The sequence below is a fragment of the Bacillus sp. EKM202B genome (assembly GCF_011066025.1).
Lineage (GTDB): Bacteria > Bacillota > Bacilli > Bacillales > Bacillaceae_G > Bacillus_A > Bacillus_A toyonensis.
In genome coordinates, this window is sequence record NZ_JAAMNK010000003.1 from 1 (window position 1) to 197,814 (window position 197,814).

General features: G+C 34.2%; 211 protein-coding genes, 6 pseudogenes and 1 other annotated feature. Of the genes and pseudogenes, 60 read left to right on the top strand and 157 right to left on the bottom strand.

Features of this window, described 5'->3' with window-relative positions:
* Positions 1-81 (top strand): annotated as a pseudogene (locus G9F74_RS30655) (CsxC family protein); the annotation flags it as partial.
* 202 nt (positions 82-283) lie between these two features.
* On the opposite strand, the gene G9F74_RS05500 reads toward G9F74_RS30655, so the two are convergent.
* A complete protein-coding gene (locus G9F74_RS05500; protein WP_016108290.1) occupies positions 284-538 on the bottom strand; it encodes a hypothetical protein in 255 nt (84 codons plus the stop codon).
* A gap of 453 nt (positions 539-991) precedes the next feature.
* On the opposite strand from G9F74_RS05500, the gene G9F74_RS05505 reads away from it, so the two are divergent.
* Positions 992-1,618 (top strand): hypothetical protein, encoded by a 627-nt coding sequence (locus G9F74_RS05505; RefSeq protein WP_000069269.1) that lies wholly within the window; start codon positions 992-994, stop codon positions 1,616-1,618.
* Positions 1,619-1,872: 254 nt separating this feature from the next.
* On the opposite strand, the gene G9F74_RS05510 is transcribed toward G9F74_RS05505, so the two are convergent.
* The 4 genes from G9F74_RS05510 to G9F74_RS05525 all read right to left on the bottom strand — a co-directional run bounded on the left by G9F74_RS05510 (position 1,873) and on the right by G9F74_RS05525 (position 3,911).
* Entirely contained in the window at positions 1,873-2,415 is a 543-nt protein-coding gene (locus G9F74_RS05510) for a site-specific integrase (RefSeq protein ID WP_001012121.1), read from the bottom strand.
* The gene (locus G9F74_RS05515; protein WP_016108289.1) at positions 2,415-2,897 is read right to left on the bottom strand and encodes an ArpU family phage packaging/lysis transcriptional regulator; all 483 of its coding nucleotides are present in this window, start codon (positions 2,895-2,897) and stop codon (positions 2,415-2,417) included. The genes G9F74_RS05510 and G9F74_RS05515 overlap by 1 nt, the downstream gene beginning before the upstream one ends.
* Before the next feature lie 27 nt (positions 2,898-2,924).
* Entirely contained in the window at positions 2,925-3,095 is a 171-nt protein-coding gene (locus G9F74_RS05520; RefSeq protein ID WP_016108288.1) for a hypothetical protein, read from the bottom strand.
* A gap of 159 nt (positions 3,096-3,254) precedes the next feature.
* A complete protein-coding gene (locus G9F74_RS05525; protein WP_016108287.1) occupies positions 3,255-3,911 on the bottom strand; it encodes a DUF6944 family repetitive protein in 657 nt (218 codons plus the stop codon).
* A gap of 1,755 nt (positions 3,912-5,666) precedes the next feature.
* Here G9F74_RS05525 and G9F74_RS05530 point away from each other — a divergent pair.
* From G9F74_RS05530 to G9F74_RS05540, 3 genes are all read left to right on the top strand, one after another.
* Entirely contained in the window at positions 5,667-5,951 is a 285-nt protein-coding gene (locus tag G9F74_RS05530; protein WP_001123248.1) for a DUF4183 domain-containing protein, read from the top strand.
* Between the two features lie 991 nt (positions 5,952-6,942).
* Positions 6,943-7,455 (top strand): hypothetical protein, encoded by a 513-nt coding sequence (locus G9F74_RS05535; protein WP_016108286.1) that lies wholly within the window; start codon positions 6,943-6,945, stop codon positions 7,453-7,455.
* A gap of 425 nt (positions 7,456-7,880) precedes the next feature.
* Positions 7,881-9,179 carry a BclA C-terminal domain-containing protein gene (locus tag G9F74_RS05540; RefSeq protein WP_016108285.1) on the top strand — a complete coding sequence of 433 codons (1,299 nt, stop codon included), beginning with the start codon at positions 7,881-7,883 and terminating at the stop codon, positions 9,177-9,179.
* A 1,066-nt stretch (positions 9,180-10,245) separates the two neighbouring features.
* Here the strand turns inward: G9F74_RS05540 and G9F74_RS05545 are convergent.
* From G9F74_RS05545 to G9F74_RS05585, 9 genes are all read right to left on the bottom strand, one after another.
* A complete protein-coding gene (locus G9F74_RS05545; protein ID WP_016108284.1) occupies positions 10,246-10,407 on the bottom strand; it encodes a hypothetical protein in 162 nt (53 codons plus the stop codon).
* A 37-nt stretch (positions 10,408-10,444) separates the two neighbouring features.
* The gene (locus tag G9F74_RS05550; RefSeq protein ID WP_016108283.1) at positions 10,445-10,636 is read right to left on the bottom strand and encodes a DUF3954 domain-containing protein; all 192 of its coding nucleotides are present in this window, start codon (positions 10,634-10,636) and stop codon (positions 10,445-10,447) included.
* Between the two features lie 71 nt (positions 10,637-10,707).
* The gene (locus G9F74_RS05555; RefSeq protein ID WP_016108282.1) at positions 10,708-11,070 is read right to left on the bottom strand and encodes a hypothetical protein; all 363 of its coding nucleotides are present in this window, start codon (positions 11,068-11,070) and stop codon (positions 10,708-10,710) included.
* Between the two features lie 10 nt (positions 11,071-11,080).
* On the bottom strand, positions 11,081-12,058 hold the full coding sequence (locus G9F74_RS05560) for a DnaD domain-containing protein (RefSeq protein ID WP_016108281.1): 978 nt from the start codon (positions 12,056-12,058) through the stop codon (positions 11,081-11,083).
* A 117-nt stretch (positions 12,059-12,175) separates the two neighbouring features.
* Positions 12,176-12,460: a hypothetical protein gene (locus G9F74_RS05565; protein ID WP_000861869.1), complete on the bottom strand. Its 285-nt coding sequence runs from the start codon at positions 12,458-12,460 to the stop codon at positions 12,176-12,178.
* A 178-nt stretch (positions 12,461-12,638) separates the two neighbouring features.
* Positions 12,639-12,860 carry a hypothetical protein gene (locus tag G9F74_RS05570; protein ID WP_016108280.1) on the bottom strand — a complete coding sequence of 74 codons (222 nt, stop codon included), beginning with the start codon at positions 12,858-12,860 and terminating at the stop codon, positions 12,639-12,641.
* Between the two features lie 30 nt (positions 12,861-12,890).
* A complete protein-coding gene (locus G9F74_RS05575) occupies positions 12,891-13,406 on the bottom strand; it encodes a helix-turn-helix transcriptional regulator (RefSeq protein WP_016108279.1) in 516 nt (171 codons plus the stop codon).
* A 67-nt stretch (positions 13,407-13,473) separates the two neighbouring features.
* Positions 13,474-13,773: a MerR family transcriptional regulator gene (locus tag G9F74_RS05580; protein ID WP_016108278.1), complete on the bottom strand. Its 300-nt coding sequence runs from the start codon at positions 13,771-13,773 to the stop codon at positions 13,474-13,476.
* 47 nt (positions 13,774-13,820) lie between these two features.
* Positions 13,821-14,021, bottom strand: coding sequence for a helix-turn-helix domain-containing protein (locus G9F74_RS05585; RefSeq protein WP_001042381.1), 201 nt, complete (start codon positions 14,019-14,021; stop codon positions 13,821-13,823).
* 145 nt (positions 14,022-14,166) lie between these two features.
* On the opposite strand from G9F74_RS05585, the gene G9F74_RS05590 reads away from it, so the two are divergent.
* Both G9F74_RS05590 and G9F74_RS05595 read left to right on the top strand, forming a co-directional pair.
* A complete protein-coding gene (locus G9F74_RS05590) occupies positions 14,167-14,529 on the top strand; it encodes a helix-turn-helix domain-containing protein (protein WP_000846669.1) in 363 nt (120 codons plus the stop codon).
* Positions 14,530-14,692: 163 nt separating this feature from the next.
* The gene (locus tag G9F74_RS05595) at positions 14,693-15,538 is read left to right on the top strand and encodes a sunset domain-containing protein (protein WP_165406212.1); all 846 of its coding nucleotides are present in this window, start codon (positions 14,693-14,695) and stop codon (positions 15,536-15,538) included.
* A 149-nt stretch (positions 15,539-15,687) separates the two neighbouring features.
* Here the strand turns inward: G9F74_RS05595 and G9F74_RS05600 are convergent, their stop codons facing one another.
* Complete coding sequence (locus G9F74_RS05600; protein ID WP_016108275.1) at positions 15,688-15,930, bottom strand: hypothetical protein; 243 nt, start codon at positions 15,928-15,930, stop codon at positions 15,688-15,690.
* A gap of 483 nt (positions 15,931-16,413) precedes the next feature.
* Here G9F74_RS05600 and G9F74_RS05605 point away from each other — a divergent pair, with 483 nt between their 5' ends.
* Together G9F74_RS05605 and G9F74_RS05610 are read left to right on the top strand one after the other, a co-directional pair.
* The gene (locus G9F74_RS05605; protein WP_016108274.1) at positions 16,414-16,926 is read left to right on the top strand and encodes an ImmA/IrrE family metallo-endopeptidase; all 513 of its coding nucleotides are present in this window, start codon (positions 16,414-16,416) and stop codon (positions 16,924-16,926) included.
* 26 nt (positions 16,927-16,952) lie between these two features.
* Complete coding sequence (locus tag G9F74_RS05610) at positions 16,953-18,089, top strand: site-specific integrase (protein ID WP_016108273.1); 1,137 nt, start codon at positions 16,953-16,955, stop codon at positions 18,087-18,089.
* Between the two features lie 315 nt (positions 18,090-18,404).
* Here G9F74_RS05610 and G9F74_RS05615 read toward each other — a convergent pair whose 3' ends face one another.
* Positions 18,405-18,680, bottom strand: a complete 276-nt coding sequence (locus tag G9F74_RS05615) for a stage V sporulation protein S (protein ID WP_000427795.1) — start codon at positions 18,678-18,680, stop codon at positions 18,405-18,407.
* Between the two features lie 511 nt (positions 18,681-19,191).
* Here G9F74_RS05615 and G9F74_RS05620 point away from each other — a divergent pair.
* Positions 19,192-19,326, top strand: a pseudogene (locus G9F74_RS05620) (preprotein translocase); the annotation flags it as partial.
* Positions 19,327-19,439: 113 nt separating this feature from the next.
* Here G9F74_RS05620 and G9F74_RS05625 read toward each other — a convergent pair.
* Positions 19,440-21,041 carry an esterase/lipase family protein gene (locus tag G9F74_RS05625; RefSeq protein WP_001238674.1) on the bottom strand — a complete coding sequence of 534 codons (1,602 nt, stop codon included), beginning with the start codon at positions 21,039-21,041 and terminating at the stop codon, positions 19,440-19,442.
* Between the two features lie 550 nt (positions 21,042-21,591).
* On the opposite strand from G9F74_RS05625, the gene G9F74_RS05630 reads away from it, so the two are divergent.
* Positions 21,592-22,431 (top strand): arylamine N-acetyltransferase family protein, encoded by an 840-nt coding sequence (locus G9F74_RS05630; protein ID WP_000988912.1) that lies wholly within the window; start codon positions 21,592-21,594, stop codon positions 22,429-22,431.
* A 144-nt stretch (positions 22,432-22,575) separates the two neighbouring features.
* Here G9F74_RS05630 and G9F74_RS05635 read toward each other — a convergent pair whose 3' ends face one another.
* Positions 22,576-22,785 carry a hypothetical protein gene (locus G9F74_RS05635; protein ID WP_000830258.1) on the bottom strand — a complete coding sequence of 70 codons (210 nt, stop codon included), beginning with the start codon at positions 22,783-22,785 and terminating at the stop codon, positions 22,576-22,578.
* 208 nt (positions 22,786-22,993) lie between these two features.
* The gene (gene exsG, locus G9F74_RS05640; RefSeq protein WP_000395673.1) at positions 22,994-23,146 is read right to left on the bottom strand and encodes an exosporium protein ExsG; all 153 of its coding nucleotides are present in this window, start codon (positions 23,144-23,146) and stop codon (positions 22,994-22,996) included.
* 208 nt (positions 23,147-23,354) lie between these two features.
* On the opposite strand from exsG, the pseudogene G9F74_RS29990 reads away from it, so the two are divergent.
* Positions 23,355-23,583, top strand: a pseudogene (locus G9F74_RS29990) (excalibur calcium-binding domain-containing protein); the annotation flags it as partial.
* Here the strand turns inward: G9F74_RS29990 and G9F74_RS05645 are convergent.
* From G9F74_RS05645 to G9F74_RS05670, 6 genes and pseudogenes are all read right to left on the bottom strand, one after another.
* Positions 23,503-23,712 (bottom strand): hypothetical protein, encoded by a 210-nt coding sequence (locus G9F74_RS05645; protein ID WP_000356389.1) that lies wholly within the window; start codon positions 23,710-23,712, stop codon positions 23,503-23,505. The pseudogene G9F74_RS29990 and the gene G9F74_RS05645 overlap by 81 nt on opposite strands.
* Positions 23,713-24,098: 386 nt before the next feature.
* Positions 24,099-25,052 (bottom strand): hypothetical protein, encoded by a 954-nt coding sequence (locus G9F74_RS05650; protein WP_016108272.1) that lies wholly within the window; start codon positions 25,050-25,052, stop codon positions 24,099-24,101.
* A gap of 297 nt (positions 25,053-25,349) precedes the next feature.
* Positions 25,350-26,087 carry a class I SAM-dependent methyltransferase gene (locus G9F74_RS05655; protein ID WP_000812398.1) on the bottom strand — a complete coding sequence of 246 codons (738 nt, stop codon included), beginning with the start codon at positions 26,085-26,087 and terminating at the stop codon, positions 25,350-25,352.
* Positions 26,088-26,260: 173 nt separating this feature from the next.
* Positions 26,261-26,806 (bottom strand): GNAT family N-acetyltransferase, encoded by a 546-nt coding sequence (locus G9F74_RS05660; protein ID WP_000779776.1) that lies wholly within the window; start codon positions 26,804-26,806, stop codon positions 26,261-26,263.
* Between the two features lie 304 nt (positions 26,807-27,110).
* Positions 27,111-27,675: pseudogene (locus tag G9F74_RS29995) on the bottom strand (tyrosine-type recombinase/integrase).
* On the bottom strand, positions 27,675-27,989 hold the full coding sequence (locus tag G9F74_RS05670; protein WP_000068013.1) for an ArpU family phage packaging/lysis transcriptional regulator: 315 nt from the start codon (positions 27,987-27,989) through the stop codon (positions 27,675-27,677). The pseudogene G9F74_RS29995 and the gene G9F74_RS05670 overlap by 1 nt, the downstream one beginning before the upstream one ends.
* 431 nt (positions 27,990-28,420) lie before the next feature.
* Between G9F74_RS05670 and G9F74_RS05675 the strand changes: the two genes are divergently transcribed.
* From G9F74_RS05675 to G9F74_RS05685, 3 genes are all read left to right on the top strand, one after another.
* Positions 28,421-29,206 carry a glycosyltransferase family 2 protein gene (locus G9F74_RS05675; protein ID WP_001098389.1) on the top strand — a complete coding sequence of 262 codons (786 nt, stop codon included), beginning with the start codon at positions 28,421-28,423 and terminating at the stop codon, positions 29,204-29,206.
* A gap of 162 nt (positions 29,207-29,368) precedes the next feature.
* Complete coding sequence (locus G9F74_RS05680) at positions 29,369-30,157, top strand: sulfotransferase family 2 domain-containing protein (protein WP_000909242.1); 789 nt, start codon at positions 29,369-29,371, stop codon at positions 30,155-30,157.
* Positions 30,158-30,489: 332 nt separating this feature from the next.
* The gene (locus G9F74_RS05685) at positions 30,490-30,828 is read left to right on the top strand and encodes a hypothetical protein (protein ID WP_000101563.1); all 339 of its coding nucleotides are present in this window, start codon (positions 30,490-30,492) and stop codon (positions 30,826-30,828) included.
* 382 nt (positions 30,829-31,210) lie between these two features.
* On the opposite strand, the pseudogene G9F74_RS05690 reads toward G9F74_RS05685, so the two are convergent.
* Positions 31,211-31,376 (bottom strand): annotated as a pseudogene (locus tag G9F74_RS05690) (DUF3954 domain-containing protein).
* A 76-nt stretch (positions 31,377-31,452) separates the two neighbouring features.
* Here G9F74_RS05690 and ric point away from each other — a divergent pair.
* The 6 genes from ric to G9F74_RS05720 all read left to right on the top strand — a co-directional run bounded on the left by ric (position 31,453) and on the right by G9F74_RS05720 (position 37,858).
* On the top strand, positions 31,453-32,160 hold the full coding sequence (ric, locus tag G9F74_RS05695) for an iron-sulfur cluster repair di-iron protein (protein WP_000401367.1): 708 nt from the start codon (positions 31,453-31,455) through the stop codon (positions 32,158-32,160).
* Between the two features lie 307 nt (positions 32,161-32,467).
* Entirely contained in the window at positions 32,468-34,873 is a 2,406-nt protein-coding gene (gene nirB / locus G9F74_RS05700; protein ID WP_000746922.1) for an NADPH-nitrite reductase large subunit, read from the top strand.
* A gap of 14 nt (positions 34,874-34,887) precedes the next feature.
* Positions 34,888-35,205, top strand: coding sequence for a nitrite reductase small subunit NirD (gene nirD / locus G9F74_RS05705; RefSeq protein WP_000942187.1), 318 nt, complete (start codon positions 34,888-34,890; stop codon positions 35,203-35,205).
* Between the two features lie 58 nt (positions 35,206-35,263).
* The gene (locus G9F74_RS05710; protein ID WP_001014930.1) at positions 35,264-36,688 is read left to right on the top strand and encodes a uroporphyrin-III C-methyltransferase; all 1,425 of its coding nucleotides are present in this window, start codon (positions 35,264-35,266) and stop codon (positions 36,686-36,688) included.
* Positions 36,685-37,395, top strand: a complete 711-nt coding sequence (locus G9F74_RS05715) for a sirohydrochlorin chelatase (RefSeq protein ID WP_000676483.1) — start codon at positions 36,685-36,687, stop codon at positions 37,393-37,395. The genes G9F74_RS05710 and G9F74_RS05715 overlap by 4 nt, the downstream gene beginning before the upstream one ends.
* Positions 37,388-37,858, top strand: a complete 471-nt coding sequence (locus G9F74_RS05720; RefSeq protein WP_000287168.1) for a precorrin-2 dehydrogenase — start codon at positions 37,388-37,390, stop codon at positions 37,856-37,858. Before G9F74_RS05715 ends, G9F74_RS05720 begins: the two co-directional genes overlap by 8 nt.
* A 193-nt stretch (positions 37,859-38,051) precedes the next feature.
* On the opposite strand, the gene G9F74_RS05725 is transcribed toward G9F74_RS05720, so the two are convergent.
* From G9F74_RS05725 to moaA, 7 genes are all read right to left on the bottom strand, one after another.
* Positions 38,052-38,555: a hypothetical protein gene (locus G9F74_RS05725; protein ID WP_000995727.1), complete on the bottom strand. Its 504-nt coding sequence runs from the start codon at positions 38,553-38,555 to the stop codon at positions 38,052-38,054.
* A 55-nt stretch (positions 38,556-38,610) separates the two neighbouring features.
* Positions 38,611-39,780, bottom strand: a complete 1,170-nt coding sequence (gene narK, locus G9F74_RS05730; protein ID WP_000841861.1) for a nitrate transporter NarK — start codon at positions 39,778-39,780, stop codon at positions 38,611-38,613.
* Positions 39,781-39,860: 80 nt separating this feature from the next.
* Complete coding sequence (moaD, locus tag G9F74_RS05735) at positions 39,861-40,094, bottom strand: molybdopterin converting factor subunit 1 (protein WP_000573668.1); 234 nt, start codon at positions 40,092-40,094, stop codon at positions 39,861-39,863.
* Positions 40,091-40,561 (bottom strand): molybdenum cofactor biosynthesis protein MoaE, encoded by a 471-nt coding sequence (locus G9F74_RS05740; RefSeq protein ID WP_000149949.1) that lies wholly within the window; start codon positions 40,559-40,561, stop codon positions 40,091-40,093. The genes moaD and G9F74_RS05740 overlap by 4 nt, the downstream gene beginning before the upstream one ends.
* 44 nt (positions 40,562-40,605) lie before the next feature.
* The gene (locus tag G9F74_RS05745) at positions 40,606-41,895 is read right to left on the bottom strand and encodes a molybdopterin molybdotransferase MoeA (protein WP_000890811.1); all 1,290 of its coding nucleotides are present in this window, start codon (positions 41,893-41,895) and stop codon (positions 40,606-40,608) included.
* Positions 41,896-41,937: 42 nt separating this feature from the next.
* Positions 41,938-42,951: a molybdopterin-synthase adenylyltransferase MoeB gene (locus G9F74_RS05750; protein WP_001158119.1), complete on the bottom strand. Its 1,014-nt coding sequence runs from the start codon at positions 42,949-42,951 to the stop codon at positions 41,938-41,940.
* Between the two features lie 17 nt (positions 42,952-42,968).
* Entirely contained in the window at positions 42,969-43,982 is a 1,014-nt protein-coding gene (gene moaA, locus G9F74_RS05755; RefSeq protein ID WP_000544629.1) for a GTP 3',8-cyclase MoaA, read from the bottom strand.
* A 377-nt stretch (positions 43,983-44,359) separates the two neighbouring features.
* Between moaA and G9F74_RS05760 the strand changes: the two genes are divergently transcribed.
* Positions 44,360-45,052, top strand: a complete 693-nt coding sequence (locus G9F74_RS05760) for a Crp/Fnr family transcriptional regulator (RefSeq protein WP_000013862.1) — start codon at positions 44,360-44,362, stop codon at positions 45,050-45,052.
* Positions 45,053-45,194: 142 nt separating this feature from the next.
* On the opposite strand, the gene narI is transcribed toward G9F74_RS05760, so the two are convergent.
* The 4 genes from narI to G9F74_RS05780 are packed head-to-tail and all read right to left on the bottom strand — an operon-like array spanning position 45,195 to position 51,600.
* Positions 45,195-45,884 (bottom strand): respiratory nitrate reductase subunit gamma, encoded by a 690-nt coding sequence (gene narI / locus G9F74_RS05765; RefSeq protein ID WP_000969188.1) that lies wholly within the window; start codon positions 45,882-45,884, stop codon positions 45,195-45,197.
* Positions 45,885-45,901: 17 nt separating this feature from the next.
* Positions 45,902-46,432, bottom strand: a complete 531-nt coding sequence (narJ, locus tag G9F74_RS05770; protein WP_002093771.1) for a nitrate reductase molybdenum cofactor assembly chaperone — start codon at positions 46,430-46,432, stop codon at positions 45,902-45,904.
* A 19-nt stretch (positions 46,433-46,451) separates the two neighbouring features.
* Positions 46,452-47,927: a nitrate reductase subunit beta gene (gene narH / locus G9F74_RS05775; protein ID WP_000692707.1), complete on the bottom strand. Its 1,476-nt coding sequence runs from the start codon at positions 47,925-47,927 to the stop codon at positions 46,452-46,454.
* Entirely contained in the window at positions 47,917-51,600 is a 3,684-nt protein-coding gene (locus G9F74_RS05780) for a nitrate reductase subunit alpha (protein ID WP_000729102.1), read from the bottom strand. The genes narH and G9F74_RS05780 overlap by 11 nt, the downstream gene beginning before the upstream one ends.
* Before the next feature lie 651 nt (positions 51,601-52,251).
* Between G9F74_RS05780 and G9F74_RS05785 the strand changes: the two genes are divergently transcribed.
* From G9F74_RS05785 to G9F74_RS05795, 3 genes are read left to right on the top strand one after another with little or no spacing between them, the layout of a single operon-like run.
* The gene (locus tag G9F74_RS05785) at positions 52,252-53,214 is read left to right on the top strand and encodes an AAA family ATPase (protein ID WP_016108271.1); all 963 of its coding nucleotides are present in this window, start codon (positions 52,252-52,254) and stop codon (positions 53,212-53,214) included.
* Positions 53,214-54,428: a DUF58 domain-containing protein gene (locus tag G9F74_RS05790; RefSeq protein WP_000826184.1), complete on the top strand. Its 1,215-nt coding sequence runs from the start codon at positions 53,214-53,216 to the stop codon at positions 54,426-54,428. The genes G9F74_RS05785 and G9F74_RS05790 overlap by 1 nt, the downstream gene beginning before the upstream one ends.
* Positions 54,425-56,653, top strand: a complete 2,229-nt coding sequence (locus G9F74_RS05795) for a transglutaminase TgpA family protein (RefSeq protein ID WP_016108270.1) — start codon at positions 54,425-54,427, stop codon at positions 56,651-56,653. Before G9F74_RS05790 ends, G9F74_RS05795 begins: the two co-directional genes overlap by 4 nt.
* A gap of 96 nt (positions 56,654-56,749) precedes the next feature.
* Here the strand turns inward: G9F74_RS05795 and bsaA are convergent, their stop codons facing one another.
* Positions 56,750-57,232, bottom strand: a complete 483-nt coding sequence (gene bsaA / locus G9F74_RS05800) for a glutathione peroxidase (protein WP_000219426.1) — start codon at positions 57,230-57,232, stop codon at positions 56,750-56,752.
* Between the two features lie 224 nt (positions 57,233-57,456).
* On the opposite strand from bsaA, the gene G9F74_RS05805 reads away from it, so the two are divergent.
* From G9F74_RS05805 to G9F74_RS05820, 4 genes are all read left to right on the top strand, one after another.
* Positions 57,457-57,666: a DUF3925 family protein gene (locus tag G9F74_RS05805; RefSeq protein ID WP_000844989.1), complete on the top strand. Its 210-nt coding sequence runs from the start codon at positions 57,457-57,459 to the stop codon at positions 57,664-57,666.
* Positions 57,667-57,761: 95 nt separating this feature from the next.
* Complete coding sequence (locus G9F74_RS05810) at positions 57,762-58,730, top strand: MBL fold metallo-hydrolase (RefSeq protein ID WP_000754963.1); 969 nt, start codon at positions 57,762-57,764, stop codon at positions 58,728-58,730.
* Between the two features lie 84 nt (positions 58,731-58,814).
* On the top strand, positions 58,815-59,249 hold the full coding sequence (locus G9F74_RS05815; RefSeq protein ID WP_001174537.1) for a hypothetical protein: 435 nt from the start codon (positions 58,815-58,817) through the stop codon (positions 59,247-59,249).
* Positions 59,250-59,399: 150 nt separating this feature from the next.
* Positions 59,400-59,645 carry a hypothetical protein gene (locus G9F74_RS05820; protein WP_000277250.1) on the top strand — a complete coding sequence of 82 codons (246 nt, stop codon included), beginning with the start codon at positions 59,400-59,402 and terminating at the stop codon, positions 59,643-59,645.
* Between the two features lie 54 nt (positions 59,646-59,699).
* On the opposite strand, the gene G9F74_RS05825 is transcribed toward G9F74_RS05820, so the two are convergent.
* Both G9F74_RS05825 and G9F74_RS05830 read right to left on the bottom strand, forming a co-directional pair.
* Entirely contained in the window at positions 59,700-60,380 is a 681-nt protein-coding gene (locus tag G9F74_RS05825) for a DUF3600 domain-containing protein (protein WP_016108269.1), read from the bottom strand.
* Entirely contained in the window at positions 60,377-60,955 is a 579-nt protein-coding gene (locus G9F74_RS05830) for a sigma-70 family RNA polymerase sigma factor (protein WP_000675626.1), read from the bottom strand. Before G9F74_RS05830 ends, G9F74_RS05825 begins: the two co-directional genes overlap by 4 nt.
* A gap of 204 nt (positions 60,956-61,159) precedes the next feature.
* Between G9F74_RS05830 and G9F74_RS05835 the strand changes: the two genes are divergently transcribed.
* Complete coding sequence (locus tag G9F74_RS05835) at positions 61,160-62,146, top strand: quinone oxidoreductase family protein (RefSeq protein ID WP_000644648.1); 987 nt, start codon at positions 61,160-61,162, stop codon at positions 62,144-62,146.
* A gap of 29 nt (positions 62,147-62,175) precedes the next feature.
* A complete protein-coding gene (locus G9F74_RS05840; RefSeq protein WP_000535613.1) occupies positions 62,176-62,814 on the top strand; it encodes a zinc dependent phospholipase C family protein in 639 nt (212 codons plus the stop codon).
* A gap of 41 nt (positions 62,815-62,855) precedes the next feature.
* Here the strand turns inward: G9F74_RS05840 and G9F74_RS05845 are convergent, their stop codons facing one another.
* The 5 genes from G9F74_RS05845 to G9F74_RS05865 all read right to left on the bottom strand — a co-directional run bounded on the left by G9F74_RS05845 (position 62,856) and on the right by G9F74_RS05865 (position 67,681).
* Positions 62,856-63,239 (bottom strand): VOC family protein, encoded by a 384-nt coding sequence (locus G9F74_RS05845; RefSeq protein WP_000581484.1) that lies wholly within the window; start codon positions 63,237-63,239, stop codon positions 62,856-62,858.
* 171 nt (positions 63,240-63,410) lie between these two features.
* Entirely contained in the window at positions 63,411-64,580 is a 1,170-nt protein-coding gene (locus tag G9F74_RS05850; protein ID WP_000588603.1) for a DEAD/DEAH box helicase, read from the bottom strand.
* Between the two features lie 19 nt (positions 64,581-64,599).
* Positions 64,600-65,127, bottom strand: coding sequence for a hypothetical protein (locus G9F74_RS05855; RefSeq protein WP_016108268.1), 528 nt, complete (start codon positions 65,125-65,127; stop codon positions 64,600-64,602).
* 90 nt (positions 65,128-65,217) lie between these two features.
* The gene (locus G9F74_RS05860) at positions 65,218-66,906 is read right to left on the bottom strand and encodes a formate--tetrahydrofolate ligase (RefSeq protein ID WP_033661278.1); all 1,689 of its coding nucleotides are present in this window, start codon (positions 66,904-66,906) and stop codon (positions 65,218-65,220) included.
* A 94-nt stretch (positions 66,907-67,000) separates the two neighbouring features.
* On the bottom strand, positions 67,001-67,681 hold the full coding sequence (locus tag G9F74_RS05865; RefSeq protein ID WP_016108267.1) for a class I SAM-dependent methyltransferase: 681 nt from the start codon (positions 67,679-67,681) through the stop codon (positions 67,001-67,003).
* A gap of 357 nt (positions 67,682-68,038) precedes the next feature.
* Here G9F74_RS05865 and G9F74_RS05870 point away from each other — a divergent pair, with 357 nt between their 5' ends.
* Positions 68,039-68,377 carry a hypothetical protein gene (locus G9F74_RS05870; protein WP_001253192.1) on the top strand — a complete coding sequence of 113 codons (339 nt, stop codon included), beginning with the start codon at positions 68,039-68,041 and terminating at the stop codon, positions 68,375-68,377.
* A gap of 29 nt (positions 68,378-68,406) precedes the next feature.
* On the opposite strand, the gene G9F74_RS05875 is transcribed toward G9F74_RS05870, so the two are convergent.
* The 4 genes from G9F74_RS05875 to ytfJ form a co-directional block, all read right to left on the bottom strand.
* Positions 68,407-68,619: a hypothetical protein gene (locus G9F74_RS05875; protein WP_000798747.1), complete on the bottom strand. Its 213-nt coding sequence runs from the start codon at positions 68,617-68,619 to the stop codon at positions 68,407-68,409.
* A gap of 69 nt (positions 68,620-68,688) precedes the next feature.
* The gene (locus G9F74_RS05880; protein WP_000761187.1) at positions 68,689-69,009 is read right to left on the bottom strand and encodes a hypothetical protein; all 321 of its coding nucleotides are present in this window, start codon (positions 69,007-69,009) and stop codon (positions 68,689-68,691) included.
* Positions 69,010-69,060: 51 nt separating this feature from the next.
* Positions 69,061-69,837, bottom strand: a complete 777-nt coding sequence (locus G9F74_RS05885) for an oxalate:formate antiporter (protein ID WP_000014090.1) — start codon at positions 69,835-69,837, stop codon at positions 69,061-69,063.
* 160 nt (positions 69,838-69,997) lie between these two features.
* Positions 69,998-70,423: a GerW family sporulation protein gene (gene ytfJ, locus G9F74_RS05890; protein ID WP_000349987.1), complete on the bottom strand. Its 426-nt coding sequence runs from the start codon at positions 70,421-70,423 to the stop codon at positions 69,998-70,000.
* A 131-nt stretch (positions 70,424-70,554) separates the two neighbouring features.
* On the opposite strand from ytfJ, the gene G9F74_RS05895 reads away from it, so the two are divergent.
* The gene (locus tag G9F74_RS05895; RefSeq protein ID WP_016108266.1) at positions 70,555-71,340 is read left to right on the top strand and encodes a GNAT family N-acetyltransferase; all 786 of its coding nucleotides are present in this window, start codon (positions 70,555-70,557) and stop codon (positions 71,338-71,340) included.
* 295 nt (positions 71,341-71,635) lie between these two features.
* Here G9F74_RS05895 and G9F74_RS05900 read toward each other — a convergent pair whose 3' ends face one another.
* The 25 genes and pseudogenes from G9F74_RS05900 to G9F74_RS06020 form a co-directional block, all read right to left on the bottom strand.
* Entirely contained in the window at positions 71,636-72,406 is a 771-nt protein-coding gene (locus G9F74_RS05900) for a DUF3952 domain-containing protein (protein ID WP_000628358.1), read from the bottom strand.
* A gap of 162 nt (positions 72,407-72,568) precedes the next feature.
* On the bottom strand, positions 72,569-73,342 hold the full coding sequence (locus G9F74_RS05905) for a hypothetical protein (protein ID WP_016108265.1): 774 nt from the start codon (positions 73,340-73,342) through the stop codon (positions 72,569-72,571).
* A gap of 62 nt (positions 73,343-73,404) precedes the next feature.
* The gene (locus tag G9F74_RS05910) at positions 73,405-74,166 is read right to left on the bottom strand and encodes a hypothetical protein (protein WP_016108264.1); all 762 of its coding nucleotides are present in this window, start codon (positions 74,164-74,166) and stop codon (positions 73,405-73,407) included.
* 179 nt (positions 74,167-74,345) lie between these two features.
* On the bottom strand, positions 74,346-74,591 hold the full coding sequence (locus G9F74_RS05915) for a hypothetical protein (RefSeq protein WP_016108263.1): 246 nt from the start codon (positions 74,589-74,591) through the stop codon (positions 74,346-74,348).
* A 289-nt stretch (positions 74,592-74,880) separates the two neighbouring features.
* Entirely contained in the window at positions 74,881-75,327 is a 447-nt protein-coding gene (locus tag G9F74_RS05920) for a DUF5085 family protein (protein ID WP_016108262.1), read from the bottom strand.
* Entirely contained in the window at positions 75,324-75,785 is a 462-nt protein-coding gene (locus G9F74_RS05925; RefSeq protein ID WP_000701787.1) for a DUF5085 family protein, read from the bottom strand. Before G9F74_RS05925 ends, G9F74_RS05920 begins: the two co-directional genes overlap by 4 nt.
* Before the next feature lie 136 nt (positions 75,786-75,921).
* Positions 75,922-76,707: a hypothetical protein gene (locus tag G9F74_RS05930; protein ID WP_016108261.1), complete on the bottom strand. Its 786-nt coding sequence runs from the start codon at positions 76,705-76,707 to the stop codon at positions 75,922-75,924.
* A 109-nt stretch (positions 76,708-76,816) separates the two neighbouring features.
* Positions 76,817-77,287, bottom strand: coding sequence for a hypothetical protein (locus G9F74_RS05935; RefSeq protein WP_016108260.1), 471 nt, complete (start codon positions 77,285-77,287; stop codon positions 76,817-76,819).
* Positions 77,288-77,423: 136 nt separating this feature from the next.
* Positions 77,424-77,867 carry a DUF5085 family protein gene (locus G9F74_RS05940; RefSeq protein WP_016108259.1) on the bottom strand — a complete coding sequence of 148 codons (444 nt, stop codon included), beginning with the start codon at positions 77,865-77,867 and terminating at the stop codon, positions 77,424-77,426.
* Positions 77,864-78,325 (bottom strand): DUF5085 family protein, encoded by a 462-nt coding sequence (locus tag G9F74_RS05945; RefSeq protein WP_016108258.1) that lies wholly within the window; start codon positions 78,323-78,325, stop codon positions 77,864-77,866. The genes G9F74_RS05940 and G9F74_RS05945 overlap by 4 nt, the downstream gene beginning before the upstream one ends.
* Positions 78,326-78,438: 113 nt before the next feature.
* Positions 78,439-79,221, bottom strand: coding sequence for a hypothetical protein (locus G9F74_RS05950; protein ID WP_016108257.1), 783 nt, complete (start codon positions 79,219-79,221; stop codon positions 78,439-78,441).
* Between the two features lie 29 nt (positions 79,222-79,250).
* Entirely contained in the window at positions 79,251-80,732 is a 1,482-nt protein-coding gene (locus G9F74_RS05955) for a T7SS effector LXG polymorphic toxin (RefSeq protein ID WP_016108256.1), read from the bottom strand.
* 40 nt (positions 80,733-80,772) lie between these two features.
* Positions 80,773-81,063: a TIGR04197 family type VII secretion effector gene (locus G9F74_RS05960; RefSeq protein WP_016108255.1), complete on the bottom strand. Its 291-nt coding sequence runs from the start codon at positions 81,061-81,063 to the stop codon at positions 80,773-80,775.
* A gap of 3 nt (positions 81,064-81,066) precedes the next feature.
* On the bottom strand, positions 81,067-81,489 hold the full coding sequence (locus tag G9F74_RS05965) for a YwqH-like family protein (protein WP_016108254.1): 423 nt from the start codon (positions 81,487-81,489) through the stop codon (positions 81,067-81,069).
* A 12-nt stretch (positions 81,490-81,501) separates the two neighbouring features.
* The gene (gene essC / locus G9F74_RS05970; protein WP_016108253.1) at positions 81,502-86,013 is read right to left on the bottom strand and encodes a type VII secretion protein EssC; all 4,512 of its coding nucleotides are present in this window, start codon (positions 86,011-86,013) and stop codon (positions 81,502-81,504) included.
* A 39-nt stretch (positions 86,014-86,052) separates the two neighbouring features.
* Positions 86,053-87,252, bottom strand: a complete 1,200-nt coding sequence (gene essB / locus G9F74_RS05975) for a type VII secretion protein EssB (protein WP_016108252.1) — start codon at positions 87,250-87,252, stop codon at positions 86,053-86,055.
* Positions 87,253-87,325: 73 nt separating this feature from the next.
* The gene (locus tag G9F74_RS05980) at positions 87,326-87,577 is read right to left on the bottom strand and encodes an EsaB/YukD family protein (RefSeq protein WP_001007574.1); all 252 of its coding nucleotides are present in this window, start codon (positions 87,575-87,577) and stop codon (positions 87,326-87,328) included.
* Between the two features lie 4 nt (positions 87,578-87,581).
* On the bottom strand, positions 87,582-88,085 hold the full coding sequence (gene essA, locus G9F74_RS05985) for a type VII secretion protein EssA (protein ID WP_000595649.1): 504 nt from the start codon (positions 88,083-88,085) through the stop codon (positions 87,582-87,584).
* A complete protein-coding gene (esaA, locus tag G9F74_RS05990) occupies positions 88,057-91,584 on the bottom strand; it encodes a type VII secretion protein EsaA (protein WP_185157058.1) in 3,528 nt (1,175 codons plus the stop codon). Before esaA ends, essA begins: the two co-directional genes overlap by 29 nt.
* Before the next feature lie 125 nt (positions 91,585-91,709).
* Entirely contained in the window at positions 91,710-92,006 is a 297-nt protein-coding gene (locus tag G9F74_RS05995; protein WP_000918601.1) for a WXG100 family type VII secretion target, read from the bottom strand.
* 344 nt (positions 92,007-92,350) lie between these two features.
* Positions 92,351-92,779 (bottom strand): GNAT family N-acetyltransferase, encoded by a 429-nt coding sequence (locus G9F74_RS06000; protein WP_016108250.1) that lies wholly within the window; start codon positions 92,777-92,779, stop codon positions 92,351-92,353.
* Positions 92,776-93,147, bottom strand: coding sequence for a cupin domain-containing protein (locus G9F74_RS06005; RefSeq protein WP_000688064.1), 372 nt, complete (start codon positions 93,145-93,147; stop codon positions 92,776-92,778). Before G9F74_RS06005 ends, G9F74_RS06000 begins: the two co-directional genes overlap by 4 nt.
* 12 nt (positions 93,148-93,159) lie before the next feature.
* Positions 93,160-93,645 (bottom strand): GNAT family N-acetyltransferase, encoded by a 486-nt coding sequence (locus G9F74_RS06010; protein ID WP_016108249.1) that lies wholly within the window; start codon positions 93,643-93,645, stop codon positions 93,160-93,162.
* Positions 93,642-94,129 (bottom strand): annotated as a pseudogene (locus G9F74_RS06015) (2'-5' RNA ligase family protein). Before G9F74_RS06015 ends, G9F74_RS06010 begins: the two are co-directional and overlap by 4 nt.
* 81 nt (positions 94,130-94,210) lie before the next feature.
* Complete coding sequence (locus G9F74_RS06020; protein ID WP_001181778.1) at positions 94,211-94,777, bottom strand: GNAT family N-acetyltransferase; 567 nt, start codon at positions 94,775-94,777, stop codon at positions 94,211-94,213.
* A gap of 170 nt (positions 94,778-94,947) precedes the next feature.
* Between G9F74_RS06020 and G9F74_RS06025 the strand changes: the two genes are divergently transcribed.
* Entirely contained in the window at positions 94,948-95,148 is a 201-nt protein-coding gene (locus G9F74_RS06025; protein WP_050570020.1) for a hypothetical protein, read from the top strand.
* Positions 95,149-95,215: 67 nt separating this feature from the next.
* Here G9F74_RS06025 and G9F74_RS06030 read toward each other — a convergent pair whose 3' ends face one another.
* Both G9F74_RS06030 and G9F74_RS06035 read right to left on the bottom strand, forming a co-directional pair.
* Entirely contained in the window at positions 95,216-96,343 is a 1,128-nt protein-coding gene (locus tag G9F74_RS06030) for a metallophosphoesterase (protein ID WP_016108248.1), read from the bottom strand.
* A 101-nt stretch (positions 96,344-96,444) separates the two neighbouring features.
* On the bottom strand, positions 96,445-96,867 hold the full coding sequence (locus tag G9F74_RS06035; protein ID WP_016108247.1) for a GNAT family N-acetyltransferase: 423 nt from the start codon (positions 96,865-96,867) through the stop codon (positions 96,445-96,447).
* Positions 96,868-96,997: 130 nt separating this feature from the next.
* Here G9F74_RS06035 and pdxR point away from each other — a divergent pair, with 130 nt between their 5' ends.
* Positions 96,998-98,398, top strand: a complete 1,401-nt coding sequence (gene pdxR / locus G9F74_RS06040) for a MocR-like pyridoxine biosynthesis transcription factor PdxR (protein WP_000348003.1) — start codon at positions 96,998-97,000, stop codon at positions 98,396-98,398.
* A 103-nt stretch (positions 98,399-98,501) separates the two neighbouring features.
* Here the strand turns inward: pdxR and G9F74_RS06045 are convergent, their stop codons facing one another.
* Positions 98,502-99,347: a YitT family protein gene (locus tag G9F74_RS06045; protein ID WP_000831972.1), complete on the bottom strand. Its 846-nt coding sequence runs from the start codon at positions 99,345-99,347 to the stop codon at positions 98,502-98,504.
* Positions 99,348-99,667: 320 nt separating this feature from the next.
* Positions 99,668-100,876, bottom strand: a complete 1,209-nt coding sequence (locus G9F74_RS06050; protein ID WP_000024447.1) for a macrolide family glycosyltransferase — start codon at positions 100,874-100,876, stop codon at positions 99,668-99,670.
* A gap of 418 nt (positions 100,877-101,294) precedes the next feature.
* Here G9F74_RS06050 and G9F74_RS06055 point away from each other — a divergent pair, with 418 nt between their 5' ends.
* Together G9F74_RS06055 and G9F74_RS06060 are read left to right on the top strand one after the other, a co-directional pair.
* A complete protein-coding gene (locus tag G9F74_RS06055) occupies positions 101,295-102,173 on the top strand; it encodes a protein kinase family protein (RefSeq protein ID WP_000941385.1) in 879 nt (292 codons plus the stop codon).
* 23 nt (positions 102,174-102,196) lie between these two features.
* Positions 102,197-103,072 (top strand): GNAT family N-acetyltransferase, encoded by an 876-nt coding sequence (locus G9F74_RS06060; protein ID WP_016108246.1) that lies wholly within the window; start codon positions 102,197-102,199, stop codon positions 103,070-103,072.
* A 48-nt stretch (positions 103,073-103,120) separates the two neighbouring features.
* Here G9F74_RS06060 and alr read toward each other — a convergent pair whose 3' ends face one another.
* Entirely contained in the window at positions 103,121-104,296 is a 1,176-nt protein-coding gene (alr, locus tag G9F74_RS06065; protein WP_002093776.1) for an alanine racemase, read from the bottom strand.
* 171 nt (positions 104,297-104,467) lie between these two features.
* Between alr and G9F74_RS06070 the strand changes: the two genes are divergently transcribed.
* A complete protein-coding gene (locus G9F74_RS06070) occupies positions 104,468-104,929 on the top strand; it encodes a DinB family protein (RefSeq protein WP_000498009.1) in 462 nt (153 codons plus the stop codon).
* On the opposite strand, the gene G9F74_RS06075 is transcribed toward G9F74_RS06070, so the two are convergent.
* The 7 genes from G9F74_RS06075 to G9F74_RS06105 all read right to left on the bottom strand — a co-directional run bounded on the left by G9F74_RS06075 (position 104,898) and on the right by G9F74_RS06105 (position 111,077).
* Positions 104,898-106,094, bottom strand: a complete 1,197-nt coding sequence (locus G9F74_RS06075; protein WP_016108245.1) for an MFS transporter — start codon at positions 106,092-106,094, stop codon at positions 104,898-104,900. The two genes, G9F74_RS06070 and G9F74_RS06075, sit on opposite strands and share 32 nt — an antisense overlap.
* A 202-nt stretch (positions 106,095-106,296) precedes the next feature.
* A complete protein-coding gene (locus G9F74_RS06080) occupies positions 106,297-106,842 on the bottom strand; it encodes a MarR family winged helix-turn-helix transcriptional regulator (RefSeq protein WP_000377475.1) in 546 nt (181 codons plus the stop codon).
* 145 nt (positions 106,843-106,987) lie between these two features.
* Positions 106,988-107,764: a Cof-type HAD-IIB family hydrolase gene (locus G9F74_RS06085; protein WP_016108244.1), complete on the bottom strand. Its 777-nt coding sequence runs from the start codon at positions 107,762-107,764 to the stop codon at positions 106,988-106,990.
* Between the two features lie 6 nt (positions 107,765-107,770).
* On the bottom strand, positions 107,771-108,361 hold the full coding sequence (locus G9F74_RS06090) for a histidine phosphatase family protein (RefSeq protein ID WP_001166510.1): 591 nt from the start codon (positions 108,359-108,361) through the stop codon (positions 107,771-107,773).
* 91 nt (positions 108,362-108,452) lie between these two features.
* Positions 108,453-109,700: a stage II sporulation protein P gene (spoIIP, locus tag G9F74_RS06095; RefSeq protein ID WP_016108243.1), complete on the bottom strand. Its 1,248-nt coding sequence runs from the start codon at positions 109,698-109,700 to the stop codon at positions 108,453-108,455.
* Positions 109,678-110,646, bottom strand: a complete 969-nt coding sequence (locus G9F74_RS06100) for an SPFH domain-containing protein (protein WP_000561128.1) — start codon at positions 110,644-110,646, stop codon at positions 109,678-109,680. The genes spoIIP (G9F74_RS06095) and G9F74_RS06100 overlap by 23 nt, the downstream gene beginning before the upstream one ends.
* 2 nt (positions 110,647-110,648) lie before the next feature.
* Positions 110,649-111,077 carry an NfeD family protein gene (locus tag G9F74_RS06105; protein WP_016108242.1) on the bottom strand — a complete coding sequence of 143 codons (429 nt, stop codon included), beginning with the start codon at positions 111,075-111,077 and terminating at the stop codon, positions 110,649-110,651.
* A 268-nt stretch (positions 111,078-111,345) separates the two neighbouring features.
* On the opposite strand from G9F74_RS06105, the gene G9F74_RS06110 reads away from it, so the two are divergent.
* Entirely contained in the window at positions 111,346-112,563 is a 1,218-nt protein-coding gene (locus tag G9F74_RS06110) for an MFS transporter (RefSeq protein WP_016108241.1), read from the top strand.
* A gap of 49 nt (positions 112,564-112,612) precedes the next feature.
* Here the strand turns inward: G9F74_RS06110 and G9F74_RS06115 are convergent, their stop codons facing one another.
* The 5 genes from G9F74_RS06115 to spoIIP (G9F74_RS06135) all read right to left on the bottom strand — a co-directional run bounded on the left by G9F74_RS06115 (position 112,613) and on the right by spoIIP (G9F74_RS06135) (position 117,414).
* Complete coding sequence (locus tag G9F74_RS06115; RefSeq protein ID WP_016108240.1) at positions 112,613-114,088, bottom strand: amidase family protein; 1,476 nt, start codon at positions 114,086-114,088, stop codon at positions 112,613-112,615.
* A 185-nt stretch (positions 114,089-114,273) separates the two neighbouring features.
* Positions 114,274-114,720, bottom strand: a complete 447-nt coding sequence (locus G9F74_RS06120) for an NUDIX hydrolase (protein WP_000178280.1) — start codon at positions 114,718-114,720, stop codon at positions 114,274-114,276.
* Positions 114,721-114,743: 23 nt separating this feature from the next.
* Complete coding sequence (locus G9F74_RS06125) at positions 114,744-115,484, bottom strand: M15 family metallopeptidase (RefSeq protein WP_000747716.1); 741 nt, start codon at positions 115,482-115,484, stop codon at positions 114,744-114,746.
* A gap of 11 nt (positions 115,485-115,495) precedes the next feature.
* Positions 115,496-115,993, bottom strand: coding sequence for a GNAT family N-acetyltransferase (locus G9F74_RS06130; RefSeq protein WP_000617590.1), 498 nt, complete (start codon positions 115,991-115,993; stop codon positions 115,496-115,498).
* 266 nt (positions 115,994-116,259) lie between these two features.
* Positions 116,260-117,414, bottom strand: coding sequence for a stage II sporulation protein SpoIIP (spoIIP, locus tag G9F74_RS06135; protein WP_016108239.1), 1,155 nt, complete (start codon positions 117,412-117,414; stop codon positions 116,260-116,262).
* An 89-nt stretch (positions 117,415-117,503) separates the two neighbouring features.
* Between spoIIP (G9F74_RS06135) and G9F74_RS06140 the strand changes: the two genes are divergently transcribed.
* Positions 117,504-117,800 carry a hypothetical protein gene (locus tag G9F74_RS06140; protein WP_016108238.1) on the top strand — a complete coding sequence of 99 codons (297 nt, stop codon included), beginning with the start codon at positions 117,504-117,506 and terminating at the stop codon, positions 117,798-117,800.
* Between the two features lie 4 nt (positions 117,801-117,804).
* Positions 117,805-118,110, top strand: a complete 306-nt coding sequence (locus tag G9F74_RS06145; RefSeq protein WP_131202353.1) for a permease — start codon at positions 117,805-117,807, stop codon at positions 118,108-118,110.
* On the opposite strand, the gene G9F74_RS06150 is transcribed toward G9F74_RS06145, so the two are convergent.
* The 4 genes from G9F74_RS06150 to cbpA form a co-directional block, all read right to left on the bottom strand.
* Positions 118,083-118,649 carry a DUF1572 domain-containing protein gene (locus G9F74_RS06150; RefSeq protein WP_016108237.1) on the bottom strand — a complete coding sequence of 189 codons (567 nt, stop codon included), beginning with the start codon at positions 118,647-118,649 and terminating at the stop codon, positions 118,083-118,085. The two genes, G9F74_RS06145 and G9F74_RS06150, sit on opposite strands and share 28 nt — an antisense overlap.
* Complete coding sequence (csaA, locus tag G9F74_RS06155; RefSeq protein ID WP_001263027.1) at positions 118,630-118,959, bottom strand: chaperone CsaA; 330 nt, start codon at positions 118,957-118,959, stop codon at positions 118,630-118,632. Before csaA ends, G9F74_RS06150 begins: the two co-directional genes overlap by 20 nt.
* 66 nt (positions 118,960-119,025) lie before the next feature.
* Positions 119,026-120,363, bottom strand: coding sequence for a branched-chain amino acid transport system II carrier protein BrnQ4 (gene brnQ4 / locus G9F74_RS06160; protein ID WP_395940739.1), 1,338 nt, complete (start codon positions 120,361-120,363; stop codon positions 119,026-119,028).
* Between the two features lie 441 nt (positions 120,364-120,804).
* Entirely contained in the window at positions 120,805-121,452 is a 648-nt protein-coding gene (cbpA, locus tag G9F74_RS06165; protein ID WP_001220521.1) for a cyclic di-AMP binding protein CbpA, read from the bottom strand.
* Between the two features lie 256 nt (positions 121,453-121,708).
* Here cbpA and G9F74_RS06170 point away from each other — a divergent pair, with 256 nt between their 5' ends.
* The 3 genes from G9F74_RS06170 (at position 121,709) to G9F74_RS06180 (ending at position 124,578) form a co-directional block, all read left to right on the top strand.
* Positions 121,709-122,578 (top strand): hypothetical protein, encoded by an 870-nt coding sequence (locus G9F74_RS06170; protein WP_000055278.1) that lies wholly within the window; start codon positions 121,709-121,711, stop codon positions 122,576-122,578.
* Between the two features lie 208 nt (positions 122,579-122,786).
* Positions 122,787-124,094 (top strand): hemolysin family protein, encoded by a 1,308-nt coding sequence (locus tag G9F74_RS06175; protein WP_016108235.1) that lies wholly within the window; start codon positions 122,787-122,789, stop codon positions 124,092-124,094.
* Between the two features lies 1 nt (position 124,095).
* The gene (locus G9F74_RS06180) at positions 124,096-124,578 is read left to right on the top strand and encodes a DUF456 domain-containing protein (protein WP_000215663.1); all 483 of its coding nucleotides are present in this window, start codon (positions 124,096-124,098) and stop codon (positions 124,576-124,578) included.
* Between the two features lie 24 nt (positions 124,579-124,602).
* On the opposite strand, the gene G9F74_RS06185 is transcribed toward G9F74_RS06180, so the two are convergent.
* The 4 genes from G9F74_RS06185 to cls form a co-directional block, all read right to left on the bottom strand.
* Positions 124,603-125,223 carry an NAD(P)-dependent oxidoreductase gene (locus tag G9F74_RS06185; protein ID WP_000861679.1) on the bottom strand — a complete coding sequence of 207 codons (621 nt, stop codon included), beginning with the start codon at positions 125,221-125,223 and terminating at the stop codon, positions 124,603-124,605.
* Positions 125,224-125,324: 101 nt separating this feature from the next.
* Positions 125,325-125,504: a hypothetical protein gene (locus G9F74_RS06190; RefSeq protein WP_001045965.1), complete on the bottom strand. Its 180-nt coding sequence runs from the start codon at positions 125,502-125,504 to the stop codon at positions 125,325-125,327.
* Positions 125,505-125,686: 182 nt separating this feature from the next.
* Positions 125,687-126,157 carry a spore coat protein gene (locus G9F74_RS06195; RefSeq protein WP_016108234.1) on the bottom strand — a complete coding sequence of 157 codons (471 nt, stop codon included), beginning with the start codon at positions 126,155-126,157 and terminating at the stop codon, positions 125,687-125,689.
* A 30-nt stretch (positions 126,158-126,187) separates the two neighbouring features.
* The gene (gene cls, locus G9F74_RS06200) at positions 126,188-127,372 is read right to left on the bottom strand and encodes a cardiolipin synthase (RefSeq protein ID WP_033668578.1); all 1,185 of its coding nucleotides are present in this window, start codon (positions 127,370-127,372) and stop codon (positions 126,188-126,190) included.
* Positions 127,373-127,532: 160 nt separating this feature from the next.
* On the opposite strand from cls, the gene G9F74_RS06205 reads away from it, so the two are divergent.
* Positions 127,533-127,619: a YjcZ family sporulation protein gene (locus G9F74_RS06205; protein ID WP_000505094.1), complete on the top strand. Its 87-nt coding sequence runs from the start codon at positions 127,533-127,535 to the stop codon at positions 127,617-127,619.
* Positions 127,620-127,745: 126 nt separating this feature from the next.
* Here the strand turns inward: G9F74_RS06205 and G9F74_RS06210 are convergent, their stop codons facing one another.
* The 8 genes from G9F74_RS06210 to cotH all read right to left on the bottom strand — a co-directional run bounded on the left by G9F74_RS06210 (position 127,746) and on the right by cotH (position 135,524).
* A complete protein-coding gene (locus G9F74_RS06210) occupies positions 127,746-128,252 on the bottom strand; it encodes an acyl-CoA thioesterase (RefSeq protein ID WP_000141169.1) in 507 nt (168 codons plus the stop codon).
* 196 nt (positions 128,253-128,448) lie between these two features.
* Complete coding sequence (locus tag G9F74_RS06215) at positions 128,449-129,318, bottom strand: TIGR03943 family putative permease subunit (RefSeq protein ID WP_016108232.1); 870 nt, start codon at positions 129,316-129,318, stop codon at positions 128,449-128,451.
* Between the two features lie 3 nt (positions 129,319-129,321).
* The gene (locus G9F74_RS06220) at positions 129,322-130,218 is read right to left on the bottom strand and encodes a permease (protein WP_000418718.1); all 897 of its coding nucleotides are present in this window, start codon (positions 130,216-130,218) and stop codon (positions 129,322-129,324) included.
* 198 nt (positions 130,219-130,416) lie between these two features.
* The gene (locus tag G9F74_RS06225; RefSeq protein WP_000933700.1) at positions 130,417-131,358 is read right to left on the bottom strand and encodes a magnesium transporter CorA family protein; all 942 of its coding nucleotides are present in this window, start codon (positions 131,356-131,358) and stop codon (positions 130,417-130,419) included.
* Between the two features lie 184 nt (positions 131,359-131,542).
* Positions 131,543-132,922 (bottom strand): putative polysaccharide biosynthesis protein, encoded by a 1,380-nt coding sequence (locus G9F74_RS06230; protein WP_002038509.1) that lies wholly within the window; start codon positions 132,920-132,922, stop codon positions 131,543-131,545.
* A 96-nt stretch (positions 132,923-133,018) separates the two neighbouring features.
* Positions 133,019-133,621, bottom strand: a complete 603-nt coding sequence (uptA, locus tag G9F74_RS06235; protein WP_000880689.1) for an undecaprenyl phosphate transporter UptA — start codon at positions 133,619-133,621, stop codon at positions 133,019-133,021.
* 104 nt (positions 133,622-133,725) lie between these two features.
* Positions 133,726-134,343, bottom strand: coding sequence for an NUDIX hydrolase N-terminal domain-containing protein (locus tag G9F74_RS06240; protein WP_016108231.1), 618 nt, complete (start codon positions 134,341-134,343; stop codon positions 133,726-133,728).
* 104 nt (positions 134,344-134,447) lie between these two features.
* Positions 134,448-135,524: a spore coat protein CotH gene (cotH, locus tag G9F74_RS06245; RefSeq protein ID WP_016108230.1), complete on the bottom strand. Its 1,077-nt coding sequence runs from the start codon at positions 135,522-135,524 to the stop codon at positions 134,448-134,450.
* A gap of 181 nt (positions 135,525-135,705) precedes the next feature.
* Here cotH and exsB point away from each other — a divergent pair, with 181 nt between their 5' ends.
* Positions 135,706-136,287, top strand: a complete 582-nt coding sequence (gene exsB / locus G9F74_RS06250) for an exosporium protein ExsB (RefSeq protein WP_000817491.1) — start codon at positions 135,706-135,708, stop codon at positions 136,285-136,287.
* A 46-nt stretch (positions 136,288-136,333) separates the two neighbouring features.
* On the opposite strand, the gene G9F74_RS06255 is transcribed toward exsB, so the two are convergent.
* From G9F74_RS06255 to G9F74_RS06280, 6 genes are all read right to left on the bottom strand, one after another.
* Positions 136,334-136,945, bottom strand: coding sequence for a phosphoserine phosphatase 1 (locus G9F74_RS06255; protein ID WP_000859191.1), 612 nt, complete (start codon positions 136,943-136,945; stop codon positions 136,334-136,336).
* A 16-nt stretch (positions 136,946-136,961) separates the two neighbouring features.
* Complete coding sequence (locus G9F74_RS06260) at positions 136,962-137,504, bottom strand: short-chain dehydrogenase (protein WP_000543132.1); 543 nt, start codon at positions 137,502-137,504, stop codon at positions 136,962-136,964.
* A 13-nt stretch (positions 137,505-137,517) separates the two neighbouring features.
* Complete coding sequence (gene fosB / locus G9F74_RS06265; protein WP_000911701.1) at positions 137,518-137,934, bottom strand: FosBx1 family fosfomycin resistance bacillithiol transferase; 417 nt, start codon at positions 137,932-137,934, stop codon at positions 137,518-137,520.
* Positions 137,935-137,993: 59 nt separating this feature from the next.
* Positions 137,994-139,655 carry a peptide ABC transporter substrate-binding protein gene (locus tag G9F74_RS06270; RefSeq protein WP_000824261.1) on the bottom strand — a complete coding sequence of 554 codons (1,662 nt, stop codon included), beginning with the start codon at positions 139,653-139,655 and terminating at the stop codon, positions 137,994-137,996.
* A 71-nt stretch (positions 139,656-139,726) separates the two neighbouring features.
* Positions 139,727-140,725: a DUF2628 domain-containing protein gene (locus tag G9F74_RS06275; RefSeq protein ID WP_000388938.1), complete on the bottom strand. Its 999-nt coding sequence runs from the start codon at positions 140,723-140,725 to the stop codon at positions 139,727-139,729.
* 25 nt (positions 140,726-140,750) lie between these two features.
* Positions 140,751-141,203: a methylated-DNA--[protein]-cysteine S-methyltransferase gene (locus tag G9F74_RS06280; protein ID WP_000283917.1), complete on the bottom strand. Its 453-nt coding sequence runs from the start codon at positions 141,201-141,203 to the stop codon at positions 140,751-140,753.
* A 133-nt stretch (positions 141,204-141,336) separates the two neighbouring features.
* Between G9F74_RS06280 and namA the strand changes: the two genes are divergently transcribed.
* Positions 141,337-142,374, top strand: coding sequence for an NADPH dehydrogenase NamA (namA, locus tag G9F74_RS06285; protein ID WP_000555707.1), 1,038 nt, complete (start codon positions 141,337-141,339; stop codon positions 142,372-142,374).
* 29 nt (positions 142,375-142,403) lie between these two features.
* On the opposite strand, the gene G9F74_RS06290 is transcribed toward namA, so the two are convergent.
* Both G9F74_RS06290 and G9F74_RS06295 read right to left on the bottom strand, forming a co-directional pair.
* Positions 142,404-143,063, bottom strand: coding sequence for an oxidoreductase (locus tag G9F74_RS06290; protein WP_001042745.1), 660 nt, complete (start codon positions 143,061-143,063; stop codon positions 142,404-142,406).
* Between the two features lie 116 nt (positions 143,064-143,179).
* Positions 143,180-143,329: a hypothetical protein gene (locus G9F74_RS06295; RefSeq protein WP_000540935.1), complete on the bottom strand. Its 150-nt coding sequence runs from the start codon at positions 143,327-143,329 to the stop codon at positions 143,180-143,182.
* A gap of 264 nt (positions 143,330-143,593) precedes the next feature.
* Here G9F74_RS06295 and G9F74_RS06300 point away from each other — a divergent pair, with 264 nt between their 5' ends.
* Positions 143,594-144,544: a metal ABC transporter substrate-binding protein gene (locus G9F74_RS06300; protein ID WP_001126163.1), complete on the top strand. Its 951-nt coding sequence runs from the start codon at positions 143,594-143,596 to the stop codon at positions 144,542-144,544.
* 137 nt (positions 144,545-144,681) lie between these two features.
* The gene (locus tag G9F74_RS06305) at positions 144,682-145,152 is read left to right on the top strand and encodes a GNAT family N-acetyltransferase (protein WP_001048672.1); all 471 of its coding nucleotides are present in this window, start codon (positions 144,682-144,684) and stop codon (positions 145,150-145,152) included.
* A gap of 136 nt (positions 145,153-145,288) precedes the next feature.
* Here the strand turns inward: G9F74_RS06305 and G9F74_RS06310 are convergent, their stop codons facing one another.
* On the bottom strand, positions 145,289-146,239 hold the full coding sequence (locus tag G9F74_RS06310) for a CobW family GTP-binding protein (protein WP_016108229.1): 951 nt from the start codon (positions 146,237-146,239) through the stop codon (positions 145,289-145,291).
* 165 nt (positions 146,240-146,404) lie between these two features.
* On the opposite strand from G9F74_RS06310, the gene G9F74_RS06315 reads away from it, so the two are divergent.
* Entirely contained in the window at positions 146,405-147,307 is a 903-nt protein-coding gene (locus G9F74_RS06315; protein ID WP_016108228.1) for an aldo/keto reductase, read from the top strand.
* A 23-nt stretch (positions 147,308-147,330) separates the two neighbouring features.
* Here the strand turns inward: G9F74_RS06315 and G9F74_RS06320 are convergent, their stop codons facing one another.
* Entirely contained in the window at positions 147,331-147,915 is a 585-nt protein-coding gene (locus G9F74_RS06320) for a GNAT family N-acetyltransferase (protein ID WP_001068748.1), read from the bottom strand.
* 84 nt (positions 147,916-147,999) lie between these two features.
* Positions 148,000-149,463, bottom strand: a complete 1,464-nt coding sequence (locus tag G9F74_RS06325) for a flavin monoamine oxidase family protein (RefSeq protein WP_033668497.1) — start codon at positions 149,461-149,463, stop codon at positions 148,000-148,002.
* A gap of 325 nt (positions 149,464-149,788) precedes the next feature.
* Here G9F74_RS06325 and G9F74_RS06330 point away from each other — a divergent pair, with 325 nt between their 5' ends.
* Both G9F74_RS06330 and G9F74_RS06335 read left to right on the top strand, forming a co-directional pair.
* Positions 149,789-149,980, top strand: a complete 192-nt coding sequence (locus G9F74_RS06330) for a DUF3896 family protein (RefSeq protein WP_016108226.1) — start codon at positions 149,789-149,791, stop codon at positions 149,978-149,980.
* A 104-nt stretch (positions 149,981-150,084) separates the two neighbouring features.
* Positions 150,085-151,086 carry an LLM class flavin-dependent oxidoreductase gene (locus G9F74_RS06335; protein ID WP_016108225.1) on the top strand — a complete coding sequence of 334 codons (1,002 nt, stop codon included), beginning with the start codon at positions 150,085-150,087 and terminating at the stop codon, positions 151,084-151,086.
* Between the two features lie 45 nt (positions 151,087-151,131).
* Here G9F74_RS06335 and G9F74_RS06340 read toward each other — a convergent pair whose 3' ends face one another.
* The 3 genes from G9F74_RS06340 to G9F74_RS06350 form a co-directional block, all read right to left on the bottom strand.
* Complete coding sequence (locus G9F74_RS06340; protein WP_000798330.1) at positions 151,132-152,076, bottom strand: alpha/beta hydrolase; 945 nt, start codon at positions 152,074-152,076, stop codon at positions 151,132-151,134.
* Positions 152,077-152,340: 264 nt separating this feature from the next.
* Positions 152,341-152,796, bottom strand: a complete 456-nt coding sequence (locus G9F74_RS06345; RefSeq protein ID WP_000488204.1) for a DUF3939 domain-containing protein — start codon at positions 152,794-152,796, stop codon at positions 152,341-152,343.
* Positions 152,797-152,902: 106 nt separating this feature from the next.
* The gene (locus G9F74_RS06350; RefSeq protein ID WP_016108224.1) at positions 152,903-153,346 is read right to left on the bottom strand and encodes a Dps family protein; all 444 of its coding nucleotides are present in this window, start codon (positions 153,344-153,346) and stop codon (positions 152,903-152,905) included.
* Between the two features lie 241 nt (positions 153,347-153,587).
* On the opposite strand from G9F74_RS06350, the gene G9F74_RS06355 reads away from it, so the two are divergent.
* Entirely contained in the window at positions 153,588-154,628 is a 1,041-nt protein-coding gene (locus G9F74_RS06355; protein ID WP_000370197.1) for a YkvI family membrane protein, read from the top strand.
* A gap of 36 nt (positions 154,629-154,664) precedes the next feature.
* Here the strand turns inward: G9F74_RS06355 and G9F74_RS06360 are convergent, their stop codons facing one another.
* From G9F74_RS06360 to G9F74_RS06380, 5 genes are all read right to left on the bottom strand, one after another.
* Positions 154,665-155,030, bottom strand: a complete 366-nt coding sequence (locus G9F74_RS06360; protein WP_000965090.1) for a DUF3979 family protein — start codon at positions 155,028-155,030, stop codon at positions 154,665-154,667.
* Between the two features lie 255 nt (positions 155,031-155,285).
* Complete coding sequence (locus G9F74_RS06365; RefSeq protein ID WP_016108223.1) at positions 155,286-155,591, bottom strand: hypothetical protein; 306 nt, start codon at positions 155,589-155,591, stop codon at positions 155,286-155,288.
* Between the two features lie 212 nt (positions 155,592-155,803).
* The gene (locus tag G9F74_RS06370) at positions 155,804-157,786 is read right to left on the bottom strand and encodes a methyl-accepting chemotaxis protein (protein WP_000040624.1); all 1,983 of its coding nucleotides are present in this window, start codon (positions 157,784-157,786) and stop codon (positions 155,804-155,806) included.
* Between the two features lie 208 nt (positions 157,787-157,994).
* A complete protein-coding gene (rsgA, locus tag G9F74_RS06375) occupies positions 157,995-159,047 on the bottom strand; it encodes a ribosome small subunit-dependent GTPase A (RefSeq protein ID WP_016108222.1) in 1,053 nt (350 codons plus the stop codon).
* A gap of 182 nt (positions 159,048-159,229) precedes the next feature.
* A complete protein-coding gene (locus tag G9F74_RS06380) occupies positions 159,230-159,757 on the bottom strand; it encodes a DinB family protein (protein WP_001019820.1) in 528 nt (175 codons plus the stop codon).
* A 194-nt stretch (positions 159,758-159,951) separates the two neighbouring features.
* Here G9F74_RS06380 and G9F74_RS06385 point away from each other — a divergent pair, with 194 nt between their 5' ends.
* Both G9F74_RS06385 and G9F74_RS06390 read left to right on the top strand, forming a co-directional pair.
* Positions 159,952-160,299 carry a DUF4257 domain-containing protein gene (locus G9F74_RS06385; RefSeq protein ID WP_000426317.1) on the top strand — a complete coding sequence of 116 codons (348 nt, stop codon included), beginning with the start codon at positions 159,952-159,954 and terminating at the stop codon, positions 160,297-160,299.
* 84 nt (positions 160,300-160,383) lie between these two features.
* Entirely contained in the window at positions 160,384-160,608 is a 225-nt protein-coding gene (locus tag G9F74_RS06390; protein WP_000162608.1) for a hypothetical protein, read from the top strand.
* A 246-nt stretch (positions 160,609-160,854) separates the two neighbouring features.
* Here the strand turns inward: G9F74_RS06390 and G9F74_RS06395 are convergent, their stop codons facing one another.
* Complete coding sequence (locus G9F74_RS06395) at positions 160,855-161,790, bottom strand: aldo/keto reductase (RefSeq protein ID WP_016108221.1); 936 nt, start codon at positions 161,788-161,790, stop codon at positions 160,855-160,857.
* Positions 161,791-161,898: 108 nt separating this feature from the next.
* Between G9F74_RS06395 and G9F74_RS06400 the strand changes: the two genes are divergently transcribed.
* Positions 161,899-162,207: an ArsR/SmtB family transcription factor gene (locus G9F74_RS06400; protein ID WP_016108220.1), complete on the top strand. Its 309-nt coding sequence runs from the start codon at positions 161,899-161,901 to the stop codon at positions 162,205-162,207.
* A gap of 40 nt (positions 162,208-162,247) precedes the next feature.
* Here G9F74_RS06400 and G9F74_RS06405 read toward each other — a convergent pair whose 3' ends face one another.
* The 3 genes from G9F74_RS06405 to G9F74_RS06415 form a co-directional block, all read right to left on the bottom strand.
* On the bottom strand, positions 162,248-163,198 hold the full coding sequence (locus tag G9F74_RS06405; protein WP_016108219.1) for a serine protease: 951 nt from the start codon (positions 163,196-163,198) through the stop codon (positions 162,248-162,250).
* A 260-nt stretch (positions 163,199-163,458) separates the two neighbouring features.
* A complete protein-coding gene (locus tag G9F74_RS06410) occupies positions 163,459-163,746 on the bottom strand; it encodes an AbrB/MazE/SpoVT family DNA-binding domain-containing protein (protein WP_000648323.1) in 288 nt (95 codons plus the stop codon).
* 114 nt (positions 163,747-163,860) lie between these two features.
* Positions 163,861-165,741, bottom strand: coding sequence for an FtsX-like permease family protein (locus G9F74_RS06415; RefSeq protein ID WP_001026010.1), 1,881 nt, complete (start codon positions 165,739-165,741; stop codon positions 163,861-163,863).
* A 273-nt stretch (positions 165,742-166,014) separates the two neighbouring features.
* Here G9F74_RS06415 and nadE point away from each other — a divergent pair, with 273 nt between their 5' ends.
* A complete protein-coding gene (gene nadE / locus G9F74_RS06420; protein WP_000174898.1) occupies positions 166,015-166,833 on the top strand; it encodes an ammonia-dependent NAD(+) synthetase in 819 nt (272 codons plus the stop codon).
* Positions 166,834-166,875: 42 nt separating this feature from the next.
* On the opposite strand, the gene G9F74_RS06425 is transcribed toward nadE, so the two are convergent.
* The 4 genes from G9F74_RS06425 to G9F74_RS06440 all read right to left on the bottom strand — a co-directional run bounded on the left by G9F74_RS06425 (position 166,876) and on the right by G9F74_RS06440 (position 169,835).
* The gene (locus G9F74_RS06425) at positions 166,876-167,337 is read right to left on the bottom strand and encodes an NUDIX hydrolase (protein WP_000796418.1); all 462 of its coding nucleotides are present in this window, start codon (positions 167,335-167,337) and stop codon (positions 166,876-166,878) included.
* 129 nt (positions 167,338-167,466) lie between these two features.
* Positions 167,467-167,670 (bottom strand): DUF4083 domain-containing protein, encoded by a 204-nt coding sequence (locus tag G9F74_RS06430; RefSeq protein WP_016108218.1) that lies wholly within the window; start codon positions 167,668-167,670, stop codon positions 167,467-167,469.
* A 101-nt stretch (positions 167,671-167,771) separates the two neighbouring features.
* Positions 167,772-168,932: a transglutaminase domain-containing protein gene (locus tag G9F74_RS06435; RefSeq protein ID WP_000520819.1), complete on the bottom strand. Its 1,161-nt coding sequence runs from the start codon at positions 168,930-168,932 to the stop codon at positions 167,772-167,774.
* A 150-nt stretch (positions 168,933-169,082) separates the two neighbouring features.
* Entirely contained in the window at positions 169,083-169,835 is a 753-nt protein-coding gene (locus G9F74_RS06440; protein ID WP_000368922.1) for a YwqG family protein, read from the bottom strand.
* A gap of 224 nt (positions 169,836-170,059) precedes the next feature.
* On the opposite strand from G9F74_RS06440, the gene G9F74_RS06445 reads away from it, so the two are divergent.
* Both G9F74_RS06445 and G9F74_RS06450 read left to right on the top strand, forming a co-directional pair.
* On the top strand, positions 170,060-170,200 hold the full coding sequence (locus tag G9F74_RS06445; protein WP_000540423.1) for a YjcZ family sporulation protein: 141 nt from the start codon (positions 170,060-170,062) through the stop codon (positions 170,198-170,200).
* A gap of 81 nt (positions 170,201-170,281) precedes the next feature.
* A complete protein-coding gene (locus tag G9F74_RS06450) occupies positions 170,282-171,247 on the top strand; it encodes a patatin-like phospholipase family protein (RefSeq protein WP_000686786.1) in 966 nt (321 codons plus the stop codon).
* A gap of 105 nt (positions 171,248-171,352) precedes the next feature.
* Here G9F74_RS06450 and G9F74_RS06455 read toward each other — a convergent pair whose 3' ends face one another.
* Both G9F74_RS06455 and G9F74_RS06460 read right to left on the bottom strand, forming a co-directional pair.
* Positions 171,353-171,520, bottom strand: coding sequence for a DUF3933 family protein (locus G9F74_RS06455; protein WP_000816372.1), 168 nt, complete (start codon positions 171,518-171,520; stop codon positions 171,353-171,355).
* A gap of 12 nt (positions 171,521-171,532) precedes the next feature.
* Positions 171,533-172,978, bottom strand: coding sequence for an aminotransferase-like domain-containing protein (locus G9F74_RS06460; protein ID WP_016108217.1), 1,446 nt, complete (start codon positions 172,976-172,978; stop codon positions 171,533-171,535).
* Positions 172,979-173,097: 119 nt separating this feature from the next.
* Here G9F74_RS06460 and G9F74_RS06465 point away from each other — a divergent pair, with 119 nt between their 5' ends.
* Positions 173,098-173,715, top strand: a complete 618-nt coding sequence (locus G9F74_RS06465) for a LysE/ArgO family amino acid transporter (RefSeq protein ID WP_016108216.1) — start codon at positions 173,098-173,100, stop codon at positions 173,713-173,715.
* Between the two features lie 48 nt (positions 173,716-173,763).
* On the opposite strand, the gene bcbE is transcribed toward G9F74_RS06465, so the two are convergent.
* From bcbE to G9F74_RS06570, 21 genes are all read right to left on the bottom strand, one after another.
* A complete protein-coding gene (gene bcbE / locus G9F74_RS06470) occupies positions 173,764-174,993 on the bottom strand; it encodes a bacillibactin exporter BcbE (RefSeq protein WP_033668576.1) in 1,230 nt (409 codons plus the stop codon).
* A gap of 236 nt (positions 174,994-175,229) precedes the next feature.
* Positions 175,230-175,436 carry an alpha/beta-type small acid-soluble spore protein gene (locus G9F74_RS06475; protein WP_000113546.1) on the bottom strand — a complete coding sequence of 69 codons (207 nt, stop codon included), beginning with the start codon at positions 175,434-175,436 and terminating at the stop codon, positions 175,230-175,232.
* Between the two features lie 125 nt (positions 175,437-175,561).
* Positions 175,562-176,404: a sugar phosphate isomerase/epimerase family protein gene (locus G9F74_RS06480; RefSeq protein WP_000877704.1), complete on the bottom strand. Its 843-nt coding sequence runs from the start codon at positions 176,402-176,404 to the stop codon at positions 175,562-175,564.
* 37 nt (positions 176,405-176,441) lie between these two features.
* Positions 176,442-177,425, bottom strand: coding sequence for a DUF6005 family protein (locus tag G9F74_RS06485; protein WP_016108214.1), 984 nt, complete (start codon positions 177,423-177,425; stop codon positions 176,442-176,444).
* 23 nt (positions 177,426-177,448) lie between these two features.
* Entirely contained in the window at positions 177,449-177,724 is a 276-nt protein-coding gene (gene asbD, locus G9F74_RS06490; RefSeq protein ID WP_001250761.1) for a petrobactin biosynthesis protein AsbD, read from the bottom strand.
* Positions 177,721-178,959, bottom strand: coding sequence for an AMP-binding protein (locus G9F74_RS06495; protein ID WP_016108213.1), 1,239 nt, complete (start codon positions 178,957-178,959; stop codon positions 177,721-177,723). The genes asbD and G9F74_RS06495 overlap by 4 nt, the downstream gene beginning before the upstream one ends.
* On the bottom strand, positions 178,946-180,784 hold the full coding sequence (locus G9F74_RS06500) for an IucA/IucC family protein (protein ID WP_000861773.1): 1,839 nt from the start codon (positions 180,782-180,784) through the stop codon (positions 178,946-178,948). The genes G9F74_RS06495 and G9F74_RS06500 overlap by 14 nt, the downstream gene beginning before the upstream one ends.
* A 66-nt stretch (positions 180,785-180,850) precedes the next feature.
* Positions 180,851-182,659, bottom strand: coding sequence for an IucA/IucC family protein (locus tag G9F74_RS06505; protein WP_001163331.1), 1,809 nt, complete (start codon positions 182,657-182,659; stop codon positions 180,851-180,853).
* A 307-nt stretch (positions 182,660-182,966) separates the two neighbouring features.
* Positions 182,967-183,491 carry a GNAT family N-acetyltransferase gene (locus tag G9F74_RS06510; protein WP_000229284.1) on the bottom strand — a complete coding sequence of 175 codons (525 nt, stop codon included), beginning with the start codon at positions 183,489-183,491 and terminating at the stop codon, positions 182,967-182,969.
* Between the two features lie 79 nt (positions 183,492-183,570).
* Positions 183,571-184,251, bottom strand: a complete 681-nt coding sequence (locus G9F74_RS06515; RefSeq protein WP_000119505.1) for an MgtC/SapB family protein — start codon at positions 184,249-184,251, stop codon at positions 183,571-183,573.
* Positions 184,252-184,407: 156 nt separating this feature from the next.
* Positions 184,408-185,064 carry a YkyA family protein gene (locus G9F74_RS06520; RefSeq protein WP_033658408.1) on the bottom strand — a complete coding sequence of 219 codons (657 nt, stop codon included), beginning with the start codon at positions 185,062-185,064 and terminating at the stop codon, positions 184,408-184,410.
* 14 nt (positions 185,065-185,078) lie between these two features.
* Positions 185,079-185,900, bottom strand: a complete 822-nt coding sequence (locus G9F74_RS06525; RefSeq protein ID WP_000409398.1) for a peptidoglycan-N-acetylglucosamine deacetylase — start codon at positions 185,898-185,900, stop codon at positions 185,079-185,081.
* Positions 185,901-186,152: 252 nt separating this feature from the next.
* A complete protein-coding gene (locus G9F74_RS06530; RefSeq protein ID WP_000824521.1) occupies positions 186,153-187,514 on the bottom strand; it encodes a HAMP domain-containing sensor histidine kinase in 1,362 nt (453 codons plus the stop codon).
* The gene (locus tag G9F74_RS06535; protein ID WP_000104235.1) at positions 187,511-188,200 is read right to left on the bottom strand and encodes a response regulator transcription factor; all 690 of its coding nucleotides are present in this window, start codon (positions 188,198-188,200) and stop codon (positions 187,511-187,513) included. The genes G9F74_RS06530 and G9F74_RS06535 overlap by 4 nt, the downstream gene beginning before the upstream one ends.
* Positions 188,201-188,213: 13 nt before the next feature.
* Positions 188,214-189,461: a hypothetical protein gene (locus G9F74_RS06540; protein WP_001174826.1), complete on the bottom strand. Its 1,248-nt coding sequence runs from the start codon at positions 189,459-189,461 to the stop codon at positions 188,214-188,216.
* A gap of 152 nt (positions 189,462-189,613) precedes the next feature.
* Entirely contained in the window at positions 189,614-190,618 is a 1,005-nt protein-coding gene (locus G9F74_RS06545; RefSeq protein WP_002093782.1) for an LCP family protein, read from the bottom strand.
* A gap of 318 nt (positions 190,619-190,936) precedes the next feature.
* Positions 190,937-193,243 carry a glycoside hydrolase gene (locus G9F74_RS06550; protein WP_016108212.1) on the bottom strand — a complete coding sequence of 769 codons (2,307 nt, stop codon included), beginning with the start codon at positions 193,241-193,243 and terminating at the stop codon, positions 190,937-190,939.
* Positions 193,244-193,459: 216 nt separating this feature from the next.
* Positions 193,460-193,672, bottom strand: a complete 213-nt coding sequence (locus tag G9F74_RS06555; RefSeq protein WP_000095422.1) for a DUF6366 family protein — start codon at positions 193,670-193,672, stop codon at positions 193,460-193,462.
* A gap of 116 nt (positions 193,673-193,788) precedes the next feature.
* A complete protein-coding gene (gene thrB / locus G9F74_RS06560; RefSeq protein WP_000612653.1) occupies positions 193,789-194,682 on the bottom strand; it encodes a homoserine kinase in 894 nt (297 codons plus the stop codon).
* Positions 194,679-195,737 carry a threonine synthase gene (gene thrC, locus G9F74_RS06565; RefSeq protein ID WP_000276420.1) on the bottom strand — a complete coding sequence of 353 codons (1,059 nt, stop codon included), beginning with the start codon at positions 195,735-195,737 and terminating at the stop codon, positions 194,679-194,681. The genes thrB and thrC overlap by 4 nt, the downstream gene beginning before the upstream one ends.
* Positions 195,730-197,025 carry a homoserine dehydrogenase gene (locus G9F74_RS06570; RefSeq protein WP_000552042.1) on the bottom strand — a complete coding sequence of 432 codons (1,296 nt, stop codon included), beginning with the start codon at positions 197,023-197,025 and terminating at the stop codon, positions 195,730-195,732. The genes thrC and G9F74_RS06570 overlap by 8 nt, the downstream gene beginning before the upstream one ends.
* Before the next feature lie 306 nt (positions 197,026-197,331).
* Positions 197,332-197,563 (bottom strand) — a binding site (T-box leader).
* Positions 197,564-197,814: the final 251 nt, after the last annotated feature.

The window sequence follows — 197,814 nt, forward strand, 5'->3', positions numbered from 1 at the left end:
GAACCATTTGATACTCTTCGTGAAAAAATTGTACTAGATCTTACTTTAAAAGTTTTACAAGTACAACAAGTACAAGTTTAAAACAAAGAAGCACTCAAATTGAGTGCTTCTTTGTTTTATAAATTTGTAAATAAGAGAACTTCTAAACGTTCAAAATTAACCTACTTAAAAAGAACACCAATGTCCATTTTGGTGTTCTTGAAAAAGAAAACTATAAAATAAAGTAAACTGAAATAAGTGAGTGAAACCTATTCCGATACTATATTATATGCTTGACTAACATTTATAGTGTTAAAAATTTCAAATTATATATCATTATTAATAAAAGATCAAAAGCGAAATTCTCTTTAGCATTAAATTTTGAGTTCTTTACCAAACAGACGGCTCCAAAATGACTTTTTTGTCCTGATTTCTTAAGTTGATGGGCGTGCTGTCTTACCTCTGCTTTTTTACCCGTATTAATAAAATGTGCATTGACTACCAATGCTATAATCGCTCCTATAAATCCTGAAATTGGTGCAACTTTAGTTATTATCATGTTCACGTTAATTCTCTCATATTAAATAGTACAATCCCATAACTACCATCGTAATTTCATCATATAAATTCTTTTCCCAGTTACCCATATCTTATATTGTGTGTAACTGACCCCTTCGCTGAATCCCTTGATATCATTGATTTCATTTCACTTCCTCTTTTGAGTTACACAGTACGAAAATTATGAGTAACTGTATAGGGATACCACCAGCATTTTTCAAAATAGCCTACGCTATGTAAAAAAATAAAACAAGCTGCCCATGTGGACAGCTTGTTTACATATTTCTCGTTATTGGAAGTTAAATTTTATCAGTTTTTCCTTCTTTGAGTACCTGTATTAATTTTTATAACTTGTTTTTTTAAGTAAGAAAACCCCTTTAGGTTCCCATAAAGGCAATTATGTCCAAACTAACTAATTCCTTTTCTATATAGTATTAAAAAAGGAGGTGAAAAAATGAGTAATAATGAGCATAAATCTTTAAGTAAACATAAAGTGAAAATAGAATCGGCACATCAAGAGTGTATTGACCGTGCTTATCGTATTCCCATATTTTTAAGTACGACAACTCATTTAAATGACAACCAACAAAGATTTCTAAACCGTCTAATTTTAGAAATTGAGTATGCTTTGCTTTTTCCACGTACATTGCCTTTAAGTGAAAGTTATCCCGAATCCATTTTAACTGATATTCGTCGTCTAGTTTCATCAAGCTATGGAATGTTGGCAGTAAACCTTCGTCGTTTTAAAATTCAAACAGTTGACGTCAATGTAGGACCTCTTCCACCATCAACTCCATTCTGGGTAGGATCAGTTTATTCACAAGTAGAACCTTCAATGGCTTTTCAATTTGGTCTACCCTTATTATTAGTAAGGGAAGAAGATACTGACGTAAATAATGGAATTTGGGCAGGAGGAATTGCCCCACTTAACCTATTTATAGTTTGGCATTCTGAAACTCAAACTGTAGACCAATTCTTTAACACTCCTGAGTGGAGATCAGCTTTTGCAAATTGGAGTGCACAAGTAAGAAATGCTTTTTATATTCAGACAGAACCTAAGTTCAAGTACAGTTGCGAATGATAAATTGGCCCTTTAGTTTTCTAAGAAACACATGAATATTCTATACAAAACTAGTTAATATAACGTCCTATTATCGGTAGCAAGGAAAAAGTGGCCCCTTACTCTGACAAGGGAACCTACTCCTGGTGCGGGTTTTCGGGTTCTCGTTTGTTACTGGATTAGTCGAAAACTGTATAAATTTTTGTATGCTCTTTGCTTAGGGGTTTTCAAAAATGCTGGCGATACCCCTAGATTTAAAAAGAAAAAAGCAATGATTAGATTTTAAACCTAGTCATTGCTTTATCCATTTCATCTTGATTTACACCTATATAACGTAATGTGACCTTCTCTGACGAGTGATTGAATATCTCCATGAGTAATGCTATGTTTTTCGTTTGCATGTACATATGATACCCGTACGTCTTTCTTAGCGTATGTGTTCCTATTTCATCTAATCCGAACTCTGCTGCGGCTATACTTAATATCTTATATGCCATGCTGCGACCGATAGGACGATTCTTCCCTTGTCTACTTTGCAACAAATACTCATGATCTTCTCTTTCTTCTAAAAACCATTTAAGCTCTCTTTTTAATGCTGCAGTAATTTGAATACGTTTTTGTTTTCCTGTTTTCTTTTCCCTCATAGAGATATGGCTGCCTTTGACATCACCTACTTTTAATTTCAAAATATCTGATATTCTAAGACCTGTATTAATACCCATAATGAAGAGAATGTAATTACGTAAGCTCTTTTCCTTAAAATACTCTTTTAGCTGCTGTATTTTTTCTGGATCACGTATTGGCTGAACAAAATTCATTATTCATTACCTCCAGTCTCTTCTGTCTCGTAAACTTCTAATCCAAGTGCAAAAGCAAGCTTATACAAAGCTTTAGACTTCCAACGTCGATAAGTACGCTCTGACATTCCAATTTCGTTATAGACCATGTAATCACATACATCCTCTTCTTCTAAATAGCGTTTATAAATAATATCTCTTTGGATAATTCCTGCTCGTCCGTTTCCTAATCGATTTAGAAATTGATCAATACGTAATGACATCCTTTCAAGCCATTCTTCTCGTTTACTTTGTTGAATATTTGCTATGGCAACATCTTCTAACGGTTTTCCAACTGCATGTGTAGGACCGTGCTCACGTATTTCATAAGAAGGAGTAACTTTCATTTCTTTACGCATCATCCCAAATTGTCTATGTATACGTACGCTTTCCAACACACCTTCTAATTCCTCTTGTGTTGCCGTTCTATCGATTTTTGGTAAGAAAGATAATTGTTTAGTCATGTAAGACCACTCCTTTTTATTTTTTAATTATTTTTGTCTTAATGCTCCACGTCTACGCTCATAACAAGGTCTATACATACCCATTAACTCTTCAATTTCACGAGTACTAAATTTCTCTTTTCGTTTTTTCTTATTTTTCTTCTTTGTTTGTTTTGATTGCTTTTTCCACTCACGTAACTGATTCTTTAGCACCTTCATTTTCCCATCTCCCTTTTCAAAATAAAAAGGACACCTATCCCTAAAACAGCTTTCATTGCTGCTTTAATGAATTGGTGTCCTCTAGTTTTCTAGCCGGACTATATTCTGTTTACTTTCACTTTAAAAGAATTATTGTTTTAACTGTTCTATTAAATTACTCTATTCATCGTTCCCTTCCAATTCCTCACTCTCTTCACGTATTTGTCCAATTAATGAAATTACAGAACCAACTGCTTGAACCCAACTTCCTATAATATCTATTAGCTTTCCTTCTTCATTTTCATTAGTTTCGTTGTTTACCTGAGTGTCTGTATCTTTCTCCACATCATTTACATTACCTTCTTTATTAGACTGGTCCTCATTTCTGATACTTTTTAATTCGTCAATACCTCCTATTGCCTGTAATGAATTCCCAATTGATTGTAATAAGTTTCCTATAATATTTAAGGATTCATCTTTATCGGATGTATCCTCAAATTCATCTGCTAATGCTGTAAGTCCACCCAAAGCCTGTGTCCAATTCCCTGCAATCACTAATTTAATTTGTGTTTCTTCTTTAAAATCGATAATCAATCCAGATATTACAGTGACATTACCAATTGATTGGATTTCATTACCGATTTTTTCAAGAGACACTTCTCCTTGACCATCAGCCTCTAAAGCATTTCCAACAGCCTGTAATACGTTTCCATAAACATTTAAATCCTTTCTTACATTACTGCTCATAAAATCAAAAGGCGTACTTCCAATAGCGGAAGTAATTGTTCCTATTGCTGCAACCCATGCACCAAATATCTCTTTAAATTGATTCTCCATTTAAAACATATCCCAGCATTAAGTAATTAATATAATCCTATTCAATTACTCATCTCACTGTTAATAATTTTAAATGTCTCTTTGCCATCTCCTTTTTTATAATAATGTCTTATAAAAGTATTTTTTTAGGAATTATACGTATTTGTTAAACGTAATTCTATATTGCTTTTATACATATTACTGAACCAACTTTATAAACCGACTACATCTTTGAACTTATTAAAACACTCAAGATTCATTATCCGCTCCACATAATGTAAAATGTTCAAAAAGCTCATATTGATCAGTGAAACATTCTAAACATTTTGGACAGATATACATTTGTATCACCACTCTCTTTTAAAATGAAACTTTTATTAAGTTTTATTCCCATATAACTCTTCCGATTCCGTTTATACTCTAACTGTAACTTTAAGTTACATACCAATTCTATTAAAAGGATTATTTTGTTCAAATCTAACTTTACTCTCAATTTACAAATGTAATTATCCCGTAAAAAAATTAACAACATTAACATCTCGAACAGTTAGTTATTGCTTTATAATATAAGTAAATTCGTCTATGCACGAATACCCTATGACTTGCTAGGAGAAATCCTAGCCTTTTTCTTTTGAAAAAGACCTTCTACGCCTGAATAAAACTCAACATTCCGTCAATACTGTAGACAACCCATTTCTTAACCACATTCCATGATTCGAGCAGTTAGCTTTCGCTAGCTGCTTTTTTTGAGTTTATTCGAATAAAATTCTACATTCTGTCCAATACTATAAATGGGCTGATACAGCTTGAATTCACAGTGACCTCTGTAATGTTCTTTTCCCCCTTTCTCTGAGAGCTTAGCAGTTAGCTTTTGCTAACTGCTATTTATATGGATTATATTTAGTAATTCCATGTTTCATTTTCTCGAATAATATCAAATATTCCGGCAAAACTAAATACAAGCTACTTTTTCCCCAAAGTAGTTTCTTTTTGCAGTGCTTGTGAGGGCAGTTAGCTTTTTGCTAACTGCTTTTTTATATTGAACTAATAATAAAATTTTGTTCTTATTTCTTTTTTACACCATATACTTCTAACCTAGCCCCAGCTCAAAGTGTTACCTCCTATCTTAAAGAGCACTTATGCATGGTGCTCTTTTTTAATTTTCTTATTTCTACAAAATGAAATTTTTGTTGTATTAATCCCCGTATAACATTTCCAGTCCTGCTAACACTATAACTGTAACTCTAAGTTACACATCTTAACTTGTAGGGCCTAATTTTCTTTTGTACAACAAGCAGTTAGCTCATTAGGCTGATTGCTTTGTTGTGCTGAATGAAGTTTTAATTTAGTTTTCTTTCCTGCATATTTTTTCGAATTCTGTTTATACTGTAGTTGTAACTTTTCGTTACAACTTATATCTGTATCCAGTGAAACTTCTAAAATTGTACAATAGAGCAGTTAGCTATTTCAGCTAGCTGCTTTGTTGTGCTGAATGAAGTAGCTAGCTGAAGTAGCTATAAAAAGATTTCTCAATATCCACACCATGGAAACTAATTACCTTTTATGGTAATGTATTGGTAATCCTATAAAGGTTATTGTTTCATTAAAAGGACCCGTCCCCCTAATCGGGCCCTTTTAAATGTTCCTTACTAAAATAGCGTTTGTATACTAGTTTACAAGCCGTTTCTTTTCATAGAAATACAACATAGTATAAAATACAGGACCAAGCTTTCTAAAAACTTGTCCGAGTTAATTCTTAAAAAGAGGTGAACATAAATGCCTATCGTTAAGCCTTTTATAGCTGGAAGACGATTTGTAAGTACAGCAGCAACAGGAACTGCCGCTGGAGCGGATTTAACTTTTGCTAACACAGACTTCACTGATGACACTGGAGCTGTAACAACATTCCCTGCTTCTTACGCTTATTTTACGCTTTATATTAATGGCGTTATTCAAACTGGTGATACTATTACGGGTGTGACTACTACAGCTGCTACTATTGTAGGGGGAGCCGTCCTAGATGGGGGTACTCCTATTGCAATTGAATTTACTATAACGTAACTTTAGTTGTCTTTTTAGAGGTTTCATTAAAAGAAACCTCTAATTTTAAAAACTGACATTAACTTTAGTAGCAACTACATAATACAGTGCATATACTAATATAGAATGATAGGAATTTATACTCACTCTCGACAAGAGCACTTATATAGTGCTCTTTTTTAGCTTCCTCTTTTCTACAAAATGAAATTTTTATTAACTTTTCAACACATACATAATATTACAAAAACATCCACATACTATAAATAAGTTGGTAATAGCTATTCCATAATGAATCTCAGATTTTCTTGAATTCTTCCTAAGACAAAACAGTTAGCTACGCTAGCTGTTTTGTTGTATTAAATCTCAACATAAGTACATACTATTTATGAAACGCTTGATTGATTGTCATTTGAGATGCACTTCAAATTCAGTATTCCCGCTCCTTAGGAGAACAGTCTATGTATCTGTTCTCCTATTTTACATTTAATTTTTACCTTGAAATAAGAAAATCCTAAGTTCTGTTGAGCCAATCTCTTGTAATTATTGATGCTCGTCTTTCAAGAGCATTTACAAATAATGCTCTTTTTTGCTATAAAATAAATTCTTTATCTTCCTTTACATATTTTTCAACTAAACTACACACGATACTTCTAAGCCATTCGAACTAGTGGCTTCACTCTTCTTGTAAAAGGATGGGAAGGCGTTTCATCACAATTGGCTAACTCATTCAACCCACAAGCAGGCAAAGTTTCTTTGCCTGCTATTTTTGTATAACTTTCTTAATTTGAATCATACTATGCAGGAACCTGTTTACCAATACGAGTCAATTTGGTGTTTTGAAATTTCCTCCTTTTAGGACAAGCAATTTTGCTTGTCCTATTTTCGATTAAAGTACTATTTATATCCCTCTCCTCCCTAGTCTTTAAATTTTATTTTTTAGTATCAAAAATAAGAATTTGTACATTATAAAAATGTTCCACACAATGATGTGGTTACATAAGGAGGAGTTAAAATGGACAAACGTACTGAGAAAAAAGTTGAAGCAGTAGCACGTAAAGCTGCTGATTTAGAAGTTTCACAAGAATTAACTAGCCTTAAAAACCAAATTCAACAGTTACAACAATCTTTATCTCAAACAACTCAAAGTCAACAACAAGGTCAACAACAAGGTCAACAACAAGGATTACAACAAGCTAATCAACTAATGCAACAACTTCAACAATTTAGTCATCAATCTCTACAACAAATGCAACAAGCGGATCAACAATTACAGCAAACTATCCAACAAGCTATTCAAACATTAAATCAAGGATTACAGTACCTACAATCTAATCAAACATTAAGTCAAATTAATCAAGCTATTGCACAGGCCCAAACACAGGTTGATCAAGTGAGCCAGCAAATGGGTGGTCAACAAATGGGTAACCAACAAGGTCAGCAAATGGGTGGCCAACAAGGTCAACAAATGGGTAACCAACAAGGTCAACAAATGGGTGGCCAACAAGGTCAGCAACAATTTCACTAAGAATATTTACAGTAACCCCAGCCGTAATAAATTTTTCGCAACTTATATAACAGTAAGCAAACTCCAATTTCTTTTTGTTAGTTATTATTAAAATTAAGTAAATAACAATATTTTTTGAAAGAGCACTTTTTATAGTGCTCTTTTTAAAGTGGATAATTTCAGTATCAAATAGTGTTTTTGTTCAAATACTTCACGTCCATAAAAAAATTACATTTGGTATCATGTACTCTTTTACACTAAGAGCTTTAATCCGAAGAGCACTTATATAGTGCTCTTTTTGGTATGGAATGTGAAATAAAGGCTTGCTCTTAAAACCTTTTATGTAATTATTGTAGGGTTTTTCCTTACACCCGTGTGTCTGTTTACTCATAAGTTGTTAAAGTATAAATATAAATTGTTAGTTAATTTATAAGGGAGGTGTAAAAATGAGTAAATTTAAAAAGAATTGTCACATACCCTTTCCATGTGCCTTTCCTTTACCTCAAATCGGGTCTACTGGACCTTCGGGACCTACTGGAGCTACCGGACCTTCAGGTGGACCTCGGGGACCTACCGGGCCTACTGGAATTCAAGGTAGCCTGGGACCTACTGGGCCTCAAGGTATTTCTGGACCTCAAGGGATTCCTGGGATTTCTGGATCTATTGGTCCAACTGGACCTTCTGGAATTCAAGGTATCCAAGGGATCCAAGGCATTCCTGGCATTCAAGGTCCTATTGGACCCACTGGAATAACTGGGGTCACTGGAATTCAAGGGATTCCTGGCATTCAAGGGATTCCTGGCATTCAAGGGATTCAAGGGATTCCTGGTCCGACCGGCCCTCAAGGGATTCCTGGCATTCCTGGTTCTGTAGGTCCAACTGGACCTTCTGGAGCTGTTGGACCTACCGGCCCTTCTGGGGGACCGCCAGGACCAACGGGCCCGACTGGACCTTCTGGGGGACCACCAGGACCAACCGGAGTGACTGGCCCCACTGGACCTTCTGGGTCACCAGGACCAACCGGACTTCAAGGTATCCAAGGGATCCAAGGCATTCCTGGCCCCACTGGACCTCAAGGAAGTCAAGGGATTCAGGGGATTCAAGGTAATCCGGGGCCTATTGGGCCTATTGGACCCACTGGAATAACTGGGGCGACTGGAATTCAGGGTATCCAAGGTATTCAAGGTGATCCGGGACTTATTGGACCTATCGGCCCGACTGGCCCAACTGGGCTTCAAGGTATCCAAGGCATCCAAGGCATTCCTGGGCCTACTGGATTACCAGGAACCGCTGGAGCTACCGGATCTACTGGGCCTACCGGTCTTACAGTATCTGGGTTATCTCATTATGCTTATGTTTTCAATACAGCAGCTCAAGTTGTTGCCTTAGAAGCACCTATTCTTTTTAATTCACATGGTAGAATGACATCTGGTTTTACTCATACACTGGGAACTTCTCAATTAATGGTTCTTAATGCAGGAGATTATAAGATTTCTTTTTCTGTATCAGGAGTTGAACCTAATCAATTTACGCTCTTTTTAAATGGTGCTCCAGTTACCAACGCAGTTTATGGATCAGGCGCAGGAACTCAGCAAAACAATGGGCAAACAATTCTCTCTTTAGCCGCAGGTGATATTATTACCCTTAATAATCATACTTCCGCTGCTGCAGTTACTTTACAGACTTTGGCAGGTGGAACACAAACAAATATAAATGCTTCGATTGTAATTGAAAAATTAAATTAATTTAATCATTTATTTCTTGAAACTCTGGCAGTAAATAACCTGGTGTAGATTTCTTTTTTCAACAAGCAGTTAGCTTTTGCTAGCTGCTCTTTTGTATTGAGTTGAAAATAAGTTTTAGGTCTTATTTCTTTTCTGCGCCATATAATTTTAACCTAAACATCCAGCTCAAAGTGTTACCTCCTATCTTAAAGAGCACTTATGCATGGTACTCTTTTTTATTTTGTTTTCTTTCATTTCTGAATAACATTTTTAACCCTGTTCATACTATTTTTGTAACTTAAAGTTACAAACTATTTCTGTAAGCGCAGCGTTTCTTTTGTACAACAAGCAGTTAGTTTTATTAACTAGCTGCTTTGTTGTGTAAAAGAAAGATTTTGTTTTAAAGTTACACATAGCTAAAAAACATACATATAATATCTTGGGTATCCTTTTTCAATATTAGTTTTGGTCAGAGAGCACTTTTAAGAGTGCTCTTTTAATGTATTGCAATGTATCACGTTTTACATACAATAAACATAGAATGCAATGGGCACGCAAGACATAATTTTTATATAATCGTGTACATTTTTTGTACACGTTTTTTTATTAAATAAGAATTCTGTTTAAATTTCATCAACCTTATTGATTCCTTTGCATACATTATTATCACAAGGAATTCCATAGGTTTCTCTGGTCCAGTTTCCTTAAATTCCTTGTACACCTCATCGAAATAACCCGTTTTAAATAGCGGGTTATTTTATTTTTGGTTATAAAAAATTTTTGTTTAAATTTCATTCATTTTTTTATTTATATTGAATACATTACTATTAAGCCAAGAAATACACAGGTTTCTCTGGACCAGTTTCCTTGTATTTCTTGAACTCCTTGTACACAGAACCTGTTAGTTATAACAGGTTCTTTAATTTTTTTCGTCATACAATAACTATTTTGTTATATTCCTTGCACTTTTAAATGAGACAAGCATATGTTGTAGTATAGTGTTTCATCACTTATATACACTTCCTCTTTTCAAGAGTACATATTCGATATGTACCCTTTTTGCATTACTATAAAATAACGCTTTGATTTAGTTTTCAATGATTAGATTAATAGCTCCAGCTTGATCTAAATTTATTAATAAACTCTCTGCTACTTTCTTTGTAATCGTATTAGTAGCAAATGCAATTCCCTTACCATCTACAGTAATTCTAGCTTTATTTTCGATGTATTCGATTTTCACATCTTTCATATTTCACATCTCCTTTTTATACAAAATTCAAATTTGATTAAAGTAACTGTGTTTTTCGTTCTTCCATACGAATTACTTTTCCACTTTGATATATAAATGATTGTTCACCAAATCCACCTTGGGGTGGTTCTATTAGTTGGACCTGACCATTTTTAACAACATATATTCCGTTTATTTTCAAATCTATTTCAGCTGTCATTTCTACAAGATTTTCTTTAATAATTCCCACTAAGACCACTCCCATATGTTATGATTATTTTGTCGAAGTAAGTCGGGAGCAATCTCGGCTTTTTTGTTTGTCTACAAATATCGCACAACATTTTCTGGAACAAATAATTGCTCAAGTGATAAATAAAGCCGTATTGGAATCGGTTCCTTATTATCTCTCGCATTCTTGCAAAGCTCCTCCGCTTCTTCCCAATCGAACTGCTTATCTTCCACTCGCTTAAATCTCCAAATTCCAATTGTATATTCCTCAAATAATTCATACTGATCATTTGGTGCTGTTGTTGGTTTTAATTCATCAGTAGCTCTTACTTGTTTTGGTACTTGAACAACTACATCCGTAAAACGAACTTTAGAATTTAATCGATGAATGTGTGCTTTCTCAGTATCAAATGCTACTACAGGCTCAACATCAAATATTGTTAACTGCTTTGGCATTACAATCCTCCTAAGCCTCTTTTTTATATTTAGATAACACTTGTTCTAAACGTTTACGTTCACCCTCTAAATCCATTTCATCGTGCTTTACAGGCTGGGATTGCACTTCTGTATCTTGTGTATGTAACCAATCAGGGACGATTTCTTTTCTAGTATTACTTCTCCCACCACGAGACTGGTATTTCTTACGGAATTGAGTTTGTGCAGCTTCAACATCAGTAATACTCTTATACCCCTTAGCATGCCAATCTCTTAAAATACCTTGTACATAAGACATATTAGGTGCATTCTTTTCTAAAGCTATTTTCATTGCTTTGATAACAAGCTGTGCATTCAAATCTTCAATCCACGCATTAATACCCTCAGCTACAAATGGTTTAAGAACTCCAAAGTTTTGCTCATAAAATGCTATTGGATTTTCTTCTGCAACTTTTTTATCTCTTGAGCAGCTTGCTGCTTCTTCTTTTGTTTTTGTTTCTTCTTTTTCTTTTGTTTCTGTTTTTGTTTCTTCTTTTTCCTTCATAGTGTCTTCGAAGCCCCTTATAAGCCACTCAAAACGAGCTTGGAAGTATTCCTTAATACGAGGAATTTTAAAATCTTGCTGCTTTTCTAACTCTAAACATGTCTCATAAAAATCAATTAAAAAATCTTCACATTTAATATTCTGGATTTCTTTTAACACACACTTTTCAATATTCAAATTTGTAATAGCATTGAATTTAAGCCAATTAAGCAACATAATTTCTTTCGTCTTTTTGTTGTAATAAATTTTCCCGTAATCAGCAAAACGCTCTAGCAGCTTCTCAACCGTCTCACGGTTATACCCTGTATCCATTTCTATCACTCGTAATGGAAGCTCATAGATACCACTTTGAGAAGTTTTGCTATTAGTCATTAAGTATAAGTAGAAGTATTTTTCCTCCGGTGTAAGGTCTAAAACGAAAGCATCTTGCCAATATGAAACTTGAACGGGTCTATAAACTGCCATATTATTCATCCTCCATTGTTTTACTTGATTTGCTTTGATATACTTAATCCAATTCTATTTTTAGAAAGACTCTCTATAAGAGTCTAAAATCTATCACTCTGCCAAGTGATAGATTTTTTATTTTCTTCGACTAACTACTGATGCATTGATCCCCTGCCCTTGAAGGCTTTTAACAACTACACGATAACTCTTTGATACATCGTGATCCTCTTTTTCATTACGAAGGCTCTTGAATTCTTTTGCGCATCTATTTAATTCCTTCTCCCAATGATTTGCTTCATCTAATGAACCAGCATTGAACATGTTATGAATACATGTCACCATGCAGTTATGTAATTCATTTGCAAAAGCAAAATCACCTGGTAGAACTAAGTCGAACAGACGATTACATTCTACTTTCATAATTCGCTCCCCATTTTTAATAATTTGATACTGTACGCATCGTTATGACCAGAATGTAATGTATATTATGCGGTTAGAGTTAACAAATCTTTCTGGTCATAACGACAAGCACAACAGCTTGTCGCACTAAATTGTTATATGCTATAATTTATCTACTGTCATGATTGGCTATCGCAGGCTACGCGGTGGCCTTTCCTTTTTTCTTTTTGTTTTTCAAAACAAATGCTGCTTCTATAATTCGAATTCTTATCTCCATTAATTTCTTCTCTTGTTTTAGGTCCCTAGCTTTCATATAGTCTCCACAAACTGCTGCAATTCGAATATCACCATATAAATTTGCTTCCTTACGAATTAGAGTTTTATATTGTTTTAAAGTTGGACTTGCATAATCAATTGTCATAACTTAAACCTCCCTAATAAAATAATTAAATTAAGCTTTTATATACTTCCTAGCTCGTAATGATACTTTCCAGTACTTAAAGATTTCTTTCATTGAAAAACCATATTGATCACATAGGACCGCTACGAGGCTCATCATTGAACCTGTAGCATCCAGGACTTCATGCATTACCTTTTTCAAATCCTCTTTCTCTCTTTCGGACCAAGTTTGTGAAGGTTTAGACCAACATACTGTATCAAGTTGTTCCAACGCTTCGTTGGTCTCTTGTTGGACCATGTACCTCATACTTGCAGGATGTAGATCTATAAGCTCTCCATTAAAAAATGGGATACTAACATAGCCAGTAGCTTCACTCCACATTTTGAAAAACAGTTGTGGATCATCAATGCCTTCTGTAATACATTTTCTTAAATCCTCTGGTAACTTTCGTTTTTCAGTTTCATATTTTGCTAGTGACTCACGACTCACGGGGATTTCTGAGGAGAGTTGTTCTTGGGTGATTCCCTTTCGTTTGCGTGCCATAGCAACTTCTTTTCCTATGGACATCGTTTACTTCCCCCATTCGTACCTAAAGCAATATTTATTTGTGACAACTTACTATGGTAATTTATTATTAGACGGATTCTTTAAATGGATTGTAATACTCAGTATTGTTTTCTACCCATTCAGTGTGATTCTCCATCCACTTAAAAAGAAGGTGTGTAGGAATAAGAACTCCTGCTTCACGGCATACTGGAAAATCAGAACGGTTTAATAACTCAGATGCTTTTGTACGTTTGATATGTAACAGTTCCATTAATTCCGTAATAGTTAAAAATGGTGGTAGTTCTTTCATTGGCTGAATATGTTCAGTTGCGTTTTGTACTTCTTCTCGGATTATTTTACGGAATGATTCGATGTCAAAATTAATCATATTTCTCCCCCCTAGTAGTCTTTTTTAAAACCGCACATTTTGTGTTGTTAATAATCAAAAAAAATAGATTGAACTGTAACACCATAAAAATTAGCTAATTTTATTTTTATACTATCTCTTGGAATTCTCTGTGCATTCTCATACATTTGCAATGTACTCACACTGATTCCTATAGCCTCTGCAATTTCCTCTCTAGATTTTCCATTTCTTAAATTAACAAGAGTTGCCGCTACTTTTCTCTTATTCATATCTGAACCTCCCAACCACACATATTGTGTTGTTATTTTTAAATATAAACCACACATTTTGTGTTGTCAACACTTTTCGTGCGGTTGAAACTTATAAACTTAATTAAATAACACACAATGTGTTATTATAAGGACAGGTGATAAAATGAAAACATTTGGAAATATACTTCGCGAATTAAGAAAAGAAAAGAAAATAACTCAAAAAGATTTAGCACATATGCTTAAACTTAGTGAAAGCACCATCGGTATGTACGAGAGAAATGAGCGCCAACCCGATTATGACACATTAAATCGTATTGCTAATTATTTTAAAGTAACAACTGACTTCCTGCTTGGAAGAACAACTAGTTATCCAGAACCTATGCCAGCTGATATTGATGAAGATCCAGAACTGAGTCTCTGGTTTAAAAATATTAAAGATGCTTCACCTGAAAAACGCGAGGAGTTAAAACGCTTTTGGGCGTTTATAATGCAGAACGAAAAAAATAGAAAAAATGGAGATAAATAAAATAGAGGGTTTATTAACAACAAAACACGCTTTATGCGTGTATTTGTTTTACAATATATTCATTTTATCAATATATTATCTTTATTAAATAGAGAAGGGTGGTTAATATTATCATTATACTTTAAGTAGTAAAGTGCAACATTTCAGAAAAGGAGGTTCTTGAATGAACTGGAGAAAAATTTTTGGTTATCGCTCTAAAACAGGATGGAAAATGTTTATCGCTTCTATTTTTTATATCTTAATTTTATTTTTGATACTTCAAGCAATCATTCCAAATTCTATCCATCCCATAATTGTTAACATAAGTCTTTTGGGTTTTTTGTTAAGCTTACTAGCTTTAATTATTGGATTAATAAAACCACAATTGGTGTTACCCAAAATACAAATTAAAACAAGAAAAAAAGTGTTATTTTCATATTTATATCTGGCTTTAGCATTCTTTTTAATGGGTAGTGCGTTTCTTGATGTAAAACCAGCTTCCAAACAAACTACACAAAAGGTAGATACAAAAGTTTCCACTTCAGCTGATACCAAAGAAGACACAAAGAATAAAGAGGAAACTGATCGCAAAGCTCAGGAAGACGCTGATCGCAAAGCTCAAGAAGACGCTCAACGTAAAGCTCAGGAAGACGCTGATCGCAAAGCTCAAGAAGACGCTCAACGTAAAGCTCAGGAAGACGCTCAACGTAAAGCTCAGGAAGATGCTCAACGTAAAGCTCAGGAAGACGCTCAACGTAAAGCTCAGGAAGATGCTTCTCAAAAGAAAAGTGCTATCGTTTCCTCATCTAGTGGTAATCATGGAGGTTCTAATGGCCAGCCTTTCCAGAATAACCCTAGTGATGACAAGGAATCCAACACTACTTGTAAAGGACAAATTAAAGGAAATGCCAATTCTAAAAAATATCATGTTCCTGGTGGTCAATATTACGATTCTACAAAAGATAATATCGTATGGTTCTGTTCAGAGGCTGATGCTCAGGCCGCTGGCTATGTGAAATCTAAGAGATAAAAAATCACCATATAAAGGGAAGTTCTCTAAAAGAGCTTCCCCTTATATGGTGTATATATGTAAAAAAACAGATGTATTCGATCTATAATATCCATCTCTTTCACATCGCTACTTTTTTCCATAATTTCCACCGATAAGTAACTCTACTTTTACAATTTTTTAAATAAATCTTCTTCTTTTAGCTTTATTTCTTCTTCAATTAACTCTTTATATTTTAATGCTTCAAAATAATCAAAAGTAAATGCGCTACTATCCCGTCTCCTGTCATTATTACCTCTTCTAGCAAAATTCTCATAGTAAGTATACAAATGAATTTCAGATTCTTCTCTACTCATATTATTTAATTGTAGATTTTCAAAATCGGCAACAAAACTATTTTGTCCTGTAGCCATTTCAGGCTCAATAGCTTCTGGTACACCTGAATCTATTGATGATTTATATGTAGTTAAATGAACAATAATATCCGCATACTCATGCTCAACTTCTTCTATTTGCTCTCCTACAGTAATAAGACAACCTATTTCTTCTTCAATCTCACGTACTAAGCTTCTTGAGGCTTTTCTCCTTCCTCCATTCTTGGAAGTCCCTTTCCCCCCATGGTTCGAAGGGTTTCTCTCGGTATCTTAAAATATTCCATTAGCTCTTTAGCCTTTACGATTTTTTTCGATTCCAATTGCTACCACCATACTTTATCATATATTTTATTCTTTATTACCATATATTAATATTTAATTCCTAGCAAGATATAAATTAGCAATCTCATACAGTTTAATATATATAAATTAATATATAAAAATAACACTTCAAACTTTTTCTCTTTTATTATAAAATAAGAACGAATGTTCTTGTTTTATAATTTGAATGGAGTGAAAATCATGTTTCAATCGCAACGCTACTATACAACACAACTTGAAGACTATATCCAGCAATTGTACCAATCCATATCTATTATTGTTCCTGAACAAATAGATATGATAGAGATTGCGAAAAAGCTAAACATTTGGCTGTACTTTGCTCCGTTTGGAAGTCATGCAATGGAAAGGAATCAAATAGCTAACTTAGTTATTGATAATCGTATCTCTCAGCAAGAACAATGGGAGGATTTTGGCCATGAGACCTGTCACATCCTATTTCCTTCTGGTAATCAATTATTAATGCGTCAAATGTTTCTAGATTATCAAGAAGCAAAGGCTAAAAACTTCGCACAACAATTTTGTGTACCTACTTTTATGTTACGAAAGCTTCCTCCCCTACAGTTAAAAGCATATATAATCTCAGAAAAATTCAATGTAACAACACAATTTGCTGAAAAAAGGCTTTTACATTATGAAAATCAATTATTAGCAAGTAAATTACAGAACCAAATATCACAATACTGTAATTTTTAAAACTAACGATACAGGAGGTATTGAATATGAAAGGAAGTTTTCGTAAACGTGGAAATACGTGGTCTTTTACAATAGATATCGGTATAGATCCAACCACAGGAAAACGACAGCAAAAAAGTAAAAGTGGATTTAGAACAAAAAAGGAAGCCCAAAATGCTGCTGCAACGATGATTACAGAGATAGAGAAAGGAATATATTTTGATGACAAACAATTAACTGTTTTAGATGTATGGGAAAAGTTAAAGCCTCTTCGTAAAGCTGAATTAAAAATTACATCTTATGAAAAAGACATGAGCTTAGTTAGGCTCTATATCCTTCCCCCATTTAGTTATAAAAAAATTAAAAGTATTAAGCCCATAATGATTCAAAGCTACTATGCTGAACTTAAGGAAAAAGGACTATCAAATGGTACAATCAGCAATATCCACCGCTGCCTAAGATGCATTTTCAAACACGCTGTAGAATGGGAAATCATACATGATAATATAATGAATAAGGTTAAAAAACCACGTGAAGAGCAAGGTGAGATGAAAACATGGTCCAGCGAAGAATGTAATCGATTCCTCCAGTATCTAAAAGAAAAAAATATTAAGTACCATATGTTCTTCTTACTTGCAATTTATACAGGTATGAGACGCGGAGAATTACTTGCACTAACATGGAAAGATATTGACTTTGATAATAAACGTATCTTGGTTAATAAATCACTTGTAAAAACAGAAAAAGGACTATTTAAAGCTGCTACAAAAACTAAATCTTCAAATAGAAGCATTAGTATCTCTTCTTTTGTTATAGGAAAGTTACAATCCTACTACTCTTATAAAAAGAAAGAATTTTTCCGCTGGGGTATACACTTGAATGAAGAAGCCTTTATTTTCACCGGCAATACGATACATTCGCCCCTACATATAGATGCTCCTCATCGGTTTTTGAATGATCACTATAAAAAAGCTGGTGTTTCTCGGATTCGTATACACGACTTACGACATACTCACGCTACACTCATGCTTCAGGCTGGAGAACATCCTAAAATCGTACAAGATCGCTTAGGGCATTCATCTATTCAAATGACTTTAGACAAGTATAGCCACATCACACAGAACATGCAGCAACAAGCAGCGGAAAACTTCGAGAGCATAATAAAATCTAATGAAAACACTTGATAAAAAATGAAAAGATTTAATGTGAGCAAAATGTGAGCATCGAGGAAAATCACCACTTAGAAACCTTGATATAATAGGGTTTTTCATACTATCTCGTTGAATCTTGGGAGAAGAATGAGCAGTTTTAGAATTGTTCATTTTATATTATATAAAACTACAAAAGTGTCACAAGTGCCTGTCATACAAGCATTTGCGACACTTTTTATTAACTACACTAATGCTTATTACTAAAAATTCAACTTTAAAATATAAATAAAAAAAGAAAAGGACGATTTCTATCGCACTTTTCAAATCACATCCTATAAAGGCACTCTATTAGGATCTTCTCTTTCTAGGACCTACAATTAATTTAATTGCTGTTCTTTCTTGATTATTGATAGAAATCTCTTGAAATGCTGGAACAAAAGCCAAATCAACACCACTTGGAGCAACAAATCCTCTTGCAATCGCAATTGCTTTAATTGCTTGATTTAAAGAACCTGCCCCAATTACTTGGATTTCCACATTGCCATTTGCTCTTAGTACACCTGCTATTGCACCTGCAACTGAATTTGGACTTGATTTTGAAGATACCTTTAATATATTTTCCATGTAAGTTGCTCCCTCTATTATTTAATAGCTCTTTCGTTACAGTTTTAAATATTTCAACGTATCTTTAACTATTATTCACACCAAAAGCAAACAATGCTTCCTATGTAAATGAATTCGATACCTTTCGTCTTCTTCCTGCCCAACTGCACAAATAAAAAGTAACGAATAAAGACTCTAATATACAAACGTTTAAATAGGAGCAATTCGCTAAACGACAACATTATCGCACCAAAAAATAACAATGCTACTTTTTCAGGTGCAATTCGTATAATAAGCGTTTCATCAATAATTCAATTTATTTAGAACTTCAGTTCATTTTTCTACCAAATTATTAATTTTTTCGTCTTCAAAAATCGTTATACATATTATTCTAATAAACTATATTTCACCATTTGAGTGCTTTATATTCCAAATCTACCACCTTATACAGGATAGGCATACATGCCAATAGTAGTTCATTTACATATACTACTATGTATCTTGCATTTATTAATCATCAGGAGGTAATATATTGGGTTCATACTATCGTTCTTCAAACTCGTATAAAAGATGTTCCTGCCACGATTCACATAAACCATCAAAGCCAGCTTACGGTACTTTCTGGAAAACTGAGTTTATAACTGTTCCTTTTGGTGGTTCTTTCCCATTATAGAACGTAAACCCCTATTTCATTATTCTGTTAACCTAATAAACATAAAAAATTGCCGTCCCCTTCTAACACAAGGTTTCGGCAATTTTCATATCAAAATCTATTCACTCTTACTTCTCCACATAAACCGACTTAACAATCGTACGATTATAAGGTTTTCCTTCTTTATTTATCCCTTTTATATCCATCGTAACGTTATATACCCCTGGTTGCTTTATGTCCTTCAAAGCACCTGTAAATGTATTTGTATTAACATTTTGTAATTCATTAAATTCAGAGACTAGCTTCCCTTCTTTATTAACAACTCTTACTGTTATGGAAAGATTTCCTTTCATTTCAGGTGCCGCAGGTGATTTTTTCAGTTTATACTCTGATTTGTTAATTTTGACTTTTGTTGGCATTTGAAGAACGAATGGCGCGCCACTTTTGTGATCGCTTACAATTAAGTATGCATCTTTCGACTGCTTCGCCATCATTTTAACTCTCCATTCTCCTACGTCCATTTTGTCAAATTTAAATGTACTAATTGTTGCCCCATTAAAGAAAGATTCACCTTCACCAGTAGTTATCGTACTATCTTTATTTGTATACACTTTTCCTTTTGGAGATATTAGTTGTATTTCTACATCAGAAGCAGCTGTTAATACAGAAACCATTCCTTCTGCCTTTTTATCAACCGCCACAGCTTGCTCTATCCACTGACTTTGTGGCAATTCTCCCCCTAAAATATTTTGATTAGAAGTTGTATTTAATTGCTCTATATTTTCTTCTGAACTATTACTTGGTGCTACTAAAGGTGGCACGCCTACATTTGCAGTACGTAAATATGGTTCAATTCGTGCGAAAACAGCTGATCCTTTTCGTATATTGTCATGATCAAATTTGGAATCTGTAAATAAATGTGTGCCATATGGTAGCTTAGCACTCCATTCATTTACTAATCCATCATTCGAGCCGTACGATGACAAATATAATCCGCCCATAGATAACGCAGAAAATACTGGTCCCCAGCTAGTCCCAGTAGCCGTATAGTAACGGTTTAATTTAACTGCTGGATTATTATCTATCGTTGAACGAAATTTTGCCATTTCCCCTATCTGTAACGCGTACGTACCATCATCTTTTTGACCTAATATAGAAGCAAGCCAACCTGCCCACCAACTATATGATAAATCCGCTAAATTTGAGCCGTGATGTGGTGTCGCAAGTGTAATAACATTCCCAACAAATCGATTCGCACCATATCCAACTAATGCCGCTTGTGTATCTATACCACCTTTACTATGCGCTACAATAGTAACCTTTTTACCGAAATGATTATATATTTCTTCCAGTTTTTGTGCTAACAATTTTCCGTTGTCCCACTGACTAGCCGATCCTTTCCCTGCCGCATCATATAATTGAATAAATACCGTTTGATATCCCGCTTTCAAAGCATAGTCATACATATCATTTATATCGTGATATACAGTCTTTCCATACCAACTATCCGCATTACCATTTCTGCCTTGTACAAAGAGAATTGGAGGCTTATTCTCATCATAATTAGTTGGTTTTTGTCCTAAAAACCAATCGCCAGGTGTAAATACTTCTGTATCAGGAAACCCCTTTCCAAGCTCTTTTACAACTTCTGCCCTTACATTTGTGCTAATCGATGGAGCCATGATAAAAAATATAATTAGTAAGGCAACACATCTTCTCATTAATCGCATGTTACTCCCCCCACTTTTTTTGAAAGAAGGTGCTCTTTGTAATAATTTATATTTTCTCCCTTAATAATAGCTAATCTTTTTATTTGAAAAAGATGTTAGCCCTATATTCAGGTGATTACTCGTACACCCTCTTCCTTAACTCACGTTATTCTCTTCGTTTCCATCTCTTCCTTTTGAGTAAACACGACAAAAAAATTTCTCAATAATTGTTAACTTCACTACATCAAGATGTTTTTCAAATCATGATTGTTTATATAAAGCATACAAATCTTGAAAAAATTCTATTAAAAAAACATTTTATTACTAATTAGTTATTTAAAAACATAATGAAGATATGTATTTTCTTTTCATTACATACAAACGAATTTAAAAGGAGCTTGTATTGTAAGACTTTCCTATGACTAAATATTTAACTGAAATTTCAAAATATAAAATCATATTTCCAGAAACATATATTATGATAATTTTTGCAGACTTGAATTAAGTTTTTAGAAGTACTAACCTATCGGTAAGCAGAAGAAAATTCTGTAAAAAGAAAGGAGAATGCTTTATGATGACCAATTTACAAAAGGAGTTTTTTAAACGATTAAAAATTCCCGCAAAAGAACTAACATTTGATGATTTAGATGAAGTCCTCTTAAAAATGGGAATGATTTTCCCCTATGAAAATCTTGATATTATGGCTGGTACTATTAAAAACATTTCAAAAAATAACTTAGTAGAAAAGTTACTTATTCAAAAAAGAGGCGGTCTTTGTTATGAATTAAATTCCTTATTGTATTACTTTTTAATTGATTGTGGGTTTCAAGTATACAAAGTAGCTGGTACTGTATACGATCTTTACGATAATAAATGGAAACCTGATGATGGTCATGTCATTATCATTTTAAGTCATGATCATACAGATTATATTGTGGATGCAGGTTTTGCATCTCATCTCCCTTTACATCCAGTCCCTTTTAATGGCGAAATCATATCTTCTCAAACGGGAGAATATCGAATTTACAAACGAAATACCCGAAAAGGTACACATATTTTAGAAATGCGAAAAGGCGCAAACGGCGAATCTACAAGTTTCTTACAATCTGAACCTTCAAACGAATGGAAAATAGGCTATGCTTTCACTATAGATCCAATAGATGAGAAAAAAGTGAATAACATTCAAAAAGTAATTGTAGAGCATAACGAATCGCCTTTTAATAAAGGGGCTATCACTTGTAAATTAACTGATTATGGTCACATATCATTAACGAAAAAAAATTATACAGAAACCTTTAAAGGCACAAAAAATAAACGACCAATAGGTTCTAAAGAATATGCTCGCATTCTTCGTGAATCTTTTGGAATCACTCAAGAGAAATATGTAGGAAAAATATTAGAAAGAGGCTAGTTGATTAAAAATATTTCATAATAAAGCAGATTCTATATATAGAATCTGCTTTATTTTATAATTTTTTATAGCGTAATTCCTTATCAGTGTTACTCTTTTAAAAGACTAGTATTATTAAGCATTTCTTTTTGTGCCATGTATTACTTACATTTCAATTATATACTCATCATCATATTTATCGTATTGTAGCCCTGCTCCTATTTTTGATTCCGTAACTTGATCCCTTAAAAACGGTGCGGCTTCCATTTTGCTAGTTGCAATTTCAATTCCATATTTTTTCGTTAAATGAGCTAACTCTATTAAAAACCACTCTCTTCGCAATGAAACTGGAATATCTAATGTTCTTCTTTTCATATATAATAGCACCTCTTTTATTTTCATAACTTAAAAGAATATCACTTATCAAAACTATCGTTCATCACAAACGCCAATGAAACATTATAGTATATGCATGTCCATTTTAAACGTGCTAATATAAAACACCATTATAGTTTACATAAAATAATTATGTAATAGTAGAAAGAGGAGGCTTGTCCTCCTCTTTCTACTATAGAGATTTAAATTAAGAACATCTTGGTACACCAAAAGCTAAAAATAACGCTGCTACTCCTGCTGTAATCGGTACTTTTAACGTAATTACATCGTCTACCTTCGTTACTAAAAAGTACGCATTACCTTCTTGTAATATACAATTCACTAACAATTGAAATTCCATTCAAATCTCCTCCTTTCAATCGATATACTTTAATTTATGAAATCTCTTTAAAAAAGTAATAGGAAATATATACATTTTTCCTTATATACAAATTAATTGTTTATATGTCTATTAAAAATATCAATTTTCGAAATTTATATAAAACGTGTATTATCCAATAAGTTCCTATATAATCAATAGAGAAAATCTTACAAATAGAGGTATGAAAATGGCTATTTTGAGTAATATTGGTGGCGTATTACTTCTATTTGCTTTTATTCTTTTAATCTTATGTATCCTTTTCCTTCTTTAAGAAAAATGGAAAAACAAAACAATATGGTCGTCCTACCGTTATCCTTTTTATAATTTCTATTGTATTAATAATGACCGGTACAACAAAATCTGAACACCCAGTTATCGAATTTTTTACTTTGGCGTTGTATATCTTCCAACTCATTAAAGATTGGAATAACACTTTCTAATTTCTTTTTATCGATACGTTCATTTACAAGGTCCCGTCCTAACATTGAAATGAATGTACCAATTATAACCGCTTGTGCTGGTTTAGCTAATTTGGCTTTATCCATCCTTCATCCCTCCAAAATAAAAAGCACCCGAATGGATGCTTTTTCATTAAGTATTACATTTGCATTTCAATCATGGTAAATGAAGTTTTATTCTTCTTTCAATCACCTAATCTTATTTACATTTATCTGTTTCAGCAATATTAAGTAACTAAAAGAAGAGCAAAACCCTTCTCCGTTTATACAATGTAAATTGCAATTGAATGTGAAATGAAGAACAACCATTCATCCAGTCTGCAACCATCGCCACCAGTTATGAAGCTCCATTTTCAGAGGAATTTTATGAGCAATGTTTTCGTCCACTTCTCACAATACAAATATATCACGTTAACTCCAAAACGACCGGCACATTTACTGCAAAAAAGCGGTCACGAATCTGCCACCTTTCTTTAATTGATTGTAGCTCTTATTCTATTAAGTAATGAATCTTTTAATTCCCTCTCATCTTTCCAAACAATATGGCTATATTGTCTAGTATCAAAATGCAGATTTGCTAAGTCATTTTCCCTGCAAGTCCATATTACAGGTTTACCAAGTCCCATTGCATATCCTGCTTCAAAATAGACTTCACCTCTATGTTCAGTAAAATCTGCAATTATAAATTTACTTCGTCTTATTTTAATTATAATCTCATCATCAATTTTGTTATTGTGTTCCACTTTATCAATTCGAATAGGCTCATAACCTGCTTCTTTTACAGCCGTTGCAATTGCATTCTTATATAGACTATCCATTTTTGGACTAAACGACATAGCGACAAACACCTGCTTAGTATCCGCTTCTCTTCCCTTTTCTAATTCTGCAATACGATTCCACCCTTTTGCTGTAACTGTAATATGTGCAGGAAAATCTGCTGCAGATAGCTTAGATATCTCAATTAATTCGTCCTGAAATAATTGGTTCGCTATATATTTCATTTCCAACAAATGAACACTCTGTACAAAAAATAGAGATTTATCTGATTCACGAATATATAATGGGTCACCTGGAAATTTTGACAATTTAGCTAAGTTTATTAATGACTCATCCAATCTATCAGAAGCACTATCTGGATATTCACTTAATAGATCCGCTAAAAGATAAATAGGATACGGAAATTCTGAAAGATTTTCATCTGGTCGATTAAGAAAAATCATTATTTTTCCCATCCCTCTAATGTTTCTCTTTCTTAAAATTGCAGAAAGTTTTCTCTTCTGCTCTACATTTAATTCGATTCTCGCTTCTTCAATCATGGAAAATGTGCCACAATTCTCACATTTATATTGCTCTGCACGTCCCCCTCCCACTCCTACTAATTGGGGTTCCTCAATAGAGTTTTGACAAACCGGACATCTTTCCCTCATCACAACCACCACTTTCTTGTTAATAGCATAATATTAACATATAAATAATTGACTTACCCTTATCTTATATTGTGTGTAACTGATCCTATCACTGAATCCCTTGCTATCATTAATTTTATTTAACTTTCTCTTTTGAGTTACACAGTACAAAAATTATGAGTAGCTGTATAGGGAGGGATACCACCAGCATTTTTCAAAATAACCTACGCTATGCGGGAACATAAAATAAAGCTGCCCATATGGACAGCTTATTTACATAATTCTCGAAAGTGGAAGTTAATCAACGAGGGTTTAATCTCAATATTTTCTTGATTTAATGATAATAGAAGATGGTCTCCGTTTTTCATTTATTAATTCTGGCATTTTTTCTAATCCTGTTGGAGTTGACTCTGGCTCAATAATTTTCTCAATTACAAAACCGTTGTCTATAAGAGTATTAATTAATGTTGAAATTGTTCTGTGATATTTAACAACACCATCTATCCACCAATGTTCCTCTCTTTTTCCTTCTTCTTGATAATTATCTAATGCCCAATGCAATCTGTTTCCATTATTATCCTTAAACCAATTATTCATTTCCTTTCGAGCTGTTACTATTGGATGTTCTGTTGAAAAGATAAATTCACCATCATTTTTTAACAGATCTCTTATTTTCTTAATTAGATGTGAGTAATCTTCTATGTAATGTATAACTAAAGAACTTGTTATTAAGTCGAATTTTTGATTTGGCAAATTAAGTTCTTCTATTGGTACACACATATAATCTATTTTTTCGTTTTTGTTATACATTTCAGCTTGTTCAATCATATTTCTTGAGATGTCCACTCCTATAACTTTCGAGGCACCATTTTCTACACAGTACATAGAAAAATGACCAGTTCCACATCCCAAATCTAATACAGACTTATCTGTAAGATTAGCAATTATAGATTTAATTGCTGGCTGTTCAACAAAATCATTAAAGGTAAATCCATTTTCACGTAATGACTTATAATTTTTAAAGAAAAACGGATTATCATAAATGTTTTGTTTCATTATATACCTCCTATAATACAATCTATATTTTTTATATTCTAGGGGGCATCCAAAAATTCCTATATTAACCAAAATACACTTCAACTAACCTGCCAGTTAGTTGAATAAGGAACAGTGTATATCCTATACATGTTAGGTTGACATAACGTCTCATTATCGGAAGTGAAATGTGCTTATACATCCAGGCTGTTGATGATAGCTAATATTTGATGATCTGTCCATTTGCCATTAATCTTTACATTTTCTTTAGCTATACCTTCTTTTTTAAATCCTACTTTTTCTAATACACGAATAGATGCTATATTGCTAGGCATAGCTCCTGCTTCAATTCTATGTAGTTTTAATTCTCTAAATGCAAAGTCTACAACAAGTTGTAGAGCCTCTGTTGTATAGCCCCTTGAATTATGCTCCCTATCTAAGGTAAATCCCGTATAACAGCTTTGGGCGGGATCCCTAGCAATTTGAGTTAATGAAATGTCTCCGATAAGTTTATCAGTTGCTTTTAAAAAGATTCCAAAAGCGTAAACTTGATCTTCAGCTTTCTTTTTTAATGCTCGTTCAATGCGTATTTTTTGATGTTCTTCTGTATAAAAGACTTCTGGGAGTAATGGACAAACTCGTTGAAAAAATTCGCGATTTCTAGTGTGTAAGTTAGCTAACTCGCTCGCGTCAGAAATTTTGTAAAGTCGAAGATATATTTGCTGTCCTACTAGTTTCATAAAAAACCTCCGATATCCTTTTAGTACAATTTTATTCTCGTCAAATCTTATAAATTCCTTTTTTATATTATATTCATGTTAAGCTAATATGACGTCTCATTATCGATAGCAAGGAAAGGTGGGCCCATCCTCTGACAAAGGAATTTCCTTTTTTTGTTCTACAGATTTATGCATTATTTTATACATTCCTATCCTGACGCAGGTTTTCGGGTTCTCTTTTGTTACTGAATTATCCAAAAACTGTATAAATTTTTGTATGCTCTTAGCATGGGGGTTTTCAAAAACGGTGACGGTACCCCTAGATTTAAAAAGAAAAAAGCAATGATTCGATTTCAAACCTAGTCATTGCTTTATCTATTGCATCTTGATTTACACCTATATAACGTAACATGACCTTCTCTGAAGAGTGATTGAATATCTCCATGATTAATGTGCTATGTTTTTCGTTTGCATGTACATATGGTACCCGTACGTCTTTCTTAGCGTATGCGTTCTATTTCATCTAAACTAAACTCTGCTGCGGCTATACTTAATATCTTATATTCCATACTACGACCGATAGGACGATTCTTTCATTGTCTACTTTGTAATAGGTATTCATGATCTTCTCTTTCTTCTATAAACCATTTCAGTTCTCTTTTTAATGCTGCAGTATTTTGAATACGTTTTTGTTTTCCTGTTTTCTTTTCCCTCATAGAGATATGACTCGTTTTTACATCTTCTACCTTCAATTTTAAAATGTCAGAGATTCTCAAGCCTGTATTGATTCCCATAATGAATAAAATTTAATTTCGTGCACACTTCTCCTTAAAATACTCTTTTAGCTGCTGTATTTCTTCTGGATCACGTATCTGCTGAACAAAATTCATTATTCATTACCTCCAGTTTCTTCAGTCTCATATACTTCTAATCTAAGAGCAAAAGCTAATTTATAAAAAGCACTAGATCTATTTCGTCTATACGTACGCTCACTCATACCAACATTTGCTAAAGCAATATCTTCTGCTGGCTTCCCTACCATATTTGTTGGACCATGATATCTTACCTCGCTAGATGCTGTAACCTTCATTTCATGTCTAATCATCCCAAATTGTCTATAAATACGAACATTTTCAAGAACCTCTTCTAAACGAGCCTGCGTTGCTTTGCGATCAATTTTAGGTAAGAAAGTTAATTGCGCCATATATAAAAACACCCCTTATACATTTTGTTAATAAAAAAGCGGAAACCAAACTATAGAGCAATATTACTAATGCTCTTATAGTTCGATGTCCGCTGATTCTTACAGTAGGACTATATTTATAGATATTGTTATATTATTTTTCCACATTTTAGTAACTTTCTTATTTGAAAAAGATTATTTTGTAACAATTTTATAAAATCCATCTTCATTGAGCAATTTATATCTAAAAGGAGTAATTATGAAAATTTTGAAATACATATTACTTAGATTGTTTGGATTGCATTATTCGGAATATGGTGGGCTATATTCTTTCATTGAGTGTTTTTTAATCTCAACATCCATTATAAATTTTAAAGAAAACTTTTTAGATCAAGTAGCATATCATACTAGACAAGGATATATTCCACAAAATTTTGAAAGGAGGACTCTTTATGAATACAACTTTAATTTCTCATTTTTATAACGAAGAGTATCTGCTTCCGTGGTGGTTAATGCACCATACAAAATTATTTGATCATGGTATTCTTATTAATCGTGGGTCTACTGATCGTTCGGTTGAAATATGCAAATTATTTGCACCTCATTGGGAAATCCGTGATTCAAAAGTATTAGAGTTTGATGCCGTATTAGTTGATCAAGAAGTAATGAACATAGAAAAAGAAATTACGGGCTGGAAAATGGTGTTAAATACCACTGAATTTCTTTGCTGTTCTAATAAAGAAGAGTTTTTTTCATCACTTACTAAATTAAAAAGAAAGATGTATTCCATTAGAACTATTTTAATGGTAGATGACCCTATGCATGCCTACACTAAACCGAGATATGGAATTCCACTTGTCAAACAACGTTTTCATGGAATAGTAATTCAGCCTAGTCCTCTTACCATTTATAACGGCGGTAGATTAATTCATAATTATTCGCATGGTAACTATTCAGTAGGAAGACATAACTCGTTCTATTCGTTTACTATTTACAAGTATCCTGCTTTCATTTTAAAGTTCTTTTACAGTCCATGGAACAACGCTATGAAGGACCGGAAACTACAGATTGGTCCTACTCTTTCTAAACATAGCGCCCAGAATGGTTTGGGTACTCATCATCTTGTAACACTAGCTAAATTAGAAGAAAATTATCTACACTATGCAAACTTAACTAGCGATCTTCGATTAATGCCAGAATATCAATTGTTATTTCCAGATTTATGTTTTCCAAATTAATTATTGTATCTATAAATCAACACAATCCATAATTATTCAAATAACGCTTTTATGAAAAGTTATTTCTCTTAAATTATTCAGACATTTTCATGGCTTATTTTCATATATTCAGTATTCCCTCAATACACTAAGAAAAGTATACAAAGTGAATGGAGGTTAAATATGCTTATCACAAATATTTATGATTTTATAGCCAAGTATGGGCGTCCCCCTCACTTTCACAAAGATTTCCCTTTAATCTTATTTTGGAGCCAAAAAAGCGGCTGCACTTCACTCGCATATTGGTTCTTTTATCACATTAATTTGTTTAAAGAAGTTGTAAAATATAGCCCATTTGTTCATAACTATGAATTTGAAATTTATAAAAATTCCATACCATATTTCACTGATTTAGCCAACGCATTACAAGCAAAAGAAAAAGACACGTATAAATTGGTAAGAAACCCTTTCAAAAGAGCTGTAAGTTCCTTTATTTCTCTTATACCAGCGCCATATTACGAATCCACTGAGTGGAAGCCAATCCGTCGTTATCTTTATGGTGATGAATCTTGCAATAAAAAGATTTCCTTTAAACTGTATTTATATTATTTAAAAGCGCATGCACCAAATTTTGAAGGTGTAAACCCACACTTCACACCTCAATATATACAAGGAGAAGAAGAGTTCGTTACAAATTACATTTACCTTGAAAAATTCTCTACCCATCTGTCTATCTTAGAAGACAAACATTGTTTAAAAAAATCTCCATTAAACGGATTAATAAACTCGTGGCATCACCAAAGTAATCTAGCAAATTACAAAGGTAACTATGCAGATGGTGATATTACAGATCCCTTATTCCCAAGGCATCCGACCTATGATAGTTTTTATGATGAAGAAACGATTCAATTAGTTGAAGATATCTTCAAAGAAGATTTCACTACTTACAAATATCCCTCAACATTACTTTAAAATATAAACATTTTCCTTATCATAAATTCATAATTATTACAGAGAAACTTAAGCCACCTACTTAAGTTTCCTCATAATACTCCTGCAAATTGAAGTTGGGCACTATTCTAATAGTGCTCTTTTTAATGAATTTCAATTTTCAAAAGATTTCTATTGAGTCCCCCTCCAAAATAACTATTTTGTTCGACTTTCTATTAAGCTCTTTTTTAATAAACCTTACAAATTCGTAATACTATTGTCACCTAAATAGATAGTTAATTGGTTAATTCTGGTTTAATATAACAGACTGTTAGATTGATTAAATAAAACATTATTGGTAGGTGTGACACTTGATGGCAAGAAAATTATTACGCTACGTAATTGTAAGTATGTTTTTTCTAACTATTCCGATTATATTTATACATTTTGTATCGGCTCAATCCATTCCAAAAGAATACAGTGAAGAATGGCCCACAGTAAAAAAAACTGCTGAACTAGTTACAATTGGTTACTTTAAAAAAGAGAAGACTCTTGATATTGTAATAAAAAAAGTTGAGCCTCCGGAAGAATATAGAACACATGAGATTTACCTATTCGGACATGTTGCTGACGATAAAAAACAAAAGATTTCTGCTATTGTAAATTTTAGTGAGAACTATTCAATTAGAGATACATCTGAAGATTTATTTTAAGTCAAAGAGTATTTAACTTATGTTAGATGCTCTTTTAGCTAAAATAACGCTTTTGTTAAGATCCACGCATCCATTTCTTAGGTGAAAAACTTTTATAAAGGCATTTTTTTAGACAAATTTACCAGATTAATTAACAGAAACTTCGTGTTATTCTTAATTTGTTGAATAACCCAATACATTCAACAATGCTCTTGACTGCATACTTAGTATGCAACCATCCATCCAGATACCTTAGCTAATACGTCCCCAAAATCGTTATTATTGCTAAGGTATCTTTTTAGATGCCCTGTGTGCAGGGCTTTTTTATTTCAGTGATAACGCTCTTTTTCCCATATAATTATTGATGCTTGTAGTCCCATTTCTTAACAAAATTCAAATTTGATTATATTAACCGAATTTTTCGCTCTTCCATACGAATTACTTTTCCATTTTGAATATACAAATGATTGTTCACCAAATCCACCTTGAGGTGGTTCTATTAGTTGGACCTGACCATTTTTAACAACATATATTCCGTTTATTTTCAAAACTGACACATAATAAGTGATTTATATCACCACATTGATTTTAATATATTGCTATTCTTGGTTTAGTTATCACATTAAACTTTATGGAGGCATTCATATGGAACATACATTTACTGAAACTTCTATTGTCGGTGAGATTGTTACACAATTTCCGAAAGCTAGTGATCTTTTTAAATCATATAGAATAGATTTTTGTTGTGGTGGTAATAAACCACTTATTGATGCAATTAATGAAAGAAATTTATCAGCAACAGAAGTACTTACAGAGTTAAATACGCTTTATGATAAAACAAAACTATTAAACGAGTCTGAAATTGATTGGAAAAATGCATCTTATCGCGAATTGATTGATTATGTTATAAATAAGCACCATCGCTATTTAAATGAAGAGTTGCCACAATTAAGTCCGTATGTAACGAAAGTATTACGCGTCCATGGAGCTAGTCAGCCTCATTTAGCTCAAATTCATAAGCTATTTCATGAACTTAAGATGGAATTAGAACAGCATTTAATTAAAGAAGAAACAGAAGATTTCCCATTAATTTTAGAATTCGAACAACATCCAACTGATGAAAACTATGCAAAATTACGTAAAGTAGTGGATGAGTTAGAGAATGAACATAACCACGCTGGCAATATTATTAAAGAACTTCGTAAAGTGACAAATGACTTTACTCCTCCAGAAGGAGCTTGTGGCACTTATCGACTTGTTTACCAACGTCTTGAAGCTCTAGAATCTGATTTATTTGAGCATATACATTTAGAGAATAACATTTTATTTCCACGTGCAATTACGAAAGCATAGATAAAGCACAGGACATGAGTATACATGCTCATGTCCTGCTTTTTCATTGTGTAAGAAATAGTCACACTTCCCCTATCATTTCATTGGGCAGCTTACTATTATTTAATTAGGTGCGGGTCTCTTCACTCCCCCACCTACCCATATAAAAAATTCCCTTTCACTTATCTCTCCACATAAATCCGAATTTTAACAATTTGTGAATCATTATTAAGATGTGATAAATATCACATCTCCCTCTTTTTTTATTTTCTATAATAGAAACATAATATACTTTGTTCAACATTTCACATAAAAAGGGGAAATGAATATGAAAAAACGTTTAGTTATGATCGGAAATGGTATGGCTGGCATACGCTGTATGGAAGAAATATTAAAACATGATAGTGATTCATATGAGATTACTATTTTTGGAGATGAACCACATCCAAACTATAATCGCATTATGCTCTCTCATGTTTTACAAGGCAAAACAAATATGCAAGATATCATTATGAATGACTACAGTTGGTACGAAGAAAATGAAATAACCTTGTATACAAACGAAAGAGTTCAAAGTATTAACCGAGAAGAAAAAATCATTATCACAGAAAAGAATCGTACTCTTACATATGACAAACTCATTATCGCAACAGGTTCTAGTGCTTTTATTTTACCTGTTGAAGGTTCTACCCTTCCTGGTGTGACAGGATTTCGAACAATTGAAGATACACAATTTATGATTGATACTGCTAAAGATAAGAAAAAAGCCGTTGTCATCGGCGGTGGGTTACTTGGCTTAGAAGCCGCAAGAGGTCTTATTGATTTAGGAATGAACGTACATGTTGTTCATTTAATGCCGAGCTTAATGGAGCAACAACTAGATACAAAAGCAGCTTCTCTCCTTCGTGAAGATTTAGAAGCACAAGGCATGAAATTTCTCATGGAAAAGAAAACGGTAAAAATTCTTGGTACAGACCATGTTGAGGGCATTCAATTTGAAGATGGTGAAGTTGTAGATTGTGATTTAATTGTAATGGCAGTCGGGATACGCCCGAATACGCAAATAGCAAAAGATGCTAGTTTAATTGTAAATCGCGGTATTGTAGTCAACGACTATATGCTAACAAATGATGAATCCATTTATGCCGTTGGTGAATGTGCAGAGCATGACGGTATCGCCTATGGCCTTGTTGCTCCTCTATATGAACAAGGTGCAATATTAGCAAAACATATAACGAATTTACAAACTGATGGATATACAGGCAGCATCGTCGGTACGCAATTAAAAGTTGCAGGTTGTGATTTATTCTCTGCTGGCCAAATCTATGAAGATGATCAAACGAAAGCAATATCCATCTTTGATGAATGTAAACGTTCCTATAAAAAAGTATTAATTCGTGACAATAAAGTCGCCGGTATCGTTTTATATGGTGACACAGCTGATGGTACACGCCTCTTTAGTATGTTAAAGAAAGAAGAAGATATACAAGAATATACACCTGCTTCCATTCTTCACAAAGCTGGTGAAGAATGTGAACTTGACGTTGCTACAATGAGTGCGGATGACACGATTTGTGGATGTAATGGTGTTACGAAAGGCACAATCGTACATGCCATTTTAGAACAAGAGTTAACGACTTTTGAAGAAGTAAAAGGCTGCACGAAAGCCGCCGGTTCTTGTGGTAAATGTCGTCCACTTGTAGAACAAATTTTATCTCATACACTTGGAGATGCGTTTGATGCCTCAGCACAATCTGCCGGTATGTGTGGATGTACAACTTTATCACGTGATGAAGTCGTAGAAGCGATTCATGAGAAAGGTTTAAAATCGCCAAAAGAAGTACGAAATGTACTCGGTTTTGCACATGAAGACGGATGTTCGAAATGTCGTCCTGCTTTAAATTACTATTTACGTATGGCGATTCCAGAAGAATATGAAGATGATAAATCATCCCGTTACGTTAATGAAAGAATGAATGGTAACATTCAGCATGATGGTACATTCTCTGTTATTCCACGTATGTACGGAGGCGTTACAACTGCAGATGATTTAATGAAAATTGCTGAAGTTGCGAAAAAGTATGATGTTCCTCTTGTGAAAATTACAGGCGCAAGTCGCATCGGTTTATATGGTGTTAAGAAACAAGATTTACCTAACGTATGGGCTGACTTACATATGACTTCTGGATATGCGTATTCAAAATCACTTCGTAATGTAAAATCGTGTGTTGGTTCTCGTTTCTGTCGTTTCGGTACGAAAGATTCATTAGGGCTTGGTATGCTACTCGAACAATCATTAGAAATGGTAGATACACCTCATAAAATGAAAATGGGTGTAACGGGCTGCCCACGTAACTGTGCGGAAGTACTTACGAAAGATTTTGGCGTTGTTTGTGTCGAAAATGGATATCAACTATATATCGGCGGAAATGGTGGTACGGAAGTGCGTGAAGCTGATTTTGTAATGATTGTCCCTACTGAAGATGATGTTCTTCGCATCGCTACAGCTTACATGCAATATTATCGTGAAACTGGTATTTACGGAGAACGCACTGCCTACTGGACAGAACGATTAGGCTTCGATCATATAAAAGAAATACTGCAAGATACAAATATGGTCACTAAGTTAAATGAGCGTTTCCAAACAGCTCGTAGCACATATACGGAAGCATGGGGACAAGCACTAGAAACGAATTCATTAAAAGCGATGTATGAAGTAGAAACTGTAAAATAAGGAGCGTGCAGTATATGTTACAAACGAAAGAAAAAATAAAAATTATGCGTGCGGAAGACCTTCCTATTCAAATTGGTAAAGAGGTGCAAATGAAAGGTACGTCTATCGCCCTATTCAGCCTTTCAAATGGCGATATTCGCGCTGTAGAAAATCGTTGTCCTCATAAAAACGGTCCATTAGCTGAAGGAATTGTATCTGGAGAATTCGTATTTTGTCCACTACATGATTGGAAAATTTCATTAATAACGGGTGAAGTTCAAAAACCTGATGACGGTTGTATTCAAACGTACGAAGTAGAAGTTATTGATGGTGACATTTATATCAACATGTAATTTACAAAAGGAAGCCTCCCCTGGCTTCCTTTTAAATAAAAATAGATGAGGTGTGAATATGAACGGATATGTATATTTAGTTGGTGCAGGACCAGGTGATGAAGGGCTTATTACAAAAAAAGCGATAGACTGCTTAAAGCGTGCAGATATCGTCTTATATGACCGCTTATTAAATCCTAGATTTCTTCATTATACAAAAGAAACATGCGAACTTATTTATTGCGGAAAAATGCCGAAAAATCATACTATGCGACAAGAAATGATTAACGCCCACCTCCTTCAATTTGCGAAAGAAGGAAAAACCGTTGTACGCTTAAAAGGTGGAGATCCCTCTATTTTTGGTCGTGTTGGTGAAGAAGCAGAAACTTTAGCATCTGCGAACATTCCGTATGAAATTGTACCAGGTATTACATCTAGCATCGCCGCTAGTAGCTATGCAGGTATCCCCCTCACCCACCGTAACTACAGTAATAGCGTCACTTTACTAACTGGACATGCAAAAGGTCCTTTGGCCGATTATGGAAAATATAATTCATCCCACAATAGCGACACAATCGCCTACTACATGGGTATAAAAAACTTACCTACCATTTGTGAAAACTTACTACAAGCAGGAAAAAAAGAAGATACACCCGCAGCAGTCATTGAATGGGGTACAACTGGGAAACAGCGCGTTGTCACAGGGACTCTAGCAACCATTGTTCATAACGTCAAAACCGAAAATATTTCTAACCCTTCCATGACGATTGTTGGTGATGTCGTTTCCTTACGTAATCAAATCGCTTGGAAAGAACGTAAACCATTACATGGTAAAAAAGTTTTATTTGCATCTGCAACAAATAAAACAAGTGTAATGAAGCAAAGGTTACAAGAAACCGGTGCAGAAATATATCAAATTCCAACTTTCAAAAAGGAAGAATATACATTAACACTTGAACAAATCAATGAAATTTTTAACGTTGATCGCCTTGTTTTTTGTTCAGCTGAAAGTGTAGAAATCTTGATGCAAGCATGTAGTAAATACCAGAAAGATATTCGTTCCTTACAGGCAGAGCTGCAGCACATGAATGTTGCCACTCAAGAAAAACTTATGCAATATGGGCTACTAAGTAAACAAGCAAAGTTCTCTTCCCATACAACTGTTTATTTAGGCAGAAATATTAACCGAATTGCTTTTATTCAAGAGAAAATTGGTGCTGGCTCCTATATGATGACTCATGAGTATACAATTGATCATCGTTTCGATGAAGTTCATTCTCGTATACTTTCTGAATTCTCATGGGATAGCATTGTGTTTGAAGGGCGTGCCTCAATTGATACTTTTTTATCAGAAATAAAACGACTTGGTTTTATTGATATTCTTACTCTTCCCTTCTCGTATACCGACGTTCCAACTTTACACTATGCGAATAAAGTCGGATTACATAATGTAGATGAGCAATTACAAGACATTATTATGAAGAAAGATTTGGTGCTACGATGAAAGGAATTGTATATGTTGGACACGGTAGTCGCCTGCAAGAAGGCAATGAACAATTTATTCGCTTTATTCAATCTGTCATGAAAGAACGTAACGAAAGAATTCAAAAAATAGCTTTTCTAGAACTAACAACACCTACCATTTCGGATGCAGTTACAGAAACAATACTAGAGGGAGCAACTGAAATAATGATTGTACCTGTTTTATTATTTGCAGCAGCTCACTATAAACGTGATATTCCTCTTGAAATAGAACAAATACAAAAGAAATACCCACATATAACATTTTCAGTTGTACCACCTTTTAGTACGCATCCACATATGGTTGAACTTGTAGCGAAAAGAATACGTGAAACTATTCCAATGCAAGGTAGTAGTATTTTACTCGTAGGAAGAGGCAGTAGTGACCCCCAGCCGATACATGAGTTACAACAAATCGGAGCAGCTGTCGAACGAAAACTCAGTATGCCAGTATCGTGCTCCTTTTTAACGAAAGGAACTCCCTCTTTTACTGCTGAGCTCAAGACTATAACATCGGCCGCATCCCATGTATATGTCATGCCGTACCTTCTCTTTACCGGATTATTGCTTCAAAAAATCAAATTGCATACAAAAAAATACGATCACGTTACGACTTGTAACTGCCTGAAGTTTGATACATATATGAAGTTGGCATTATTAGAGCGAATGGAGGAATGTGTGTATGTATAGCATGTACCCTCTTATGTTTAATCTACATAATAAAGTGGTCGTTATCATTGGTGGAGGTAAAATTGCATATCGAAAAGCGTCTGGATTAAAAAATACAGGCGCTTTCGTCACCGTTATTAGCCCCGAGATTTGCGAGGAAATGAAAGAACTTCCCTATATTACTTGGAAGCAAAAAACTTTTAGTAATGATGACATTAAAGATGCTCATCTTATTTATGCAGCTACAAATCAACATGCTGTTAATATGATGGTCAAACAGGCCGCCCACGATTTCCAGTGGGTTAACGTTGTAAGCGATGGTACAGAATCATCGTTTCACACACCTGGCGTTATAAGAAATAATGAATATATTGTCACTATTTCAACTTCTGGTAAAGATCCATCGTCTACAAAGCGTATGAAGCAAGAATTAACATCTATACTTCCTAAACTTATAAAAAAGCTTTCTCGTACTCACAAATAATAATCTATTTCTTAGCCAAAATAGTAATTACCTTTGGACAAACGTTTTTTAGAAGCGTTTGTTCTTTTTGTTTTGGTTTCTTTTTTGAAACTGCACAAGCAATCTGCGAAGAAAATGAATGGTGTCGGCAACTTGTAAACAAGTAAATGTTATGATAACTGCAACATTACGAGCAACTCTTTCAATTCATTTTTTACATTGGATATTCATTCAACCAAATTAGCGCTTGTTCATAATCATCGAAAAATTCCACAGATTCTTTCGTATTGGATTGTTGTAAATAATTCAGTATCTCCCCTTCTTCAAGAAGAAATGCAATTGCCTTACTATGATTCAAAATGGTTTCATTGAAGAACTTATCTTTCCATACTTTTTGAACAGAAAAATGATTTGGCGTGTATCCTTTTCTATCTACCAATAATTTGTATTTCCGCCCTTCAGAAATAAATTGCTGACAAACCTGCTCAAAATCATTAAACCATTCATACACATCCTCTGTTTTAATCTGACCAATTAGATGGGTAACAATCAAATCTCCTGAAACTGTTGTGCTGATATTCTGTTTACTCAACTTGGAATCATCTCCCTTTGTTACAATTATGCGGGAAATTCTTATAAAATCAATAAAGATAAAATTCTTAAGTAATAAAACAACATTATTTACGAAAAGGCCCTTGTTATACATAAGACAATTCATTCTTGTTTGTTTAAGTAGAAAAAAGGATGCCTCTACTAGGCACCCTTTTTCTCTATTAATTATTCTTTAACATCACTAACAGCTTCTCTTGACTATACATCCACACTGTAATAATTAAACAAGCAAGCGCTACTTCTGATAACGCCATAAATCCGATTGCATAATGACCTGTTAGTTGGAATAGTAATGTTAAAATTAATGGCGGGAAAAACCCTCCTAGTCCACCTAAAGCTGACACAACACCATTTACAATCCCTGCTTGCTCAGAGAAGTACATTGGCACAAGCTTGAAGATTGTACCATTGCCAATACCTGCACAAAATGCGACTAGTAAGCAACCAAATGTGTATACGTTCATGCTTGGCATAAATGATAGGATAATACCTGAAAGTGTTAAACCGATAAATACGAAGATTAATATTTTAAATGGATTAAATTTATCACCGAGCCAACCACCAATCGGGCGCATAATTGTTGCTAATACGATGAAGCCAGCTGTCCGCATACCTGCATCTACTTTCTCTAATCCGAAGTGAGATACTAAAAAGTTTGGTAAGTATACTGTAAATGCGACGAATGATCCGAAAGTTAAAAAGTAAAAGATACATAAAAACCAAAGTTTTTCATTTTTATATACACCTTTTATTTGTTCCATTAATGGTGTATTCACCTTTTTTTCTTTACGATCTCCTAATAAAAAGTTCATAAGTGCAAATGCTGCAAGTAAAATTAAATAACACTGTACTGTCGTTCTCCAGCCAACTGAAGTTGCAATAACAGGTGCTAAAAATGAAGTAATTGCTGTTCCAGCGTTACCCACTCCGTAAATACCATTTACAAAACCGTGGCTCTCTTTTGGAAAGTACTTTGGTAAAGAAGTTACTCCTACAGAGAATACAGCACCACCAATCCCCACAAATAAGCCACCAATAATTAAATCCATCATAGAATTGGCAACACTAATGTAAAAGACAGGGAATAATAAAAGAATAAAACTAATAAAGAATAATTTTCTTGCTCCGTAACGATTCGTCCAATAACCAATTGGAATGCGAAGAATAGAACCTAAAATAACCGGTACTGCTGTTACCATAGAAATTTGTCCCGCAGTTAATGGAATATCTGCTTTAATATAAGGCATTAATGATGATAAAATGACCCATACCATAAAACCGATAACTAGATTAGAAGTTTGTAAACTTAATTGAAAATTAGGACTTTTCATCCTGTTCCCTCCTATGTATGCATAGTTATATTCATTCTCTCCAGCCTAATCACGTCCTAACATGATTAGGCTGAAAAGAATCAACCACCACTTACTGGTGGAATCATTGCTACGACGTCGCCAGTTTGAATGATGTCATCCTCATTTGCGTATTCTTCATTTACGGCGACCATTATCTCGTTTGAAATTGCTACATTGTATTTCTTAATCAGAACTTCCTTTAGTTCAGAAACTGAAATATTTTCACAATCTATTTGCAAGACCGACTTACTTGCTTCTTCTTGCAAATGTGCAAATAATAGTACTTCAATCATGTTCTCATCTCCTTTTCAGGTTCGCCATTACCATATGCTATTTTCTCTAACTGATCCCCTATCCATGACTCACCATCTTCCCAAAACTCTTTCTTCCAAATCGGAACAATTTGTTTTATACGCTCCATAATATATTCATTCGCCTCATAGGCCGCTTTCCGGTGTGGTGTAGAAACAGCAACAACAACAGCAAGATCAGAAATTTGTAATGTACCAATGCGATGTGTAATTGCCACATATGTCCCAGGCCACTTCGCTTCTACTTCAGCACCAATTTTCTCAAGCTGTTTTTCCGCCATTGTCTTATAAGCTACATACTCTAAATAAAGCGTGCGACGTCCTTTCGTAAATTCTCTGACAGTACCAATAAAAGTAGTAACTGCACCGCACTCACGGCGAATTACTTTACTTGTAACATCTTCAATTAAAATAGGAGTATCAATTACTTCATAATACGTATGTGTCATCTTGCACCTCTTATCTTTGTATAAATTAGCAATCTATTTTTCTGTTACTTGTATGATCGAAGCGGCTCTTCCCACGGCCACTCACTTCCGGCGCTTGATTCTAATAACAGTACCGAAACGGTTATTCCTGCTTCAAATCCTCTCGTTCCTCCCGGCAGAACGATACATGCATTCGCTTCTGCAAGTGAAGAAATTGCGCTAGATTTATCTAAACCGACTGGTGTAACTTGTAATTGGCCATCTACAAGTTCTACATTCCCTCTTACAAAACGAGTAAACGGATTTGCTTTCGGAAAGTCTTTCTGTAAAATTGCTTCTGCTCGAAATAAGTGCGGATCTTTCCTGTGCAAGTATGTTCCAATGACTGGTCGAACATATAATTCACATCCGACATAACAAGCAGAAGGATTACCAGATAGACCAAATAATAGTTTTCCTTCTAGCTCAGCGACAGTTGTCACGCTTCCTGGTCGCATCGCTATTTTATTGAAAAGTACATTTGCTTGTAATCTCTCATAAATAGCAGGTAAATAGTCATAGTCTCCTACTGAAACGCCACCAGTTGTAATTAATATATCAACTTCTTTTATCGCTTTTTTTACAGTGTTATAACACGTCTCAAAATCGTCAGCGAATTGTCCATAATACTGTACAACTCCGCCCGCTCGTTCAATTTGAGCAGCGATCATATAGGAGTTACTATTTCGAATCTTCCCTTCTTTCAGTTGTTCATGTACTTCGAGTAGTTCACTCCCTGTCGTTACAATTCCAATAACCGGCTGTCTTACAACATGCACGGAACTATAACCAAACGTAGCAAGCAGTGCCGCTACTCCAGGGTTAATAGAAGTCCCTTTTTTCACAAGTATGGCATTTTGTTTTACATCTTCTCCTTGAAAAGAAATGTTATCACCAGAAGTGAAAGAGCGTTTTAATTTCATATAAGTCTTTTTGTTTTCTTCAAACCCTTCCGTTAGTTCTAACATAACAACAGCATTACATCCCGCTGGAATTGCGGCTCCTGTCATAATACGTACAGCTTGAAATGCTTTTACTTCCTCTTTAAAAACAAAACCTGCTCCAATTTCACCTATCACTTCAAACTGAATTGGGTTACTGCTACTTGCTTCTTTTGTATCTTCTGTTCGAATCGCAAATCCGTCGTACGGAGAGCGATCAAAATGCGGAACATCATGATCTGCAACAACATCTTCTCCGAGGACTCTTCCGTAACTTTCGGTAAGAGAAACCTTTTCCATTTCACCTTGATAGGCATATTCCATTACACGTGCAACTGCTTCTGCCACTGAGATTGGTGTACGTTTTTCTAACATTCTTTTTCACCTCGTTTTGATAAGAAGAAACTCTCTTTCTGTTCATCCTATATATTTTGCGTATAACCGTTTTGCCATTTTCATATCATTAGTCCCATGAATAAACGCTCTGCCGTCTGTAAATAACACAAAACGATATTCATCTACTAGAAAGGATAGTAAATATGGAGTTTTTTTGACATTCACACTTTTTTGTAAGCGCTTTTGAATTTCTTCTAAATTAAGAATTTTTTTTATTCCTGGACGGATTTGAACTGTATTCCGCCCGCATAGCACTTCCGTTTTCATCTGTGCTTCAAATGTTAAACTTGGATACGTGCGTACATTCCCACAAGATGGACATGTACTTTTTTTCTGCCTATTTACTTTTAATGAGAGATATTGATTGTTCCAAATATCAAATGATAACATTGTTCCTCTTAACGCCTCAAAATCATCCACCAATATTTTCATCGCTTCTGTTACTTGGTGAGCAACAACCATTTGTACCGCTGGCTGAATGATTCCGGCTGTATCGCATGTTGCACCGCCCATAGGATGATCCATTAAGCAGCGAAAACATGGTGTTTCTCCAGGAAGAATCGTATACGTTACACCGTAACTTCCAATGCATCCACCGTATATCCAAGGTATATTTTCTTTTTGTGAAATATCATTTATAAGTAGGCGCGTATCGAAATTATCAGTCGCATCTACTATAAGATCTGCTTCTTTTGTTAACTCTTCCATTTCTTGCATTGTAACATCCGTTACAACAGGTACAATTTCTACTTCAGAATTAATTTTTCTTAAATGCTCTGCCGCTGCAATTGCTTTCGGTTTACACTGCTGTGCATCTTCTTCTGTATATAACTGTTGTCTTTGTAAATTACTCCATTCAACGTAGTCACGGTCAGCAATTGTCAATTTCCCAATTCCCATCCTAACGAGCGCTTCTGCATTCGCAGCTCCTAGTGCACCCGCTCCTATTAGGAGCACATGCTTTTCTTTTATTTTTCTTTGTCCCATTTCACCAATTCCAGAAAACAATACTTGCCTTGAATAACGCTCTTGCATAGGGAACCCTCCTTTCGTTATCCACCAATGTAAGACATTTCTACTTTTGGACGTTTATTTGCACTTTCAGCTGTTCTTTCATCTGAATACCGATCTTTTCTAAACTCCCATGTATGTTGTAGAATTTTTAATAGTGATGCATTAGAAATATTTTCTCGAAGAAGCGTTCGCAAATCCGTTCCTTTCGTTCCAAATAGGCATGTAAAAAACTTTCCGTCTGCCGAAATACGAGCTCTCGTACAAGAAGAACAAAATGACTCAGAAACAGAAGTAATAAAGCCAACTTCTGCATCGCTCCCTACATATCGATACACTTTAGCTACTTCTCCAAAGTAACGAGGCTGGGCGGGCTCAATCGGATATACACGATTAATTTTTTCTATTAATTGTTCCTTCGTAATGACTTGTTCAAAGTTCCAGCCGTTCGTACTGCCCACATCCATAAACTCGATAAAACGTAGCTGAATTTCTTGTTCTTTAAAATACTGAGCCATAGGAAGAATTTGACTATCATTCATCCCTTTTTTTACGACCATATTTACTTTCACTTCTAATCCAGCTGCCTTCGCTGCTTCAATCCCTTTCAATACAGGTTTTGTGCTTACATTTCGGCCATTTATTTTTTTGAAAACGTGATCCTCTATCGCATCTAAACTAATATTTACACGTTTTAATCCCGCAACTTTTAGCGCCTTAGCTTGTTTTGCTAAATGAATACCGTTTGTTGTGAGTCCAATATCTGTTAAGCCTTCTAGCTTTGCAAGCCTTGCAATTAACTTTGGTAAATCTTTACGCAATAAAGGTTCACCGCCAGTAAGTCTAATTTTATTGACTCCCATACTTATAAATAATCTAGCTAATCTTTCTATTTCATCGAATGTTAATAAAAACTCTTCCTGTAAAAAAGCATAATCAGATCCGAACACTTCGGCTGGCATACAGTATGTACACCTAAAATTACAACGATCAATAACTGAAATACGTAAATCTTGAAGTGGCCGCTCTAACGAATCCCTCATCTTCTCGTGCATCTATATCCCTTCTTTTCTACTGCAATCCTTAGTAGGTTTCATATTTTTTATTTGCCTTTATTATAAAAAAGAAGCTACATATTCAATGTGACTTTTCTCACATTACTTTCCCCATTCAAAAATTCTTCACAAATCCGTTCGAATTTTGTTCACATCTTTAGTCTCATCTACTTTACATATTGAATTTTTTTTGGTTATCTTTTCAACTAAAAACTTATACTCATTTACCCCTTTACTTCCATTAACTCTTAAAACATATTAATTTATTTTCCCGTACAGTCATTGAAATTTCACTTTTTTTAAATAGCTCTTGCATTTTCATCATACTTACACTCAAAATAGGAAATGTATTGCTTATAAGAAGAAAGGTGATCGCTGTGGCAAACAGTATGACATTATCTCAAGATTTAAAGGAATTACTTGCATCTGTTGAATATAAAATGCAGATAAAAAAAGGAAGTTTTATTTTTCAAGAAGGTATGGAAGCAACAGAACTCTATATCATCCACTCAGGAAAAGTACAAATTAGTAAACTAAGTGCTGACGGACAAGAATTAACACTCCGTATTTGTTCGGCATACGACATTATTGGCGAATTAACATTATTCACGGACAATGCGAAGTATTTATTAAATTCAAAATGCCTTGAAGATGTTGAAGTAGGAGTAATAAAGCGTGAAACCTTAGAAAAAGCATTACTCCAAAAACCCGCACTTGTATTTGAATTTATGAAATGGATTAGTGAACATTTAAGAAGAATGCAAACGAAGTTCCGCGATTTAGTATTACACGGCAAAAAAGGTGCCCTGTATTCTACTCTCATACGAATGACAAATAGTTATGGTGTGTTAAAGGAAAATGGTATTCTCATCGATTTACCATTAACGAATCAAGAACTTGCGAACTTCTGTGCAACTTCCCGTGAAAGCGTAAATCGAATGTTAAATGATTTGAAAAAAAAGGGTACGATTTCTATTACTAAAGGAAAGATTACAATTCATGATTTACAATTTTTAAAATGTGAAATTGCTTGTGAAGATTGTTCTACCTCTGTTTGTAGCATTGATTAGCATCTTATTTAGATGCTAATCTTTTTTCATATTACGTTACTTTTTCATTATAACGTACACGGTTATTCCCCTATATTAATAAAAACGAGGCCTTCCATATTAGACCTCGTTTCGTTTTAGCTGCTATTTGTTCAAAGCGTTATTATTTTTTCAATTCATTAGGAATACGTCTTCTGTAAATTACATAACTACGGCTTAAGTATTTAATTGGAGCACTAAATACATGTACAAGTCTAGTGAACGGCCATACTGCGAATAGACCCATCGCTGCAATAATATGAATTTTAAACCATACAGGCACTTCCATCATATATTCAACTTTCGGTTGGAAAATAAAGAGACTTCGGAACCAAGGACCGATCGTTGTACGATAATCAAACCCTTTTGAGTCGATATTTAAAAATGTTGAGGAAAGTCCTGCCAGCATAACGATAAGTAATAAAATAAGCGCAATATAATCTCCCGTTGTACTCGTTGCAATGATGCGTTTTACGGTTACACGGCGATACGTTAATATAATTAAACCGATGATAGAAGCAACACCTGCCGGAAGTCCGAAACTAATTGCTACTACATGATACATATGTTCAGAAATACCTATTGAACGGTATACGGACTCTGGAATTAAAATCCCCATAACATGACCGCCAATTACGAACATGATCCCAAAGTGGAATAATAGACTTCCGGCCCGGAGCATTTTCTTCTCTAATAGTTCACTAGATTTTGATGTCCATCCAAATTGATCATAGTTGTATCTGAAAATATGTCCACCGATAAAGATTGCAAAAATGATATAGGGAAACAACACCCATAGAAATTGATCCATCATTTTGACAACTCTCCTTTCTAATTTGTCTGTACACCCCATGTATCGATAGCGAGGAGAATAGCTGCAAGAATTGGTTCATACATACTATCAGCTTCTTTTAATTGAACGTGCAATGCTTGTATATTTTCCTTGTATTTACTCATAATTGGCTCACTATCTTGCTCATTTGCATTTGCAAAAAACTCAAGCAAAAGCGGTAAATAATCCGGTAGTTCTTTATCTGTTACTTCAAAACCAGATTTTTTATAATGCTGTTTTAACTCTAATAATTCAATACCTCTTTCTCTTTGTTCACCTGTGTTCATATAAGTTAAATACATATTTGTCTTTTTACCAAAATCAAATGTATATACGTAAGGATCAATTAATTGATCGTTCGTTTTATCTAGTGCTTGTTTTATAAACGCTGTAAGTGCTGCTTTAACGTCTTCTTGTTCAATTGCTTCAATCTCTTCTTGTACTTCAGTTAAAGCTTCTCCCCACCCAAGTTCCGGATAGGAGAGAAGAAAAGAAGAACAAGAAAAAGCAGTTTGTAAACTTTGTTTCATCATTTTCCGCCCCCTTTATTTAAGAAATTGTCATGCAAGACCCTGGCCCACCTGCGAAGGATAAACCACAGCTTCCTTGTTCACTATATAAATCAGCAACTTGTTCACGGTGAGTGCCCGGAATGACGAAGCGATCTTTATATTTCGCGATAGCAAGAAGACGATACATATCTTCTACATCCTGTTTCGTTAAACCAATTTCTTTTAATACTGCTTCATTTGGTTCTTTATTAATTTGCAATGCTCTCATATGCGTCCGCATGACAGCCATTTTTTTCAACGTAAGACGAATGTGGGATTCATCTCCTGCAGTGAGTAGGTTCGCTAAATATTGAATTGGGATACGCATATTATCGATAGCAGGGAAAATCTCTTCTGCTTGCCAGTTACTTCCTTTCCCTTCCACCATATTCATAATCGGGCTAAGCGGGGGGATATACCAAACCATTGGCATTGTACGGTACTCTGGATGAAGAGGCAGAGCAATTTTCCAATCGATAATCATTTTATAGATCGGTGACTCTTGTGCTGCTTTAATCCATTCTTCAGGAATGCCTTGTTTTTTCGCTTCAGCTGCTACTTCTGGATCATTTGGATCTAGGAAAACAGTAAGCTGAGATTCATATAAATCTTTTTCATCTTCAACAGAAGCTGCTTCTTTCACTTTGTCAGCGTCATATAGCATTACCCCAATATACCTGATACGTCCTACACATGTTTCCGAACAAATCGTTGGCATACCAGCTTCAATACGCGGGAAACACATTGTACATTTTTCTGCTTTATTCGTTTGCCAGTTAAAATACACTTTTTTATATGGACAAGAAGATACGCAGAACCTCCAAGCACGACATGCATTTTGATCCACAAGAACAATCCCATCTTCTTCACGTTTATACATCGCACCAGATGGACAAGAAGATACGCAAGATGGATTCATACAATGTTCGCATATGCGTGGTAAATACATCATAAAGACATTTTCAAAATCTGTTTTAATTTCTTCTTCCATTTTCTTTACGTTCGGATCTTGCAATCCTGTTATATGTCCACCAGCTAAATCATCTTCCCAGTTTGGACCCCATTCAATTTTGTCGATAAATTCGCCTGTAATTGCTGATTTCGGACGAGCAACTGGTTGATGCTTACGTTGCGGGCTATTTGTTAATGTTTCATAATCATAGTTCCAAGGTTCAAAGTAATCGTCGATGGTTGGTTGATCTGGATTGTGGAAAATATTCATAAGGCGTTTCATTTTCGAACCTGATTTCAGCTGAATTTCACCATTTCTCAATTCCCAGCCGCCTTTATATTTCTCTTGATCTTCCCATTGTTTCGGATAACCAATTCCAGGTTTCGTTTCTACGTTATTGAAGTACATATATTCAGCACCTGGACGATTTGTCCAGGTGTTTTTGCATGTTACGCTACAAGTATGGCAGCCGATGCATTTATCTAGGTTCATTACCATTCCGACTTGTGCTTTAATCTTCAAGCCAATCTACCTCCTTCAGTTTACGGATTACAACATTTAAGTCACGCTGATTCCCAGTCGGACCATAGTAGTTAAATCCATAGCTTAATTGGCCATATCCACCAATCATATGTGTTGGTTTAACATGAATACGGGTTGGACTATTATGTGTTCCCCCGCGGGTGCTTGTTAATTTCGTACCAGGCACGTTAATGTGGCGATCTTGTGCATGGTGCATAAATGCCATCCCTCTCGGTATACGGTGCGTTACGACAGCACGTGCTACAACAACACCGTTACGGTTAAAGCACTCGATCCAATCATTATCTGCGACGCCAGCTTCATTCGCATCATCTTTATTCATCCAAACAGTTGGACCACCTCTAAATAGCGTTAACATCGGTAATGAATCGAAGTACATACTATGAATCGACCACTTATTATGCGGTGTTAAATAGTTTAGTGTAATTTCTTTTCCTTCTACTTCGGGACGTGATTTTCGGAACGGTTTATGTTGCAGAATTGGTTTAAATGTTGCCATCGTTTCACCGAATTCTTTCATCATGTCATGATCTAAGTAGAAAGATTGTCGACCCGTTATCGTTCTCCAAGGAATAAGACGTTCCACATTTGTTGTAAATGGTGAATAACGGCGTCCACCTTTTTCAGAACCTGTAAAGGCTGGAGAAGTAATTACTGTTTTCGGCTGTGCTGTAATTTGTTCGAATGTGAAGCATTCTTCTTCACGTTCTTCTGCTAAATCACGCAGTTTTAAATCCGTTTGTTTTTCAAGTGCTTCCCATGCTTTTACAGCCATATGACCGTTTGTTGTCGAAGAAAGCGTTAATACCGCCTCAGCAGCATTGATTGCTTCTTTTATGTCTGGGCAACCTTTCGCAATAGAATCCGTTCGAACAACTCCTAATTTGCTCTTTAATTGCTCATACTCTTTTTCTGCTGACCAAGAAATACCTTTCGTACCAATTGGTTGTTTTCCAGCATTTGGTCCTAGTGCAGTCATCTTGTCATAAATTGTTTTATAATCCCTTTCGACAACATGAATTTGTGGCATCGTTTTACCCGGTATTGGTTCACACTCACCTTTACTCCAGTCTTTAATCTTGCCAAGTGGTTGCGCTAATTCTTGCGGTGTATCGTGAAGAAGTGGTGTTGCAACGACTTCTTTCATTGGTTCAAGGTCGATTTTCTTCGCTAAATCTGACACAGCTTTAGAAAGAGCGGTGAAAATATCCCAATCAGAGCGTGCTTCCCACGGTGAACCGATTGCTGGATTAAATGGATGTACAAATGGATGCATATCCGTACTGCTTAAATCATGCTTTTCATACCAAGTTGAAGCAGGTAAGACGATGTCAGAATAGAGCGCTGTTCCAGCCATACGGAAATCTAAATTAATGAGTAGATCAAGCTTCCCTTCTGGCGCTTCTTCATGCCACTTAATTTCTTCTGGTCGCAACGAATCACTATCGTCATTCATTAATCCATTTGTTGTGCCTAATAAATGTTTTAAGAAATATTCGTGGCCTTTACCAGAACTTGAAATTAAGTTGGCACGCCATACGAATAAGTTGCGCGGGAAGTTGTTTTTATTATCTGGATCTTCAATCGCAAATTTTAGTTCTTTTTCTTTTAGTTTTTGTGCAACGTATTTTCCGATTTCTTCTTGCGTTGTTGCACCAGCAGCAACAGCTTCTTTATATAATTCAATTCCATTTTTCTCGAATGTCGGATAAGAAGGTAACCAGCCAAGTCGTGCCGCTAATACGTTGTAATCACCGTGATGTTGATAACGAGAGTTGCCCTCAATTGGTGATGCTAAATGTCCAACCGGTGTATCTTCATAACGCCATTGATCTGTTACGAAATAGAAGAAAGATGTACCATTTTGTAATTTCGGTGGCCCTTGCCAATCTTTTGCCATCGCGATTGTTTGCCATCCTTCTGCTGGTCGTAATTTTTCTTGACCGACATAATGCGCCCAACCGCCACCGTTTACGCCTTGTGCTCCAACGAGAAGAACAAGGTTTAAAACTGCGCGATAAATCGTATCAGAATTAAACCAATGGTTAATACCGGCCCCTACAATAATCATCGAGCGCCCATCCGTATCAACTGCGTTTTGTGCAAACTCACGAGCAATTTGAATAATAAGCTCTCGTTTCACTCCTGTCATTTTCTCTTGCCATGCAGGTGTAAATGGTACATCATCATTGAAGTCTTTCGGCTCTTGTCCGCCGAGCCCTCGGTTCACACCGTAATTTGCCAACGTTAAGTCGTATACAGTTGTAACGAACACTTCGCCTTCTTCTGTCATAATTTTTTTCACTGGAATTGTACGTTCCAATACTTTATTTCCCTCATCTGAGAAGTACGGAATTTGTACCGTTCCCACAGCGTCTTCCATTCCAAGTAAAGAAAGACGTGGATCAATCTTTTCACCTGTTTGTTCATCTTCTAAACGTAAATTCCATTTCTTTTCATTATCCCAACGTGACCCCATTGTGCCGTGAGGTGTTGCAAAATCTTTCGTGTTCTCGTTCCAAAGAACAGGCTTCCATTCTCCTAACTTTGTTTCTCGTCCAATATCAGTAGCATTTAAGAAACGATCAGCGACGAATTGATCTCCTTTTTGTTTCAATGTGACAAAGAAAGGAAAATCAGTATATTGCTTCGCATACTTTGTGAAGTATTCCACTTGATTATCTACGTAAAATTCTTGTAAGATCACATGCCCCATTGCCATCGCAAGTGCACCATCTGTACCTTGTTTCACACTAATCCAATCATCCGCAAACTTTGTTGACTCAGCGAAATCAGGACTTACTGAAACAACTTTCGTTCCTTTATATCGAACCTCCGCTAAAAAGTGTGCATCTGGTGTTCTTGTCATCGGTACATTTGAACCCCATGTCATAATGTAACCAGAGTTATACCAGTCACTACTTTCTGGTACATCTGTTTGATCACCCCAAATTTGCGGAGAAGCTGGTGGTAAATCAGCGTACCAATCATAGAAGCTAAGCATCGGCCCGCCCATAAGTTGCATAAAGCGGCTACCTGCAGCATGACTTAACATCGACATAGCTGGAATTGGTGAAAAACCAACATTTCGGTCTGGACCGTATTTCATTACTGTGTAAAGTAAAGAAGCTGAAACGAGTTGTAATACTTCATCCCAATTCGCACGAATGAATCCCCCTTTACCACGCGCCTGCTTATACTTACGTGCTTTTTCAGGGTTTTCCACAATGCTTTTCCAAGCATCTAGTGGTGACTTGTTATTTTGTAATTCCTCTTGCCACATACTCCAAAGAACACCACGTACATACGGATATTTCACACGAAGTGGACTATAAATGTACCAGGAAAAACTCGCTCCACGTGGACATCCTCGTGGTTCAAAGTCAGGCATATCTGGACCTGTTGTTGGATAGTTAAGCTCCTGCCCTTCCCAAGTTACAATTCCATCTTTCACATAAATGTTCCAACTACATGAACCAGTACAGTTCACGCCATGTGTAGAACGGATTACTTTATCATGTTGCCATCGCTTTCTGTACACATTTTCCCATTCACGATCTTCATATGTTTCTTGTGTATGATTATCGTTATAACGATCTATTGGTGAAAAATATTTTAAACGTCTCATTAGTGCTGAAGGTTTCTTCTTCATACTGTTCACTCCTTTAATACGTCTCTCTTACATACCCTTACTATAAAAGAGGTTGTAAAATACAGATGTGACATTTCGCACAGTTCAAGAGATTGTCATAAATTCATTTGGAAACCGGTTTACGGGGAAACATTTATAAATAAAGATTACTTTTTTTTGTTGTGAAGATTTCGGTCAGCCGTGAGCTTATTAGGAAAATAGCATTTTGAGGATTCACCTTTTTTTGCATAAGAAAAAACGCAGGAGAGATTCCTACGTTTTTATATAAAGTGAAACTTTAATCAGTGGAGGTTTTGTTCGTCCCCCACTGATTATCAGCCCACAAATAGCGAGATATAACTATAAATCATTATTTACGGTATTGCTCTTATTTACGGAAACAATTATACTAAATGTTATCCACACATATAATCTGAATATTCATAAAATTACGAGTAGGATTTCCTTTTTGGACATAGAAATTATAAAGTATCTCACCATGATTTTTTAACATTTACGTTTTTTCCTATTTATATAAGTTCTCACTATGAACTTATATACACCATTCCTACTTGCCTCTTAGATTACTATTATACTGCATTAAAATGAAGGGACTCCTTTTCTTTAACATAAAAATGAATTAGAAAAGATAATAAAATTAGGAGGATTACGATGGCCCGTCTTGATTCATTACATCCCATTGTAGAAAAAATAATCAACAATATTGAAAAATTAATGGTCGGAAAACGAAAAGAAACGATATTAACCATGACAGCTCTTTTAGCTGAAGGTCATGTACTATTAGAAGATGTTCCTGGCGTTGGGAAAACAATGCTAGTACGCACTCTTTCTAAATCCATTGACGCCGATTACAAGCGGATTCAATTCACACCTGATTTACTGCCGTCAGATGTAACAGGTGTTTCTATTTATAATCCGAAAGAGCTCCAATTTGAGTTCAAGCCTGGACCAATCATGGGGAATTTTGTACTTGCTGATGAAATTAATCGTACATCCCCAAAGACACAATCTGCCTTACTTGAAAGTATGGAAGAAGGCACTATCACAATAGATGGCATTACAAGATCGTTACCAAAACCTTTCTTTGTCATGGCTACACAAAACCCGGTCGAATATGAAGGAACATATCCTTTACCAGAAGCTCAACTCGATCGTTTCTTGTTGAAGCTAACAATGGGATATCCTACACCAGAAGAAGAATTTGAAATTTTAAACCGGATGGAAAAAACAAACCCACTCTCCCATTTACAAGCTATTACAACAATAGAAGAATTACTTTATTTACAACAAAGTGTACGGGAAGTAAGTATGGACAAAGCAATCAAGCATTACATTGTAAAGCTTGTTAATCAGACTCGTTCTTATAGTTCTATACAGCTAGGTGCAAGTCCACGTGGCTCAATTGCTTTAATGAAAGCTTCACAAGCTTATGCATTCATCCATGGTAGAAATTATGTTATTCCAGACGATGTTAAACTTTTAGCTCCTTACGTTTTAGCTCACAGACTCATTCTAAAAATGGAAGCAAGATTTGAAGGAATAACAGGAGAACAAGTTATCGCCAAAATCGTTGCACGAACTACTGTGCCGACTCAAAGGACGAAGAACCTTTGATGAAGCGACTACTACGAGCACTATATCACGTTACGAAGTTATCGCTAATCCCTTTATGCGTAGTCTTAACATTTGTGTATGCTATGCTTCAAGGAGGATTTGTAAGTTGGTTTTTGTTTTACAGTACGATTCCTATTGGCCTTTATTCACTACTACTCCCCTTCTACGCTTTACGGGACGCTGAAGTAAAACGAATAACAAACCAAAACAAATATGCAGCAGGAGAACAATTTGTAAGCACGATTACAATAAAAAGAAAATTTCCTTTTCCCTTACTTTATTTAGTTATAGAAGATGAACTGCCACCACCATTTACAAGTTGTAGACAAGCAAAGATGAATAAGGTCATACTCTTTCCGGGATTGAAACGAAATATTTCGTTTCAATATGTTATTGATACAATCCCTAGAGGAGAGCACACTTTTTCAAGCGTACGTGTCAAAACTGGCGATCTATTCGGTATGATAGAAAAAGAAGTAACTTTTTCAGTTCCAGATACATTTTTAGTCTATCCCCAGTATGTAGATATAGCGTATCGACAATTGGAAAATCATTTCGAACAAGGGGCGCTTTCAGCAAATATACATTCAGCAAAAGACTCTACAGTCTCTGTCGGCGTCAGAGACTATAAACCTGGTGATCGCTTTTCATGGATTGATTGGAAAGCAACTGCACGAACAAACAATATTATGACGAAAGAGTTTGAACAACAGCGTAGCCATAATATCATGATATTCATGGACAGAACTGAATCCCCTCTATTCGAATCAGTCGTAACGTTTACTGCCTCTATTGTAAGGGCTGTCTTGAAGCAAAATTCACCAGCGTCATTCGTGTCTGTCGGAAAAGAACGAACTATTTTCCCATTAGACAATGGAGATACTCAGTTGCAACAAATCTTTTGCCATTTAGCGAAAGTACAAGCAGACAGTGTATTCCCGCTCTCCCAGAGTGTAGAAATGGAATTAAGAAAAATGTATCAGCCCGTCACGATTATACTCGTGACAAGCGGTCTTTCTCCCGATATTCAAAAGGCGGCTGACTGTGCTGCTATAAAAAATAGAAAATTAATGGTGTTTGTCGTGAAAGAAAAAGCGAATCAACTCTCACATCGAGAACTAAGTATACTAGAAACTCTACAAAAAAGAAAAATATTTGTAAACGCGGTTTATGAAAACCGGTATGCAAACGTGTTTTTTGAGGTGAGCAAATGATAACATTACATACAAAAAAACAATTGGATATGAACAGTTTTTACATGCATGCATGCGCATTTCTACTTTTACTAGAATGGCTAAGACCCCTTATAGGTATTACAAACGTAGGTAGATTAGATATTTTTGTAATATTTATAGGAATTTGCTTCACTCTCTCTTTTTTTCAAACGAGGTGGCAAATTGCTATAAAGATCATCACGATTTTATTCATCATTCATTTCCTATATTATAAAAATGCTTTTATAAATCCATCTTGGCTAACGAAATTTTTTACTGATATTTCTCAAAATTCCTCCCTGTTATTCCAGGGGAATTTGCTAGATATTTCTCCAGTTTTTCCAACAGTTTTATTTTTTCTATCATTTTGGTTTTTGAGTTCTTTCATCTCTTTTTGGATGATTCATAAAAAACGTGGGTTGTTATTTCTTGTATTGACTATTATTTATATCACAACTTTTCATAACTTACATTTATACAATGCAAACTACGCTATTATTCGTACTGTTGTCATCGGATTTTTTATGCTTAGTCTTCTTCGAATAGAACGAATAAAAGAGATGGAACACTTACAAAATTATGATAGAGAAATCTCAAAATTACTTAGACCTCTTACAATATTTATTGTATTGTCAGCAACCATCGCATACTTTGCTCCAAAATTCGGCCCTCAATGGCCAAACCCAATGAATTTTTTAAAATTCAACACATCCGAAGCGAGTAAAAAACAAGAAGTTTCTACAATTGGGTATGGTTTAGATGACTCGAGATTAGGTGGTCCTTTTCAGGCTGATCCTACAATTGTTTTCACAGCACAAACGCAAAACAAACAATATTGGAGAGTAGAAACGAAAGATTTTTATACAGGAAAAGGCTGGGAAGTTTCTGAAAATCAAAAAAAGATTTCTTTTAAAAGTAAAAACGACGTCGTGAGCTGGTACGAACAAAATACAAAAACGGAAACAACCGAAGCAACCATCACCATGCAAAAAAGTGATTTTCACCTTACCTACCCAGCAGGATTAGTATCAGTTGAGGCTTCCTCAGATGTATCATACAGCGTTGACCCATTTTCTGAAAAAATCTATACGATGCATGGAGACTCCTCTACTACTTTACATTCATATAAAGTAACGTATGAGATCCCAGAATTTCCCATAGAAAACTTGAAAGCTGTAAACACGAATGAAGGTCAAGAAACAAATCCTTATTTCATGACAAAGTACACACAACTTCCCGAATCATTACCACAGCGAGTAAAAGACTTGGCTGTCAATCTTACAAATGATAAAGACAACCGGTATGATAAAGTATTAGCTATCGAAAATTACTTCACAGACAACTCTTTTGTATACGAAACAATGAATGTTTCATTCCCTGCCAAAAGCCAAGATTATGTAGATCAATTCCTTTTCGATACAAAAAGCGGCTACTGTAATAATTTTTCGACGTCTATGATTGTACTACTTCGTTCTGCCGGGATTCCTGCTCGCTGGGTAAAAGGCTATACAGAAGGAACTCTTGACAATACACTTGCCTCTGCAGAAGGTCAGGATATTTATAAAATCACGAACGATAACGCACACTCTTGGGTCGAAGTATATTTCCCAGGATACGGCTGGATTCCATTCGAATCAACAAAAGGATTTACTAATCCCTATACTTTTACAAATAATACTCCTGCTCCTATTTCACAAAATAGCGAAGCAAATAATTCTAATAACCAGCAAATACATCAACGAAATAATGAAGCAAAACTTAAAAGTTTAATAGAAAATACAGAAGAAACTTCTACTAAAAAGGTCACAAATTCTAAAACTAGTTTTTCTTGGTGGTACGTATTCCTCTCTACGATACCAATTAGTATCATCGGATACATTCTCTTCACTACTAGAATGAAATGGATTACATTTTTTATTATTCTTTTCTATAAATACCGAAAAGATGATGTTGTTTATCAAAAAGCTTACGGCGCACTTTTAAAACAATTTGCGAGAATCGGCATACCACGGGGGGAAAGTCAAACATTCCGAGAATACGCTCTCCGCATCGATACACTTTACAACTCGGCCGATATGCAACAACTTACATTCAGTTATGAGAACGCTATGTATCAAAACGGACAGACCGCAGCCGAATGGAAGAAATCCGTACACTTATGGGAAGTGCTTATGAAAAAAGCAGCTTCTCTACCTAAATCAAATGAATTCGATACAATGATTTAATCTTGATCATGTGAGTTTAAAGAAAATACCTCAAAGAGCAACTTTGTTCTTTGAGGTATTTTTTAATAACTATAATAAAAGATAACAAACTCCTAATTATTCCCCAAGTACCTTCTCAATCTCAACCTCTAAATCAACTGGCTTCGTTTGCGGCGCAAAACGCCCTACTACTTTCCCATCTTTTCCAATTAAAAACTTCGTAAAATTCCATTTCACTGCTTTCATACCGAGTAAACCTGGCGCTTGTTCTGTCATGTATGTATACAGAGGATGAGCCTTATCACCTTTCACATCAACCTTTGCAAACATCGGGAAGTTTACACCGTAGTTTAATTCACAAAAACTAGTAATGTCCGCTTCTGTACCTGGTTCTTGTCCTCCAAATTGGTTACAAGGGAAACCGAGTATTTCTAGTCCTTGGTCTTTATATTTATCATATACTTCTTGTAATCCTTTATACTGTGGTGTAAATCCACATTTACTAGCTACATTTACAATAAGAAGTGCTTTTCCTTCGTAATCTTTTAACGATTTATCTTCACCTGTTATTGTTTTAGCTGAAAAATCATAAACTGTCATTGTTCCTACCCCTCTCTATACTATTATTCTATGTTTATACTATACTACATTCGTGAATATACAGCTTCTATTACATACTTACACACCGAAATGATAGCGCTTTATTTATGTTCGAAAATTCGACACAAACTACTAGACTTTTAGAATGGAAAGTTTTACAATTGAATTGTGAACAAAATGTGACAGTTTATATTCTATTATAATAGAAAAGGATGGTGTTCATTATGAAAACTGCACAACCTGAAACGATTTCAAATCGCGAGTTTTATTTCGTACTATATATGATGTTATTGTATGTTACTGGTTGGGTAATCGATGTAAATGGTTTATTCTTAAGCTCCTACTTTAATTTAGCAGGAGAGATTACGCTTCCGATCGTTGGTGGCATTGTTGGACTGTTCGTTATGTCTATCAATAAAGAACAAACGAAATAACAACACTTTAAAAAGGCAGAAGACGAGCTTTCGTTTTCTGCCTTTTTCTATTTTAGCGTATAATAGAAACATACAGTAACTAAGGAGTGGTAACGATGAAAAAAGTAGAGCAGTTATCTTCACACCTATATCTTATTGATGATTTTGATTTACAACATAATGAACGAACTGGTACGTATGTTTTATTAGGTGACGATATTACTTTAATTGAAACTTGTGCAGCCCCTTCTCTTCCGTATATTTTAGACGGCTTACAACAATTACATATTGATTTAAACGATGTAAAAAACATTATCGTAACACACGTTCATTTAGATCACGCTGGGGCAGCTGGTTTAATGATGGAAAAGTGCCCAAATGCTACTTTATATGTGCATTCTCGCGGTGCTCGTCATATGATTGATCCAACAAAACTAATTTTAGGCGCAAAAGCTGTATACAAGGATGATTTCGATAAACTTTTCGATCCAATTCTTCCTATAGAAGAAGAACGCGTTCATATTGTACAACATGATGGTACGTTAAAAATTGCAGAAGACCGCATCCTTACATTTTATGATACACCTGGACATGCAAAGCACCATATTAGCATTCATGATTCATTAACAAACGGCATTTTTACTGGTGATACAATTGGCATTTATTATAGAGAGCTTGCAGACCTTGGTGTAGAGTTATATTTACCATCAACGTCCCCTTCGCAATTTCAGCCCGATGCGATGATTGCTTCTAAAAATCATATTCAAAGTATGAATGTAGATACTATTTATTTCGGTCATTACGGCGCTTCATCCAATGTTACAGAAGTATATAACCAACTAGAACATTGGTTACCTATTTTCGTTCATACTGGTAAAGAGGTCTTTGAAAAGTATAATGATTTCGATGAGGCTACTAAAGCATTACAAACTTTATTAATGGATAAAATCTCTTCTCACCTTACAAAATTAAACGTCCCATCCGATCATTCCGTTTATAACATTTTACATCTAGATATAGAAATTAGTGCGATGGGTATTATTGATTATTTCACGAAGCAAGAAAAAACAAATTCCACTATTTAATAACAGTAAAAGAAGAGATATACAACAGTAGTTATTGTATATCTCTTCTTTGAATATATTTTTAGTAAAGGATGGTGGAATGGAATGCAAAAAGTAATGCTATACCTCTGCTTTACATTATTTATCGTCTTATTATTATTTGTTGGAGTAAAAATTCAATTTTATTTAGATACAGACGCGCAGGTGAACTTTAACGTTTATCCAAGATTATTCTACTTTACACTCTTCCCTCTTATAGTTGGTATTTTATTACGGTTCCTTCAATCTATTAATTACGCAACGAGTAAACAAAACTGGAGCTTTCAGCCGGATAAATTTATTGCTATTACAGTGCCTACACTATTCATTTCCTTTTCCCCTGCATTACTCTTTTCACCACTTGGCGAATACTTACCTTATTTAGCTAATATCATTCTTATAAATACAACTTTTGTTACGATTATTAGTTTAATAGCTGGTTATTCACTATTAGATTGTTTTATACAAAAAGATACTGCAAATATGAAAAAATATAATTGATAACCAATTTTTAAGTGTTGCTGATTAGGACATTTTGTTTATAAGTGCGCTATTATTTGTAAAAATCGCCATAAATGAAAAGGGGAATTCTGTTAAAATAAAGTTGGTCGTATATTATGTCAAAATGCATTTTAACCAAGGAGATTTATTATGTATAAATTAGGGGCTTTCTCTTTTCTAACGGTTATCGCAAGTATATTTTCTTTCTTTATCCTTAGAGGACCTAATGCGAATTTAACGTTAATTATTGTGACTCTAAGTATACTTTCATTACTCGGTATTATTTTTGCAATCGCATCAAAAAATTGGTTATTCGGAATAGTTGGTACTGCATTAAATGGCGTAATATTATTAGTTGTATACTTCCTATTGCTAGCAAAAGGCATAGGTGGTTAATATATTTACGTTTCAATAAGAAAAGCTCAGAGCTTAGACTCTGAGCTTTTTTACTTATCTCACCTTTTCGTCTACATACTCCATAAACTGCTCCGCTTTCATAAATCTTTCTTTATATGCCTCAGGTACTTCTTCTAGTTTTATTGCACCGGTTGATTTTGTCTTCACTCGTACTATTTCATGTGTCATTAAAGCTTCCATATAGCGATCAAACTCTTCTTGCGTTAATACTTCTCTACTTGATTTATGACCATTTAATTTATCAAAGTATGGTTGAAGGCCCATACTTACCTTTTTCATTTCTTCTCTTTTTGCTGGTGATAATGCATCATAATCAATATTACCGTTCGAATCCCCGTACGCAAGCTTTGCATTTGTTAATTTCTTTAGTTCTTTTGTAAACTCTTCATATTCTTTCGCACCCATTTCATCTTTCGCTTCTGATAATTTTGCATTAAAACGTATATACGCTTCTAAAGTCATTGCTCCGGCATGTTTTTTTAAATTCTCAAAAGATCCGTATATACCATCCGCCATAATAGATTGATACGCAAAACCAGTCGTCGGGATTAAAAGAGCTGCTGCAAGCACTCCTGCAATAAGGTGCTTCTTCCTTTTACTCCCCCCGCGATTCATTGTTATTTGCACGATTACTTTTTCTTTTAACTCCGGCGGGGCAACAATACCCTTTGCTTCTTCTTGTATAGTTTCCCTAACTCTACAGTCTAAACTCATTTCACATTCCCTACCTCTCCTAAAAATATTTCTTCTACTTGCTCTTTTTGACGTAGTTTTTTTAATGCCGCGTGAATTCTAGATTTCACAGTACCAATTGGAATATGTAATATTTGTGCTACTTCTTCTTGTGAATAATCGTGTAAATATCTTAAGATAATAACTTGTTTCAATTTATACGGTAATTTATGAATAAGTTCGATTAGTTCTTGGTTTGATATTTTACTTACCAGATCGTTAGAAAAATCAATTTGTACTGGTTTTCTTTGCTCTTCTGCTTTTTTTACAATTCGTAGTCGCATCCACCTCTTTCTTCTATAAGAGTGAATTTGTTTAATCGCGAGTCCAATTAGCCAAGGACGAAATGGCTTCTCGCTATCATACTTACGAAGCGATTCATATAGTTGTATGTATACTTCTTGAACGACATCATCTACATCTGTTTTATCGTCTAGTAAAAAATGTGCTGTCTTATATACTTCTTGAATCGTTACATCATACAACTCGCTATACGCTTCTTTATTTCCTGATAAAGTTAATTGAATTAAATCTGTACACACTGTTTCACCTTTCATATACCATCCCCCCTTTGTCTTACACTTTATATTGGCAAGTAATTCATATTTCGTTCGATTTTTTAAAGTTTTTTATATAAATTAATATAATGATTCCCTGAGTTCATAAGCTTCACTTATAACCTTGCATAACTATTATATAATTTTCCAATTTCTAATGACGCTTTAAAATGATTTATATAGTCAAATTTAGGAGGATATATGATGAAAGCTATCGTTGTAACGTCGTTCGGTGGTCCGGAAGTGATGAAATATACTGATGTTGATATGCCGACTATTTCAGACAATCAGGTGTTAATTCGTGTTGTTGCTACTAGTGTTAATTTTGCCGATATTAAATCACGTTATGGCAAAAAAGGAAATAAGACATTCCCTTTTATTCCAGGGATAGATGCCACCGGTATTGTAGAACGAGTCGGTTCTCAAGTTAAAAATATTCATCCTGGACAGCGTGTCATTGCTTTTCCTCAAAATGGATCTTACGCAGAATATATTGTTGCAAATGAAAATCTTACTTTCGTTTTACCTGATGAAGTTAATTTCCAAACTGCAGCCGCTTGCCCTATCATATCTTTTACAAGCTATAATTTACTCGCAAATGTTGCAAGGCTTCAACAAGGTGAATCTGTACTCATTCATGCAGCTGCTGGCGGAATTGGCACTACTGCTATTCAACTTGCAAAACTATTAGGGGCTGAAAAAGTTATCGGTACTGTCGGAAGTGAAGCAAAAAAAGAAATTGCTTTAGACGCTGGAGCTGATTATGTTATATGTCATCAAGATGAAGATTTTGTAGAGAAGGTCAATGAGCTGACAAATGGCCAAGGGGTTGATGTAATTTTAGATTCTATTTCTGGAACGGTTTCGGAAAGTAGTTTAAAATGTCTTGCTTATTACGGACGCCTCGTTCATTTCGGCAATGCGAGCGGTGAAATTGGCAATTTCAAAACGAAAGACTTACACGCAAGTTGCCGTTCTATACTCGGATTCAGCTTCGGCACTACACGGAAAAAACGTCCTGAATTACTCCAAGAAACTGCAAATGAAGTTTTCCGTTATTTACGTGATGGAAGTTTGCAAATTAAGGCTACAAAATCTTTTCCCTTTATAGATGCAGGGAAAGCACATGAATGGGTCGAAAGTAGAAAAAGTACAGGGAAAGTAATACTAAACGTTCAGTCCCCTTCCTGAAATGAATACTTGAAACAGAGGTGGCATTCATGGGATCAAGAATTATGCATGTGATTATCGCTAACGGTATTGCTGAGAAATTATGTATTCAAGATAAAACTTCTTTCTTACTTGGAGCTGTAGCCCCTGATGCTGTTCATTCAAAAAAAGAAAAAGGCACCTCACATTTTTATGCCGGTACAACGAAGAACTATACGAGAAGAATAGATTATGATTCATTTATTCATAAATATGAAGCACATATAGATTCCCCATTTATTTTAGGCTATTACACCCACCTCATTGCCGACGATAATTGGCTACAAGGCTTTTTTCTACCTTGGCTAAAAAATAGAATAGAAAATGACGAAACTATCGCACCTATGTACTATAACGATTTTAAATTGTTAAATGCAAAGTTGCTTCATCATTACGAAAAAGAACAACAGCTATTCTCTCTTCTTAATCAAGAGGCTCACATTGTGGATATCGCAGAAGTTTCTAAAGGAAATGTTTTAGCTTTTCGAACATACCTTTTTGAAGATATGTTGTATCCAGAGCAACATTTGCATGAAGAATTACAGGTGTTCACGTTTAATCAAATTGTCGGTTATATTGAAACCGCTATTGAGAAAGGCGCTTTTTATATCGAACAACTGTCGAATAAAAAGTCCACTTCAAATATTTAATCCCCCTCATTTTATACGAGGGGGATTTTTCCATAACATCATTATTTGTTCTTTTCCATAACCGCAAAATAATTCCCTTCACTATCAGCAAAGTTAAACACTTTACCAGAAGGCATAGTTACCATTTCGCCAACTGTAACATTTTTATTTGTTAAATCTGTATATAATTGATCAAGATTTTCTGAAAAGAACATTAAGGATGGTGTACCAAGATTCAATTCTGGGCTCATTTTCGAAATAACTTCTTTATTATGTAGTATGATACTCGTTTCTGCATCTTGAGTTGGAGCGATTTCAATCCATCTCATCCCTTGCTTGTTATCTTCCTCTGCTACTACATGAAACCCTACCTTTTCCGTCCAAAAATTTACTGCCTCATCTTGATTATTTACATATAACATAATTTGTCCGACTTTATGAATCATTTGTATTCCTCCTAATGGTTTTTATATTCTATGTAGGTTTCTACAAGTGCTATTGTTATTCCTTTTGAGTTGATATGTACTTCTTTACAAAATTTATCGACTTACTCGTTCACTACTTTACCAATGAACAAAATAAGACGTAACTACAAATAGTTACGTCTTTCCCATTATTTATCTAGGCTTTTTCTTCCCAGTAAATGCTGGTTTCTTTTTCTTCGGTGCTTTCGGTTTCGTTTCTACAAATGATCCGTTGAACATTTCTTGCTTCGTAAACACAATACCTAATTTTTTCGCAAATTGAAGTAATTTACGCTCTTCTTGTTCTGTTACAAGAGACACGACCGTTCCTTCTTTGCCCATACGTCCAGTACGTCCTGAGCGGTGAATGTATTGGTCTACAGTGTCAGGTAACTCTAAATGAATTACATGTGTTAAATCATCAATATCTATTCCACGTGCTGCAATATCAGTAGCAAGTAGAATTTCTAATTTTCCGCCGCGGAAAGCACGCATCGTCGCTTCACGTTCTTGCTTACTTGCCTCTGCATGAAGAGCTGCTGCTTTCATTTTACGGAATTTCAATTTCTGAGTAATTTCATCTAAACGGAATGGGTCATTTAAGAAAGCAACTGCTTTTACATCGCCCATATGCATAATTCTTCTTACGTAATCATTTTTTTCGCGTCGCTCACAAATGATATACGTATGCTCAACTAAGCTTTTTGACTCTGCACGTGTTACACGTACTAATTGTGGTTCAACTGCTAAATCACGTGCTGCATCTTCTGCTGCTTTTGTCATTGTCGCTGAGAAGAATACTAATTGACGATCGCGCATCGTTGATTTAATTACATCCTGTGCAGCACCCATCATCTTTTGTTTCACTATTTGATCGAACTCATCAAATACAATCGTTTTCACTTCATGCATCTTTAGCTTTTTCATACGAATTAATTCTAAAATACGTCCTGGTGAACCAACAATTACTTTCGGATGTTTCTTCAATTTTTCCACTTGGCGCTTAATATCTGCACCACCAATTAAAGATGCACCTGAAATATCAGTTCCTGCTGTAAATTTTTGAACCTCTTCATGAATTTGCATGACAAGTTCACGCGTTGGAGCTAAAATAACAACTTGTGGCTGTTTTACTTCAGGATTAATTTTATGTAAAAGTGGTAATAAGTACGCTAATGTTTTTCCTGTTCCAGTTGGAGATTCAGCTATAACGTCTTGTCCTTCTAAAATAGTTGGAATCGCTTGTTTTTGAATTTCAGTTAATTCTTTAAAACCAGCCTTCTCCCAAGCTTGTTGTAAAAATGGTTGCATATCTTTTATCATTTGTTTTTCTCCTTTATCTCTATTTTTGAAGAAAATGCTGTATTGTTCGCACCGTTTCTATCATGTGTGAAATAACAGCTATTAAATCATCAACATGGTCTTCTGTAATCACTTTTTGAAATAGAACCTCTACCTTATTATGATATGAAATCGCTTGCTTATTATATTCGTATGAAACTTTTTGCATAATCATTCTTTCTTTTCCCCATATAGAACGCATGAAAGTTTCAATTTCTTCGCATACTCCTTCTGGCTGTTCTATCGGGAATGAAAATGCTAACTTCATTTCACATCCTGGTGTAAACTGAGGCACTTCTAGTATTTCACCAGACAAGTTCTTTGCATCCACAGATAATGAAAATGTCGCTTCTACTAATGGTTCGAACGGTTCTGTTAACTGAAACGAGATATGATATATACGACTTAATGAAGCAAGGTCCATCATATCTTTTCGATCTGTTACAAGAATATCACCATGTAAGTCAAAATCATAAACAGCACCTTCTACGATTACTTTTAAATTGTCAAAAGCAGTTGGATCAAACATAATTTCCTCCAAAAAACAGGCGCCTTTCGATGGAAAGGCGCCACTTGATGTATATATAGTTTACAGATAAACGAGATGAATTACAACCTTTTAGAATAAACCTACTGCTTTTCCATCTTCATTTACATCCATTTGCAGTGCCGCTGGTTGTTTTGGAAGACCTGGCATAGTTAACATTGTTCCTGTTAATGCAACGATAAACCCTGCACCGATAGATGGTTTTAATTCACGAATTGTTACGATAAAGTCAGATGGACGACCTAACTTTGTTGCATCGTCAGAAAGAGAGTATTGTGTTTTCGCCATACAAATTGGTAGGTTACTCCAACCTTCTCCTTCGTATTGAGCTAATTGCTTACGTGCTTTCGGAGCAAAATCAATATCTTTTGCGCCATATACTTTTTGAGCAATTGTACGAATTTTTTCTTCTAATGGTAATTCTAATTCATAAAGTGGCGCGTAGTTATTTTCACCTTTTTCGATCTCTTTTAGTACTTTTTCAGCAAGGTCAACTCCACCTTGGCCACCCTTCTCCCAAACTTCTGTTAAGGATACTGCATAGCCACGCTCATTGCACCATTCTTGTAAGTATGTAACTTCTGCATCTGTATCTGTAATGAATTTATTAATTGCAATTACGAAAGGTACACCGAAGCTTTGAATTGTTTCAACATGCTTCTGTAAGTTCTCCATACCTTTTGCTAATGCATCTACATTTTCTTCTTTTAATCGATCTTTTGCTATGCCGCCATGCATTTTAAGCGCACGAATAGTCGCAACAATAACAACTGCTTCTGGTTTAATGCCAGCTGCACGAGCTTTAATATCTAAAAACTTCTCTGCGCCTAAATCTGCACCGAATCCAGCTTCTGTAATAACATAATCACCTAATTTTGCTGCCATTGTTGTAGCGATAACACTGTTACAACCGTGAGCGATATTCGCAAATGGTCCGCCATGAATGATAGCTGGTGTATTTTCTAACGTTTGTACTAAGTTTGGTTTTAATGCGTCTTTTAGTAGTAATGTTAACGCACCTTCTACACCTAAATCTTTAACCGTTACAGGTTGATTTGCAAAGTTATAAGCAACTACGATGCGAGATAAACGTGCTTTTAAATCTTGAATATCCGTTGCAAGACAGAATACGGCCATAATTTCAGATGCTACTGTAATATCAAAACCGTCTTCACGTGGTACACCTTGAACTGGTCCACCAAGACCAATTACGACGTTACGAAGGGCACGATCATTTAAGTCAACACAGCGTTTCCAAACGATTTTACGCGTATCAATTCCAAGTGTGTTTCCTTGTTGGATATGATTATCAATAAACGCCGCTAACGCGTTATTCGCAGTTGTAATTGCGTGAATATCTCCAGTAAAGTGAAGGTTAATGTCTTCCATTGGTACAACCTGTGAAAAACCACCACCTGCTGCTCCGCCTTTTAGTCCCATCGTTGGTCCAAGAGATGGTTCGCGAAGTGCAATTACTGTTTTCTTACCAATTTTATTAAAAGCTTGACCTAAACCAACTGTTACTGTTGATTTACCTTCTCCAGCTGGAGTTGGGTTAATCGCTGTTACTAAAACAACTTTACCGTCTTTCTCATCCTGTAAGCGCTTAAAAATATCAAGAGATAACTTACCTTTATAATGCCCGTATGGCTCTAATTCATCTTCTAAAATATTTAAATCGGCTGCAATTTCTTGAATCTTCTTCATACTCGCTTCTTGTGCGATTTCAATATCGGATTTAACTGTTGTAGTAGTTGTCATATACCCTAGTCCCCCTTTAATTGGTTCTGATGATATTGTATCAGTTTTTTGTATTTTCTGCACTTATTTACCTCCTAAAAATTCTTTCATTTCTTTATACGTTTTTTAACATAAATACCCATAAGAATGTTAAGGATTGTTGTAACTCTGTAGGTAGTTGACCTAGCATCTTCTCATTTACTCCGCGCTTATATACACCAATGCCATCTACAACTTCAAAACCTTGTTCTTTCGCTAACTGTTCAAATTCCCAAGGCATCATCGTATTACAAACAACGTCTGTGCCGTATAAACGAGGATAACTGTTCTCTCGAGGCTTTGCTGTCGGTCCTAAAATTGCAATACATGCGTATCCATCTTTCTTTAAAACACGTTTTATTTCATTTAATACTTGTAATGGATTCTCAGTCCATTCTAAAGAGTTAATGGCCATAATCGCTTTAAATTGTTCATTTTCAAATGGTAAAGCGGAAAGATCTCCTTTCACAAAAGATAAATTTGAATCTTCCCCACGTTCTTTACCTTTTTGAATCATAATTTCCGATAAATCTACTCCAACTGCTTTATAGCCAACGCGACTTAATTTATATGTACCGTATCCATCACCACAGCCAACATCTAACACTTGAGCTTCTTTCTCCACGTACTGTTCAAAAAATGGAATAATTGTACTCCTGCTCCCGCTATCCCACATTTCCTGACTATTTTGATTCCAATATTCCGCACTACTATCCCACTTCTTCTCTGCTGATTCATGCCAATTGAATTTCGTCATACATTCCCCTACCTTCACGTATTATCATTCAATTCATTCTACATCATTTTCCAAAATCCCTGTTTATCTTCATAAGGAGATAGAGTGAAACTTTAATTAGTGGCGGTTTTATTCGTTCCCACTGATTATTAGCCCACACCAATCGAGCTTTTACAGGCAACCCGGCTCCTACATAACTTCTTTACTCTAGCCGAATTTTGAAATAGAAGTTTTACTGCCCGCAAATAGCGGGATAAGTAAGATAACAACGAAATCTATTTTCTCCATTTTTTGCTTTACTTGGGTTTAACTCATACTCATGCTCTTCTCATTTTGAAAGATACTATAGATACACCCAATTGAAAGAGAGGGATGTACATGCGAAGAAAGAGAAATCATCATTTTAAAAGTGGTGAAAAACACGAAGAGTATGCAGCTGAAATATCTCCAGCCGGCATTCCAATTAGACATGAGCGCAAAGAAATTGCAAATGAAATAGAAGGTACAAATACCGGAGCAATGATAGGCTATGTCGCATTATTTCTTTCGTTATTCTCAATTGCTTTTTATCCAGTTACACTTGGTTCTCTTGCGATTTTAGTTGGTTTATTAGCTGTTAATTTCGGAGCAAGAACACTTGGATATACAGCAATTGGTTTTGGTAGTTTTTCTGTTTTATTTACTTTACTTTATCCGCTTGCTTTGTCAGCGTTTTAAAAAAACACACCAAGTTATACTTGGTGTGTTCATTCATGATACAACATAATATGACCGCATCCACAACAGTGCTTTGCTGTAATTTCTTGAAAGACCGGATAATTCTCTTCATCCCTATGTTCAATAAATACTTTTTCAAATCGATACATGTTTGGCGCATATGCCCAATCTTGTTTCGTACGAGCGTACAACGTTGAGGAAAAAAACTCCTCACCACCGCAAACGATGCATGTATTCTTCATCACTACCCCTCCTATGCTTGTCTTACTTCATCTATATGAACACAAGCATAAAAAAAAGACCTTCTATTACTAGAAAGTCTTTTCTGAAACAAAAAGAAATGTACCAAACATCCCTACTCCGCTATATTCTTTCGTAACACCAGCTTCTGTTTTAAACGTTTGCTTTACAGTCATAAAGAATACACCATTTCGTGCATCTGTACTTTCAAATTGTAGCTTTTCTTTTTTACCATCTACATTTTGTGTGCATTCAAAACTACTCTCATCACATTTCAACGCATACTTATCCTCTACATACGAATTAAAATCCGATTCTTTCGGACACGTAATAAGCAATATCGCCACGAGAATAATACTTACAATACCCACAATTGTATAATATTTCTTCATTTGTTCTCCTTTCAAATGACAAGAAAACTTGACTTCATGCGCCAAGTTTTCTTAGTCAACAACCCATTGCCACTCTTGTTCTTTCTTATCAAAAATGAGCCAACCTGTTTCTGTTGCTTCCTCTTTCAATTCATCGATATTATCTAGCACCTCATCCGTACTTTCATACGAACCAACTACATATACCGGAATTTCAAGACCTCTTCTTGACTCAATTTTCCCTGCTAAATCAATATAAAGACCATCTTCCATTAATGGAATAAGCCCCATAATCACTTCTTTTGAAATTGCTGGGAAAATTTTTGATTTTTGGAAGAAAGAAAAACGTTTCTTACCGAAAGCACCGAGTTTATAAGGAATGACTTTACTTAACATTCCAACAAAATCAGCAATTCTACGGTAATATACTTTGTTGTACCAACCGTCATCATGTGAAAAATAAACAAATCTATTTTTCAACAACGGAAAGAATGTTCTTGCAAGTGGTTCTTTTTTGTGAGCCAAATATAACAGTTCTGCAATTTCTTTTGGCTCTAATTCATCTAAATCGCTTGCATCATCAAAATCTACCCAACAAAATTCATCAAATTCATCAATCTCTGCTTGAATTAGCTTATGTATATTTTCTTCCTCAACATATTCAAATAAAGTATGATAATGAAAATCCGTCCATTCAAAGTTATGCTTCAAAAGCAAAACTTGATGAAGCGGTGAAGGGATGTTACTTGCAAACTCTTTAAACGTAATTCCTGATGTAATAAAACAATGACCTCGACGATTACCATTAATATATATCATATTCTTTACTTGGTCAGATCCTCCAGACAAAGCACCTAGCCACCTTCGTTTTATATGTTTCAATTCTATAGCATATTTTAACATGAAAAATTTTAGAAACATAGAAAAAACTTCAAAAACTATTTACAATTTCATGTGTTTTATTACATAGTGATTACAAGAAAAAACGCCTGCTCATAAGCAGGCGTTTTTAAAGGATTTCATCCGGGTTTTGAGGATGATGATTTCCCTCTTTCTTTTCATCTTTTTGGAACATCGATTGAATTTTATCAATTGTTTGTGGAGCTAATTCAATCATTTTTTCTGCTAAATGTGTCGCATTTTGTAAATGAAGAATATTTACTCCATCTTTATTCACCACAAGAAATGCTACTGGTGTAATAGAAACACCACCCGCGCTACCGCCACCAAATGCAGGGTTACCGTTCGCTCTTTGTCCATCATTCGTTTGGAAATCAGAACCTCCTGCTCCAAAACCGAACGCTACTTTAGAAACCGTTAACACCACACCACCGTCAGCCGTTTGAACAGGCTCTCCAACAATCGTATTCACATCGACCATTTCTTTTAAATTTTCCATTGCCGCTTTCATTAACCCTTGAATTGGATGATCCACCGTTCATAACCTCCTTTGTCATATCTTTCCTAGTTTTTCCGAAAGTTTGTGAACTAAACATAAAATTTTATATTGATTTCAAAAAACTTAAGTTGTAATATTTAGAAAAATAAAAAAGAGGTAGATTCGTTATGATGCGAAAATTAACAAAGAAAGATCATGAACAAGTATTCGCTTACCTAAAAGAAGAAGCAGCCATTAACTTATTTATTATTGGAGATATTGAAGCTTTCGGTTATGATACAGATTTTCAAGAATTATGGGGAGTATTTGAAGAGAACGGAACATTAAAATCGATTTTACTTCGCTTTCACGATACATTTATACCGTATAGTAAAGAAGAGTTTGTGGTTACTGACTATGAGGCACTTCTTTCCGCATATAAGCCGCTTAAACTCTCTGGCAAGTCAACTATTGTAGAAAGATTTGAAACTGCTCCAAGTGTACAACTAGGCGCCAAAAATGAAATGTATTTTTGCGAATGCCAAGATGACAACAACTTACCTAGCACACCAATTCATAAAACAATTAAACTTGCCTCACTCGATGATATAGAACGAATTATGAAATTACGAAGTGACATCGCTGAATTCCCGACTGCAAATGAATCTGAAAAAATGTTAAGGCAAGCTATCGAAACAAATACAGGACGTACATATTATATTGAAAAAGACGGTGCAATCATCGCATCCGCCTCAACTTCCGCTGAAAATTCATTATCTGCCATGGTTGTTGGCGTATGTACGCATCCGAACTACCGCGGCAATGGATATGCTTCGCTTATATTGCAAAAAATGATTCAAGACTTTACGAAAGAAGGCCGAACACTTTGTTTGTTTTATAACAATCCAGCAGCTGGACGTATTTATAAACGACTAGGGTTTAAAGATATTGGAATGTGGATGATGTACCGATAATAAGGGCTACTCTATATACGGAAATAGTTGTCACTTAGCAATAAAAGCAAATTACAAAAAATTTCACACCGTTATTATGAAGATGGAGAAACTACTTGTAAAGCCATGCCCCTATCTAAAACATGTCATGTATTCAAGCTAAATTTAGACAGATAAACGCCCAATTGTTGAATCTACTCCAGCAATTGGGGCGTTTATTCTAAAATTCTTTCCACTACAAATAAAAATATTTATGAGACAGTCACCACACTTATGTCGCTATTATCTTTACGTGCAAATTCCTTTCTTAATATTACTACTTCTTATTATACTGTGCTTTAAAATCAATATATTCCTGTTTCGCATCTTGGTTATTACCTTGGTGACTATCAAAAGATGTATGTATTTGTGATATGTGTTCTACTAACTTTCCTTCTTCATTTCTCTTTTTATAATTCATTACAATACTTACTTCCAATATCTGCTCTGAACCCTTTGTAAACTCAATATGCAGTGCGATCGATCCACCACCATATTCATCATATTGTATTTTTAACTTATCATTAATAATACTTTGAAACTCTGATTCAGTTAATTTATATCCAACAGTACTAGGCTGACCAAACTTTTTTATATCACCTCCTGGCTTCATCTTTAGTTTCCCTATCCCTTTTAAACGATCTACAATTAAGTTCACGTATGAAACATCCAGACTTGAATCCGTACTTTGTACCTGTCCATTCTCATAACTAATATTTGTACTATAATTAACTTCTTCTCTATAATTTTTATTATCTACTTTCGAGGTAATTTCTTGTGTTGTATTTCCATATAAACTTTTATCTTTCGTATTATATATACCTTTCGAAGTTTGATAAATTGTTTTACTGTGCTCTCCATCTTCCTTTTGCTCATATGTACTATATATACCTCTTTGTTTCACATACGCATATCCATCATCACTAGCGGACATAACCTTTTTCATGTCACCTTCATCCAAAGCTTTGACAAATGGCTCATACTCTATCTTTTTTTCAAAAAAACTACATGCTTGTAGTAGGCTGATTACTATTATGATAGTAATCATTTTAAACACTTTTTTTTCATTTCATCATCACACTACTCTCTACATTTTCAACTAGATAATCTTTTAATCACATTACATAATTAAAATTTCTTTTAGTAGTTAAAATACTCTCCTTTAAACCACTACTTTTTTCACCATTAAAACTTACAATACACACTTTCTTTATGCCTTACGTTTCGATTTACCTTTTTTATTTCTCTTTCGATATCTTGAAGTCTCTCTTTTATGTTGCCCCCATGATATGTTAAATGACGGAAATTTAAACCTGCAATACGCTAATAGCTGAAATTCTGCTGCTCCGATTGCTACTGTATACAGTAAAACAATACCTACCGCATAAAGAACTAAAACATCGATTCCATGATCATTATGATAACATATCAAAATAAGCAGGATTAGTGCATATAGTGTAGCCCACTTCATCACATTCCCTTTTGTTTTACTAAAAAATGAGGTGGATCTTTCATCCTTACTAAACGCACCTTCACTCGCTTGTTTAAACGAATCGATAGTTGTCACAATGTGAACAATGACTGCTCCTAGGAATAACATACCTACATATATTAATGTAATTCTGTCAATTGAATCCTCAGAAATCCCAGGAAGAATCAACGCTGTGAATGTTATAGTACCTAATTGAAATGCATATAATAATATTACAAAAGTTTGTAGTTTTTGTAATTTAAAACACATTTTTGGAAATGAATATAGAATTAAAAACATTATTTGTAAGCTATATAACACAATTTTAATTTTAACAATTGTTTTGTCAAAGAAAGTATTATAATACTCCAAGCCCCCTATAAAAATAAAAAACATAAATACTGAAGTATAAACTATCCCTCCAATAAAGAAAACCATAGCACCTTCAGGGCTTAAACGATCTTTACATGTCATCCTAAATTCATCTAAATCCTCTTCTTTTATATTCCACATTTAGTTTTTTCACCTTCTATACGTTTCAATTATTTTCCAAACACTAAAATTCTATTAATATATTATTTATTTTTCGTTTTGAATTTCTTATTTTGTTTTCGAAATCTCCCATGCATTCTCTGATTCTCTTCCCACGACAAATTAAATGACTTGAATTTGAATCTACAGTACGCCAATAGTTGGAATTCTGCCGCTCCGATTGCAACCGCATACATTAAAACAGTTCCTACTCCATACATAACAAAAAAATCAATCGAATAATCATTTTGAAAATACATCAAAATAAGTAGTATTAATACATATATTATAGCTCCCTTTATCATAGCTCCTTTTGTCTTACTAAAAAACGAGGTGGATCTTTCATCAGTACTAAACGCACCTTCACTTGCTTGTTTAAATGTATCTAGCGTTGCTACAATATGGATAATAACTGCTCCTACAAATAATAGCCCGGTATACATCCTACCAGTTGAATTATCAACCATTTCAGAAACAATCGAAACTACAAATAATATCGTTCCAAGTTGAAACGCATATAGTAATACGATTAGCGTTTGGAACTTTTGAAATTTAAAACATGCTTTCGGAAATAGAAATATAATTAAAAATATAATTTGAATACTAAATAACACAATTTCAGTTTTAACAATAGTTCTATCAAAAAAATTGTTGTAGTAACTCAAATCCCCTACAAAAATAATAAACATAAATATCGAAATATAAAATATTGTTCCAAGCATAAATCCCGTCGCACCTTCAGGACTTAAACGGCCTTGACATGTCATTCGAAACTTATCTAAATCTTCTTCTTTTATATTCCACATCCAATTATCCCACCTTTAACTACATTCACTTAAATCATGTAGATTAAATATAAAAACCTTCTCATTTTGATGAAAAGAGAAGGTTTTTTTGCTGTTATACATTCATGCCATATTCAAAACTTTCCCTCTTGAAATAACTTATTATAGTTAATCTTTGAAATTTTATTTTCACTATTAATTTAGGCATTTTTACTTTTCTTAAAAAACACCACATATGCAAATAATGACGAGATTAAGAGGAATACACCCGCCCCTATACCCTCATATATTTTAAAATAAACAGCAGCGATTATTACAAATATGGACATTATTATTATTAGAATCATTGTATATTTCATTATAAATTCTAACGCTTTATATATAGATACTATTGTCCTTTCAAAAAAACTTTTCTCTGTTTCCAAAACATTTCGATCCTTATTCAAATTAACAACCTCCTCTTTTTACAAATTAACATTTGAATAAATTTACCCCTTCAAAATAGCAACAAAGTGAACTACAGAACGTAAATACTACCAATACAGAATGATTCAACTGAAAATCACATGTCGAAATATTAAGTTAATTATATGTAGATTTGAGAACGAAAAACCTCCTCATTCTAACGAGAAGAGAAGGTTTTATTTATGTCATTTCCCCAAATTCTATTCAAAACTATTTCTTTTATAATATTTCATGATGTTACCATACTTTAAAAATCACAAGCTTAAAATATTATTCTTCATTAAATACAGCAATCTTCACTTCAACATACTGTAAAGACTCATCACCGCTAAACACATGATAAATTGGCGAGGCTAAATTCAGATTATTATCCTCCATATACTGAAGCATTTCACCATATACCTGCTCTGTTAATTTTTCATAATCTCCTGTATATCGTTTCATGAGCATCTCATCAACATAATAATAGCTCCTAAATTGAAGTGTTTCTGATGTTAGAATTTTATCTTCATTTACTGGCATGAATAATTCAACATACATATTTTCATCAGATGGTATATTTTTCAAAGCATAAAACATCGGACCTTTTACTGTTAAATTCGCTGTTGCAATTTCTGACATAAAATGTTCAATTGCTTCTTCCATATCTTCGTAATGAAAATAGTATTCTTTCGAAACAACATTTGTATATGCAATACTTTGTCCTTCAATTATCATTTTATTGTTTCACCTACTTCTATAATAGGAGCATAAATATCTAGCCACATGTCACCGTATACGTCTAAACATACGTGATAAAAACCGTTTTCTAATTTAATATGATGCTGTTCTGCAAACTCATGTATTAAATTATAAGCCTCTTCAATATCACCATCTTCATCAGTAAATCGAACACTTAATGCCTCTTCAATAATTAATCCATCAACATACTCATATGCAGAATTCTCTCCTAATTTAACACGTTCATTTACTGGAACAGAATACGTATATTCGCCATACTCTGGTTCATTTTCCAATGGCTGATATTTAAAAAGAACGGGACCTACAGCATATATTCCATTATGAACAACTTGATTTCTCAGTGCGATAGCAGGTAATAACCAATCTTCTTTTTTTACAATTTGGGTAATGCTAATTAAATTTAAGAGTGATAATGCTTTATATTGAATTTTCATAATACTTACCCCTTTTACTATTCTTTCTCTTTGCTATATATTTCTTTGCTTCCTCAAATGTCAATTTTACTCTCTTTCATGTTTCTTCCACATTATAGTAAATGGTAAACATTTAAACCTACTATACTCATTTCCTTTACGCCTTACGTTTCGATTTATTTTTTTTATTTTTCTTTTGATATCTTGGAGTTTCTCTTTTATGTTGCTCCCATGATATGTTAAATGACGGAAATTTAAACCTGCAATACGCTAATAGCTGAAATTCAGCTGCACCGATGGCTACTGTATACATTAAAACAGTACCTATTACATATCCAATAAAAGTATCAAACGTATAATCATTATGAAAATAAATCAAACTAAGAAGGATTAATGCGTATATTGAAGCCACTTTCATCATAGTTCCTTTTGTTTTACTAAAAAAGGAATTGGATCTTTCATTCATACTAAACGCACCTTCACTTGCCTGTTTAAACGTATCAATCGTTGTCACAATATGAACAATCACTGCTCCTAAAAATAAGAAACCTACATATCCTAATGTAATTCGATCAATTGTATAATCAGACATTCCAGGTAGAATTAGAGCCGTGAATAATATCGTACCTAATTGAAATGCATATAATAATACAACAAATGTTTGTAACTTTTGAAATTTAAATCGAGCTTTTGGAGATGAATATAGAATTAAAAAAATTATTTGCAAGCTATATAGCACAAGTTCCATTCTAACGATTGTTTTCTCAAAGAAAGTAGTATAATAGTCCCAACCAAACGTTACTAAAGTACCAATAAGAAAAAACATCATAACTGAAACGTACACCATTGTTCCTATCATAAAACCTAAAGCACCTTCAGGACTTAAACGCCTTCTACATATCACCCTAAACTTATCTAAATCTTCTTCTTTTATTTTCCACATCCAATTGTCCCACCCTTAACTACATACACTTAAATCATGTAGATTAAAAATAAAAACCTTCTCATTTTGATGAAAAGAGAAGGTTTTATTAATCTCAGATATTTTTACACTATAATAATGATTCTTTTTGAGCTATTTCATAGTGCTCTGCTATTTTTTTACACATCTTTTTATATCCCAGCATCCACTCTGCTATTTCTTCTAGCTCTTCATCAGTGGACTTTTTCTTATATTTAAAACCAATCACTTTCATATCCGAAAACACTTCTTCTTCCATTTCTTCATCTACCGGAATACATTGGATAATAACTTTCGTTGTGTTTGAGACTTGTACAAAAATTTCAAATGTGCCAACAAACATAGCAACCGTTCGGAATAATTCTTTATTACTCATATATAAAACCCTTGCAAGTTCTTCTGCAAGTTCAGGGTATATAAACAATACATCAATCATTTCAGCAGCTATTATGCAATCATCTATTGATACTTTCTCCAATATTTGCTGCTTAATTAATTCTCCAGTTTTATCCTCACACTCTTGTTGAAAATACACAGTTTTTTCTTTTGAAAATAACCACATATGTAAACCCCTTCCTACTAAAAACAACAATTAGAACTCTTAATTCAAGAATACCTTTATATTATTCTTCTATAAAACGAAACTAAAATCAGGTTTTTACTTTTCATATTTCCAGAACTAAAAGTACACTAAATTATTATTGTGTATCCACTGCAATTTTTATTTCAACATACTGTAGCTCTTCATCACCGCTAAAAATATGATAAATAGGTGAAATCATATCAAGTTCATTATCTTCCATATACTGAAGCATCTCAGCATATGCATACTCGGTTAATGTTTCATAATCTCCTGTCAATCGTTTTACAAGCATGTCATCTACATAGTAATAGCTTCTAAATTTCATTGTTTCTAATGGTGGAACTTTATCCTCATATATCGGCATAAATAATTCAATATACATATTTTCATCTGAAGGAACATTTTTCAATGTATAAAATAGTGGACCTTTTGCTGTTAAGTTCGCTTTTTCTATTTCTAGCATAAAATCATCAATTGAATCTTTCATATAAGTATAATAAATATAGTATTCTTTTGAAACAACATTTGTATATGCAATACTTTGCCCTTCTATAATCATTTTACGGTTTCACCCACTTCTATAATAGGAGCATAAATATCTAACCATGTATCACCGTATACATCTAAGCATACATGATAAAAACTACTATCTAATTTAATATGGTTTTGATTTGCCACCTCGAGTATTAAATTATACACATCTTCAATATCACCATCTTCATCCGTAAAACGCACACTCAAAGCATCTTCAATTATTAAACCATCAATGTATTCATATGCAGAATCTCCCCCCAGTTCCACACGTTCATTTACAGGAACACAATATGTATATTCACCATATGCTGGTTCATTTTCAAGTGGTTTGTATTTAAAGAGAACCGGTCCTACTGCATAAATCCCATTACGAATAACTTGATTTCTCAGCGCAATAGCAGGTAGTAACCAATCTTCTTTCTTGACGACTTGAGTAATACTAATTAAATTTAGTAATGATAATGCTTTATACTGAACTTTCATAACATCTACTCCCCTTATCTTTATTTCTTTCTAATTCGAATAGAAACCTGCAATTTCTCATTTCATACACATAAATTAACAACTTATGCTATAGCAAAAATTCATTTCTTTTATTATCTACTCTTCGATTTATTTTTTTTATTATATTTTCTAAATTTCTGACGTTCTCTCTCATTCTCTTCCCATGTCATATTAAATGATTTAAATTTAAATCTACAGTACACCAACAATTGAAATTCAGCTGCACCAATAGCTACTGCATACATAATCACGGTAAATATTAAATAACCAAACATTGTATCTAATGAGTAAGAACTATTTACATAAATTAAAATAAGTAAACTTAACACATAAATTACAGTTCCTTTGAGCACATTCAATTTTGTTTCACTAAAAAATGAAGTAGCTCTTTCATCCATACTAAACGCACCTTTACTTGCCTGTTTAAATGTATCAATTGTTGTGACAATATGAAAAACAACTGCTCCTAACAATAATAAACTTACAAAAATAAGTGTGTTAGAATTAATTGAATAATCGCTCATCCCTGGAAGAATAAAAACCGTCCACCCTATAGTACCAAGTTGAAATGCGTATAATAATACCACAAGCGCCTGTAGTTTTTGAAATTTAAAACGAGCTTTTGGAAATAAATATAGTATTAAAAAAATTAGTTGAAGGCTGTACAATACAAGCTCCACACTAACAATTACTTTCTCAAAAGGTTTTGAATAGAAATCCCACCCTGTTTTAGTTAATGCTAAAATAATAAAAAACATCACTAATGAATCAAAAATTATCGTTCCTAGCATAAATCCTGTTGCACCCTCAGGACTTAAACGCCTTCTACATGTCATTCGAAATCCATCTAAGTCTTCCTCTTTTATATTCCACATAATCTATCTGCACCTTTCTTGTAGCCTAATCACCAAAATAGATCCCCAAGTTTTTTTGTTAATTTTTTGACCCCTTTTTTAGTAACATCAATTATACTATCCCCTCCCAGCTGGCTAAATTTTTTATTCATTAAATATACAGCACCAACTGCAACACCAGCTCCTACAACTGTTCCAATAGGCGGAAGGAAAAATGACCCCGCTACAGCGCCAGCTGCAGCGGCTCCGGCGTTCGCCCCAACATCAACTGCTGAGTCTGTCGTTATATCTGCTATATCATGGAGTTGCCATCCATCTTTTTGAGCTTCAGCAATGTTATTTCCAACTGACACAACCGCTCCAAATATGGCTGTTCCTTTTAAAAACTTACCAGTATTTCCAAGTTCTTTAAATGCTTCTTTCCATTGCCCAGGATGCAAATCTTTTAATCCTTTTACATACTCCGTTTTAAACGAACTCCATCCTCTTTCTTTAATTGCAGTAGGTAGCCCTTTTTTACTCCAATCCTGTTGGAACTTTTGAAAATCTTGAAATTCCGGTAATTTATAAATTCCTTTTCTTGCTTTTCTTACTTGTTCATTCGTAATTCTCGAATTTTCTACACCATCCAATTTAAGTCCATTTTTTATATAACGAAATATACTATCATCACTACTATCCATCTTAAGTAATTTATACACCTCCACTAAATCTTCTTTTTGACGTGTTGATAGTGTAAACTTCCCTTTTCCTTTTCGACCATTAGAATCAAATAAAACACTTAAATCATAGTTCTTTTTGGCATAATACATACGAGCAAAAGCGGCCACCAAAAATTTACCACCCTTTTGTCGAATATCAAACGTCGTCATGCTATCCGAAATACCATTTATTAAGTTTCCATTCCATCCACCAGCCATAATTTTTTCGACTATCTTACTAGAAAAATCTCCATTCGCTGCTTGTATTTCTTTCATTCCCTTGTCTAATGAACTCAACATTTCATTAAAATGTTGAAGTTCATTTTGCTGACTATTATACGTTTCTAATTTTTCTAGCGTATCACTAACTTCCTTTTGACTTTTTTGGATTCCTTCAGATATTCCTGAAGATGATGGATACTGAGTTGGGACAATGTCTGCTATAGTCGATATAGTTTGTTTTGCTTCTTCATTAGATCGATCAAATTCATTGCTATATCCATTAATTTTTTTCTTTACATTATCTAAATAGTTCCCATAAATCTTTGTGTCACTATCACTATCAACTGTATTATTAAAACTCTCTATTGCTTTTTGAAATTCATTTTTTAACTCTTCCGCTGCAATCTGAAATCCAGCAATCGTAGTACCATGTACTCTAGAAAAATACTCCTTTATTCCATCTGCTGCTTTCCCTTGAAAAGAATTAAGTTGTTTCAAATCATCTATTTTCCCTAATAAATTTTCAAAATATTGATTTAGTTCGTCAGCACTTGTTTGAAATCTTTTTTGTAATTCATTTACTTCTTGTAATTCAATACTTTTGTCCACGTTTCTCTCCCCTTATTTCAATTTTACGTAGAATTTGTTTCTAGTGCTGCTGCATACCAACTTTTAGTTCTTGCCCAAGTTTTGCATCTTTCTCTACCATTTTCGCTCCAATTTCTTGTACTCTACTTATATCATTTTCTAACAATTTCTCATATCGCTGAACTTTCTGAGAAAGTTTTTCAATCGCTTCACAATATTTTTTCAGTTTACTTAAATTCGTACGATGTAACTGCATACCATTAAATTTAGTCTTACCTAAATCACTAGCCCCACTTTTCAAATCACTTACTTTCGCGTCAAATACCCCTTTATTTAATTTAATTTCCCCCATTTATCATTTCCCCGCCTTCTGTACTTCTACTTGAATACTAGCGTCAACCATTGAAACACTTCTACTTAGAGAAAGAATACTAGACTCACATGTAGCGATTTCTCTTTCAAGTCGCCGTATAGCTTGATCGATGTCTTCTTGCACTCTCCCTAGTTCTCCAATAAATCTCCCTAAATTAGAAATGACTTGTTGTTCATACGTTTCTTTAAAAGTAGTTGCTCTTTGCCCTTTCCAACTACTCTCGTTTATTTCTAAAGACTTAAACTGCTCTTGATTTTGTTTAATTGCTTCAAGATTATTTACAAATTTCCCCTTAGCAGTTATTAGCCTTCGTAGTTTCATTTGTAATTCAGCCAATTGCCCTTGTTGATGACTTATACTACTTAATAAACCAGATTTTTGACTATTTAATTCCTCTATCCCCATGCAAATCCCCCCTTAAATAGTTGGCACTTTAATTCTAGTAGCAAAACGATTTTCAACAAAATACCCTTCAAATGGATTTAATTTTGTACTACTTAAATCTTTATTAGATACATCGAAGACCATTTGGCCTGATGATTTTCTAAGTAAAATAACATGAGATTGCGTTTTTATTGTTTTTGAAACTAAGTCGTATCGACTGTCAATTGAATCAACATCACAGCCAATTACGAAGTGGATGCCCATAAATGCACCATTTGTTATTAATTCCGCCAAACTATATATATCGCTATCTTCTAAATTACTTAAAATATCATTTACATCTGCGATTACGATTACAATCGGCTTAAATTTCTTAATAAATTCTGCCGGGTTCACTGTTTCACTTGATGCTTCCTGCTCCTCTTTAAACGCCGCTTCTCTCGATTTATAAGCATTTGTAACTTGTTTAATCGTTTTCTCAATTCCTGTTTTTTCAGCTACATATAAAGCAGAGCTCTCTCTATAGTTTGAGAAATTGCGTGTTCTTGTATCAATTAAACCTAGGTCAAAGTGACCACTGTCTGCTAACTGTTGAAGGAATTGATGAACTACATTTTCAACTTCATCTTTCTTGATTCCCCCTACAACAATATTAGCCGCTTCCGTTAAATCTAATTCGAGAGGCGTAACGCTTTCTGTTTCTACACCAAATGTTAGTTTGCCTGCTTCAATAATTTTTCTTGTTTCTGGCCATGCAATGAATTCTTTGTATTCCAGAACTTCAGGTACCATAGGAATTGCTTTCGGTCTTTCTCCATCCCAGAAGGAATCCATCTCTTTTCCTTCAGCTTGTATATTTTCAATTCGAGTAAGGACATCTTCTCCATTTGTCGGTAAAGCTGTTTGGAAGATTGTTGGTTCGTCAATTTTAACTAAACCACGGCCTGCTAATTCTTCAATTTTTAACTCTGTTCTTCCTACAATAGCTCTAGATTCTGCCTCATCTATCATATATAGAGCAATTTGTAGTTTAATATTTGTATTTACTTGTACTCTCAATGCATTTTGACGTGTAGCCGTAAGCATTAAATGAATTCCTACTGCTGCCCCTTCACGTACAATTTGTGCAATAATGCGTTCAAAGTCTTCGACAAATCCAGCTTCTCTAACAGCATCATAGTTATCTAACGTAATTAATACTGTTGGTAATACTTCCTTACTAGCTCTCTCATACATTTCAAGACTCGCAACTCCATATTTACTTAGCAATTGCTTTCTATCTTTTAATAAGTCTTCTATGCGACGAAGAAACTTCTCGCATTTTTCAACTTGGTCTAATGTAATGATGTCCGCCACATGTGGTAATGATTTTAATGGCATTAAGCCATTTGTTCCGAAGTCTAATAAATACACATGCAAATGCTCCGGACTATGCTGACGAGCTACATCCATAATGACTGATTGTAAGAATGTTGATTTTCCGTAGCCTGGGCTTGAGAAGACCGCTACGTGTCCGTCTTTACTAATATCTAGTGTTAATGGTGTTTGTGATTGTAATTCAGGCTGATCTAGTAGACCAACTGTTGCTTTTAATGGTTTCTTTTCTTTCGTCCATGCTTCTTTGAACTGAATAGCGTGTAAGTCTTGTAAATATACGCTTTCTGGAAGTGGCGGTAACCACGGTCTAGCTAACGCTTCAATTTCATTTATTTCTGCGTAATCGTGAATGTAGTCAATAACAGCATCCAGTTCAGATGGTACGCTTATTACTTCTTTACTGCTACCAAGTCCACTTAAGTCTTCACTTAATATTTCATATTGTCCTAGATCATTTATTGCATAGATTGTTGCGTCTAAATGTTCTTTATCCTCTTTGTTTTCTACATAGTCTGCTCCGCTCCAAGCTGATTGGAATAGTTCATAAATTTCATTATTCCCAACTTGTAAGTAAGCACGTCCTGGTAATGTAATTTCAGCAGCATCTGGTGTTTTTAAAATTTCATTACTATCTGACGTATTTTGAACTTTTAATGCTAGTTTGAATTTCGAGTTACTCCAAATTTGATCGTCTACAACACCACTCGGTTTTTGCGTAGCTAATATTAAATGGATTCCGAGTGAACGACCGATACGCGCTGTTGAAACTAACTCTTTCATGAATTCTGGTTGTTCTGACTTCAGTTCCGCGAATTCATCACTAATTAAAAATAGATGTGGCATCGGTTCACTTACTAAACCTTCTTTATACAGTTTTTGATACTGGTTAATATGGTTTACATCATTTTCCCCAAATAATCGTTGTCTTTTTTGCAATTCAGCTTTAATTGATGCGAGCGCTCTCATACTTTGTGCTCCATCTAAGTTCGTAATTGTTCCTAATAAGTGCGGTAAGTTTTTGAATAAATTCGCCATTCCGCCGCCTTTATAGTCAATTAGTAAAAAGGCTACTTCGTACGGGTGGAAATTGACTGCTAGAGATAAAATATACGATTGTATAATTTCCGATTTACCTGAACCTGTTGTACCTGCTATTAATCCGTGTGGTCCGTGTGCTTTTTCGTGTAAGTTTAAGTTTACGATATCTTCTTTACCACGTAATCCAAGTGGTACAGCTAAAGATTTATGCGCTGCATTTTTCTCCCAACGACTTGTGATATTCAGTTCTTTTACTTTTTCAACGCCGTACATTTCTAAAAATGTTACGCTTTCTGGAATACTATTTTTTAAGTTTTGCAAATGATTTAACGGTGCTAATGCTCGTGAAACATCTTCTAAATTGAACCCTTTCGGTACGTGATTGAGTTTAAATTGACGGTTTACAAGCTCTCCCTGTTCTAAGATGATGTTCCCTTGTTTTGCATCTCTTATGTCTATTACCGTTTTCACATGCTCCGGTAAACTTTGCATAACATCTTGTACAAATACAAGTGATACACCTAATTGACTCGGATCATCATTAAAGAATTCCATAACAACATGGTCTAGTATTAGTTTTTCATCTGTAATGAGAACGACATAGTGCGGTGCAAAGTACATTTTTTCATTCGTTGAACTTTTTTCATCTAGTTTTAATTTTCGTTCTTTCAATATTTGATACAAACTATTTAACACTTGATCACGGCTACGATCATGGTATACAAATCCACGTACATTTATATCGCGAACACTTCCATGAGGTAACCAGCGCATCCAATCCCATTTTTCCTTTTCTTCTTCAGGAAAAATAGTAATAAACTGCAAGTCATAATAACTATGGAATAACGCAGTTTGTACAACTAATAATTGTAATTGTTCTAACACTAAAGAGCGTTGTCCAATATAGCCAACCGGTCCATTTATCAAATCTGTTACAACGGGTACATCTTCCAATGATAGATAACGCTGTCTTAGTTCACGTGCTATATCAATTAATTCATCTTTCGTTTGACTAAATTCTTCTTCATTAAATTGAATTTCAAAACTCGTATTAGCTTGTCCTGTCCCAACGCTAAATGTCAAGAAATCATGATGTAGCATTGTTTTTTCATATATACGTGGATTTACTTGCACAGCCATATTACGTATGACTTCAACATTTGGATTATGATATTGTAATGCATGACGCTGTTTTTCACTTTCTGCATATAAATCTTTCGTTTTTTGTTTTATATACTCTCTATAGCTTTTATCACGTTCAACAATGTCAATTTTATATTGCTTTAAATTTTTTATATAAGATGTGACAGATACAATAATCGTTACTAATGTCATCGCAATCGATGCAATAATAAACATCCCATATTTCATAAAGATAGCAAGTAATACCGTTACGACAATCATGACAAGAGATGGTGCAATGATTCTTGCCAAATGCTCAGTCGGTTTTGACGGCATACTTGAAGGTTTTGCAATTGTCATTTTCTCTTCTGGTTCACGGTAAATAATACGTGGTGAACGATGATAGTCTGGATAACCACTTTGATAATTCGTTTCGGATTCTACTAAAATAGGTAACGTAGATTTAACGTTCTCTTCTGAAGACAATACTTGAATATCTTCACTGCCTATTTCTACTAAAACACCATCAAAATATAATACGTCTCCAGCTTCTAACATAACGCTATCTTTTAGCTTCGTATAATTATGAAATACATCCCCGTCATATACGTTCACTTTAAAAGAATCGTACAACGTTTCACGAGATAGCATTAAATCTATATTTGCCCCAGTAATAGAAATATCATCAAAACTGTTTTGACTAATTGTAAGAGAATGTTTCGTTCCTATATCAAACACTTTAGTTGTGCCAATAATAGAGATAAAGATTTTCAAGCTCACATCTTTAGTTTTTACAATCTCAAATTCCTTATTGAACTCTATTAATTGATTTTGTATCATCCAAGCATTTACTTCATTATTCCACTTTAACTCTACTTCTTGTTCTAAACTTGGATTCGTAATATCATTTGTCCACTCTTTTCCAATCGACACTATTGATTGCTCATTTGGATGTAATGTGCACTTATATACTTTGTCTCCATAAGTCAATACTAATAGTTGCTCCATCCGTGTTCACTGCTCCTTTTCAACTGTCTCATCAAGTGCTTACTCTTTTTTCTCTGTGTTCGACGAGTCTTTATCGTTTGATGATTTTCCATATTTCTTTTCATATTCATTTAATTGTTGCTCATATGTTTTTAATTTTTTATCACGCTCTTCGCCTGATAAATCCGGATTATTTTTCAGCGATTCAATTTGTTTAACAAGGCCGTACATAATAAGCTGAGGATCATCAAGTGTCTTAGCTAAATCTAATGATTGATCAAAATTACCTTTTCCGTTATACATCCAATACAGCAAATACTTTTCATCACTTTTCAAACTAATATTTTTCATAATCGATTTCTTTTGATCTTCACCTAGTTTTTCAACTGTAATGTATGCAAATGCTAACTCATATTTAGATGCAATCGGTAATGATTCAAATTCCTCTTCATTTAATTGCGTAATTACTTTGTCATAATCAGTTGCTATGAAACTCGCATTTGCTTCTAACAATTTATTTTGATAAGGAAATTTTATAAAAGTGAAATATATTAAAGGAGCAGCTAAAACAACTGTCGCCGCTATGAAGGAAAAAGCTAAATATTTAAATGATTTGTAGCTCTTTTTATGTACTAACTGCATATTGTTTTCTGTTTTTGTTTGTTCCTTCTCAAAGCTGTCATCAAGAAATTGCAGTAATGCATCTATACTTTCCATTTGAGAAATTGTCTGTTCAAATGTTGTTTCTTTTGCATCTTTTAGTAACCCAGCATACAAATCATCAAAATTGTGCTTTTGGGAGAATAAAGCGATAATTAGACACTTATATTGTGTTAAAAATTGCTCTTCTAACAACGGGGTTGGTGGAACAATATCTCGAATTCCTCTATGTATAATACTTGGCATTAAATTAGCATTAAAAACTATATTGTCTGGATGTAAAAAGAACGTGATTCTTTTATTTAAATATTTACGAAACTGCGCAACATTTCGAAGCAGTCTTAATTTCTCATTTCTTCCCAAACGGCTAAGATCGTCCCACTTATATAACTTTTTATCCACTTGAAATATAAAAGTAAGCATATCATCCGTTTCTTCTATCGTTAATGGTACAAACTCAGATGATGCGCCCGTAATTATATCGAATTGACGGAAGTCTTTTATACGTGTTTGAGATTTTGTCATCTCCAATTTCCAATTTTCCTTTTCTATTTGAAATTGATAGTTTATTGCATCAATTTGAATTGTTTTTTCCGTCATTTTTATCCTCTTCTCCTTTTCTTTATAACCCGTAATAACTTATTTTCAAATAACTATAAGCAAAAAGTATTCTTTATAAAACTTGTAAAATATCTCCATTTGTTATTTGGTGATCGATTAAACGATCATTATCTGTTAAAACAATTGACTTATTCTTTACTTTAATTACAAAATGTGAACCTTCATGATTATCCACATTTAGCGTATCTAATAAATTTTTCAATAAATATTTAATAGATTGATGATTCGGAATACGTAAATCATATGTATTTCCATTCCATTTACTAAAATCTACCGTTACATTAATATGCGTTTGTATCGCCATTACTTTACCTCCAACTTTTGCGAAGAACCGTATAAATACCGATGCAAATAAGTACAATGCCACCACCAAATAATAATATGATTGTTGTACCAATTGGCTTTTCGTTCATTGTTTCATTACTCGCTACTTCATCTGCACTTTTTCTCACAACGTATTCACTGCTAAACAAACTATTTTTCATATCTTTCACACTATTATTTTCTTTTTGTTTTATAAAAAGAGAATCTCGTAAAGCTTCCATATCTTTTTGTTCTTTCTTTTTCTTTTTCTGAATTTCTTCTTCTATGTCTTTGCTAAATAACTCAATTGATGCTTTATCTAATTCTGTTTCCTTATGTTCTTCTTTATTTTTTTCTTGGTCGCTTTCTTCAATTCGATCCACTTTAAACTTAATCTTCCCATCATCACCAAGATAACTGTCCGCCGCGCTCCTTATCGGTAGCGCGACAAACAGTAAAAGGATAGAGAGAAATGATAACTTAGCCACTATGCTCCATTGTTTGATCATTTACTTCTTTTTCCTCCCATTTCTTATGCCATACAAATAGATTACTAACTAACCCTATAATGGCAATTACAAACAATACGATAAAAATAACTTTCCCCGTATCTTTACCGCTAATAAAATCATTTAGAAAACTTTCTATATACTGAAGTGGTGAAAATTGACGTACCTTTCCAACTGATGACATTTGATCTACTTTACTTCCAACTGCTTCAGTTAAAAATAGGTACATACTTAAAAATACTAATAGGATAAACATCCCTACCATTTTTATTTGTCGCAATAAATATGTTGAAACCAATACAAACGCCATCATAATGATTGTGATAAACGCAATCCATAGTAAACTTTGATCCTGACCAAACTGTAAAAGACGTCCAGAAATGATACCTATACTAATTCCTTCCACAATTGATATACCGAATGCTACTACTGTAGTTGGTACATTCATATCAATTAATGAGAATTTCTCTTCAAAATGATCTAATTGCGTTCGTTTCTTTTCTTGATTCGCAATTGCGTATGCTGTAAATAACGCAACAATAAAACAAGTTAATACGATTAAATATGGTGTAAAAGCATTACCAGCTACAATGACTCCATCATTTTGTTTCTGAACTGGACTAGATAAAAATTGATATAACATTTCATTTTGGCGATCACCAATTCGGCTATTAGCCAAAATTTTAGTAAAGTTTTTGGAGAATGTTTTATCATCGTCCATTTTCTTCGTAAAGTCATTTAATAATGAATCAGCTTTTGAAACAATTGTCGTTCCGCTGTCTTGAATTTCTTTTGCTTGTCCATTAATTTGATCAAATGTTTTATAAACATCGTCTGAAGTTGCTAAACTATGCTTCGAACTCTCGACCAATGACTGACTTTGTGACATTAATGATTTAATACCAGAATCTAACGATAAAACAGCTGTTTGCTCACCAGTATTATTTGTTGTTAGCACTTGCTGTTCTTCAACTAGCTTTAAGCTACTCTCACGCCATTTCGCTAAACCTTTTAAATATTCCCCTAAATTTTCATTCATACTAGTTGCTTGTTGCGTCGTTACATTTAATTTCTCTGCTAGTAACATTGAATTTTGATCCGCACTAGTAATGAATTGTTGATAAGAGTCTATTTTTTGCTTTAAACCTGTCATATCTTGCTTAACTTCTGCCGTAATACCTGATGAAACTAGGTTTGAAATTAAATCAATTAAGCTTTGTTTATTTAATACGTAGTACAAAGATTGTTCAGTTGCAATTGCATCTAAACTTCCCTCTTCTAGCTTAGGACCTACATCTTGCGTTCTTAAATCAATCCCATAATACATTTCGTATAAACTAATTAAACTTTGATAACTTTCAACTGTATCTACTGCTTCTTTTATTAATACACTAGATATATTTTTTGTTAATTCTTCTGATTTTTGATGTACAACTTGATTCGTTGTACTTTCAATAACTTTACCGTTATCTGTTCCCGGTTCGCCTCCTGGATTTCCTCCGGTTCCGTTATCTGTCCCCGTTCCGCCTCCTGGGTTTCCTCCGGTTCCGTTGTCTGTCCCCGTTCCGCCTCCTGGGTTTCCTCCAGTTCCGTTATCTGTTCCCGTTCCGCCTCCTGGGTTTCCTCCAGTTCCGTTACCTGTTCCCGTTCCGTCTCCTGGGCTTCCTCCGGTTCCGTTATCTTTCCCGGTTCCGTTATCTTTCCCTGTTCCGCCTCCTGGGTTTCCTCCATTATTCCCTGTTGTGTTTTCCATTTTTTTGATAATAGGCTTTTTAGCATTGTGTACTAACGGCATTATGCCATACTGTGATTTATGAACCACATTTTCCACCTTGCTGTTTTCAGTTTGTGTTCCTTTATCTTCTTTTTCAGGACTAGTTTCTTTTTTATGAGTCCCACTCAATTCCCACTGCCACATTACAGGAGAGAAAACATCTATATTGATGTTTGGATCTTTTAACTTTACATGTAAGCTAATCTTTATATCCCCTTCATTACGAGGAGCTATTGTAATTTCTCCTGCTTCGCTTTGAAGAAAGTCACTTGTACGATCCACATCATCAATATGTAAAGCTTCTGTACTTCCATCTAGTTTAAATTCTTCTGGAATATTTATCTTCAAAGTTTGTGAAGATTCCATTTTAATTACTTTCGCCGTATCACTAAATGTAATTCCCTCTGTATAAAGTTTATCCTTTACTTCTTTAATAGCGTTTCCTAAAGAGATTTTATTTACAGGATCATAATTAAAGTTATTTTCTTTATTATATTTATTTGTAAATTGGATTACATTTTGCAATTGTAATTTCGTTGTATCTGGCAAATCACTTTGAACGATTTCTTCCATGTTTAAACTAGGTAATTTCGCAATTAAATTTTCGATTTGGTTCTTTATTCGAACGTCTGGTTGTTTCATTAATGTATTTATAAAAATCTCTTGCTTTCCATCGTTCGACATAGATTGCTTTAACTTTTTAATTACCGTCTCTTGAATATCACTTTCTAACTTTCCTGCAAGTTCTGTATCATATTCTGACACTTGTTTTTTTACATCTGTTAAATGTTTTTGAATTGCTGAAGCATCAGCTAAAATATTTGGTTCTTTCTCTGAAAGCGTAAATTGATTTGTAATCACTTTATTAGCAGATTCCAATGCACCTAACTGCTTTAAAACATCGCCTGTATTCATTTCACTCATGTATTGATTAAATTGACTCGTAAAATTATTCGCTAACAGATTATTATCAGATTGCATTTTTTGGAAGTTATTAAACCCTTCTAAGTAAGTATTGTTAGATTTATTCCCTTCATCTAACACTTGACCGAAACCTTTTAATACATCCTGAAATCCTTTAAAACTATTAACAGAAACCCCAGTATAATCTTGCACTGTTTTAAATTGATTTGTGTAATTTGCTAAAGGACTATGTACATCTTTTTTGTACATAGTTGTTTGAACGTTTCCTTTTTCAATTATTTTCCCTATATTATCTTGTGCACCTTGCAACTTACCGATAATACTTGCAAAATAAACGTCGATGATTTGCTTATTGAAATCTTCTAAAATTGTAGACGCCGTATTCTCAGCCTCAGCTTTCAAATCGTTATTCCCAGTTGCATTTACTTTGTAGTTTAACGTTAATTTCTCTGGTAGTTCTGAATCAATCGCAACTGCTTTCCTAGAAAAATCGTTTGGTATAACAATCATCATGTTGTAATTATTATTTTTCAAACCATTTTCTGCTACTCCGCGACTAACTACGTACCATTCTTGTTTCGTATTTTTATTTACATTTTTAACAAATTGATCTCCAAACGCTATTTTATTTCCTTCAAATACAGTACCTTGATCTTCATTTACTAATGCAACTGTCATTTTTTGTGTGGTATTCTCATTAGCTTTCTTAACATTTTGGTTTAGCGCTAAATAGGAGACTCCTGTTGATAGCACAAGAGCTAAAATAATAAACAACAAGATGCTCCATCTGAACTTTTTCACTACTTATCACTCCTGCGACCGCGAGTCTATTAATTGAAAGACTTCGTACTTACTCTAATTTTAAAGTAATTTAGCCATACAACGTATGGTTGCATGGCTAAATTATATATTTCTTTTTATCTGTCTTATTGTAGACCGAAATTACGAGAAAGATCTTCGTCATGTCTAGCAACAGCCTCTGCAGTTTTATTAAGCTGCATATTAATTTCTTGTAATAGCTGTGCGAAGTTTTGTACTTTTGGTTTTAATTGATTGAACTGTTGGTCAAAACCTTCAAAAGCACGACCTTCCCATTCTCCTCTTAATTCATTTTGTAAGTTTTGTAGCTGACGTAAAATGTCCTCAATTTGATTTGCACCTTGTCCATATCGAGTCGCTTTTGATTTAAGCTCCTCTGGTGACATACGAATTTGTCCTGCCATTATTAAATCCCCCTTAAAATTTTAAAAATAGTAAAATTAACCAATAATCAATTCTACAAATTGATTATATCAATAATTTATAAATTTCTAAACAAAAAAATGATATTTTTCCAAAATTTATCTTTTACTATAATAACGATATATTGTATAATATAAATTTTATTATTTTTTAAGAAACTACTATTACTTTAAAATAAATATCAATTAAACGAATTCTACAAATATTATTCTTAACAATAGAAAAAAGATTACCTAAAATGAATGCTTATATTTTTCATTAAAAAGTTTGATTAAAACTCTATTAGAATCCTTTAATTAAAAGAAATACAGCCTCGCAATTTTTCTCACTTCAAAGTCATAATTACCTGTCTTTCAACAAACCCAAGTTCTTCGTACATCTCTTTCGCAAAATTCCCAGCAAATACATTTAATCGAATTTCTGAATATTTCTCCTTCAATTCCTTAATACCGGCCTCCATCAGTTCTCGTGATATCCCTCTCCCACGATACTCTGGAAAAACGTATAGCTCATATATAAATCCAAGTTTTTCACGAGAAAAATAGTCAGTATTTTCCCCTATTAATATCCACCCTAATATTTTATTTTCTTCTTTAATGACTAAATAACACGCTCCCTTTTCTACTATTGGTTTTGTAATTTCAATCGCTTTCTCTGTACTTAATTGGCAATTCCCTCTCGTCCCTTCAAAAAGCGATTGGGCTGCATATTTTAATATTTTACTTGTATCTTCTTGATTCGCCTTTATTATCATTTTTCACAACCCCCATCCTTAATAGGCATTACTATCGATTGTTCAAGATTCTCCGCTTCCATAATAATTGCCAGTAATCCATGTTCTGTACTCGTCTCATGAAACTCTCCTTTCTCCCAAAATACAGCTTGTCCAGCTCTAATCTTTACTTTTTCTTTATCTGCCCCACACACATATCCTTCTCCGTCCATAATAAGAAGCAGTTGTGATACAACTGCTTCATGATATCCAATTATTCCATTCTCTTGTAAATGCATAGCACCGATATGTACATTCCCTTGGTGGTTTACTATTTTCGACATTATGAAATTAGATTGAAATACTGATATGCGCTTTCCCGCTTTTTCACTAAAATCAAAAATCTTCACTTCTAGTCCTCCTTATATGTATAAAACCATCCTTACTGTCTGCATCAAATGTCCTTCAAAGTCTTCTTCAAATTGCTCTAATTCAGCAAAACCTTTCGCTTCATAAAAACGTTTACCTTTTTCATTTGCTGCTTCTACATGTATGTACAGTTTCCGGATCCCTTTTAACGCCTTAATCCCTCTTTGTAATAAAGCACTTCCTATTCCTTTCCCTTGCTGATCTGGTAACAAATAAATCGCACCTAATTCTGCTTCGTTTTGCAATCTAACCGGTGAAAAATTAGCAAATCCTATTACTTCTCCCTCTTCCTCTGCAACGAATAAATGTGTATTTTTAAGACGATATTTCATTTTTTCATCAGAATATGCTTCGTCTAAAAAACGATCTTGAATCTCTCTTGGAATAATACCTTCATATGTATCATGCCAAGCTACTTTCGCTACTGTTTGTACAGCATGAATATCTTCTTGCTTCATTTCTCTAATTACATATGTCATCTCGATGTCTCCATTCTCTTTAAATTATATTCTGCTACTATACTAGAAGAAACGACAGAACCATTTTCATAATTTACCTTAATTAATTTTAACTTTTCAATCGAAGCTGTTTTAACATCAAAATTCCCATATATATATACTCCATTGCGCTTAAAAACTGAGTCGAGTTCAAATGATTCGCCATCGTACAATGCGGAACCCATTTGCCCGGTACATAATATGAATTTGGATTATCATGAAAAGTTTTGAAATGATCATGATAAGAATAATGAAGTGTTAACAATTCATCGGTAATAGTCGGCGCTAGAAAAATCGTTCCGTTTGTAGGAAAAGTTCCAACAGAAGGAAAAGTTACTGCAGCCATTTTCTCTTGAATAGCTACAAACTCCTCTAATTTCTTAGTATATAAATTAACATCTAACTCCTTATAATCCGCAAGCGTGATATGCGGTTCTACTCCAGCTAATTGATTTGACTCTATTATATTCGTTAGTTCATTTTACAATTCTATAATTTTATTAGTAAACACACTATCAAATGTTGCAATAATAGCGTACATGCTTCCTCACCCCTTCGTTACATATATCGCTTCCCATTCTTCACGAATCATTCCCATTCGAATAGAATCATAGTATGTTCCGTTATAATATCGGCATTTGCGCATTCTACCTTCTAAAGTCATTCCTATTTTCTCAGCTACTTTCATCATTCGTTCATTACCAGACCACGTCGTGAGCCCTACTCTACCAATCTCCATCTTTTCAAATAATAAATCTCGATATAATGTTAATGCTTCTGTACCGTAGCCACCATTCCAGTATGTTGGATCATAAATAACAATTCCCATCTCCAACCAACGCGTCGGTTTATGTTCCCAATAAAATCCGACTGTACCTATAATTTGACCGTTATTTTCTATAATTAAATTTGATAGAGGTTCTTCTTGTAAACGAGTTAACATCTTTTCTTTATAAGGTGCGTATTCTTGCATTGAGAAAGGGAAATATGGCGCGTCCCACTTCTTCCATTCTGGATTTTCTTCTTTAAATACGAGGCTCCATAATGTTTTTATATCTGATTCTTCAATTGTACGAATTGTAACTTTGTTCCCCTTTTTTATAACGTTTTGCATAATTTCCTCCTACATTCCTCTTTATTTCATATATAATTATAATATTTTTTCAGAAAAATCAAAACAAAACTCTATAATATATTGTTTCATTTTGTTATTTGGCACTTAATATTTATGAAGAAAGTAGTCTTCTAACCTTTAATCTCACCATATTTCAGGAGGAATTTATTTTGGGAAAAGTTCAAGAGATGTATCAACGATTCCAAGAAGATATGAAACGGAATCATACCGCTAAACGAAATGACTTTCAGCATTGTAAAGAATTCCTTCTGTTCACTCATATGTTATTAACTACGGAAGTATCCGAAATAAATGAAAAGTTTCGTACACACATTTACAAAACGGAATGCCAGAAGATAAATCCTCCATAATAGCTAAAGATGATATATGTGACCGTAACGCAGTTAATAAAAAACAGGAGGTTACATCCCTCCTATTTCAGCTCAATATTTTACTTTCCTTCTTATTTATCTCAAGTAGAATCCCTTTCTCTATCCAGCCTTCTACTCCATTTTTTTTAATTAAATCATACCCTGCGCAGCTACCATCAATGAGAGAAACAATATCCCCTTTTCTAACACCTATTTGCGCACAAGAAATATCGGTTTTCACTGTGTATTCACCTGACTCACGTTGCCTAATATATTCATTTTTCACATTGAGTAATTTATTCGTTTCCTTTTGCTTGCATATTGTGTAATCTCGCCTCTTCTCCACCGGCTTTATGTAATAATACGGATATGTAACCCCTCCCTGCATTGTTGCATCAGCATTAAATTCTGCTGTTGCTTCATAAATTGGAAAATAGTCTACATATGTATAAGAAAACGTATCACCTGTTAGTTTCCTCTGAATGATAAATGCGTTTAATTGCCCTGCTTCTTTAATCGCATTCCCGCCGTCAATTGCAATAATTTTTTTCTCCTTATCAATAACTGGATTGTTAGACGGGGCTTCTTCAGAATAGTTCACAACAGGCCAATGCCCAACAACTACATACTTATTAGCTCTATGCGATTTATTAAAAAACTCTGGCATTGCTATCGCATTTTTGCGCGCTGTTTCTTTCCAATCTACTCTATCTTCCAGTCCAGCATGTACAAAAATATAATCTTCTGTTTCAATCGCTGTTGGCAGCTCATTTAGCCAATTTATTTCTTTTGAAAAGTGACTTAACAGTACTTCCTTCACTTCCTGAATTGAAGTATCTTCCTGAATAGAAAAATGTAATTGTTCTAACCATTCATTAAAAATCGAATGCTTTCTCGTACATAAATAATTAATGAGACCTGGATTTTCATTTAGAAGAGCATCAACTAAAACTTCACAATTCCCTTCAACAACGTGAACATTTAAATTACTCTCTACAAGATCCATTACATAGTCTACTACGCCGATGCTATCGCTTCCTTTCTCACAAAGGTCTCCATTAATAATTAAATAATCTTCATTCTTAAAGTTAACTTTATGTAGTAATTCTTTTAAAAGGTTCAATTCTCCATGAATATCAGACATTATGATAACTCTAGCATTATTAGGGATAGATAGTTTCTTTATTTTCTCCAAGTATAAACGCTCCAATCATTTTCTTTATTTATACAAAATAAATTATAAACCTTTCTAAATGAAATAGGTTCTATATTATGTCATATAGAACCTATCTTTCTTTATAATTTTTTATGAAAAGAATAACTTACCTTATCATACCCTTCCCTTTCATAAAAACGATGAGCATCAATTCTAGGAAACGCTGATGTTAAGTCGATAGACTCACATCCATTTTCCTTTCCCCAGTTCTCTGTATAAGAAAGTAATACATTCCCATATCCTTTTGAACGATGTGCTTCTGCTGTTACAAGGTCATATACGAAAACGTGCTTCTTATTATAAAAGTTCGTACAAATTGCTACACCGGCAAGGCCAACAACTTCATCATCTTCATTACGTAACGAAAATAGTTTATAATTTTCTTCTTTCATTTTTCGAAATAAAAAGCCTGCTTCCTCTTCGGAAAGCTGTGTTCGTAATTGCTGTAAAATAGGTAATACTTCATGTAATTGTGCTTCTGTTACTACTTCTTTAACATTCATTTGAACTCTCCCCTAACAATTTGTATAATTTTCTAAATGTTATATCATTATTATAGGGAGTATCTGCCCTTCACTTAAGTGACAGTTTAATTATTTTTTATAAGGCCAGTTTTAAAGGAGAGTTCTTACTATGGATTTTACTATCCCATTGCAATTAGAAAGCAATACACCTATTTACTTACAAATTTACGAATTTATAAAATATGAAATTATACAGGGAACTATTTCTGTTGGTACACGTCTTCCCTCACATAGAAACTTAGCGTCACAACTTAATATTAGCCGCATTACTGTTGAATCAGCTTATCAACAATTATTAGCTGAAGGTTATGTAGAAAGTAAACCGAAGCGTGGTATTTTTGTTGCAAATGTCGATATTGACGTTATCCCGAATAAAAAATTAAATATGGCAAAGGAAAAGAGCAATTTAATAGAAGATCCGTTTGAATATGATTGTAGCCAAGGTCTTATTGATCAAACTGCTTTTCCGATTACAAACTGGAAAAGAGCGTTACAAGAAGCAATACTAAAGTACGAAAATGCGTTATTTGCTAAAGAAGACCCACAAGGTGAGTTCGTTCTTCGAGAACATATTTCAACATATTTATATCATGCGCGCGGTGTATATTCTTCACCTGATCAAATTGTGATTGGTGCCGGAACACAGCCACTTCTTTGGCTACTAATTCAACTGCTTGGTCCTACAAAAGAGTACGGCATTGAAAACCCTGGATTTCACCGTATACATGCAATTGTTAAAAGCTGCAATCAACAAATTCATCCCATTCCATTAGACGAAAAAGGGATTCGTATTTCTAACTTATACAATACAAATTCCAATGTCGCATACGTTACGCCATCACATCAATTTCCGCTTGGAATGATTATGCCTTTATCTAGAAGATTGGAATTGTTAAAATGGGCCAATGATCGCGATGGATATATTATTGAAGATGACTATGATGGGGAGTTCCGTTACGCAGGTAAACCAATTCCGTCTTTACAAAGTCTTGACTCAAATGAACGTGTTATTTATATGGGGACTTTCTCAAAATCTTTTTTACCTTCTTTACGAATGGGATATGTTGTTTTACCACCGCATCTTTTAAAAACGTATGAAGCGTTGCAAGGTATTTTTAAACAAACAGTCTCTACTACACAACAACTTGCTTTCGCTAATTTTATACAAAGTGGAAATTGGGAACGTCATATTAACCGCAGTCGTACGTTGTATAAAAGAAAACATCATACATTAGTAAAATTCATTGTGAAAGAAATGGGTACTAATGTTCAAATTCTTGGTGAACAATCAGGTCTTCATATTGTTCTACGTATCCATAACAATATGAATGAACAAGAACTTATTGAATCAGCTAAGAAACAAAGTATTAAGTTATATCCACTTTCTCCCTATGATTTTGTAAATGATTTACGCAAAGAATCTTACGTATTACTCGGTTTCGGTAGTATTCCCGAAAATAAAATTGAAACGGTAGTAAACTTATTGAATGAAGCTTGGTTTCCTAGTTAAAAGAGAATTTGCTAACGCTGAGTTTAACTCGTAATACAATAACAATTCAACAAAACAAAAAAGAAGATTGTCCAAAATAGCTTTTTGGACAATCTTCTTTTAGTTAATCACCTGATCGAGCGGTCCTTCCCGGACGCTTAACACCAGTTGTTTCTGTTGAATAAGAAGCTTCAATTATAGCAGTTGGATCTACAGAGAGAACGAGATCTTTCATTTTCGGATAAATGAAACGGTTTGTAATACAATAAATGATTCTCTTATGCTCTCCTAAAAAACCGCCTTCTCCATGTAGATACGTAACGGATAATTGCAATTCTTTCATAAGTAGATCGCCTATTTCTTTATTCTTACCAGAAATAATCATGACGCTCTTTCCTTGATTAATGCCATCTAATATGAAATCAATCATCTTCGTAACAATATAGAAAATTGCTAATGAGAACATCGCTTGTTCGATTGAAAATAAAATGGCCACAAAAATGAAAATAACTGCATTTACAGCAAGTAAAAATGTGCTAATTGGTACCTTAAAGTGTTTGTTCATCCAAACTGCTAACATTTCTGAGCCATCTATTGCTCCGCCCATTTTCACTACAATCCCTACACCAATTCCAAACAGTACGCCACCATAAAGTACAATTAATAGTTCAGAAGTTGTAATCGCTGGAAATGGTTTTAAATAAATCAATCCGAGTGTTGTAACGACATTCGCATACGATGTACGTATAAAAAATTTCTTCCCCATTACTTTTGCAGTAAATAGTAAAATAGGAATATTAAGTCCTAAAAACACGCCATACAGCGGTAATCCTGCAACTTTATTTGCCATAATAGCAATAGCCGTTACCCCGCCATCTACTAGTCCATTAGGCGCTAAAATAAGCTCTAGTGAACCCGCTACAATAATGGAGCCAATTGTTAATAATACGTATTCAAATACTCTCTTCATTCATTACCCCCAAAACTTATATATTTTCTTAGTATTATTTTAACGTAATCTTACTACTAATACAAAGATATCAGTTTATATACACAGAAGTTTCACCTTTACAGTGATTTTTATGTAATTGATTTAAAGCCTAATAGAAGAAACACACTTACATATTACAATAAGTGTGTTTTAAGCGTTTATTCTGCTATTCGCGAGCAGTAGACTCCCGTTTCAAATTTCAAGCTGAAACAAAGAGTCGGCTACCCAAAAACGCCCGATTCGTGTGAGCTAACAATCAGTTGTAGATGAACAAAGTCCACACTGATTAAAGTTTCACTTTATTTAAGCTTTAAATATGAATTCATTTTCATTTTAAATATTTCATCAACTGCTCTCTCATACCCACCACTATTTCGAAGTGACTTTCCAACTTTACGACTATTTTCCTTAAACGTTACATCATCCATTACTTCCTTTACAGTCTCACGTAACAATTCAGAAGTTAATTCTTTACGATTAAGCCTTATTCCAGCTCCTACTTCAGTCACTCGTTTCGCAACTAAAGGCTGATCTCCTGTTACCGGAATTACAACTAACGGGACACCGTAATATAACGCTTCACTCGAGCTGTTCATACCACCATGTGTCACGAATACATCAGCATGCTGTAATACTTCTAATTGCGGCACATAATTATACAACTTAAAGTTATTCGGAATATTTTCAAATTGACTTATATTCATTTTCTTACCAACAACTAATATGACTTTCGCTTCTACATCTTTAAACGCTTCAAAACATTTTTCATACAGGGCAGGTTGTTCATTAAAAACTGTTCCCATAGAAATAAAAATCACTTTTTCATCTTTTAAATCTTTAATAGGAAAACTGTTCTCTTCTTTTCGAGTAGCAATTGATGGACCGACAAATTTATACGATTCATCAAATACATCCGAATGTGGCTGATATTCTTTTGAAGTGTATACAATCGTAATATCGCCAGGATGATTCATAATATCATACAAACTATTACATTTCATTCCATACTGCTCTTTCCATCTTTCCATTCCCACTACACAAGATTGGTATAATGGATTGGTCTCATCTATTGGGCTCGATTCTTGCTCATCATTAAAAGTAATGTACTGATTAAAAGCAAAGGTTGTACAAGAAGAAACGCTTTGCAACTGTAGAATATTCGCTATAATACGTCCAACCGGAAAATGATTATCGTATATTAAGTAATCGTACTTTTCTCCTTTTGTTTCTTCTACAATTTTAGTAACAATACGTTCTGATGCTTCAATCATATGGGACAGCATCGTCAAAGGACTACCACCCTCATTAACTCGTTCCATAATATTAATTTGCGAAAGAAAATTCTCAAATGATCGAAATTCAGCGCCTGTTGCTTCAACCTTGTTTTTGTAATCTTCAATACAATATGATACAACTGTTTCCCCACGTCGAATTAACTCATTAACAACTGCTATCGTCGGATTAATATGACCTTCTCCAGGGAAATTTATTACGAGTACGTTCGCCATACCATTCTCTCCTTTCGATTCAACACACATTAATTAATACTTAATCATGTTAATTAATTTAAATCTATTATATAGGAATCTATTCTCCTTCTTCCTATCTTTCTCTTCATTTTATTATTGAGAAATATTGTCTAAAGCCCGCACTATTACGAGTACAGAACCTTATAAATAGGCACTTCATTCCCCTTTTACTTTTCATATCTCGTATCATACGAACTTTACATTCGAGCATTTTTCACGTTTATCATTCGAAAACATTATTTTGATAATTCATACAAAACTAGAAAAATATAATTTCCATGCTGATTTCTCACTATAAATTTATGTATGCTCTATATTGTCCCCTATCATGATCCACGGGGTACATATTCTGTTATATAATGAATTTATAGAATTTACAGAAAAATGAGGGAATTTCATGTTACAACAACTATTCACTTCACCTATTCTATCCATCCGAGCTTTACATCCAGGCTATGAAGATCATGCAAGTGACGTTTTTCTCATTCAAACAGCAGATGCAGAAGTTATCGTTCGTTCTTCTAAAATGAATGAAGAGCCAAATAATGATTTTTGGTGGGGATGCAAAAATCTCTTTGGAATTGATCCAAGGAACGTACATCATTTAGAAACGGTACATGCATTGCTGCAAAAACATACAAATCTTCCTATCCCAACAATTTTAGAAAAACATATTTTAGATGGCCGAGAATTCATTGTGGCTGAAAAATTAGTAGGTAATACAGTTCAATCTTTTATTGGGCAACCAGATTCTATTTTATTCAGCCTAGGAAAAGGACTAGCACAAATACATAAGTATTCAGCCCATTTCGTAGGAAATCCGTCACGTACACTCCAAGTTCCACTAGTGGAATTCCAGCCACACATTTTAAAAGCGAGTAAAGAACTTGTGAATAGGTTTTATTCCGATAACGAGAGCATATATAACGCATTTCATACTTTTGAGTCACAACTTTCTACCTTACCAACACCAAAGGAATCTACACTCGTCTTAATTGATATGGATCCTACTCAGTTTTTATCAGATGGTATAACTATTACTGGTTTAGTAGATACAGAAGCTTATGCAGTTGCCCCGCGAGAGTTTGATTTTATCGGATTAGAATATGTACTTTCAGAAAAAGAGGCTCATGCCTTTAAAAGTGGTTACGAAACAATTATGTCTATTCCTCATCTTGAGGAATGTAGACAGCCTTATCGTTATTTGTACCGACTGTTATCTGTTCAAGGTAGTGTGGAATTAAAGAAATGGTTAAGTTACCCATCCTATTTTTAAAAACGATTGCGAGGGATTATGAAATGAACATTGAAAAAAAGAAATCTTTAACAGCAAACGAAATTCAGCAAATGAAAGATTTAGCTCATATTTGCGGACAATACGATCAAATTGATTACTCATCAGATTTACATGTTAACTTTTTAACTGCTCGTAATAAAAAAGAAATCAATGATTTTCTATTTTTTGATGATACCCAATTAATTGGTGCATTAAGTATGTACGACTTTGAAAGACCGACTAAACTGGAGTTAATAGGATTCGTGCACCCAAACTATAGAAAACAACATATAGGCACTGCCCTTTTACAAACTGCCATGAACGAAATACAAAAAAGAGACACAGACGAAGCTCTTCTCATCATTAACGGAGATTCCTCATCTGGGAAAGCATTTGCAAATCAAATGAAATTACCTTATCTATACAGCGAGTATAATATGACGTGTAAATCAAATAAAAAACGAGAAACAATGAAGAATACTATTAAACTTTCCATCGCATCTTCAGAATTACTTCCTAATCTCATAGAAATCTCTAGTAAAGCTTTCGGGGATTCTGTAGCAAATACATCCACATGGTTGCAAAAAATGATGAAGTCACCTTCTCATCAAGTTTACGTTGCTCTTATGAATGAAAAATCAATTGGAACGATTACAGTTACTCACCAAGAGCGATCTACTACACTTTCAGGCTTCGCAGTCCATCCTTCTTATCAAGGTAAAGGATATGGTAAAGATATTCTAAGTTATATGGTACATATCCTCATTACAGAAGGAGTTTCAACGATTGAATTAGACGTCGAAACGAAAAATAACAATGCTTTACAGTTATATACACATTGTGGCTTTGAAATTATAATGAAGCATAATTATTATGACTTGTTCAAAAAACATCAATAGCCCAATTTTCATTTACGAAAAGTAAAGAAAAAACTGAATCATATCGATTCAGTTTTTTCTTAATATATTTACAACCGCAGTCGTTTCATTATTTTCTTTATAAACACGAGGAATTCTTCTGTCTAACATACATGTAACTTCATAATTAATTGTGCTCAACATATCCGCTACTTCTTCTACAGCAATTTCTTCTTCACCTTGTTTGCCGTAAAATACCACATCGTCCCCTACTTGTACTGGCATCGCTTTTGTAACGTCCAGCATAAGCTGATCCATACAAACACGACCAATAACCGGCACTCGAACTCCATTAATTAATGCATACCCTTTATTAGATAACTGGCGATTATAGCCATCAGCATAACCAATCGGCACAGTCGCAATCCATTCTTCACCCGTTGTTACATACGTATTTCCATAACTAACACCACGATTTTTCGTCGCATGTTTAACATGAGCTACTTTTGATTTTAATGACAATGCAGGCTGTAAGGAAACGACTGTATGATCCACTTCTTTCGAAGGATACATGCCGTAAACTCCAATACCAACGCGAACCATATTTTGAAATGTATTGCTTAGTTCCATTGACCCTGCACTATTTGAACTATGAATGTATGGTATTTGCATCCCTAATTCATTTGCTGTATTTACAGCTTTCTCAAATAAACTTGTTTGCATATTCGTATACGATTTATCAATTTCATCTGCCGTAGAGTAATGTGTAAACATCCCTACTACCTCTACATACTCCATACGGTTTAATTCTTCTAAAAATGGTTTAACTTCTTCTTCTTGCAAACCGATACGGCTCATTCCTGTATCGATTTTCACTTGAATACGTGCTTTATTTTGAAGACGTTGTGCAATTTCATTTATGCCTTGTAAATCTTCTATTCTATAGACTGTCATCATAACGTCATATTGAATTGCGGATTCCGCAGCTGCAACTGATGTATAACCCAATATTAAGATTGGTACAGTGATTCCAGCTTCTCTTAATTCGATCGCTTCATCGACAAATGCAACTGCAAGCTGGTTCACCCCTGCTTCAATCGCAGCTTTCGCAACTTCAACTGCCCCATGGCCATACCCATTCGCTTTTACAGCAGCCATCATTGCAATATTTTCATCGTTTACATGTTTTTTAAATTCTTTTACATTATGTTTTACAGCATTTAAGTCAACTTCAACAATTGTATCTCTTCCATATTTCAAACTCATTGGTCTAACTCCTAACTCAATAATTGCATTCCATTCTATTTCACGTTTCATATGACCTTTTACAATATAATACGTTTCACTATGCTAGTCAAACTACTAGAATTTTCGGAATTTTAAGTATGATATAATACCCTTAAGAATTAATTATATATGGAGATGAGGAGAATTACAATGTTTGTACAATCTGCGTTGCATCAACTAAAAGTTGCTGTTGATACTTCTATCCAAATACTGAATCAATATAATGAAAGTGATTTGAAAATAACACCGATTGAATCAAAGCGGTCATTATTTGAAATGTGTACACATCTTTCCCTTATTTGCCATGCTGATTTACTCATCTTAAATGGTATTTCGGAAAAAGAGTTACATACCTTTTATATAGAACAAACACCCGAAACAATTGCTCAAATGCAACAAATGATGATACAAGGGTACGATTTACTTTCTAAAACTTTTTTATCCTATTCCAATGAAGAATTAGCGGAAATTATGACTGCTTATTGGGATATTGCTTATTCTCGATTCGAATGGTTACTTGAAATCGTCGCTCACTTTTATCATCATCGCAGTCAAATTCACATTTTACTAGTTGAGCATGTTAAAGATCCTTGCATTCCTTTATTTGAATGAAAAGAGTGGAAACAAAGCCAATAAAGAGTATGACTCCTAATAAAATAAACGTCTGAGCATAGTTCCCTATTTTCATAAGATAAATAGAAATAATAGGTCCTATACTAGTTCCTAAAAATAAAACGAAAGTATAAATAGAAACCACTATTCCCCTTGCTCTCCCTCCTAATTGGCCGACAAGAGAAACTAAAGATGGAACCGATATAGCAATACCTATTACGAAGCAGACGCTCATCATTACAAGTAACGGCAGTGTCGAAATAAATCCCATTGAACTTAGACTAAAAATAGCAACTAACAATCCTCCTTGAAGAACTTTCTTTACTTCGAACCTCTTTGTTAAACGACCTGCAAGTGGTGATAGTAACATACCAAATAACCCCGCTAGGCGAAAATATAGAATTTGTTCTGCTGTTAAATTGTAAGTAGAAGAGCTCAAATAATTCCCTAAAACAGTATACATATTAACAAAAGCCATTAATAAAACAAACGCAACCATATAGCTCCATACTAAGCTTTTATGTGTAAAAACTTTCCCCATCTGTTTCATTGGCCCCAAAATATCCGTATAAGCTTGAGACGTTTCCCCTTTCGGAAGAGAATAATGAACCCATACAGCAGTAATGATATAGACAAAGCTAAGAAGAAAGAACACCATATGCCATCCAAAATGCTGACTAACAGCAGTACTTATTACTTGCCCTGCAATTCCAGCTACTAAAAAACCGGTACTAACAAACCCTATGGTTGTAACTTTTTTCTCTACTGGAAACATTTCTACAACGTAAGCTAACGCCACTGGAGAAAATGTAGCTGCTGCTATTCCCTGTAACCCTCGAAGAATAATAAGCCAAAATAAGCTATCCACAAACCCTAAGAAAAAAGAAACAATCGACAGTGCAAGCAATCCAATAAAAATCACTTTTTTTCGCCCATATTTATCAGAGATTGCCCCAAATAACAAACAACCTATAGCAAAACCTACCGAAAATATACTGCCTGTAGCCGCAGATTGCGCTAATGAAACCTTAAAAATGTCTGAAAATAGAGCGATTAAAGGAATCGTCACATATAGGCTGGACATAACTACCATACCTGCCCAACATAACACCGCTGTCATTACTGTATAATTCCTCCCACTATTTACTTCTTTTGATATTTCCATCATAAAATCTCCCCCTTACATTGATTTTCCTCATCGATTGAAAACTTATAAAGTAAATGACTCAAAATAAAATCCCTTCAACACTCACTTAATTCGTTTACGTTAAAAAATACATTATCGCCCTTTTAAATTAGCTAAACATATAATAAGGCAAACTAATTATATGTTTAAATAAAAAAGTTGACTCTCACAATCAACTTATTTACCTACCTTCCCCTAATTTCATCTGCATAATTACTTGCATTTTATTTAATAGCTTCTCTAACACTTGACGCTCTTCTTGATTAAAGTCATTAACTAACGAAGCGCAAGATGACCAAAAAGTCGGTAAAGAATGTGTAACTAGTTCTTTTCCTTTCGGAGTAATTTTCACCTTTAATCTTCTTCGATCTTCAGAATGATGGAACCTTACGATTAACTCTCGTTTCTCCATCCAATCTAATAAGCCAGTGACAGAAGCACGTGTAATCCCTAATCGACTCGCTATATCCGACGGACTCATGTTCACTTCTTCTCCATTCGATTCCATTTCACGCAAAATAAATAACAATAAAAAATCTAATTTGCTTTCCGTTATACCAAGCGGGGCTAAATCTACGTCAACAGCATCAAGAACATTATCAGACGTCCATAACATTAACAAACCAAGTTTTGCTGCGATTGGATCTGTATCCGTTGATGCTGTCTTTTTTATTAACTCTGCATATGGATCAATCCCTAAAGGAAGATCACATTTTTTTGAATCCATTCATTTTCACTCTCCTTCCTCCTATTTAATTAGTTTACCTAACTACTTTTATATTATACTCATTTCTTTCCTTTTATTGCAAGAGTATTGTTAGCAAAAAATCCTATTATGAAAACAGGATTTTTTTCACTGACTAATTATTTTTTCAAATGATCCTAAACTCTTTTAAAGCAAACGAAATGCCACCTTCACTTGATTTCTTTGTAACGAAATCAGCTTTTGTTTTTAACTCTTCTCCACCATTCCCCATTGCAATTCCTAAACCTACATACTGTAACATTTCAATATCATTTCTACCATCTCCGAATGCCATTGCTTCTGACTTACAAATATTTAAATGTTCCAATACCTTTTGGATTGCAGTTAGCTTCGATACTTTATTATCTTCCAACACATTCATAACATAACCATGAAAACGTTCAAACGTAAGCATTGGATATCTTTCAAAAAATTTTTGAGCTTCCATTTCATCAGCATACAGACATATACAATACATCTCTTCTGATAAGTTTCTAACTTTATCAGGATACCGCTCTAAATTTAAAGTTTCGTTTAATGCTCGTATTACACGTTCATCTTTTGGGGCTATACCATTCATAGAAAATTCTTCTGTAAAGTAAGAAACACTATGACCATGTAATTCAGCGAAATTTGAAATATCATGAACAATTTCACTTGAAAGTATCGATTTATGAATAACTTCTTCCTTACACTTTATATGTCCACCATTTGCAGAAATAAATGTGTCTATGCCTAGTTCTTTAAATTGTGAGCATAAACTATATGGTCTCCCTGTTGTAACAACTAAGTGAATTCCTTTATCTATTAACCTTTGTATTGCTTCTTTTGTACTTTCGTGCATACTTCTATCAATTTCACTTAAAAGCGTACCGTCAACATCAAAAAATACGACTTTGTACATAAATTTTTACATCCCGTCCAAATGATTCGTATCATTAATGAAATGTATCGTTTTTTGTTCACCCTCAATTTCAATTAAACTTATTCCCGTATCTCCCATTTTAAAATAATAGTCCATTGAAATTGGCATTTTGAAAAACGCTCGTAACATACTATTTATTACACCGCCGTGTGCAACAATTGCAATTCGATCATATGTATTCTCTGTCACGATTTTAGAAAAGATTCCTTCTATTCTCATTCTAAATTCAATAAATGATTCTCCATTTTCAAAACGGTCATGAAGAAACTTTGGTTCAGGATATTTTTTCGCTTCTTCAAAAGATAAGCCGGCTTGCACCCCATTATTAAACTCCATTAATTCCTCTTCTAGTTGAATTGGACAACCAATTGCTTCCGCTAATGTTTCACCAGTTTCACGGGCACGTTTTAATGTACTTGCCCAAATGAAATCTGGTGGAAAATCAGCCTTCACTTTCTGTACAAGTTTTTGTACTTGCTGTCTTCCCTTTTCTGTTAATTCAAAATCAGCTCGGCCTTCATGTACATGTAATATGTCTGCTTCAGATTCTCCGTGGCGTACTAGTAGTATTTGCATATTTCTCCCGCTCCTTTATTCAACATTCACAAAATTTAATTATATCATATTTTAAGGTTTCCAAAATGAAAAAGGAACGGTCTCCCGTCCCTCATCCATTCACTTTCTCTGCATCATTCCAGTAATACTTACTAAATGCTTCCGTTAATACGTCAATTGTGTTATATAATTCATCTAACGTATTATCAACACCACCAACTTCAATTAACATCGCATTTTTAGATAAATCTTGGTTATAAACGCCATTTCCATCTTTTTTATACTTCGGAAAAATCCCTCTACTTAATCCGTAATAGTTTTCATCTAAATAACTATTGATTGCTCTTGCAATTTTTTCGTTTTCAGTACGTCCTTCATTTTCCATCCCAATTATAAAATATAATCTTGCATACGATTTCCCGTTAATTACTTTTGTAGTTACTTTCTTGCGCTGATCATCACGGTGTATATCTATCGGAAACGCAATTTTATTATTTTGCGCTAATGCTTCTTTTACATATTCATGAGATGCTTTATACGATTGCGGCCATTTCCATTTTTTACTCGCTAATAAATCCCCCATATTCGTTTTATCATGAACAACTGGAATTCCTTGTCCTTCCAGTTGCTCCTTCATACGTTTTCCTAATAAGGACACATTTACATCTGGACTCGATGGATCGGTAGCTCCTGGTAATAAAGGAAAGAAGGATTCCCAACTATGTGTATGGTAAATGTATACTGCATTTTCACCTTTTTTCGTTCCGTTCTTTTTCTGCACCGGATTATTCTTTTCTGCTTCTGTAACTTTATCTTTTGCTACCTCTCGCTCTTTCGTTACTTCTTCAATCGGTACACTAGATTCATTCGGGATATTCGTAAAGTTTGTCCCTTCCCCAGCTACGATAATGTTAGAGTAATACTTTGACATACCAGGTACTTCTTTACCGACAAATGTTCTTAAATCTTTAATTTTCAAATCTGTCGCAATAGAGAACATTAAATTCCCAACAGACTCCCGTTTATTCTGCTTAAAATAATCAAATCCATAATAGTGATTCTCACTTTCTATCATTTGAACAAAACCTTGCATAGACACTTTTCCAAACCATTGATTCGCATAACTTGATTTCATTGTATGTAAAAGCGACGTCAAAATTGACGCGATAATTATTACTATTAGCGCATATAAAAAAAGTAACGAGATTAGTTTTTTCCCATGTATACGAGTTGCATACTTTTTCACTGTATCACCTTCTTTATACATGGATATGTACAAGCCTTTCGTAATATACGCACAAAAAAGAGAAATGGCATCCCATTCCTCTTCCTCACTCTTATTGTTCTTTACCTGTATCATTTGAAGGCAATTTCTTTGCTTGTTTTTCTTTAAAGATTTCTCCGATTGCCCCAAGAGTACCAAGTGTTTCAATTGCATTAGATGGAATAAAGACTTTATTTGCTGGTCCTTTTGCAACCTCAATCAATGATTCAAATGATTTATAAGCAAGTACGCGTTCATCTAAATCTGCTGCACGAAGTAATTCAATTCGGTTTTGTTCTGCTTTTGCGATTTCTTCAATTGCTCTTGCTTCCCCTTGCGCTTCTAATTCTTTCGCTTCTTTTAAACCTTCAGCTTCTCGAATACGTGCTTCTTTATCCCCTTCAGCCATCAAGATTTTACTTTGTTTTTCCCCTTCCGCACGAAGAACTTTATCTTGTTTTGCTGCTTCAGCTTCTAAAATAATCGCACGTTTATTACGTTCTGCTTTCATTTGTTTTTCCATCGATGCTTGCACATCTTTTGGCGGGTTAATGTCTACTACTTCAACACGCTCAATACGAACGCCCCATTTTTCTGTTGCTTCATCAAGCGCTAAGCGAATTTCTGTTGAAATTTTTTCACGACCAGATAACGTTTCATCAAGTTCCATTTTACCGATAATTTGACGCATCGTTGCAGAAGTAATGTTACGAACACCATATTCATAGTTTGAGATACCATATGTCGCAAGTTCAGGTTCGACAATTTGATAGAAAATAATTGTATCAATTTCTACTTGTACGTTATCTTTCGTAATTACCTTTTGTGGTGGTACATTCGTTTGTTGAATACGTAAGTCGTGATATACACGAACGCGATCTACAATTGGGATTAATATATTTAATCCTGGGTGCATAATACGCTGAAACTTACCAAATCTTTCAACAACCCCAACTTTTTGCTGAGGAATAATTTTAATTGTTAATGCGATAAATGTAACTACAATTAGCGCGAATATAATCGTTAACGTTAATGCTATCATATTTATTCACTCTCCTTTTTTACTTGTAATATAGTACTATGCCTCTTTATAACAACGACTTTTTCTCCAGTGTCAATCGAAACATCTGCAATAGCTGTCCAAGTATCTCCATCCACCTTCACAATACCGTTCGTTTCATTTGTAATCGCTTGCACAACAATTCCTTTTTTACCGACAAGCATATCTACTGTATCCGTAAAACCTTTTGCTTCTCGAAAGTTTTTTGAAATTCTTTTCGTAAAGAATGTCAATGTTAAACTTACAATCGCACCAACAGTAACTTGTAACAATAGTGCATCCGGAGCAAATAAAGCAATAAGACCTCCGACAACAGCTCCAATTCCGAGCCAAAGCATATAAAACGTTATCGACAACATTTCCGCGATAAATAAAATACCCGCTATAATAAACCAAATCACCCAACCAGCCATATGCAACCCTCACTTTCTTTCTCATTTTCTATATGTATATGAAGAAAAGAATGGTTTATCCGCCCTTTCTCATACTTGGGCGTTTACTGCAAGCTATCGTACATATTCGCTGTTACAATAAGTATTAATAAAATACTATATCAATATATTCTTCATTATACATGAAAATTCCTTTCAAAAAATGACAAAAAATTTAATTCTTTTAAATTTTTTCAGTTTATAATAATTCTAACTCGAATTTGTATTTTTTTGGAAGGTGATATCCTTAATGTGGAATCATTCAATATCATACTATTTAGGATCAAAAATCTGTATTACTCTTGCTGACATCGTTTACATAATGATTATTACAACTCATATCTATATATCAACTAAATCAGCTACTATTACTGCCCTTTTTCCATTATTACAAGTTATCACAAATTTGATCGCAAACATATCTGCACCACTTATAATGAATCGTTTTTCATCTTATTCAGTACTTTTTATATTACAATGGACAAAAACTGCCCTATTCATTTTATTAACGCTATTATTTCCGGTCCTTTCCACAAACATTGTAACTCTATTAACTTTCATTTTTTTCATTTCTTTATGTAGTGGGTGGAGTGCTCCATTACTGTACAGTATTGTTCCACGCCTAACACCAAAAGAAAGATTAGTAAAAGTAAATAGTATCTTTTCCTTTTCATCACAAATTGTACAAGCGGCAGCTTATTCATTTACAAGTATTATCGTTCTGCTCATTGGCGCTACTTCTACATTCATGATTAATATTATTTTAATGATTTTCGGATGTATTGCATTGCATATTTCATTACATTCCATCCATACCGAACGAGTAACAGAGCCTTCTTCTTCAAAAAACACAGCTTTATTTGAAGGCTGGAAACTATTATTTCATCATCCTTCTTTGCGCACAGTTACATTAATGGACTTAATTGAAACTTTCGCAGGGACGATATGGATTGGCGCTATTACGATGGCATATGTAACGACTGTTCTGCATAAAGGTGAAGAATGGTGGGGATATATTAACACAAGTTATTATGTGGGCACGTTAATTGGTGGTCTATTAGCGTGGAAAATAAGTACATATATTCAAAAAAATTTAATACGCTCCATGGCGATAGGATCACTTATATTTAGTATTCTTACATTTTTATATGGTATAACAAGCAGTGGATTTATTGCGCTTTTCCTATGTGTTCTAATGGGACCATGTTATCAAATTAGAGATATTTCTCAAACGACGGTTTTACAATCTAGTGTCGCCCCTTCTCTATTATCGAAAATGTATACAGCACACGGCGCCCTTCTTTCAACAGCTTCTGGTCTTTCTATGCTTAGCGTTGGCATTATTACTGATATGTTTGGTGTTCGTACGATTTATATGATTACTTCTTTTCTTATTTTATGTTCTGCCTGTTTATCTTTTAGCCTATTAAAATATCATAAGACAGAGCAGAAAGATATTTCACTTTAATCAATAAATCAAAAAGGACAGGAAATTCCTGTCCTTTTGTACATTCTATTCATGACAAGTTGGGAATTTCTCTATGCTTTGTCGCTTGTTCAAAAGCGTACGCTAGTTTAATTAATATTCCTTCACGAAAAGCAGTACTTGCAATCGTAATTCCAAAAGGTCTCCCGTTTTCCATATACCCTGCTGGTATTGCTATAGACGGATAACCTGCTTTCGCACATATAGTAGAGCCTATATAAGACGGAAATAGTATCGCATCAAGATTATATTTTTCCAATGCAAAATCAATACCTTGTTTTTGCGAAAAATATATATCTTCTAATCTTGCATGTAAATATTCTGGATTTCTTAACGTATTAGGATAATCTTTTCTTCCCTCCAACTTAGTTTGTCCATATTTTAAAGCTCTTTCTGCTATGTTTTTATTAAACGCCATTAATTCTGAAATAGAATGTATGGGAATAGTAGAAGGTAATTTTGAAAGATAGTTATCTAAACTATGCTTCAGCTCATAAAGCGGAACTCCCCAGCCCCATTCTCTATGAAAGGAAGGAATATCAATATTTTCTACTACTGTCGCTCCCTTACTACGTAATACTTGGATCGTGTCCTCAAACAAATTTTCATTATACTCACCATTTTCGTAATAATCTTTTGGAGCATTACTATAAACACCAATCTTCGCTCCCTTTAAACCATTAACATCAAGATAAGATGTATAATCTTCATATGCCATACCTTCACTTTTATGAGTAGCTACATCTTTCTCATCCACTCCAGTTAAACTCCCTAGTAAAATAGCGGCATCTGTTACTGTTCTAGCAAATGGTCCCGCTGTATCTTGTGAATAAGTGAACGGAATAATTCCTCTACGACTAATTAGACCGACAGTCGGTTTAATGCCTACTACAGAGCTTTGAACAGCTGGACTCAAAATAGAGGCATCCGTTTCTGTCCCAACAGATAATACTGTAAAATTAGCGGCAACTGCTATTGCGGCCCCTGTACTAGAGCCACCAACAAACATATCATCCGTGCCCGTTCCATATGGATTGATTGTTTGACCACCTCTCGCACTATATCCAGCCCACATTTCAAAAGACATTGCATTTGCTAACTCTGTCATATTCGTTTTACCTATTATCACCGCTCCTGCCTCTCGCAGTTTTGTAACGAGAAATGCATCTTCGCTACTTATATTTTGTTCTAGGGCAATCGTACCTGCACTTGTATGCATGGAATCATTCGTTTCAATATTGTCCTTTAGCAAAACAGGTATACCATGCAATGGTCCCCTTACACCTTTTATCTTCCTTTCATAATCTAACGCTTCTGCAATAAAAATAGCATCCGGGTTTATTTCTAAAATAGAATTAATTTTCGGTCCATCTTGATCATATTGTGCAATTCTATGAAGATAATACATAACTAATTCTTTGGAAGATAACGTCCCTTCTTCCATTGCGGTCTGTATATCATGAATTGTTAATTCTTTTTTTAATACTGGATTAAACTGAATTTCCATTTATATTCTCCTTTATATCCCTTTTAGTTTTTACGAATACTTCTTACTTTTTCATTTTTTCACCTCATCCTATTCCAAATTAATATCCCTTTAAAAAGTTTCAACTTACTTTTTAATACACCTTTAATTTCCCGAAAAATAAAAAGAGTCTGAAACGAATCATCCTTCGCTTCAAACTCTTTTTATTACTGTGCATATACCTCATCTAACAAATGTAAAAACTCTCCCTGTTTTCCTGCTAATTCAGGGCATTTTGCAATATCAATCCATTCGTAGCAAAATACTAAACCTTCATCTTCCTCACCGGCACTTACTATATGTTCCCAAGTATCTTTTACATTCGTTAGTAACGTTACGTGGAAAAAGTGGCGTTTTTGATATTCCTGTTTTTCCTTCACGTGTATGATGTAATCTGCTAGGAAACGCTCTATACATAAAAGACGTAATCCAGATTCTTCTTGTACTTCACGTAAAACTGCTGCTTCTAACGTTTCTCCTTCATCAACTGTTCCCCCTGGCACTTGGATACCAGCTTCAGGTATATCACGATGTTTAAAAACAAGTAATTGCTTCATCCCTTCTTTTTCTCTTGTAATATATGCATGTACTTTTTTCTTATATAACATCGTCATTGTATTTCTCTCCCCTCAATTGTTCACTCTGTTACTTCTTCAAGCGTCAGTTGATTTTCATATAAATATGTAGCTTGTGGATTTCCCACATACCTTACGTGCCATGGTTCAAACCGATAGCCCGTAATTGATTCTTTTTCTTTTGTATATCGAATCACAAAACCAAATTTATGGGCATTTTCAGAAAGCCACTGCCCTTCTTTCGTCTCTCCAAAAACTGTCTCTAACTGAAATTTAGCAGATTGCGATGTAATATCCATAGCTAGTCCAGTTTGATGTTCACTCGTACCAGGAATCGCGCTAGACATCGCAGTTTTCACTTCTCCATCTTGTTTTTTATACATCGTATTTAATGCCTTTTGTCGATCAAAAGATCTAAATCCAGAGACTGCAAAAAGGAAAATACGCTCTTTATCAGCTTGTTGAAACATGTCCTCAAGCGCACTAGCTGCCTCTTTCCTCATTTTTTTCTTTTCTTGATCCCCCTCACTAGAGTAACGTACTTTCGGAATAACTAAATCTGGCGGTCTATACCCATCTGGTAAACGCCTACTTTTATTCACAAGTACAAGCATCGAATTTGGATTACTAATTACCGCAATATCCCCATCCATATTCGCAATCGTTTCTTTCGCTTTCGGAAATATGTTATTTACATTCACTTCCTGTGCCTGCTTATCCTTATACATTTTATAATTGATTCCTGCTACTCCAACAATGAGTATCGCCGCTACGATACCAAGTAGTGTCCATCTTTTTTTCATATAACGACCTCTTATTTTAATAATTTGGCCATTTCATACTCATCAATGTTTTGTCCATCGATAATAAGAGCAGCTTTTTTGACACCCTCTTTCTCAAAGCCTACTTTTCTATATAGTGCCTGAGCTCTTGTATTGTGGGCCATTACCGTTAATTCTAAACGCCATACATCATGTAATCTTGCCCACTTCTCAACCTCTTTAAACAAGCTCGTTCCAATACCACGCCCACTACACTCTTGCAATATACCAATTACAATGGCTGCAACATGTCTCTTTCTTTGTATGTTATTTCCATTCACTAAAATAAATCCTACTATTTTCTCTTCTTCAATCGCTACAAATATTGTTGCTTTTTCATTCTGTATAAATCGATGAATCATTTGCTCTTGTTGCTCAACTGTAGTTTTTCTTTCTCCTGGCTCGTATAACATAAATTTCGTTTCTTCATCTAATTGCTTACTTAATTGCAAAAATGAGGCTGCATCTTCTACTTTGATCTCCCTAATCACTTAAATCACCCTACCTATTTCATTGTGAAAAATTTTCCTTGTAAAAAGATTTTCTCCATTATTGCGAAAATCCCTTTCTAATTCCCCTATTATAAATAGACAAATTTCGATATTACTATAGCAATTATAAATTATGTCTATAATGTGACATCTTATCATCCTCGTTTCATGACAAACAAAAAACGTAAGCTTTACACTTACGTTTTCCCCTAATTGATGTAGGCTGATAACCATTGGCAATGCCTACCACTCATTCAAATTTCACTTTATCCATTCACTTTTTCCGCTTGCCAAAAATATTCACCAAATGCCTTAGCAAGTGCATCAATTGATCGATTTAGTTCTTCCTCTGTATTATCTACCCCGCCAACTTCAATTAATATCGCTTGTCCTGATAGGTCTTGATTGTAAACTCCATTCCCTGTTTGGAATCCTTTTTGAATTACACCACGGCTCATTCCCGGATATTTCTTACTAATCGTCTCGTGTAACGCAGTTGCTAATTGTAAGTTTTTTTCATAGTTTTTGTTACCTTTCCCAATTACAAAAGCAAGCTTAGCATACGATTTATCTCCAATTGTTTTTGTTGTTACATTTTTCCGTGCACTATCACGGTGTAAATCGAAGAAGTATTGTAATTCTTTATTACCAGCCATCGCTTCTTGTACAATTTCCCGTGACATTTTGTAAGAACTATTACTATTTAACCCTTTACTAATTAACCTTTGACCAACGTCAGTCTTATCGTTAGTAGATCCGATTCCTTCGCCTTCTAATTGTTCACGAAATCGGTCGCCGACTATGGAAATATTCGTTACAGAACTTGTCGCTTTATTCGGGTTTGGATCATTCGTTAAGTTCAGTAACGGCAAATAAGATTCCCAGCTATGCGAATGATATATAAATGCAACTTGTCTTTTTCCAGTTGTTTGAGCTGGTTGTTTTTTCTCTTTATTCGTATCAGGCTTTGGCGCTTGTCCACCTTCTCCAGTCCGTTCTTTCACTACTTCTTCAAGAGGAACACTCGACTCTATCGGTAAGTTAGAATAATTTGTTCCCTCACCTGCGATAACGATTTCTGTATCGTACTTACCAAAGCCAGGAAGCTCTTTTCCGACAAAACTACGTACATCGTTAAAACGAATATTCGTAGCCATAGAAAAGAGAAACGAAGAGATTGAAAAATCTTGATTCAAATTTCGATACTCTTGTGTAAAATAATGATTTTCTTTTCCAAGAACATACATGTAGCCATTCATCGATAACTCATTTAACCAATTATATAAATACGTTGACTTTGTCTCTTTCATAGAGGTTACCATCATACTAATAAGAAAAAAAGTCGCTAGTACCGTAGTAATAATAAATAAAACTAACTTACGTACACTTGTAAACTTCACATAAAAAAAGCCTCGATTCATACTATCACCCTCTCTATTTCAAGTTATGTACAAGCTCTAGAGAATAGACCGTTTAAATTCCGGCTATATTGTTAATGAGGTGAAATGAATTGAAGCCATTAATAGGAATATTACCAATCGCTCTATCATTCATTTTTTATTTGTCCGCTAAACATCCAAAAGTCTCTATTGTGTTACATATTTCTGCGTACTTAGCACTGTATGTACTCGGTACAATCATTTCCATTAATATATACGATGTTTTAATACAAGATTTAGTTTTCATGACGAGCATTCATGGAATTTTACTGAATCCATTTTTCCTTATTGCAGGAGCGTATATAGGAACATACACTTTGTACCTACTTTTGTCTCACATTATTATGAAAATAAAAAATGGAGCGTAACGAAATGCAGCCACCGTTCATTTGTCATACATGTAGAAAAAGAATTACACGAAAGAAAGACCTTATTACCACTACACGGTACTTCCATTTTTATTTATTTCACAACAGTTGTTTTAAGCAGCAACAACTTTTCATCCCACGTTTTATCCCTATGAATACACTTTTTTGTTTCTTTCTAATTATATACGGCCTTATTGTTGGTAGCATTCTTATGCTTACGGAGCCGTCTATCATTTGGCTTATTTTTTTGCTTCCTCTTTTATATCGATTTCTTTCATATTATTATGTTGAACGTTTTTTCTCTACATAACGAGTGGACTGCCCTCTCGGAATACTTAAACATTCCCACTCATTTTCTTTTAACATTTTACCGATGTAAATAATCTGTCCAATATGCAAAGCATAATGAGAAATTTGCCTTTCAATTGCTTGCAGGACCGTATGTGCTTCACCACGAATGTATACCGTCTTCAATAGATCTTCCGGCATTATAGTATTCATCGTATTAAAAACGTATTCCCATCCTTCTTGCCACGCTGCAAGGGCTTCTTCCTTTGAAGAATAGCCTCCTTCAAATTCACCATCTCGGTCACGATCAACTTTTTCACCATCAGATGTTAAAAAATCCGTCCATCTGGAACGCATATTACCGTGCAAATGTTTCATTATAATCGCTATGCTATTTGTTTCTTCATGAGAAGACCATTGTATTTGTTCGTATGATAATTGAGAAAGTGCCCGTTCTCCTTGCTGCTTTGTTGTTTTGAAATTAGAAATGACACATTGTAAATATTCTCGTCCGATATCCATATTGTCCCCTACCTTCACACTAACTAATTTTCGTTCCATTTGGCAGTTCCATATTAGGCTGAAGCAACACAACATCACCAGCTTCAGGAACTCCCCCTAACACAAGCACTTCCGATTTAAATCCAGCTACACGCTTTGGCGGAAAATTTACAACAGCAACAATTTGCTGACCAATTAAGTCTTCTGGATTATATCTCTTCGTAATTTGAGCACTTGACTGCTTGACCCCAAGCTCCCCAAAATCAATTTCTAGTTTAATCGCTGGTACTCTCGCTTCTTTAAATTCCTCTGCCTGTGTTACTGTTCCAATTCTTACATCAAAAGTTAAAAAATCTTCAAAATTAGCCATTTTATCATTCCTCCCATTTATTACTTAGACAAAATACAAAAATCCCCTTTAAAAAAAGAAAGGCGCCTAAGCACCTTTCTTTTGTAATTCACTTGATTCATTTGATTTATAGAAGAAGAAACCAAGAATTCCGCCAATACATGATGGGATTAACCATCCTATTCCTTCTTTATATAATGGTAACATTTGAAGTACATTAGAAATCGCATCAATTTTAATATTCGCACTTTCTAAACCGTTAAAGAAACTAATTAACAACGCACCTAAAATCGCCCCAATGTAAATTGTATTACGCTTCCCTATCCATTTATGGAAATATGAAAGAACGATTAATACAATTGCAACTGGATAAATGATCATTAACACTGGTAATGTTACTGTGATTAATTGTGTTAACCCTAGGTTAGATACAATTAAACTAAATACACATACCATAGTTACAATCGTTTTATGCGAAAGTCTTGGGAATAAGTTTGTGAAGAAGCCAGCACACGCAGATGTTAATCCAACAGAAGTTGTTAAACAAGCGAGTATAATTACAAGTCCTAATAAAATTTTGCCACTTGTTCCATATAACTCATTTACAACATTCGTCAAAATAAGACCACCGTTCTCCGACACACCAAGTGATGTACTTGTAGATCCGAGATATGCAAGTGATAAATATATTAACGTTAAGCCTAATACAGCAATAATCCCTGATACAACTGTTATTTTTGCGATTTGTCCGCTCTCTTTTATCCCTTTTGAGCGAATAACTTGTACTACAACAATCCCAAACACAAGTGCACTAATCGCATCCATCGTTAAATATCCTTGAATAAATCCACCAAAGAAAGCATTCTCTTTATAAGCAGCTAAAGGTGCAGCCGGTTCTCCAATTGGCTCAATAATTGCTTTCCCGACAATAACAGCAACAATTAATACTAATAATGGTGTAAGAAATTTTCCAAACCAATCGACTAATTTAGATGGATTTAATGATAAATACCACGTTATTCCAAAGAAAAATATAGTGAAAAGAAATAGCATGTACCACTCTGAAACCATTGCATCTGATAAAAACGGCTTCATACCCATTTCAAACGAAACGGCTCCCGTACGCGGGATTGCGAAAAATGGTCCAATTGCTAAATAACTAACCAATGGGAAAATAAACGCAAATATAGGGTGAACTCTAGAAGATAGCGCTTTCAAGTCCCCCTCTACAAACGCGACAGCTGTTACAGCTAATAGGGGTAATCCGACTCCCGTTACAAGGAATCCTATCGTAGCAATCCAAACATTCTCTCCTGCTTGTTGACCTAAAACTGGCGGGAAAATTAAATTTCCTGCTCCTAAAAATAATGCAAATAGCATTAAACCAATTGCTACCGTATCACCTGGCCTCAATCGTCCCTTCATACTCTTCATTTGCATAGCACTTTTTCATTGTTTATCTTTATTTTCACAATATGCTATGCATCCTCCTCTCTGCTCAAGATGATAAAATATGCCCCTTACAAAGCAGTGTCTTTCTCCATAATTTCTCCATTCCCCTTATTATTACTCTAATTATTAATCTCGTCATTATTTTTCGTTTTTTGATTTTTTTGAATATTTAAATCATTAGAGTGTTATTACGTGGAGTATAGTTGTCAGACCTCTTTGTTTTTATCACACATATAGTAACATATTTAGTTGAAAAATAAAAACATATTTTCAAATTGATTTTTTTGAAAATCAAAATTATCTACATTTTATATTCTTTCACACAAATGTTATTCGAGCACTAGACTCATTCTATATTATTATCTTAAAATAATTTTAAAAGCCATCTAACATATGTTAGATGGCTTTTGCATGTTACTCTATCGTTTCTACTTCACGTGGATTATTCATCTCTTCTACATACACAACTCTAAATCCATGATCTTCTAAATCTTTTTGAAGTGTTTCTAATTCACCATCTTCAAACTCTTCTCCTAATGTAAACATAATTCTACGAACTAATAGAGCATCATTATCAAAAGTCATTAAACTTTGAATACCAGTGTATTTCTTCAAAACTGTCGATAACTTTTGGATCGCTCCATTATAGTCTTGCGTTCCAATCATGACAGAATATTTACTAGAATGAACGCCCCATGCATCTTCTAATAACTCAAAAACTTTTTTATGCGTTAAAATTCCAAGGAAAATTCCTTTTTCGTCAACTACTGATAAATAAGGTAATTTTTTTATTGTAAAAAATACTTTAAAGAAAGATGAATCTTCTCTCACAAATCCTTCTTTATCGTTCAATAATTGTATTACACTTTCGTCAAGTGATCCTTTATATTCTAAAATATCTACTTTATATATATTCCCTAAAAATTTCTCTTTTTTTTCATCTAAAACTGGTACACAACGATACCCTGTTTTATTTAAATGCTCCAATGCTTCCCCTATCGTAATCGAACTTGAGCACAGTAAAACTTCCCTTTTCGGCACGTAATTCCCTTTAATCCTCATAAAAAGCCTCCTTATGTTAAAATACTTTCTGTGCCATAACTATATTATATATTCAGAAAAAAATAAATAATTTATTTTATTTTTCTGAAAATTATTCATTTTCTTGTCATAATTTATTCATGAATCCTTCACTTGCATATCTTCACTAGGAAAGCCTCTCTCTGAATGACTTAATGAAAAAGATATTGTAACTTTATTAGAAAAACGCTAAAATAAGAATAAGAATTTTCTGAATATTCAAAGAGTAGGTGGTTATATGTCTTTGTTACGCTCGCATATATGCAAATTTATAATTGGTGTCATTGTTATTTTTGTCATAAGTCCTATCCCAGCTCTTTTTATTACACATAATTATTCTTATCAAAATGGCTTAATAAGTATTTTCCAAAACTTCGATCAACTTTCTTCTATATCAATTCCAAAAATTGATTGGATGCATGAATCTATTTTTTTCTCAGCAAATCAGATGATACATACTTCTACTCATTCAACACCACTATTCCCTTACATATGGGAAATATATTTTTTATCAATTGTTCGTTTCACTTTCACTCTTGCAATTGGCTTCTTTATAAGTTTAGGAATCGGTCATCTATTTTTAAAAGCACCAAATTCAATTAAAAAGATCACTACTTTCCTACACTGGATACCGTACTCTTTTTGCACTGTATTTTTACAATGTTCTATCTTACTACTTCTTCTCTATATTGCAAACTTTATAAAGTTTTCTTATTTCTCATCTTTGATCATCGTATGTAGTACCTCTATGATTATCGTTATGCAAGCAATAAAGAAATGGCTCCCTTTCCTGTATAACACAAGTGAATATGAAATGAAAAATTCTGCTTTCCTTGTTGATACATTATTTTTAGCACTTACTTCGAATCATAAATCTATTTTAAGTTCTATTATTTTTTCCTTTTTAATTATGGAATGTACTTTTCACGCGAGCGGATTATTACAATTTATCGTTCAATTTGGTGGTACTGCACCTGTAATTGTCACAATCGGTTTACTACTATTGTATATCCCATACAGCGTCTTATCTTTTCTCCAAGCACTTTGGACAACAAACTACTCTAAACAACAAACATACACTATAACACGAAGTATCCCAAAACCGTAAAGTTACATAGCCCTCTATATTCTGAAAGTAGAGGGTTATTCCTTTTGTATCGAGGACAAAATAACAACAAACTCTAAAACTACACTATAAACATGCCAATATTTACCCTTTTCCTTTGACTATTCTTTTCATTTGGATTTATTATAAAAGTATAACATAATTGCAGGAGGTGACATCTTTATTTCAAACTTTGGAATAGAGAACACACTTGGACATATTAAATATTTTTCTCATCTTTGTACTTATTCTTATTTCGGGCTTTTTCGTTGCATCAGAATTCGCTGTTGTAAAAGTACGAAAAAGCCGAATTGACCAACTTGCAAATGAAGGTAATAAACAAGCTTTAGCTGCAAGAAGTGTCCTATCTAATTTAGATGTTTATTTATCAGCTTGTCAGCTCGGGATTACGATTACTTCTTTAGGGCTTGGTTGGCTTGGTGAACCGACTGTGGAACATATACTACGACCGCTTTTTGAAAAAATCAACATGACTGGAACAATGGCTAACACGTTATCTTTTATTATTGCTTTTAGCGTTATTACATTTTTCCACGTTGTATTAGGTGAATTAGTTCCAAAGTCTTTCGCAATTCAAAAAGCAGAAGCAATCACACTCAAATTTGCCAAACCACTTATTTTATTTGATAAAATTATGTATCCGTTCATTTGGCTACTCAATAGTGCAGCTATATTTTTCACAAAACTACTCGGTTTAGAGCCAGCGAAAGAAAATGAACTTGCTCATTCAGAAGAGGAATTACGACTCATTTTAGGTGAGAGTTTTAAAAGCGGAGAAATAAACCAAACCGAATATAAATATGTAAATAATATTTTTGAATTTGATGACCGGATTGCAAAAGAAATCATGGTCCCTCGTACTGAAATGGTTTGCTTATCTACCGAAAATACTTTAGAAGAAAATATGGATATCGTCGCAACTGAAAAATATACACGCTATCCTATAATTGAAAAAGATAAAGATGACATCATCGGGATGATAAATACGAAAGAAATATTTCATGATCAAACAAAAGGTATTTATAAACCACTTGAATCTTATATACATCCCGTACTAACTGTATTTGAAACTGTTCCAATCCGTAAAACATTAGTACATCTTCAAAAGAATCGCGTTCAGATGGCAATCATTATGGATGAATATGGTGGTACTGCTGGGCTTTTAACAATGGAAGATATTCTTGAAGAAATTATTGGAGAAATTCAAGATGAATTTGACGCGGATGAATCACCTATGATTGAAAAGCGTACCCCGAAGCTTACTGTTTTAGATGGAAAAGTACTCATTTCTGAAGTAAATGATATGTTTGGCCTACATATTGATGATAGCGATTTAGATACAATTGGAGGCTGGCTCCTCTCTCAAGCGGTTGACTTAAATATTGAAGCTGGTTATTCTATTGAATATGCTGGGTTTCAATTTAAAGCATTAGAACTTGATGGACATCAAATCAAAAAAATTGCTGTACATAAATTAGATATTAAAAAGGAGTTATAAAGTGACTGTTTTCTTAACAATCTGTATCATTGCCTGTTTCATCATTTCATTTCTCGCCTTTATTTACCCTATTATCCCAGGTATCTTAGCTGTATGGGCTGGATATTTGATTTACCATTTTGGTATAAATGGCGGGGAACTAACAATTACTTTTTGGGTCATTCAAGCCATTTTCACCCTATTCATTTTCGTCGCTGATTTTATTGCTAATGGATATTTCCTAAAAAAATATGGAAGTTCAAAATGGGGCGAACGTGTCGGTATGATTTCTATCATTGTTGGATCGTTCTTCTTCCCACCTTTTGGTTTAATAATTATACCGTTCTTATCGGTATTTTTCACAGAGCTTATGCATAAAAAGACGCCAAAAGACGCCTTTCTAGTAGGAGTTGCTACTGTAGTTGGTTTTTTAAGCAGTACTGTAGCGAAAGCTATTCTCCAAATCATTATGATTATCATTTTCGTATGTTATATCATCTTTTAACCATCCCGCTTTTGGGATGGTTTTTTAATATGAAATACCAACTCGACTATTTTCATATATATTTTCATTGCATAAATCCCATGTAAAATGTGCTGTATCACCAACTGTAATTTTCGCTCCATCTTCTGGCAATATATGTTGTTCAGTGCGATATACCCCCGTTATCTCACCGTCTATTAAATGCGTCGGACAAACAATGGTCCAACATAAATCACTATTATGAAGCGCCTTATATGCAGCTAAATGATCCTCTGCTGCTGCTGTCGTTTTCCTTTTTGATTCCGATGATTGGAAACGATATACATTTGGATTTGTTCTCGCTTGTAAAATACCAGCTGTTCCTATCGTAATAATTTTCTTAACGCCTTCTTTTTCCATATACTTTATAATATTTGGCATACTCTTTGCTAATGTCCCATTTCCATCCGTTCCAAGAGCGCTAATTACGATATCACATCCTTCTATCGCTTTCTTTATATCGTTTTCGTTTAATATATTTCCTTCTATAACATGTAACCTGTCATGTTCTATTTCCATTCTATTTAAATCACGAACGAATGCCGTCACTTCGGATGAATCCTTTAATGCTAATTTCATTATTTCCGAACCTACTCTACCTGTCGCTCCCAATACACATACTTTCATTTGTTTACTCCTCTCTCATTCTTTCTCTATTTTTTCAATACTCTCAATCAATATACAACAAAAAAGCTTCCTCATATATAAGAGGAAGCTTTTTTATTACTTTATTTCTTTTCTTTAGAATCAGTAGACTTCTCTGTTCCACTTGTTTCTTTATCCTTTTTCTCATCCTGTTGTGTTGTTGTGTCTTCTTCTTTCTTCTTGTCCTCACCTTTACTACAACCTACCATTAATAAAGAACTTGCAAGTGCCATAGCAGTTAATGATTTAACCCATTTGTTCATTTGCGTTTCCTCCCTTTGATAGAATATGTACAATCCCATATTACTCTCTATTTTTAAAGGAAAGATTGAAAAATAGTAAATATACGGTAAATGTTTGTAAATTTTCTAATAATAATTACATTTAGCCCTTTTCTCTGCATGAAAGTAAAAAACTAGGGCGACAACTATTCCGCCTTAGTTTTTTATGCAAATTTCTCGTTTTCATATATATGTGTAATTTTATATTCCTTCTTCACAACATATTGCCACACACTATAAGCGTAACGATTCATTTTCAGGAAACAGTTTTCCAAAAACGAACGAAATTCTGGATTTGCAACTTCCACTGCAACTTGAGCAAACTTCAATGCTAATCGTTTCAAATGTGAAATATAACAGATTGCAATTTGGATATCTCCTGTATATGTATTATCTATTTCCTTTTCCGTTTCCATTTCCATTTCAGACAAATGAAACGAAATTGGTTCACATGTTATATGCTGTACATTCTCTCCTTCTTGAAAATTCACTTGTTCATTATATGCTTGTAACATATACGGTAAATGGTGCTGTATTATATCCTTTAATTCTTCATCCCGGATTTTTTCAGTATACTCTCCTACTTTATAAATTAACATGTAACTATACTTCATTAATTCTTTCATACAGTCCATTAAAGTTCCTCCTTTCCTTTTGTCTATATGCTATAAATATGACGCTAAAACATTCGCTATTCTTGCTAAAAACCAATCCCATTTACTAATTTCCTCAAAATCCTGTTCAGAAAATCGTTTTGATTTATGAAAATCCTCCTTTAATCGACTCCATACGTCAGCAACAACTGTTTTGTCATATATGAGACAGTTAGATTCGCAATTTAAATAAAAACTTCTATTATCAAAATTTGCTGTACCGATATCAACAATTTCTCCATCAATGATCGTTACTTTCCCATGAAAAAATCCATTGCGATATTGATAAATTTCCGCTCCAGCATGTAACATGTCTTTCAAATACGGATAAGCAGCTTGTTTTAACAATACAGCATCACTTTTAAATGGCACGAGAATTTTTACATTAACACCGCGATGTAATGCATCTTTTAACTCTTTCATCATTTCTTTACTTGGTACAAAATAAGGTGTAGCAATTATTAAAGACTTTTTAGCCTGCTTTATAAGCACCCCATATTTCTGCCATAAACCTTTTCCATTTGAAAACAAATATTGATATTTTACATTTCCTTTCGCAGGTAAACTTTCATGTGCAGGCATTTTTTCCCCTGTATCTCCTTTCCAATCTTTAGCAAATTTTCTTTCCATATCAGTTGCACCATTCCCATTGATACGTACATGATAATCACGCCATGGACCAAATTTCGGATTTTGTCCAAGGTATTCCTTTCCGATATTAAAACCACCGACGTATGATACCTTTCCATCTATCGTAACAATGCGTCTATGATTTCGTTGATGCAAAGAATAGAATATACTTTTCAGTTTAGGTTTTTTACTAAATGTAAACTGGACACCTTTTCTTTTTAATTGATTCAGTATCTTTTTCTTCAGCTTATATCCACCTATACGGTCGACTGACAACTTCACTTCTACCCCGCTAGATGCTTTTTTCTCTAATAACTGTAAAAACTCTCGGCTTATCTCATCTCTACCTACAATATAAAAATGAATATATATATACTTTTCCGCATTGTTTATATCCTCAAATAATCTCCTATATAACTCTTCTCCGTTCGTATATAGTTGAAATTCGCCTAATCGAACTTGCCCTAATTCATATTCACTAGCCATTTTTTTCCCCATTTCCACATCGATGTTCATCCATATGAATACACCTATAAAAAAAAGGATTAGAGCGAAAAAGTGCTTCATGGATAATTTCCTTTCTCCACTTACTGTTATTCCTATATCTTCCCTTTTTTTATACATAATCATTCAAGAAAAAATGTCCTTACATGATATATGTCCATATCAAACAACAGCTCATTTGCATATTGTATGTTGTATCTTAAAATAAAAGGAGGAAATAACAATGGGCTTCGCACATGGTAATGGATTTGCGCTTTTAGTCGTATTATTTATCCTCTTAATCATCGTCGGTGCTGCTTGCTTCTGCTAAGTAGTTATTGTCATATGATATGTGGATGAAAAAACTATAAAAGCGGACACCTATTTTTAGGTGTCCGCTTTTTATTTTAAAACCATTATCGTTTGTTATGGTAACCTTAACGGCTATATATTCAATTCAAAAAGTTAACAATGTGGCTACTTTCTTACTCTCTGCCTTACGAATATTACGTTGTTCCGCACGTAATACAGCAATACGATGTAATTCTTTCTCTTCTTCTGTTTCAGGAATAACTCGTGGTACAGGAACTGGATTATTTTCCTTACTAAGTGCAACAAATGTAACAAATGACGTTGCAGCTATACGCTTCTCACCTGAAATTAAGTCTTCAGCCACTACCTTCACAAAAACTTCCATTGAAGTTCTTCCCGTCCAAATTACAAAGGATTCATAACTAACGCAATCAGATGAACGAACAGGATGTAAGAAATCAACCCAATCCATAGACGCTGTGACACATTCTTTTCTTGCATGTCTCGTTGCTGAAATAGAAGCAACCATATCCATCTCCGCTAATATTTTCCCACCAAATAGTGTATTATGATCATTTAAATCCGTTGGAAATACTCGGCTCGTTTTAAACACTCTAGACTCATTAGCTGTTTTTCCCTTTACTTCAGTCATTGTTATCGCCCCCTTGATTAATTATCCTGCTATTTGCGGGTAGTAAGACTCCCAGAAGAAATTAGGTGGAAGTCGGGCTGTCCGTATACTTTCAATGAGTTCAACTAATCATGTACTGTTCACTACACTAAATGAACTACACGTTTAATATTAACAACATTCAGAACTTTTAGTCCATAAAAAAGAACCGATGTTATCAATCGGCTCCTCTAAATACATATTGTTCTTTCGGCTGCTCAACTTTATTCCATTTCGTTACTTCTAAAACGGGAATATTGGCATGGAACGGCTGATAAAACTCCGTTGTTATTTCTCCTTCTACTTGGATCCAGTCATCATTATTCCACTCTACCCCTTCTGGTTTTTTCACTAACATACCATATACACCAGAATCCGCTACACAGTGTATAATACCGAAACGGAATAAGAAGTATTGTTCTTTTTTAGAAGAATCATCTCTGAACACAAACCCTTTAAAAGATAATTTTTTCCCAGTAAACTCGCCAGGATAGTTATAAATCGTCTCCATACCCTTTAAGAAATCTTCATCTTTTAAAGTAATACTGTCTTTCGTAACAAACTCTTTCTTCCCTTTTTCCATTACACCACGGTATCCTTCTTTCCCGTAATAAATGCTCGTATCAGGTCTTAGAAATTGCCTTGTCATAAATGGATCTTTACTTTCTGCTTGCGCTACTGGAAAATGGAATCCCTTCGCCTTAACAATATCGGAATCTAATGTTGCAATTGGGAAAAACAATCCTGTAATGATTGGAAAACAGAATAATGTGTAAGAAAACACTTTTTTCCACCATGTATTCTCATCTTTCGAATGATCATGCCCGCAGTGACTATGATCGCAACCACAATTGTGCTGATTTTTTTCTTTTTGATGTTCTTTTTGGAAAACGATAATAATTTGAACAATCGTTAAAAACCCTAAAATAATGGCTGCTGTTGTTGATAAATAAGCATACTTCATATTGATATATTTCGTAATATTACCTGAAATATGAAGCTGTGCAATTAATATTGTGAAACCTAATAATATATATGCTCGAAACATAACCTACCACCCCATCGCATAAATGAGTAGTGAGCTTGCATAAACAACAAGAGTAACTGTAACTGTAACGACAATTACAAATTTTGTTTTAAATGTCGCAAGCATCATAAACATATTTTTAATATCCACCATCGGTCCATATACGAGAAACGCGACGAGTGATGCTGTTGAAAATGTACTTTGGAATGACGAAGCAATAAATGCATCTGCTTCTGAACAAAGTGATAATATAAAGGCAAGTCCCATCATTACAGCTGATGAAGAAAACGGCCCTTGTCCGATAGCAAGAAGTGTTGAAGTTTGTACAAACGTTTGAACCGCTGCTGCAATTAACGCACCTAGTACTAAGTATTTTCCCATTGAGAAGAATTCCTCAACTGCGTGCGTACATACCTCCCACATTTTTTTACGTAACGGACGCTTATGATTCACTTCTGGGAAGTGATCGTCTCGTAATTGATGTTCTTTAAACATAAATGATAATATAATTCCAACGATAATTGCTACGATAATCGCTACAATAGAACGATACCATACCATGTGCATACTACTTCCAAAAGCGACATATGTAGCAAATAGTACAACCGGATTAATAATCGGTCCAGTTAACATAAATGCAATCCCTGCGTATGGCGGAACGCCTTTTCCGATTAACCGTCTTACAATCGGAACAATTCCACATTCACATCCTGGAAACATCATGCCTAAAAAAGTAGCTAATAAAACTGACAGAAATCGGTTCTTCGGCATCCATTTTGCCACCATATCTTCTGTCACAAACATTTGAATGAATCCTGAAATAAATACACCAATTAGCACAAACGGAAGTGCCTCGATTAATATTGAGATAAAAATTGTATTCATTTGCAGGAATGCTTTCGGTAATTGAAACAATTCCATGATGTATTTCCTCCAACTTTTCTTTAACAATATGTAATTTTAACCCCATTTTATTAATTGGACAAGGCTTATACGGAATTCATAACCTTCATACACATTACATTTCACATGTTATATTCTATTCCAAAATTGAGATTTCATAGCAAAAAAGCTGCTCTAGCGTAGTTTTACAACTATGCTAGAGCAGCTTTTTTATTGTTAAAAGTAACGTTTCTTCCAAAAAACAAATGCCAATGTGAACGATAAAGTTACACATATAATGAGTACAATTACAAAACCATACGCTTCACCTTCAAATGGAACCTTTACGTTCATTCCAAAGAAACTAGAAACCATTGTTGGTAAAGATAAAATAATTGTAATAGACGTTAACAGTTTCATAACACTATTTAAATTATTTGATATAACGGAACTAAATGTATTCATCATTCCACTTAAAATGTGACTATATATTTCCGCCATTTCAATAGCCTGTTTATTTTCAATTAATACATCTTCTAATAGATCTTGATCGTCTTCATACATTTTTAAAAATGTACTGTTTCGCATTAATTTTTGAATTACAATTTTATTAGCCTTTAGTGATGTTGTAAAGTAAACTAAACTTTTTTCAAGGCCTAACAATGTAAAAATTTCTTTGTTTTTCATTGATTTATTTAATTGGTGCTCTAAATCGATTGTTTTTCGATTTATTTGCTTTAAGTATCTTAAATAATAAGTAGAAATCGTATATAAGAGCTGCAGTGCAAAGCGTGTCTTTTTAAACGTATAAAATTCTTTAATACGTTGATTAATAAAACGTTCAAAAATTGGATTCTCTTCTAAGCAAATTGTAACGAAACAATCTGGCATTACAATCATACCTATTGGAATCGTGTCATAAATCGAATTCCCCTCTTCATCATGCCTAACTGTCGGAATATCGACGATGATTAAGGTATTATTGTCTTCCTTTTCAATACGAGAGCGTTCTTCATCATCCAAAGGGTCTTTAATGAAATCTAAGTCTACATTTAAAGTTTGTACTAAATACTGAATTTCTTCTTCAGTTGGATGAAGTACATTAATCCAGCAACCCTTTTGCATTTCCTCAATCTCTTGTAGTTTTCCGTTTCGGTCTGTTAAATACATATTTAACATACTATCACCCCGATTCTTTTTACATGTAGGAATCTACCTCTCTTACATAACAGTTTTTGAACCGCCATTCTCAGCATATGAAACATACGTTTAAATTTCAATAGAAAAATTATTTTGAAAACGCTTTTACGTGAAAAATATTATAAACGTAGAAAAAGACAGAGGATTCTCTGCCTTAAAAAGCTTATGTTGCCTTTATAACATATTTAGAAAGCATCCACAAGTTAAAACCAACTGAAATCGTATAGCCAGCGTAAGTTGAAATGATAAAACTTACATAATCGAAATACGGAAGCAATACAATATTTAATATTATCTTTACAATAATTCCGATTACTAAACCTAATACTGTTTTCTGTTGTTGATTAATTCCTTGCAGCATGGCAGCCGTTACAGTAAAGAGTGAAAATAGTATACACGCAGGAGCATAATATTGTAGAATAACACTCCCTATCTCCGGATCATTCCCCGTACTAAACAAAAGCGTATATATTGGTTTTGCTAACACCATCATTCCAATCGCCGCTGGTACCGTAATCCCTACTACTAATAGATTCGTCTTTGTAAAATGTTTATATAGTAACTTCGTATTCCCTGCTGTATAAGCTTTCGTCATCTCTGGAACGAGAGACATACTAAAAGCAGTCGCAACTGAAACTGGGATAAGTACAACCATTTGAACAAGACCAATAATCGCATTGATTTTTTCCGCTTCTCCTTGCATATATCCAATTTGTATAAGTAGTTTATTAATTGTAAATGTATCTATAGTCTGATACAAAGGAATAGCTAAACCAACCACGACGAAAGGAATAGAATATGTAAAGAGCTCCTTATACAACGAGAAGAAAGATTTCGTCGTTTGCGGTATACTTGCCATCTCTTTTTTCTTTAAATGCCTTCTCCTTCTTACATAATACGCAGTTAAAACAGCTAATCCACCTATTGCTCCCATGAAAGCACCAAACGTTGAAATACCAACTGCTAGCGATACAGAAGCTTTTAAAACATATAATACGACAAAACTTCCTATCAATATAGTTAAGACCCGAAAGAATTGCTCTACAACTACACTTAATGCAGAAGGGCCCATCGACTGAAATCCTTGAAAGAAGCCTCTTAATAAACTCATTACTGGTACAAGTATTAACGCAAAACTTACAATTTGAATGTTAGTAGCGACAGCAGTTACACTATTCCCCGTTTGATCACTTCCATCAACTACAAGTTCAGCTAAATGCGGGGCTAATACATACAGTGTGACACACGATACAACTCCCATTATTAACATAAAAACGATACCACTCTTTAGTACTCTTTTAACTGTATGATAATCATTTAGTTGATCATATTTTGATACCATCTTTGAAACAGCGAGCGGTAACCCCATCGTCGCTATACTCAGCATAATCGTATAAGGACGATATGCATACGCGTATAGAACGTACCCACTCGTACCAACCATTGCTGTAAATGGTATAATATATATAAACCCTAACATTTTAGATATCATTGTTGCCATCGTTAAAAATATCGTTCCACGTATAAACGGTGACCCTTTCATCACATTCCTCCGCTACGCTTTATTATTACACATTATGGACAACTCCTTTTGTTTAGAACCGAAACAAATAAAAAAGCCAATGAATCATCATTGACTTTAACGTGTTGTTTTTTTCTTTTTCAAATACTTTAAACCGAAGTATAGTGCAATAAAGAGCACAGCTCCTATAATTATGTAATGTGTATAATCAGATGCATACTCTTTAATATGACGCCAATTCCCACCAAGTTTTTCACCTAAGTATATAAATAGAATTGACCACGGAATAATCGCTACAACCGTATAAAGTGTAAATAGTTTTAATGGCATCTTAGCTAGTCCTGCTGGAATAGAGATCGCATGACGTACTACTGGAATAAAGCGTGCAGAAAATATTACGCCTGCTCCGTAACGTTTAAACCAACCTTCCGCTATGTCTAAATGGTGTTTATTAATAAGTAGATATTTCCCATATTTCTCTACAACCGGACGCCCTCCGTAGTATCCAAGCCAGTATAAAAAGATTTGCGCTAAAGTACCACCAATCGTTCCGGCGATAACTGCCCCCACAAAACTAATTTTACCATCCGCTACTAAAAAGCCAGCATACGAAAGTACAATTTCACTTGGGATTACTTCAATCATTAAAGCAAGAGCTACTCCAAAGTACCCTAAGCTTGCAAAAAATTGCAATAACTGATCTATTATATTTGCTAACATGTTCTTTTCTATCTCCTTTTTTCTTCACATACCATCCCATTATCACATAAAGATTGCAATCTGCCAATATCTTCATTTTAACAATATGTACAATTCAAGCAGCATTAATCTATTATTTTTTCTTTCTGTGGGTCTTTCATATAAGCAAACATTTCTTTAATTTGCTCTTCTGTATTTCTAGCAATTGATAAATCCGGCAATTCATCTTCACCAAAAAACTCTATTTCTTCTGTTTCAATACTAACCTTCTTTTCCCCACCAACAATATTACAACCAATAAAAATCTTATATACATGCGTTACTGAAGGTGATGGTTGATGCTTTTCTTTATCAAATATAGCTAGTAGCTTAAAACGATCTACTTCATATCCTGTCTCTTCGAAAACCTCTTTTGCTGCTACTTCTGTTGGCGTATAACCAACATCAGCCCATCCACCTGGCAATGCCCATTTCCCATCACTTTTTTCCTTCACAAATAATAGCTTTTCATTTTGACAAACAACTGCTCGTATATCAACTTTTGGTGTTTGATAGCCCGTCTCACTTGCAAATAGTTTCGCTACTACTTCCCAATCTGTTTTTGTGTAATGTGACATCATCGAAATCGAAATGTCTCGTAATTGTTGGAAACGTTCTATATCGTACACATCTTTAGAATACGTTAAACCCGCTTGGGCTATAGATTGTATTTGTTTTACCCAATCAATCCATTTAATCGTCATCTCTACACAACCCCATTCTCTATCAAATACATATCATTTCACTTTTTTGGTACACCTTTATTATACAAAAAAAGAGATTGATAATGTTCCAATCTCTTTCAAAATTAATCCAATTCATGTAAGTGGTCTTGTATATACTTCCTTCTTTTATTTATATATTCATAAATCATATCAGCCTCTTGATCAAACGTTTCTAATTTTTCTTTCATATATGGATCTTGTAGTAAATATGGACGAATCAATTCACACAACGCTTCTACTTTCGGCCTCATAAACGAAACTGTAAATTGTTCTTCTAATATTTCTTCTAAAATACTTCGATACTGCTTTCTAAATACAGGTATGTCTAACAATCTTGCACTTAACGTGTTATACCCTTGAATGCGAATATATTCATGATTAAGCGGTCTCCCTTGTACATCTCGCCCCCAAGTTGCATCATAATCCCACGGTATAACTTCAAATAAATTTGTCTCATCGTTATGGTATAGTGCATAGTTATGAACGAAACCGTCAAAGTTTTGCGTGAAAATTACTCCAGCTAACCATCGTAAATATTTATCTACATGTAGAAACTTCCCAATTTCTTTTTCATAATCTTCCCTCGACAAAGTATTCGCTTGAAATACAAATTCACTTAGTTGTTCTTCACTATTTTTATTCGAATATTTAAATTCATAACCCGCAAAGAGCTCTGTCTTAACATCTTTATCTCGCTCACTCATTAATGAAAAATTCGCATCATCATCTATCGCATAATAAATAGAACCACTCGGTAATCCTCTATTTTTCAAAAAGTTTTCATCAACTGATTCTAACTGTAAATATACACCTTGAATTTGACCATTGATTTTTATAAATACATGTTGTGATTTTGGCGAAAGTACACCAATATCATGAAAAAAATCTAAAGATAATTTATTTCGTATGAGTGACGGATCCATAAACTCAGAATTCAAATGAAACTCTTTCGCGCCTTGAAATTTTTTCGGTTTATAAAATACAACATGATAAGACTTTTTCTCAAATTCGCGAATATGAGCACCCCGGTATACGATATCAATGTCATACTTCTTTTTTCCATAAGTTAATTTTGCTGGCACTGGACTATCTGACCAAATATCTTTTTTCAATTCCACTAAGTACATTGGATGAACAAAAAAATCATATGAAGGCAGCATGTTTTCTCATCCCTTCTCAGTTCTCTTCATTCAATGTATGCGCCTTGTCTTGTCCATACATCCGCTATCATCTATTTATATAAAATTACACTCTTGTCCTGTTCAGAACGTCGTCATATCTCATATCATGTTAAGGAAAAAGAATACCTTTTCACTTTAATACATGATAAGGAGGATTTCTATGAAACGTGATATTAGAAAAGCTGTTGAAGAAATCAAAAGTGCTGGGATGGAGGATTTCTTACATCAAGATCCAAGTACTTTTGAGTGCGATGATGATAAATTCTCTCATCATAAATGTACTACAGGATGTAAATGCACTACAGGAGGTAGATGTCCAAGAACAAGATGTACTCGCGTGAAACATTGTACGTTCGTTACAAAATGTACGCACGTAAAAAAATGGACATTTGTTACGAAATGTACTCGTGTTCGTGTTCAAAAATGGACATTCGTTACGAAAGTGACGCGTAGAAAAGAATGCGTTTTAGTTACAAAACGTACTCGTAGAAAACATTGTACTTTCGTTACAAAATGCATACGCTTTGAAAAGAAATTTTACTGGACAAAACGAAGTTTCTGTAAAAAATGCGAATTCTTCCCTCACGGACACGGTCACTCTTGCGATGATTCATGTGATCACGGTAGAGACTGTCACGATGACGGACACAAATGGAATGATTGCAAAGATAGCAGACACAAGTCTTCTTCTTGCAAGAATAAAAAATTCGATCACTTCTGGTATAAAAAACGTAATTGCTAGTTTTTTATGTCCACCAAAAAAGGCCGCGTTGCGGCCTTTTTTACGTTTACTGAAAATGACTTATATCTGCAAATTGTTTTACTTTACCAAGATCTTCATCAAATTCAATTACACTAAGACTCGCGCTATGCATAAATGGCTCTCCCCATACATGTTCAATTTCAAGACCTGCAAAATGTCCTACAAGTAGTTTCGCTGCTGCAGCATGAGTAACTATTAAAATGTTTTCTCCTTTATGCTTTTCTAAAAGAAAGTGTATCCCTTCAATTACTCTTTTATAAACGGCCGCAAAGTTTTCCCCTGATGTTGACTGAAAAAGATGTGGTTCATTCCAAAATAAATGTACTTCTTCTGGATATTGCATTTCCAAATCAGCAATTGTTTGCCCTTCCCATATCCCCATATTTATTTCATAGAAACGTTCATCTTCTATAATTGGAATATCGCGTTCCCCTTTAATCAATTCAGCAGTATGACGTGTTCTTTCGCTTGGACTACTATATATGGCATGGAGTGGTAAATCCTTCATACGCTCCCCTAATTGTTTCGCTTGTAACATACCATTTTCAGTTAAAGCTGAATTTTTCCGTCCTTGCATTCGCTTCGCTACATTCCATTCTGTTTCACCGTGCCTTGTTACATATACAGTTGTTTTCATTTCCCATTCCCCCTTATCAATTTGGTCGTAATTCCCATGGTTCTATTTGCCCCACAATCCATTCATTGCAATTACTTTCAATCCCATTAATTACTCCATCTGATATTTCTTGATGAGTAAGCCACCTTCCGAATGTATCTTCTAAAATAAAACCTAATATAATTCTATGATACAGGCAAAGCGTACCACCTATTTTCCCTGCATTCATACGCGATGCTTTACTGCCTAAAATATGAAATAAACTGTATGTCTCAGACGAAAATTCTATCTCCTTACAAATGAGTGATAACGCATACTTTGCACTTGAATGTATCCATGCCACAACTAATGTTATGGGACCATTTCGCTCAATTGTACCTTTAATAGCTATCTTTACTTCGTCATTATTATGATAATCTAACGGAAGGCATGTGATATTTTCTGGTGCAGAACTTGCTCGCTTCACATATTCTAATTTCACTTCATCTCGTCCAATAATAGAAACATGGAATCCTTGCTCACAAAGCCACATAGAAACTTTCTTTAACATCCCTGTTCCCCCGATTACAAGTGCATGCAAATGCTCTTCCTCCCTAGTAAAATGTCATATGTGGTTTTTCTTCCCTATAATAATTTAGACGGTCTTGCAGTGTCCCTGAATGAAACTCGAACTTGTGACCGTCAGGATCAACAAAATATATAGACTCACAATCTCTCACATTACGTTCTCTTCCTTGTAAAATATGAACATTATTTTCTTCTAACCGATGTAACAGGCGTTCAAAATCTTTTTGTTCAACAGAAAATGCGAGGTGCGTATAAGATTGATGAATCTCCTTTCTTGGAATATGTGCCTCTTCGTTCAGTGCTATCCATACTCCACATATATTGAAATATGCAAGTTTTCTCCCTTTAACTAATAGTTCTCCTTCTAGCACTCTTTCATAAAACAGAATAGAGTTTTCTAAATTTGATACTGAAAAACAAAGATGATTGATTCCTTTCAACACTCCACGTTCCTCCTTAAACAAACAAAAGATGAGCGAAAATTCACTCATCTTTTATTATACTATTTCTTTGTAATATATGCCCATTTATAACTGAAGTCGCCACCGAACGTATGGTTAGCAATACCATTTACATACGTCTTCTCTAAGTAAGCTGTACTTTGTTGGTACGTAGGAGAGATTGCAACATCTTGACCAATTAAGATTTTTTCAGCTTCTGCAAGTGCTTTCCAGCGTGCTGCGTCATCTTTTAGTAGTTCTCCTTTTGATTTCGCTACTAAATCATCATACTTCGGATTTGAATAATCCATTTCATTAAATGAACTTCCAGTAACGAACATATCAATATATGTCATTGGGTCTGGATAATCTGGACTCCATGCAGATAATGAGAATTCATATTGAAATTTCTTTTCTAAATCTAACTTCTGCTTATATGGTTGTTGCTTCAAATTCACTTTAATACCTGGTAAGTTTTTCTCTAATTCTTCTTTAATAAAGTCGCCCACTTTTTTACGACTACCGTTATCATCATTTAGTAATTCTACTGTAATTGTATCTTGACCAAGTTCTTTCTTCGCTTCTTCCCACAGTTTTTTTGCTTTCGCAGCATTATCTTTACTGTCACGGAAATTTTTATTTACAGTACGGAAGTCTTTTCCATCTGGTCCTGTCGTAAACTTTTCAGGTACTAAGAAATACGCTGGCAATGATCCATCATTCAAAATTACATCCGCAATTCCTTTTTTATCGTACGCTAAATCAATCGCCTCACGAACCTTTTGATTTTTAAACGTTGCATTTTTTTGATTAAAACGTAGGAAATACATACGTGGGTCTAGCTTCGTTTTAAATTCATCTGGTTTATTCTTTTTATATTTGTCTACAAACTCAGAACTTAAAATGACACGGTCTGCTTGATCACTATCATATAAATTTACCCCAGTACTTGTCTCTTTTACTATACCCACATTAATTTCTTGTAATTTTACAGCATCTTTATCCCAATAATTTGGGTTTTTCTTTAACTGGTAACTTTGTTCATGTTTCCATTCACTCATTGTAAATGGTCCATTGTACAATAATTTATCTGCTTCTAATCCGTATTTATCCCCTTGTTCTTTTACATACTTTTCATTTAATGGGAAGAATGTAGGGAACGAAGTAAGCTCAAGGAAATAAGGTGCTGGTTGCTCTAATTCTACTACCAACGTTTTATCATCCTTCGCTTTAACACCTAATTGATCCGACGGTACTTCTCCTTTATTTACTTTCTGTGCATTTTTCACATCAAATAAAATAAATGCATATTCTGCTGCTATTGCTTTATCTAATGTACGTTGCCATGCATATACAAAATCTTGCGCTCGAACTGGATCACCATTTGACCATTTTGCATCACGTAATTCAAATGTATATGTCTTTTTATCTTCACTAATCTTCACATCTTTGGCCATACCTGGAGTTGGTTTATTATCTTTATCTAGACGATATAATCCTTCCATTGCATTTACAAATACACGGAAAGATACAGAATCTGTTGATTTAGATGTATCCATTGAAGGAATTTCAGCTGTTTCTAGCAAATTTAAAACTTGTTTATCTGCCATTCCCTTACTTGATTCTTTCTTCGTTGTCGAAGCCTTCTCCCCATTCCCACATCCCGCAACCAGTACACTAGTCGATAACGCAAGTGCAGCAATTGTTGTTGTCTTTCTCTTCATTCTTCCTTCCCCCAATCTATATGTATAAGTTAAAACTTGTATAATATATTTTATTATACAAAAGATTCTGATTATTTTAAATATTTATTTTCATAAAAAGAAAAAAAGCGGTCAGAAATTGCTTTCCCTCCGCTTTGTTGAATAGCATTTACTTGTAAGCCATCCTCTATATCAAATGGATTTTGAACTTTAAATATTTCCTCCATTATTTTCAAAAACTCTTCTTCATTTTTAGATTCACCGTTAATCGTAAGTGAATATGGTTCCACTTCTCCCAATTTATAATCAACAATAAATTGAATTGTCACCTTTTTCCTTGGCATCTCAGGACTCTCCCCCTGAAATTCTACTAATTCTAATCCTTCCGTTCCACGATAGTATATCCATCCTGAATTTTGAAAATAATTTTCGAACGATTCACCAATTGAAAAGACTGGATATTCATAAAGCGAGCTTGTACGAACTTTTTGAATAATATCCTGATCAGTTGGGAAAAAGAAATGACTGAACAAAATACTAGCAACTGCTAACATTGTAACGATCGTTGCTCCCATTTTACTCGTTCCTCCACTATCACGAATGAGATAATTTTCAACCGATTCATCTTTAATTTCACGTGCCTTTATGCGGTATATACGTCTTTCTGCAAATTGATAATATAATCCATTCGCAAAAATCCCTAGCCCGAATAAGATAAAAACGAGTAATAAAAACGTAAGAGGCACCATATTAATGATTGGCAATGCTACGTTGAAGCCCATATAATATGAAAACGCATCACACACTACTAATAACAGTATAAATAGTGCAGCAGGTAAATAATACTTACGATAGCCAAGCCAACCTACATTAAAAATAGCAGCCCAACCATTCCAGCTCCATTTTGCAATTCGCTTATTTTCAAGCTCCCATTTTTTTTTGTAGTACGGATATTGTCTCCCTACATATTCTTCTAATTCTTTGTCTATTAGCGAGCTTCCTTCACCTTGTTTATTATGCAGTTTTTGCTGACAGTTTGCACAATTTAACTGTTCATTCGCACAAGGTTGCCCACAATTTATACATTCCAAAACAATCCCTCTTTCCATTCATACTTCATTTCAAAATACCTTCGTGTTTTAACAGCCACTCTTTCCTCCATAAACCACCCGCATACCCTACAAGCTTTCCACTCTTTCCTATTACACGGTGACACGGAACGATAATTGAAATGGGATTACGACTGTTTGCTCCTCCTATTGCTCGTACAGCTTTCGTATTACCAACCTTCTCCGCAATATCTAAATATGAAGCACTTACGCCATAAGGAATAGTGTAGAGCGCATCCCATACATTTTTTTGAAATGATGTTCCCTCTGCAGACAGTGGTACAGTAAACTCTTTTCTTTTTCCTTTAAAATATTCATCTAGCTCATTTATACATTGATCTATCATTTCATTTGTATTTTCTTCTTGTCGTTCATCAACAAATATAACAGACGTAATGCCTTCTTCGTTCGCTGTAATTTCTAGCAAACCTAATTCACTTTTATAATAAGCCTGGTACATATGTCATCCTCCAATTCAGTTCATATTAGTCATTGTAACACGAATAGACAAAATTTTTCGTATAAGCGTTTTATTAGAGAAACAAAAAAGAGAATGGTAAAATATAAGAAAATTCAATCAAGGAGGCTATTTGATGCATTCCAAACTTTTTTCACCCTACACAATTAAGGATGTTACACTAAAAAACCGTATCGTCATGTCGCCTATGTGTATGTATTCTTCGGAAAATGAGGATGGAAAAGTAACGAATTTCCACCTCGTTCATTATGGAACTAGGGCTGCCGGTCAAGTCGGTTTAGTTATGATTGAAGCAACAGCTGTGTTACCTGAAGGTCGCATTTCTAACAAAGATTTAGGTATTTGGGACGACAGTCTAATTGAAGGATTACATACAGCGACAACTTTTATACATGATAATGGTGCAAAAGCTGCCATTCAACTCGCTCACGCCGGAAGAAAAGCTGAGTTAGAAACAGATGCGTTAGCACCTTCAGCAATTCCATTTAATGAAACAATGAAAATACCACTGGAAATGAGTAAAGAGCAAATTAAAGACACCGCACTAGCTTTTCAGAAGGCTGCACTGCGTTCAAAACAAGCTGGATTTGACGTTATTGAAATACATGGCGCTCACGGTTATCTAATTAACGAATTTCTTTCTCCACTTTCCAATAAACGAACGGATGAATATGGCGGTTCATCTGAAAACCGCTATCGTTTCTTACGTGAAATCATCGAATCTATAAATGAAGTTTGGGACGGACCGTTATTTGTTCGTATTTCAGCAAATGATTATCATCCTGACGGGCTAACCGTTCAAGATTACGTTCGGTATTCAAAATGGATGAAAGAACAAGGAGTAGATTTAATCGATTGTAGTTCTGGTGCAGTTGTACCGACACATATTGATGTTTATCCTGGTTACCAAGTACAATATGCTAAACATATTAAAGAACATGCTAACATTGCAACTGGGGCAGTTGGATTGATTACGACTGGGGCACAGGCAGAGCAAATATTAAATAATAACGAAGCAGATTTAATTTTTATCGGACGTGAGTTACTTCGCAATCCGTACTTCCCAAGAATAGCCGCAAATGAACTTGGTTTTGAATTGCAAGAACCGTATCAATATAAGCGGGCTCCTGGGAAAATCAATATGAATAAATAAAACCGAGAAGCCATTCTTCTCGGTTTTATTTATTCTATCGTTGTAATTTCATTTGAATTATAAATGTGGAGACCAGATTCTTCTCGCAGCGCAGTTATATACATCCCTTTCGCCACATCTTTAGCTGAAATTGGTTTATACTTTTTGAAAGCCCCTTTAAATATAAAAGGAATAATTCGAGTTAACTTTTCAGCCATTCGTTCACCAAAACGAAACTCTTGTCGATTTCCAACTAATAAAGACGGCCTAAAAATATGAATACCACCAATCACTAACTTTTGCAATTCCTCTTCCATTTTCCCTTTTACTTGTGAATAAAAGAAAAATGATTTAGGATTTGCTCCCATCGAAGACACAACAAGGAAGTTTTGCACCCCTTGCTTTTCAGCTAAACAAGCAGCTCGTAACGTATATTCATAATCTACTTTTTTGAAATTCGCCTTTGTTTTTGCTTTTTTTATTGTTGTTCCTAGACAACTAAAAACATCATCTACTGCAAAAAATTCTTTATATTCTTCTAATGCCGAATAATCTACTTTCTTCTGCTGTAACTTCTCATGTTGCCATTGCATTGGTTCTCTTACAAAAATAGTAACCGAATCGTAGTAATCTGATTCAAGTAATAGACGCGTTATCTCTTGTCCAACTAAACCACTTGCACCAAGTACTAACGCTGTTCGCTTATTCATATATGCATATACCTCTTATTTTACTTTTCTCTCCTTCAGTGACATGCAACTTTTAGGAGTTTCCTTCTTTTTATTTTACCATAAGTAAAGCACTATGCGTATGCATAGTGCTTTACTTACTCTTTTTTCTTTTCTTTCTCTGGTAATTTCGTTATCGTTGATGCATTCCCTAAATTACTTATTAAGCGTCTTAAAAAGATTAAAACGAAAGATAATGGCAATACTACCGCTAATATCAATAAGATAGCTTCCATTAAATATCCCAAGCGCTCATCCTCCTCTTCACCTTCCTTTCAAATATATGAAAGCAGCGTTGTCACATATGCATGCATTCACAAAAATAATACATCTATATTTGACAACTTTATAACAAAATCAAATCGTAATGATTATTATTTATTGCAACTTTATGAAAGATGTATTATACTAAGTTCGCAAACTAAAACGTAATTATTCCGTTTTGTATTAAAATGATATTTTTCTTCTATAATTGAAGATATATCCGTAAAAAAAGAAAAGAGGAGAACTTCATGCCTAAAAGATTGACTATATTTTCATTCTTACTTATTTTCACTTTAATTTTTACTGGCTGCTCAAATAAAAAAGAAGGTACTGCCAAGAAAGATGGAAAGCTAACTGTTTATACAACTATCTTCCCTCTTGCAGATTTCGCAAAAAAAATTGGTGGCGACTATGTAACAGTAGAAGCAATTTACCCTCCTGGTGCCGATTCACATACATTTGAACCGAGTCAAAAACAAACAGTACAAGTTGCAAAAGCCGATTTATTCGTTTATAACGGTGCTGAATTAGAACCATTTGCTGAGAAGATGGAAAAAACATTACAAAAAGAAAATGTTAAAATTGTAAATGCATCAAAAGGAATTAAACTTCGTGCTTCTTCTGAAGAAGAACATCACGATCACGGAGATGGTCATAAAGAAGATGATCACCATCATGATAAAGACCCGCATGTTTGGATAGACCCTACTCTTGCGATGAAACAAGCTGAAAAAATCAAAAATGCTCTTGTGGAATTACAACCTGACCATAAACAAGAATTCGAGAAAAACTTTGCAGCACTTCAAACTAAATTTACCGATTTAGACGATCAATTTAAAGCTGCTGTAGCAAATGCGAAAACGAAAGAAATTTTAGTTTCTCATGCTGCTTATGGTTATTGGGAACAACGCTATGGTTTAAAACAGATTCCTATCGCCGGAATTTCAGCGTCTGATGAGCCATCTCAAAAAGAGCTTGCTGACATTACAAAAACAGTAAAAGAACACGGTCTAAAATATATTTTATTTGAAACTTTCTCTACGCCAAAAGTCGCATCAGTTATTCAAAAAGAAACTGGTACAACAGTTTTACGCTTAAATCACCTTGCTACTATTTCTGAAGATGATGCGAAAAACAATAAAGATTACTTTACTTTAATGGAAGAAAACGTAAACACATTGAAAGAAGCAACAAACTAATTTACTATATTTTCTAAGCAGCTGAATCTATTGTTCAGCTGCCTTTTTATGTATGTATCCTTGACTTGACCAAAATAACAAGTAAAATTATCCATATTAGCTTTAAGCTATACTCTTTTAGAAGGTGAGTTGGAATTATGAATCTTCACATTTGTGAAGTAACAGCAAAAAATTGGCGTTCAGTAGCTGCTTTAAACGTCGCAAAAAACCAGCAGCAATTTATTGAAAGTAATGCGTTTTCTTTAGCAGAATCATTATATGAAGGAAACGGGACGTCAGTAGGTTTATATGATGGAGAAACACTTGTTGGATACGCAATGTACGGTTGGTATTCAAAAAAACACGAAAGCATCTGGTTAGATCGTTTTATGATTGACCAACAACATCAAGGAAAAGGATACGCAAAACGTTTCCTCCGCTTACTCATTCAATTTTTACAACAACAGTTTACATGTAAAATAATTTACTTAAGTTTACATCCGGACAACAAACTTGCCATGGGCCTATATGAATCATTTGGTTTCCATTTAAACGGGGATATTGATGATGAGGGTCCAGTTGTAGGTGTTGTAATGGAGTTACTAATAAACGAAAACACAAGCCTGTGAAAACAGGCTTTTTATTATATATTTATCAATGTTATTTTCTATTTTCCGTTTCTTTCCCTTATGTGTTTCGTTATTGAACTCTAGTACAATCTCAATAGAATGCTCATAAAAAAATAAGCCTGCAGTTGACGCAGACTTATTTCACACACTCCCCAAAATGTTCTTGGAACCATTCTTTATTAATATCTTTACCGATAAATACGACTTCACTTACTCGCTTTTCACCCTCTTGCCACTCTCTATCATACGAAGCAGCAAATAATGTATGTACACCTTGGAACACGATACGTTTATCTACTCCATCGATAGATAAAATCCCTTTATAACGATATAAATACTCCCCTAGCTCTTGCACGACAGCTGACATCCACTCATTTAGTTTTTGTAAATCTAACGGACGCTCTTCACGTAGTACAAATGATTTTACACCTTCTAAATGATTATGCTCTTTATGAGGATAAATTTGTAACGTATCTTTCGTTTTAAACGTTTGAATTTGTAATAATGATGGTATATCTACCTCACAGTTAGTAGCCTCGATTAACTTTGCAGTGGGGTTAATACCTTGCAGTTCATGCAAAAGATTTTTCTTTTCACTTTCTTCAATTAAATCTAATTTATTCACCAACACTACATCAGCAAATGCAATTTGTTCCTTTGCTTCTAATCCCTTTTCAAAATGTTTATGTATATGGTAACTATCTACTACCGTTACAACGCCATTAATTTGGTATGCAGATTGAATAACAGGATCTAAAAAGAATGTTTGAATAATCGGGCCTGGATTTGCAAGACCTGTTGTTTCAATTACTAAGCCTTCAAAGTCCATTTTCCCTTCTGCTTTTACGTCCAGTAATTGTTTTAACGCAACGAGTAAATCTTCACGTACAGTACAGCATAAACAACCGTTAGTCATTTCCATAATTTCTTCTTCAACATTCATAATCAACTGATTATCGATACCAATTTGTCCTATTTCATTTACAATCACCGCTAATTTCTTACCGTGATTTTCTGATAAAATACGATTTAATAAAGTCGTTTTCCCTGATCCAAGAAAACCAGTTAATATTGTTACTGGAATCATCCCTTACATCTCCTTATAGCTATATGTGTCTACATTATAGCATATAGAGAAAATCGTTTTTGTAGCAAAACATATTTATTGTTTGTACGCTCCTCAAACTATATAATAATATGTAGCAAGAAAGCCTTTTCAAAATAATAATCATTCATCAAGGGGGTACTTATAATGGAACGAGTTCAAATGGCCGAAACACTAAAATTTTCTCGTATTATTCAAGGATTTTGGCGTTTAGCAGAATGGAATATGACGAAACAAGAGTTACTTTCTTTCATTGAAGAATGTATGGATATGGGGATTACTACTTTCGATCACGCTGATATTTATGGTGGATATACGTGTGAAGGGCTGTTTGGAGAAGCTTTACAACTAAAGCCTTCCTTACGAGAAAACATGCAAATTGTTACCAAGTGTGGAATCGCTCCCCCATCACCGAAATTTCCAGAGCGATATGTTGCTCACTACAATACGAATGCTGAACATATCATAAAGAGTGCGGAGGATTCATTACAAAACTTACATACAGATTATATTGATGTATTACTCATCCATCGTCCTGATCCATTTATGGATCCAAATGAAGTGGCAGAAGCGTTCTCACGCTTAAAGCAAGAAGGAAAGGTTCGTCACTTCGGTGTATCTAACTTTTTACCTTCACAGTTTCATATGTTAAGTTCATATTTAGATTTCCCGCTCATTACAAATCAAATCGAAGTATCTGCGCTGCAGCTTGAGCACTTTGAAAAAGGTACGATTAATTTATGCCAAGAAAAACGAATCAATCCAATGATTTGGTCACCTCTTGCTGGTGGCGAAATCTTTACCGGTCAAACTGAACGTGCTGTACGTGTACGTGAAACTGTACAAAAAGTTGCTAATGAGCTAGGTGTTACTAGCATCGATACGATTATGTATGCATGGCTGCTTGCTCATCCAGCTAACATGATGCCAATCGTTGGCTCTGGGAAATTAGATCGTGTAAAAACGGCCGCTCTTGCTACAAAAGTTAACTTAGATCGTCAACAATGGTTTACAATTTTTGAAAGCTCTAACGGTCATCCTGTACCATAATATGAAAAAGAAGAGCTGTTTCTTTACAGCTCTTCTTTTTCATATGTATTTCTCGTCATTGCAAATACACACATATCCCTTAATCCATTTTCATCTACCGCAACACTAGCACTTTCTAAAATACCCTCTAATTTAAAACCTAATTTCTCAGGTATCGCTCTACTCTTTTTATTTAGAGCATCACAACGAATTTCTACGCGGTTTGCTTTCAGTTCAGAAAAAGCATAATCCGTTATACCTTTCGCAGCCTCTACCATATAGCCTTTTCCACTAAATCTCGAATCAATCCAATATCCGATTTCAAATTGCGGTATATCCCAATTAATACGATGTAATCCGGCAGATGCAATAAATTCACCTGTTTCTTTCGAAAATACTAGTAATCTTAAATCCTCACGTTGCAAAAATTGAATATGTGATTTTCTAATACTTTCTTCTACTTCTTGCTCTGTTTGCTCTTTTTGTGCAAACACCATCCAAGGTTTTAGTTCTTGTATTGAAGCTTGAATTGCATCGTATACAACTTTACCATCTCCTGGTTTCGGCATTCGAATAAAAAGCCTGTCAGTATAAAATTCAGAAGGAAAATCGAATAATAACGGATTCACTGTAAACACTCCCTATTTTTCTTTTATATATAATAATATCCATCTCAAGTTATATAGTAAAGAATTTTCTGAATTAAAAACTTTTTACTCATTCACTTCCACCGCTACACGAACTCCAGACTCAATCGCACCTTGAATCCATCCGTGATATAACGTTGTATGATCTCCAGCAAAGAATATTTTCCCCTCTGGCTTTACAATCGCTGGTTGTAGCTCAGACTCTTGACCAGCTTGAAAAAGAGCAAATCCTCCAAGTGCATATGGATCCAATGTCCAACTTTTTGATATTCCAGACATGAATTCATCATATACTTGACCACCTAATATCGTTGCTAAGTTGTGTAATGTGTAATAGATACGATCACCCTTCGATAACCCATCCCATAACAGCGCATCATAAGACCATGTATAGCTTCCTAACATCATAGCTGGTCCTTTCTGTCCAATTCCATGGCTTGGATAATAGGCGTAACGAATTGGCAAATCTGTTATAATTCTGCCACCTAATTGCCCTTGTTCTTCCCAAAATCGACTTTTAAATTGAATGCCTATTTTCGTCGCAGGCATATAATGCAATTCACGAATTGCTTTCCACTTTTCATGAGATATAGAGTCAAATGGATCTACTTCCACAAAACGCATTGTCGAAAACGGAATTGTAACAATAACTAAATCCCCTGTAATACTACTATATTCAAAAGTTTCCTCGTTTCGATAGAAAGCCGTCACACCGTTATCGTGTTGATGTAGCTTCATTAATTTTTGATTATAAATAATATTTTCTTCTAATTGCGGTAAAAAAGATTTTGGTAATCTATCGTTTCCACCTATTATTTCACAAAATCCGCTCTCCTCTTGCATAATGTATAAAAAACGTAACGTCTCAACGAATGACCTTTCTAAAAAACCTTCTAAATCTAATAAAACACCAATCATCTCAATCGTTATTGGTGAAAAATACGTATTATATTGATAAGGATGGTACTTTAAAAATTGTCCTGTAGAGTATCTTCCAAAATCCTTTACTACAACATCCCAATTTTTCTCTGGGTTCTTTTTTATAAAATTTATAATGGGCTGTACCGCTAACAATAATAGTTCCTCAGACGTTTTCCCAACTTCATTCATTTCCACAGGATATCTTAAAATACTTGGATCTTTTTCATATTGTTTTAATGTCGTTTTCCGACCATTTACGTAGATGATATCTGTCTCATTCCTATTAATAAAAGGACTCACCTGTAACCCAAACTTTCTTATATATGCCATCGTTAACGTGTGCGAATATGGAATTCTCATCGCCCCAACATCTAAATATAATCCGGTATCTTCCATTCTAACTGTCTCTATGCGGCCCCCTACACGATTGTTTGCTTCAAAAATCTTCACTTCATGTCCTGCAGCCTTTAATAAAGATGCCGAAACTAATCCAGCCATGCCTGCCCCTACTACAATAATTTGTTTCGGACGTGTCGTCTTATTCAATCCCTTATTTATAACTTGTAACGTTTCATCCATCTCAGTGTTATACATTAAGTCTTTCTGCACAATTCCACCCCTTACTTCATAAAGTGAAACTATAATCAGTGGGGTGTTCTTCCCCCACTGATTATTAGTTGAACCAATCGGGCTTTTATGGGCAGTTAATCTCCCACCTAACTTCATTGCTCCAGCCCAATTTTGAGGTGGGAGTTTTACTGCCCGTTAATGCGGGATAAAATGCGCATTAGTGGTTTAGTGCATTTTATTCATAAATCTCGATAAACATAACACCACTGCAATTTGAATATTCACTAAAAGTACATAAGAGACAGATCTCACATTTCTTTATGCTTCGTATAATATAGCAACTGCAACGAAGGAGTGGTTGAAAATGAAACAGACTTATGATTACCAGGCTACAAAAAAACATCTAGAATTAAAGAAACAAAACTTATGTAAAAAACTTAGCAATAAGAGACTATCTGAAAAAGAACGTGAACAGCTAAAATGTGAAATTGACAACTATGAATATATTTTAAACTTAGTCGAAATGAATCATTATGAACGGGGATTTTCTCGTTAAAAGCGGATATAAAATGATCTACTTTTCATTTTGAGCATTTCATTACGCATTTTTCGTAAGTAAATATATAATAGGGTGTACATTAAGATTGAGAGGTATATTCTATGATCAAATTAAGTGTATTAGACCAATCACCTATTTCAGATGGTAGCACAGCAATCCAAGCTATTTCACATACAGTTACGCTTGCACAAGAAGTAGAAAAACTCGGATTCACACGTTTTTGGGTATCCGAGCATCATAATTCCGTAAGCTTAGCTGGTTCAAGTCCAGAAATACTTATTTCTCATATTGCAGCGAAAACGGGACATATTAGAGTTGGTTCGGGTGGTGTTATGTTACCGCATTATAGCCCATATAAAGTTGCCGAGAATTTCCGCGTTTTAGAAGCACTTTATCCAAACCGCATCGACCTTGGTGTTGGTAGAGCACCTGGTGGTATGCCAATAGCAACTCGTGCACTACAAGAAGGAAAAATGGTCTCACTTGATCAATACCCAGAACAAGTTGCAGATGTTGCAATGTATTTACATGATCAAGTACCAGAAAATCATCATTATGCAAATTTAAAGGCTACTCCAGTTATTCCAACATCACCTGAAATGTGGATGCTCGGTTCTAGCGGAGAGAGCGCTAAAATTGCGGCGCACAACGGAGCTTCTTTTGCATTTGCACAATTTATTAATGGCTTCGGAGGCCCAGAAGTTATGAGGGCTTACCAGGAACAATTTCAACCTTCCTATTTAGGAGATAAACCAAAATCAATTGTCGCGATTTTTGTTATTTGCGGAGAAACAAATGAAGAGGCAGAAAAAATTGCTTCTAGTTTAGATTTATCAATCTTATTACTAGAGCAAGGAAAACGAACAACTGGTACACCTTCTATCGAAACTGCTCAAAATTATTCATACAGTGCGTATGATTTATTCCGTATAAAAGAAAATCGTCAACGTATGATCGTAGGTGATCCGACTTCTGTGAAAGAAAAAATAGTAAATTTAAGTAAAGCGTACAATACTGACGAATTTATGGTTGTCACGATTACTCATCAATTTGAACATAAATTAAATTCTTATCGCTTACTAGCAAATGCTTTTAATTTATAATTGTAAAAGGGAGATACATCAACGACGATGTATCTCCCTTTCTTACTACTTATTGTTTTTACTTCCTATATATTCAATAGCTTCTTTTAATAACTCATCAAAATGATTAGGATAATCATGATTTAAGTTAGGCACAATTTTATACTTATGTTCTATATTCTTATCTCTTAATAATCGTACAAATTGCTGCGTGCATTCGAAACAATCTTCATCTTGATCCCCGCATACTATATATCCCTTTATATGTTTATCCTGTAGCACTTCCAGCAACTCATTCCATTCTTCAATCTCTGGAAGCCACGGTGCCATAAAAATAAAACCATCTACATCTATATCTTTTTGTAAAATCGTAAGTAAAGCTACTCTTGCTCCAGCAGAAAAACCACCTATTATTACATTTTCTACTGTATGATTCTCTATAAATTTATCGTAATGCTCTTTTAATTCTTCTTTCCCTCTATGTATATCATCCCAAACAAACCCATCTGAAAATTGAATTTGCGAAGACTGTGGTAACGCTAACGTATAATCTTGTGTAATAACTGATTTCCAATATGGTTCTATTATTCCTATATTTTCTTGATCACCATGCATTGTAACTAGTAGATTTCCCTTTTCCTCGCTGTAAATATATTTCACATCTGCTCGTTCTGTTTTCTTTGCTACTTCTTCTCTTTCTTTACATAATTGAACCATTTTATGAAACTCTTCAAACTTATGTAGTGGTTTTAAATCGTCGTCGGAAATTAAATATTCATTTCCATACCAAAATCCATTCTCTATAATAGCTTCCTTCATTACATGCAAAGCTTCTTCTTCAAGTCCTGCTGCACTTGCTAGTGCATATTTAAAATTATATATTTGTGCCTCATTACCTATTACACCTTTAGCATGTTCCATTATATACGTATACGCTTCAAAACTTCCTTTATTTGCATAACAACGTAACGTTTCATTTAATAACTGGATGTAAGTCATACTATTTTTCATATACCAATCCCCCGAAACCGTTTATAATATTTATTTCTCGAACTTGTATACCATCCTTTGATCATGGTATGTACATTGTTATATTCAATAACTCAACCTAACCATACTTGATCCTCAGAATGATATTTAATAATTACCGTATGTATACACATAATACATCACCTCTTCCTATCCAATACGTGTAGTATAAAACTAAATAGACAGAATAGTCAATATACTTTTAAACAAAAAAAGACAACAATATATTATTGTTGTTTTTTACATCTACCCGCTCTTTTGTTTTTTTCTATCTGGTTTACTTGAAACTAAATAATGTTTTTCTGAAATATATAAGTCTCTTTTTAATAGACGATTTAAGTACGGCCCTAGCTTCATTCCGCATATAAGGCGATCTTCACTACCCTCAACAATTGGAAACATTTCTTTTTCTGTTACATATTGATCTACTGCCTTTTGTACGATATCAATTTCTTTAACTAGGTTTAAATTTTCTTCTGTATGTTCAAATACCTCAAGCGTTTCCTTCGTAATAAGAAAAACATTTGTCGGAAATACAGGCAAATACGGCTTTAACAAATCATAATTTACTGTATAATCATCATTTACTAATACTGTATATACGATATTAGCATTTGTTTCTAGAAACTTAGCCATCGCTTGTTCTAATTCATCTTTCGTAATTTCCCGTTCTTCTTTTCCAGTTCTGAAAAAGCGAAACATTGCATCGCCTCCCTTTTACTATATTATAGCATAAAAGAAAACTGAAAAATCACAAAAAAATCCATTGAAAAAATTTTTCAATGGATTTTTCAAAATATATTTATTTTTATTTTAAGAATGCACTTAGCATCCATACATGCTGTTCTAATGTCGTGTGAATCGCTAGTAACATATCAGCTGATGTTTCATCGCCAGCTTCACCAGCAACTTCCATACCTTCTTTTAATTCTTGAATAAGTGCAGAGTAATCATTCACTAAAGTTTGCACCATTTTCTCAGCTGATTCCTTGCTTGTCCCCTCACTGACACTAGATGTTGCAAGATATTCTTTCATTGTCGCTAACGGTTTACCTTCTAACGCCAAAATACGTTCTGCTAACTCATCAATATACGTCCCTGCTTCATTATAAAACTCTTCAAATTTCTCATGTAATGTAAAGAAGTGTGGTCCTGTCACATACCAGTGATAATTATGTAGTTTCACATATAACACATTCCAGTTTGCTACCTGCTTGTTTAATACTTCAACAACATTTGTATTCGTACTCATACAATCCACTCCTCTTATCGTTTTGTAATGCTTATCTTTTAATAACCTAATTACATTTTACCATACATTTCCTACCCTTTCGAATGATTGGCTCATATGTAACAAAGTTTTAACACCTTTAATATTTCCCTAATATCATACAATTCATGTATTTTTTCAACTACTTCATATGTCTAATCGTCCAAGCTGCTACATATGCATTATAGTAAGTCAAGCTCATCATAGAAGAAAGAGGGATAACATGGACAATCAACAATGGCAAGTAGCAAAGAAAGTTGCTGCTACTTATATCGGAACTGTCGTTGGAGCTGGATTTGCTACTGGACGAGAAATTGTTGAATTCTTTACAGTGAACGGATTATACGGAACAATTGGTATATGTGTAAGTGGATTTTTTTTTATTTGGCTCGGCACAAAGATGATGTTACTTTCATCACAAATCGGGGCATTTTCAGCGCAAGATTTTAACAAATATTTATTTGGAGATGTATTCGGAAATGTTGTAAATACATTATTACTACTCGTATTATTTGGTGTAACGAGCGTTATGCTATCAGGGGCTGGGGCGGTATTTGAAGAGCAACTTCGTTTACCAAGACAACTCGGTATTCTCATTACAGTTATCGCCTGTCTCATTATAGGTAGCCGCGGATTACAAGGTGTTTTTGAAGTAAATACACTTGTCGTACCTATTATGATGATATTTATTATAGGACTTGCTATTACAACCTTTTTCCACAGTACAACACCTATTAGTAATACTATTCCTGCAGAGAGCTGGAATATGAAGTGGATTACTAGCCCTATTACATATGTCGCTTTAAATCTTTCTCTCGCCCAAAGCGTTCTCGTCCCGTTAGCGGGTGAAGTAAAGGATCGAAAAGCCATTTTGTGGGGTGGAATTTTAGGTGGTGCAGGACTTTCTTTAATTTTATTATGCAGCCATTTAGCTATCTTATCAGTCGACCAATTTTATCAATACAATATCCCAATGGCTGAAGTCATAAGAAGATTTAATGCAACTTTTCACTTTTTCTTTGTTCTTATTATTTTCGGTGAAGTGTTTACAACTTTAGTTGGTAATGTGTTCGGGATGACAAAACAAATGCAATCTATCACTGGGTGGAAAAGTAACAATATTATTTTCTTCATTTTACTAATTAGTTATTGCTTTAGTTACATCGGTTACAGTGAACTACTCCACATTCTATATCCAATCATCGGATGGGTAAGTATCGTTCTACTTCCAATCATTGCTTTTAAACAACTTCAAAAAACATAAAGAAAGCATCCATTTTATTGGATGCTTTCTTTATGTTCATTCACAATCATCACATATTTCCCAGTACGGTCCCATTTCCAATGCCAAATATGGCTTTAATTGCAATCGAATCATTCGACTAGGCATGCGCTCTAAAACGAATTGAATCCCTTCTTCATCCTCGTCTAATTCAACTTTTGAAATAGCAATTCTTTGCATAGTAGAAATAGGAATTCCATCTTTATATAAAGTGATTTTCACCTCATCATATTCATTAAAATACAATTCAATACTCATTTGATTTTTCAACATTTCATCAACAATTTCATATTTATCATTTTGTTCTTGGATTATATATTTCCAGCCACCTCTATCTTTTTTTGGAGCTGCTTGAAATAATGTCATCAAATCCTCGTATAGCATAAGATAACCCCTCTCTTACTAAAAAACGATGAGTATTTTATATACCCTTTATCTCTATCACTATCCATAGTCATTGTACCATATATCACCGTTCTTACCGTATTCATTTGCTTCATTAATACTTACAAAACACTTTATTCTATCTTCATTATTATGTATCTTAGTCCGTTACTTACTATTCTACTGTAAGTTTTATTCAACACCTATTTTTTATTTGCTCATAACAAAAAAGAAGAGTGATATATATCACTCTCCCTAAATAAATTTCCCTGTAGCTGCTATTGCTAATACTATAATTAAAATTGTAAATAATAATGAGACAATTAAACTAAAAATGGGTAATGCTTTCTTTTCATTCTTCTTAAAAAGTAACTTTAAACTAAGAAGGATGTTTACTGGTACGAGTATGAAATAGAAATATTTAACAATTTTCACCGAGCTATCCGAAAGTGTTTTTAAAATAAACACTTCAATTAGAAACACCACAAAAAATGAAATACTTAGCCAAAATGAGACATAACTAAGCCAAGAATGTCTTTTTGTACCCCAATACACTCCCATAATAATCTCCTTTATTTGTATTCTATATGATTGTAATTATACACAAAGTTAACAAATACCTCTATTTTTCGACAAATAATATGAGAAATTCAGTTTTAAACATCATTAAGCTATTCTCCATCCTCATTCATTATAAGCATTAATTCATCGCAGTTATTGCGTAAAAAAAGACTGCCTCAATAGCATTCTGCTATTGGGGCAGTCTTTCTCTTTTAAACTTTAAATCTTTCAATTAATCCTTGCAACTCTTCAGCCATTTGAGATAATGTACCAGCTGCGGAACCAATTTCCTCCATCGAAGCTAATTGTTCTTCAGCAGACGCTGCGACACTTTGTGTACTCGTCGCATTATTCTGTGCTGTCATTGCAATTTGCCCGACTGAAATAGATACTTCATTGGCACCTTTTGACATCCCATTAGCCGTTTCAACCATCGTTTTAATTTGATTAGCAATTTCATTTGTAGATTGTAAAATCTCAGCAAAATTTTGCTTCGTTTCATTTGCAATAACTAGTCCAGATTGAACTTCTTTATTTACATGACCCATAGATTTTACTGTCTTACTCATATCATCTTGTATTTCACATATTAATTTACTAATTTCACTGGAAGATACGCTAGATTGCTCTGCCAATTTACGTACTTCATCTGCAACGATCGCAAATCCTCTTCCGTGCTCACCAGCTCTTGCAGCTTCAATTGCAGCATTTAAAGCAAGAAGATTTGTTTGATCTGCAATATTTTGGATTACTTCTAATATGTCACCAATTTGCTTTGATTTATTATTTAATAACTGTATAACTGCATCGGATTGTGAAACAGATTCTGCAATAGACTGCATTTGATTAACTGTTTTCCCTACTAACTTTCCACCATCTTCTGCTTTTTCACGAGTATGAGTAGAAGCCGTATTAATAGATGATGAACTATTTGCTACATGCTGAATTCCTTCTGTTACATCAAACAGTAACATTGCACCATTTTCTACACTTGTTGTTTGCGTCGTTGCCCCACTTGATATTTCATCCATTGCCATTGTAATTTGTTCCGTTGCTTCACTCGCTTGTCTTACACTAGCAGTTAGCTCTTCTGATGCCGCTGCAACATGCCCGGCCGAATCATTAATTCTTCCAATTAACGTTCGTAGTGAATCTGTCATCTCATTAAATCCTTTTGCAAGTTGACCAATTTCATCGTTTGAATGAATTTCAATTGTTTGCGTTAAATCTCCTTCACTTATTTCTTTAGAAGTGGCAACTAATCTCTTTAAAGGTTTTGTAATAGAAAGCGTTACGAAATAAATAAGTGCCCCTCCTACAACTAGTGAAATAATCATAACAATTAACATATTATAAAATACAGGCTGAGCAGCTTCGATTATTTCATTTGAGTACATCGTTCCACCGATTTTCCAACCTGTTTTTAAATTTGTAGCAAATACCATTTTCTTTTCACTACCGTCATACGTGTATGAAAAAGCGCCCTGATTATCTTCGTAAATTCTCTTTGCCCAAGAATCAGCTGCTTTATCACCTGATTTTTCTTGCGGGTGAGCAATTATTTTTTGTTTTCCATCTAAAATGAAAGTATATCCTTTTTTACCAATATTGATTAACTTTGTTGTTTTCAATAAACTCTCTAAACTTAAATCTACCGCAACAACACCATTTTTATCTTCTGTTTGTTTCGCAATCGTTACGACAATATGTCCATTTCCTTTTGCCTTATACGGTTCAGTGACCACGATTCCACCTTGTTTACTCACTGCATCTTTATACCAAGAACGAGTTGTTGGATCATAATCTGCTGCCATTTGTATATTTGGTTCTTGCACAAACTTCTTATCATTGCCGGCAACATACACTTGTTCAATATCTTTATTTAAATTAATATACTGAGATAATACCTTTCTTAATTCATCTTGATTATCTCCTTGATACATATCACTATGAACCACTCGTGCAAAGTTATTTATTTCGTTAAACTTCGCCTCAATCATTTGATTGATTAAATTATCTAATATTTTTATATTATCGTGAGCACTACTCGTAATTTGTGATTCAAAATTCTTTTTAGCCGTTTGATAAGACATTCCTCCAATAATAGAGACAGCTGCAATTAAAATTACCAAAAATGAAATTAATAGCTTTTTTGCTACTTTTATATCTCGAAACCACCTTAACAGTTTACTCATTATAAACCTCCTACATTTAAATATTAAGTTTTAAGGATGAATAACTAATTATGAATATATCCCATTCCCTATCCTCTATTTTTACAATTCGTTTTTCATAAACACCTTGTAAAGTTTAAACAAATATTCCCCCTTTGTCTATATATATGAATAATATTATTATAAAATTTACAAATGTAAAAAACCAAAGGAATAGCCCTTTGGTTTTTTACATTTTTTTATGTTGTTTAGAAATCTTCTTCCACTTATCGCGCTCAGCTCTTGCAAGAATAGCATCTTGTTTTCTCATAAAATACGCCAATTCTCTTTGCAACTTTTTATAGCTTTGCAAACGATTTATCGTCATTAGCCCGTTATCAATTGCTTTATGCACTGCGCATCCTGGCTCATTCTCATGTTTACAATCTCGGAAGCGGCATGTTTTTGCAAATTCTTCAATATCAGAAAACGTTGTTTGGATTGCATCGCTTCCATCCCAAAGCTGTAACTCTCTCATGCCAGGAGTATCAATGACTAAGCCCCCACTCGGTAGTTGGAACAGCTCACGATGAGTTGTCGTATGCCGCCCTTTACTATCTTCCTCACGTATATCTCCCGTTTTCGCTATCTCAATTCCTACGAGTGCATTTAACAAAGTAGATTTTCCAACCCCTGATGAGCCGACTAAAGCAATTGTTTTTCCTGAAGCAACAAATTGTTGTAACGAGTCAATACCTCTATGCTCTAAACTATCGACGACGAAGATCGGAACACCAATTGCAACAGCTTCCGTTTCTACAATTTTTTGTTCCACATCTTCACATAAACTACTTTTTGTTAAAACAATAACAGGCATTGCACCACTTTCATACGCTAATAGTAAATAACGCTCCAACCTTCTTACGTTAAAATCATGGTTAAGTGCATTCACTAAAAATAAATAATCAACATTTGCTGCAATAATTTGTTCTTCAGTTCTATTACCAGCTTCTTGTCTTGAAAAAGAACTTCTTCTCGAAAAAATACGATGAATGATTGCCTTTTTCTCATTTTCTATTTTCTTTACATACACCCAATCACCAACTGCTGGGTAATCTCCTTTCGTTACCGCTTCATGTCGAAACTTCCCAGACAGTTCTGCCATATATTCACCGTCATTACAAATAATACGATATATATGCTTATGCTCAAGTAAAATACGCCCTACTTCATAATTCTGCTCTACAGCTTGCTCTTCAAAAAATGAATCCCAGCCGAACGACTCTAAAATATTTTGATTCAAATCAAGATCCTCCCTAGTTTGTACTAAGTGGAAGGATTGCGAACTATCTTATATAATATCGCCCTTTCCATCCACGTTTGTATTTAATTTATTATTCATTACAGTCATATTCGCCATAATACATCACTCCGATCTTATTTTAATTACTCTCATTATATGGAATATCAATTTAAAAAGCTACTTTATTTGACGTAATTTTCAAATAAATATCTCTTTAACATTCTAATTTGTCCACGGTGATTAATTTCATCTTCTATCACATGAAACCAAAGATAGTGCTGGTTATACGCTACACCGTTAGGCCACTTTCTTTCTGACATTAGCCATGTATCATCTACTTTACTCAAATACTTTAGCGACTCTTCTCGAACACTTTGCAAAAGTTGTACATAATACTGTATTTCATGACCATGAATCGTTCTCCCAACTTCCCCTAAATACAGTGCATCTTCCCATATTTCTAATTCTTCTTTTGTAAAGTCACGATTTTGAAATGAAATAAGCTGATGGGCTTTTTCTATAGATGCCATATGTTTTAATAAGGCGCCAATTGAATTCCCACCACTTGGCATAATTAAATCTAATTGCTCAACTGATAGATTTTCTATTTCCTGTAATGTTACCGCCCTCGTATGCTCCAGCATACTTACTAATTCCCCTATATTTTTCGTATAACCATCCACACTTCTTATTCGATACTCTATATTCATATCACACACCTCTTTCTGTATTCATATTATTGTAAATATGATTCATATAATAGACTGAAATATATCGAAATTTTCTGTTATAATTAAATTGAATAAGATTTACCCAAACAAACTTTCTCAATATGCTTATATGAAATATGAAAAGGAATCAATATGAAAAAATCGAATCTTATTCACTAAAAGGAGTGGATTCGATGGAAATGTATCAATGGCTAACCGCAGTTCTCGTTGGTGGCATTACTGGCTTCGTTTCCCATCTAATCAATAACCAAGGTAAGTTATTGCTTCCACGCCGTTTGAAAACTTTTTTTCATTTTGGATTTTTAACTGATATTTTTACTGGTAGCCTAGCCGCACTTCTTGGACTCGTTTTATTCGATGTCACCGCAATAAAGGAAATTATAAAAGTCTCCATTGTGACTGCTATTTCCGGTCAAACCTTTTTACTTCACCAAGCTCTAGGTGGTGAGCAGGCTAAAAATACGCAAATTGGAAAAGCTGATGAGAAGATTCAAGAAATTGACAAATTATTACGACGTTAGTCTATACTTTCTTTAAAAATTATTGTTATAATGAAAAATATATATTTTCTATTGCGTCGTTTGTCAGAAGAAAGGGTGTTTCGTATGACAAAAAAGAAAATAGAAGATTTCTTAACAAACACCGAAAAAGAGGAACTGCTAGAAAACTATAAATGTTTACGAGAAGCCCGCACAAAAAGCGAAGCTAACTATTTTGGCGAAGAAGTAAACCATCTACTAAATAAAGCAAAACAACGAATTATTAAAGATGCAGGCATACATGATGAAAATGCAGCAACTGTTCAATCAAAGAGAAAAGCACTGTTTTAGTTATATTAGCTAAAACAGTGCTTTTTATTTACAAAGATTTTCACCATAAGCATTTTTCACATTACTTTCACATCTATTTCACAAATATAAGTAATCCTATATGTTAAACTAAGTATATCCTTTTCCAAGGAACTATATGCCGATATATAAATCCCTATCTTTATAGGGATTTTTTATTTTTATACTATATGCTGTTTATATAGTATAAAAGAAAAGGAGCTTAGCATGCGATCTTCCCCTTCCTCACTACTCTTCTAATATTAACTCGATTTCTTTCATTGCCCCTTCATTCAATGATACATCCACCGCTTTCACACTTTCTCTTATTTGCTCAGCCCGCTTTCCACCAGGTATAACAGTATCAATTCCTTCTTTATTTAATAACCATGCTAACGCTAAATGAGGCAATTCAATATTATTTTCTTTAGCTACGTCTTTTAACTTTTCAACTTTTTTAAAGTTACCTTTATATATATTTTCTTCAAATAGATTTACACTTTGACGCCAATCCCCTTTATCCAAGTCAAAATCTTCTGTATATTTACCACCTAATATCCCAAAGGCTAGAGGCCCATACGGTATAAATGAAATACCTTCTTTTATACAATACGGCAATAGTTCTTCCTCGGCAGTACGATTTAACATATTGTAAGGCGATTGTACAACATCAATATGACCATGTTGATTCGCTTCTTTTAATTGTTCTATGTTTACATTCGATATTCCAATTGAACGAATTTTCCCTTCTTCTTTTAAACGAGTAAGCTCTCCGATTGAATCTATGTAACATGTTTCAGGATTTGTAAAATGTAAATAATATAAATCAATATAATCAGTCTGTAATCTTCTTAAGCTATTCTCCACAGCATTTCTTAAATAACTTGGTTCATTGTTAATATAAGTTTCTCCATTTAATAACGGCTGAATTCCACCTTTTGTAGCAAGTACAAACTCGTGGCGTTTCTCTTTTAATACCTCTCCTATCAATTCCTCCGATCTACCAAAACCGTATGAATCCGCTGTATCAAAAAATGTAATTCCTTGCAGGATTGCTTCTTCTATTAATCGTTTTCCTTCTCCCTCATCCACATCAACATATAAATTATGCCCCCCTACTGCATTTGTACCTAAACCCAACTTTGAAATATTTAGTCCAGCCTTTTGCAATTTTATATACTTCATTTTTTCTCCCCCTTATATTTCTATTGTTCGAATATAATTGAACAATAGAAATATATCACTTTATATGCTATAGTGCAAATATGTTAACTTATACAAGTAGGTGAAAAAATGCGTACACTCTATCATCCAAATCGAGCAGAAATTCAATTTTCTTCTGTCCTATATGCACTTAGCGACCAAATTCGTTTACAAATTGTAAATATGTTACTAGAGAAAAATGAGCAATCTTGTGGTGCGTTAAACATTCCAATCGCAAAATCAACTTTATCTCACCATTTCAAAGTTTTACGTGAATCAGGTGTCATGTATACACGTCTTGAAGGAACACAACGTTTCATTTCAATTCGTGAAGATGACTTAAATGCTAGATTCCCGGGTTTATTAAACGTTGTATTACATGCGACAGGGCCATACTAAAAAACATCTCACTTACAAATGAGATGTTTTTTAGTATTTGTTATTCTTTTAATAGATCTATTAATCCATTCCCTTCAGATGTACGCTCATATCCTAAAGGTACAATTCTTTTAATAAGTTGCGCGTAAATTTCTGGCTCTGATAACTTTCTGCCATATTCTCTTTCGCACTGCTTAATGAGAAGTGCTAATGCACCAGCGACATGCGGCGTCGCCATTGAAGTTCCACTTAATACAGCATATTTCCCCTCTGGATACGTAGATAATATTTCATCACCTGGCGCTACTAAATCAATTTCTTGATTTGAATTACTAAAACATGCGATTGTCCGCTCTAAATTGACAGCACCAACTTCAATTACTTCAGCATAAGCACCTGGGAAATCTAGTTCCTCCGTATTATCATCACAATCTCCATCATTTCCTGCAGCACATACAACGAGAACATCTTGATTTACTGCATTTTGAATAGCTTCATGTAATTCCGGAACGTCTTGCGGACCACCAAGTGACATTGAAATAACTCTGACTTCTTCTTTATTAGGTCCTCTCCAATTTACAGCGTAATGAATCGCCTCAATAATTTGCTCATAGCTTCCAGAACCATCTCCCGCTAAAACCTTTAACACTAGCATTTTAGCAAGAGGTGCGACTCCTAAAACACCGACATCATTTTCAGTCGCTGCAATCGTCCCCGCTACATGAGTCCCATGGCCGTTATTATCAAGGTAAATGTTCGGATCTCCTTCATAATCTTTCGTGAAATTTCTCCCACCAATAATACGATCTTTTAAATCTATATGATTAATATCACAACCTGTATCTAATACGGCAACGACAACATCTTTTCCTTTCGCACTCTTCTCCCATACTTGTGGAGCGTTAATCAGTTGTACACCTGGTGGAATTTCATTTACTTGTTCAACCACCTTATTTACGGTAAACGGAATCAATTGTATACCTTTTTGTTTATTCGCTGTACTACTGTTCATCGTAATCCCTCCTGAAAATATATTATTTTCATTTCAGACCACTATTGAATAGGTTTACATTTAACATTCGTTTTAACTGTTCTATTTTCCTTCATTTCAAATGTTTCTCAATATAACTTACCAACATTTATCCCGTGCTTTGCAGGCAATAACAGTTCAAATCATTCAACGAATGTATAAAAATAAAAGGACCATTAAATGGCCCTTTTATAGTTTTTTTAAAGAATCATATATAATCTTTAAAATATTATAAATGAAAACTAAATCTCACTTTTTTTTAAAAACTTCTCTATTTCTTTTATTAAATGTTTCGCTCCATCTATACTAACAGTAATGTTTCCATTTGCTAATGATATGTTCTGATCTGAAACATCACCTGTTATTTGACAAGCATTGTAAGGTTCATATTTTTGTAAAATGACTTTATCTTCATCTACGAAAATTTCAAGTGGTGATTTAATTTGTATACCTAATACATCTCTTAATTCTTTAGGAATAACAATTCGTCCTAATTCGTCTACTTTTCGAATAACTCCTGTTGCTTTCATATTACTCCCCCCTTACTCTCTATTAATTTTCCACCTCGCTTTTTCCATTTTATCACTTTTTGGCAATACTTGTATCTTTTTAGAAAATTTTGTACTCAAGTTAAAAAAACACAGTTAACGAATACGTAATCTCTCTTTCAATTGTTTTAAATAACGAGATCGTATTATTAAGAAGTATACAACTTGAATTCCTACGAAAATACTTAATACAATTGTATTTTCTTTAAACAGTGAGTACTCAAACATCTGTCCTAACGCAGTTAACGCTACTGCCCCATGTAATGTTGCAACACCTATCGGAACGAAGAATAAAAGTGCCAATCGAATTGTAACTACTTTCGATAATTCCCCACTCGTTAAGCCAACTTTTCGAATCATTTCAAATAACCGAGTATCATCCTCCAAATCAGAAAATAAACGGAAGTAAAGGAAGCTTCCTGCACATACGAAAAATACAATACCAATAAAGAAACCTACAAATAAAATTGGTCCTGCGATTTGTAAACTTTGGTTTTGTTCGTACTCTTCTGCACTAAACGTTGCATGTTCTTCATAAGGCTTCATCTGACTCGTAAGTTCTTTACCAACCTCAATTTCATCTTTCATTCCTTCAGTTTTATACATATAATCTTTTGTTTCTATAAATCCACCTTGTAATGAATCATATTGATTATTAGGGATTACATAAACATTTCCTCTTAATATTTTCCCCAATGAAGACGAAGTAACTTTTTTCACTTTTAAATGTTCATTCATATTAGGTAAAGTAATTTCTTTTCTTTCTTTCATCGGTGGTCCTGGTATTTCGGCCGACAAAAATAAAACCTCTTTATTTGCTACAGTATTAAATGGTTCTCCTGTTAACTTTGCATATTCCTTATACTCTGATTCTTTTATAAAAATGGCGCTTCTTAATGACTGCTCCTCCGTTTTCTTCGATGAGATATTAGTTTTTGAAGCTGCTATATTATGTTTTTTTAGTCCCTCATCGATGATCTTCAGATGCTGTGATTCATTACTATTCCCTTGCTTAGAGTGGTAATGAAACGCAATTGGTCTCTCCATAATCCCTTTCGTCATTGATGCAAAGCCAACTAATGTACCTATTGCCGAAAATGCTACAGTTGAAATTATCGTTACAATAAAGAACATTCTTGCGTTATCTCTCATACGGTACGCTAAATCTGACAACGTAATAATATTTGTCTGTGTCCAATAGAAACGTTTACTTTTTTTACATAGCCGAATAATAAAGACACTCAACTGCTTGTACAGCAAATACGTACCAATAATGACTACCGTTGTAACCGGAATCATCATCACAAATACCATAGCACCATGTGACATAAGAGCGCCTGTATAACCAGCACTAAGCAATACTACCGCTAATATAGAAGAAATACTCGATGCTTTCGGTTCTGGCTTCGCCTCTGCTGATCCTCTAAACAATTTCATAATATTATTTTTACGAACCATTCCGGCACTAAATAATGAAATAATCATAAATAATATGAAAAACATAATACTCGTTACAACAACTGCTTTCATTGGAATGTAATAGGATAAGGAAATATCTAGTTTTAATATCATTGGGGCTACAAAAATTAATACTCCTGAAAACAACATACCTGAAAGAATCCCGAAAATAATTGCCCCTATTCCAATCATAATATTTTCAAAGAAGATAAGACGCTTTAATTGATATTTCGTCATACCAAGCATCATTAAAATTCCTAGTTCACGCTTTCTCGTTTTTAAAAACATTCCCATTGAATATAAAATAAAGAAGAATGTAAATACGTAAATAATAGACTGTGCAAACGACATACTTACAAATACATACTGACCTAATTCTCCTGCACTTAATGCCGGATGAAACGCAAAAAACGAATATACAAAAAAGGCCATAATTGCAAATGCACTACTCAAAAAATATGCTGAATATGTCCGTCTATTTCGCGTTACATTCCGATATGCGAGTTCTCTAATGTTCATATTACTTCTCCGCCCTTCTACTAACTATGCTTTTATAGTAGTAAAGTAGGGAAATACCTTCCATCGATTCAAATGACAAAAACCTTACATTTTTGAAAGGTAAAAAAATTGCTTAAACGAAACAGTTTCATTATAATGACTACATTCATATTCATACACACATCCTATTGTATATTCGTTAGTTTTGCGAAATAATAAAGGATAGAAGTATGTACCAATATATACATAAAAATTTTTTATTTACCGCTTTAATATGAATAGGAGGAAAACATAATGACATTACAAGAACAGATTATGAAAGCATTACATGTTCAGCCTGTAATTGATCCGAAAGTAGAAATTCGTAAACGAGTTGATTTCTTAAAAGATTATGTAAAAAAAACAGGTGCGAAAGGATTTGTACTTGGAATTAGCGGCGGCCAAGACTCTACATTAGCAGGACGTTTAGCACAGCTTGCAGTTGAAGAAATTCGTAACGAAGGTGGTAATGCAACGTTTATCGCTGTACGTCTTCCTTACAAAGTGCAAAAGGATGAAGATGACGCACAATTAGCATTACAATTTATTCAAGCTGATCAATCAACTGCATTTGATATCGCTTCAACCGTTGATGCTTTTTCAAATCAATACGAGAACTTATTAGGTGAATCATTAACTGATTTCAATAAAGGTAACGTGAAAGCTCGTATCCGTATGGTTACACAATATGCAATTGGTGGACAAAAAGGTCTACTTGTTATCGGAACAGATCATGCTGCAGAAGCTGTAACAGGATTCTTTACAAAATTCGGAGATGGTGGTGCAGATTTATTACCATTAACGGGGTTAACGAAGCGCCAAGGACGTGCTTTATTACAAGAGTTAGGTGCAGATGAGCGACTTTACTTAAAAATGCCCACAGCTGATTTATTAGATGAAAAGCCAGGTCAAGCTGATGAAACAGAATTAGGCATTACTTACGATCAATTAGATGATTATTTAGAAGGTAAATCAGTTCCAGCTGACGTTGCAGAAAAAATCGAAAAGCGTTACACAGTGAGTGAACATAAAAGACAAGTACCAGCGTCAATGTTTGATGATTGGTGGAAATAGAACATAAAAAAGAAGCTAATCTTTTAGCTTCTTTTTTATATGTTAGCGATATACCCCTACTCTTTTCTCCAATAAATCTTGCAAGCAATCTTCATGTTGTTTACAAAATAACGGAGGCATTTTGTCTAATGGGAAAAATTTTAAATCTAACGTTTCATCACCGTCTATTTTTTTATTCCCTCCAACTATTGAGCATGAAAAGCACATCACAATTGTCTGTGCTTTATCTCCATTTGGATATGTTTGAAAATATTTTGTATACACTCCAATAAGCTCATGTATTTCTACATCATACCCAGTTTCTTCTTTTATTTCTCGAATCGCAGTTTCCGCAGCCGACTCTCCTATCTCCATTGCGCCACCTGGAAAGCCCCAAGCATTAAAGTCTCCTCTTTTTTGCAGTAATACTTCTCCCTCTTTATTAAACACAAAACCACCCGCAAAGTTTAAGAAAACATAATCATGTCCTACTTTTTCACGTAATTCTTTTATATAATCGGCCATTTCCTTTCCCCTTTTCATACGTCTTCCATCGTTATCTCGCTATTTGCCAGGCAGTAAGATCCCCACCTCAAAATGTAGCGGAAGCAAAGAAATTAGGTGGGATATCAACTACTCGTAAAAGCCTTCACTTTATTTCTTATTTATTTCTAGCAATTCAATAATTCGATCTAGCTTCTGATTCATATTGATAACATGTTGTTTTTTTGCAGCGCTACTTTGCAATAATCTTCTAATAAACAAAGTAAATGATAGGAAAAACAAAACGATAAGTCCGATTACTAAACAAGTATATATCAATATAAATATAAATATATTACTTTCGAACAAATCCATTTAAATTCCACATCCTTCCTTTTTATTTTATCACACAATTCTGTTTTTTAAAACGATACATAATAAAAAGAGCACCTTTTACAGATGCTCTTCTTCATTACTTAATACGTAAATGTAATTGTCGCTAATGAATAACCTGCCATTGCACTATATGGTGCTACTTGATAAGATACACGCTTTGCACCTTTTGGCCAATTTATTTCATTTAATACTTTCTTTATATCTTGCATTGTTCCATCCATGGACTGCTTATATCGTACTTCTACCTTTTCTGGTTTACTAGCAAATTGTTGCTGCAACTTTTGCTTAAATTCATTATAATTTTCCGCTCCATATTGTGCAGATAAGTATTGTAAATTTGTTTCTTTTAACATTTGCTCATATACGACGGTTTTTGAACTACCAGCTTTTATTTTGTTTGTTAACTCACCAAAGTAACTTGTAGTTGCCGCTGGATATTTACTACGATCCCAGTCGTGGTCTTTACTTAATTGTTCGTCAGACATATTAAAATATGAATATGTTACACGTCCAGCTTTATCTGGTACTGGATCATCGAATGTAGTATCAAGGTGGTACCATTTGTTTTCAATGTTCACTAAATTCCAAGCATGAGCTTGTCCATTTCCTGTACCAGTTACAATATGATTTTGAATACCTGCTTCTTTTAGTAATTCATATGTTAATAATGTATACCCTTGGCAAACAGCAGAACGGTTCGCTAACGCTTCATATGCTGTATACGCTTGATAAGAAGTGTCGTATGATACATGTTTCACAACATAATCATGAATAGCTTTTACTTTTTCATGCGCATCCATTCCTGGCTTTACAATTGAACTTATAATTGCTTTCGCCTGAGATTTTACATATTGTGTTTGCTCTTTTGATTCACGGTATTTCACTTGTAGTGTAAACGAATAGTTCCCTGGCATCCCTTTAATAGAATATCTAGTAGAGGCTACATTATATTTTACATACTCATCAGCATCTACGATTTTATTAAACTCGCCGTACAATTGGTCCATAATCTTTCTAGCATCTCTATCTTTTGTTTTATATGTGATTGTAATATTTTCTTCACGATTATCAATCTGTTTTTTTAGTTCTTTTCTGAAATCATCTAATAACTTTGCATCTGATTGTGTCGTCACTACAGTTGGATTCGTAGCTGCATAAGATACAGTTGACGATTGTAAGCCTCCCATTACAATCGTTGAACAAAGTGCGGCAGCTGTCATATACTTACTTGTCTTTCCCATCTTGTCACTCCTTATATTCTATAACTATACGAAAAAGTATCGTATAGTTTCAGAGTATACAATACTTTTCAAAATAGGTCATATGAGATTATGCATATTAATTAATTCACATAAAAAAGGTTACTCTTTTAAAAAGAGCAACCTTTTTTATTAACAAGTTTGTAACACACAGCATGTATTTTCAAAACGTCGATTTTTCAAATCTTCATTACCAATACAGAAATATAGCATTCCTAACTCTCCCCAAACCATATTACAATTTTTATGATCTGAATCGATTTGGAATAAAAGCGTCATTTGCTGTGGATCTATCCCCATATATTCTCCTGTCTCATGTAGTACTTCCTCTTGTACAGAGAATGGCTCACCAAACATTTGATGGTTATCGTAGTTATCTGGGATTAGTTCTTCAAGTAATTGCAAGAAACGATCTGAATCGGCCTCATCTTCAATGAAAAGTTCTGGTAATTTATACGTCAGTTCAAAAGTAATTGCGCATTGATTATATTTCGCTTGCGTTTCATCCGCTCTTCGTAATTGCTCTACTGGAACATCATAATAAAGTACGCGCCCAGCTTCCATTGGATTCACATCTTCTTCAAAGTAATTTTCAATGCTAAAGAAATATAACATTCCTGCCTTAGGTAGATTGTGATTCATACGAACGTTTTGTAAATCATTTAGATTAAATTGCGCGATAAAATGTAACGGATTTCCTTTATACATTGGATATTCAAATGTATCCGGTAAATCAGGAGCTCCCCCCATTTTTGAACTACCAATCGCAACCGTTTCTTGCTGCTCAGGCACAACTTTTACACAAGGAAATACAGTATTAATAAGTTCCTCTTTTAAATGTGTCAGTCCATATTTATCAATTAACACTTCAATTTTGTTATCCATATATTCTCCTTACATCTCTATACTTATTTGTATCATAGCACAAAGATTATACTCCATATATCACAAAATCAACAAGCCTTCCAAAAAACGGGCTTATCCCTCATACGCGAACAAGTTTAAAAAAGCATAGTATACATTGTTCCTACAAACACGATAGTTCTTTATTCCTTCCAGTACATTTTCCCTTCGTTCATTTTCATTTTTAATTTAAGGAGGAATTCCACATGGGTTACGGATATAGTTGCGGCGGTTACGGCGGTAGTTGTGGTGGATGTGGTTATGGAGGTTTCGCTTTATTAATCGTTTTATTTATCCTTCTAATCATCATCGGAGCTAGCTGTTGGGGCGGCTTTGTAGGCTGCTAGTAAACTTAAAAACTATTGTAAAAAAGCACGTATATTACGTGCTTTTTTTACATTTTCATTTTTAGAAAGGAAGTATGTGCAATGAAAATTGATGGTGTTTTTGAAGGAGGCGGTGTGCGTGGAATTGCACATGTAGGGGCAATTTGCGCGTTAGCTGAAAAAGGGTATGAATGGGAGCGTGTAGCTGGAACATCGGCTGGTGCTATTATTGCAGCTCTTTTAGCTGCTGGCTATTCTTGTTCAGAATTAAAAACAATTATAACTGATATTGATTATAACAAATTTATGAAGAAAACTTTCCTTGATAGAATCCCGTTTATCGGTAAAGGAATAAGTGCATGGTCTACTCTAGGTATTTATTCCAATGTATTTATAGAAGAATGGCTTGAAGAATTACTACGAAAAAAAGGAATTCACTTATTTACAGATTTACCTGATTTAAACAAACTTAAAATTATTGCTTCTGATATAAGCAACGGTAAAATGGTTGTCTTTCCCGATGACTTGCCAAACTACGGATTTTTAAATTATCGCTTCTCGATTGCTAAGGCAGTAAGAATGAGTAGTACCATTCCTTTCTTCTTTGAACCAGTAAAATGGAGAACACCAAAATGGAAACAACCTTGTTATATGGTTGATGGTGGGATTTTAAGCAATTATCCCATTTGGATTTTTGACTCCCCTACCTCACCTCGCTGGCCAACTTTTGGATTTCATTTTGTAAAAGATGAAATTCAAGCTGATCCCGCCCATTATAAAGAGCCCATTTCCATGTTCAAAGGACTATTTAAAACAATGATGCAAGCTCATGATTTACGGCATTTAGATAAAGAATCAAAAGCAAGAACAATTACAATTCCTACAGGGACGATTACAAGTACAAATTTTGAATTAACGAAAGAGGAAAAAGAATGGCTTTACAATTCTGGTTATAACTCCGCAAATAAGTTTTTACAATCTTGGAACTTCAGACAATATGTTGATGAATATAGAAATGGAAATCAACATCGCAAAACCAATCGATTTTTCCGTCAGCTTGACTCATAATATTATTATTTTCATACGAGATTTCTTGACGCTTTAATAATAAATAAGCCTAGTAATTTCATATATTACTAGGCTTATTTACCAACTACGTACCCCACACATTGCTTACGGATAAGTTAACCCTTTCGCTTCTTCCGCGGTAATTACTATGTAACGATTTCCCGTTCTTAATCCTAGCAGTTCTGCTTTTTCGACTGCGTCCTGCTTCGTCTCTGCATAAGCAGCTAAATATTTATCTCCATCGATAATTTGGCAAATTACATATTGTTTCATTACTTTCTCCTTTTACATTTTAATTAGTTGTGCAAGTTTTTTTATACCTATTTCAATTTCTTCTAACGTTGCATATGAATACGATAGTCGCAAAAATTGGTTTGCACTTCTATCATACAAAGTACCTGGATTTAATATAATCTTTTCTTGTAAAGCTTTGTCAAATAAGCTACGATTCGAAACGGGTACATTCATATGTAACCAAATATAAAAACCACCTGTCGGTTCATACCATGTTGCTATTTCACGACAATATTTCTCTAACATATGTAACATAAAATCTCTACGTTTCTTCAATTCATTTCTTACAAACTGTAAATGTTCATCATATAATCCATTTGTAAACCATTCTGCTGCAATTTGCTGGGATATAGAACTCGAACCATAATCTGTTTGCATTTTTATATCTGCCAACCTTTGAATTACTGATTCAGGTCCAACAATCCATCCAATTCTTAAACCTGGACTAATCACTTTAGACATACTCCCGATATATAGTACAATTCCGTTTTTATCATATGCTTTTAAAGGCTTTGAAACAGGCTCATCAAACCATAAGTCTTGATACACTGCGTCCTCTATAATAGGCAATCCAATTTCATTACATATCTCCATTACTTCTTTCCGCTTCTCTACATTCATACTAAAGTTCGTCGGATTATGAAAAGACGGAATTGTATATAAAATCGATGCGTTAAATTGCTTCTTATATTTCGCAATATATGATGCATTTAATCCATTCTCATCCATTGGTATTCCAATTAAACGCATTCCTGCTGATTGAAAAACATTAAGCGAATATAAATAGGATGGTTTTTCTAGTAAAATCGATGCCCCTTTCGGAAGAAGCCCCATAGAAATAAGTTGCAACGCTTGAATTGCTCCTGAAACAATTAAAATAGAATCAGGAGATACATATACACCATGCCCTTTTAAGTAGCCCGCAATTTTCTCCCTTAAATAGAGATTTCCTTTCGGCTCTTCATACCCAAGTGGCACGTTTGATTGCAACAGCTTATTCATTATTAGTTTCATCTTTTTTTCAGGTAAGAGACTCGGCGCGAGTTCACCTGTTCCTAAACGAATTACATGCGGATAAAATTCAGCTTGATTAATATCTTGAATAGCAGGAAGGTTCGGATAATGAAGCCCTGTTTCTACATGAGACTGCCAATTAGGAGGCGGAGCATATGTTGAAGTGTTCTCATTATTATTTACAACAATCGTTCCCTTTCGGCCATTTCCCTCAATGTACCCTTTTACTGCTAGTTCATCGAAAGCCATTACAATTGTACTTCGATTCACACCAAATGTATGTGCCAAATCTCTTTGTGAAGGTAACTTTGTTCCAACAGTCCATTCTCCATTAACGATTCTTTCTTTTATATACGTTTCTATTTGTTTATACAAAGGAGACGCTAAAGACATATCAGGCTTCCAAACTAATCTTTCCATCATACATATCACCTTACATTCTTTTTGGTTGGTGACCTCCCCAACCATATGGATGGATACAAATTTTCATTTCTTCTATACAATATACACTATCATAATGAATTAAAGTAGGAGGTAATATAATGAGTGAAGCGATTATTCACGGTATCATCCTTGCATTTGGCCTTATCATTCCCTTAGGTGTCCAAAATGTTTTCGTATTTAACCAAGGTGCGAGCCAACCTAATATTTGGAGGGCAGCCCCTGTAGTATTAACTGCTTCCCTATGTGATACGTTACTAATATTAATTGCAGTACAGGGTGTATCCCTTGTACTCCTTACTTTTTCTTGGCTAACGACGACATTATATACGATTGGATTTATCTTTCTCATATATATGGGCTTCGTTATTTGGAGAAGTAAGCCTTCCAAAGATGTAAAACAAGAAAAAAGCATGCCTTTAAAAAAACAAATTATTTTCGCTGTATCGGTTTCGTTATTAAATCCACATGCGATTTTAGATACGATCGGTGTAATTGGGACAAATTCTATTCAATATATAAGAAGTGAAAAATGGGCTTTTACATCTGCAACGATTATCATTTCTTGGATTTGGTTTATTAGCTTAGCTTTAGCTGGAAAATTTTTAAAGAGGTTAGACTCAACTGGAAAGACAATCGTATTATTAAACAAAATTTCAGGCCTCGTCATATGGGGAGTCGCACTTTATATGTTAAAACAAGTTATTTTCGCTAACTAAATTAATAGGATTGCACGCTAATTATAGGCCATGCAATCCTATTTCAAATTATGCAGTCGGTTCTGGCTTCTGTTTTATTGCCTTTTCATCTTTTGCTGGTTTAATCCAAATCATTGCTATAACGGCACCAATAACAGCGAAAATACTTGTCAAATAAAACACTTCATGGTCCGACCCTTTCATAAAAAATGAATATAGGGGTGGTCCAGCTGCTACACCGATAAATCGCATCGAACTATAAAATGACGTAACCGTGCCTCTCTGCTCCTTTTCAATCCCTTGTGTAATTAGGGCATCTAAACATGGGAGTGCCATACCAATTCCTACTCCCATAATAACGAGACATAGAAGTAGTAAATAGATCCCTTTTATAAATAAAGGGATTATGACTGATGCCGCAGCCAGTAAAAAGCCAATATAAATACACTTCTTCATAACATTTTGATTATCTCCAATTTTTTTACCAGCCATATATGAACTAATCGATAATACAAGCAAAGGAATAGCAAGTACACACCCTTTCCATATACCATGTATGTCATACTTTGACTCCAGTATAGTAGACAAATAAAAGAGAATTCCGAATAAAATAAGCATTATAATTGCACCTAGTGCAAAAATGGAAATTAACCATCTTCCCTTTTCTCGAAACGTAGAGATAATAGCTTGAATAAACTCTCTTAGTGGTGGTACTTCTCCTTCTTGTTTTTTTGCTTTTACTAGTACCAGTAATAAAACAATCGATACTACACATAAAACTGGAATCGCCCAAAATGGTAAGAACCATACAATGGCAGCTAGAGCAGATCCTAAAATAGGGCTGAGTACTTTTCCAAATGTATTTGATGTCTCAATGATTCCTAAACCTGCGCTAACCTGTTTTTCATCTTTGTATAAATCACCAACACACGGTATAACAACTGGCATTGCACCAGCAGCACCAATACCTTGAATCGCTCTACCGATAAGTATCCAAACGTAGGGATTATCAACTTTCCATGATACCCAACCAGTTACCGCTCCTCCGATAGCCGCAATCAGTAAACTCGGAACCATTACCATCTTCCGTCCCCATCTATCTGATAAATAACCAGCAATCGGTATAAGTAAAATTGCAACTATGGAGTAAATTGTAATAATCATGGATACTTGAAACGATGAAATATGTAATTTCTTTTCGATAGTCGGCAGTATTGGAATGAGCATTGAATTCCCTAATGTCATAACAAGTGGAACTGATGCAAGCGCAATTAAACAACAGTTTTCTTTTTTTAACATGTTGACTTCGGAACCTTTCATCATATATTTCTTACCATATAATAGCCCTGGTGGAACGTAATTTTTCATTCCACCAGGGCTATTACATCTTTACTACTTCCCATTCATAACGAAAGAAATTGGGTAAAATATAGTATTATTCCTATTGTTTGAATCCAGTTCGCTATATATCCATACCAATTAATTGAAAAAAAAAGAAAGGAAGAATCCTTCCTTTCTCCTATAACCTTCTACATTTAGCGAGTATATCCGCCACCAAGTTGTTGTTCTGCCATCGCTACAAGGCGTTTCGTGATTTCACCACCTACAGAACCGTTTGCACGTGAAGAAGTTTCAGCTCCAAGTTGTACACCAAACTCTTGTGCAATTTCATATTTCATTTGATCTAGAGCCGCTTGTGCTCCATGTGATGCTAATTGATTAGAATTACGATTTCTAGCCATTACCAATCACCTCCTTGATATATATATATATTGTGCCAAATTCGAATTTAAATACATGGTAATTTTTGGTTATTTTTAACTATAAAAAAAGAGACTCTAAATAGAGACTCTTTTATCATTTTATATTACGAAGTTACTACCTCTAATCTTCTATCTGTTAATACTTTCATTTCTTCTTTTAATATATCTTTCGCGTTGTGTCCAAACCATTCTAGCGAAGCAAAATAGTCCGTATCTCGCACTTCCCGAATGATATCATCATAATTTACAATACCTTCAAATAATGGAACCATACCAATACGACTTCCCGCTGCGGCATATACATTATTAGGTTCAAATACATGTAAATAATCCGCTGACGATATATTCTTAAAATGGTAATGTTGTATCCACGGTCTTAGTCGATGAAAACTGTCTATTGGATCTGCACCAGACTCCCATATATGAAGAAAATCAAGGTTTATTTTCAAATTCGGATGGTCTACTTCTTCTAATAATTCCAAAGTAGACGGCAACGTGTCCGTTAACGTATTTGGATGTGTTTCTAAAAGTACATACATATCATGCTGAGCAAATAAATCACAAATCTTGTGAATTCTCTTTACATACTCTTGTCTCTCTTGTTTCGAGAAGTCTACACTCCCTTTTTGTCCGGCAAACGTACGAATTTTATTCGTATTAAACCAATTTGCTAACATTACGAGTTGTTCACATTTCCCCATCGTTTTTTCAAAATCTGCTGATAATGATATGTCTAAATAATCACTTATCATCGTAATTTCTAAGTTTTTATCCTTTAAAAAATTCAACTCTCGTTCTGTCGTTTCACGCTCTTGCACATACAAATTTTGTGCATGAGTTCCCCACAATTCAATTCCTTCAAAACCGTTTTCATATGCAAATTGAACAATATCAGTAAATGAAATTAATTGATGACGAAATGAAATGGTACATAGCGAATATTTCATAACTTTAAACTCCCCTATCTTAAATTCAGTTAGCTTTTTAAAGAGTTACGACAGACTGATTTGTTTTCATACCTTTCCATGATAGAAACTGTCTCTCTAATTCCTTCTTAATTTGCAGTTCAATTGCATTCATTTCATCCAGTTTTTCAATAATCGATACGAGCATACCCTTATTATTCGTCATTGCCATTTTAATTGCACGATACTGTACATTTGTAAATCCTTGTACAATATCCTCTACCCGATCACACCAATAATCAAACTCCTCTTCCGAGTATTGTAACGTTTCACGGAAGTATGCAAAGGCATGTTCATAACTATATTTACGAATTGCAAGTACTGGTATTTGTTTTACTGCTACTACAAGCTTAGAGAGCGAATACCCCTCTTCCTCATTTGCCATTTTTATAATTAAATTTTTTAATTCCATAGTCAGTTCATTATCATACTTTTTGAATGTCTCAGTGAAATAATTAGCTACCAATTCTTGCGTCGGCTCCTGAATCGCCTCTACATCAATGAAATAACCACCACCAAATGGATTATCTTGAACAGAGTGAATCACTTTTTCTCTTTCCATATTCCCTTCCCAACGAAAATCAGGATCTAACATGAACCATTCTTCTTCTTTCTCTGTCTTCGATATCATTAAATAATGCGGAAATGGTTTTTGGTGAAACTTATTTTCCCTCTCTGGTAATAAAGACATATCCACCATTACAATTACATAACGATTTTCCGGCTTATTTTCTACTAATTCTAAAAATGTTTCTACATTTCTATCTTTATCTTTTGCATGATCATACCATTCGTTCACTTTAATACCATACAGTTTTTCATACCAAAGTAAATAATTATCATGGTTAATGTTTTCGGAGTGATACGAAATAATTCCGCCTTCTGTTATATCAAAGTCTCCATCCCATAGTCCAAAATAAAATGGACGAAAATCTATATCACCACGTCTTTTTATAATTTCACAAAAACAGCTCACTAAACAGTGCACTTTAATTGAAGTCATACTCTCATCCACTTTCTCCAAGGTTAGTTATTCACATTTGATTCTTGTAACGGCTGTAACTCTTCCATAAAATCAAGTAAAGATCCTACAGTAAGAAACGCCTTTGGATCTACCTCATCCTCTGGGACACATAACTTCAAATCCATTTCTATGTATACGATAAGCTGCAACATCATTACCGAATCTATATATAAATCTTGATTTAAACGCATTGTTTCTTCTAAATGCGTTACATTTTTCAGTTCCATTTTTTCTGTCATAATTTTCAGCACTGCACTCTTTAACGTTTCACGTCTCATGTTGTAACCTCTCCCATCTCTAGTAACTTTCTACTTACTTTTCCAGTTTTATTTTTCGGAATTTCAGTTACACTTTCAATTTCATGCGGAACTTTATAAGACGGTAAGTGCTGAATACACCATTCTCTTATTTGTACTGGGTCAATATGAGAGATTACTTTCGCTTTTACGATTTCTCCCATCACTGGATGTTTCCCTCGGTATACAATGGCTTCTTGAATACCTTCTAATCGAAGCATCGTTTCTTCCACCTCTATAGGAAACACTTTTAACCCTGAAACATTGATTACATCATCCATACGCCCCATAAAGTGAAGGCCACGCTCAGATTCATACCCTAAATCTTTCGTATAAATTTCCTTTCCAGCAATTTTCACTACGATTTCTTCAGGCTCGTTTTCATCTGATCCTATGTTTATACTTACATGTGGAAGTGGTTTTCCTAAATCTAAATGACTCTCCATATCATGACATATACTAATACAACCAGCTTCAGAACATCCATATTGCTGCATCATGTACGTTGTCATTTCATTTAGTTTATAAAATAATGTTTCGGGCAAAGGTGATCCGGATGTCATAATTTTATGAAACTGGAACGTTCCTAGTGGAAAACTCCCCATAATATGTAGCATCAATGGTACTGCATATATGATATGTTTTTCTGTATTGCGAATAATATTTAATGCGAATTTAGGGTTTTTATTCGTAATAATTATAGGCTTACTTCCTCTTGTAATAGAAGATAACGTACCACATATTAATCCGTACGAATGTGAAACAGGAGCCATAACAATCGGTACTTCATCTTCTTCACAATTTAAAGCTTCATTATAAGCAACGATTTCAGTATCAACTTCCGTCCATGATCTGCAAATCAATTTCGGTTCTCCCGTGGTTCCTGAGCTATATTGCAATAAAGAAGGCTCTTGTAGTAATGAATTCACTACTTCTAATTTTGTAAATTCGCTACATTCTCCATATAAAAGTCCCGTACAATTTGCACGCCTTGCCATTTTAATAGCCGTATCTTTTGGTGTATCTTCATGTATAAGAAGTACAGATGATTTCTTTTCTTTTAAGAAAAACACAAGTGTAATAATATCAAATGGATCTTTCAGACAAAGTGCAAATCTATTTCCTTGTGCTGCTTGAAATTGTTCCATTTCCTCGTAAACTTGTAATCTCGATTCAAAATCATTTTTACTATACTCTTGTTTATTAACGATTAGCATAATTTCCCCCTGTAACAAATGATTTTTGTATGTTAAGTTGCTTTGCACTATACAATGGATTTGGAACTTCATGAACAAGCGATTCTACATCCAAATATAAACGACGCTTCGTTAATTGCTCCGCATAGAAAGTAGCTGTGTATAATTGAATGGATTCAAATCTCTCTTTCAAATGTGGATATTTTCTAAAATGATTTTCAATTTCTTCGACAATCATCATCCAAAAATGTTCTTCTTTCCATTCATATTCATCCGCAAGTATGAAAGCTAACTCTCCTAGATTAAATAAGAAAAGTGCATCTAAAACCATCTCTTGCAAACATTCGATGCGATCCATTTCAAAGAAATCATTCATTTTTCCGTTCACATACGTTTTATGCATTTTTGTAAACTCAGGGCATTTGTCAATTTCTTTCAAGTATGGACGATAAAACTCAAGTCCTTCATGAAAGTCCTTTAATGCAACCCGGACAGGTAGCCCTTCTTTATGGACTAAAATCATATTTTGACCGTGTGATTCTAATGCGATCCCGTGCTCTACAACAAGATGTAAAACCGGTATTATCGCTTTTTGAATAAGTACTTGCAGCCAATTTTCTATTCCATATTTGTTTAACCATGCATCAATAATTGGTGTACTATCTTTCTTTTTTGCATATAAGCCATTAAAGGGAACTGCATCCTCTTGTTCATCTACATATTTGTGAACGCTTTCACGCCAAATACATCCTAATGAACCATATGTAGCTTTCTTATTCGTATCATACGTTACGCTCGAGAATTCCTTTAATAAAATCAAGCGCGATTCATCCCTTAAATAAGGATCCTGACTTACGACATCACTTAACCAATTTGATATAGCTGGTGCACTCACAACCGAATGTGGTTTCAACGTACGGATAGTTGAAGTATTCAGTAAATTCATCGATAACTTAACATACGGCTTATTTGGATTCGTCATATTTCTTAACGTTCTCATTGACTGTTGGGCGCAGTATTCATCCGATGATTCCCCTAAATAAATCACATATTTCCCCTGTATATGATCAGCATAATTAGGAATAATAAAGTTCTCCCACTGCCAAGGGTGGACTGGGATAAACAAATACCGTTTTGGATTACATCCCATATTTTGAATACGATTTATATATTCTTCTATTCTCTGCACACCAATTTCTTCTGTTAAAGTATTGCTATAAATCATTTCATTTTCATAACCTACAGTCGCATATTTCTTATGTGCTGCAATCCATATGAGTTTTATTGGCTTCATGAATTCATATCCATATTGAAAATTGTCACGATATTGAAATCCAATGCGCGCTTTATAGCTAGGATGATACGGGTGACCGTCTATTAAATGGCTTTCAAACTCATCGTAAGATTTTCGAGTATATTCCTCCCTTTTATTTCTTTCATATTGTGCAATCGTGTCTTTAAATATTGTTTGTTCTAATTCGTGAATAAAAGAATCTAATCTAGTTCGTTCTACGTTAACAACCCGAAAAACTTCTTCTAAAAATTGCGACACAGATTGTATTTCTTTTTGTTCATCTTGCACTCGTATTAGTAACGAGTCTACAGCAATACGTCCAAATGTCATCCTTTCTCTTCCGTGGCATTGATACGAAACATTTTTGTTTTCTTCATCAAGTCCTTGTATAATAAAAAGAATTTGTTCTTCCTTCTCTACACGAACTGGCGTTATAATCCCCTCATAAATTAACGATTCTACTAACTGACGTAACACCCTTCTTCGCACTGAAATGTATTCTTCTGATTCAAGTGCCTTCAATATTTTCGTGTGATACATATCCACTTTCATAAACTCCTCCACTTATGACGAAATACCAAATTCCATTATTTGTATTACGTGAAATTTTAACGCTATTTATGAACGAACAGCCACTTCTCTAACGAGTGGATTATGCACTTGCACATAAATTGCTTGCTCTAATGGATTTGTTAATTCATCGACATCGAAAAATCTCGTTAATAAATTTGCTTTACATGCCAACTTATCCTCTTCCAACAATTCTCTTAAAAATGTAGAAGGTTCACGGTTATATGGAAGGAATGATTCCAATACAGACCTTAATTCAGAAAGTAGAATTTCCTCCTTAATTAATCCTGCCGTACCAAAACCGTTAATAAGTCCAAACATATGATTAAAAATTAAATAGTAACGAAACCTTTCATCTACAATATAATCGTCATATAAATTCCCAGTACGTTCTCCAATACCAGATAACTCATTATTAAGCATCTCTTTCATTGAATTACAGAAATAAAATCCTTGATTATCACGGAAATAATATTTTACTGGATAACCATCCTTCAACTGTACAACACTATTTTGTTGATGAGCTTCTAATGCAACTCCATACTGTAAATACATCCATACCATCGGCTTTAAAGAAATATTTACATACCGTCTAAACCACTCTAAACTTACTTCTTCACAGCTTCTATTTTCTAACTCTGCTATATGATGAATTATATTCGATAAACGAGTGCGCTCTTCAGGAATAGCATCTTGAACTAGTCCAGCAATTAATGTAGCATCATTTGCATGTTCACTATAGAAAGGGTTCTCGCGAATAATTACTTCAAATCCAGATTCTTGTGTTCCATAATTTAATGTAATAAAGGCTGGATCACAAATAAAATCAAAGCCTGGAAATCTTTCTCGTACTTCACCAATAGCCGTATTTAACATTTCCTTCCCTTCAAGGCCACTCTCAAGTTCTTTCAACTTATTAATGCGCATTGAATTTGTTACTTTCACTGGAAAGGAAAACTTAAGCATATATTTCGAATGAGGATGATATAGCGTCCTAAGTGATGATGTTGCCATATAACACTTACCTACTGGACCAATATATTCAAGCACTCCTTGATTTATCCACTCTTGTACATAAGGTTGATGTAATAACCATTCAGCCTGAAGCGGATGAATTGGAATTAATGAATATTCATCTTCCTTACAGTACTTCTCTATAAATTCCTCATTTACCATCTCATCTTTACTTAATTCTTCTTTTATAATCGTTGTTGTAGAATCTAATAATAATGATTTTTCATTTACTATACTTTTATGTGCGCGAAAATAATGAAGCTGGCATTCTCCTTTTAATTCTGGAGAATACATTGCACTTTTCCAATCCAATATACCTTGTCTACTCTTTGGGGTAGGATGAGTTAAATGCCCAAATAATAAAGATTGCTCCGCCTCTATAAAAGTTGTATGGAAACCATATAATGCAGATGTATCTTCTGCTCTCTCTTTTGTAAATTCTTCAATATTTTGACAACTGCGAATAACTCGAAGCATAAGCTCAGCAGGATTAGTTCCTTCTCCATAGTTGATAGACATCTCTTTTATTAAAAATGTAATAACTGTAACATAATCTGCTTTTATAACAGTTTTAGTTTCTCCAATTTGATAATAAAACTGTTCTCCAAACAAATGGCGATCTGTTGCTGATTTATATATAACTTCTCCATACAAAGTAACATTCTGTGCCGATAGCCGACAACATAAATATGTGGGGACTACATTTCTATTCAACGTATTACTGAAGATACTTTCCATTCTTTCATCCTCTGTAATCCATTCTCCACTCCCTGTTTCTCTTAAATAACAGTTTAAAAAACTTTGTATTGTTGCATGTTCTGCGATTTGTTTCGCATGCTGCATACTGGTCCTCCTCTTTATATTAACGCTATCGAAATTTTATAAAACAACCAATGATTGAATATCATTATCAATTATGATTCTAATTGATTGTTATTATCAATTCAAGAGTATATTTCAGAATTTTTTTATCTAACTAAATTTTTTTCCTTTTCTATCATTTATTTCATCTAATTAAAGATACAATAGAAAAATTTTTACTCTCAAGTTAACTATTCATTATTTTTCACATTACTCGTTATTAATCGATTGAACAGAGTTAAACAAAAAGGTATACCAATTAAAGGTATACCTTTTAAAAACATAAAGTTTACATAATAATATTATTTATATTCCTCCAGCAATACGCTGTTTCTTCTACCTGTACTCTCTCTAAAAATTTCGTATCAATTTTTTCAGGGTTATATTTTTCATAAAACTTTTTAGCGGGATTATTAGTAACGACCCAAACTAAAAGAGATTGCATACCATTTTTTATACATTCCGACAGTAACGCTTGAAATAATTTTTGTCCTATTTTCAGTCCTTGATACTGTTGTAACAGATAAATCGCATATAATTCTCCATCACAATTATATGTACCGCTTCTTTCAACTCCCCCATCAATGAATCCGATTATTTTTCCATTTAACGTTTCTGCTACAAATCTGAATTGGTAATTATCTTCTTTTTGAAAAATATCCTCCCACTGCTTTTTTCTTTGTTCAAATGTTACATTTTCTAAAATTTCGTTTTCGAATATCCCGGTATACGTTGTTTTCCAGCTTTCCACATGTACTTTTGCTATTGCTGCAATATCCGATTTTGTCGCCCTTCTAATGTGTATCTCCACCATTCTCATCCCCTTTAGAGAATAATTATAGCAAACTGTTTTTTTATGCGTAAAAAAAAGAGTGAATTTTCATCACCCTTTTTTATCTACTTTCAACTTCAACTGAAACAACTCGATCAATCTCTTTTAGTGAACTATATAACTCAGTTGTATATAAATCTTCTGGAGCTAAAATAACCATCTCCAATTGCTGAAATGCACCACTATCAATATCTTTAATTTTCACTCGTTTTACATGCATGCCTAATTTTTTAATTTGCTTAAATATACCATCTAATTCTTGGTGCTCTTTTACAGTAATTTTTATAGATAAGTCCTTTTGTCTTAATGAATACGGGCCTGCAATTTTCACAATTTGCGGAAGTACGTTAATCGCTAAAATAATTAAAATCATGGCAACGGTCGCTTGCAAATAAAACCCTGCTCCAATTGCTATACCTAAAGCTGAAGCAGCCCACACCATAGAAGCTGTCGTTAATCCAGAAATAACGTCATTACTTCTTCGTAAAATAACACCTGCTCCAAGGAAACCGATTCCGCTCACAATTTGAGCAGCAAGACGCATTGGATCCATATTTGTATGACCTGGAACAGAATATACATGAACTGATTCAATTGAAACCATCGTAATTAAACAACTTGCTACAGAAATAACCATACTTGTTTTCACACCAAGCGGTTTATTCTTTAGCTGCCTATCTATCCCGATAAATAATCCTAAAAAGAGCGCTAAACCTAATTTGAGTAAAAATTCATATGACATGTTTCATTCTCCTTACTTTACAATGTTTCCCTTCGAATAATTCACTATAACTCTTTTATGATATCTATTCCAGTCTTTTCTATTCATTTAACGATAAAAGCCGAAAAAACATTTTTATATGTTTTTTCGGCTTTATATTCCGATTAAGAACTTTCTTTATTTCTGTTCTTTAATCTTAATCTGCGCATCTTTATAAAATGCTAATTTACTGTCATTATACTCTTTTGTATAATTGTTAAACTGCTCTTTCGACTTTTGTGCTTCTCCATTTAACTCATTAAAAGTTTTAACTTTCTCACCAATCTCTTTTAATTTCGTTTCTTTTACCTTTAATTGTTCGTACAATTCTTTTTCAGTCGCTAACGCCTTCGTGTAGTTTTCATTCATCTTTTGGAATGCATCGTAACGTTTTTTATACGACTCTTCAACTGCCTTTGCTTGCTTTTGCACTTTCTTATCTTCAAGTTTTTCTATATTACTTTGAACGGATTTCGTTTCCTTCTGCGCTTTTTCTAGCATTTCTTTTTCGTTTTTCAATACTTTTTCACGGTCAGCTACATTTGCAGTCGCTTGTTCTATCTTTTTCATAACTGCGTCATTATGATCTTTACCTTCTTGTAAAATTTGAGAATATAGTTCTTGACCTTGCTTCTCTAAACCCTCTAATTTTTTCGCTTCATCAACTAAAGACTTTTCTTGTGTCGCTGCTGTTTCAAAAGCTGTATATAAATTTTCTTCTGGCTTTTCACCGAAACAACCTGTTAATACCCCTACTGATAACGCTCCAACTAATGCTACTTTTCCATACTTCAACATTCATTCCTCCATTACATACGGTTATCATGCCAGAAGTTCACTGGGAAGTGACTTTCTTCATGATAAGCTTCAAACTCATAACCCTTTTCTTTTAACCCCTTTAAAATTGCTGGCACAGCAGCGACTGATTGCGGGTGAATATCATGCATTAAAATTACTTCTTGTGGTTTTGTTGCATTTGTTAATACGTTTTGAGCAATTTGCGCTGCAGCTGCATCAACTTGCATTTTATTATATTTCCAATCTAATGAATCAATTGTCCAATCCCAAACTTTAAAACCGCCTTCTACCACTTTATTTCGAAGGCCTTCATTTAATCCAGGCATCGAACCATATGGTGGACGTGTTAATTTAGGTGATTTTCCAATAATATTAGCAATTAAGCTTTGGTCTTCTTTCATCTCATTTACATATTCACCATTTTTATATAACTTTGCAAAATTATGTGTCATACTATGCATACCTACATAATGTCCCTCTGCATTTTCACGTTTCACTAAATCCGGAAACTCTTTTACATTCGCTCCAATTAAAAAGAATGTCGCCTTCGCATCATGCTGTTTTAACGTATTTAATAATTCAGCCGTATATTTTCCTGGTCCATCATCAAATGTAAGATAAGCAACTTTTCTTTCTTTTCCATTAAAACGACTTGGTGCCGTTTTATTCAATTCAACTTTTGATTGTTCACTTGCAAGCTGTACTACATTTTCTTGTTTTGCAACAGCCTTTGCTGGTGAAGTAATTGATTGAAACATAAAATACCCAATAGCTACTGCTGCAACCGCTATTAAAACGACTACTACTCGTTTCATATTAAAAGCTTTTTCCATTCTATCGAATTCCTCTCCCTATTAATCTTATATATAAATCACCCAATGTAATTATACATCTATTTATTTTATTGCACGATATAAAGTGAAACTTTAATCAGTGGGGGGTATTCATCCCCCACTGATTATTAACCTTCACTAATCGAGTGTTTACGGGCAGTTAATTTCCCACCTACCTTCTTTGCTCTAGCCGAATTTTGAGGCGGGAATCTCACTACCCACAAATAGCGTGATAAATAGACTGTATATGTATTATAATGGGAGTTTTATCAAAATTGTTGTTCCTATTCCTTCTTTACTCACAATACTAAGTGTACCTCTATGAAGCTCCACCATTTTTTTTACGATAGCTAAGCCAAGGCCTGCACCTGCAGCATGATTATTAATCTGGTAAAAAGACTGCTCTATATATGGTAAATGCTCTTTAGCAATTCCAATCCCTTCATCTTTCACCTTTATCACTGCTTGTCCTTCATTTTTAGTCGCTTCAATGTATACAGTACCATTTTCATGTGAATATTTAATCGCATTTTGAATAATATTCAAGAAAATTTGCTTTAGCCTATTTCGGTCTCCCAACAATTCAATTCGTTCTATAGTATTAATGAATTGAATTTGTTTCTTTTCAGCGTTAGGAGTTAATTGCCAAATCGTCTCCTCTAGTATATCGTACAATTGCACCTTTTGTTTATATAAATTAAAATGATTTGATTGTAATCTTGAAAAATCTAACAATTCTTCTACTAAATGAATCAATCGGTCTGTCTCACCGGAAATAATCCCCATACCTTGCTTGATTTCTTCTTCTGTTAAATGTTCTACTGTTTTAAGCGTCTCACTCCAACCTTTAATTCCTGTTAAAGGTGTTCGTATTTCATGAGAAATAGAAGCGATAAATTCATTTTTCATCTGTTCCGCTTTTTCTATTTTATCAGACATATAGTTTAAACTATGTGCTAATTCACCTAATTCACCAGGATAATCTTCTTTAATTTTATTTTTCAACGTTCCTTCTGCGATTTGTGAAGAAGCTTGAATGATAGATTCAATTGGCTCAACAAAAGAATTTGCCAAGCGTCTACTAATTGAGAAGACAATACATGAAATAACAATACCAACGGCAATAGTAAACATAATAATTTCAATAATCTTTGCATTCACATGTGTTAATACTGTCGTATATTTTAAAACACCGATTGTTTGTCCTTGATGTATAAGTGGGCTTAGCACTTCTAGTTGTTTTTCATTATCTTTCGTAGTAGTAACTTGATTATACATTTCACCTTCCAATAAAGATTGTGGGATATTCACTTTACCTTCTACTTTTTCACCACTTGAAGATTGTATAACCAAACCATGACGATCAATTAACTGTAATTCCGTTCCATCTAATTGAAAACTACTAATTATGTCACCACTATATTCTTGCAAACGAATAAAATATAATGAATTGTATTCTGAGAAAAATCGAGTACTCGTCTTCGCATGAGATTCTATATATTGCACAATACCATTATAATAATATCGATAAATTGAGACCGAAAATACTACCTCAAACAATACAAGCATAAGTGTAATGACCGTCATAAAATATAAAGTCACTTTCCGTTTCATCTTATACTTTCCTTCCACACATATCCTTTTCCCCACACTGTAAGGATAAATTCGGGTTCTGATGGATTACATTCTATCTTTTGGCGTAACCGTCTCATATTTACATCTACGACTTTCGTCTCGCCTACGTAATTCGTTCCCCAAATCATATTTAAAATTTCATCACGTGAAACCGGCTTTGAGGATTGATTCATTAAGTATTGTAAAATCATATACTCTGTAGGTGTTAAATCAACCAATTGTCCATCTCTATATAATCTTTCTTCTATAATATTTAACGAAAACGGACCAGACGTAATTGTATTCGTTTTTTCTTTATGCACTTCTATTCTTCTTAATAGAGATTGTATACGTGCAGTTAACTCTACTGGACTAAACGGTTTTGTAATATAATCATCTGCACCAATTCCTAGTCCTTGCACCACATCTCCATCTTGTACACGTGCAGTTAACATAATAATGCCCATTTTTTTATTTTCTTCCCGAATAGTTTTACAAACTTGAAAACCATCAATTCCTGGTAACATGACATCAAGTAACGCTACATCAACAGTGTGATCACATAAAATCTGTAACGCTTCTTCTCCAGTACTAGCTTCTAATACATAAAATCCAGCACGCTTTAAATTTAAGACAATAAAACTACGGATTGGCATTTCATCTTCTAAAACTAAAATTGTTGACATAATTTCCACCTCCCTACTCTTGTTGATAATCCGCTAGCGGTTTTATATATGCTTTCACTTTTTTAAACTTTGATCGCTTCGGCACTGCATATACGTGAGAAGCCGTTTTCACCGCTGCCTCGAATCCTTTTATTTTGAACCATTCTTTCCGCTTAAAAATTTGGACTTCAAGCCATATTTCATTTGTATTTACGTCCAAAAACTTTTGAGAATTTGATTCCTTCTGCTGATCTGGGATAGTAATTTTCCCAATCAACTCTTCAGGAATTTTCACAAAATACCCTTTTTCTATATCGATGTATCTTTCTTCTATAGGTTTCGTTCCATCTTCACTCCACTGTATGTAACGTTCAAAGAGCGGACTATCTCCATGTGACTTATCTTCCCAACCTTTTGGACGTACAGTACGAACAAATTCAATAATACCGTCTTCATTTACATCTTTACTTTCCACCACATATTCATTGAATAAATCTTCTTTCCCATCTATAGGTAGTACCTCATAATGATCCTTATCAAATTTTGCTACATAAGTTATACCTGAATGAGCCCCAATTCCTGCATCAATTACAATCGCCTTTAATGTTTTAGAAATATGGCCCATTTGTATTCTTTGAATACTATTTATAAATGGATCAAATGTAACTTCTGATATTGTCTTAAACTGCTCAATAAGCTCAACTGTCAACTTCTCATCTTTTTCATAAGTAACAAGGCTTATATCATTAAGACCATTTCTATTTAGATCCTCTATAAATAACTTCGTGTAACGCCGATTATAAATCTCCTTCATATCATCATTTTCTTCTGAAAAAGCATACATAACATGTTCTAACGATTCACGATTTACAGAGATTCCAATTAATAATTCTCGCTTCCCATTCCCTGTAAAATCACCGACTTCAACGATATCTATATCCTCACCATCAAATTTATGCGTGGACTTTATTTTCCACTTATAGCCGATTTCCTCATATACAGCTAAATATACGCTACGATCTTCATTCGGCAATTTATAAAATACGATGGCTTCTTTTTTATTATCTTGTTTAAAATCCATTGACCAAATCATTTGTTTATCTTTATTAGACTTTGGAGTAAGCAACCGATAATTAACAGGCAAATCTTTATCTATTTGCTCTTTTAGTTCATTAATCCACTTTTCATTTGCAGGAGCTCCCATTAAATTGGTTGGAGCTTCAGACATTTTACATCCAGTCAATATAAAGACGATTCCCATAATGCTTATCCATTTTTGCATATGTTATCTTTCCTTATAACAGTATTTATCTTTACTTTTTGCTTATCCAATAATCTCATACATATGAGTATAATTTTTCTAGAATAAAAAATCGTTACAGAAAAGTTACAAATCCATTTCCATAAAAAAAGATTGGCAAAGGCCAATCTTTTTTACTTTTCATTTAGAACTGATTTTGGCGTTACACCTAGATGTTGATTCAGTTTATTTGAAATATCTTTCACATTTTTTTCATTTGGAATGTAATAATAAATACCACCAATACGTTTATCAGTACCTTCAATTTGCATCTTTTCCATTTGTAGATCCGATCCTGCCATGTTTTTCGTAATAGCAAGCATATCATCAAATGTTAAGTTTGTTTTCATGTTTTTATCAACTGCATCAAGTAGAGAGCCCATTTTGCTAATTGATTGAACAGACATTGCTTTTTTCGCAATTGCTTCTATTACAAGTTGTTGTCTCTGTCCGCGCATTGCATCACTATCAATTTTACGTGTTCTTGCAAGTGCAAGTGCCTGTTCTCCATTTAAATGTTGGAAACCTTTTTCTAAATGAATCATACCTGCTTGGTCTTTACTATCTTGCTCTGTGAACGTAACAGGTACATCAATATCAATACCACCTAGTGAATCTACAATTTGAACAAATGACTCAAAGTTAAACTTCACATAATAATCAACTGGAACATTTAAAAATCTTTCCACAGTATCTCGTGTACTTTCAACACCACCAAATACATGTGCATGCGTAATTTTATCTAATTTTTTTCTAGATGGAATATAAACACGTGAATCACGCGGAATACTAACTAATTTAACAGATTTATCATCTTTATTAATTGTTGCTAATAAAAGTGCATCCGTTCGAACCGCTTCACCATATTGACTTTTCCGCATTTCACTACCGTCTACACCCATAATTAAAATTGAGATATTATCCTTTAAAGGTTCCACTTCTTTATCACGTTTTGATGATTTATCAATTTGTGCATATGCATCACTTACAACCGCTTTTGCTTTATTATATATTAACGACCCATATCCTACTCCACCAAAAACAAGCAAGAACAATGGAATTATTATAAACCACTTTATTGACTTTCTTTTAGAACGCTTCTTATTACTTCTCGTATTTTGTTCTAATTCAGAGCTCATACCCATTCGCCTCTCTTTCTCTTTCCCTAGTATAATGTATGTCTAGTAATCTTCATATTGAATTTCCTTTCAATTACCTTACAAATTTGTAAGGTTACATTGTGGATTCAATATATATTCCATTTCACATTATACTCTCGTACTTATTTTTGGCAAGTCACTATTTACTAACTTCAAAAATTTAGCACTTCGCAACATTCGAAATTACAGATTTATCAACCTTTTCATTTCAAATAATCTGACTTTCAACTGAAAGAACGAACAAAATAGTGAGTCAAGTTAGTTATTAACTCTCTATTCATACAGTTATATTTCACATTATTGTTTCGCCAACGGCGTATACATGATTTTCTTCCCATTATTATAAATTAAAGCAGTCTTTGCTTTTAATTTCGTTTTTTCTATTTCCACATCTTCATTTGAGAAATTCACAATAATTTTAATATCTTTTCCATATGAAGTAGATTGTACTAGCTTATCTTCTGACAAGTATGCAAAGTTTGTCATTTCTTCTTTTACTGCCTTTTTATGAACTTCATTCCAAACTTTCAGATGCTCTGTAATTTCTTTTTTATGCTGATTCCACTCTACTTCATCTAAATGGTACAAAGGAGGAACATTATACAATAACTCATATAGCATACGGCTTCCTACCTCATCTTTCACTTTCAAACTTCCCCATTCCCAGTGATGCGTTGTAATGACGGAATCGTTGTATACTAATTTATATAAAGGAAGCGAATATACTGGATTTAAATATACTTGTTTATATTCTTCTTTCAATGGTACTTGTTTTGCATATTTTTCTGGAACATTTTGATTTGGTGAATAATATCCACCGACATAATACGGGCTTGTTTTGTTTTTCCGCATATCTTCATCGTCCCATTTAATAACTGGCGTTTCAATTCCATGAGCAAATGCAATCGTACTACTGGCAAAATCATTTCCGCCCTCAGAGCCAACTACCATACCTTTTTCTTGGGCAATATAATCCATTCGTTGTAATCTTGCTTTTAAATCTTGTTCCTGTGTCGTTACATGTTTTGATGAATAGTCATCATAAATTTCACCCGTTGCATCACAATCGATAAACCATGAATTATATTTAGGACCATTTTGCAATATATCGTTCATTCGTTCTTTTACACTAGGAAGTGATAATGTTGGATTTAGTTTTCGCCCTCTACCTAAAAACCCTTGCACCTTTTCTCCATTTTTCTTCGTTACAGTTGCCTCTTCATATAACGATGGATCATTAAAGGACGCTGTGTTCCAATTTTTATCACCTTTCTCATGAATGGAATGATAAGAATCATACGGACCAACTAAATATCCCATTTTCTTAGCTTCTGTAACAAAATTAGGTTGCATAAATCCTTGTTCCCAGTTCGGTAGACCAATCCAAGCTTTGTCTATCCCTTCTTCTTTCATTTCCTTTATTATATCCGTTCCATCTGCGTTTCCCCACTTACTTATATCTTCAACTGAATCACCAAGTACTGACTTTAATAAATGCTTATTTAAGCTATACAGTTCTGCTTTCGATAAGTGATCTATACCTTTTTTTAATAACTCACTAGCCTCCTGATCAACTTTCGGGAAAATATCCTCTTTATACAATTCCTTCATTGATAACACTTCGTTTACATAACGCAAAATAACATTTTTTTGATACTTATCAATGAAATCTTGTTTACTTACTTGCTCAAATACATTTAATTCCCCAGGCTCTGAACTATTTTTTTGAATAAGCTCTTTTATATGGCTAAACACTGGGCTATTTATTTGCTCTCTTAACTTCGGCCAATTTACATTACTTGCTGATAAACCATTTTGATTCCAAAAATAAAAATGAGCCGCTCCATAAAGTTTTTCAATTTCTTTATTTCTTCTTGCCTTTTCTTGTAATGTTTTAAATTCACCTTTTTCCATAATGTTATCCTTATACAGCTTAGCAATACTTACTGCATCAGTATTTGTGACATATAATTGAAAACCATATGTTTTATTTTTATTTATACTCGGGAATTCATGTATAAAATCAAACCCTATTTTCGGATCCGAATGAAATTTCACTTCATTATTAAATAGATTATTCGCAATATATACAATGGAATATTTCGAACCATTTAATGCAAAAAACTTCATAGAAAATGATTCAGCAAATGAATATGCATCATCCTTTAAAAACTTCTTCCAATTCTCATCATTACTTGGAATTTGTTTACCTTCCCATAACGGAAGTGTATAATTTTCAGCCTGTACTTTCGGCCATGTAAAGCTTTCTGCACCAATCGATTCTACTTCAATATTTAAGTGGTCTTTTTTCTTTTCTAAGTTTACTTTTACTTTTTGATCTGGATATTCCCACGACATACGATCCTTATCTTTTTTTACATTCGACACCTTCATTATCGGCAGAGCTCGTGATGCCTGTTCCTTTACACCATCATGTTCTACAGTTAACGTGAAAGTCTCTGGATTTACATCGTAAGTAAAATCTTTATACGTCGCTTTCTTTATTTTAGACTCTTGTACAGCATTATTACCTTTTACATCACACCCGACTAAAGTCGAAAATGACATAGTTGTAAGAAGACATATCGCTATCATTTTTTTCATCTCCTGCACCTCCATCCCTGAATATACAGGGGATTTGTTACAGGAATATGGCAAAAAATAATAGAGCTAGCATAATGCTAACTCTATTATGAGTATAAAAAGTTCTCAAATAACTATAATTTATTTTTTAATATGTAATACAGCGGGACTTTAATCCTTGTTTTTTATTTTCACAAATAATGCAAATAAACAAATTAAAGTTTCGCTAGGCTTTCCTTAACTGAAAAAGTAAGTGTATATAATATATCCTAAAACTAACACTAAAATTAATATCCCTGTACCTTTCCAATTCATGCCCCCTGTCATATCACCAAGGCTACCTGATTCCGCTCTATTGAGCCCATCATTCAAAGAACCGGTAGGGTTATTTTTTAACTCACTTTGTCTTATGTGTTCTCTTTTTTCTTCTGGTGACTCTTTTGAACTCATATAATCACCTCCAAAATTAATACGCTCTTTACTGAATTATACAATACTCATTTTCATTTTATATGCTGATTTAAAATATATTTACAGCAAAAAAAAGCTAGCGATGCTAGCTTTTTTTATAATCCAATATGTTCTTCCTTATTTACAGAAATCCCTTTATGATCGATTTCAAGCTCACATACTTTCATAGCTGTAAATACTTTCGCTAATTGCTCAGCGATTTCTTGACGTTTCTCATACGGCGTTAATATAAAAATAGATGGTCCCGCACCGCTAAGTGCTGTGCCGTACGCACCGAATTCTTTTGCGCATTTACGAATAGATGGTAATAACGGTACGAGTTCTAAACGATATGGCTCGTGAAAATGATCTCTTTCCATCATTTCACCTACAACTTCCCACCGCTTTTGGCATAATGCTGCTACTAATACGTTGCTTATCGCACTAGCTTTAACTGCTTCATGAAACGGAAACATTTCTGGTAATACAGATCGACTTTCATCTGTATTTAGCTCTTCATTTGGAATAAGAGAAATTACGCCTAATTCCTTACTTTCAATCCTTACAACTGAAACATTCTTTCCATCAAGTGCTCCGATTACAGTTCCACCTAATATAGAAGCTGCAACATTATCTGGATGCCCTTCAAAATTTGTAGCAATTTGAACCTTTTGATCAGTCGTTAAGTTCAAATTAGCAAGTTGATTCGCAAGCTCTATTCCTGCTACAATCGCTGAGGCACTACTTCCTAGTCCTCTTGTTAGCGGAATATTACTAGTAACTTCTATTATATGGGGTGATAAAGAAGGACATACTTTACATGCCGTGCTAACGATTAAATTTTTATCATCTGTCGGAATTGAATCTTCAAAGGAATGTATTACTTGCCATTTATCAGCTGTGCCCTTTACAACAACCTCTAAATACAATGACAAAGCTATTCCTACTGAATCAAATCCAGGTCCAACATTTGCTGTACTAGCAGGCACACGTACTCTCAATGGTATCACGACATAATCACCCCTTTTATATGTTCTTTAATTTGTTCTATATCATTTGAAACACTTGCAATATCTAATTTATTAGAAGAAATTGCGATATCAGGATCTTTCAAACCATTTCCAGTTAATACCGCAACTACTGTTTCTCCTTTTTTGATTTTTCCAGATTGAACATGTTTCATTACGCCAGCTAATGAAGCATTTGATCCTGGCTCAGCGAAAACCCCTTCCGTTTTTGCTAACAATCTATACGCATGTAATATTTCCTCATCTGATACCATATCTATCTCGCCTCGAGACTGCTCAGCAGCCTCTACTGCATATGACCAACTCGCTGGGTTACCGATACGTATAGCTGTTGCAATTGTTTCAGGTTCTTCAATTACATGTCCTTTTACAATTGCAGCTGCTCCTTCCGCTTCAAAGCCGTGAATTCTTGGCTTTTTGTAGCCTTTTTCTTTCTCATATTCACAGAACCCTTTCCAGTATGCTGTAATATTCCCTGCATTCCCAACAGGAATAGCGAGAACATCTGGCGCTTTTTGCAACTGGTCACAAATTTCAAACGCTGCTGTTTTTTGCCCTTCAATTCGATAAGGGTTCACTGAGTTTACTAATGTAATTGGCTCTTCTGCAGCAATGTTTCTTACAGCCTTAAGTGCATCATCAAAATTTCCTTCTATTGAAATGATTTCAGCTCCATAAGCGACTGCTTGCGCTAACTTTCCATGCGCAATCTTTCCTTCCGGGATTACGATAATACATTTCATTCCGAGGCGTGCCGCATATGCTGCAGCCGCTGCCGATGTATTACCTGTTGATGCACAAATGATTGCCTCAGAACCTTCTTCTTTCGCTTTAGCAACCGCCATTACCATACCACGATCTTTAAAAGAACCTGTTGGATTCGCTCCTTCATACTTACCATATAAGTGAATCCCTAATTGTTTTGATATATTTAATAATGGAATTAGAGGCGTATTCCCTTCCATTAAACTGACATCAGGTGTGTTTTCATTTACTGGTAAATAAGCAGCATACTGTTTTAATAGTCCTTTATACATATTGTTTTTCCTCCTCAATAATGTAATAACTGTTTATTTCACTTGCGACAGCTTCTATTGCTCCTAAAACTTTTTCGAATTGATATTTTGAAGTTTGATGTGTCACAACAACGACTTCTGCAAGCTCACGATTCAAAGGTAATTGAATCACTTCTTTTAAACTTACAGAATAATTAACGAAACATTCTGTTACTTTTTGCAACATCCCTGGCTCATCTTGTAATGAAATACGTAAGAAGTATTTCGAAACAACTTCTTCATCTCCTTGTAATTCATACGGCACTGGTTCTTTTAACGCACTTTTATTTTTCGGAACTTGATTCATATTTTTAACAATCGAAATAATATCACTTACTACAGCAGAGCCAGTCGGTAACTTCCCAGCTCCAGGTCCGTAAAACATCACTTCCCCTACTGCTTGACCGTGAACATACACTGCATTAAATTCATTATTTACATTTGATAACGGATGACGGCTTGGTAAAAGAGTCGGTTCTACACTTAAATGAATAGCTGCTCCTTGTTTCTCCGCTTTACCAATTAGTTTCATAGTAAATCCTAACTTTTCAGCCATTTGTAAATCTTCTTTTGCAACCTTTCGAATCCCTCTCACTTGCACATCATCTAATGAAACATTCATCGAAAACCCTAAATTCGCAAGGATCGCTACCTTTCTCGCCGCATCTAGTCCATCTACATCTGCTGTCGGATCTGATTCTGCGAATCCTAATTTTTGTGCTTCCTGTAAAGCCTCTTCATACGACCATCCATTTTGACTCATCTTTGTTAACATGTAATTTGTTGTTCCATTTACAATTCCCATTATTTTTTCAATTTGATCTGAAGCTAATCCGTCTGTTAATCCTCTTAACACTGGAATACCACCCGCTACACTTGCCTCATAACATAGATCACAATCATTTACGTTCGCTAATTGAAGAAGTTCCGCACCGTATACAGCCATTAAATCTTTATTTGCTGTTACGACATGCTTCTTATTTCGTAAAGCCTTCACAATATGCTGTTTTGCTTCTTCAATTCCGCCCATTACCTCTACTACAATATCAATATTTGAATCATTTAGAACTTCATCTGCATGACTTGTTACTGCAATTCCATCAATACAAACATCGCGTTCTTTTTCCAAATCACGTACAACGACTGTTTTTACTTTCACTTCGTATCCTGTATCAAGTGCGATTTTTTTATAATGTTCTTTCAAAATGTGGACAACACCACTTCCGACTGTACCTAATCCTAACACCCCAACATTAATAACGTTATGCATCTTCTAATCTCCTCCTACAATTTTATTTTTTATCTCTATCAATCACCTTGTTCTGCTTTTTAATCATGCAGGTGGTGGTTATTTCCGTACGTACGAATCGTTTCATGTTACAGCACCTCCTTTCAAAGTAATAAAGTGAAACTTTAATCAGTGGAGATTTTGTCCATTCCTCACTGATTATTAGTTGAACCAATCGGGCTTTTACGGACAGTTGATCTCCCATCTAACTCCCTCGCATCTGCCAAATTTTGAGATGGGAGTCTTACTGACCGTTAATGCGGGATAAAAAAACACACTCATCCCTAGGAAAGGGACGAATGTGTTTTCGTGGTTCCACCCTTGTTCCAATCTAGACGTATCTCCTCCTAGATTGCTCAAGTTCAGATAACGGCTGATACCGTCAATAATTACTAGATTACTCGTTCACTATTGAAGTTCAAAGGTGGTAAAATCATTTCTCGTGTTAGGAAGCTCACACCCTTGGCTTCCCTCTCTGTAAACCGTAAAAATGATTTCGTGTCCTTATCGTTACTTTTTCGTTCATGTTTATTTGTTAACTCATTATACTCGCATAAAAAACAAAATCAATACAATTTTTTAATTATTTCAAATTTTCTATCTCTAAGGCCGTAAAAAAACACACTCATCCCTAGGAAAGGGACGAATGTGTTTTCGTGGTTCCACCCTTGTTCCAATCTAGACGTATTTCCTTCTAGATTGCTCAAGTTCAGATAACGGCTGATACCGTCAATAATTACTAGATTACTCGTTCACTATTGAAGTTCAAAG

Excerpts from the sequence above, each read along its gene's own strand:
- G9F74_RS05500 (WP_016108290.1), bottom strand. The coding sequence starts at position 538 with ATGATAATAACTAAAGTTGCACCAATTTCAGGATTTATAGGAGCGATT.
- G9F74_RS05505 (WP_000069269.1), top strand. The coding sequence starts at position 992 with ATGAGTAATAATGAGCATAAATCTTTAAGTAAACATAAAGTGAAAATA.
- G9F74_RS05510 (WP_001012121.1), bottom strand. The coding sequence starts at position 2,415 with ATGAATTTTGTTCAGCCAATACGTGATCCAGAAAAAATACAGCAGCTA.
- G9F74_RS05515 (WP_016108289.1), bottom strand. The coding sequence starts at position 2,897 with ATGACTAAACAATTATCTTTCTTACCAAAAATCGATAGAACGGCAACA.
- G9F74_RS05520 (WP_016108288.1), bottom strand. The coding sequence starts at position 3,095 with ATGAAGGTGCTAAAGAATCAGTTACGTGAGTGGAAAAAGCAATCAAAA.
- G9F74_RS05525 (WP_016108287.1), bottom strand. The coding sequence starts at position 3,911 with ATGGAGAATCAATTTAAAGAGATATTTGGTGCATGGGTTGCAGCAATA.
- G9F74_RS05530 (WP_001123248.1), top strand. The coding sequence starts at position 5,667 with ATGCCTATCGTTAAGCCTTTTATAGCTGGAAGACGATTTGTAAGTACA.
- G9F74_RS05535 (WP_016108286.1), top strand. The coding sequence starts at position 6,943 with ATGGACAAACGTACTGAGAAAAAAGTTGAAGCAGTAGCACGTAAAGCT.
- G9F74_RS05540 (WP_016108285.1), top strand. The coding sequence starts at position 7,881 with ATGAGTAAATTTAAAAAGAATTGTCACATACCCTTTCCATGTGCCTTT.
- G9F74_RS05545 (WP_016108284.1), bottom strand. The coding sequence starts at position 10,407 with ATGAAAGATGTGAAAATCGAATACATCGAAAATAAAGCTAGAATTACT.
- G9F74_RS05555 (WP_016108282.1), bottom strand. The coding sequence starts at position 11,070 with ATGCCAAAGCAGTTAACAATATTTGATGTTGAGCCTGTAGTAGCATTT.
- G9F74_RS05560 (WP_016108281.1), bottom strand. The coding sequence starts at position 12,058 with ATGGCAGTTTATAGACCCGTTCAAGTTTCATATTGGCAAGATGCTTTC.
- G9F74_RS05565 (WP_000861869.1), bottom strand. The coding sequence starts at position 12,460 with ATGAAAGTAGAATGTAATCGTCTGTTCGACTTAGTTCTACCAGGTGAT.
- G9F74_RS05570 (WP_016108280.1), bottom strand. The coding sequence starts at position 12,860 with ATGACAATTGATTATGCAAGTCCAACTTTAAAACAATATAAAACTCTA.
- G9F74_RS05575 (WP_016108279.1), bottom strand. The coding sequence starts at position 13,406 with ATGTCCATAGGAAAAGAAGTTGCTATGGCACGCAAACGAAAGGGAATC.
- G9F74_RS05580 (WP_016108278.1), bottom strand. The coding sequence starts at position 13,773 with ATGATTAATTTTGACATCGAATCATTCCGTAAAATAATCCGAGAAGAA.
- G9F74_RS05585 (WP_001042381.1), bottom strand. The coding sequence starts at position 14,021 with ATGAATAAGAGAAAAGTAGCGGCAACTCTTGTTAATTTAAGAAATGGA.
- G9F74_RS05590 (WP_000846669.1), top strand. The coding sequence starts at position 14,167 with ATGAAAACATTTGGAAATATACTTCGCGAATTAAGAAAAGAAAAGAAA.
- G9F74_RS05595 (WP_165406212.1), top strand. The coding sequence starts at position 14,693 with ATGAACTGGAGAAAAATTTTTGGTTATCGCTCTAAAACAGGATGGAAA.
- G9F74_RS05600 (WP_016108275.1), bottom strand. The coding sequence starts at position 15,930 with ATGGCTACAGGACAAAATAGTTTTGTTGCCGATTTTGAAAATCTACAA.
- G9F74_RS05605 (WP_016108274.1), top strand. The coding sequence starts at position 16,414 with ATGTTTCAATCGCAACGCTACTATACAACACAACTTGAAGACTATATC.
- G9F74_RS05610 (WP_016108273.1), top strand. The coding sequence starts at position 16,953 with ATGAAAGGAAGTTTTCGTAAACGTGGAAATACGTGGTCTTTTACAATA.
- G9F74_RS05615 (WP_000427795.1), bottom strand. The coding sequence starts at position 18,680 with ATGGAAAATATATTAAAGGTATCTTCAAAATCAAGTCCAAATTCAGTT.
- G9F74_RS05625 (WP_001238674.1), bottom strand. The coding sequence starts at position 21,041 with ATGCGATTAATGAGAAGATGTGTTGCCTTACTAATTATATTTTTTATC.
- G9F74_RS05630 (WP_000988912.1), top strand. The coding sequence starts at position 21,592 with ATGATGACCAATTTACAAAAGGAGTTTTTTAAACGATTAAAAATTCCC.
- G9F74_RS05635 (WP_000830258.1), bottom strand. The coding sequence starts at position 22,785 with ATGAAAAGAAGAACATTAGATATTCCAGTTTCATTGCGAAGAGAGTGG.
- exsG (WP_000395673.1), bottom strand. The coding sequence starts at position 23,146 with ATGGAATTTCAATTGTTAGTGAATTGTATATTACAAGAAGGTAATGCG.
- G9F74_RS05645 (WP_000356389.1), bottom strand. The coding sequence starts at position 23,712 with ATGGATAAAGCCAAATTAGCTAAACCAGCACAAGCGGTTATAATTGGT.
- G9F74_RS05650 (WP_016108272.1), bottom strand. The coding sequence starts at position 25,052 with ATGAGGGAAAGATGTCCGGTTTGTCAAAACTCTATTGAGGAACCCCAA.
- G9F74_RS05655 (WP_000812398.1), bottom strand. The coding sequence starts at position 26,087 with ATGAAACAAAACATTTATGATAATCCGTTTTTCTTTAAAAATTATAAG.
- G9F74_RS05660 (WP_000779776.1), bottom strand. The coding sequence starts at position 26,806 with ATGAAACTAGTAGGACAGCAAATATATCTTCGACTTTACAAAATTTCT.
- G9F74_RS05670 (WP_000068013.1), bottom strand. The coding sequence starts at position 27,989 with ATGGCGCAATTAACTTTCTTACCTAAAATTGATCGCAAAGCAACGCAG.
- G9F74_RS05675 (WP_001098389.1), top strand. The coding sequence starts at position 28,421 with ATGAATACAACTTTAATTTCTCATTTTTATAACGAAGAGTATCTGCTT.
- G9F74_RS05680 (WP_000909242.1), top strand. The coding sequence starts at position 29,369 with ATGCTTATCACAAATATTTATGATTTTATAGCCAAGTATGGGCGTCCC.
- G9F74_RS05685 (WP_000101563.1), top strand. The coding sequence starts at position 30,490 with ATGGCAAGAAAATTATTACGCTACGTAATTGTAAGTATGTTTTTTCTA.
- ric (WP_000401367.1), top strand. The coding sequence starts at position 31,453 with ATGGAACATACATTTACTGAAACTTCTATTGTCGGTGAGATTGTTACA.
- nirB (WP_000746922.1), top strand. The coding sequence starts at position 32,468 with ATGAAAAAACGTTTAGTTATGATCGGAAATGGTATGGCTGGCATACGC.
- nirD (WP_000942187.1), top strand. The coding sequence starts at position 34,888 with ATGTTACAAACGAAAGAAAAAATAAAAATTATGCGTGCGGAAGACCTT.
- G9F74_RS05710 (WP_001014930.1), top strand. The coding sequence starts at position 35,264 with ATGAACGGATATGTATATTTAGTTGGTGCAGGACCAGGTGATGAAGGG.
- G9F74_RS05715 (WP_000676483.1), top strand. The coding sequence starts at position 36,685 with ATGAAAGGAATTGTATATGTTGGACACGGTAGTCGCCTGCAAGAAGGC.
- G9F74_RS05720 (WP_000287168.1), top strand. The coding sequence starts at position 37,388 with ATGTATAGCATGTACCCTCTTATGTTTAATCTACATAATAAAGTGGTC.
- G9F74_RS05725 (WP_000995727.1), bottom strand. The coding sequence starts at position 38,555 with ATGAATTGTCTTATGTATAACAAGGGCCTTTTCGTAAATAATGTTGTT.
- narK (WP_000841861.1), bottom strand. The coding sequence starts at position 39,780 with ATGAAAAGTCCTAATTTTCAATTAAGTTTACAAACTTCTAATCTAGTT.
- moaD (WP_000573668.1), bottom strand. The coding sequence starts at position 40,094 with ATGATTGAAGTACTATTATTTGCACATTTGCAAGAAGAAGCAAGTAAG.
- G9F74_RS05740 (WP_000149949.1), bottom strand. The coding sequence starts at position 40,561 with ATGACACATACGTATTATGAAGTAATTGATACTCCTATTTTAATTGAA.
- G9F74_RS05745 (WP_000890811.1), bottom strand. The coding sequence starts at position 41,895 with ATGTTAGAAAAACGTACACCAATCTCAGTGGCAGAAGCAGTTGCACGT.
- G9F74_RS05750 (WP_001158119.1), bottom strand. The coding sequence starts at position 42,951 with ATGCAAGAGCGTTATTCAAGGCAAGTATTGTTTTCTGGAATTGGTGAA.
- moaA (WP_000544629.1), bottom strand. The coding sequence starts at position 43,982 with ATGCACGAGAAGATGAGGGATTCGTTAGAGCGGCCACTTCAAGATTTA.
- narI (WP_000969188.1), bottom strand. The coding sequence starts at position 45,884 with ATGATGGATCAATTTCTATGGGTGTTGTTTCCCTATATCATTTTTGCA.
- narJ (WP_002093771.1), bottom strand. The coding sequence starts at position 46,432 with ATGAAACAAAGTTTACAAACTGCTTTTTCTTGTTCTTCTTTTCTTCTC.
- G9F74_RS05780 (WP_000729102.1), bottom strand. The coding sequence starts at position 51,600 with ATGAAGAAGAAACCTTCAGCACTAATGAGACGTTTAAAATATTTTTCA.
- G9F74_RS05785 (WP_016108271.1), top strand. The coding sequence starts at position 52,252 with ATGGCCCGTCTTGATTCATTACATCCCATTGTAGAAAAAATAATCAAC.
- G9F74_RS05790 (WP_000826184.1), top strand. The coding sequence starts at position 53,214 with ATGAAGCGACTACTACGAGCACTATATCACGTTACGAAGTTATCGCTA.
- G9F74_RS05795 (WP_016108270.1), top strand. The coding sequence starts at position 54,425 with ATGATAACATTACATACAAAAAAACAATTGGATATGAACAGTTTTTAC.
- bsaA (WP_000219426.1), bottom strand. The coding sequence starts at position 57,232 with ATGACAGTTTATGATTTTTCAGCTAAAACAATAACAGGTGAAGATAAA.
- G9F74_RS05805 (WP_000844989.1), top strand. The coding sequence starts at position 57,457 with ATGAAAACTGCACAACCTGAAACGATTTCAAATCGCGAGTTTTATTTC.
- G9F74_RS05810 (WP_000754963.1), top strand. The coding sequence starts at position 57,762 with ATGAAAAAAGTAGAGCAGTTATCTTCACACCTATATCTTATTGATGAT.
- G9F74_RS05815 (WP_001174537.1), top strand. The coding sequence starts at position 58,815 with ATGCAAAAAGTAATGCTATACCTCTGCTTTACATTATTTATCGTCTTA.
- G9F74_RS05820 (WP_000277250.1), top strand. The coding sequence starts at position 59,400 with ATGTATAAATTAGGGGCTTTCTCTTTTCTAACGGTTATCGCAAGTATA.
- G9F74_RS05825 (WP_016108269.1), bottom strand. The coding sequence starts at position 60,380 with ATGAGTTTAGACTGTAGAGTTAGGGAAACTATACAAGAAGAAGCAAAG.
- G9F74_RS05830 (WP_000675626.1), bottom strand. The coding sequence starts at position 60,955 with ATGAAAGGTGAAACAGTGTGTACAGATTTAATTCAATTAACTTTATCA.
- G9F74_RS05835 (WP_000644648.1), top strand. The coding sequence starts at position 61,160 with ATGAAAGCTATCGTTGTAACGTCGTTCGGTGGTCCGGAAGTGATGAAA.
- G9F74_RS05840 (WP_000535613.1), top strand. The coding sequence starts at position 62,176 with ATGGGATCAAGAATTATGCATGTGATTATCGCTAACGGTATTGCTGAG.
- G9F74_RS05845 (WP_000581484.1), bottom strand. The coding sequence starts at position 63,239 with ATGATTCATAAAGTCGGACAAATTATGTTATATGTAAATAATCAAGAT.
- G9F74_RS05850 (WP_000588603.1), bottom strand. The coding sequence starts at position 64,580 with ATGATAAAAGATATGCAACCATTTTTACAACAAGCTTGGGAGAAGGCT.
- G9F74_RS05855 (WP_016108268.1), bottom strand. The coding sequence starts at position 65,127 with ATGTTTGATCCAACTGCTTTTGACAATTTAAAAGTAATCGTAGAAGGT.
- G9F74_RS05860 (WP_033661278.1), bottom strand. The coding sequence starts at position 66,906 with ATGACAACTACTACAACAGTTAAATCCGATATTGAAATCGCACAAGAA.
- G9F74_RS05865 (WP_016108267.1), bottom strand. The coding sequence starts at position 67,681 with ATGACGAAATTCAATTGGCATGAATCAGCAGAGAAGAAGTGGGATAGT.
- G9F74_RS05870 (WP_001253192.1), top strand. The coding sequence starts at position 68,039 with ATGCGAAGAAAGAGAAATCATCATTTTAAAAGTGGTGAAAAACACGAA.
- G9F74_RS05875 (WP_000798747.1), bottom strand. The coding sequence starts at position 68,619 with ATGAAGAATACATGCATCGTTTGCGGTGGTGAGGAGTTTTTTTCCTCA.
- G9F74_RS05880 (WP_000761187.1), bottom strand. The coding sequence starts at position 69,009 with ATGAAGAAATATTATACAATTGTGGGTATTGTAAGTATTATTCTCGTG.
- G9F74_RS05895 (WP_016108266.1), top strand. The coding sequence starts at position 70,555 with ATGATGCGAAAATTAACAAAGAAAGATCATGAACAAGTATTCGCTTAC.
- G9F74_RS05900 (WP_000628358.1), bottom strand. The coding sequence starts at position 72,406 with ATGATTACTATCATAATAGTAATCAGCCTACTACAAGCATGTAGTTTT.
- G9F74_RS05905 (WP_016108265.1), bottom strand. The coding sequence starts at position 73,342 with ATGTGGAATATAAAAGAAGAGGATTTAGATGAATTTAGGATGACATGT.
- G9F74_RS05910 (WP_016108264.1), bottom strand. The coding sequence starts at position 74,166 with ATGTGGAATATAAAAGAAGAAGATTTAGATAAGTTTCGAATGACATGT.
- G9F74_RS05920 (WP_016108262.1), bottom strand. The coding sequence starts at position 75,327 with ATGATAATTGAAGGACAAAGTATTGCATATACAAATGTTGTTTCGAAA.
- G9F74_RS05925 (WP_000701787.1), bottom strand. The coding sequence starts at position 75,785 with ATGAAAATTCAATATAAAGCATTATCACTCTTAAATTTAATTAGCATT.
- G9F74_RS05930 (WP_016108261.1), bottom strand. The coding sequence starts at position 76,707 with ATGTGGAAAATAAAAGAAGAAGATTTAGATAAGTTTAGGGTGATATGT.
- G9F74_RS05935 (WP_016108260.1), bottom strand. The coding sequence starts at position 77,287 with ATGTGGTTATTTTCAAAAGAAAAAACTGTGTATTTTCAACAAGAGTGT.
- G9F74_RS05940 (WP_016108259.1), bottom strand. The coding sequence starts at position 77,867 with ATGATTATAGAAGGGCAAAGTATTGCATATACAAATGTTGTTTCAAAA.
- G9F74_RS05945 (WP_016108258.1), bottom strand. The coding sequence starts at position 78,325 with ATGAAAGTTCAGTATAAAGCATTATCATTACTAAATTTAATTAGTATT.
- G9F74_RS05950 (WP_016108257.1), bottom strand. The coding sequence starts at position 79,221 with ATGTGGAATATAAAAGAGGAAGACTTAGATGGATTTCGAATGACATGT.
- G9F74_RS05960 (WP_016108255.1), bottom strand. The coding sequence starts at position 81,063 with ATGGGGGAAATTAAATTAAATAAAGGGGTATTTGACGCGAAAGTAAGT.
- G9F74_RS05965 (WP_016108254.1), bottom strand. The coding sequence starts at position 81,489 with ATGGGGATAGAGGAATTAAATAGTCAAAAATCTGGTTTATTAAGTAGT.
- essC (WP_016108253.1), bottom strand. The coding sequence starts at position 86,013 with ATGGAGCAACTATTAGTATTGACTTATGGAGACAAAGTATATAAGTGC.
- essB (WP_016108252.1), bottom strand. The coding sequence starts at position 87,252 with ATGACGGAAAAAACAATTCAAATTGATGCAATAAACTATCAATTTCAA.
- G9F74_RS05980 (WP_001007574.1), bottom strand. The coding sequence starts at position 87,577 with ATGGCGATACAAACGCATATTAATGTAACGGTAGATTTTAGTAAATGG.
- essA (WP_000595649.1), bottom strand. The coding sequence starts at position 88,085 with ATGATCAAACAATGGAGCATAGTGGCTAAGTTATCATTTCTCTCTATC.
- G9F74_RS05995 (WP_000918601.1), bottom strand. The coding sequence starts at position 92,006 with ATGGCAGGACAAATTCGTATGTCACCAGAGGAGCTTAAATCAAAAGCG.
- G9F74_RS06000 (WP_016108250.1), bottom strand. The coding sequence starts at position 92,779 with ATGATAATAAAGGCGAATCAAGAAGATACAAGTAAAATATTAAAATAT.
- G9F74_RS06010 (WP_016108249.1), bottom strand. The coding sequence starts at position 93,645 with ATGACATATGTAATTAGAGAAATGAAGCAAGAAGATATTCATGCTGTA.
- G9F74_RS06020 (WP_001181778.1), bottom strand. The coding sequence starts at position 94,777 with ATGCAAAACGTTATAAAAAAGGGGAACAAAGTTACAATTCGTACAATT.
- G9F74_RS06035 (WP_016108247.1), bottom strand. The coding sequence starts at position 96,867 with ATGAATGTTAAAGAAGTAGTAACAGAAGCACAATTACATGAAGTATTA.
- pdxR (WP_000348003.1), top strand. The coding sequence starts at position 96,998 with ATGGATTTTACTATCCCATTGCAATTAGAAAGCAATACACCTATTTAC.
- G9F74_RS06045 (WP_000831972.1), bottom strand. The coding sequence starts at position 99,347 with ATGAAGAGAGTATTTGAATACGTATTATTAACAATTGGCTCCATTATT.
- G9F74_RS06050 (WP_000024447.1), bottom strand. The coding sequence starts at position 100,876 with ATGGCGAACGTACTCGTAATAAATTTCCCTGGAGAAGGTCATATTAAT.
- G9F74_RS06055 (WP_000941385.1), top strand. The coding sequence starts at position 101,295 with ATGTTACAACAACTATTCACTTCACCTATTCTATCCATCCGAGCTTTA.
- G9F74_RS06060 (WP_016108246.1), top strand. The coding sequence starts at position 102,197 with ATGAACATTGAAAAAAAGAAATCTTTAACAGCAAACGAAATTCAGCAA.
- alr (WP_002093776.1), bottom strand. The coding sequence starts at position 104,296 with ATGAGTTTGAAATATGGAAGAGATACAATTGTTGAAGTTGACTTAAAT.
- G9F74_RS06070 (WP_000498009.1), top strand. The coding sequence starts at position 104,468 with ATGTTTGTACAATCTGCGTTGCATCAACTAAAAGTTGCTGTTGATACT.
- G9F74_RS06075 (WP_016108245.1), bottom strand. The coding sequence starts at position 106,094 with ATGGAAATATCAAAAGAAGTAAATAGTGGGAGGAATTATACAGTAATG.
- G9F74_RS06080 (WP_000377475.1), bottom strand. The coding sequence starts at position 106,842 with ATGGATTCAAAAAAATGTGATCTTCCTTTAGGGATTGATCCATATGCA.
- G9F74_RS06085 (WP_016108244.1), bottom strand. The coding sequence starts at position 107,764 with ATGTACAAAGTCGTATTTTTTGATGTTGACGGTACGCTTTTAAGTGAA.
- G9F74_RS06090 (WP_001166510.1), bottom strand. The coding sequence starts at position 108,361 with ATGCAAATACTACTAGTACGCCACGGAGAATCTGAAGCAGACATATTA.
- spoIIP (WP_016108243.1), bottom strand. The coding sequence starts at position 109,700 with ATGATACAGGTAAAGAACAATAAGAGTGAGGAAGAGGAATGGGATGCC.
- G9F74_RS06100 (WP_000561128.1), bottom strand. The coding sequence starts at position 110,646 with ATGATAGCATTAACGTTAACGATTATATTCGCGCTAATTGTAGTTACA.
- G9F74_RS06105 (WP_016108242.1), bottom strand. The coding sequence starts at position 111,077 with ATGGCTGGTTGGGTGATTTGGTTTATTATAGCGGGTATTTTATTTATC.
- G9F74_RS06110 (WP_016108241.1), top strand. The coding sequence starts at position 111,346 with ATGTGGAATCATTCAATATCATACTATTTAGGATCAAAAATCTGTATT.
- G9F74_RS06115 (WP_016108240.1), bottom strand. The coding sequence starts at position 114,088 with ATGGAAATTCAGTTTAATCCAGTATTAAAAAAAGAATTAACAATTCAT.
- G9F74_RS06120 (WP_000178280.1), bottom strand. The coding sequence starts at position 114,720 with ATGACGATGTTATATAAGAAAAAAGTACATGCATATATTACAAGAGAA.
- G9F74_RS06125 (WP_000747716.1), bottom strand. The coding sequence starts at position 115,484 with ATGAAAAAAAGATGGACACTACTTGGTATCGTAGCGGCGATACTCATT.
- spoIIP (WP_016108239.1), bottom strand. The coding sequence starts at position 117,414 with ATGAATCGAGGCTTTTTTTATGTGAAGTTTACAAGTGTACGTAAGTTA.
- G9F74_RS06145 (WP_131202353.1), top strand. The coding sequence starts at position 117,805 with ATGCAGCCACCGTTCATTTGTCATACATGTAGAAAAAGAATTACACGA.
- G9F74_RS06150 (WP_016108237.1), bottom strand. The coding sequence starts at position 118,649 with ATGGAACGAAAATTAGTTAGTGTGAAGGTAGGGGACAATATGGATATC.
- csaA (WP_001263027.1), bottom strand. The coding sequence starts at position 118,959 with ATGGCTAATTTTGAAGATTTTTTAACTTTTGATGTAAGAATTGGAACA.
- brnQ4 (WP_395940739.1), bottom strand. The coding sequence starts at position 120,363 with ATGAAGGGACGATTGAGGCCAGGTGATACGGTAGCAATTGGTTTAATG.
- cbpA (WP_001220521.1), bottom strand. The coding sequence starts at position 121,452 with ATGAGGATTAAAGGGAATTACGTGCCGAAAAGGGAAGTTTTACTGTGC.
- G9F74_RS06170 (WP_000055278.1), top strand. The coding sequence starts at position 121,709 with ATGTCTTTGTTACGCTCGCATATATGCAAATTTATAATTGGTGTCATT.
- G9F74_RS06185 (WP_000861679.1), bottom strand. The coding sequence starts at position 125,223 with ATGAAAGTATGTGTATTGGGAGCGACAGGTAGAGTAGGTTCGGAAATA.
- G9F74_RS06190 (WP_001045965.1), bottom strand. The coding sequence starts at position 125,504 with ATGAACAAATGGGTTAAATCATTAACTGCTATGGCACTTGCAAGTTCT.
- G9F74_RS06195 (WP_016108234.1), bottom strand. The coding sequence starts at position 126,157 with ATGGACTGTATGAAAGAATTAATGAAGTATAGTTACATGTTAATTTAT.
- cls (WP_033668578.1), bottom strand. The coding sequence starts at position 127,372 with ATGAAGCACTTTTTCGCTCTAATCCTTTTTTTTATAGGTGTATTCATA.
- G9F74_RS06205 (WP_000505094.1), top strand. The coding sequence starts at position 127,533 with ATGGGCTTCGCACATGGTAATGGATTTGCGCTTTTAGTCGTATTATTT.
- G9F74_RS06210 (WP_000141169.1), bottom strand. The coding sequence starts at position 128,252 with ATGACTGAAGTAAAGGGAAAAACAGCTAATGAGTCTAGAGTGTTTAAA.
- G9F74_RS06215 (WP_016108232.1), bottom strand. The coding sequence starts at position 129,318 with ATGTTTCGAGCATATATATTATTAGGTTTCACAATATTAATTGCACAG.
- G9F74_RS06220 (WP_000418718.1), bottom strand. The coding sequence starts at position 130,218 with ATGGAATTGTTTCAATTACCGAAAGCATTCCTGCAAATGAATACAATT.
- G9F74_RS06225 (WP_000933700.1), bottom strand. The coding sequence starts at position 131,358 with ATGTTAAATATGTATTTAACAGACCGAAACGGAAAACTACAAGAGATT.
- G9F74_RS06230 (WP_002038509.1), bottom strand. The coding sequence starts at position 132,922 with ATGAAAGGGTCACCGTTTATACGTGGAACGATATTTTTAACGATGGCA.
- uptA (WP_000880689.1), bottom strand. The coding sequence starts at position 133,621 with ATGTTAGCAAATATAATAGATCAGTTATTGCAATTTTTTGCAAGCTTA.
- G9F74_RS06240 (WP_016108231.1), bottom strand. The coding sequence starts at position 134,343 with ATGACGATTAAATGGATTGATTGGGTAAAACAAATACAATCTATAGCC.
- cotH (WP_016108230.1), bottom strand. The coding sequence starts at position 135,524 with ATGCTGCCTTCATATGATTTTTTTGTTCATCCAATGTACTTAGTGGAA.
- exsB (WP_000817491.1), top strand. The coding sequence starts at position 135,706 with ATGAAACGTGATATTAGAAAAGCTGTTGAAGAAATCAAAAGTGCTGGG.
- G9F74_RS06255 (WP_000859191.1), bottom strand. The coding sequence starts at position 136,945 with ATGAAAACAACTGTATATGTAACAAGGCACGGTGAAACAGAATGGAAT.
- G9F74_RS06270 (WP_000824261.1), bottom strand. The coding sequence starts at position 139,655 with ATGAAGAGAAAGACAACAACAATTGCTGCACTTGCGTTATCGACTAGT.
- G9F74_RS06280 (WP_000283917.1), bottom strand. The coding sequence starts at position 141,203 with ATGTACCAGGCTTATTATAAAAGTGAATTAGGTTTGCTAGAAATTACA.
- namA (WP_000555707.1), top strand. The coding sequence starts at position 141,337 with ATGCATTCCAAACTTTTTTCACCCTACACAATTAAGGATGTTACACTA.
- G9F74_RS06290 (WP_001042745.1), bottom strand. The coding sequence starts at position 143,063 with ATGAATAAGCGAACAGCGTTAGTACTTGGTGCAAGTGGTTTAGTTGGA.
- G9F74_RS06300 (WP_001126163.1), top strand. The coding sequence starts at position 143,594 with ATGCCTAAAAGATTGACTATATTTTCATTCTTACTTATTTTCACTTTA.
- G9F74_RS06305 (WP_001048672.1), top strand. The coding sequence starts at position 144,682 with ATGAATCTTCACATTTGTGAAGTAACAGCAAAAAATTGGCGTTCAGTA.
- G9F74_RS06310 (WP_016108229.1), bottom strand. The coding sequence starts at position 146,239 with ATGATTCCAGTAACAATATTAACTGGTTTTCTTGGATCAGGGAAAACG.
- G9F74_RS06315 (WP_016108228.1), top strand. The coding sequence starts at position 146,405 with ATGGAACGAGTTCAAATGGCCGAAACACTAAAATTTTCTCGTATTATT.
- G9F74_RS06330 (WP_016108226.1), top strand. The coding sequence starts at position 149,789 with ATGAAACAGACTTATGATTACCAGGCTACAAAAAAACATCTAGAATTA.
- G9F74_RS06335 (WP_016108225.1), top strand. The coding sequence starts at position 150,085 with ATGATCAAATTAAGTGTATTAGACCAATCACCTATTTCAGATGGTAGC.
- G9F74_RS06340 (WP_000798330.1), bottom strand. The coding sequence starts at position 152,076 with ATGAAAAATAGTATGACTTACATCCAGTTATTAAATGAAACGTTACGT.
- G9F74_RS06345 (WP_000488204.1), bottom strand. The coding sequence starts at position 152,796 with ATGTTTCGCTTTTTCAGAACTGGAAAAGAAGAACGGGAAATTACGAAA.
- G9F74_RS06350 (WP_016108224.1), bottom strand. The coding sequence starts at position 153,346 with ATGAGTACGAATACAAATGTTGTTGAAGTATTAAACAAGCAGGTAGCA.
- G9F74_RS06355 (WP_000370197.1), top strand. The coding sequence starts at position 153,588 with ATGGACAATCAACAATGGCAAGTAGCAAAGAAAGTTGCTGCTACTTAT.
- G9F74_RS06360 (WP_000965090.1), bottom strand. The coding sequence starts at position 155,030 with ATGCTATACGAGGATTTGATGACATTATTTCAAGCAGCTCCAAAAAAA.
- G9F74_RS06365 (WP_016108223.1), bottom strand. The coding sequence starts at position 155,591 with ATGGGAGTGTATTGGGGTACAAAAAGACATTCTTGGCTTAGTTATGTC.
- G9F74_RS06370 (WP_000040624.1), bottom strand. The coding sequence starts at position 157,786 with ATGAGTAAACTGTTAAGGTGGTTTCGAGATATAAAAGTAGCAAAAAAG.
- G9F74_RS06380 (WP_001019820.1), bottom strand. The coding sequence starts at position 159,757 with ATGAATATAGAGTATCGAATAAGAAGTGTGGATGGTTATACGAAAAAT.
- G9F74_RS06385 (WP_000426317.1), top strand. The coding sequence starts at position 159,952 with ATGGAAATGTATCAATGGCTAACCGCAGTTCTCGTTGGTGGCATTACT.
- G9F74_RS06390 (WP_000162608.1), top strand. The coding sequence starts at position 160,384 with ATGACAAAAAAGAAAATAGAAGATTTCTTAACAAACACCGAAAAAGAG.
- G9F74_RS06395 (WP_016108221.1), bottom strand. The coding sequence starts at position 161,790 with ATGAAGTATATAAAATTGCAAAAGGCTGGACTAAATATTTCAAAGTTG.
- G9F74_RS06400 (WP_016108220.1), top strand. The coding sequence starts at position 161,899 with ATGCGTACACTCTATCATCCAAATCGAGCAGAAATTCAATTTTCTTCT.
- G9F74_RS06405 (WP_016108219.1), bottom strand. The coding sequence starts at position 163,198 with ATGAACAGTAGTACAGCGAATAAACAAAAAGGTATACAATTGATTCCG.
- G9F74_RS06410 (WP_000648323.1), bottom strand. The coding sequence starts at position 163,746 with ATGAAAGCAACAGGAGTTATTCGAAAAGTAGACGAATTAGGACGAATT.
- G9F74_RS06415 (WP_001026010.1), bottom strand. The coding sequence starts at position 165,741 with ATGAACATTAGAGAACTCGCATATCGGAATGTAACGCGAAATAGACGG.
- nadE (WP_000174898.1), top strand. The coding sequence starts at position 166,015 with ATGACATTACAAGAACAGATTATGAAAGCATTACATGTTCAGCCTGTA.
- G9F74_RS06425 (WP_000796418.1), bottom strand. The coding sequence starts at position 167,337 with ATGGCCGATTATATAAAAGAATTACGTGAAAAAGTAGGACATGATTAT.
- G9F74_RS06430 (WP_016108218.1), bottom strand. The coding sequence starts at position 167,670 with ATGGATTTGTTCGAAAGTAATATATTTATATTTATATTGATATATACT.
- G9F74_RS06435 (WP_000520819.1), bottom strand. The coding sequence starts at position 168,932 with ATGGGAAAGACAAGTAAGTATATGACAGCTGCCGCACTTTGTTCAACG.
- G9F74_RS06440 (WP_000368922.1), bottom strand. The coding sequence starts at position 169,835 with ATGGATAACAAAATTGAAGTGTTAATTGATAAATATGGACTGACACAT.
- G9F74_RS06445 (WP_000540423.1), top strand. The coding sequence starts at position 170,060 with ATGGGTTACGGATATAGTTGCGGCGGTTACGGCGGTAGTTGTGGTGGA.
- G9F74_RS06450 (WP_000686786.1), top strand. The coding sequence starts at position 170,282 with ATGAAAATTGATGGTGTTTTTGAAGGAGGCGGTGTGCGTGGAATTGCA.
- G9F74_RS06455 (WP_000816372.1), bottom strand. The coding sequence starts at position 171,520 with ATGAAACAATATGTAATTTGCCAAATTATCGATGGAGATAAATATTTA.
- G9F74_RS06460 (WP_016108217.1), bottom strand. The coding sequence starts at position 172,978 with ATGATGGAAAGATTAGTTTGGAAGCCTGATATGTCTTTAGCGTCTCCT.
- G9F74_RS06465 (WP_016108216.1), top strand. The coding sequence starts at position 173,098 with ATGAGTGAAGCGATTATTCACGGTATCATCCTTGCATTTGGCCTTATC.
- bcbE (WP_033668576.1), bottom strand. The coding sequence starts at position 174,993 with ATGTTAAAAAAAGAAAACTGTTGTTTAATTGCGCTTGCATCAGTTCCA.
- G9F74_RS06475 (WP_000113546.1), bottom strand. The coding sequence starts at position 175,436 with ATGGCTAGAAATCGTAATTCTAATCAATTAGCATCACATGGAGCACAA.
- G9F74_RS06480 (WP_000877704.1), bottom strand. The coding sequence starts at position 176,404 with ATGAAATATTCGCTATGTACCATTTCATTTCGTCATCAATTAATTTCA.
- G9F74_RS06485 (WP_016108214.1), bottom strand. The coding sequence starts at position 177,425 with ATGACTTCAATTAAAGTGCACTGTTTAGTGAGCTGTTTTTGTGAAATT.
- asbD (WP_001250761.1), bottom strand. The coding sequence starts at position 177,724 with ATGAGACGTGAAACGTTAAAGAGTGCAGTGCTGAAAATTATGACAGAA.
- G9F74_RS06495 (WP_016108213.1), bottom strand. The coding sequence starts at position 178,959 with ATGCTAATCGTTAATAAACAAGAGTATAGTAAAAATGATTTTGAATCG.
- G9F74_RS06500 (WP_000861773.1), bottom strand. The coding sequence starts at position 180,784 with ATGAAAGTGGATATGTATCACACGAAAATATTGAAGGCACTTGAATCA.
- G9F74_RS06505 (WP_001163331.1), bottom strand. The coding sequence starts at position 182,659 with ATGCAGCATGCGAAACAAATCGCAGAACATGCAACAATACAAAGTTTT.
- G9F74_RS06510 (WP_000229284.1), bottom strand. The coding sequence starts at position 183,491 with ATGGTGGAGATACACATTAGAAGGGCGACAAAATCGGATATTGCAGCA.
- G9F74_RS06515 (WP_000119505.1), bottom strand. The coding sequence starts at position 184,251 with ATGTCATATGAATTTTTACTCAAATTAGGTTTAGCGCTCTTTTTAGGA.
- G9F74_RS06525 (WP_000409398.1), bottom strand. The coding sequence starts at position 185,900 with ATGGAAAAAGCTTTTAATATGAAACGAGTAGTAGTCGTTTTAATAGCG.
- G9F74_RS06530 (WP_000824521.1), bottom strand. The coding sequence starts at position 187,514 with ATGAAACGGAAAGTGACTTTATATTTTATGACGGTCATTACACTTATG.
- G9F74_RS06535 (WP_000104235.1), bottom strand. The coding sequence starts at position 188,200 with ATGTCAACAATTTTAGTTTTAGAAGATGAAATGCCAATCCGTAGTTTT.
- G9F74_RS06540 (WP_001174826.1), bottom strand. The coding sequence starts at position 189,461 with ATGCAAAAATGGATAAGCATTATGGGAATCGTCTTTATATTGACTGGA.
- G9F74_RS06545 (WP_002093782.1), bottom strand. The coding sequence starts at position 190,618 with ATGAGCTCTGAATTAGAACAAAATACGAGAAGTAATAAGAAGCGTTCT.
- G9F74_RS06550 (WP_016108212.1), bottom strand. The coding sequence starts at position 193,243 with ATGAAAAAAATGATAGCGATATGTCTTCTTACAACTATGTCATTTTCG.
- G9F74_RS06555 (WP_000095422.1), bottom strand. The coding sequence starts at position 193,672 with ATGAGTTCAAAAGAGTCACCAGAAGAAAAAAGAGAACACATAAGACAA.
- thrC (WP_000276420.1), bottom strand. The coding sequence starts at position 195,737 with ATGTATAAAGGACTATTAAAACAGTATGCTGCTTATTTACCAGTAAAT.
- G9F74_RS06570 (WP_000552042.1), bottom strand. The coding sequence starts at position 197,025 with ATGCATAACGTTATTAATGTTGGGGTGTTAGGATTAGGTACAGTCGGA.